Origin of the sequence: Mesorhizobium sp. B264B1B, assembly GCF_020165765.1 — a bacterium.
Taxonomy (GTDB): domain Bacteria; phylum Pseudomonadota; class Alphaproteobacteria; order Rhizobiales; family Rhizobiaceae; genus Mesorhizobium.
Genome location: NZ_JAIUIS010000004.1, coordinates 1 through 223,982, shown reverse-complemented (window position 1 = coordinate 223,982; position 223,982 = coordinate 1). Strand labels below are relative to the sequence as shown.

223 protein-coding genes and 5 pseudogenes are annotated in these 223,982 nt (G+C 63.3%); 118 read left to right on the top strand and 110 right to left on the bottom strand.

The genetic code is table 11. The features are described 5' to 3' along the window. The first annotated feature begins 96 nt into the window (after window positions 1-96). Window positions 97-921 (top strand): Ku protein, encoded by an 825-nt coding sequence (locus LB547_RS10305; protein ID WP_140565660.1) that lies wholly within the window; start codon window positions 97-99, stop codon window positions 919-921. Window positions 922-1,593: 672 nt separating this feature from the next. After that, the gene (locus LB547_RS10300; protein WP_140499425.1) at window positions 1,594-2,046 is read left to right on the top strand and encodes a universal stress protein; all 453 of its coding nucleotides are present in this window, start codon (window positions 1,594-1,596) and stop codon (window positions 2,044-2,046) included. A gap of 121 nt (window positions 2,047-2,167) precedes the next feature. Here the strand turns inward: LB547_RS10300 and LB547_RS10295 are convergent, their stop codons facing one another. The 13 genes from LB547_RS10295 to LB547_RS10235 form a co-directional block, all read right to left on the bottom strand. Then, window positions 2,168-2,764: a L,D-transpeptidase gene (locus LB547_RS10295; RefSeq protein ID WP_224655848.1), complete on the bottom strand. Its 597-nt coding sequence runs from the start codon at window positions 2,762-2,764 to the stop codon at window positions 2,168-2,170. Window positions 2,765-3,039: 275 nt separating this feature from the next. Next, window positions 3,040-4,107, bottom strand: coding sequence for a helix-turn-helix domain-containing protein (locus LB547_RS10290; protein ID WP_140630375.1), 1,068 nt, complete (start codon window positions 4,105-4,107; stop codon window positions 3,040-3,042). A 532-nt stretch (window positions 4,108-4,639) separates the two neighbouring features. Next, window positions 4,640-5,710 (bottom strand): helix-turn-helix domain-containing protein, encoded by a 1,071-nt coding sequence (locus LB547_RS10285; protein ID WP_140499421.1) that lies wholly within the window; start codon window positions 5,708-5,710, stop codon window positions 4,640-4,642. Between the two features lie 652 nt (window positions 5,711-6,362). Then, window positions 6,363-7,301 (bottom strand): helix-turn-helix domain-containing protein, encoded by a 939-nt coding sequence (locus tag LB547_RS32490; RefSeq protein WP_140499419.1) that lies wholly within the window; start codon window positions 7,299-7,301, stop codon window positions 6,363-6,365. A gap of 110 nt (window positions 7,302-7,411) precedes the next feature. Then, window positions 7,412-7,612 (bottom strand): hypothetical protein, encoded by a 201-nt coding sequence (locus LB547_RS10275; protein ID WP_140499417.1) that lies wholly within the window; start codon window positions 7,610-7,612, stop codon window positions 7,412-7,414. Between the two features lie 62 nt (window positions 7,613-7,674). Further along, window positions 7,675-8,382, bottom strand: a complete 708-nt coding sequence (locus LB547_RS10270; RefSeq protein ID WP_181178034.1) for an MgtC/SapB family protein — start codon at window positions 8,380-8,382, stop codon at window positions 7,675-7,677. Between the two features lie 38 nt (window positions 8,383-8,420). After that, complete coding sequence (locus LB547_RS10265; protein ID WP_140565652.1) at window positions 8,421-9,602, bottom strand: alpha/beta hydrolase; 1,182 nt, start codon at window positions 9,600-9,602, stop codon at window positions 8,421-8,423. Between the two features lie 18 nt (window positions 9,603-9,620). Beyond that, window positions 9,621-10,328, bottom strand: coding sequence for an META domain-containing protein (locus tag LB547_RS32485; RefSeq protein WP_181171825.1), 708 nt, complete (start codon window positions 10,326-10,328; stop codon window positions 9,621-9,623). 238 nt (window positions 10,329-10,566) lie between these two features. After that, entirely contained in the window at window positions 10,567-13,728 is a 3,162-nt protein-coding gene (locus LB547_RS10255) for an efflux RND transporter permease subunit (RefSeq protein WP_140763564.1), read from the bottom strand. Beyond that, on the bottom strand, window positions 13,725-14,855 hold the full coding sequence (locus LB547_RS10250; RefSeq protein ID WP_224646870.1) for an efflux RND transporter periplasmic adaptor subunit: 1,131 nt from the start codon (window positions 14,853-14,855) through the stop codon (window positions 13,725-13,727). The genes LB547_RS10255 and LB547_RS10250 overlap by 4 nt, the downstream gene beginning before the upstream one ends. An 18-nt stretch (window positions 14,856-14,873) precedes the next feature. Then, entirely contained in the window at window positions 14,874-15,455 is a 582-nt protein-coding gene (locus LB547_RS10245; RefSeq protein WP_140499407.1) for an HdeD family acid-resistance protein, read from the bottom strand. Between the two features lie 266 nt (window positions 15,456-15,721). Further along, window positions 15,722-17,164, bottom strand: a complete 1,443-nt coding sequence (locus tag LB547_RS10240; protein ID WP_140763561.1) for a metal-dependent hydrolase family protein — start codon at window positions 17,162-17,164, stop codon at window positions 15,722-15,724. A 79-nt stretch (window positions 17,165-17,243) separates the two neighbouring features. Next, window positions 17,244-18,437 (bottom strand): succinylglutamate desuccinylase/aspartoacylase family protein, encoded by a 1,194-nt coding sequence (locus LB547_RS10235; RefSeq protein WP_140763612.1) that lies wholly within the window; start codon window positions 18,435-18,437, stop codon window positions 17,244-17,246. A gap of 471 nt (window positions 18,438-18,908) precedes the next feature. Here LB547_RS10235 and LB547_RS10230 point away from each other — a divergent pair, with 471 nt between their 5' ends. After that, complete coding sequence (locus tag LB547_RS10230; RefSeq protein WP_140499403.1) at window positions 18,909-19,964, top strand: helix-turn-helix domain-containing protein; 1,056 nt, start codon at window positions 18,909-18,911, stop codon at window positions 19,962-19,964. Here LB547_RS10230 and LB547_RS10225 read toward each other — a convergent pair. Continuing rightward, the gene (locus LB547_RS10225) at window positions 19,961-21,391 is read right to left on the bottom strand and encodes a basic amino acid/polyamine antiporter (RefSeq protein WP_140499401.1); all 1,431 of its coding nucleotides are present in this window, start codon (window positions 21,389-21,391) and stop codon (window positions 19,961-19,963) included. The genes LB547_RS10230 and LB547_RS10225 overlap by 4 nt on opposite strands. Window positions 21,392-21,656: 265 nt before the next feature. Here LB547_RS10225 and LB547_RS10220 point away from each other — a divergent pair, with 265 nt between their 5' ends. The 4 genes from LB547_RS10220 to LB547_RS10205 all read left to right on the top strand — a co-directional run bounded on the left by LB547_RS10220 (window position 21,657) and on the right by LB547_RS10205 (window position 26,042). Further along, complete coding sequence (locus LB547_RS10220; RefSeq protein WP_140663490.1) at window positions 21,657-23,090, top strand: basic amino acid/polyamine antiporter; 1,434 nt, start codon at window positions 21,657-21,659, stop codon at window positions 23,088-23,090. An 18-nt stretch (window positions 23,091-23,108) separates the two neighbouring features. Beyond that, window positions 23,109-24,353, top strand: coding sequence for an arginine deiminase (locus LB547_RS10215; protein ID WP_140559915.1), 1,245 nt, complete (start codon window positions 23,109-23,111; stop codon window positions 24,351-24,353). A 198-nt stretch (window positions 24,354-24,551) separates the two neighbouring features. Beyond that, complete coding sequence (locus LB547_RS10210) at window positions 24,552-24,866, top strand: YMGG-like glycine zipper-containing protein (RefSeq protein ID WP_318013589.1); 315 nt, start codon at window positions 24,552-24,554, stop codon at window positions 24,864-24,866. 147 nt (window positions 24,867-25,013) lie between these two features. Then, complete coding sequence (locus tag LB547_RS10205; protein ID WP_140499465.1) at window positions 25,014-26,042, top strand: AI-2E family transporter; 1,029 nt, start codon at window positions 25,014-25,016, stop codon at window positions 26,040-26,042. Between the two features lie 31 nt (window positions 26,043-26,073). Here the strand turns inward: LB547_RS10205 and LB547_RS10200 are convergent, their stop codons facing one another. From LB547_RS10200 to LB547_RS10180, 5 genes are all read right to left on the bottom strand, one after another. Beyond that, window positions 26,074-26,418 (bottom strand): hypothetical protein, encoded by a 345-nt coding sequence (locus LB547_RS10200; RefSeq protein ID WP_140630383.1) that lies wholly within the window; start codon window positions 26,416-26,418, stop codon window positions 26,074-26,076. A gap of 84 nt (window positions 26,419-26,502) precedes the next feature. Next, window positions 26,503-27,024: a DUF1269 domain-containing protein gene (locus LB547_RS10195; RefSeq protein WP_140763555.1), complete on the bottom strand. Its 522-nt coding sequence runs from the start codon at window positions 27,022-27,024 to the stop codon at window positions 26,503-26,505. Window positions 27,025-27,438: 414 nt separating this feature from the next. After that, entirely contained in the window at window positions 27,439-27,984 is a 546-nt protein-coding gene (locus tag LB547_RS10190; RefSeq protein WP_181167676.1) for an HdeD family acid-resistance protein, read from the bottom strand. A gap of 806 nt (window positions 27,985-28,790) precedes the next feature. After that, window positions 28,791-29,351, bottom strand: coding sequence for a hypothetical protein (locus tag LB547_RS10185; protein WP_224655847.1), 561 nt, complete (start codon window positions 29,349-29,351; stop codon window positions 28,791-28,793). A gap of 57 nt (window positions 29,352-29,408) precedes the next feature. Further along, a complete protein-coding gene (locus LB547_RS10180) occupies window positions 29,409-29,558 on the bottom strand; it encodes a BA14K family protein (RefSeq protein ID WP_224618859.1) in 150 nt (49 codons plus the stop codon). A gap of 166 nt (window positions 29,559-29,724) precedes the next feature. On the opposite strand from LB547_RS10180, the gene LB547_RS10175 reads away from it, so the two are divergent. The 3 genes from LB547_RS10175 (at window position 29,725) to LB547_RS10165 (ending at window position 32,496) form a co-directional block, all read left to right on the top strand. Further along, the gene (locus LB547_RS10175; protein WP_224655846.1) at window positions 29,725-29,979 is read left to right on the top strand and encodes a hypothetical protein; all 255 of its coding nucleotides are present in this window, start codon (window positions 29,725-29,727) and stop codon (window positions 29,977-29,979) included. 656 nt (window positions 29,980-30,635) lie between these two features. Next, window positions 30,636-32,111 (top strand): Do family serine endopeptidase, encoded by a 1,476-nt coding sequence (locus tag LB547_RS10170; protein WP_140763546.1) that lies wholly within the window; start codon window positions 30,636-30,638, stop codon window positions 32,109-32,111. Between the two features lie 244 nt (window positions 32,112-32,355). Then, window positions 32,356-32,496 carry a hypothetical protein gene (locus LB547_RS10165; protein WP_404924750.1) on the top strand — a complete coding sequence of 47 codons (141 nt, stop codon included), beginning with the start codon at window positions 32,356-32,358 and terminating at the stop codon, window positions 32,494-32,496. An 8-nt stretch (window positions 32,497-32,504) separates the two neighbouring features. Here the strand turns inward: LB547_RS10165 and LB547_RS10160 are convergent, their stop codons facing one another. Then, entirely contained in the window at window positions 32,505-34,127 is a 1,623-nt protein-coding gene (locus LB547_RS10160; protein ID WP_140499384.1) for an alpha/beta hydrolase, read from the bottom strand. Window positions 34,128-34,703: 576 nt separating this feature from the next. Between LB547_RS10160 and LB547_RS10155 the strand changes: the two genes are divergently transcribed. Continuing rightward, on the top strand, window positions 34,704-35,246 hold the full coding sequence (locus LB547_RS10155) for an ABC transporter ATP-binding protein (RefSeq protein WP_281406010.1): 543 nt from the start codon (window positions 34,704-34,706) through the stop codon (window positions 35,244-35,246). A gap of 309 nt (window positions 35,247-35,555) precedes the next feature. Further along, a complete protein-coding gene (locus LB547_RS10150; protein WP_140499366.1) occupies window positions 35,556-35,762 on the top strand; it encodes a DUF6494 family protein in 207 nt (68 codons plus the stop codon). Window positions 35,763-35,789: 27 nt separating this feature from the next. Here LB547_RS10150 and LB547_RS10145 read toward each other — a convergent pair whose 3' ends face one another. Further along, window positions 35,790-36,665 (bottom strand): helix-turn-helix transcriptional regulator, encoded by an 876-nt coding sequence (locus LB547_RS10145; RefSeq protein ID WP_140763609.1) that lies wholly within the window; start codon window positions 36,663-36,665, stop codon window positions 35,790-35,792. A gap of 95 nt (window positions 36,666-36,760) precedes the next feature. Between LB547_RS10145 and LB547_RS10140 the strand changes: the two genes are divergently transcribed. Genes LB547_RS10140 through LB547_RS10120 form a run of 5 tightly spaced genes read left to right on the top strand, consistent with a single transcriptional unit; the run spans window position 36,761 to window position 42,160 of the window. Continuing rightward, a complete protein-coding gene (locus LB547_RS10140; protein ID WP_140499362.1) occupies window positions 36,761-37,453 on the top strand; it encodes an ABC transporter permease in 693 nt (230 codons plus the stop codon). Between the two features lie 2 nt (window positions 37,454-37,455). Next, window positions 37,456-38,178: an ATP-binding cassette domain-containing protein gene (locus tag LB547_RS10135; RefSeq protein ID WP_140499360.1), complete on the top strand. Its 723-nt coding sequence runs from the start codon at window positions 37,456-37,458 to the stop codon at window positions 38,176-38,178. Window positions 38,179-38,198: 20 nt separating this feature from the next. After that, entirely contained in the window at window positions 38,199-39,026 is an 828-nt protein-coding gene (locus tag LB547_RS10130) for an extracellular solute-binding protein (protein ID WP_140499358.1), read from the top strand. 42 nt (window positions 39,027-39,068) lie between these two features. Further along, window positions 39,069-40,196, top strand: a complete 1,128-nt coding sequence (locus tag LB547_RS10125; protein WP_140499356.1) for a molybdopterin-binding protein — start codon at window positions 39,069-39,071, stop codon at window positions 40,194-40,196. Between the two features lie 14 nt (window positions 40,197-40,210). Further along, the gene (locus LB547_RS10120; protein WP_140763543.1) at window positions 40,211-42,160 is read left to right on the top strand and encodes a molybdopterin biosynthesis protein; all 1,950 of its coding nucleotides are present in this window, start codon (window positions 40,211-40,213) and stop codon (window positions 42,158-42,160) included. Here the strand turns inward: LB547_RS10120 and mobA are convergent. Further along, complete coding sequence (gene mobA / locus LB547_RS10115) at window positions 42,144-42,785, bottom strand: molybdenum cofactor guanylyltransferase MobA (RefSeq protein WP_181168609.1); 642 nt, start codon at window positions 42,783-42,785, stop codon at window positions 42,144-42,146. The two genes, LB547_RS10120 and mobA, sit on opposite strands and share 17 nt — an antisense overlap. Beyond that, window positions 42,775-43,659, bottom strand: a complete 885-nt coding sequence (locus LB547_RS10110; RefSeq protein ID WP_140499459.1) for a formate dehydrogenase accessory sulfurtransferase FdhD — start codon at window positions 43,657-43,659, stop codon at window positions 42,775-42,777. Before LB547_RS10110 ends, mobA begins: the two co-directional genes overlap by 11 nt. Window positions 43,660-43,809: 150 nt before the next feature. Between LB547_RS10110 and glp the strand changes: the two genes are divergently transcribed. From glp to fdhF, 4 genes are all read left to right on the top strand, one after another. Continuing rightward, the gene (glp, locus tag LB547_RS10105) at window positions 43,810-45,066 is read left to right on the top strand and encodes a gephyrin-like molybdotransferase Glp (RefSeq protein WP_140763540.1); all 1,257 of its coding nucleotides are present in this window, start codon (window positions 43,810-43,812) and stop codon (window positions 45,064-45,066) included. Window positions 45,067-45,142: 76 nt separating this feature from the next. Then, window positions 45,143-45,394: a sulfurtransferase TusA family protein gene (locus LB547_RS10100; RefSeq protein WP_224618804.1), complete on the top strand. Its 252-nt coding sequence runs from the start codon at window positions 45,143-45,145 to the stop codon at window positions 45,392-45,394. A 149-nt stretch (window positions 45,395-45,543) separates the two neighbouring features. Next, window positions 45,544-47,217 carry an NAD(P)H-dependent oxidoreductase subunit E gene (locus LB547_RS10095; RefSeq protein ID WP_224702889.1) on the top strand — a complete coding sequence of 558 codons (1,674 nt, stop codon included), beginning with the start codon at window positions 45,544-45,546 and terminating at the stop codon, window positions 47,215-47,217. Continuing rightward, complete coding sequence (gene fdhF / locus LB547_RS10090; RefSeq protein WP_140763537.1) at window positions 47,217-50,009, top strand: formate dehydrogenase subunit alpha; 2,793 nt, start codon at window positions 47,217-47,219, stop codon at window positions 50,007-50,009. Before LB547_RS10095 ends, fdhF begins: the two co-directional genes overlap by 1 nt. A 263-nt stretch (window positions 50,010-50,272) precedes the next feature. On the opposite strand, the gene LB547_RS32480 is transcribed toward fdhF, so the two are convergent. From LB547_RS32480 to LB547_RS10040, 10 genes are all read right to left on the bottom strand, one after another. Then, window positions 50,273-50,647: an SH3 domain-containing protein gene (locus LB547_RS32480; protein ID WP_281405101.1), complete on the bottom strand. Its 375-nt coding sequence runs from the start codon at window positions 50,645-50,647 to the stop codon at window positions 50,273-50,275. A 327-nt stretch (window positions 50,648-50,974) separates the two neighbouring features. Next, entirely contained in the window at window positions 50,975-52,330 is a 1,356-nt protein-coding gene (locus LB547_RS10080) for a D-alanyl-D-alanine carboxypeptidase family protein (RefSeq protein WP_224656127.1), read from the bottom strand. Between the two features lie 234 nt (window positions 52,331-52,564). Next, window positions 52,565-53,257, bottom strand: a complete 693-nt coding sequence (locus tag LB547_RS10075; protein WP_140622759.1) for an amino acid ABC transporter permease — start codon at window positions 53,255-53,257, stop codon at window positions 52,565-52,567. Window positions 53,258-53,277: 20 nt separating this feature from the next. Further along, on the bottom strand, window positions 53,278-53,994 hold the full coding sequence (locus LB547_RS10070; protein ID WP_140499340.1) for an amino acid ABC transporter permease: 717 nt from the start codon (window positions 53,992-53,994) through the stop codon (window positions 53,278-53,280). Window positions 53,995-54,060: 66 nt separating this feature from the next. Continuing rightward, a complete protein-coding gene (locus LB547_RS10065) occupies window positions 54,061-54,888 on the bottom strand; it encodes a transporter substrate-binding domain-containing protein (protein ID WP_140517391.1) in 828 nt (275 codons plus the stop codon). Between the two features lie 24 nt (window positions 54,889-54,912). Then, a complete protein-coding gene (locus LB547_RS10060; RefSeq protein ID WP_140517389.1) occupies window positions 54,913-55,653 on the bottom strand; it encodes an amino acid ABC transporter ATP-binding protein in 741 nt (246 codons plus the stop codon). A gap of 57 nt (window positions 55,654-55,710) precedes the next feature. Continuing rightward, window positions 55,711-56,274, bottom strand: coding sequence for a peroxidase-related enzyme (locus LB547_RS10055; protein ID WP_140517387.1), 564 nt, complete (start codon window positions 56,272-56,274; stop codon window positions 55,711-55,713). Next, window positions 56,271-56,753, bottom strand: coding sequence for a CMD domain-containing protein (locus LB547_RS10050; protein WP_140517385.1), 483 nt, complete (start codon window positions 56,751-56,753; stop codon window positions 56,271-56,273). The genes LB547_RS10055 and LB547_RS10050 overlap by 4 nt, the downstream gene beginning before the upstream one ends. Then, the gene (locus LB547_RS10045) at window positions 56,750-58,219 is read right to left on the bottom strand and encodes an NAD(P)-binding domain-containing protein (RefSeq protein ID WP_140728376.1); all 1,470 of its coding nucleotides are present in this window, start codon (window positions 58,217-58,219) and stop codon (window positions 56,750-56,752) included. The genes LB547_RS10050 and LB547_RS10045 overlap by 4 nt, the downstream gene beginning before the upstream one ends. Further along, on the bottom strand, window positions 58,216-59,187 hold the full coding sequence (locus tag LB547_RS10040; protein ID WP_140499328.1) for a LysR family transcriptional regulator: 972 nt from the start codon (window positions 59,185-59,187) through the stop codon (window positions 58,216-58,218). The genes LB547_RS10045 and LB547_RS10040 overlap by 4 nt, the downstream gene beginning before the upstream one ends. A gap of 242 nt (window positions 59,188-59,429) precedes the next feature. Here LB547_RS10040 and LB547_RS10035 point away from each other — a divergent pair, with 242 nt between their 5' ends. The 3 genes from LB547_RS10035 (at window position 59,430) to LB547_RS10025 (ending at window position 62,340) form a co-directional block, all read left to right on the top strand. Next, a complete protein-coding gene (locus LB547_RS10035) occupies window positions 59,430-60,500 on the top strand; it encodes an NAD/NADP-dependent octopine/nopaline dehydrogenase family protein (RefSeq protein WP_140499326.1) in 1,071 nt (356 codons plus the stop codon). A 219-nt stretch (window positions 60,501-60,719) separates the two neighbouring features. Further along, window positions 60,720-61,001, top strand: a complete 282-nt coding sequence (locus LB547_RS10030; protein WP_140499324.1) for a metal-sensing transcriptional repressor — start codon at window positions 60,720-60,722, stop codon at window positions 60,999-61,001. A gap of 10 nt (window positions 61,002-61,011) precedes the next feature. After that, complete coding sequence (locus LB547_RS10025; protein WP_140584262.1) at window positions 61,012-62,340, top strand: cation diffusion facilitator family transporter; 1,329 nt, start codon at window positions 61,012-61,014, stop codon at window positions 62,338-62,340. Between the two features lie 226 nt (window positions 62,341-62,566). Here LB547_RS10025 and LB547_RS10020 read toward each other — a convergent pair whose 3' ends face one another. After that, a complete protein-coding gene (locus tag LB547_RS10020; RefSeq protein WP_140552091.1) occupies window positions 62,567-63,004 on the bottom strand; it encodes an Lrp/AsnC family transcriptional regulator in 438 nt (145 codons plus the stop codon). Between the two features lie 126 nt (window positions 63,005-63,130). Between LB547_RS10020 and rocF the strand changes: the two genes are divergently transcribed. Further along, the gene (gene rocF, locus LB547_RS10015) at window positions 63,131-64,051 is read left to right on the top strand and encodes an arginase (RefSeq protein WP_140663506.1); all 921 of its coding nucleotides are present in this window, start codon (window positions 63,131-63,133) and stop codon (window positions 64,049-64,051) included. A gap of 3 nt (window positions 64,052-64,054) precedes the next feature. Further along, window positions 64,055-65,122 (top strand): ornithine cyclodeaminase, encoded by a 1,068-nt coding sequence (locus tag LB547_RS10010; RefSeq protein WP_140759563.1) that lies wholly within the window; start codon window positions 64,055-64,057, stop codon window positions 65,120-65,122. Between the two features lie 199 nt (window positions 65,123-65,321). Here the strand turns inward: LB547_RS10010 and LB547_RS10005 are convergent, their stop codons facing one another. From LB547_RS10005 to LB547_RS09995, 3 genes are read right to left on the bottom strand one after another with little or no spacing between them, the layout of a single operon-like run. Next, window positions 65,322-66,137: an alpha/beta hydrolase gene (locus LB547_RS10005; RefSeq protein ID WP_140759566.1), complete on the bottom strand. Its 816-nt coding sequence runs from the start codon at window positions 66,135-66,137 to the stop codon at window positions 65,322-65,324. An 11-nt stretch (window positions 66,138-66,148) separates the two neighbouring features. After that, window positions 66,149-67,636 (bottom strand): NAD-dependent succinate-semialdehyde dehydrogenase, encoded by a 1,488-nt coding sequence (locus LB547_RS10000; RefSeq protein ID WP_140686150.1) that lies wholly within the window; start codon window positions 67,634-67,636, stop codon window positions 66,149-66,151. A gap of 14 nt (window positions 67,637-67,650) precedes the next feature. After that, complete coding sequence (locus LB547_RS09995; RefSeq protein ID WP_140499298.1) at window positions 67,651-68,874, bottom strand: iron-containing alcohol dehydrogenase; 1,224 nt, start codon at window positions 68,872-68,874, stop codon at window positions 67,651-67,653. Between the two features lie 209 nt (window positions 68,875-69,083). Here LB547_RS09995 and LB547_RS09990 point away from each other — a divergent pair, with 209 nt between their 5' ends. The 5 genes from LB547_RS09990 to LB547_RS09970 all read left to right on the top strand — a co-directional run bounded on the left by LB547_RS09990 (window position 69,084) and on the right by LB547_RS09970 (window position 74,023). After that, complete coding sequence (locus tag LB547_RS09990; RefSeq protein WP_140499296.1) at window positions 69,084-69,782, top strand: GntR family transcriptional regulator; 699 nt, start codon at window positions 69,084-69,086, stop codon at window positions 69,780-69,782. Window positions 69,783-69,788: 6 nt separating this feature from the next. Continuing rightward, on the top strand, window positions 69,789-71,366 hold the full coding sequence (locus LB547_RS09985; protein ID WP_140759570.1) for a sugar ABC transporter ATP-binding protein: 1,578 nt from the start codon (window positions 69,789-69,791) through the stop codon (window positions 71,364-71,366). A gap of 17 nt (window positions 71,367-71,383) precedes the next feature. Continuing rightward, window positions 71,384-72,355, top strand: a complete 972-nt coding sequence (locus tag LB547_RS09980) for an ABC transporter permease (protein ID WP_140499447.1) — start codon at window positions 71,384-71,386, stop codon at window positions 72,353-72,355. Between the two features lie 57 nt (window positions 72,356-72,412). Continuing rightward, window positions 72,413-73,363, top strand: a complete 951-nt coding sequence (locus tag LB547_RS09975) for a substrate-binding domain-containing protein (RefSeq protein ID WP_140499292.1) — start codon at window positions 72,413-72,415, stop codon at window positions 73,361-73,363. Between the two features lie 66 nt (window positions 73,364-73,429). After that, window positions 73,430-74,023: a DJ-1/PfpI family protein gene (locus LB547_RS09970; RefSeq protein ID WP_140499290.1), complete on the top strand. Its 594-nt coding sequence runs from the start codon at window positions 73,430-73,432 to the stop codon at window positions 74,021-74,023. Window positions 74,024-74,239: 216 nt separating this feature from the next. Here the strand turns inward: LB547_RS09970 and LB547_RS09965 are convergent, their stop codons facing one another. Genes LB547_RS09965 through LB547_RS09940 form a run of 6 tightly spaced genes read right to left on the bottom strand, consistent with a single transcriptional unit; the run spans window position 74,240 to window position 80,587 of the window. Then, window positions 74,240-74,746, bottom strand: a complete 507-nt coding sequence (locus tag LB547_RS09965) for a sarcosine oxidase subunit gamma (RefSeq protein WP_224655845.1) — start codon at window positions 74,744-74,746, stop codon at window positions 74,240-74,242. Further along, complete coding sequence (locus LB547_RS09960) at window positions 74,739-77,687, bottom strand: sarcosine oxidase subunit alpha family protein (RefSeq protein WP_318013604.1); 2,949 nt, start codon at window positions 77,685-77,687, stop codon at window positions 74,739-74,741. The genes LB547_RS09965 and LB547_RS09960 overlap by 8 nt, the downstream gene beginning before the upstream one ends. Then, on the bottom strand, window positions 77,684-77,950 hold the full coding sequence (locus tag LB547_RS09955; RefSeq protein ID WP_140521354.1) for a sarcosine oxidase subunit delta: 267 nt from the start codon (window positions 77,948-77,950) through the stop codon (window positions 77,684-77,686). Before LB547_RS09955 ends, LB547_RS09960 begins: the two co-directional genes overlap by 4 nt. 12 nt (window positions 77,951-77,962) lie before the next feature. Continuing rightward, the gene (locus LB547_RS09950; protein ID WP_140759573.1) at window positions 77,963-79,219 is read right to left on the bottom strand and encodes a sarcosine oxidase subunit beta family protein; all 1,257 of its coding nucleotides are present in this window, start codon (window positions 79,217-79,219) and stop codon (window positions 77,963-77,965) included. Window positions 79,220-79,228: 9 nt separating this feature from the next. Next, the gene (locus LB547_RS09945; protein WP_140499284.1) at window positions 79,229-80,377 is read right to left on the bottom strand and encodes a M24 family metallopeptidase; all 1,149 of its coding nucleotides are present in this window, start codon (window positions 80,375-80,377) and stop codon (window positions 79,229-79,231) included. Window positions 80,378-80,413: 36 nt separating this feature from the next. Further along, window positions 80,414-80,587: a hypothetical protein gene (locus LB547_RS09940; RefSeq protein WP_181167224.1), complete on the bottom strand. Its 174-nt coding sequence runs from the start codon at window positions 80,585-80,587 to the stop codon at window positions 80,414-80,416. A gap of 244 nt (window positions 80,588-80,831) precedes the next feature. On the opposite strand from LB547_RS09940, the gene ehuB (LB547_RS09935) reads away from it, so the two are divergent. The 5 genes from ehuB (LB547_RS09935) to LB547_RS09915 are packed head-to-tail and all read left to right on the top strand — an operon-like array spanning window position 80,832 to window position 84,641. Continuing rightward, the gene (gene ehuB / locus LB547_RS09935; protein WP_140499283.1) at window positions 80,832-81,701 is read left to right on the top strand and encodes an ectoine/hydroxyectoine ABC transporter substrate-binding protein EhuB; all 870 of its coding nucleotides are present in this window, start codon (window positions 80,832-80,834) and stop codon (window positions 81,699-81,701) included. 57 nt (window positions 81,702-81,758) lie between these two features. Continuing rightward, a complete protein-coding gene (gene ehuC / locus LB547_RS09930) occupies window positions 81,759-82,487 on the top strand; it encodes an ectoine/hydroxyectoine ABC transporter permease subunit EhuC (protein ID WP_140556261.1) in 729 nt (242 codons plus the stop codon). Next, window positions 82,484-83,143, top strand: coding sequence for an ectoine/hydroxyectoine ABC transporter permease subunit EhuD (ehuD, locus tag LB547_RS09925; protein WP_140499281.1), 660 nt, complete (start codon window positions 82,484-82,486; stop codon window positions 83,141-83,143). Before ehuC (LB547_RS09930) ends, ehuD (LB547_RS09925) begins: the two co-directional genes overlap by 4 nt. Next, a complete protein-coding gene (gene ehuA / locus LB547_RS09920; protein ID WP_140499280.1) occupies window positions 83,140-83,919 on the top strand; it encodes an ectoine/hydroxyectoine ABC transporter ATP-binding protein EhuA in 780 nt (259 codons plus the stop codon). Before ehuD (LB547_RS09925) ends, ehuA (LB547_RS09920) begins: the two co-directional genes overlap by 4 nt. Continuing rightward, on the top strand, window positions 83,916-84,641 hold the full coding sequence (locus LB547_RS09915) for a GntR family transcriptional regulator (protein ID WP_140517353.1): 726 nt from the start codon (window positions 83,916-83,918) through the stop codon (window positions 84,639-84,641). Before ehuA (LB547_RS09920) ends, LB547_RS09915 begins: the two co-directional genes overlap by 4 nt. Window positions 84,642-84,709: 68 nt before the next feature. On the opposite strand, the gene LB547_RS09910 is transcribed toward LB547_RS09915, so the two are convergent. The 4 genes from LB547_RS09910 to LB547_RS09895 all read right to left on the bottom strand — a co-directional run bounded on the left by LB547_RS09910 (window position 84,710) and on the right by LB547_RS09895 (window position 89,525). Beyond that, the gene (locus LB547_RS09910) at window positions 84,710-85,816 is read right to left on the bottom strand and encodes an alcohol dehydrogenase family protein (RefSeq protein WP_224655844.1); all 1,107 of its coding nucleotides are present in this window, start codon (window positions 85,814-85,816) and stop codon (window positions 84,710-84,712) included. Between the two features lie 112 nt (window positions 85,817-85,928). Beyond that, a complete protein-coding gene (locus LB547_RS09905) occupies window positions 85,929-87,308 on the bottom strand; it encodes an aspartate aminotransferase family protein (RefSeq protein WP_140759576.1) in 1,380 nt (459 codons plus the stop codon). A 32-nt stretch (window positions 87,309-87,340) separates the two neighbouring features. Beyond that, window positions 87,341-88,834, bottom strand: a complete 1,494-nt coding sequence (locus LB547_RS09900; RefSeq protein WP_140759890.1) for an NAD-dependent succinate-semialdehyde dehydrogenase — start codon at window positions 88,832-88,834, stop codon at window positions 87,341-87,343. A gap of 199 nt (window positions 88,835-89,033) precedes the next feature. Then, window positions 89,034-89,525, bottom strand: a complete 492-nt coding sequence (locus LB547_RS09895) for an Lrp/AsnC family transcriptional regulator (protein ID WP_140517347.1) — start codon at window positions 89,523-89,525, stop codon at window positions 89,034-89,036. A gap of 84 nt (window positions 89,526-89,609) precedes the next feature. Here LB547_RS09895 and LB547_RS09890 point away from each other — a divergent pair, with 84 nt between their 5' ends. From LB547_RS09890 to LB547_RS09820, 15 genes are all read left to right on the top strand, one after another. Beyond that, window positions 89,610-90,995 (top strand): PLP-dependent aminotransferase family protein, encoded by a 1,386-nt coding sequence (locus tag LB547_RS09890; RefSeq protein ID WP_140499275.1) that lies wholly within the window; start codon window positions 89,610-89,612, stop codon window positions 90,993-90,995. Between the two features lie 221 nt (window positions 90,996-91,216). Further along, window positions 91,217-92,008 (top strand): ectoine/hydroxyectoine ABC transporter ATP-binding protein EhuA, encoded by a 792-nt coding sequence (gene ehuA, locus LB547_RS09885; protein ID WP_140499274.1) that lies wholly within the window; start codon window positions 91,217-91,219, stop codon window positions 92,006-92,008. Window positions 92,009-92,101: 93 nt separating this feature from the next. Continuing rightward, window positions 92,102-92,953 (top strand): ectoine/hydroxyectoine ABC transporter substrate-binding protein EhuB, encoded by an 852-nt coding sequence (ehuB, locus tag LB547_RS09880; RefSeq protein ID WP_140499273.1) that lies wholly within the window; start codon window positions 92,102-92,104, stop codon window positions 92,951-92,953. A gap of 208 nt (window positions 92,954-93,161) precedes the next feature. Continuing rightward, entirely contained in the window at window positions 93,162-93,821 is a 660-nt protein-coding gene (gene ehuC / locus LB547_RS09875) for an ectoine/hydroxyectoine ABC transporter permease subunit EhuC (protein ID WP_140499272.1), read from the top strand. A 16-nt stretch (window positions 93,822-93,837) separates the two neighbouring features. Further along, window positions 93,838-94,497, top strand: coding sequence for an ectoine/hydroxyectoine ABC transporter permease subunit EhuD (ehuD, locus tag LB547_RS09870; protein WP_140521357.1), 660 nt, complete (start codon window positions 93,838-93,840; stop codon window positions 94,495-94,497). Window positions 94,498-94,502: 5 nt separating this feature from the next. After that, on the top strand, window positions 94,503-95,279 hold the full coding sequence (gene eutA / locus LB547_RS09865; protein ID WP_140521358.1) for an ectoine utilization protein EutA: 777 nt from the start codon (window positions 94,503-94,505) through the stop codon (window positions 95,277-95,279). A 28-nt stretch (window positions 95,280-95,307) separates the two neighbouring features. Continuing rightward, the gene (eutB, locus tag LB547_RS09860) at window positions 95,308-96,294 is read left to right on the top strand and encodes a hydroxyectoine utilization dehydratase EutB (protein ID WP_140521359.1); all 987 of its coding nucleotides are present in this window, start codon (window positions 95,308-95,310) and stop codon (window positions 96,292-96,294) included. Next, entirely contained in the window at window positions 96,294-97,286 is a 993-nt protein-coding gene (gene eutC / locus LB547_RS09855) for an ectoine utilization protein EutC (RefSeq protein ID WP_140521360.1), read from the top strand. The genes eutB and eutC overlap by 1 nt, the downstream gene beginning before the upstream one ends. A 137-nt stretch (window positions 97,287-97,423) precedes the next feature. Then, window positions 97,424-98,602, top strand: a complete 1,179-nt coding sequence (gene doeA / locus LB547_RS09850; protein ID WP_140499261.1) for an ectoine hydrolase DoeA — start codon at window positions 97,424-97,426, stop codon at window positions 98,600-98,602. 5 nt (window positions 98,603-98,607) lie between these two features. After that, the gene (doeB, locus tag LB547_RS09845) at window positions 98,608-99,609 is read left to right on the top strand and encodes a N(2)-acetyl-L-2,4-diaminobutanoate deacetylase DoeB (RefSeq protein WP_140499259.1); all 1,002 of its coding nucleotides are present in this window, start codon (window positions 98,608-98,610) and stop codon (window positions 99,607-99,609) included. 263 nt (window positions 99,610-99,872) lie between these two features. Next, entirely contained in the window at window positions 99,873-103,682 is a 3,810-nt protein-coding gene (locus tag LB547_RS09840; RefSeq protein ID WP_140759579.1) for a hydantoinase B/oxoprolinase family protein, read from the top strand. Between the two features lie 72 nt (window positions 103,683-103,754). Beyond that, window positions 103,755-104,750 (top strand): sugar kinase, encoded by a 996-nt coding sequence (locus tag LB547_RS09835; protein ID WP_140499255.1) that lies wholly within the window; start codon window positions 103,755-103,757, stop codon window positions 104,748-104,750. Continuing rightward, entirely contained in the window at window positions 104,747-106,009 is a 1,263-nt protein-coding gene (locus LB547_RS09830) for a D-tagatose-bisphosphate aldolase, class II, non-catalytic subunit (protein WP_140686139.1), read from the top strand. Before LB547_RS09835 ends, LB547_RS09830 begins: the two co-directional genes overlap by 4 nt. 126 nt (window positions 106,010-106,135) lie before the next feature. Beyond that, a complete protein-coding gene (locus LB547_RS09825; RefSeq protein ID WP_140759582.1) occupies window positions 106,136-107,632 on the top strand; it encodes an aldehyde dehydrogenase family protein in 1,497 nt (498 codons plus the stop codon). A gap of 164 nt (window positions 107,633-107,796) precedes the next feature. After that, entirely contained in the window at window positions 107,797-108,072 is a 276-nt protein-coding gene (locus LB547_RS09820) for a hypothetical protein (protein WP_140517323.1), read from the top strand. Window positions 108,073-108,255: 183 nt separating this feature from the next. On the opposite strand, the pseudogene LB547_RS09815 reads toward LB547_RS09820, so the two are convergent. From LB547_RS09815 to LB547_RS09810, 3 genes and pseudogenes are all read right to left on the bottom strand, one after another. Beyond that, a pseudogene (locus LB547_RS09815) lies at window positions 108,256-109,119 on the bottom strand (NAD(P)/FAD-dependent oxidoreductase); the annotation flags it as partial. 32 nt (window positions 109,120-109,151) lie between these two features. Beyond that, window positions 109,152-109,322: an FAD-dependent oxidoreductase gene (locus LB547_RS32315; RefSeq protein ID WP_263483106.1), complete on the bottom strand. Its 171-nt coding sequence runs from the start codon at window positions 109,320-109,322 to the stop codon at window positions 109,152-109,154. A gap of 174 nt (window positions 109,323-109,496) precedes the next feature. Next, the gene (locus LB547_RS09810; RefSeq protein ID WP_140759585.1) at window positions 109,497-110,594 is read right to left on the bottom strand and encodes a CaiB/BaiF CoA transferase family protein; all 1,098 of its coding nucleotides are present in this window, start codon (window positions 110,592-110,594) and stop codon (window positions 109,497-109,499) included. Window positions 110,595-110,716: 122 nt separating this feature from the next. Between LB547_RS09810 and LB547_RS09805 the strand changes: the two genes are divergently transcribed. Next, complete coding sequence (locus LB547_RS09805) at window positions 110,717-111,739, top strand: LLM class flavin-dependent oxidoreductase (protein WP_140622805.1); 1,023 nt, start codon at window positions 110,717-110,719, stop codon at window positions 111,737-111,739. A 52-nt stretch (window positions 111,740-111,791) separates the two neighbouring features. Beyond that, a pseudogene (locus LB547_RS09800) lies at window positions 111,792-112,442 on the top strand (ThuA domain-containing protein). A 23-nt stretch (window positions 112,443-112,465) separates the two neighbouring features. Here the strand turns inward: LB547_RS09800 and LB547_RS09795 are convergent. The 3 genes from LB547_RS09795 to LB547_RS09790 all read right to left on the bottom strand — a co-directional run bounded on the left by LB547_RS09795 (window position 112,466) and on the right by LB547_RS09790 (window position 114,981). Further along, window positions 112,466-112,798, bottom strand: a complete 333-nt coding sequence (locus tag LB547_RS09795; RefSeq protein WP_246678558.1) for a VOC family protein — start codon at window positions 112,796-112,798, stop codon at window positions 112,466-112,468. Next, window positions 112,743-112,886 (bottom strand): VOC family protein, encoded by a 144-nt coding sequence (locus LB547_RS32310; RefSeq protein ID WP_263483105.1) that lies wholly within the window; start codon window positions 112,884-112,886, stop codon window positions 112,743-112,745. The genes LB547_RS09795 and LB547_RS32310 overlap by 56 nt, the downstream gene beginning before the upstream one ends. A 67-nt stretch (window positions 112,887-112,953) precedes the next feature. Beyond that, the gene (locus tag LB547_RS09790) at window positions 112,954-114,981 is read right to left on the bottom strand and encodes an amidase (protein WP_140759588.1); all 2,028 of its coding nucleotides are present in this window, start codon (window positions 114,979-114,981) and stop codon (window positions 112,954-112,956) included. A gap of 373 nt (window positions 114,982-115,354) precedes the next feature. Here LB547_RS09790 and LB547_RS09785 point away from each other — a divergent pair, with 373 nt between their 5' ends. Continuing rightward, the gene (locus tag LB547_RS09785; protein ID WP_140759591.1) at window positions 115,355-115,555 is read left to right on the top strand and encodes a hypothetical protein; all 201 of its coding nucleotides are present in this window, start codon (window positions 115,355-115,357) and stop codon (window positions 115,553-115,555) included. Between the two features lie 65 nt (window positions 115,556-115,620). On the opposite strand, the gene LB547_RS09780 is transcribed toward LB547_RS09785, so the two are convergent. Both LB547_RS09780 and LB547_RS09775 read right to left on the bottom strand, forming a co-directional pair. Continuing rightward, window positions 115,621-116,769 (bottom strand): amidohydrolase, encoded by a 1,149-nt coding sequence (locus LB547_RS09780; protein ID WP_140759594.1) that lies wholly within the window; start codon window positions 116,767-116,769, stop codon window positions 115,621-115,623. A 98-nt stretch (window positions 116,770-116,867) separates the two neighbouring features. Next, a complete protein-coding gene (locus tag LB547_RS09775) occupies window positions 116,868-117,311 on the bottom strand; it encodes an SRPBCC family protein (protein ID WP_140499234.1) in 444 nt (147 codons plus the stop codon). A 248-nt stretch (window positions 117,312-117,559) separates the two neighbouring features. On the opposite strand from LB547_RS09775, the gene LB547_RS09770 reads away from it, so the two are divergent. Genes LB547_RS09770 through LB547_RS09755 form a run of 4 tightly spaced genes read left to right on the top strand, consistent with a single transcriptional unit; the run spans window position 117,560 to window position 121,408 of the window. Then, window positions 117,560-118,420 (top strand): FAD binding domain-containing protein, encoded by an 861-nt coding sequence (locus LB547_RS09770; protein WP_140759597.1) that lies wholly within the window; start codon window positions 117,560-117,562, stop codon window positions 118,418-118,420. Beyond that, window positions 118,420-118,896 carry a (2Fe-2S)-binding protein gene (locus LB547_RS09765; RefSeq protein WP_140517305.1) on the top strand — a complete coding sequence of 159 codons (477 nt, stop codon included), beginning with the start codon at window positions 118,420-118,422 and terminating at the stop codon, window positions 118,894-118,896. Before LB547_RS09770 ends, LB547_RS09765 begins: the two co-directional genes overlap by 1 nt. 2 nt (window positions 118,897-118,898) lie before the next feature. Further along, window positions 118,899-121,163 carry a xanthine dehydrogenase family protein molybdopterin-binding subunit gene (locus tag LB547_RS09760; protein WP_140759600.1) on the top strand — a complete coding sequence of 755 codons (2,265 nt, stop codon included), beginning with the start codon at window positions 118,899-118,901 and terminating at the stop codon, window positions 121,161-121,163. After that, window positions 121,163-121,408: a MoaD/ThiS family protein gene (locus tag LB547_RS09755; protein WP_140552045.1), complete on the top strand. Its 246-nt coding sequence runs from the start codon at window positions 121,163-121,165 to the stop codon at window positions 121,406-121,408. The genes LB547_RS09760 and LB547_RS09755 overlap by 1 nt, the downstream gene beginning before the upstream one ends. A 118-nt stretch (window positions 121,409-121,526) precedes the next feature. Here LB547_RS09755 and LB547_RS09750 read toward each other — a convergent pair whose 3' ends face one another. The 6 genes and pseudogenes from LB547_RS09750 to LB547_RS09725 all read right to left on the bottom strand — a co-directional run. Further along, window positions 121,527-121,976 (bottom strand): DUF488 family protein, encoded by a 450-nt coding sequence (locus tag LB547_RS09750; RefSeq protein WP_140759603.1) that lies wholly within the window; start codon window positions 121,974-121,976, stop codon window positions 121,527-121,529. Beyond that, complete coding sequence (locus LB547_RS09745) at window positions 121,976-122,593, bottom strand: DUF488 family protein (RefSeq protein ID WP_140759607.1); 618 nt, start codon at window positions 122,591-122,593, stop codon at window positions 121,976-121,978. The genes LB547_RS09750 and LB547_RS09745 overlap by 1 nt, the downstream gene beginning before the upstream one ends. Window positions 122,594-122,596: 3 nt before the next feature. Beyond that, window positions 122,597-123,265, bottom strand: coding sequence for a hypothetical protein (locus tag LB547_RS09740; RefSeq protein ID WP_140759610.1), 669 nt, complete (start codon window positions 123,263-123,265; stop codon window positions 122,597-122,599). 166 nt (window positions 123,266-123,431) lie between these two features. Further along, complete coding sequence (locus LB547_RS09735) at window positions 123,432-124,016, bottom strand: Swt1 family HEPN domain-containing protein (RefSeq protein ID WP_140759614.1); 585 nt, start codon at window positions 124,014-124,016, stop codon at window positions 123,432-123,434. Continuing rightward, window positions 124,013-124,738, bottom strand: coding sequence for a DUF5343 domain-containing protein (locus LB547_RS09730; protein WP_140759617.1), 726 nt, complete (start codon window positions 124,736-124,738; stop codon window positions 124,013-124,015). Before LB547_RS09730 ends, LB547_RS09735 begins: the two co-directional genes overlap by 4 nt. A 359-nt stretch (window positions 124,739-125,097) precedes the next feature. Next, a pseudogene (locus tag LB547_RS09725) lies at window positions 125,098-125,253 on the bottom strand (aromatic ring-cleaving dioxygenase); the annotation flags it as partial. A gap of 405 nt (window positions 125,254-125,658) precedes the next feature. Here LB547_RS09725 and LB547_RS09720 point away from each other — a divergent pair. After that, window positions 125,659-126,492: a methyltransferase domain-containing protein gene (locus LB547_RS09720; RefSeq protein ID WP_224655843.1), complete on the top strand. Its 834-nt coding sequence runs from the start codon at window positions 125,659-125,661 to the stop codon at window positions 126,490-126,492. 203 nt (window positions 126,493-126,695) lie between these two features. Beyond that, complete coding sequence (locus LB547_RS09715) at window positions 126,696-126,839, top strand: hypothetical protein (RefSeq protein ID WP_181168574.1); 144 nt, start codon at window positions 126,696-126,698, stop codon at window positions 126,837-126,839. A gap of 9 nt (window positions 126,840-126,848) precedes the next feature. On the opposite strand, the gene LB547_RS09710 is transcribed toward LB547_RS09715, so the two are convergent. From LB547_RS09710 to LB547_RS09700, 3 genes are all read right to left on the bottom strand, one after another. Next, window positions 126,849-129,170, bottom strand: coding sequence for a cation:proton antiporter (locus tag LB547_RS09710; protein WP_140759619.1), 2,322 nt, complete (start codon window positions 129,168-129,170; stop codon window positions 126,849-126,851). Between the two features lie 357 nt (window positions 129,171-129,527). Next, entirely contained in the window at window positions 129,528-130,802 is a 1,275-nt protein-coding gene (locus LB547_RS09705; protein WP_140759622.1) for a DUF763 domain-containing protein, read from the bottom strand. A 161-nt stretch (window positions 130,803-130,963) separates the two neighbouring features. Then, a complete protein-coding gene (locus LB547_RS09700) occupies window positions 130,964-131,656 on the bottom strand; it encodes a DUF2270 domain-containing protein (protein ID WP_140759625.1) in 693 nt (230 codons plus the stop codon). A 228-nt stretch (window positions 131,657-131,884) separates the two neighbouring features. On the opposite strand from LB547_RS09700, the gene LB547_RS09695 reads away from it, so the two are divergent. The 7 genes from LB547_RS09695 (at window position 131,885) to LB547_RS09665 (ending at window position 135,186) form a co-directional block, all read left to right on the top strand. Continuing rightward, window positions 131,885-132,616, top strand: a complete 732-nt coding sequence (locus LB547_RS09695; RefSeq protein ID WP_140685637.1) for a gamma-glutamylcyclotransferase — start codon at window positions 131,885-131,887, stop codon at window positions 132,614-132,616. Between the two features lie 130 nt (window positions 132,617-132,746). Next, on the top strand, window positions 132,747-133,070 hold the full coding sequence (locus LB547_RS09690; RefSeq protein WP_140499215.1) for an ArsR/SmtB family transcription factor: 324 nt from the start codon (window positions 132,747-132,749) through the stop codon (window positions 133,068-133,070). Further along, complete coding sequence (locus LB547_RS09685) at window positions 133,067-133,498, top strand: SRPBCC family protein (RefSeq protein ID WP_140556318.1); 432 nt, start codon at window positions 133,067-133,069, stop codon at window positions 133,496-133,498. The genes LB547_RS09690 and LB547_RS09685 overlap by 4 nt, the downstream gene beginning before the upstream one ends. 73 nt (window positions 133,499-133,571) lie before the next feature. Then, window positions 133,572-133,964, top strand: coding sequence for a VOC family protein (locus LB547_RS09680; protein ID WP_140516267.1), 393 nt, complete (start codon window positions 133,572-133,574; stop codon window positions 133,962-133,964). A gap of 34 nt (window positions 133,965-133,998) precedes the next feature. Beyond that, complete coding sequence (locus tag LB547_RS09675; protein WP_140499210.1) at window positions 133,999-134,223, top strand: hypothetical protein; 225 nt, start codon at window positions 133,999-134,001, stop codon at window positions 134,221-134,223. An 11-nt stretch (window positions 134,224-134,234) separates the two neighbouring features. Continuing rightward, on the top strand, window positions 134,235-134,690 hold the full coding sequence (locus tag LB547_RS09670; protein WP_140759628.1) for a DUF1801 domain-containing protein: 456 nt from the start codon (window positions 134,235-134,237) through the stop codon (window positions 134,688-134,690). 97 nt (window positions 134,691-134,787) lie between these two features. Beyond that, window positions 134,788-135,186, top strand: coding sequence for a DUF1801 domain-containing protein (locus LB547_RS09665; RefSeq protein ID WP_140516262.1), 399 nt, complete (start codon window positions 134,788-134,790; stop codon window positions 135,184-135,186). 73 nt (window positions 135,187-135,259) lie between these two features. Here LB547_RS09665 and LB547_RS09660 read toward each other — a convergent pair whose 3' ends face one another. The 5 genes from LB547_RS09660 to LB547_RS09640 all read right to left on the bottom strand — a co-directional run bounded on the left by LB547_RS09660 (window position 135,260) and on the right by LB547_RS09640 (window position 141,782). Further along, entirely contained in the window at window positions 135,260-137,242 is a 1,983-nt protein-coding gene (locus LB547_RS09660; protein ID WP_140565498.1) for a glycoside hydrolase family 127 protein, read from the bottom strand. Window positions 137,243-137,263: 21 nt separating this feature from the next. Next, window positions 137,264-138,121 (bottom strand): carbohydrate ABC transporter permease, encoded by an 858-nt coding sequence (locus LB547_RS09655; protein ID WP_140521386.1) that lies wholly within the window; start codon window positions 138,119-138,121, stop codon window positions 137,264-137,266. Further along, the gene (locus LB547_RS09650) at window positions 138,121-139,047 is read right to left on the bottom strand and encodes a carbohydrate ABC transporter permease (protein ID WP_140499200.1); all 927 of its coding nucleotides are present in this window, start codon (window positions 139,045-139,047) and stop codon (window positions 138,121-138,123) included. Before LB547_RS09650 ends, LB547_RS09655 begins: the two co-directional genes overlap by 1 nt. Window positions 139,048-139,421: 374 nt before the next feature. Then, window positions 139,422-140,669: an ABC transporter substrate-binding protein gene (locus LB547_RS09645; protein WP_140582616.1), complete on the bottom strand. Its 1,248-nt coding sequence runs from the start codon at window positions 140,667-140,669 to the stop codon at window positions 139,422-139,424. 63 nt (window positions 140,670-140,732) lie between these two features. After that, the gene (locus LB547_RS09640) at window positions 140,733-141,782 is read right to left on the bottom strand and encodes a LacI family DNA-binding transcriptional regulator (protein WP_140565487.1); all 1,050 of its coding nucleotides are present in this window, start codon (window positions 141,780-141,782) and stop codon (window positions 140,733-140,735) included. Between the two features lie 726 nt (window positions 141,783-142,508). Between LB547_RS09640 and LB547_RS09635 the strand changes: the two genes are divergently transcribed. Beyond that, window positions 142,509-142,715 carry a hypothetical protein gene (locus tag LB547_RS09635; protein WP_140499194.1) on the top strand — a complete coding sequence of 69 codons (207 nt, stop codon included), beginning with the start codon at window positions 142,509-142,511 and terminating at the stop codon, window positions 142,713-142,715. Window positions 142,716-142,720: 5 nt separating this feature from the next. Then, on the top strand, window positions 142,721-142,912 hold the full coding sequence (locus LB547_RS09630; RefSeq protein WP_140759631.1) for a hypothetical protein: 192 nt from the start codon (window positions 142,721-142,723) through the stop codon (window positions 142,910-142,912). Between the two features lie 23 nt (window positions 142,913-142,935). Here LB547_RS09630 and LB547_RS09625 read toward each other — a convergent pair whose 3' ends face one another. Both LB547_RS09625 and LB547_RS09620 read right to left on the bottom strand, forming a co-directional pair. After that, complete coding sequence (locus LB547_RS09625) at window positions 142,936-143,202, bottom strand: DUF1488 domain-containing protein (protein WP_140499190.1); 267 nt, start codon at window positions 143,200-143,202, stop codon at window positions 142,936-142,938. Beyond that, window positions 143,199-143,447 carry a hypothetical protein gene (locus LB547_RS09620; RefSeq protein ID WP_140499188.1) on the bottom strand — a complete coding sequence of 83 codons (249 nt, stop codon included), beginning with the start codon at window positions 143,445-143,447 and terminating at the stop codon, window positions 143,199-143,201. Before LB547_RS09620 ends, LB547_RS09625 begins: the two co-directional genes overlap by 4 nt. A gap of 245 nt (window positions 143,448-143,692) precedes the next feature. Here LB547_RS09620 and groES point away from each other — a divergent pair, with 245 nt between their 5' ends. The 3 genes from groES to LB547_RS09605 all read left to right on the top strand — a co-directional run bounded on the left by groES (window position 143,693) and on the right by LB547_RS09605 (window position 146,004). After that, entirely contained in the window at window positions 143,693-144,007 is a 315-nt protein-coding gene (gene groES, locus LB547_RS09615) for a co-chaperone GroES (RefSeq protein ID WP_140499186.1), read from the top strand. 60 nt (window positions 144,008-144,067) lie between these two features. Continuing rightward, window positions 144,068-145,696 (top strand): chaperonin GroEL, encoded by a 1,629-nt coding sequence (groL, locus tag LB547_RS09610; protein ID WP_140516244.1) that lies wholly within the window; start codon window positions 144,068-144,070, stop codon window positions 145,694-145,696. 149 nt (window positions 145,697-145,845) lie between these two features. Next, on the top strand, window positions 145,846-146,004 hold the full coding sequence (locus LB547_RS09605) for a hypothetical protein (RefSeq protein ID WP_181177965.1): 159 nt from the start codon (window positions 145,846-145,848) through the stop codon (window positions 146,002-146,004). A gap of 17 nt (window positions 146,005-146,021) precedes the next feature. On the opposite strand, the gene LB547_RS09600 is transcribed toward LB547_RS09605, so the two are convergent. Beyond that, entirely contained in the window at window positions 146,022-146,435 is a 414-nt protein-coding gene (locus LB547_RS09600) for an NUDIX hydrolase (RefSeq protein WP_140516243.1), read from the bottom strand. A 75-nt stretch (window positions 146,436-146,510) separates the two neighbouring features. On the opposite strand from LB547_RS09600, the gene LB547_RS09595 reads away from it, so the two are divergent. After that, on the top strand, window positions 146,511-147,008 hold the full coding sequence (locus tag LB547_RS09595) for a GAF domain-containing protein (protein ID WP_140516241.1): 498 nt from the start codon (window positions 146,511-146,513) through the stop codon (window positions 147,006-147,008). A 93-nt stretch (window positions 147,009-147,101) separates the two neighbouring features. On the opposite strand, the gene LB547_RS09590 is transcribed toward LB547_RS09595, so the two are convergent. Both LB547_RS09590 and LB547_RS09585 read right to left on the bottom strand, forming a co-directional pair. Next, on the bottom strand, window positions 147,102-148,166 hold the full coding sequence (locus LB547_RS09590; RefSeq protein WP_140622847.1) for a YeiH family protein: 1,065 nt from the start codon (window positions 148,164-148,166) through the stop codon (window positions 147,102-147,104). Between the two features lie 105 nt (window positions 148,167-148,271). Continuing rightward, window positions 148,272-148,592, bottom strand: a complete 321-nt coding sequence (locus LB547_RS09585; protein ID WP_140565471.1) for a hypothetical protein — start codon at window positions 148,590-148,592, stop codon at window positions 148,272-148,274. Between LB547_RS09585 and LB547_RS09580 the strand changes: the two genes are divergently transcribed. From LB547_RS09580 to LB547_RS09560, 5 genes are all read left to right on the top strand, one after another. Beyond that, window positions 148,585-149,052 (top strand): GNAT family N-acetyltransferase, encoded by a 468-nt coding sequence (locus LB547_RS09580; RefSeq protein ID WP_140499176.1) that lies wholly within the window; start codon window positions 148,585-148,587, stop codon window positions 149,050-149,052. The genes LB547_RS09585 and LB547_RS09580 overlap by 8 nt on opposite strands. A 20-nt stretch (window positions 149,053-149,072) precedes the next feature. Then, window positions 149,073-149,456 (top strand): ACT domain-containing protein, encoded by a 384-nt coding sequence (locus LB547_RS09575; RefSeq protein WP_140499174.1) that lies wholly within the window; start codon window positions 149,073-149,075, stop codon window positions 149,454-149,456. Between the two features lie 153 nt (window positions 149,457-149,609). Further along, window positions 149,610-151,043: an aldehyde dehydrogenase family protein gene (locus LB547_RS09570; protein WP_140759634.1), complete on the top strand. Its 1,434-nt coding sequence runs from the start codon at window positions 149,610-149,612 to the stop codon at window positions 151,041-151,043. 297 nt (window positions 151,044-151,340) lie between these two features. Then, window positions 151,341-151,751: an MbcA/ParS/Xre antitoxin family protein gene (locus tag LB547_RS09565; protein WP_140559857.1), complete on the top strand. Its 411-nt coding sequence runs from the start codon at window positions 151,341-151,343 to the stop codon at window positions 151,749-151,751. After that, window positions 151,745-152,443 (top strand): RES family NAD+ phosphorylase, encoded by a 699-nt coding sequence (locus LB547_RS09560; RefSeq protein ID WP_140516231.1) that lies wholly within the window; start codon window positions 151,745-151,747, stop codon window positions 152,441-152,443. The genes LB547_RS09565 and LB547_RS09560 overlap by 7 nt, the downstream gene beginning before the upstream one ends. Window positions 152,444-152,458: 15 nt before the next feature. Here LB547_RS09560 and LB547_RS09555 read toward each other — a convergent pair whose 3' ends face one another. The 7 genes and pseudogenes from LB547_RS09555 to LB547_RS09530 form a co-directional block, all read right to left on the bottom strand. After that, a complete protein-coding gene (locus LB547_RS09555) occupies window positions 152,459-153,202 on the bottom strand; it encodes an amino acid ABC transporter ATP-binding protein (RefSeq protein WP_140499166.1) in 744 nt (247 codons plus the stop codon). A gap of 25 nt (window positions 153,203-153,227) precedes the next feature. After that, complete coding sequence (locus LB547_RS09550; RefSeq protein WP_140499164.1) at window positions 153,228-153,902, bottom strand: amino acid ABC transporter permease; 675 nt, start codon at window positions 153,900-153,902, stop codon at window positions 153,228-153,230. Beyond that, window positions 153,899-154,570 carry an amino acid ABC transporter permease gene (locus tag LB547_RS09545; RefSeq protein ID WP_140759637.1) on the bottom strand — a complete coding sequence of 224 codons (672 nt, stop codon included), beginning with the start codon at window positions 154,568-154,570 and terminating at the stop codon, window positions 153,899-153,901. The genes LB547_RS09550 and LB547_RS09545 overlap by 4 nt, the downstream gene beginning before the upstream one ends. Before the next feature lie 122 nt (window positions 154,571-154,692). Further along, window positions 154,693-155,481 carry an ABC transporter substrate-binding protein gene (locus tag LB547_RS09540; protein WP_140759894.1) on the bottom strand — a complete coding sequence of 263 codons (789 nt, stop codon included), beginning with the start codon at window positions 155,479-155,481 and terminating at the stop codon, window positions 154,693-154,695. A 110-nt stretch (window positions 155,482-155,591) separates the two neighbouring features. After that, window positions 155,592-155,717, bottom strand: a complete 126-nt coding sequence (locus LB547_RS32305; protein WP_263483102.1) for a hypothetical protein — start codon at window positions 155,715-155,717, stop codon at window positions 155,592-155,594. After that, the gene (locus tag LB547_RS09535; protein WP_140499160.1) at window positions 155,714-156,220 is read right to left on the bottom strand and encodes an Lrp/AsnC family transcriptional regulator; all 507 of its coding nucleotides are present in this window, start codon (window positions 156,218-156,220) and stop codon (window positions 155,714-155,716) included. Before LB547_RS09535 ends, LB547_RS32305 begins: the two co-directional genes overlap by 4 nt. Before the next feature lie 125 nt (window positions 156,221-156,345). Further along, window positions 156,346-157,218 (bottom strand): annotated as a pseudogene (locus LB547_RS09530) (LysR substrate-binding domain-containing protein). Between the two features lie 171 nt (window positions 157,219-157,389). Between LB547_RS09530 and LB547_RS09525 the strand changes: the two are divergent. Both LB547_RS09525 and LB547_RS09520 read left to right on the top strand, forming a co-directional pair. Next, complete coding sequence (locus LB547_RS09525; protein WP_140565448.1) at window positions 157,390-157,599, top strand: hypothetical protein; 210 nt, start codon at window positions 157,390-157,392, stop codon at window positions 157,597-157,599. After that, window positions 157,592-158,350 (top strand): sulfite exporter TauE/SafE family protein, encoded by a 759-nt coding sequence (locus LB547_RS09520; RefSeq protein ID WP_140759640.1) that lies wholly within the window; start codon window positions 157,592-157,594, stop codon window positions 158,348-158,350. The genes LB547_RS09525 and LB547_RS09520 overlap by 8 nt, the downstream gene beginning before the upstream one ends. 36 nt (window positions 158,351-158,386) lie before the next feature. On the opposite strand, the gene LB547_RS09515 is transcribed toward LB547_RS09520, so the two are convergent. Further along, complete coding sequence (locus tag LB547_RS09515; protein ID WP_140674369.1) at window positions 158,387-158,836, bottom strand: universal stress protein; 450 nt, start codon at window positions 158,834-158,836, stop codon at window positions 158,387-158,389. A gap of 219 nt (window positions 158,837-159,055) precedes the next feature. Here LB547_RS09515 and LB547_RS09510 point away from each other — a divergent pair, with 219 nt between their 5' ends. Further along, on the top strand, window positions 159,056-159,637 hold the full coding sequence (locus LB547_RS09510; RefSeq protein WP_140674367.1) for a histidine phosphatase family protein: 582 nt from the start codon (window positions 159,056-159,058) through the stop codon (window positions 159,635-159,637). A gap of 6 nt (window positions 159,638-159,643) precedes the next feature. On the opposite strand, the gene LB547_RS09505 is transcribed toward LB547_RS09510, so the two are convergent. The 3 genes from LB547_RS09505 to LB547_RS09495 all read right to left on the bottom strand — a co-directional run bounded on the left by LB547_RS09505 (window position 159,644) and on the right by LB547_RS09495 (window position 161,930). Then, complete coding sequence (locus LB547_RS09505; RefSeq protein ID WP_140759647.1) at window positions 159,644-160,045, bottom strand: VOC family protein; 402 nt, start codon at window positions 160,043-160,045, stop codon at window positions 159,644-159,646. 143 nt (window positions 160,046-160,188) lie between these two features. After that, entirely contained in the window at window positions 160,189-160,920 is a 732-nt protein-coding gene (locus LB547_RS09500) for a pseudouridine synthase (protein WP_140759650.1), read from the bottom strand. Window positions 160,921-161,045: 125 nt separating this feature from the next. Further along, on the bottom strand, window positions 161,046-161,930 hold the full coding sequence (locus LB547_RS09495) for an aldo/keto reductase family oxidoreductase (protein WP_140759653.1): 885 nt from the start codon (window positions 161,928-161,930) through the stop codon (window positions 161,046-161,048). A 95-nt stretch (window positions 161,931-162,025) separates the two neighbouring features. Here LB547_RS09495 and LB547_RS09490 point away from each other — a divergent pair, with 95 nt between their 5' ends. Next, on the top strand, window positions 162,026-162,925 hold the full coding sequence (locus LB547_RS09490) for a LysR family transcriptional regulator (protein WP_140759656.1): 900 nt from the start codon (window positions 162,026-162,028) through the stop codon (window positions 162,923-162,925). Window positions 162,926-163,009: 84 nt separating this feature from the next. Here LB547_RS09490 and LB547_RS09485 read toward each other — a convergent pair whose 3' ends face one another. Beyond that, window positions 163,010-163,855 (bottom strand): helix-turn-helix transcriptional regulator, encoded by an 846-nt coding sequence (locus LB547_RS09485; RefSeq protein ID WP_140685648.1) that lies wholly within the window; start codon window positions 163,853-163,855, stop codon window positions 163,010-163,012. Between the two features lie 90 nt (window positions 163,856-163,945). Between LB547_RS09485 and LB547_RS09480 the strand changes: the two genes are divergently transcribed. Continuing rightward, a complete protein-coding gene (locus LB547_RS09480; protein ID WP_140759659.1) occupies window positions 163,946-164,836 on the top strand; it encodes an SDR family oxidoreductase in 891 nt (296 codons plus the stop codon). An 18-nt stretch (window positions 164,837-164,854) separates the two neighbouring features. Here the strand turns inward: LB547_RS09480 and LB547_RS09475 are convergent, their stop codons facing one another. Continuing rightward, window positions 164,855-165,547, bottom strand: coding sequence for a RibD family protein (locus tag LB547_RS09475; RefSeq protein ID WP_140516205.1), 693 nt, complete (start codon window positions 165,545-165,547; stop codon window positions 164,855-164,857). Window positions 165,548-165,865: 318 nt separating this feature from the next. Here LB547_RS09475 and LB547_RS09470 point away from each other — a divergent pair, with 318 nt between their 5' ends. The 5 genes from LB547_RS09470 (at window position 165,866) to LB547_RS09450 (ending at window position 172,295) form a co-directional block, all read left to right on the top strand. After that, window positions 165,866-166,813 (top strand): substrate-binding domain-containing protein, encoded by a 948-nt coding sequence (locus LB547_RS09470; RefSeq protein WP_140499137.1) that lies wholly within the window; start codon window positions 165,866-165,868, stop codon window positions 166,811-166,813. A gap of 232 nt (window positions 166,814-167,045) precedes the next feature. Continuing rightward, entirely contained in the window at window positions 167,046-168,611 is a 1,566-nt protein-coding gene (locus LB547_RS09465; RefSeq protein WP_140556349.1) for a sugar ABC transporter ATP-binding protein, read from the top strand. Then, window positions 168,608-169,624 (top strand): ABC transporter permease, encoded by a 1,017-nt coding sequence (locus tag LB547_RS09460; protein WP_140516199.1) that lies wholly within the window; start codon window positions 168,608-168,610, stop codon window positions 169,622-169,624. The genes LB547_RS09465 and LB547_RS09460 overlap by 4 nt, the downstream gene beginning before the upstream one ends. A 132-nt stretch (window positions 169,625-169,756) precedes the next feature. Beyond that, window positions 169,757-171,052, top strand: coding sequence for a hypothetical protein (locus tag LB547_RS09455; RefSeq protein WP_140759662.1), 1,296 nt, complete (start codon window positions 169,757-169,759; stop codon window positions 171,050-171,052). A gap of 127 nt (window positions 171,053-171,179) precedes the next feature. Further along, on the top strand, window positions 171,180-172,295 hold the full coding sequence (locus tag LB547_RS09450; protein ID WP_140521414.1) for a calcium:proton antiporter: 1,116 nt from the start codon (window positions 171,180-171,182) through the stop codon (window positions 172,293-172,295). A 22-nt stretch (window positions 172,296-172,317) separates the two neighbouring features. Here LB547_RS09450 and LB547_RS09445 read toward each other — a convergent pair whose 3' ends face one another. From LB547_RS09445 to LB547_RS09425, 5 genes are all read right to left on the bottom strand, one after another. Then, window positions 172,318-172,893: a hypothetical protein gene (locus tag LB547_RS09445; protein ID WP_140516193.1), complete on the bottom strand. Its 576-nt coding sequence runs from the start codon at window positions 172,891-172,893 to the stop codon at window positions 172,318-172,320. Beyond that, a complete protein-coding gene (locus tag LB547_RS09440; RefSeq protein WP_140556356.1) occupies window positions 172,890-173,510 on the bottom strand; it encodes a hypothetical protein in 621 nt (206 codons plus the stop codon). The genes LB547_RS09445 and LB547_RS09440 overlap by 4 nt, the downstream gene beginning before the upstream one ends. Continuing rightward, window positions 173,507-174,067 (bottom strand): hypothetical protein, encoded by a 561-nt coding sequence (locus tag LB547_RS09435; protein ID WP_224519033.1) that lies wholly within the window; start codon window positions 174,065-174,067, stop codon window positions 173,507-173,509. Before LB547_RS09435 ends, LB547_RS09440 begins: the two co-directional genes overlap by 4 nt. A gap of 191 nt (window positions 174,068-174,258) precedes the next feature. Continuing rightward, entirely contained in the window at window positions 174,259-174,495 is a 237-nt protein-coding gene (locus LB547_RS09430) for a hypothetical protein (protein ID WP_224655841.1), read from the bottom strand. Further along, the gene (locus tag LB547_RS09425; RefSeq protein WP_224655840.1) at window positions 174,477-174,626 is read right to left on the bottom strand and encodes a hypothetical protein; all 150 of its coding nucleotides are present in this window, start codon (window positions 174,624-174,626) and stop codon (window positions 174,477-174,479) included. Before LB547_RS09425 ends, LB547_RS09430 begins: the two co-directional genes overlap by 19 nt. Before the next feature lie 174 nt (window positions 174,627-174,800). Here LB547_RS09425 and LB547_RS09420 point away from each other — a divergent pair, with 174 nt between their 5' ends. Further along, on the top strand, window positions 174,801-175,103 hold the full coding sequence (locus LB547_RS09420; protein WP_140663623.1) for a hypothetical protein: 303 nt from the start codon (window positions 174,801-174,803) through the stop codon (window positions 175,101-175,103). 20 nt (window positions 175,104-175,123) lie between these two features. On the opposite strand, the gene LB547_RS09415 is transcribed toward LB547_RS09420, so the two are convergent. The 3 genes from LB547_RS09415 to LB547_RS09405 form a co-directional block, all read right to left on the bottom strand. Further along, the gene (locus tag LB547_RS09415; RefSeq protein ID WP_140521418.1) at window positions 175,124-175,435 is read right to left on the bottom strand and encodes a type II toxin-antitoxin system RelE/ParE family toxin; all 312 of its coding nucleotides are present in this window, start codon (window positions 175,433-175,435) and stop codon (window positions 175,124-175,126) included. Next, entirely contained in the window at window positions 175,432-175,722 is a 291-nt protein-coding gene (locus tag LB547_RS09410) for a type II toxin-antitoxin system ParD family antitoxin (RefSeq protein WP_140759665.1), read from the bottom strand. The genes LB547_RS09415 and LB547_RS09410 overlap by 4 nt, the downstream gene beginning before the upstream one ends. A 96-nt stretch (window positions 175,723-175,818) precedes the next feature. Further along, window positions 175,819-176,523 carry an XRE family transcriptional regulator gene (locus tag LB547_RS09405; RefSeq protein ID WP_140499435.1) on the bottom strand — a complete coding sequence of 235 codons (705 nt, stop codon included), beginning with the start codon at window positions 176,521-176,523 and terminating at the stop codon, window positions 175,819-175,821. 299 nt (window positions 176,524-176,822) lie between these two features. On the opposite strand from LB547_RS09405, the gene LB547_RS09400 reads away from it, so the two are divergent. Both LB547_RS09400 and LB547_RS09395 read left to right on the top strand, forming a co-directional pair. Next, a complete protein-coding gene (locus LB547_RS09400; protein WP_224618688.1) occupies window positions 176,823-176,969 on the top strand; it encodes a hypothetical protein in 147 nt (48 codons plus the stop codon). 128 nt (window positions 176,970-177,097) lie between these two features. Further along, entirely contained in the window at window positions 177,098-177,682 is a 585-nt protein-coding gene (locus LB547_RS09395; RefSeq protein ID WP_140759668.1) for a GcrA family cell cycle regulator, read from the top strand. Window positions 177,683-177,922: 240 nt separating this feature from the next. Here the strand turns inward: LB547_RS09395 and LB547_RS09390 are convergent, their stop codons facing one another. Beyond that, window positions 177,923-178,225, bottom strand: coding sequence for a DUF982 domain-containing protein (locus tag LB547_RS09390; protein ID WP_181165274.1), 303 nt, complete (start codon window positions 178,223-178,225; stop codon window positions 177,923-177,925). A 98-nt stretch (window positions 178,226-178,323) separates the two neighbouring features. Continuing rightward, the gene (locus LB547_RS09385; RefSeq protein ID WP_140499114.1) at window positions 178,324-178,605 is read right to left on the bottom strand and encodes a DUF982 domain-containing protein; all 282 of its coding nucleotides are present in this window, start codon (window positions 178,603-178,605) and stop codon (window positions 178,324-178,326) included. A 134-nt stretch (window positions 178,606-178,739) separates the two neighbouring features. On the opposite strand from LB547_RS09385, the gene LB547_RS09380 reads away from it, so the two are divergent. Beyond that, window positions 178,740-179,336 (top strand): DUF6456 domain-containing protein, encoded by a 597-nt coding sequence (locus tag LB547_RS09380; RefSeq protein ID WP_140759671.1) that lies wholly within the window; start codon window positions 178,740-178,742, stop codon window positions 179,334-179,336. A gap of 104 nt (window positions 179,337-179,440) precedes the next feature. Here LB547_RS09380 and LB547_RS09375 read toward each other — a convergent pair whose 3' ends face one another. Then, on the bottom strand, window positions 179,441-179,746 hold the full coding sequence (locus LB547_RS09375; RefSeq protein ID WP_140728405.1) for a hypothetical protein: 306 nt from the start codon (window positions 179,744-179,746) through the stop codon (window positions 179,441-179,443). A gap of 155 nt (window positions 179,747-179,901) precedes the next feature. Continuing rightward, window positions 179,902-181,863, bottom strand: a complete 1,962-nt coding sequence (locus LB547_RS09370) for an acyltransferase family protein (RefSeq protein ID WP_140759674.1) — start codon at window positions 181,861-181,863, stop codon at window positions 179,902-179,904. Between the two features lie 263 nt (window positions 181,864-182,126). On the opposite strand from LB547_RS09370, the gene LB547_RS09365 reads away from it, so the two are divergent. From LB547_RS09365 to LB547_RS09340, 6 genes are all read left to right on the top strand, one after another. Further along, a complete protein-coding gene (locus tag LB547_RS09365) occupies window positions 182,127-183,011 on the top strand; it encodes a dihydrodipicolinate synthase family protein (protein WP_140759677.1) in 885 nt (294 codons plus the stop codon). A gap of 19 nt (window positions 183,012-183,030) precedes the next feature. Further along, window positions 183,031-183,690, top strand: a complete 660-nt coding sequence (locus LB547_RS09360) for a GntR family transcriptional regulator (protein WP_140499104.1) — start codon at window positions 183,031-183,033, stop codon at window positions 183,688-183,690. Between the two features lie 63 nt (window positions 183,691-183,753). Next, the gene (locus tag LB547_RS09355) at window positions 183,754-185,091 is read left to right on the top strand and encodes an ABC transporter substrate-binding protein (protein ID WP_140582537.1); all 1,338 of its coding nucleotides are present in this window, start codon (window positions 183,754-183,756) and stop codon (window positions 185,089-185,091) included. After that, window positions 185,091-186,092, top strand: coding sequence for a carbohydrate ABC transporter permease (locus tag LB547_RS09350; protein ID WP_224655839.1), 1,002 nt, complete (start codon window positions 185,091-185,093; stop codon window positions 186,090-186,092). The genes LB547_RS09355 and LB547_RS09350 overlap by 1 nt, the downstream gene beginning before the upstream one ends. Continuing rightward, window positions 186,093-186,914 carry a carbohydrate ABC transporter permease gene (locus LB547_RS09345; protein ID WP_140499101.1) on the top strand — a complete coding sequence of 274 codons (822 nt, stop codon included), beginning with the start codon at window positions 186,093-186,095 and terminating at the stop codon, window positions 186,912-186,914. It begins immediately after the preceding gene. 34 nt (window positions 186,915-186,948) lie between these two features. Then, a complete protein-coding gene (locus LB547_RS09340) occupies window positions 186,949-188,013 on the top strand; it encodes an ABC transporter ATP-binding protein (RefSeq protein WP_140759680.1) in 1,065 nt (354 codons plus the stop codon). A gap of 64 nt (window positions 188,014-188,077) precedes the next feature. Here LB547_RS09340 and LB547_RS09335 read toward each other — a convergent pair whose 3' ends face one another. Together LB547_RS09335 and LB547_RS09330 are read right to left on the bottom strand one after the other, a co-directional pair. Then, window positions 188,078-188,383: a hypothetical protein gene (locus LB547_RS09335; protein ID WP_140499097.1), complete on the bottom strand. Its 306-nt coding sequence runs from the start codon at window positions 188,381-188,383 to the stop codon at window positions 188,078-188,080. 220 nt (window positions 188,384-188,603) lie between these two features. After that, window positions 188,604-189,173, bottom strand: a complete 570-nt coding sequence (locus LB547_RS09330; protein WP_140649244.1) for a TetR/AcrR family transcriptional regulator — start codon at window positions 189,171-189,173, stop codon at window positions 188,604-188,606. A 104-nt stretch (window positions 189,174-189,277) separates the two neighbouring features. On the opposite strand from LB547_RS09330, the gene LB547_RS09325 reads away from it, so the two are divergent. Both LB547_RS09325 and LB547_RS09320 read left to right on the top strand, forming a co-directional pair. After that, the gene (locus LB547_RS09325; protein ID WP_140499093.1) at window positions 189,278-190,093 is read left to right on the top strand and encodes an oxidoreductase; all 816 of its coding nucleotides are present in this window, start codon (window positions 189,278-189,280) and stop codon (window positions 190,091-190,093) included. 96 nt (window positions 190,094-190,189) lie between these two features. Further along, on the top strand, window positions 190,190-191,191 hold the full coding sequence (locus LB547_RS09320) for an NADP-dependent oxidoreductase (protein WP_140499092.1): 1,002 nt from the start codon (window positions 190,190-190,192) through the stop codon (window positions 191,189-191,191). Between the two features lie 57 nt (window positions 191,192-191,248). Here LB547_RS09320 and LB547_RS09315 read toward each other — a convergent pair whose 3' ends face one another. The 3 genes from LB547_RS09315 to LB547_RS09305 all read right to left on the bottom strand — a co-directional run bounded on the left by LB547_RS09315 (window position 191,249) and on the right by LB547_RS09305 (window position 194,996). Beyond that, window positions 191,249-191,905, bottom strand: coding sequence for a GntR family transcriptional regulator (locus tag LB547_RS09315; protein WP_140759684.1), 657 nt, complete (start codon window positions 191,903-191,905; stop codon window positions 191,249-191,251). A gap of 232 nt (window positions 191,906-192,137) precedes the next feature. Further along, a complete protein-coding gene (locus LB547_RS09310) occupies window positions 192,138-193,169 on the bottom strand; it encodes a hydroxyacid dehydrogenase (protein WP_140499087.1) in 1,032 nt (343 codons plus the stop codon). A gap of 321 nt (window positions 193,170-193,490) precedes the next feature. Then, window positions 193,491-194,996, bottom strand: a complete 1,506-nt coding sequence (locus LB547_RS09305; RefSeq protein ID WP_140556366.1) for a formyl transferase — start codon at window positions 194,994-194,996, stop codon at window positions 193,491-193,493. Between the two features lie 265 nt (window positions 194,997-195,261). Between LB547_RS09305 and LB547_RS09300 the strand changes: the two genes are divergently transcribed. Together LB547_RS09300 and LB547_RS09295 are read left to right on the top strand one after the other, a co-directional pair. Beyond that, window positions 195,262-197,394, top strand: coding sequence for a GumC family protein (locus LB547_RS09300; protein WP_140499083.1), 2,133 nt, complete (start codon window positions 195,262-195,264; stop codon window positions 197,392-197,394). Between the two features lies 1 nt (window position 197,395). Beyond that, complete coding sequence (locus LB547_RS09295) at window positions 197,396-198,766, top strand: VpsF family polysaccharide biosynthesis protein (protein ID WP_140759687.1); 1,371 nt, start codon at window positions 197,396-197,398, stop codon at window positions 198,764-198,766. Between the two features lie 109 nt (window positions 198,767-198,875). On the opposite strand, the gene LB547_RS09290 is transcribed toward LB547_RS09295, so the two are convergent. Then, entirely contained in the window at window positions 198,876-199,766 is an 891-nt protein-coding gene (locus LB547_RS09290; protein WP_140565381.1) for a LysR family transcriptional regulator, read from the bottom strand. 103 nt (window positions 199,767-199,869) lie between these two features. On the opposite strand from LB547_RS09290, the gene LB547_RS09285 reads away from it, so the two are divergent. Next, window positions 199,870-200,739, top strand: coding sequence for an SDR family oxidoreductase (locus tag LB547_RS09285; RefSeq protein ID WP_140565377.1), 870 nt, complete (start codon window positions 199,870-199,872; stop codon window positions 200,737-200,739). 33 nt (window positions 200,740-200,772) lie between these two features. On the opposite strand, the gene LB547_RS09280 is transcribed toward LB547_RS09285, so the two are convergent. Both LB547_RS09280 and LB547_RS09275 read right to left on the bottom strand, forming a co-directional pair. Then, the gene (locus tag LB547_RS09280) at window positions 200,773-202,032 is read right to left on the bottom strand and encodes a glycoside hydrolase family 5 protein (protein WP_140516157.1); all 1,260 of its coding nucleotides are present in this window, start codon (window positions 202,030-202,032) and stop codon (window positions 200,773-200,775) included. After that, entirely contained in the window at window positions 202,029-203,189 is a 1,161-nt protein-coding gene (locus tag LB547_RS09275; RefSeq protein WP_140556373.1) for a DUF1972 domain-containing protein, read from the bottom strand. Before LB547_RS09275 ends, LB547_RS09280 begins: the two co-directional genes overlap by 4 nt. A 294-nt stretch (window positions 203,190-203,483) precedes the next feature. Here LB547_RS09275 and LB547_RS09270 point away from each other — a divergent pair, with 294 nt between their 5' ends. The 4 genes from LB547_RS09270 (at window position 203,484) to LB547_RS09255 (ending at window position 208,484) form a co-directional block, all read left to right on the top strand. Further along, on the top strand, window positions 203,484-204,653 hold the full coding sequence (locus tag LB547_RS09270) for a glycosyltransferase (protein ID WP_140556375.1): 1,170 nt from the start codon (window positions 203,484-203,486) through the stop codon (window positions 204,651-204,653). Next, a complete protein-coding gene (locus tag LB547_RS09265; protein ID WP_181177967.1) occupies window positions 204,650-205,951 on the top strand; it encodes a hypothetical protein in 1,302 nt (433 codons plus the stop codon). The genes LB547_RS09270 and LB547_RS09265 overlap by 4 nt, the downstream gene beginning before the upstream one ends. Window positions 205,952-206,431: 480 nt before the next feature. Continuing rightward, a complete protein-coding gene (locus tag LB547_RS09260) occupies window positions 206,432-207,643 on the top strand; it encodes a GNAT family N-acetyltransferase (RefSeq protein WP_140759690.1) in 1,212 nt (403 codons plus the stop codon). A gap of 22 nt (window positions 207,644-207,665) precedes the next feature. Next, window positions 207,666-208,484, top strand: a complete 819-nt coding sequence (locus tag LB547_RS09255) for a class I SAM-dependent methyltransferase (protein ID WP_140759693.1) — start codon at window positions 207,666-207,668, stop codon at window positions 208,482-208,484. 12 nt (window positions 208,485-208,496) lie between these two features. Here the strand turns inward: LB547_RS09255 and LB547_RS09250 are convergent, their stop codons facing one another. After that, window positions 208,497-209,684 carry an ATP-grasp domain-containing protein gene (locus LB547_RS09250; RefSeq protein ID WP_140582519.1) on the bottom strand — a complete coding sequence of 396 codons (1,188 nt, stop codon included), beginning with the start codon at window positions 209,682-209,684 and terminating at the stop codon, window positions 208,497-208,499. Between the two features lie 107 nt (window positions 209,685-209,791). Then, window positions 209,792-211,057, bottom strand: a complete 1,266-nt coding sequence (locus tag LB547_RS09245) for an NAD(P)-binding domain-containing protein (protein ID WP_140759696.1) — start codon at window positions 211,055-211,057, stop codon at window positions 209,792-209,794. A gap of 341 nt (window positions 211,058-211,398) precedes the next feature. On the opposite strand from LB547_RS09245, the gene LB547_RS09240 reads away from it, so the two are divergent. From LB547_RS09240 to LB547_RS09195, 10 genes are all read left to right on the top strand, one after another. Continuing rightward, window positions 211,399-211,623, top strand: coding sequence for a hypothetical protein (locus LB547_RS09240; protein ID WP_140499061.1), 225 nt, complete (start codon window positions 211,399-211,401; stop codon window positions 211,621-211,623). A gap of 120 nt (window positions 211,624-211,743) precedes the next feature. Beyond that, window positions 211,744-214,230, top strand: a complete 2,487-nt coding sequence (ligD, locus tag LB547_RS09235) for a DNA ligase D (RefSeq protein WP_140759699.1) — start codon at window positions 211,744-211,746, stop codon at window positions 214,228-214,230. A 225-nt stretch (window positions 214,231-214,455) separates the two neighbouring features. Continuing rightward, window positions 214,456-215,364, top strand: a complete 909-nt coding sequence (locus tag LB547_RS09230; RefSeq protein WP_140499057.1) for a Ku protein — start codon at window positions 214,456-214,458, stop codon at window positions 215,362-215,364. Further along, window positions 215,361-216,482 (top strand): tetratricopeptide repeat protein, encoded by a 1,122-nt coding sequence (locus LB547_RS09225; RefSeq protein WP_140759702.1) that lies wholly within the window; start codon window positions 215,361-215,363, stop codon window positions 216,480-216,482. The genes LB547_RS09230 and LB547_RS09225 overlap by 4 nt, the downstream gene beginning before the upstream one ends. A 222-nt stretch (window positions 216,483-216,704) precedes the next feature. Next, window positions 216,705-217,349 (top strand): alpha/beta family hydrolase, encoded by a 645-nt coding sequence (locus LB547_RS09220; RefSeq protein WP_140565353.1) that lies wholly within the window; start codon window positions 216,705-216,707, stop codon window positions 217,347-217,349. A gap of 7 nt (window positions 217,350-217,356) precedes the next feature. Beyond that, entirely contained in the window at window positions 217,357-218,127 is a 771-nt protein-coding gene (locus tag LB547_RS09215) for an exodeoxyribonuclease III (protein WP_140630577.1), read from the top strand. A gap of 243 nt (window positions 218,128-218,370) precedes the next feature. Beyond that, window positions 218,371-219,792 carry a hypothetical protein gene (locus tag LB547_RS09210; protein ID WP_140630579.1) on the top strand — a complete coding sequence of 474 codons (1,422 nt, stop codon included), beginning with the start codon at window positions 218,371-218,373 and terminating at the stop codon, window positions 219,790-219,792. Next, complete coding sequence (locus LB547_RS09205; RefSeq protein WP_140499048.1) at window positions 219,789-220,610, top strand: hypothetical protein; 822 nt, start codon at window positions 219,789-219,791, stop codon at window positions 220,608-220,610. The genes LB547_RS09210 and LB547_RS09205 overlap by 4 nt, the downstream gene beginning before the upstream one ends. Continuing rightward, window positions 220,607-221,638, top strand: coding sequence for a hypothetical protein (locus LB547_RS09200; protein ID WP_140499046.1), 1,032 nt, complete (start codon window positions 220,607-220,609; stop codon window positions 221,636-221,638). The genes LB547_RS09205 and LB547_RS09200 overlap by 4 nt, the downstream gene beginning before the upstream one ends. Window positions 221,639-221,671: 33 nt before the next feature. Then, complete coding sequence (locus tag LB547_RS09195; protein ID WP_181168577.1) at window positions 221,672-222,634, top strand: hypothetical protein; 963 nt, start codon at window positions 221,672-221,674, stop codon at window positions 222,632-222,634. Between the two features lie 154 nt (window positions 222,635-222,788). Here the strand turns inward: LB547_RS09195 and LB547_RS09190 are convergent, their stop codons facing one another. After that, window positions 222,789-223,529 (bottom strand): sulfotransferase family protein, encoded by a 741-nt coding sequence (locus LB547_RS09190; protein WP_140582500.1) that lies wholly within the window; start codon window positions 223,527-223,529, stop codon window positions 222,789-222,791. Window positions 223,530-223,895: 366 nt separating this feature from the next. On the opposite strand from LB547_RS09190, the pseudogene LB547_RS09185 reads away from it, so the two are divergent. After that, window positions 223,896-223,982: pseudogene (locus tag LB547_RS09185) on the top strand (GTP cyclohydrolase I FolE); the annotation flags it as partial.

Below are 223,982 nucleotides of genomic sequence, written 5' to 3'. Positions count from 1 at the left end.
CGTGATGCGATCGCGTGCGTCGATGCTGATCAGGCGGGCGGAACGGAACGATCCGGCTGACGTTTGTGCCAAGGATCGGCGCGACAGGAGGACTGCATGGCGGCCCCACGAGCAGTTTGGAAAGGGTTTCTGAAAGTCGGGTCCGTGTCGTGCGGAGTGAAGCTTGTGGGTGCAACCAGCGAGGCATCGAAAATCCACTTCAAGATTTTGAATCGGAAAGATGGATTACCCGTCAAGGCTGCCTATGTTGACGAAGAGACGGGCGATGTCGTCGTTAGCGAAAACCAAGTCAAAGGCTACGAGGCAGACGCGGGCGATTTCATCAAGGTCGAACCGGACGAGATCAAAAAGCTGAAGATGACGTCTGAGCACACGCTTGAGGTCGACGAGTTTGTCGCCATCAAGGATATCGACACGCGCTACCTGGAAAAGCCTTATTACCTGATCCCTGCCGACGGCGCTTCCACCGAGGCCTTCTCCGTGCTGCGCGAAGCGATGGCCAAGAAGGGCGTGGCGGCGCGGTCCTGCGTGGTGCTGTACCAACGCGGGCGCGAAGTCGTGATACAGCCATATGGCAAGGGAATGCTGCTTACCGAGTTGCGGACCCATGACGAGATGATCTCGGAAGAGACCGTATTCAAAGACCTGGAAAGCCATGAATATGACCAGGAACTGCTCGAAATCGCAGGCCTGCTGATCGACAAAAAAGTGACCAAGTTTGATCCGTCGAAATTTGAAGACACCTACGAGGATGCGCTCATCGCGTTGATCGACGCAAAACGCAAGGGCAAGCAGCCGCCCAAACCGGTGCCCCCGCCCAAGGAGAACGTTATCGATCTGGCGTCGGTTCTCCGCAAGAGTCTCGCCAAGGAAGGCATCAAGGACCGCCCCAAAGCCAAAGCCGGACGCAAATCGGCATAGTCGCGGATTTGGCTGTCTGCTTTCTTCGAATTATGACCGAAAACGATCCTGTGCCGGGATCAGAAAAGATCGATTGGTCGCTCGGGCTCGGGGCTTCCGCCCGAGTCATTCGCGCGGTGCAGGGGCGCGTCGCCTTTAACCCCAAGATGCACGTCCCATCGACTGCGAAAAGGCGGGCTTTGCAGACAGGCGGTGACGGCTGCCGCCCCTCCAGTCAATAATGTGCTTCTTTTCACATGGAGATACTCACCGAAAGATACATTGATCAAATCATATTGTTCGATTTTGGGGTCGAAAGGGGAATCGCCAACATATGCACGTCGCAATAAGGAGAATTGGACGAGATGCAATTCATTGGGATAAATTGCACATAACGCAATGACTCGATGAATTGTAGGTTGAGGGGCAACAAAGGCATTGCGAATATCTGTCGTCTTGTCTGTGATTTAACCATAGCTGGTACACGAAAAGGCAATTGGTGATCGTCGGGCCGGGCTAGCGTTATTCCTCCGCGGTTTGGAGATGGTGCGTCCGCTCCCGAATGTGCCCAGCGTCGCGATACAAGCGGCGTGAGTTGGATGTCCAAGAGAGGGCTTGCAGTGCACCAACGTGCATATCTCGACGAGTGTTGGTGTTGCCGGAACCGTGGTCGACCAGGCAGGGAGAACTCAGATGTACACTCATATCCTCGTGAGCACGGATGGCTCCGACGTCGCCAGGAAGGGCGTTGAGCAGGGGATAGCCCTGGCGAAAGCCTTGGCTGCCAAGGCGACAGTTGTCACGGTCACGGAGCCAATGCTGATTGACTATGGAACCGGATTTACCTCCGGGTCTATTCCTTCGCAGGAGGAGGTTGATAGTTTTGAGGCCGCGAGCAAGGAATTCGCAGGGCAAGTCCTCGATCAAGTCAGGGAGGCAGCCGACCGGATGGGGGTTTCCGCAGAATTTCTACATGTCCCGGATACCTACCCGGCCAAGGCGATTATCGACACCGCCAAGTCACGAGGCTGCGACCTGATTGTGATGGCTTCCCATGGCCGTCGTGGCATCAGAAAGCTTTTGCTGGGAAGCCAGACGTCGGAGGTTCTCGCGGATGGAAGTGTGCCTGTATTGGTCGTGCGGTAGCCAAACGAAACCGGAGAAGCGCCGGCTTCCTCTGCGCTCAAGCTTCCGGAGAGACGGTGTCCTGTGACGAGGATGTCTCCACGCGTCGGCCTCGGCATTTAGAGGTGCCGCGCAATGGCATTCATGATTGCCGCAGGCTAGACAACGATAACGCGCGCGCCGTTGCGCACCGTTCCGAAGAGTTCAAAATATGCTCGTTCAACATCCTGATGCAGCCGGATGATGCAGCTTTTCCAATGGTCCACGGCTCATTGGTCCCATGAATGCGATACAGCGTGTCCTGGCCATTGCGATACAGATACAGCGCCCGGGCGCCGAGAGGATTGTTTGGGCCTCCCGGAACGCGCTGCGGCAAGCTCGGATTACGGCGTCGCATGTTGGCGGTGCGGGTCCAGGTCGGCCATTGGGCTCTTCGTTCAACGATGGCTTCTCCACCCCATCGCTGTCCATCCCGACCGACAGCGATGCCGAAGCGGATCGCCCTGCCTGCGTCTTCGACATAGTACAGGAAGCGCTCCTGCTTGTTGATTAGGATTGTTCCGGCGGTTTCCCTACCCAAGTAAGGCACTGTTTGCCGACGGAATTGCCGGGGGATGCGCGTCTTGTCTACGAGAGGGATGTCAAAAGGCTTATCTGGAATTCTCCCGATATACCAACTCTTTTGGGAAGCTTCCGCATGCCCGGACAGCGCCAGAAATGATATTCCCCCAACGATCACGGATCGTCTGCTCAAAGAATTCACCAAATGAACCTCCGAAATTTAATGACTTCTTGGCTGGTATTTTATGAGCTTCGATGAGCCTGCGCTATCGGGACCAACACTTCTGACATCGGCCTCTCCGCTGAGGGTGCAATCTCTTATGTCATACGAGCGCCTCGTCAGACTGCGTGGTGTTCCCGGCGGGCAGTTCGAACCGGCGCCCAATCTCCAGCTTCGCCAAGGAATGGGTTCACTCTTGTCTTCGACAAGATTACCTCAGCCGAAGACTCCAATCACGTAGTCGAAAGCTGATGGCTGAGAAGGCAATTGTTGGCCAGGAGGCTGTTCAGAGAAGGTTTGCCGTTGTTCGACCGCTCCGCCAACGGAGGGTGCTTGAGGCCCAGCCAGCCCGCCTCCCGCGCCTCTTTGGGCGAGATTCCGAACTCGCGCCTGAATGTCCGGCTATATGTCGAGGGATCCATGAAGCCCCACTCCTCCGCAATGCTCGAAATCGGGCGTCCATCCGCGATGTTTCCGAGCGCGTCCCTCGTTTTCAGCAGCCGCTGTCGCCGGATATAGTGCGAGATTCCTCCGGCTGGTTCGAAAATCCGATAAAGTCGAGAGCGTGAAATGCCGAGGTCTTGCGAGAGCTTTCCCGGTGTCAGATTCCGGTCGGCCAGATTGGCTACTATGATCTTGTTCGCGCGGGCCATGATGACCGCGTCGATCGGCTCCTGTGCTTCGAAAAAGTGATCCCGGGACGGGGAAATGCACGCGGCAAGCAGGCTGGTGGTGGCCGATGCGACATACGGGACGTCGCTTTCCGTGCGATGGGGGAAGGAATGATAGAGCAGCAGAACATAGTCGGCGACGAATGCGGCCATCTCGGGCCGGATATCGAGCGTGAAGGGTTGCGAGAAGGCGAAATCCCGCGGAAGGAATAGCGCAAGGACACCGTCATCCTCACCCTGGTCTTCATGGGGTGCACCCAGGCATTGCCAGCGCAGCTGTCCCATTCTTGGCGTGCCGCCGCCCGCGGGGATTGTCTGGGGCACCGAAAGAGCCCAGTGGTCGAACACCGGACTCTTTCTGCTGCGCCACCGCCGACGGTACCCCATCCCGGGATATTCGATGAAAGCCAGCACGAGGCTCTCCAACCGCCACGCCCGCTCGCGCGCAGAGAACGAGCCGAACTCGTCTCGCAGCAATTCGACGTCGGCTATATTTGAGTGCCAACTCCGGAAAAGGTCGAATTGCTCGGGCGGTGGCGCCTGCGAGGTATCAACGTCTACGACGCATCTTAGAGGTTCTGGGGTCCCGATCGTTTCGCTTTCGCTGACAATTGATGGCTTGTCTTGCATTGAGGCAAACTCATTGCTTGAAAGAGGGTGACGGCAACCCCATGGAATTCTCGATCAAGAGACCAGACGTATCGGGCTCATCCCCGGCGGATGTAGCCGCGGCGAGATCGAGGTTATGGGACTTGAAATCCTGACACCCGCACCTGCTTGGGTGGTATAGAACCAGTCGACAAGAACATCTCGCCCAGCCAGCAGAATCGATGATGTGCGGATGTCGGCAGCGTGTATGGCAACTGCTCCAGCGATCGGCTCGCCAAGAGTATCGCTTCGTACTGTTACCTCCATCACAAGCTCCTATCGAGCTAGCAGATCAACAATGAACGATGTGCTTTTCGCAAGGAGACGGTCCTGACAATTAAAAATCCAGAGTGGAGTTATCGAAAATCGTGATGCTAATGACGAGGACACGGCCGAGCTTAAACGGTCATCGATTTTTGAAAAATATGCGAGGAATCCATAATATGGGTTTGACGTATATTTCTTGTAGCTTGTGGGATGATCTCCAGGCGCCCCGACCTCTGCCAGGAATCCGTCACTGTCTTGAAGAAAGGGACAATCCCAATGAATTGTTGATCAGAAGGTTGCTCAGGATGCCAGCATCCGCGAGGGGCTCATCCACAGTCAGCCAGGTCGAATGCTTGACGCCCTGCCACCCGAGTTCGCGCGCTTCCCTTGGAGAGATGCCGAACTCTGTTTTGAACATCCGGCTGTAGGTAGACGGATCTTGGAAGCCCCATACTTCGGCAATGCTGGAGATCGTTCGCCTGTCCGAACTGTCCGCTAGAGCGTCGCGCGTTTTCAGCAGCCGCTTGCGCCGCACATAGTTGGACACACCGCCCACCGGCTCGAAAATCCGGTAGAGACGGGAGCGTGAGACACCGACCGCACGGCAGAGTTTGTTGGGCGTCAAGTCGGGATCGCTCAACCTCTCTGCGATACGCTTGGCAATCCGAGCGGCAGACACCGCGTTCACAGGCCCTTGCGCCTCTGCCAGATGATCTTTTGTCGGCATAAGAGCAGCCGCGGAAATGTTGGCAGTCGCGGTGACGATATGGGGCAGATCCGCTTCTCTCAAATGAGGAAGTGAGCGGTGCAGCAGAACGGCGTAGTGCGCAAGAAAATCCAGTGCCTCGTCGCTGGCTTCGATTTTCGATGATCTGGTTGCCGGCCATGTGCGGGGCAGAAACAGTGTGATGAACAGATCATCGTTGCTCACTCCAACATCGGGCAAGGCCAGACACCTCATGCGGGGCCGACGAGATATCATCTCGCCGGCAGCAGACTGCGAGAACGGCACGGACAGCATCCAGTGATCCAACAGGGACCGTCTGCGATGTTCCCATTGTATCTCGTAGCCGGAGCCTGGGATTTCGATGGAACTCAACGCCAGATCGCCCAACTGCCATACCTGATGACGAGCCGGGAACACGGCGTGCTCGGCCCGAAGAAGCTGTATTTCGGCAACCCCAGCAAACCATGATCGATAGAAATCAAACTGTTCGGCTGGGGGTGCCGACAAGCTATTTACGTCGATGGCGCATCTTAGAGGCTCATCCGCAAAAGGGTCGGTGGGAATGCCGGCAGCGGTTACTCTCGCGTCCATAACAAACTCCTGTCGTACATGAGACGCCGAAGTATAGGCAGCTCAAGAGGTCGGCAGGCCGTTTCCCGCAAGGAAACCGACAATAAAACACACCCTCAACCTGCCGCCGCGGATGAGATTGATTTTGAGGCAATCTTAAGCCGGAGATGCTCCCCTAGAGTGGGCTAGGAATCCCAAACGTAGACAATGCGTTTATTTCTCGTGGAAGCTGGGACAGCGTTTTCGCATCGTATTTATCCTTGCGACTATGGCCATTCTCATCGGCGCCGAGCGCGCCATGTGGAGTGACCTTGCGTTTCTCTTGCTTGCGACCAACCGGTCGGAAGGTTTGTTGCGGCCCCACTGAGGTCGCGCCATCAGAATCTCCTGACGGCCAACCAATTTCTATCCACTTTCCGACGGAGTGCCCGAAAGCTCTCGGATTGGGGTGGTTCAGCAGGCAACTAGGCCGAATGCGGGCTGCACATAGCTGTGATGAGGCCCTACGCGTAGGTGTGTCGTTGGCTTTAGGATTCGCCGACCGCGGGGGATCCGGCATTTCTGCCGACTGCCTCCGTCCACAGGAGCCGACGGCTTCATCGTCTTCCCATCCTGATCAAAATGCCTGGGCACCGCGTTAACCAGCCTCGGATCGGCAGGTTTGAGCATCCCATCAGTCTGGTGCTGCGTGTCTCCAGAAGCGCCGACGCGCCTCACTGGGGGAGCATCCGAAGATTGACGTATAGGCTCCAGCGAAACGGCCCAGGTGCCAGAAACCAAAGCTCATGGCGATGTCGGTGATCGAGAGGCGATCGCCCTGCGTCAGGATAAGGCCGTGCGCGGCCCGAAGCCGCCGCTCCCGCTCGTAAGCTCGAGGGCTGACTCCCAGACGTTCCTGAAAGGCGCGCTCCAACATTCGCTCGCCAATGCCCAGTACCTCGCAGACTGCACTGACGGAAACAGGGCTATGAGGCCTTGCCTCCAGAATGGCCAGGGTGGCATCAACGATATCGCGCCGATCGCTGGAACCGAGGGCGCGGGGGGATGGTTGCTCCGTGAGGGAAAGCACCCGCGCGAGCGCGGCGCCCGCTTCGCTCGCCGCAACGGCCAGGCCGGCACTTAGGTCATAGCCACGCTGTGCTGCAGCTTCCGCGAACCCGACGGTTCGCAGCAGCCTCTGCTGAAGCTCCAGCTCGGCTCCTGCCGTGAGGCGTTGCTCATGTATCCCTGGCATCAGCGCGGTCCTCTGGCCCAGGTGGGAGGCTGATGCCGTGCGCAGAGACTCGAGCGCGGACCCACGCAGACCGATCCGCATGAGGCGATAGCTTCCTGGCATCTCCAGCTTGAATTCTGTTCCCGGGCCGATGATCCGCAACTGCGGTACTTCACTCCGTTGTCCGTTGAAGGTCGTGCCTTCGCCCCAGAGGAACACCGCCGTCAACGCATCGTCATTGATCGCCCCGGACATGGCGATGCCACCCTTGTCCCGCAAATCGAGGACGAACGCGTCGCCATAGTCTATCGTTGCAAGGCTCGATGCATGGCGCTGCTCGCCAATCTGCTGGATATGGAATTCCGCGTCGGGATCGGACTCGCGGGTGCGCGCGACCACGGAATTATACTGGCGGGCGTACCAGTTAGGAGCCTCCAACAACGAGGGCCTCTCCAAGTCTTTTGTCCGGACTGGAGTTGGACGCGATCGCTTTCGTCCAACTCGATAAGTCAAGCAACCGAGTCCGGCTTGTTTCTGCGGGCGATCTTTATAATCAGAAGAATGATTCCGATAGCAAAGAGAAGACAGCCAACCATGATGCTCGATGGAGAGCCATAGCGATAGCCCGATGCAAAAATGAGAAAGCCTATGAGCAAGAGGCCGATAGCTATCAATTTGTTTGCCAACAAGGCCTTGGTGTTTCCTTCCATTGTAGCAGCTCCTTAAAATTTGACGTTTCGAGGTGGTGTCGAGGGTCTTTCTGGCTTTCGCTCTATTCGGTCTTTTCTTCCGGCTCCCAGGAAGCCGACTGAACATTCGAGTCGAGCGCGAGGTGAGCGACGACGCGTTCGACTGATTGCGCATCATCACGGTTGCTGAACAACGTTGCTTCTATTCTCATGGCGTCGCCCTCATTGATGGGATGGCTGTTAAGGGAGCGTAGGCGGAGGAGGTTTGTATTGATGGTCTGAAGCAGAATCGATCTGAGCAAATAAACATTATCTCGTGAGCATACGATCTCTATAGTGTACGTGTATTCGACGGCAGGTTGTTCCTGAGAGTGCCTTCGAAAGAATCTTGAGAAATTAGGAAGAAGCGAATTGAGTATAATAATGAGCATTGCGGTTTCCGCGGCCAGCAGCAGAAAGCCAAAGCCTACGAAGACCCCGACAGAGCCAGTGCTCCAGATCGTCGCGGACGTACTCAACCCTCTTATGTTGGAACCGTCCCTGATGATCAGGCCGGCGCCAAGGAAGCCAATGCCGGTTACGACCTGAGCCCCCATTCTAAGATCGAGACCTGAGCCAAGAGCGCCCGGCAGCGAGGAGCATGCCGCCGCGCCCAGTGCGACCAGCGCGTGCGTCACAAGTCCTGTATATTGTTGCCGGTACTGGCGTTCCGCACCGATCAGCGCGCCGAGCAGCAACGCAAGCACAAGCTTCAGCAGGATTGATTGAGTTATCGCGACTTCAGCTTCCAAATGTTCATTCCGTCTGATTCAAAATGCAGGGGCTTTCATCACATGGCGCCGATCTCGGACGCCGGCTGCTGGGACACGGATTGCCGGGATGCCGACCGCTTCAGGATTGTGAGCGGCAGATGGAGAACGAGGGAGGCGTTATCGAAGATGATCTGCCGGGTCTCTTCGGCTTTGTCTTCGACCGGCATATCTTCGTTCACGATGAGACGGCGCAGCAGGGGCCCGGACCTCAACAGCTTCATCAGTGTTTCCGACGTTGCAAAGCCGCTGTGGCCGCCGCCGTCCACGTCGGAAATGTCGATAACCTGAATGTCCTTTTTCTGGAGGAGCGGGATATCGAAGCCACTGCCGACTCGTGGCTGGCCACCTGCAATGCGCCGCGACAGGCTCAAGGCGCGATCTCGCCGAGAGACAACGATCGTGAAGGGGTGCGGCAGTTGGGGTATGTCCCTGACTTGGCTGCTGAAGACATCTGGATCGATATCGGGCGCGGCAAGCAAGACGCCGCGGATTCTTGAGGTAACCGCCGCCTTACCTTGCAATACAAGGGTGCGAAGCGCCTCCATTACGACATACGCGCCCATGGAATGGCCGACGATGAAAACACCGCTAGCGTTCGATCGAGCTGCGATTTCGATCGTTTCGGCCAAGCCGTCCCGCGCCTGGAGAGCGCTATCGCGATCGAAAAGATAGGCGCCGATAGATCCCGCCGACGCCCAGGAGAAATGAACCGGAACCGAGGAGATGCGGTAGTCGTGGACGACTTGGGCATTACGAAACAGGCCTTCGGCAAAATTGTTGTTGTAGCCGTGCACGAAGATAAACACCTCGCGCTCCGAAGGCGGACGCTTCGCCAGCATCCCGTTCAACCGACCTGCGAAGGATGCTCTGTTCTCGAAGCGGACAAGATCACGAGCGGAAAAATGGCGCTTCGGATCGGGTGATGTCGATGACGTCTCGACGACGCCCGGCCGGTGTGTGGCCGGCACGACGACAGTCAACTGCGAAAAACTCAACGTCGGGGAACGATCCCGCGAATAGGGCGGTTCGGAGGTGGGGAACCTTGTGCGCGTGGTGGCAATCAGGAAGGAAATAGCCGACATTTTGTTGCTAATTTGTACAGGCGAGGCAAGGCCCGTCACGGCTCTTGGACCGGCGCAGCTTTGCACCAGCAACGCCAGCGAGATAACCAACACAAATCGTCCTGCGGGGTTCTGCATGCTGCTGGCCGCGCCGGCTTATCTTCGTAAACTCACCAGCGTTTGGCCATCCTTGTCCAACAGTTGCACTCGTCCTGTCTGTGGGGCTTCAAAACGATGGACGGACCCGAGTGCCTTCAGAAGACTGCGCTCTTGATCCATGAGGGGCTGATCGCAGATCATCCTGGACGAGCCGGTTTCCGAGATCGTCAGCGCTTCTCCGGTCAAGGCGAAGCCGCCAAAGAACCGATTGCACGAGCCATTCCCATGGATGCGTCCATCTGGCTCGAAGGCAAGGGTGGGTTTCGAATCGGAGACCGTGGTTTCTTCTCGAATTTCGTCCACGAGCCAATCTCCGTGAAGGAGGTCGCCCGGCTCTCCGGCGCAGCCCCCAAATTTCCGGTCGCCAAGGATGACGGTCGCGGTTTGGGGGTATGGCATTCCGCTCATGGTATCGACGCATATTTTGGCAGCGATGGTCAGCGCGAGTTGCCGGCCGTCTACCGTCGCCAGATAGGTGTCGGCGTCGCCTTGCCTTGTGGGACGCGGAGCCGGCTGAACTGTGAAGGTCTCGCCCCCTAAGGCGTTAAAGCTGAGCGCGGTGTCCGAGATGCTGATTTGCCAACCGGGTTCGTTGCCGCGTGCAGCCAACGAGGCAGCCTCCGCATTGCTCGTTGCGGTGGCGTACAGCGACAACACCGCGAGCGAAGCGGCCAACGGCAAGGATGAGCAGGACTCTGGACTCACGGTTGCAGCCTCCAGACGATGCGTCACTGAACTCGAAGGCCGCCCGGAAACCGGCCTCTGGGGGCAACTTCGCCAAATATTGCGCCGAATGTACTTGCATCCGGCCGTCAGTCCATCGCCGCGGTTCGGAGAACGAGTCCATTCGGCGAAGAAATGGACGCAAAGCCAAGAATTGAGATTCCAAGAACATAAATGGTTGCCGCGGGCCATCTCGACCGCCCTTTGGCGAGAACGAACCTCAATGTGATGGTTCGATCGTGTCGAGGCGTTCCGTACGATCTCCCGGACGCCGGGACGACAGATACTCGGTTGCTTTCTGGACGACAAAATAGACGGAGGGGATGATCAACAGGCCAATCGTCGTAGCCGCGGCCATGCCCCCGAAAATTGTGACGCCAACAGCCCGCCGCGCGCCCGCGCCGGCGCCAGTCGACACGACAAGAGGAATGATCCCGAGGATGAAGGAAACCGCGGTCATCATGACGGCCCGGAAGCGCTGCTCGGCCCCGATCCGCGCCGCCTCCATTACGCTTAGTCCCTCATCGCGCCGCTCCTTGGCGAATTCCACGATCAGGATGGCATTCTTCGCCGCCAGTCCGATCAGCAGCACGATGGCGATCTGCACGTAGAGGCTGTTCTGCATCCCGAAGACCTTCAATGCCGCTATGGCGCCGAAGAGAGCCGCTCCGAGCGAAAGGATGACGATCAACGGAAGCGACCAGCTCTCGTATTGGGCGACAAGGAAGAGATAGGCAAAGAGGAACGCCAGCGCAAAGACCAGCCCCTCCTGGCCACTGCCGCGGCGCTCTTGAAACGACAGGCCTGACCACTCGAAGCCATAGCCAGTCGGCAACAGTTGGGCCACTGTCTTCTCCATCGCGTCCATGGCGCCGCCGCTGCTGCTTCCAGGTGCGGTAATGGCGTTTATGGGAGCGGCGACCGAGAGATTGTAACGCTGGATGGCGAATGGCGACAGGATCGTCGTCAACGACGCCAGATTGTTCAAGGGCACCATGGTGCCGTTCCGGCTACGCACATGCAGGTTCAAGATGTCTTCCGCATGGGCACGGAAATCGGCATCGGCCTGCAGATTGACTTGGAACACGCGGCCATTGAGCGTGAAATCATTTACGTAGCGCGATCCGAAGGCCGCGCCGATGGTGGAATAGACGTCCGACACGCTTACCCCAAGCGCTTCGGCGCGCGTTCTGTCGACGTCGACATAGACCTGCGGGACATTGGCGCTGAAGGTGGTGGCGGCCCCGCCGAGCTCCGGCAGATGATTGAAGGCGCCAAGCAGGGCGCCGACGACCTGCGCGATCTCTTGTGGCGGCTGTCCTTCAAGCGCTTGCAGGCGGAAGTCCAGGCCACCGACCGAGCCGATGCCGGCAATCGCCGGCGGCGCGAACACGGCGACGTTCGCGCCCGGAATTTGGGAGAACTTCACCCGCAGCGCCTGCAGGATGCCGGCGAGCTGCAGTTCGCTGGACCTGCGCTCGTCCCAGGGCTTCAGCGCCGCGACCGCCATTGCGCCGCTCGGCGAACTCGTCGACTGAAGGATGCTGAACCCCGCAACCGTGATGACGTCTTGCACGCCTCCGGTGTCGGTCAGAATCTTGCGCACGTCCTCCACGATGGCTTTCGTGCGGTCGAGCGAAGCGGCATTGGGCAACTGGATGTCGACGAACAGCGCGCCTTGGTCCTCGTCGGGCAGGAAAGTCGACGGTAGCCCGGTGAAGATCAGATAGGCGGCGGCAAAACAGGCAAGCAATCCCGCCACCTGCACGTACCAATGCCGCACCAGAAACCCGACGAGGCGTCCATAGCCGTCGCGCGTCTTGTTCATGAATGCCGTGAACCAGGCCAGCGGGCCACGCTTGAAATGGCCCACATCGCGCCGCAAAAGCAGTGCGGCCAGCGCCGGGCTCAGGGTCAATCCGACAAAGGAGGAAATCACCAGCGCCGAAGACAGCGTCACGGCGAACTGCCGGTAGAGCTGGCCGCCTATGCCGCCGAGAAACGCAGTCGGCGTCACCACGGCAAGCAGCACCAAGGTCGTGGAAATGATCGGCCCGGTGATCTGGTGCATCGCCTTGCGCGTGGCGTCGGCGACCGCGATGTCAGGGGTATCCTCCAGCACATGCTTGACGTTCTCGACGACAAGGATGGCATCGTCCACCACCAGGCCGATCGCCAGCACCAGCGCCAAAAGAGAAATCATGTTCAGCGAATAGCCGGCGGCAAACAGCACCGCCAAGGCGCCGAGCATGGAAACCGGGATGGCAAGCGCCGAGATGAACGTGGCGCGCCAATCCTGCAGGAAGACGTAGGTGACTGCGAGAACGATCAGGAACGCTTCAAGCAGGGTTCTGGCCGTCAGCGAGATGCTGGCATTCACGAAGCGGGTCGCATCGTAGACGATGTGATACTGCATGCCTTTGGGAAAACGTGACGAGAGGCGCTCCAGTTCGGCGCGGACCGACGCCGCGGTCTGGATGGCGTTGGCGCCGGGCGACTGGTTGATCTGCATCATCGCCGAGGCGTGTCCGGCAAAGCTGGCGCTCGAAGCATAGCTTAGTGCGCCAAGCTCGAGCCGCGCGATGTCGCGCAGGTAGACCTTGGCCCCCGCCGAGCCCGTGCGCACGACGATTTCCCCGAATTCCTCGACGCTTCTCAGCCGCCCCCGCGCGACCAGAGTGTATTGCAGCTCCGAGCCCTGCGCCTGCGGGGGGGCGCCGGCCTGTCCGAGCGTCGCCTGGATGTTTTGCCGCTGGATGGCGGCCGAGACATCGTCGGGCGTCAGGCCAAGCGCGTCCATGCGCTGCGGGTTGAGCCACACCCTCATCGAGTATTCCGAAGCCCCGGCGACCGAGGCCTCGCCGACGCCCCGCACGCGCGATATCGTGTCGGCGACGGTCGTGGTGATGAAATTCGTGATCGCCAGCGCATCGAGGCTGTCGTCCGGCGAATAGAAAGCGATGCCGAGGATAAAATCCGGCGAGCGGGCACGCACGGAGACACCTTGCTGCGCGACCGCCGCCGGCAGGCGCGAGATCGCCAGCTGGGCGCGGTTCTGCACGTTGATCTGTGCTGTCTCGGGATCGGTTCCGACCTCGAAGGTCACCGATAGCGTGTATTGGCCGGCATTGGAGCTGGTGGACGACATGTACATCATGTGGTCCACGCCATTGATGGCCGTCTCCAGCGGGCCGCCCACCACGTCGGCGATGACTTCCGCGCTTGCTCCCGGATAGGAGGCCGACACCGTCACCGTTGGAGGGGTGATCTGCGGATACTGCTGTATGGGAAGGGAAAACACCGCGATCCCGCCGGCGATCGAAATGATGATCGAGACGACGATCGCGAGCCGGGTGCGGCTGATGAAGAGGTCCGAGATCATTGCGTACCCTCCGCTTCGCGGGGGGTGACCTGCTGACCATCGGAAACGCGTTGCAGGCCCTCGACGACGATCGTTTCGCCGCCTTCCAATCCGCTCGTCGCCGCCCAGCGATTGTCGATGCGCGCACCGGTCGTGATCGCCTGCCTGGTCACGGTATTGTTGTCGTTGAGCACGAAGACGAACTTGCCCTGGCGGTCTTGAAGAACGGACGCCATCGGCACCATCGGCAATTTCCTGGCTTCTTCGTCGACGATTGTTAGCCGGACGAACTGGCCAGGCGCCAATATGTGGTCCGGGTTGGGGAACAGCGCGCGGACGGCGACGGTACCGGTCTGCTGATTGACCTCGTTGTCGATGAACTGCACCCGCCCCGGTGAAGCAAATTGTGTGCCGTTGGCGAGAGACAGACTCAGGTGGAATTTGTTCGCATCGATCTTCTGGCCCCCGGCGAGTTTCTGCCTGATGTCGACCAAAGTGCTGTCAGCGATCGAGAATGCGACGCGGATAGGATCGAGCTGGACGATGCGCGCCAATGATCCGGAGCCGGGCCCCACGAGATTACCGCGCGTCGCCAGGGAGCGGCCGATGGTCCCATTGATGGGAGACTTGATCTGAGCATAGGAAAGATTGAGTTCGGCCGTATTGAGGGCTGCATTGGCGCTTTGAACATCCGCCGCGGCGACATCGAACGCAGCCTGCGCGTCATCCAACGTGGCCTGAGCAATAGTCCTGCGGCTGAGCAGGTCCCTGGCGCGTGAGAGGCTTTGTCGCGCGGCGTTGCGGGTGGCTTCGGTCCTGGCCACTTGCGCCTGTGCGGACATCACCGCCGCCGACAGTTGATCCGGCTCGATTTCGAAAAGCAGATCGCCCTCCTTCACGTGCTGGCCTTCCGAGAACCTGATCTCCTTGAGCAGGCCGGACGCGCGCGCCTGAATGTCGGCCGCATCGATCGCCTCGACCTGCGCGTTGTATGTCAGCGGCGCGTTTGCCGGACCGGACTGGACCTTCTGCACGACCACTGGCACCGTCGCCGCGGTCTGCGCACGTGCCGCTCCCGCGAAGCCGGCCACGCCGACTAGCAATGCGGCCGCCACGACCCTGGCTCGAAAGTCAAAATTGCTTTTCATCATCGTCGGATCCTGCTCTCAAGACAAAATCTTCGTCCTGCGCACGCTCAGCGCAATGACGAGATACGCCAGTCCAGCAATCATCATGGAAAATCCGGCCACCAAGCCAGTCGGCATCTCTCTGACGATCGGCCACTTCAGCAGTATGGAGAAAGCAGCGAATATGGCCACGATTCCGGAAACGGCGAACCAATACCAGCCGCCGACTTTCCTGACTTCAGCGGCGATGATTAATTGAAGAACACCGTGGACAAATAGTACAAACGCTATGAACAGTGATATTGCGGCCGATGCTTTGATAGGATTGAAGTAAATCATGATGCCGCCGATGAGCTCGAAGAAGCCGGTCAGTTCCTGCCACACGAAGCCCACCCAACTTTTGATCCAGAGCGATTGGATGACCTTGATGACGCCGACTGCCATCAGGGCCACGGCGAACACGACGTTGGATGCGAAATTGGAAACGCTGGGAACTGCGACTGAAAACACGCCGCCCGCAAGCAGGAGGAGCCCAAAGAGCAGAAACCTGCGCCACTTGCCCTGCTCGATTTCGGCCCGTTCATATGGCGTTGCAGGTGGGTGATCCGATTTTTCTGGCATGTCCCCGTTCCATGCAGGTTCTAAATATCGATCTCGCACCCTGCGGGCAGAGAAGAGAGCCGAGAGCGCTCAATGGAAAGTATCAGGAAGAAGTCTGCCGGACGGAGCGTCAGGAGCCTGTCTGGTTGCCTCGCGGCGAGATTTCCCGATGACGACGACTGCCTAGTCGAGATTTTCTCGCGGCCTTGCTTCGTCAGGACCATGAGGCCGTGTCGGATTAACTGATTGCTGGGAAGTGAAGGCGGCATACGGTTTTCCGCTGACTCTCAAAGGGTGCTCTTGTGAAGCCGGCCGTCCTTCATGATGACGACGAAGTTCTTATTTGGATCCTCGATCAGCCGGATGTCGTCGAGCGGGTTGCCGTCCACGACTAAGAGGTCCGCGAAAGCTCCTTCTTCGATGACGCCGAGCTTGCCCGGATAAGGGTTGCGCAGATTGGAGAGTGCGAGCAGTTCGGCATTGCCGGAGGTGGCCATCTGCAGGACTTCGGCGTTCTTGTACCAGTTGGCCAAATGCGTGAGCATCATGCTCTGGCGCGGACCCAACGCAGGCGAGAACAGCACGTCGGAACCCCAGGCCGTCTTGATGCCATGTTTGCGAGCAAAGGCATATATCCTCGGCGTCCCTGAGAAAAGCTCCTGGGCGCGGTCGGCGCTAGGTCCCGTCAGCGGGCCGGTGTCCTCCGCCGTCAGGAAGGGCTGGGTGCTTAGCCATGTGCCCTTCTCGGCGATCATCGCCGCCGTGTCCTCGTCCATCAGATGCGCGTGCTCGATCGACTGCACCCCAGCTGCCAGCGCGCGTCGTATCGCGCGAGACGTATAGGCGTGCACGGTAACGTAGGTGCTCCAATCCTGTGCCACCTCGACGCCTGCCCGCAGCTCTTCTTCGCTGAAGGTGACGATGTCCAGCGGACTGCGGGGCGATGATACGCCACCGCCGCCCACCAACTTTATCTGTGACGCGCCTTGGAGAAGCTGCTCCCGGATCCGCATCTTCAGGTCGCCGATATCGTCGACGATGGCCGCTCCCCCCAGGAGTTCACCTTTGCTGAGCTTGCCGCCGTCGCGCGGAATCTCGCTTGGCAGGCGAAGATCGGCGTGGCCCCCGGAGGTCGTGATCATCGCGCCGGAGGGATAGATGCGCGGGCCAGGGATCAGCCCGGTGTCGATAGCCTGCTTGAAGGAGAAGGAGGGACCTCCCAGATCGCGTATGGTGGTGAAGCCGCGACTGAGCGTGCGATCCGCCTCGGCGGTGGACGCTGCGAAGATAATCCCCGGGTCGCCGTTAAGCAGGATGTTGACCGGGACCGCCGCGAAGATCGCATGCCAATGCGCGTCGATGAGCCCTGGCATGAGGACGCCATTGCGGCATTTGATGACGGTGGCGTCCTCCGGGGGAGGGGCGTTCGTCATATCGATTCCGGAAATCTTGCCGCCCTCCACCAGGATTTGCGCTCCGTCCTTCACCGTACCCGACTTGCCGTCGAATAGCCGGACTTCGCGAAACAGGATCTTGGAAGGGGGCGCGGCCGTCTGCGCGAAGGACGGCTTTGTCAGCACCCCGGCGATGGCGGCAGCCCCGAAACCGGAGAGAAAACTACGCCTGGAAAAGGCCTCCAGACGACGAGAGACTCGTTGAAGATCGGGATTGAGACAACCGCAACCAGAACTGTGAACGAGGTGACCGTACTTCGAGCCTAGCCGCAGCATGTCTTTTGCTTTCGGTTGAGCGACACTGACACCTGCCGGACGGCGCTTCGTGTCGCGGTTCTTGTCATTTCAGGTCCCGTTACTCGACCAACACATCGCCGCCGACAGGATTGGCGCTGTCAAAGATGAGGAATACGATCGGAGTCCCCGATTCCGCTGTTGCATCGGTCCGCCTGGCGCCGACTTCGCCGCCGAGAGGCACGGAGTATTCCGCGACGATTTCCCCGAAGGTGTTCCTTTGGACTGCAACTTTCTGTCCGGGCCGAACGGTCTCATTGAGTTCGACCAACAATTCGATGAAACCGCCATGCGTCGCGGTGACGGGAAACATGCCGTCCGCGACGAAAACGCTCGAATCCTTGCTGGTTCTGCCGATAGGGCCTGAAATTATTCCGTGGTGCTTGATGACGTTCATCGTTCCTTCGACGAACAGGGCGATCATGTCGTGATCGAAGATCCGCGGCTTGCCGATCTCGGGCGTGAAGGCGGGAATGCCGGCATCGATGAGGGCATTGGCGAGAAGACCTCGCTCGCCAAAGTTGTCGAAAATCTGATCGACCGGATAGAGTTCCGCCATCGCCCGCACTTCGGGGAGATCCATGCGTGCAAGGTGGAACGCCGTCGCGTCCATGCCCGTGGCGGCTGTATGAAAATCGATCCCGTAGTCGAGGTTTGACCGCAGAAGCCGGTTGAATATCAGGCCGGCGTGGCGCGTCGGCGCGTCGGGAGCGTCCTCGTTGCCAGGGAACAACCGATTGATGTCGATCAGGTCGATCCCGCGCCCCGAATTCGGCCATCTCCGTTCCATGCCTTCCATTGCGGGGCGCGAAATGTCGAGTACCGCCATCACCGATCCCGACATCGCGGCCGGATCGAGCTCACGCATTACGGATTGCACGGTTTGAATGGGGCTCATTTCATCGCCATGCACGCCGCTCATCAGCCCCAGTCGTTTGCCTGGGGCTGCCCCCTTGGCGACCATCACCGAGACGTACCAGTGCTGGCCCGTCGGCATCTGTACGCCCTGGAAATAAAAGCTGTGCTTGCCTGGTTCCAGATCCGAGATGTCAAGCGAACTGATGACCTTCTTTCCGTCGATGGCATCGCCGGTATAGACGGTCCCCGACGTCCCTGCGGGAGACGCGTTTGCAGGTGCCGAGCCCGTTTGCGCCTGCGCCGGCCCGGCCATGAGCGCAGCGGCAGCGCCGATGGTAGCGACCGATGCGATCATGAAGTCGCGACGTCCGAGGCCCTCGCTGGTTTCATGCGCCATGGCTGTGTGGTCCCTGCCGATGAGGATCATGCTGCAGATCTCGCGGTGACGCCTGCGAGGGCGGCTAGATCGTCCTTACCGATTCCCGTTGTGCGCGTGGTATCCGGGCATTAGTCCCACAAGACATTTCAGGGAGTACAGCCTCCAACAAGAAAAATGGACTGGTGGTCTATGATTGGGATGCCTTGCATACTGAGTTGAGAGCCACCACAACCGGTGTGATAAGCCTCGGATATCACGCAGCCACCTCCACAACTTCCGTCGGGTACAATTAAGCCCAGTTCGCGAATTCCTGGTGGATACCTCAAATGGGCCGGATGGCATGTTAACGATTGATTAACATGCTTCTATGCTGGTAGTAGACAGGGTATTACATCCACCTTCAACATTGCTTGCCGGAGTTGTATATATTAGAATGAACTAATGTTCTTGCAATAACCCGTGTTGCACCAACAAAGACGGATAGTTGCTATGGATGCTATGGTTCATGCCGCCGGGCTATCTGGAGGAGCAGGTGCCGAGAAGTCCCTGCAATGCGCCGTCGACATCGATACCTCCACGGCACCACCTGCTAAGCAATTCGACCTGTTTCGAACCTGGTATCAAGGCGTTGCCGACACTGAACTTATGCAAGAACGGAGCCATTCATTTCCAGCACATGAAACAGTGTGGGATCTGGGAACGTTGGCTGTCATGTTCCTCGAATTGCCTGGCAGTGGCTACCGCTGTCGCTGGCGGCATTTGAAAAACCCTTCGGTGGACAATTGGTATTTGAGCCTGCCCTTGTCCAAGGGCAGGCTTCCTGGAAGTTGGCAGGTCGTGAGAACGACCCTGCAATCTTTTGCAGAGCCCTACGAATGCGTGATGGAGAACGACGCCCTCCTTGCCGTTTTCCTGCCACGCGACCTGCCTTTCATCCAATCGTCCAGGATTGAAATACGTGAGGAGTCGAAAAGACTCCTGGCAGACTACATGCTTCTGCTGCACCGTTCCTTTTCCGATCTGAGGGCCGTGGATGTGTCGCACATTGCCACTGCCACCACCAATCTGCTGGCTGCGTGCGTGTCGCCATCACATGACCGCATCACCGAGGCGAAGCGTGTGATCGACGCCGTGATCGCCGAGCGCGCTGCCAAAATCATTGCACAAAGTTTGAATGATCAGTCCTTGGCATCCGACAGGCTTTGCCGCGAACTCGGTGTGTCCCGCTCTCGCCTCTACCGGATATTCGAACCGGCCGGAGGTGTTTCGAATTATATTCGCCACAAACGCCTGCTCAAGACACGCGATATACTTTCCGACAGCTTGGATGGGCGCCCGATCTCCGCCATTGCCGGGGATTGGGGCTTCACGGATCCATCGGCGTATAGCCGGATGTTCAGGAAGGAATTCGGCATTACGCCAAAGGAGGCACGCGTGGAAGGCTGGCAAGGCGCCCAGGCCACGAGCTCGCAGCAGATCAGCCAGCCTGACAGCAGGGCGCACACGCTGAGTGGTCTTCTGCTGCGAAACAGCTTTGGGCCCTAGACTGCGATGGCGCCGGCAAGGATGCCGTAGATTGCCGCGACCGCGCCAAGTGCGGCGACGACGAACATCCCCATCTCGGCGGGAGTAAACACCCTCTGCCCCCGCTCCTTCCGAGCCATGACGAAGAGGATCGTGCCCGGTCCGTAGATGACGGCCGAGAGCAGCAGGTGCTTGGCGCTGGCGGCGTAGATGAGACCGGCCGTATAGATCAATGCTATCGCCGCCCTTGCGAAGTCGACACGCCGCGCTACGGGGTCGTTCTCGTAGCTCTCGCCGCCCCATGCGAGCTTGACCCCGTAAGCGGCGACAAGAAGATATGGGATGAGGATCATGGAACTGGTCAGCTCGAGAGCGAGCCTGAAGGCCTGTTGAGCAAAGAGCGTCAGGACCAGAAAAACCTGCACGACCGTATTGGTCAGCCAGAGCGCCCGCGACGGCACGCCATGCTTGTTTCTATACGCAAGAAAACGCGGCATGGTCTGGTGATGTGATGCGGTGAACAGGATTTCAGCGGCCAGCAGCACCCAGGACAGATAGGCACCGGCAACGGAGATCAGCAGGCCGAAGCTGACGAACTTGGCGCCCCATGGCCCGACCACCGCTTCCAATACGCCGGCCATGGAGGGATTGCGCAGCGCTGTCAGTTCAGGACGAAGCATGATCCCGTAGGAGGGAATGGTGACCAGCACAAGCAGACAGAGCACGCCGAGAAAACCAAGGAGCGTCGCGACCCCGACATCCCCGCGGTTGCGTGCGTAACGCGAATAGACGCTCGCGCCTTCGATTCCGACAAAGACGAATACGGTCACCAACATGGTCCCGCGAACCTGGCTCGCGATGCTGCCAACGCTGACTTCTTCCCCGCCCCAGAAATTGGCCGTGAAGACATCGGCGCTGAAGCCGTAGATAACGAAGATGATAAAGAGAAAGATCGGAATGATCTTGGCGTAAGTGACAATGGTGTTGATCGCCGCCGCTTCCTTGACGCCCCGCAGGATCAGCGAATGTACGATCCACAGAAGCATCGAGGAAATGACGATCGCCGTGATGGTATTGCCATCGCCGAACACAGGAAAGAAAAGCCCCAGCGTCGACTTTATCAGCACGAAATAGGAAACGTTGCCGAGAACGGCGGCAGACCAGTAACCGAGGGCCGAGAGGAAGCCGAGATAGTTGCCAAAGCCGGCCTTGGCATAGGCATACACGCCCGCATCGAGGTCCGGCTTGCGAACCGACAAGGTCTGGAAGACGAAGGCCAACATCAGCATTCCGACGCCAGCGATGGCCCAAGCGATCATGGCCCCGAACGGACCGGTCTCGCGACCAAAAGCCTGCGGCAAAGAGAAGATGCCCGCGCCGACCATCGAACCGACGACCATAGCCGTCAGGGTCCATATCGAGAATTTTTGCTGAACGGTCGAGTTCATTGAATTTGGATCAACAATTCCTTGGCGGACGGCGGTCCAGCGGCCTCATTGTTACGCCTGCAACCTATCTCGAATCTGGCGCCCACGTGATTGGCATAAAATCCCACTAGTATACCTGACGTCCAAAACCTTTGCCTTGGCTCGTTTAACCGGTTGCCGATATTCGCATTTACTGCTTCTGATCAGACATAACCTTGCTGGACCGAGACGTGTCGGCGAGGCGTCTGATCGCGAACTCTGGTTCGCGCAGCCAGGAGAGCGGTTTATGACTTCAAACGAAAATCAGAAGCTTTCGCTGTTTGCGCTGACCAGCATGGTTGTGGGATCGATGGTCGGCGCGGGCATCTTCAATCTGCCTGGCCGGTTCGCGACTGCGACAGGTCCGTTCGGCGCAATCATTGCCTGGGCAATTGCGGGAACCGGCATGTACATGCTGGCGCGGGTGTTCCAGGCGTTGGCCGAGAAGAGGCCAGACATCGACTCAGGCGTCTTCGCCTATGCCAAGGCCGGCTTCGGCAACTACATGGGCTTCCTGTCCGCCTTCGGCTACTGGCTCGGTAGTTGCCTGGGCAACGTCTTCTATTGGGTGCTCATCGGCTCGACGCTGGGGCGGTTCTTTCCCGGGATCTTTGGGGACGGCAGCAGCGCCATCGCCATCATCGTCTCGTTGATCGGCATCTGGGCTTTCCACTTCATGATCCTGCGCGGCGTCGAGCAGGCGACCTTCATCAATACTGTCGTGACGATTGCCAAGATCGTGCCGATCCTGGTCTTCATCCTGCTCCTGATCTTCTTCTTTCATTTCGGGCAGTTCCGCGAGAATTTCTTCGGCGGCTTGGACATGCCGCCGAAGTCCCTGATCGCCCAGGTGCGCGACACAATGCTGATCACGGTCTTCGTCTTCCTCGGCATCGAGGGCGCCAGCGTCTATTCCCGCTTTGCCAAGGTGCGTTCCGACGTCGGTACGGCGACGATTCTCGGTTTCGTCGGCGTCACAGGCCTGATGGTAGCGGTCACGCTGCTGCCCTACGCGGCTCTGCCGCAATCGGCTGTCGCCGGTGTCCAGCAGCCGTCGATGGCCGGCGTTCTCGAAGCGGTCGTCGGTCACTGGGGTGCGGTCTTCATCTCGATCGGCGTTCTGATCTCGGTGCTCGGCGCCTATCTCGCCTGGTCCCTAATCTGCGCCGAGGTGCTGTTCGCGGCGGCGAAGTCGGAGGACATGCCAAGGCTCTTCGCAGCGCAGAATGGCAACAAGGTTCCCGCTAACGCACTCTGGCTCACCAACATCGTCGTGTCGCTCTTCGTGATCTCCACCTACTGGTCGCGGGACGCGTTCAACTTCATGCTCGACATGACGAGCGTCACCGCGTTGCTGCCCTACCTGCTCGTGGCTGGCTACGGCATCCTGCTCGCTCGTAGCGGCGTTGGCTATGAAAAGACGCCGGATCAGCGCGGCCGCGACCAGATCTTCGCCTGGATCGCGGTGATTTACACGGTCTTCATGTTCGTCGCCGCCGGGCTCAAATACGTGCTGCTTGTTGCCGTCCTCTTCGCGCCCGGAACTATCCTCTACGTCTGGGCGCGGCGCGAGCAGAAATTGCAGCTGTTCACGCTCGCCGAACTCTTCGTGTTCGCCGCCACGCTCATCGCTGGCCTGATCGGAGCCTACGGGCTGCTGACGGGCGCCATCGCACCTTGAACAGAAAGAAGGAAGGTCATGACAAACAATACTTCATTCGGCGTTCATTCAGAGGTTGGTCAGTTGCGCAAGGTCATGGTGTGCGCTCCCGGCCGCGCCCACCAGCGGCTGACACCCAGCAATTGTGACGCACTCCTCTTCGACGACGTGCTCTGGGTAGACAATGCCAAGCGCGATCATTTCGACTTCATGACCAAGATGCGCGACAGGGGCGTCGAGGTGGTCGAGATGCACAATCTGCTCGCCGAGACGGTCGCCATTCCGGAAGCCAAGAAGTGGATCCTCGACCAGCAGATCGTACCGAACCAGGTCGGCCTCGGCCTCATCGACGAGGTCCGCTCCTATCTCGACGGCCTCTCTAATCGCGACCTCGCTGAAACACTGATCGGCGGGCTGTCGACCTTCGAATTCCCGGAAAGCATCGGCGGCGAACAACTGGCGCTGATCCGTGACGCGGCCGGCGTCAACGAATATCTGCTGCCGCCTTTGCCCAACACGCTCTACACCCGGGACACCACCTGCTGGATCTATGGCGGCGTGACGCTGAACGCCCTTTATTGGCCTGCGCGCCACGAGGAGACCATCCTCACCACGTCGATATACAAGTTCCACCCGGACTTCGCCGGCAAGGTCAATGTCTGGTGGGGTGACCCGACCAGGGATTGGGGGCTTGCCACATTCGAGGGTGGGGACGTGATGCCTATCGGCAAGGGCAATGTGCTTATCGGCATGAGCGAGCGCACTTCGCGCCAGGCTATCAGCCAAGTGGCGGCGGCCCTGTTTGAGAAAGGAGTTGCCGAACGTGTGATCGTCGCCGCAATGCCTAAGCTGCGCGCGGCGATGCATCTCGACACGGTATTCACGTTTGCCGATCGCGACTGCGTGCTGATGTATCCGGACATCGTCAACGGCATTGACGCATTCTCCTATCGCCCTGACGGCAAGGGGGGCGTCGAACTCCACAAGGACAAAGGCAGTTTCATTGAGACGGTGCGTGACTCGCTTGGTCTCAAGAAGATGCGCGTCGTTGAAACCGGCGGCAACGACTACATGCGCGAGCGCACCCAGTGGGACAGCGGCGCCAACTTGGTTTGCGCCTCGCCTGGTGTCGTCTTTGCCTACGATCGCAACACGTACACAAATACGCTGCTGCGCAAGGAAGGCATAGAAGTCATCACTATCTCAGGCGCGGAGCTCGGCCGTGGCCGAGGCGGGGGTCATTGCATGACATGTCCCATCATTCGTGATGCGGTCGACTATTGATAGCAATCCGGCCAGGCTCGGTACAGGCGGCCGGTCGGCCCCCAAATAGTCTGAAGGCCATGCCTGTCGGACGGCCTCCAGCACATAAAGACCGTCTACCCCAGAATTGCTCATAGAGCGTTGGAGTCGCTCCCAATCGTTTAGGAACAATCGGCACATTGTTTGGACGGAATGCTCGTTGTTGGCGAGCGGATGTAAATGTACCCAGGAGATGAAACCATGAGAAGTATTATATTCGTTTCTGCTTTGGCTCTGATGGCCGCGGGTTGTACTGCCACGGAACAGCGAACAGCAGGCACGGCGTTGGCAGGAGCCGGAACGGGTGCGGTCATCGGCGGCCTTGCAAACGGCAGTCGAGGTGCCCTTGTAGGCGCGGCGGTCGGTGGCGGCACAGGGGCTGTGGTCGGCGCTGCGATGGCACCGCGCGCGCATCATCGCGAATGCTGGGTTCGTGATCGCTGGGGTCACACGGTTCGCGATCGTCAGGGTCGACCCATCACAAAACGGTGCTAGGCGCGATGCGTAAGATCAGCTTTATTCAGCACGAATCGAGCTGGTAAAGCGATATCGATGAACATTGGTCTGGGCGCTGAGCAAGCTTCCGGACCAATTTCGGAGTTGTCTGTAACGCCATCCAGCCGGCCGGGAACAGACTATACCATGGCGAAGCGAACGCTCTTTGCGCCTACGTATATTCTGGCGGTTATCGCCGTCATATGGGCGCTGCAGGCCGCTGCCTCAATTTTCGCGCCAGTCGTGTGCGCTCTTTTCCTCATCGCGCTGGTGTGGCCATTGCAGCGCAACCTGCAGCGGCTTCTTCCAAAGCTGATCGCACTGGCGATAGTCGTCTGTGTCGTCGTCCTGGCATTCTTCGCCTTTGCATCGATCGCCAGTTGGGGTTTTGGCCGCATTGGCCGATCGGTCCTCGCGGACAGCGCCCGCTTTCAAGGACTCTACAGTCAACTCGCCGAGTGGTTGGAAGGGCACGGTGTCGTGATGGCCGGCGCCTGGGCCGAGCATTTCAATGTCGGCTGGTTCGTGCGGATAGCTCAAGGCGTGACCGCAAGGCTGAATACCGTGATCTCGTTCTGGATCGTTGTCGTCGTTTACGTGCTTCTGGGTCTTCTCGACGCTGAAGCGGCGGCTCGCAATGCTCGTGTAGCGCTGAGCGCCCAGGCGGCGGCCGCACTGATCAATGGCAGCAGTCAGACAGCATCGAAATGGCGACGTTACATGCTGGTTCGGACATTGATGAGCCTTGCGACCGGTTCGATGGTGTGCGCGCTTTCGGCGGCTTTCGGACTGCGGTTTGCCGCCGAGTGGGGCGTTATCGCCTTCACCTTGAACTATATTCCGTTTATCGGGCCGTTCGTCGCGACATTCTTGCCGACGCTTTACGCGCTCGCGCAGTTCGGATCGCCACAGGCCGCCGTCTCGATTTTTGCCGGCCTCAACATCATTCAGTTCGTCATCGGCAGCTACATAGAACCGCGGGTTGCCGGTTACGTGTTGGCGATGTCGCCTTTTGTGGTGCTGTTTTCGGTCTTCTTCTGGTCGTTTCTTTGGGGTGTGTTCGGCGCGTTCATAGGTGTGCCCATCACCATCGCGCTGGTTACTTTTTGCTCGCAATCGCCGGCGACCCTTTGGATCGCTCAGTTGCTTGGGTCCGCCGATCGGCGGAACGCGTGATTGCCGCCAGGAAATTCGATTGGCCGGGCCCCTAGCGACGTCCGGATCCCGCGCCCCGGACGAGGCCGATGATACAAACCGACAGGATGCCGCCAAGAAGGCCGGCAATGCCGACGCCAATCAGCACGCCGGGCGTGAGGGTGCCGACACCACGAGCGGTGGCATCGACAGCATTTTCGACGTTGCCGAGGAAGTTTGCCAAGGCGGGAATCCGACCGGCCAGCCCTGTCAGGGCCAGTCCTCCCACGACGCCAGCCGCCGCGACAGATTTCCAACCCAGCGCAGCCATGCGCCAAAACCAAGTCGTAGCGAAAGCTCCGCCCGCGCCGCAGATGGCTTCAATCAAAAGCAGGGCCGCTGTCTCAAGGCCGGACATGCTTGCATCGCCCACTTGCTATCCGGCCATCCATCGCCCTTGCCGACCAGCAGAGTTCCGATTCCGGGATGTTCCGTGACCGCGTCAGGCGGTCGCGGTCGCGCCTTGGCCGGCCATCGCCGAAGCGCGTTGAAGCGCATCGCGCAGAACCTGCTCCTTCGTCTCATCCAGCGACGTCTTAAGCACCACGCCGCCAAAGGCCTGGATCTCCTTGAGCACCTTGTCCGCTGTCATCTCGTGCGCGAGCACGAATAGGGCAGCGTCCCCAGGCTGGATGCTGGCTGACAGATCGCGCATGAACGCATCGTTGATGCCCACGTCCGTCAAAGCGCCGCCAAGGGCTCCGGAGGTGGCGCCGACCGCAAGCCCGATCAGCGGATTCAGGAAGAGAACACCGATAAGCAAGCCCCAGAAGCTACCGGATACAGCGCCTGCCGCCGTCGTATTCACAAGTTGATTGAGCTTTATCGCACCCGCCTCGGTCTTGGTGGCAATAACCGCGTCGCCAAGTTTAATAACGTATTCCTTTTGAAGTCCTATGAGCCGTTGACGTACCTCTTCAGCCTTGGCCTCGTTTGGATAGACGATGACGATCAGATCGGACATGGGACCCTCCTAGGCTAAGACTTTCCAAGGCACGTAATACACATCCTAGAAGGTGAAAGATTGAGCCGGAAATCCGAATAGTGTGCAGCACGTCTCATTTTGCTTGCCTGTCCGACTGGCAAGCCTGCGGTCTCGACATTGGTTGTCGGCCGCTTCGTCCGTTGCGCTCGGCTTTGTCGCGACGAATTCTCGTCCGGAGCCGCCCGAACTTCTCCTATGTGATCAGAGGCGCGCTGCTGGTCTCGAGGGGTGGCTGATCCCGATCATGCGGCATCGTGCGCATCGACGGGCCGTTCGCGACGTCCAGGACAAAATGAAACCCTACGCAAAAAGCTTGCCGCGCTTGGGAACCGTCGCGGCAGGACAGGAGCCAATGCCGCAAAGCGGGTAACGGTCACGGTGAAAATGGTTGGATCATCGGGTCGTATCCGTTGGCCGAAAGCCTGTAACGAGCCAGCCCAGGCCGTGAAGAACTAGGTCGATACCCATGAACGCCCCAATCACCCAAACCCCGGTCGATGGCCATCCGATGAGTATCAAGAAGCCAGCCGCGAGACCGAACAGGCCGGAAACAAGCATCATCCATCGGTCGGTGGACAGGTAGCGCAGGCTCAAAGACATTCTTCCGAGCCCAGATATCACGAGCACGACACCGAGCACCCATGTGAGGATGATAGATCCCAGCACCGGCAAGCTGATGAGCAGGCAGCCAAAAACGACGTACAGGATGCCGAGCATCGTCTGCCAGAGAAAACCACGCCACCCGCCGGCCCAGATGGCGAGGGCGATCTCGACAAAGCCGGCGCATACGATCGCAATTCCCAGGACAAGCGCGCTGATGGTCGTGGCCAGCGCCAGATCGCCCAACACGAAGATCCCTGCCAGGATAAAGACGATTCCGATCGCCGAGTTCGTCCACGCAGATCGTCTGGGTTGCTGGGTCTCGGACAACTGCGTCATTCCCTTGCCTCCCTGAGTCATCTACGAATGCGGTGGAAATCCACCACGCGGCCAGTACGGGCATTCAGCACTATTTCGAAAGTGCTGCCGCCAATGCGACGCGCGTGATAAACAAAATTGCGTCCCCGGCAGTCCACGCGACGCACGTCCCTGAAGCCTCTGCTCTGAATCAATCGCTGGCCTTGAGCGCAAGTAATCGCGCGGCCGTTGTTAAGGTTTGATCCGATATTTATATTTACGGTCACAGCTCCCGCTGGGGACACAGCGGCAAGAGGAATACCAAAGCCGAGTGCGGCACTTAACAGGGCAGCTAGTGCATATCTCCGCATATCTTTCGTCCTCTTTGGTGAATTAAGCCGACATCACGCGCATGCGAACACGTTGTCAATAATTCTGCATGGTGGCTCGGATATTTGGAGACACAATGCCTAGTTTCTGGATTCTTTGCATTTTATGCACTGCCGTCAGAGCGCGTGCGTTTTCGGTATTATTGTCGAAGCGCATCTCTTGGGATTAAAGCGTGTCGCGTCGAAACAGATTCAGGCGACTCGCTTTAAGTCTTTGTTTTGATGCATATCGTCGTCCCAGAACCGCTGCGCACTTCTGGGCGACATGCATTAACCGCTGGTTTGACGAATGGAGATTGTCATGGGTGCCATTGTTCCTGCCGCCGGCCGCGCCGAGGCACCAGGCGTCCAGAAACACTGCAATGCACGAGGAGCCGACGCGTATCTGGATCTCGAAAGCTGCGATGAAGTGCGCGACCGAACTGGATAGTCTTCATCAGTTTTCCTGAGGTGGGAGGCTCAACCGCCGGCGCATAGAGATGGCACAGCTCGGCCAACACCCCAGGACAGGCGTCCCTGTATGATGGTCAGCGTCCACTGACCGTTCGAATACGTCGTTCCTTCCGGTCCCTTGGAGGGCAGATCGACCTCGGCCGCGTCGTTGACGGATACAGAAGCGCGATCCCCGAGGAGACGCACTGCCAGACGCGTGCCGTCCTGGCACTCGTAGTGACTGACTGGGTAGGGATTGCCCACGCCGATCGACGTGCCAAACGCGGAATGCTTGAAGCTTACAATCATGATGGCGCTGATTGCCGCGATCGATAGATTTTTTAGCACAATAGTCCTCCCAACTGGCGCATCGACGTGGATGAAAACAGAGAACCATGTCTTCCCTGCGGACCTGCGACTTTCGGACCGAGATTCGTCGCATCGACCAGAACGCCGGACATGTATCAATTGATCGGCAAACGCCTTCGCGGAGATGCTCTTTGAACAGGCGGGATACTTCCGCTGGCTCACGCCAATGGCCCCGCCGGCCTTTGCCAGGCTCGCTTTTGCTCCCGTCCAAGCTTGCATTCAGCCGTTTCAACAAATCCCAGTAGGCTTCCTAGCACCAGCGAGCCCAGAGCGCACTCAGAAGGGCGAGATGCACTGCCGGCGTGGGCCATTGTAGGGCTGCCAGCTATTGTCCGAGACCCGGTAGGAGCGGTACCGCTGCGAGCACCAGTTCACATGGTTGTTCCAAGCGCTGTGATTGTGCTGGCGGGCAGCCGAGATCGCCATCCCGCCGAGCAGCATTCCGCCAATGAGGCCCGCGGCGACGGCGCCGCTATTGTTCCTCGAATGCCGGTGATGGCGTGGCGGACGCGAGGGCCGATAGTGGGGTGGCCTGTGGTGCGGTGGCCGTACTCCATGTCCCGATCGATGGCGGGAAGGCCTCCTTAGGTCGATGTTCGTGACCGTATCGGAAGCCGACGGCCTTAGCGCTCCGACGGGCATTGCCCAGGTGGGGGCTGCCATGCTTGCGATGATCGCAGCGACGATGATGCGCCTCATATGCTTCTCCGTGGACTTCATCCCGCCGTGCGACCTGCTGCTGCGGATGGCATCAAAGCCAAGTAATTTAAGGCAGTACCTGGTTTTCTTGGAATATGCGGTGAATCCCAAACGTGGATCGAGCGTTTATTTCTTGCTTGCGGTATGAATGAGGCTAGTCGAACAGCATGTCTTTCCGCCAATGACGCCCGTCGCGACAGGCGCCACCAGTGTTGCTCGAATGCCGGTGGCGATGCGGGACGGAGGGCCAGTGGTATGGTAGCGGTGCGCCGGTCTTTAGCGAGCTAGCGACAGACCCTCTCGACGCCTCGCTTGGACGATAATCACCTCCTGGGGAGGCTCTCACCCTGCTGAAAATCACCGCCCGGAGCGGCCTCTTGGCGTCCCGGCGACAAAGGCGCGCCCAATGCCATGCGCGCTACCTTCAAATGGCCTGCCATGCAATCAACACATAGAGAACTCGCGATGAAATTCGATCTGAAATCGCCGCCCGGCAAGCCCCGGCCCAATGTCGCGTAAACTCCGAATAAATCGGAAGGCACATTCACTTTTTCTAGTGTCGATTTAGATTGTCGTGACATCGCAAATCCACCGAATTCGATGTCACAGAATTGAATAATAATCGAACGTGCAAGTTACAAATTTGCAATATTAGTGAAAATAACTATACATATCGTCTTTATAAATACTATGGAATGAAAATGACAAAACTTTCATGATATGGCAATGATGCCGTAATGTAGGTTCTTCTAACCATCCTGGCCAAGGATGCTCAGTGCATCTCACTCAAAAGGATGGAACCCCATGAATATTGTCCCCAATTCGTATTCCGGAACTCGTCGGCGCCTGGCGGCGGCTGTAGTGTCGCTGAGCGCTGTAGGCGCTGTAGGCGTCGGAGCTGTTGTTTCCGGCACTGCCCCCGTGCTGGCCGACGCGGTGCATGTCCAGGCGCCGCAGATGCCGAGCTTCGCCGATGTCGTCGAGCAGGTTTCGCCGGCGGTCGTCAGCGTCAAGGTCAAGTCCACGGTCCAGCCGGTCGCCGACGACGGTTCCGACGATCAGGATGGTTTCGAGAACCTGCCCGACAACCGGCAGCAGGGCGGCTTCAAACATGGTGACGGCAAGCCGCGCCCGGTGGCACAGGGTTCAGGCTTCTTCATCTCGGAGGACGGATATCTCGTCACCAACAATCACGTCGTCTCGGAAGGCTCGTCCTTCACCATCGTCACCAGTGACGGTAAGGAACTCGACGCCAAGCTGGTCGGCACCGATCCGCGGACGGACCTGGCTGTGCTGAAGGTCGATGGCGGCGGCAAGTTCACCTATGTCGACTTCGCCGACGACTCCAAGATCCGCATCGGTGATTGGGTGGTGGCAGTCGGCAACCCGTTCGGCCTCGGCGGCACCGTCACTTCCGGCATTGTATCCGCTCGGGGCCGCGATATCGGCGCCGGCCCCTATGACGACTTCATCCAGATCGATGCTCCGGTCAATCATGGCAATTCGGGGGGCCCGACTTTCAATCTCAATGGCCAGGTGATCGGTATCAACACAGCCATCTTCTCGCCGTCGGGCGGCAGTGTCGGCATTGGTTTCGACATCCCGGCCTCGACCGCCAAGCAGGTCGTGGAAGACCTGATGAAGGAAGGCTCCATCAAGCGAGGTTGGCTCGGCGTCCAGATCCAGCCGGTCACCGCTGAAATTGCTGAATCCCTTGGTCTGAAATCCGACAAGGGCACACTGGTCTCGAACGCCCAGGACGCTGGTCCCAGCAACAAGGCAGGCATTGCCGCCGGTGACGTCATCACCCAGGTCGACGGCAAGGATGTCGATTCGCCCAAAGACCTCGCCCGCACGATCGGCGCCTATGCGCCGGGCAAGTCGGTCGATCTTACCGTATTGCGTAATGGCAAAAGCCAGACGATCAAGGTCGATCTCGGCACACTGCCGTCCAGCGACAAACAGGCCTCCGGCGATGACGGCAAGCAGGTCGCGCCTGCCAAGGCCGACGCATTGGCCGATCTTGGCCTGACCATCGCCAAATCAGACGATGGCAAAGGACTGGTCGTCACCGATGTGGATCCCAACAGCGATGCGGCCGATCGTGGCATCCAGCCGGGCGATGTCATCACCGCCGTCAGTTCGGCCAAGGTGAACACCACTGATGACGTCTCCAAGGCCATGGCCGATGCAGCCAAGGCTGGCCGCAAGGCCGTACTGATGCAGATCACCCGCGACGACTCGAGCCGGTTCGTCGCGCTGCCCGTGGGCAAGGCCTGACAGAAGGCGGCCTGGAGCCTGTTGGTTTCAGGGCGCCCGCCCCAAATGCTGCCGCCGCGATAGCCGCGAACATCCAGCAATTTCCCGCGGCGATGTCTGCCGCCAAGCCGCTGCGGGAACAAGGAGCCGAGCACGTCAGTCCGTCGTCGTGCCTCGCTCCTGGCGGCAGCGGGCTCCCTACGCCCGCGGCCGTTTTCCGCCATTTACGTCAGTGGCAAATCGACTGCATCATGAGCCTGAACGGATGTCGGGGCTCGCGGTGTTTCTTCTGCTCACCATGTTCGTCAGCACGCCCACGCTCGGCACGGGCCGCACGACGAGACTCCAGGGAGTGGTCCATCTCGGCATATTCGCCATGTTCCTGCTGATTTCGGCCGTGCCCTGAAGCCCCAGCTAGCCGCCTCTGTCGGCCTGTGCTGCAACCTTGCTGGCAAGATGGGTTTTGAGGGCGGCGAGGTCCTGTCGCGACCAGTCCTTCACGCCCAACACCGCACTCCAGGCTTCCACATAGTCCTGCGGCGCGTAGACATGGCCGTAGCCGATCGGCGTGGTTGTCGCCACGGCCATATCGAGACCGAGCTGCAGCATGGTCACCACCGGGTACCAGCTCAGTTGCGGCGAGACGTCCGGCCCGCGCGGCGCCTTCATCCAATCCGGCTGCCGGTAGGCGTCGCGATAATCGAAGAATACGATCGGGTCGCTGGCATATTGCAGGTAGACGATCCTCAGCGGGCCCCAGGGCGTGTCGGGCGCCACCGCCGGGCCGCTTTGGTTCATGAACCGGACCAGGCTGCTATTGCGGAAGATCGGCAGCCACTGCGGCGAGCCGTTGTTGCGCGTATCGCTCACCGAGCGCCAGATGCGGCTTTCGAAGGGCGGGCCGCTCCAGAGTGCGCCGCTGATCGGATCGCTGAATATCTCGAACAGCCCGGCCGATCTTTCGGAGTTCATGGCGCCAAGGCTGAGCCCGTGCAGGTAAAGCCTCGGCCGCCACTGCTTCGGCAGGGTGGTCCAGTAGCCGTAGATTTCGAGGAACAGCGCCCGGGCCGTCTCGGCGCCGTATTCCGGCTGCGCCAGCAGCGACAGCGGACTGCTCAGATAGGAATATTGCGCGGCGACGCTGGCGACATCGCCGCGGCACAGATATTCGAGCGCATCCATCGAGGCCGGATCGATCCATCCGGTGCCGGTCGGCGTGATGACCACAAGCGTGGATTTGCTGAAGCCGCCCGCCCGCTTCAGCTCCTCCAGCGCGAGTTTCGCGCGGGCCTGCGCACTGTCCGCCGCTCCCAGCCCGACATAGACCCGGACCGGCTGTTGCGCCGGCCGGCCGGTGAAGGTCCCTATCTCGGCGGCGGCGGGACCGTCCGCGATGAACTCGCGGCCGGCGCGGCCGAGCTCGTCCCACCTGACCAGCGAGGCGGGGCTTCCGGTCCTGGAGGGTTCGCTCGGCTGCTGGCGCTCCGGTTCCATGAGTGCGTCGAACTTGGCGAACGAGGAATCGAGCGCGCCGAAGATCGCGCGGATCGCAACGTCGCTCACCAGCAACCAGATGAGCAGCACGGCGACAGCGGCGCCGGCGACATTCGCCAGGCGCCGGGGTATGTAGCGTCTCAGTGCCCCGGCGATGGCGCGCACCAGCCAAGCGACAAGGCGCGCCAGCGCGAGCACGACGATGAAGGTGCAAATGGCCAGGGCGCAGACATTGAGGGGATGAGCGCCATCGACAGCCGGCATGCCCATCACCGCGCGGATGGAGTTCTGCCACGCGCCGGATCGCCACAGTGCCACAACGGCAAGGCCGAGGCACGGGACCAGGATAATCGCCTTGGACAGCAAACGCGGCCGTGGCGGCAGTTCCGGAATCTCGAGGTATTTCCACAGCCACCGCAAGGCGACGCCAAGGCTGTAGCCGATGGCGAAGCACGCGCCCGCCAGTACGCCTTGCGTCAGGTCGGTGCGGGGAACGAGCGTCGGCGTCAGGGCGGCCGCGAAGAACAGCATGCCGAGGGCCATGCCGACACCGGAGAGCGATCGCCAGATACTAAGGAAACGAGTGGTTGTCACTTGGGTGTTACGCCTCGAGTTGGACCGCAGGATAACGTTGGCCTATGGTTTTTATATCTTCGGAGTCGCGCGTCCGCTATTGGCCTCCTAACCAGTCGGGCTCATGCCCTGGGTCAACATGCATCGAGCCCATTGCGGGATAAGACAGAGATACCACGCGCATTAAAAACTAGTGCTCCTCCCGGTCCCTAGGTTCTCCAGACCGTACCAGAGAATATGAAAGAAACGGGTTGCCGAACCGTCCGCTAATTTGTTGACTTCCTCTAGAAAACGTTGACCCTCCGGGGCCACCATTGTCGTTGCTTCGCGCTTCGACTGGCGAAGGTCCCTAGGGAAGAGATTGTCTCGAGGGTCAAGGCGGCGGCCGAAATCCTTGGCCTGCAGGATCTGCTTGGCCGCATGCCGCGGCAATTGTCCGGCGGCCAGCGCCAACGTGTCGCCATGGGCCGCGCCATCGTACGCGATCCAGCCGCTTTCCTGTTTGATGAGCCGCTCAGCAACCTCGATGCCAAGTTGCGTGTCAAGATGCGCGCCGAAATCAAGAAGCTTCACCAACGGCTCGGCCGAACAAGCATCTATGTCACGCATGACCAGACCGAGGCGATGACGCTCGCCGACCGCATCGTGGTGTTGAACAAAGGCCGGATCGAACAGATCGGCCGCCCCTCCGAGCTCTACGAGAACCCAGTCAATCTGTTCGTCGCAAGCTTTATCGGCTCGCCGGAAATGAACCTGATCGAGGGCCGCATCGACAACGGCGCATTCGTCGCCGATCAGGGCTTGCGCTTACCCTTGCCGGCGGATGCTCGGATGGGCGACAAGGATGGGGTAGTTTATGGGATTCGTCCGCAGCACATTTCGGTTGGTGGCGACCACTCTCAGGCGAGGGTGCAAGTGGTCGAGCCGACCGGTGAGGCCCAGGAGCTTACATTAAGTGCAGGTGGAGTCGACCTCGTGGCCGAGGTACGGGATCAGCCGCCCTTCAAACTTGATCAAGAGGTTGGGTTGGAGATCATGGTATCCAAGGTGCATCTGTTCGATGCTCGTAGTGGCACCAGGATTGCTTAGGGCGCGCTGACGGGCGAAAAACGGCCTATCCCATCATGCCCTTCATCAGTTGCCACTTGCTGCGAAACCACCGGTGATCGCCGTTTACCCATCGGCCGTCACGGCAATCGCCCGCGGCGCTCCGGCATGACCAGGGATCTCGGCACCACGCGTTGTTACGCCACAGAGGAACGGACCGCGTCAGACATAGTGCGGGCGTCGTCCTCGTTGCACCCCGGGCCATTCCGTGCTCCGTTAGCGCAGCGCCGCCGTTGCGGGCACCAAGCTTGCCGGGCCGGCCATATCGTCCACACCGTTCGAGGCAATCATATGACCCAGAATATGGAAACCGATCCCTTCAACGTCTCCATGCGCAAGTTCCTGAAGCAGGTCGGCGTGACTTCGCAGCAGGCAATCGAGAAAGCCGTGGCGGAGAAGGGCCTGAAAGGACAGGGCCGACTGACCGTGAGGGCCGTCATCACCTCGGAGCCGGCAGGCTTGCGCCATGTCGTCGAGGGCGAGATCGATCTTGGATGAGAGCTGCGGCTTGATCGGGGTCGGCTGCTATTTGAAGAACCGTATCTGCCCGGCCGGCGATGGATCGTATCCGCCAAGCTCGGCGGCGCGGCTGGCGAAGATTTCCTGCCCTAGCAAACGCAGGAGCGCCTGGATCGGTTGCTGGAAGTAGGTCCGCTGCCGCATCAGGAGATCGAAGCTTTCCCAGGCCAATGGAACGAAATCGAGGCCAGCGGCGCGGGCGGCCGCGCGCGTGGCAATTCCGCAATCGGCCCTACCAATGCGCACGGCAGCCGCGAGATCGGGTCCGGTCAGGCAGGGCGGCTCCAATCGGTTGACGTCGTCCTGTTTCGCGCCGGAGTCCGCCAGCAATTGCGTGAGCAGCATGTCCGCGCCTGCGCCGCGTTGACGAACCGCGATGCGTGCGCCGGTCGCAAGTACGTCGGTCAGGTTGTTGAGCGATTTTGGATTGCCTGGCGCGAGCAGCAGGCCTTGCTCGCGGCGGGCGAATCCGACCAGCACCGCATCGTAAAGCCGCGGTCTGGTCGCAATCGCGGTGACATTCGGGTCCGGGTCGGGGCTGTGGAAATGAATCGCGGCGACAGACACCTCGCCGCGCAGCAGGCGTGTCACGCCGGCTTCCGTGCCTTCCGTCAGAAAGGCCAGGCCGGAACCTGATTGGCGGAGAGCCCATTCGAGCAGGTCGTCCTGGCTGCCACCGACGATCGGCGGCGGCTCGGATTGGGTCATTCCTGCAGGCCGGACCAACCCCGACATGACCCAACGGTCGAGTTCATGCCGCGGAAACAGCCACTTGCCCGCCACCTTGCTGCACGGGATACGCTCCTCCGCGATTAGCTCATAAAGCTTGCGCTCGCCAATGCGCAGATAGTCGGCGGCTTCGGACGTCGTCAGCAAATCCATCCTGCATTGATATGCATATTCCTGTGCAGGTTCAAGAATTTGACAGTGACGGAGGAGTTGCAGGACATTGACACGGGACAGGACTGCGAGGAGCAATGTCGGAAGGGCTGGGCACATGGCAACTGATCGCGAGCGGCGACGCCACGCTGTTTGCCATCGTGCGCCTGTCGCTCGCCGTGAGCCTTTCGGCTGTCGCGATCGCCATGGTCGCAGGCCTGCCGCTGGGCGCAATTATCGCGCTGGCACGTTTTCCCGGTCGTTCGGCGATCGTCGTGCTGCTGAACGGTTTCATGGGCCTGCCGCCGGTGGTGGTCGGGCTGACGGTCTATCTGCTGCTATCGCGATCCGGGCCGCTGGGTGAATTCGGCCTCTTGTTCACACCCGCCGCGATGGTCATCGCGCAGGCGCTACTGGTGCTGCCCATCATTGCCGCGCTGACTCGCCAGACGGTCGAGGATCTGTGGCGCGAGTATCGTGAGGAACTGACTGCGATGCAGGTCGGGCCGGCGGGCCTGGTCGCCACGCTTTTGTGGGACGGCCGCTTCAGCCTCGTCACGGCTCTGCTCGCGGGCTTCGGCAGGGCGGCGGCCGAGGTCGGCACCGTGATGATCGTCGGCGGCAACATAGATGGCTTCACCCGCACCATGACGACGGCAATCGCACTTGAGACCTCGAAGGGAAACCTGCCGCTCGCCATGGGGCTCGGCCTGATGCTGATTTTCCTCATCTTGCTGATCAACGCCGCCGCCTGGGGCGTGCGAGTTTGGTCCGAGCAACGGGCTGGCTAGGGATGCGGGCTGCTCAGAGCGATCTTCCACTTGTCTTCGATGACGTGTCGCTGGTCGCCGGTGCGACGACCATCCTGGACCGGGTGAACCTGACGATCGGGCCGCGCGCCCCGACTCTGGTCGTCGGCCCGAACGGGTCGGGCAAAACCTCCCTGCTGCGGCTCTGCATGGGGCTTGTTGCACCTTCTGCTGGAACCCTGACTTGGGGGGGACGAACGCTTTCCCCGCCGACACGGCGTGCAATCCTGTTCCAGAAGCCGGTGATGCTGCGTCGCTCGGCGGCCGCGAATGTCGCCTATGCACTGGCTCAAGCGGGCTGTCCGCGCCGGCTCCGGGCCCCGCGCGTGGAGGAACTGCTCGAGCGCGTCGGTCTTCTCGATCTCGCTGCACGTCCGGCACGGCATCTCTCCGGTGGCGAGCAGCAGCGGCTGGCCCTCGCCCGCGCCCTGTCGCGCCAGCCGGAAATCCTGCTGCTCGACGAGCCGACAGCCAGCCTCGATCCGGCGGCGACGCGTTTTGTCGAGCAGATCATCATCACGGCTGCCCAATCGGGCACGAAGATCATCATGGCGTCGCACCACCTCGGCCAGGTACGCAGGATCGCGGGAGACGTCGTCTTTCTGCTCCGAGGGCGCGTTTGCGAGCATGCCGACGCCGACGACTTCCTTGACCGCCCCGCGACCCCGCAAGCCGCTGCCTTCGTGCGCGGCGAGCTCGTGCTTTGATCAACTGGACCGAGATTGAGATGCTGACCCGCCGAATATTCTCTGCGCTTGTGGTGCTTCTGATGCTAGCAGGCGGCGCGCCTGCCCAGGACCAGTCGATCGTCGTGGCGTCGACGACCTCGACCCAGGATTCCGGCCTGTTCGATCACATCCTGCCGCTGTTCGAGAAGAAAACCGGCATCGGCGTGAAGATTGTCGCTCAGGGCACCGGTCAGGCGCTCGACACCGGTCGGCGCGGCGATGCCGACGTGGTCTTCGTCCATGCCAAGGCGCAGGAGGAGAAGTTCATCGAGGAAGGCTTCGGGGTGAAGCGCTTCGACGTGATGTACAACGACTTCGTCCTCGTTGGCCCCAAGAGCGACCCGGCGGGCGTCAGCGGGACCAAGGACATCGCAGCCGCGCTGATCGCCATCAAAGCCAAGAAGGCGGCCTTCGTGTCGCGTGGTGACAGGTCCGGCACCCATTCGGCCGAATTGGGTCTGTGGAAGACGGCCGGCATCGACATCGAGGCGGCCAGGGGCCCGTGGTACAAGGAGATCGGGCAGGGCATGGGGGCGGCGCTCAACGCCGCGGCAGCCATGAACGCCTATACGCTTTCCGATCGTGGCACCTGGCTGTCGTTCAAGAATCGTGGCGAGTTGGACATCGCCGTCGAGGGTGACAAGCGGCTGTTCAATCAGTATGGCGTGATGCTGGTGAATCCTCACAAGCATCCAAGCGTCAAAGTGGAGGCCGGCCAGCGCTTCATCGATTGGCTGATTTCTCCGGAAGGCCAGAAGGCGATCGGAGAGTACAAGATCGACGGCCAGCAGCTCTTCTTCCCGAATGCGCAGCGCGGGCGTTCCTGAAGCTGGTTGCAAACAGGCTCGCGTCTGCTTCAATATCGCGCCATGACGAGAACGTTTTCTTCGACGGGCCCGCTGACTCCCCTGGAAGCGGCGCTCGACGCGCTGCTCGATGGTGTAATGCCCGTCACCCCCCGCTGGGTGCCGCTTGAACAAGCCTTGCGCTATGTCGCTGCCGGGATGCCGCCTGTCGTGCCGGCTCAGCCTGCGCGAGATATCGCTGCCATTGACGGCTGGGCGTGTCGCGCCCTCGACCTCGTGGGGGCATCAGCCTATTCGCCCTTAGTTTTGCCGGTCGCGCCGATCTGGGTCGAGACGGGTGAGGCCATGCCTGAAGATCGCGACTGTGTGCTGCAGGCCGGCCTCGTCGATTGCAGTGGACCGATGATCCAAGCAGCAGCTGAAGCCGTGCCCGGTCAGGGTGTGCGCCGGGCGGGCGAGGATATGGCGGCGGCCCGCCCGCCAATGCTTGAGGGAAAGGCGATCGGCGTCGCCGACCTGCTGGTCGCCCGCAAAGTGGGACTGAGCCAGCTTGCCATACGGAGCCCGCGCGTGCGCGTGATCGATGTCGCTGCCGACAGCCACGAGACATTCTCCATGCGGCTCGTGGTCGAGAGCCTGAGTGCCTCGGGCGTTTCGATCGTCGGTATAGAGACCGTAGAGCGCGACGCGGCATCGATCATTGCCGCTCTTGATGGCGAGGCCTGCGATTTTCTGCTCCTGATCGGCGGTACTGGTGACGGCCACGCCGACGTGACCGCCGAGGCTCTTGTGCGGCGCGGGGTGTTGATTGGGCACGGCATTGCCTTACGGCCCGGAGGGACAACGGCAATAGGCCGGCTCGGCAAGACACCGGTGGTCGCATTGGCCGGATCGCCGCACCAAGCCTTCGCTGGGTTCCTTGCGCTTGTCCAGCCAGTCCTGGACCGCCTGTCGGGCAGATCTGAACGGTCAGGCATCATCTTGCCGCTCTCGCGGAAAATCTCATCCGCGGTCGGACTTTACGAGCTCGTTCTGCTCGGGAAGGAACGGGATATGTGGACGCCGCTCGCCGTCGGCGACTTTTCGCTGGACGCCATGCGGCTTGCCGACGCCTGGCTTGCGGTCCCGGGCGATAGCGAAGGGTATGCCGCCGGTACGCCCGTCTCCGCCTTTCCGCTCCGCAACTTTTGATCGAGTGAGCCGCTATGACGAATTCTCCATCATCGGCCCGGCAGAACAGCGGGCAGGAGCAGTTCCTGACGATATTGTCGCGCGAAGCTGCGCTGGCTCGCTTCGAGGCAGCGCTGTTTCCCCGCCCGTTGCCGACCGAGACGCGGACGCTGGCCGACGCGCTCGGGCTGGTTCTTGCCGAGGACGTGGCGGCGCCGGTCGACGTGCCGCCCTTCGACCGCTCCAATGTCGATGGCTTCGCGGTACGTGCGGCCGATCTGGCTGCCGCCTCTGAAACCCGTCCCGTTCGGCTTGAGCTGAATGCGGAAGCGATTGCCTGCGGCACGGTTCCGCAACTCCCCGTTCTGACCGGAACCGCCACGCCCATCGCAACCGGCGGGCCGCTGCCGCGTGGCGCGGACGCCATCATCATGGTGGAGCATACGCATCCGGTGGGATTGAGTGCCATCGAGGTGGGGCGCGGCATCTCGCCCGGCCAGTTTGTCTCCAATGCAGGATCCGACATGGCGCGAGGAGAGGTCGTGCTGCGCACCGGAACGCAAATCGGCTCGCGCGAAATCGGCATGCTCGCCGCGTGCGGAATCGCACAAGTGGCCGTGGCGCGCAGGCCAAGCGTGGCTGTGCTCTCCACTGGCGATGAACTCGTTCAGCCAGGCGAGCCGCTGCGGGCGGCCGGCATCTATGACGCCAACGGGCCGATCATCGCTGCGGCTGTCACTGAAAATGGCGGCGAAGCGCATTTTATCGGCGCCTTCCCGGACGACGAGGCAACACTTGAGACGGCTATGCGCGAGGCGCTCGCCGCCCACGACGTAATGATCCTGTCGGGCGGCACGTCCAAAGGAGCAGGGGATATCACGCATCGCATTATCGGCCGACTGGGCAAACCCGGCATCATCGCCCACGGCGTGGCGCTGAAGCCCGGAAAGCCGCTTTGCCTGGCGGTGTGCGGGGGCAAGCCGGTCATCGTCCTGCCGGGATTTCCGACCTCGGCCATGTTCACCTTCCATGACATGGTGGTACCCGCCCTGCGGCGCATGGCGGGGCTGCCGCCGCGCGTCGATGCTCAGGTCACCGCAAGCCTTCCGTTGCGGGTTCCTTCAGAACTCGGACGGACCGAATTCGCGATGGTCTCCCTTGTGCAAGGGCAGGGAGGATTGACGGCCTATCCGACTGGTAAGGGCTCGGGAGCGATAACATCCTTTACGCAGGCGGATGGCTTCATGCGCATCGAGGCCCTGGCCGATCACGTGCCTGCCGGTGCCGACGTAGCGGTGACGCTGTTCACGCCGCGGGTCCGCGTTCCTGACCTCGTCGTCATCGGCAGTCATTGCGTCGGCCTCGATCTGGTCGTTGGCGAACTTTCGCGTCGCGGGATTTCGGTGCGCTCGCTTTCTGTGGGAAGCCTGGGCGGTCTTGCGGCGGCCAAGCGCGGCGAGTGCGATCTCGCTCCCATCCATCTCTTCGACCCGAAGACGCGGAACTACAACGCGCCCTTCCTCGGTGACGGTCTCGAACTCGTGCCAGGCTGGCGCCGCATGCAAGGTTTGGTGTTCCGCCGAGGGGACGAGCGCTTCGAGGGCCTCGGCGCGGAGGACGCGGTCCGTGCCGCGCTCGCCGATCCCGATTGCATGATGGTCAACCGCAACCAAGGCTCGGGAACGCGTATCCTGATCGACCAACTCCTCGGCGCGGAACGCCCGGACGGCTACTGGAACCAGCCGCGCACACACAATGCCGTGGCCGCGGCGGTGGCGCAGAAGCGCGCCGACTGGGGCGTCACCATCGCGCCGGTCGCGCGTGCGGCCGGGCTCGGTCTTATCCCGTTGACCGAAGAGCACTACGACTTCGCGCTGGTTTGCGCGCGAAAGGATCGGCCCGCGGTGCACGCGTTCCTCGAAGTCCTCCAGGCCGACGAGGTGCATTCGGCGCTGGAGCGCGCGGGGTTCAGCCGGCCGGGTTAGCGGCAAGCAACGCGGCCAGCCGCTCGGCTTCGGCGAGGTCATCGACTGTGTTGGCGTTGAAGAACGGGTCCACCGGCTCTACCGGCCAGGATACGGTGGCAAGGCCGTAGCGACTGGTCCACCGGTCGATCTTGCGCAGGCCCTCGTTGGTCAACGCATGCCGCAATTCGTCCCGCAGGGCGACTTTCCAGAGCCCGATGACCGGATGCGCCTGACCGCCGGACGCCGCCACCGCCAAATCCGCCCCCTCGGTCATGCGCGCCCGCTGGAGGCGTGCAACGAGGTCGCGCGGCAGGAAAGGACAATCACCGGCGGCGCTGACCACCCACTCGACGTCGGGCCTGTTGTCCGCCGTCCAATCGAGCGCGGCGAGCATGCCGGCGAGCGGCCCAGGATAATCCTCGATCGTGTCGGCAACGACTGGCAGGCCAAAACGGGCAAAGCGAACGGGGTCGCCATTGGCATTAAGCACGAGCCCGTCGCATTGAGGTCCCAGCCGTTCGATGACATGCTCGAGCATCGTGCGTCCGCCGATCACGCGCGTCGGCTTGTCCCCGCCGCCCATGCGCCGACCCAGACCGCCGGCGAGCACGACGCCCAGCGTCATGGGCCGCTCAGTCGTCATGCTCGGCACCCTTGCGGCGGTGGCGCGGCGCTTCCTCATCGACCGAAGCGATATCCTGGTCGAAGACGATCCGCTCCTGGCCCGAAAGTGCGGTGAAGCGCTTGCCGCGCGCCCGGCCGACCAGCGTCAGCCCCACTTGGCGGGCCAGCGCCACACCCCAGGCGGTGAAGCCGGAACGCGAAACCAGGATGGGAATGCCCATCCGAACCGTCTTGATCGTCATCTCGGAGGTCAGCCGCCCGGTCGTGTACATGATCTTGTCCCCCGGATCGATGGCGTGGCGGTACATCCAGCCGGCGATCTTGTCGACAGCGTTATGGCGGCCGACGTCTTCCATATAGCAGATTGGCGTGCCCTTCCTGCAAAGGACGCAGCCATGGATCGCGCCTGCCTCCAGATAGAGCGACGGCGTGGTGTTGATTTTGTGCGTCAGCTCGTAGAGCCAGGAGGTGCGAAGCTCAGCGGGCGGGAGCGTGATGTCCTCGATCGCCTCCAGCACGTCGCCGAAGGCAGTGCCTTGGGCGCAACCCGAAGTCTGCGTTCGCTTTCTGAGCTTCTGCTCGTAGTCGGTGTTGCGCTCGGTGCGAACGACCACGACCTGGAGGTCCTCGTCATACTCGACGTCCGTCACCACATCGGTGGGCAGAAGCATGTTCTGGTTCAGCAGATAGCCGAGCGCAAGATATTCCGGATAGTCGTTGACCGTCATCATCGTGACGATCTCCTGAGCGTTGAGATAGAGCGTCAGGGCACGTTCGATCGGTACGCGGACCTCTACCGCCGCGCCTGTATGGTCGACGCCCGCAACCAGCTCCGTCAGCCGTTGGTCTTGCGGATCGGGTGTGATGATAGCGTGTTCCGGTTGGCGTAGCATCAAAGGCATGGCAGTCTCCTGACGTCGTATTCTGGCTCGCGCCTGCGCTAGCTTGCCGTATCTTACAGGCTGTTCAACCGAAGCTGATTAAAAAAAGCCGGATTGATGCGATTACGAAGAAGCCGACACGCTCGTAGAGTGGGAATATAAATGGCGCAAATCTCGGATGACTGCTTCGCTTTCGGCGGACAGATGCGGCCCATCGACGAGACTGCCGCGCTGATCGCCTCGAAACTCAGCGCCGTACAGGAGGTCGAGACGGTCCCGCTCTTGCTGGCGGATGGGCGCGTCCTGGCAAAAAAGATGGTGGCATCGCTGCCGCTGCCGCCCTTCACGAATTCCGCGGTCGACGGCTACGCCGTGCGAGGGGCAGATCTGCCGCAGACCGTCGAGACGGCATTCGCCGTTGCCGGGAGGGTTCAGGCCGGCATGGCGGCGAATGAACCTGTGCGGCCGGGCCAGACGGTACGCATCTTCACTGGCGCTCCAATGCCCGACGGGGTCGACACGGTGTTCATGCAGGAAGACGTGAGCATCGACGGCTCCGGCAGGATCCTTCTCCCGCCCGGCCTGAAAAAGGGTGCCAATGTGCGCCCTGCGGGTGAAGATGTCGCATTGGGCGAGGCCGTCCTCCCGGCGGGCCATCGGATGCGGCCGCAAGATATCGCGCTCGCCGCCGCATTGGGGTTCACGGAACTCCAGGTTAGGCGCAGGATACGCGTCGCAGTGTTCTCGACCGGGGACGAAATCGTCGCGCCGGGAGACATGCGCGGACCGGCGCAGCTTTTCGACTCCAACCGTTTCATGCTGACGGCGATGCTCGCTCGACTCTGCTGCGACATCACCGATCTCGGTATCCTCGTGGACGATAGTAGTCTGATCGCTGAAAAGCTGAGCGAAGCGGCATTGAGCCATGACCTGATCCTGACTTCGGGCGGTGTGTCGACGGGCGAGGCAGATTGCGTGAAGGCCGCCGTCGAGAGTGCCGGAACCCTGGTGTTCTGGCGCGTCGCGATCAAGCCGGGCCGGCCGGTCGCCATGGGGGTGATCGATGGAACCCCGCTGATCGGACTTCCTGGCAATCCGGTGGCGAGCTTCGTCACCTTCGCGCATATTGCCCGCCCGGCAATCCTCGCCCTTGCGGGAGCCCTCCAGCCACCGCCGACCCCGATCGCTATGCGGGCCGCCTTTTCCTATAGCAAAAAGCAGGGACGGCGGGAGTATGTGCGAGCAAGCGTACGCGCGGCCGCGGATGGATGCTACGAAGCGACGAAGTTTCCCAGGGAAGGCGCAGGACTGTTGTCATCCCTGGTCGCGACCGACGGTCTCGTCGAGTTGGGAGAGGAGATAGTCCGTGTCGAGCCAGGTCACACGGTCCAGTTCCTACCCTATTCCAGTCTTATGTGAGCGCCGTCGGATCGCGTCCTCGAAACGAGAGCCGGAACCCAGGCTCGATTGACGCGGCCAGGTCCCGTCGGGCATCATGCCGACCATGATAACCACGACGAAGCTGGATCTGACCGGGCTTAAGTGCCCTTTGCCCGCGCTCAAGACCCGCAAGGCGTTGAAAGCCTTGAGGCCAGGCGAGCGGCTCGAGGTTCACTGCACGGACCCGCTGGCGGTCATCGATATCCCCAATCTGCTCAACGAGATGGGCGAGCGACTTGAAGCGACGGAGCGCGACGGCGATCGCGTCGTGTTCATGATCGAAAAGACGCAGCCCGCGACGATGTGACGAGTTGCACCCCGTCGGCGGCGGCCCCAAGATTTGGGACGCAATGCTTGCGCTAGTCGTGCAGGGGACATGTCGTGCCTCATAGTCGACATCCTGGTCCGCGGGGTATCGTTAAGAGGTAAGGGCGTTTCACTCGGGGAGGTGAGCACATGACGATCCAGGAACGACGGCCGCGTGATCGCGGACCAAAGGGCAGGCCGCTGGATGACGCTGCGCTCGCCGAGGTTCAGGCGCTCCTGGGCGCGCGCCAGCGACGGCGCGACTTGCTGATCGAATTCCTTCATCTGATCCAGGACCGATATGGCTGCCTGTCGGCGCGGCATTTGCGGGCGCTGGCGCAAGATATGCGCTTGTCGCAGGCCGAGGTCTACGAGGTGGCGACCTTCTACGACCATTTCGACGTTGTGAAGGAAGGCGAGATGCCGCCTGCGCCGTTGACAATCCGCGTGTGCGATTCAGTGAGTTGCATGCTGGCGGGCGCCGACACGCTCCTGGCTGAATTGCAAGCGGGCGCCGATCCAGCGGCGATCAGGGTCATGCGCGCGCCCTGCATGGGCCGTTGCGCTGGCGCGCCTGCCGCGCGTATCGGTGATCGCGAGGTCGACCAGGCAACCGCCGAGGGCCTGAGGCGCATGGCCGCGGCAGCGGAGACCGGTGTGAACGTGCCCGATTATGTCGGGCTGGAGGCGTATCGGCAGGCGGGCGGCTACCAGCTTTTGCAGCGGGTACGGATTGGGGCGCTGACCACGGACGAGCTCATCGCCACCGTGGGCGATGCGGGCTTGAGGGGTCTGGGCGGTGCGGGTTTTCCCGCTGGCAAGAAGTGGCAGTTCGTGCGCTCCTATCCGGGCCCGCGTCTGATGTCGATCAATGGCGACGAGGGTGAGCCCGGCACCTTCAAGGACCGCATCTATCTCGAGCGAGATCCGCACCGTGCCTTTGAGGGTGCATTGATCGCGGCGCACGCCGTCGAGGCGGAACGGATCTATCTTTACATGCGTGACGAATACCCTGCGGTGCTCGCCATTCTTCGTCAGGAGATCGCCGCGCTCGAGGCCACCGGCATCGTCAAGCCGGGCTTCATCGAGCTCCGCCGCGGCGCTGGCGCGTATATCTGCGGCGAGGAGAGTGCGATGCTGGAAAGCATCGAGGGCAAGCGCGGCATGCCGCCCCACCGCCCCCCCTACATCGCCGAGGTCGGCCTGTTCGGACGACCGACCCTCAACCATAATGTCGAGACGCTCTGGTGGATCCGCGACATCGTCGAAAAGGGCGCGCAATGGTTCGCTGCGCAGGGCAGGCCCGGCCACCCCGGCATCCGCTCATGGTCCGTATCCGGCCGGGTGAAAAATCCCGGCGTCAAGCTGGCGCCGGCCGGCGTCACGGTACGCGAATTGATCGACGACTATTGCGGCGGCATGGCGGACGGTCATGAGTTCAAGGCCTATTTGCCGGGTGGCGCCTCAGGCGGCATCCTGCCAGCAGCACTGGGGGACATTCCGCTCGATTTCGGCGGCGATCTGGCCAAGCAGGGCGCCTTCGTCGGCTCCCATGCTATAGTCGTGTTCTCGCGGGCCGACAATATAAAGCAGGTCACGCTCAACCTCATGAAATTCTTCAAACATGAGAGCTGCGGGAAGTGCACGCCTTGTCGCGAGGGAACCGAAAAGTTGGTGGCTATCTTGCAGGAGCAGGGCCCGATGCCGGAAGATAAGATTCGCGACCTCGAAGCCGTGATGCGCGATTCGTCGATCTGCGGCCTGGGCCAGGCGGCGCCCAATCCGATCAACCATCTGCTGACGCATTTCCGGAGTGACCTCTGATGGCCGAGAGCGTGGTATTCACCCTCAATGGGCAAACCGTGAGCGCCGCCCCTGGCGAGACTATCTGGGATGTCGCCAAGCGCCAGGGAACAAAGATTCCGCACCTGTGCCATGTCGACATGCCGGGCTATCGTCCCGACGGCAATTGCCGCGCCTGCATGGTCGACATCGAAGGCGAGCGCGTGCTGGCTGCCTCCTGCGTTCGCCAGCCTTCCGCCGGCATGGTCGTGAAAACCGATACCGAACGCGCCCGCAAATCGCGCGAGATGGTATTCGAGCTCCTCGCAAGCAACATGCGACCGGCGAGCGACGGTCCAGACAACCAGTCGGCATTCTGGCAATGGGCCGGTTCGATGGGGATTTCGGGCAGCCGATACCGTTCCAAGTTCACCGAGGAGGGGCTAGCGCCAGAATTCGACATCACCAATCCGGCCATTGCCGTCAACCTCGACGCGTGCATCACCTGCGGCGCTTGCGTGCGCGCCTGCCGCGAGGTGCAGGTCAACGACGTGATCGGCATGGCCGAGCGCGGCAATCACTCGATTCCTGTCTTCGATATGCACGATCCGATGGGCCTGTCGACCTGCGTCACCTGTGGCGAATGCGTCCAGGCTTGCCCGACTGGTGCGCTCTACGAGAAATCGCTGATGGACGAGACCGGCAAGACGCGTGTCGTCCAGGCGTTCGACAAGGTCGTCGATACGGTTTGCCCGTTTTGCGGCGTTGGCTGCCAGACGCAGGTCGCCGTCAAGGACAATAAAATCGTCCAGGTTGACGGCCGTAACGGTCCGGCGAACGAGAACCGGCTCTGCGTCAAGGGGCGCTTTGGCTTCGACTATGTGATGTCGCCCGAACGGCTGACGAAGCCGCTGATCCGTCGCGACGACGCGCCGAAGGCCGGCGACATTGATCTGCGCAATGTCGACCCGCTGACAGTGTTCCGCGAGGCCAGCTGGGAAGAGGCGCTGGAGCGCGCTGCCAGCGGGCTGAAACGCATCCGCGACCAGCATGGTGGCAAGGCGCTGGCTGGCTTCGGCTCGGCAAAGGGGTCGAATGAGGAGGCCTATCTCTTCCAGAAATTCGTCCGGCAGGGTTTCGGCACCAACAATATCGACCACTGCACCCGGCTCTGCCACGCCTCTTCCGTGGCCGCTCTGATGGAGGGCGTTGGCTCTGGCGCGGTCTCGGCGCCTTTCATGGACGCCATGAAGGCCGAATGCGTGATCATTATCGGGGCGCGGCCGGCGACAAACCATCCAGTGGCCGCCACCTATTTCAAGCAAGCGGCAAAGCGCGGTACCAAGCTGATCGTGATGGATCCGCGCGGCCAGGAACTGATGCGCCACGCCAGCTATGCGCTGCGCTTCAAACCGGGCAGCGACGTGGCGATGCTCAACGCGCTGCTGCACGTCATCATAGAAGAGAGGCTCTATGATGAGCAGTACATCCAGGCCAATGTCTCCGGCTTCGAGGCATTGAAGGCCAAGGTGAAGGATTTTTCGCCCGAGGCGATGGCTCCCGTCTGCGGCATCGAGGCCGGTGTGCTGCGCGAGGTGGCGCGCACCTATGCCAAGGCGGAGCGCTCAATGATTTTTTGGGGCATGGGCATTTCGCAGCACACCCACGGCACGGACAATTCGCGCTGCCTGATCGCGCTGGCGCTGATCACGGGGCATGTCGGGCGCGCCGGCACAGGCCTGCATCCGCTGCGCGGCCAGAACAATGTCCAGGGCGCCTCGGACGCGGGCCTCATCCCGATGTATTTCCCCGACTACAAATCGGTGGAGAATGCCGATATCCGCGGCCAGTACGAGAATTTCTGGGGCCAGACGCTCGACCCCAAACGCGGCTTGACCGTCGTCGAGATCGTCGACGCGATCCATGACGGCGAGATCCGGGGCATGTACATCATGGGCGAGAACCCGGCCATGTCCGATCCGGACCAGAGCCATGCGCGCGCCGCACTCGCCAAGCTAGAGCATCTGGTTGTTCAGGACATCTTCCTGACCGAAACAGCGTGGCATGCCGACGTGGTGCTCCCTGCCTCCGCGCATGCTGAGAAGCTCGGCACTTACACCAATACCAATCGGCAGGTGCAGATCGGCCGGCCGGCCGTCAACCTGCCGGGCGAGGCGCGGCAGGATCTCGATCTCATCATCGAGCTTGCCAGACGCATGGGGCTGGACTGGAACTACGGGCACGTTTCGGACGTCTTCGGCGAAATGGCGCAAGTAATGCCGTCGCTGAAGCACATTTCCTGGGAGCGCATCGAACGCGAGGAGTCCGTCGTCTATCCTGCCGATGGTCCTGATGTTCCTGGCAACGAGATCGTCTTCACCACCGGGTTTCCGACCGCGGATGGCCGCGGGCGCATCGTGCCCGCCGACCTCCTGCCTCCCGACGAGGTGCCCGACGACGAATATCCTCTGGTGCTAACCACCGGGCGCCTGCTGGAGCACTGGCACACGGGCGCCATGACACGCCGCGCCGGGGTGCTCAACGCGATCGAGCCCTACGGCATTGCTGCAATGAATCCCTACGAGATCAAGCGCCGCGGCCTGGCGCAGGGAGACGTGATCAACGTGGAGACGCGGCGCGGCATTGTCGAAGCCATTCTGCGGGCCGATCGAGAGGTCGCCGATGGCATGGTGTTCATGCCGTTCTGCTTTAATGAGAGCCCGGCCAACATGCTTACCAATCCTATGCTCGATCCTTACGGCAAGATCCCCGAGTTCAAATATTGTGCCGCGCGGATCGTGCCGGCATCGAGATCGGTCGAAGCTGCCGAATGACGTTTGGAAACTGCCCGCGGAGGTGGTGTTGGGCGATGGCTGACTTGAGGAAGTCCATTGTCCGACGGCCGCCGGAATAGTCGGGCAGGCCGTCGCGAAGGCTCGCGACAGGTGGGAGGGGCTCTGTCGGCGGCCAGATGTCAGCCATAGTTGTGCGGAACGCCTTCAACTCGGCGTTTTTCTCGCGAGGTTTGATTTGGCTGAAGGCGACGCGAGATGCGATCACCGGCCGACCAGCAGCAGCCTTCCGACGAGTGCTGCTGTTAGAGTATATCGTTAGGATAGATGCCCCAAAGGCGGGTTTGCCTGACGAAGCCTGCCAGCGAATTGACCGCGACCCTGCACCATTGGCCGTCGCAGCGCACCAGTTCGACAATTACTTCCGGCGCCAGCCATGCGGTAACGAGGCTGGAAACCGAAGGCTTCCCGCGCAGCGCGATCTTGTCCTTGCTCCATGGGGCGGTTACAGCGGTCCTTCGCCCCGAAAGAAGCGGACCGAAGACCCAGCCGGATGTTCCCTGCCAGTCTCGCACGCGCCGCCAGTTTCCATATTCCTGGTAGATTTCAAGCGGAATCCTGGGCCGGACATAAACCCATTCGACGTCATATTGGGTGCCCGGTCCGACCCGCATATTCACAGGAGAACTCTTCAACGACGCGAAGCGGGGCAAGGCAATCCCATTGGCGGCAGCTTGAGGGCCAGCCTTTGTGACAGTTGCAACACATAGTGCAGCGATGAGGCAACAACGAAGGACGCTACCCGTGACGAAAAAGCCGCAACCGGCGTCTTGATAAGTCGACGAGACGACGTTGCTCCGAGGCGCACAACCGCGGCGTCTCACAGCGAAGCCCCATGCGAAGGATTGAAGAGGGCTCGAGGACATCTTTCGATATTGCCGCGTGGTCCTGGTGAGACAACGTCGGGAGAGGCGAGTTGCAGCGTTCGCATGGGCGTTCGATCCCACCTACCGAGTGAGCGCGTAGCAATCGATTTTTTTGAGCGCCAGTCGCCCGCAAGCGCGCCACGCTTCCGACTTGTTATCGAAGCCGCCATATCGGGCGCGGTAGTACACATCGCCATCTTTTTCGAAGGCCTCGGTAAAAGCAGAAGTGTTCGAAAGCAGTTTTGGCGCTTTGCGAGCCGCGAGTGAAAGGATTTCACGAGCTGCGGCCTTGCTTGGCATCGATCCAATCTGGATGATCCATTGACCTTCTTGGGTGGAAGCGGTGCTGATCGGATCGATGGCATCGGCAGACAAGGCCTGCTCCCTGGACACATCGCCCATCGCCTCAGCGGCGAAAGCGGCTCGGGAATCGGCCACCTGGGCCGGCTTCCACGTCGGAGTGGGCACCGATGCGTTCGAAGCCGCGGAGGCGACCAATGCGCTTTCTCCGCCACGATCGATCCTGAACCGGTCCGGACCGTTGGAAGCCTTAGCCAGATAGCGGCTGATGAGACGCTTCATGCGTGCATCTCGGCTCCTGACCGTATGTCCGCCCATCACCACCGCGACGATGCTGCGGCCCTGCGCCTCGACGGAAGAAACCAGGTTGAAGCCCGAGGCATTCGTGTATCCCGTTTTGATCCCATCCACGCCCTTCACCCGGCCGAGCAGATGGTTGTGATTGCCGAAGCGCCGACCTTTGTATTTGAAGGATCGGGTGTTGAAGTAGGAATAATAGCCAGGGTGATGATCCCTGAGCGCCAGGCCAAGGCGTGCCATGTCGCGCGCCGTGGTCTTCTGGGCTGTGTCGGGCAGTCCGTTAGCGTTCCTGAACGTGGTGGAGGTCATTCCCAACTGTCGTGCTTTTTGCGTCATGAGACGTGCAAAGCCGACCTCCGACCCGCCGAGGAACTCGCCAATGGCCGTCGCGGCATCGTTGGCGGACTTCGTGACCAGCGCCAATATGACCTGTTCGACGGTGATCGTTTGACCCTGCTTCAGTCCGAGCTTGGAGGGCGCCTCGTTGGCAGCATTGGCCGATACCGGTATTGCCGTGCCTTTCGAGATCCTGCCGCTCTCGAGGGCGTCGAAGATGAGGTAGAGCGTCATCATCTTGGTGAGAGATGCTGGATAGCGCGGAACGTCCGCATGATCTCTGTAGAGGGTCTTGCCGGTCTTGGCATCGATGACAATGGCTGAAAATCTGGAATTGGCCTGCACGGCGGAAGCAGAGGCGGCGCAAAACACGATGACGACCGAGATCCTCAAGGCGAATTTCAACAATGACGCCGGCAAGGCGACAAGCTTCTCCAATACCAGATACATTCGCCCGCCCGTCGCCGCTCCGTGTAAAATGTGGCCGGGCGATCCGGCCATCGGATCACGAAGCTAGGCAGGCACCGTTACCAATTGGTTATCGCATTCTTAACGAGAGGCCTCAAATTGTCTCGGCTCTATCCCTCGATTCCGCACCAGATAAGGTCGGTCGCCGTGACGGTTCGCGGAACTTGACGCCGCACGGCTCGAGGCGCGCATCGATTGCGGCGCCGACTACCAGGATGCTTCCGCGGAAGACAAGCCGATCTTGCTAGAAGATTCTATTCTACATCCTCACGTCCGTACCCTAAGCGCTTGCTCCAGCCTGTCGGCGATCTGTGTGACGAGATAGGCAATCACCATGTAGATCACGACGGCAATTACGAAGGCTTCGAGATAGTAGAAATTCAACGCGGCGGTCAGCTGTGACTGCGCGAAGATATCGACAACTTCGATGGCGAATCCGAGTGAAAGCGCCTTCATGATAACCATCATCGAGGTTGTCAGATCGGGAATTGCTGTCAGGGCGACCTGGGGAAATAGCACCCGTCGAAACAGTTGCCCCCTTGTATAGCCAAGCGAATAGGCTGCGTCTGCCTGACCGGTGTCAAAGGCGTTGAGGGCTCCCTTGATAATCTCGGCCTGGAACGCGGCGACACAGCCGGTCACCGCAATGACAAGGATAACCCAATTGGGCGTTTGGTGGGCGTTGAAGTCTATGCCAACCAATGAAAACAGAAACTGAAGCGCGGGGGGAAGACCGAAATAGGCGAGGAAGATCACGATCACCATCGGAACGCCCTTGAAGACGACCTTGTAGGCCATGACGAGCTCTCGCAGTGCGGGAATCCGTCTATATTCCACAAGCGCAAACAGGCTGCCGACCATCGTCGAGAGCACGAAGATCGTGAGGGCCATTGCAAGCGTTACGGGTACGGCGCCCAGAATTTCCCGCGAGTCCTGGAGCAGGATATCGGTCTCAAACATGGTCAAATACCCTTGTTAGGTCACACGCTCGCGATCAGTGTGTTCTTGATCTGAGCAGATGTCGTAGCCTCCGGTGCCTGCATCGGGGAACGAAGCTCGAAGAAGCGGACGATGAGCCATGCGATCAAGCACATCACCGAATAGATGACCGCCAGCACGAGATAGGTTTCGAACTGGTACTGATTATAGTCGCGCTCCATGATCAAATGCGCGGTCGCCATGACATCCGCCGCCCCGATGTACATCACCAGCGCAACGTTATGGATCAGGTAGATGACGGAGTTCCCGTAGCCCGGCAATGCGAAGTGCACTGCTTGTGGCCCGATGACGCGCGTGATTTTCTGGCGAAAGGTATATCCAAGACTGTCTGCCGCATCATGCTGGCCGCGATCGACGGCCAGATATGCAGGTCGCAGGACTTCTGACAGGTAGCCGCCGTGATAAAAGCTCAATGCCACCATCGCAGCGATCGTCGGCGAGAAAAAATCTTCGGAGCCGAACAGGATTACCAGCAAGGGAAGCCCGTAAAACGCAACGAACAATTGGAGGACGACGGGAACACTCCGGGCATAGGATACGTAGAGATCCGCCAGGTGACTGATCACTGGCACCCTGCGGACCCGGAGTGTTGTCGCAAGGAGAGCTAGGCAGAACCCAGCAATGAGGGCCGTAAAAGTGATGGCCAGCGTCAGCGGCAACGCCGAGAGCAACTCGGGAATCATAGCAGAAACGTCCACTTGGAACACTCCTTCTTGCAGTTCTGCCTCAACGCCGGCTATCCAGATGCAGCTGAGGACGCCTTGTTACTTCATGTATTTCACGATGTCCTCGCCGAACCACTTCTGCGAGAGCTTGTCGATCGTGCCGTCGTCCTTCAGTTCCTTGAGCACCTTGTTGACGTCCTCGGCCAGGATCTTGTTTTCCGCTGACCGGTGAATCAGCATGTACGTGTTGTTGCTGTAGACCGGATCGGATGCGACGATATCGAGCTTCTTGTTGTCGATGACCGCCTGCTCACCGAGGTTAGACGGTAGAACCAATGCGTCGAACTTGCCGTTCTGAACTTCATCCAGGCGGTTCGGGTAGGGGATCCCGGCGCTCGATGCCGTGACGTCGAGCTTATATTGCGGATTCTCTTTCTGCCAGTTCATGATGAACTTGTAGGTTCCGCCACCTGCCGTGGTCGGAACGATCCTCTTGCCGACCAGGTCCTTCATTTCCTTTATGCCGCTGTCTTTCTTGCTGTAGATTTTCATCAGACTGGCGCCCATCGGGTTCTCTGGAATGATGAATTGCTTCTCTCGCTCGGGCGACTTGTAGTAGCCACCTACGGCGATGTCGTACTTCCCGGTGGCAAGGCCGGTTTCCTGGGCGATGTCAGAGACACCTTCCATTTCGAACTTGTACTGCGGCAGCTTCGCATTGATCGCCCTCAGAAGATCGGGCTCATAGCCTTGCGGTTCGACGCCGATCGCGCCCCAGGCCAGCGGCTTGGACTCGGCAGACGTCGCGATCTTGACCGTCCGGACGGCCTGACCATAGCTGATCCCAGCGGTTGCGAGGGTAATTGCGATGCCACCAGCGACGGCCAGGACATAGCGGCGGGAAAAACCGGATGTGATTGCAGACATTTCTTGGGTTCCCTACTTGTTGAGCTATTGAAAAGCGAGTTCTGACTGCAGGAATTGAGCCAGTCGTGGACTGGAAGGCGCGTCGAAGATTTCAGCCGGACTGCCGTCGGCGGCAACCACGCCACGGTCCATAAAGACGATCCGGTTCGAGATGTTCTTTGCGAATTGCATCTCGTGGGTCACAAGCAGCGACGTGATCCCTGACGACGTGACATCCTTGATCACCTTCAAAACTTCACCGACAAGTTCAGGGTCCAGCGATGACGTAGGCTCATCGAAGAGGATGACGTCAGGCCGCACCGCCAGCGCGCGTGCGATGCCGGTGCGCTGGAGCTGGCCGCCCGAGAGCTGGGATGGATAGCTGTCTCGCTTCGACGAGAGACCGACCCGATCGAGCTCTCTGAGCGTGATTTCCTGCGCCTCTTCCCTGGATTTGCGCTGCACCACAACGAGCGGATCCATCACGTTCTGGAGGACCGTCATGTTCTTGAAGACGTTGAACTGCTGAAAGACCATCGCGGTCCTCAACCGGATCGCCTGGACAGCGGCCTTGTCGGCACGCTGGTAATCCATCCGAATCTGATCGAACGCGATGGTTCCTGACGACGGCTTGGCCAGATAGTTGATGCATTTCAGCAGCGTGGTCTTGCCGGTGCCGCTGGGGCCGATGATCGACACCACGTCGCCCCGCTTTACCGAGAGATTGACGCCGTTCAGGACCTGCGTGCTTCCGTAAGACAGCTTTATATCTTTGAGTTCAAGCATTGCTGGTTGGCCCTTCGGAAAGTGTGGGACGGACTGGCTTGACCGGATGCAACGTCATCACCCGCTCTCCGCATGGCCCAGGACATGCATCAGCCGGTTTGCCCAGCCGAAGATCGCTATGGCGTGGACGAGGTCGATGATCTCGGCATCATTCATGCCGACTGATCGCAGCGAGGCGACGTCGTCTGCCGTCGCTTCCGACGGCGCCGCCGACAGGCGGCGGGCAAAGTTGTAGATTGCCGCATCGCGCGACCCGAGCTTTTCAGGTTTGTCGAGATACAGCGCGGTGACCACTTCATCGCTCTTGGTCAGCTCTGCATGCCGGCGGGCGTGAACAACGGCACAGAATTTGCAGCCATTGACGATCGAGGCACCCAATGCGCCAAGCTCGCGGTCGGGACGGGCAAGCCCGCCCTCGACGTACATGATCGCGTTGAACAACACCGTGCGGGCAAGATAGCTCTCGGGATCATGCACAAGGGTGCGCACATATTCCGAAACTTTCTTGGCCGACGGCGTAACCTTCATCGCTTCGAGCTGTTCCGGCGTTGCCTCCGATAGCTCGACCGGTGCGATATAGGGATGCCAATTCAGCGGCTTCAGGCGCACCGAGGAAATCATGCCCGCCTCATCAATCGCAAGCCGGTTGCGACCCGAGTCTGGAAGTTGATGAAGGCAATCAATTCGGAGAGCGCAACGATCTGGGGATTGTTCAATCCGGCTTGGGCGAGCAGAGCAATGTGGCTCGCCTCCGCCTTTTTCGGCGTCAGGGTGATCAGGTCAACATGTCGGGCGATGGTCGCCAGGGGTTCATTCAAACCCGTTTCCCCCCAGGCCAAGGACAGAAGCTGCTCCGTGGGACCAAGCTGAGCCAGTTGCACGTCATATTCGGCCATCAGGACAGGATCGGCGTTCAGAGCTGCCATGCGACGGGCCAGAGCGACCCGCAAATTCGGCGCCAGCCCCTGATCGTTTGCCGGCTGCAGGACGGAGAGGCGACATTCCTCAGCCCCTCGCACGAATTCGGGCCGAAACCGCCGTGCAGCGAAAAGGGCATCGTCCGGTGAAAGACCCGCAGCCTTGTCCATTGCGTCGATCACAGTGCGGCCTCCTTATGCAACAAGGGTGTTGAATCGACCCATTCGTCGCCCAGAAGCTCCGGGGTGTCATAGGCGATCAGATTGGCGAAGTGGGTTTCGACGTCTTCGGCGAACAGCGACGCGGCAATGCCGCGGACCAGACGGTCGGCACCGGCGCTGACGGCCGGGATATCGCCGGAGACCTTACCATGGGTCAGCATGGCGGCGTCGTTGAAGCAGTGGACATGCGCCAGCATCGGGCAGGAACCGGGGACGCGCTCGCGGAATTCGAAGGCGGGGCCGAGATCCGGTGCCTCCAACATGCCTGCGCGCGGCGGCCCCATGTCCGGCGTATATCGACCATCCGACCAGGTGCGAATGTGTGGGGCGAGGGCAGCGAATTCCGGGCGACCACTGAAGTCATTTGAAAAGCCGGTCGCAGCGATCATGAAATCGTAGCGCATCGGTCCTTGCGTGGTTTCGACCAGAAGGCCTCCGGCATCTTCCTTTACCGCGACCACGCCGCAGTCGAGAAAGAAGCGGGCATTCGCATGACGAGACACGCGAAGCGTCGATGAACGCGGCGGCGGCGTCTGGGTCGAGGCGGTGTAGTCGAAGAATCTCCACTTCCAGGCGTCAGGCAAATGATACATGCCGAGGATGACACCCTGGCTGCCGATCCCGGTCAGCTTGTTGATGCGCGGCATTTCCTTGCGCCGGATCAACATGTCGACTGAACCGGCGCCCGCCTCGAGCGCCGTCGCGGCATTGTCCATCGAAGAGGCACCGGCGCCGATAACCGCCACACGCTTGCCCTTCAGTGCATCGAAATCGATATCGTCGGCAGAATGGGCCCAATAGGAGCGATCGATGCCCCTGAGGAAATCGGGCACGGCAAAACCGCCGAGACCGGACCGACCGGTGGCTAGAACGAGGCGACGGGTGAGAACCCGGCCGGTTTCCGCGCCCTCGACATCGATCGCAATCAGATCGCCAACGGCTGCAACGCCTGTCATGCGCACGCTGTTGCGCACTGGCAGACCAAGCACGTTCCGGTACCAGACCAGGTAGTCCATCCACTGGCCCTTGGGGATTTTGTCCAGCGACCGCCATGCCTCGACGCCCCATTGTGCCGTGAACCAGGCGCGGAATGTCAGTTGCGGCAGACCGAGCGACGGACCGTGCAGCGTTTTCGGCGACCGGAGCGTTTGCATGCGGGCAAACGTTATCCATGGCCCTTCGAAGCCGGCCGGAGCCGCGTCATAGGCGACGACATTGGTTATCCCCGTCAGCACCAGCTTTGCGGTGGCAGCAAGTCCGCACATGCCGGCGCCGATCACCACGACGTCACGGACCGGCACCCCATCGCGCGAGCGCGCGGGGACCCATGGCTTGGCGGGTAGTTCGAGGACATCGAGATCCTGAGCAAGTTGTGCTTCGAGCGCGGCAAGACCTCTCGGGGGGAGCGAACTGGGGGTGTGCTTCATATTCCCGTTCCGTGATTTGTGCCGGAGGCGGGGTCGGCCACCAATTGCCCGGCCAGGGTCGGATCGAGTTTCTTGAAGCCGACGATCGACCGTTCAGCCACCGCCTCGACCGCATCCACCAACGCCTGCGCGACTGGACGAAGGGGGCGTTTTTCGCCAGCCACAACACCCCAATAAAAGAGGACGGTTACATCGATCGGGCGAATGACGACCCCAGGCAAGCCCACGCCATAGGCGGTGAGGGGATCGATGACAGCCGCAACACCGGTCCGGCGTACGATCTGCAACGCGCCATAGGCGGTATTCGTGCGGATTACTGGCCCGGTGTCGATGCCCCTGGCCGCCAGTGCCTTGGAGACATGCAACTGGAAACGCAGCGGGTTGAGCAACGTGGCGACGCGGCGGCCGGCAAAAGCGGAAAGCGGTATGACATCTAGTTCGGCCAGCGGATCATCCTCCCGCACGGCAGCAACATCAGGCGCCGAATAGAGCCGCAGGACATCCAGACCGGGCGTATCGAGCGGCAGGCTTGAAAACCCGACCTCGGCACGTCCGCTGCGCACTTCCTGAGCGACGGTCGAGGGAAGGAACTGCCCGAGATGCGTCTCGTGCGGAAGCTCGGCACCTTGGAGTTCAGCCAAGGCCGTGGGGATCAAGCCGGTGCCGATCGCGGAGGTGGTGACGATCTGCAGGATTCGCCCTCTGCCGGCGGCGATCATCTTGGCCCGCGCTGCGAGTTCGGTGAAGGACATCAGCAGGCGTCGTGCTTCCTCCTCGAACGCGACTCCTTCTTCAGACAACTGCACCCGTCGACCGATCCGATGCAGCAATTCGAAGCCAAGTTCGGCCTCGAGCTCCTGAATGGTGCGCGTCACCGCAGGCTGGGAACGCCCGAGCATGTCAGCCGCCCTGGTGATACTGCCGCTGGCAGCAACCGCAAGGAAGGTCTGAAGGTCCCGGGTTTCCATGTTTCTCCTACATGCGTAATCCGTATGATTGACATCGTCTCATTCGTTTTTGATATATGTCAAGCGGAAACGAATGTTCGTTACGGGCTTTGTGCATATGCCGGCCTCAGCGCCAGAATCCGGGTCGGAGGCGGACAGGGACGTCAGACGCGGCTCCAGCTTGCGAAGCCTCCTGAAGAAAAGAATTCAGGTGACGGCGGCAAGGATTCTCGAACCACAAAGCCTGCGACAGGAGGAATATTATGCGCGTGAGTATTCTGGGCGCCGGAGCAATTGCTTATGGCCTTGCCGCCTATTTGGCAGGATCGGGGCATTCGCCAATGCTTTGGTCACCGTCGGGGCAGCGCACCAAGGGGTTGGCTACCGGCGAATTGTTGAAAGCGACGGGGGACATCGCGGCGACGGTACCGGTGCGCATCGCCAAGGATTGCAAGGATGCCATCGCCAACGCGGACGTGGTGGTGATTGCACTTCCGGCTTACGGCCACAGGATGGTGATGGATGCTGCCGCCCCCCATCTGATCGATGGAATCCCGGTCATCATCAGTTCGCATTGTTCGTTCGGGGCACTGTATCTCTCCAGGCGGTTGGCGGAGCGCAAGGTCAGCTTGCCGATCGTCCTGTGGGGCACAACACTGTTGACCGGGCGGCAACTCGGGCCAACCGAGGTCCATGTCACCACCATTCGCCAGAAGCTTGATGTCGCGACGCTGCCTTTCAAAGCTCAGGATGAAGGATACGGATTTTGCACGAGCCTATTTGGTGATCGTTTTGTCAAGCGCGACGGCATGCTCGCGATCGCGCTCAGCAACCTCAATCCGCAAAACCACTTGGGAATTGCCCTCCTCAACTTGACACGCATGGAAAAAGCCGAGCAATGGAGCCAGGGGGGAAACGTCACCCCTGCCGCTGGCCGCCTTATCGAGGCTCTGGATGCCGAACGGCTAGCCATCGCGGCCCATTTTGGTATCGCGGTTCGCACCGTCCAGGAGCATTTTTCATTGTCGTTTCATGTTCCGAAGGGAACCGTTTCGGAGATGAACCAGGAGATGGATCGTCAAGGCCGTGGCGGCTTTGGTCCGACAACAATCGAAAGCCGCTACATTCTCGAGGATGTTCCGTTTGGACTGCTGCCGACCGTATTGTTGGGTAAGATCACCGAGAAACCGGCGACGCTCCACGAGTCTGGAGTTTCGATATTATCGGCGGCTTACGGTCGCGATCTCAAGGGAGATAACGATATTCTTCCCGCGCTCGGCCTCGAGGGAATAGCAAAGGCGGATCTTGAAAACCTTTGCCGCACGGGGTTTTGAGTGCGCCCGCAGCCGATACGGCATGATCACATTTAGGGGCGCCGCGCTACGTCATCGCGTCGGTGCATTTTAACAGTGGTGCGCAGCGTCAGGGCGATGTCGCTGGCGCCGCGATCGCCAGAACCAGCCATGCAACCGTCGAAAGTAGCGTTCGGGACGCCGCGGGGAATCGAGCATCCTGAATTGACAATATCCCCTCCGGGGGGATAGCACTTCAGAATGAAAGAGCGTCCCCACATTCACGAGACCCATCCCGACATCGTCAAACGGCTGAAGCGGGCCGACGGTCATCTGAGGGGCGTTATTGAGATGATCGAAGCAGGCCGGCCTTGCCTTGACATTGCCCAGCAGCTTCATGCCGTCGAAAGGGCTGTTTCCCAGGCCAAGAAGACGCTCATCCAGGATCACCTAAACCACTGCCTGGAAGATGTCGTGGGGCCGCTGCCGCGTGAGCAGCGCCGCTCGATCGATGAATTCAAGGACATCACCAAATACTTGTGAGACACGCTCCATGATGGACGGCATTCGCGGCTGGTTCGGCTTCGGCCCGGCAGCTCAAGGCTTCGGCGGGCATGGCCATGACCATGGCGAGGGCGGACACGGCCACACGCATGGCGTGGTCGATCCCACAATCGCGACGACCACACGCGGCATCTGGGCGATCAAATGGTCGTTCGTGCTGCTAGCCCTCACAGCGGTGCTGCAACTGGTCATCGTATTCCTCTCGGGCAGCGTGGCGCTGCTTGCCGACACCATCCACAATGTCGGCGACGCGGTCACCGCCATCCCGCTGTGGATCGCCTTCATGCTGGCGCGGCGCAAGCCCAGCAAGACCTTCACCTACGGCCTTGGCCGGGTCGAGGACCTGGCCGGCATCATCATCGTCCTGATTATCCTCTTCAGTGCCATCGTCGCCGGCTATGAGGCGATCGACAGGTTGATCCATCCCCAAGCCATCAGCTTCCTCGGCTGGGTTGCCGCCGCCGGCCTCGTCGGTTTCCTGGGCAATGAGGCTGTCGCGGTATTCCGCATCCGCGTCGGCCGCGAGATAAACAGCGCGGCCCTGATCGCCGACGGCTATCACGCCCGCACCGATGGCTTCACCAGCCTTGCGGTGGTGCTTGGCGCGGCCGGCGTCTGGCTAGGCTTCCCGCTCGCGGACCCGATCATCGGCCTTTTGATCACTGTGGCTATCCTCGCCATCGTCTGGCAGTCCTCAAAGGCGGTGCTGACACGCATGCTGGATGGCGTCGAGCCGGGCATCGTCGAGGAAATCCATCATGCGGCTGAACATGTGAGGGGCATCCAACGGGTCGCCCAGGTGCGGGCGCGCTGGATCGGCCACAGGCTGCATGCGGATATCGCCATCAAGGTGGCCGAGACAGCGAGCGCAAAGGATGTGGTCGGCATCGCGGAGGCTTTGAGAGGGGAGCTGTTCGACCACCTGCCGGCGCTCTCGGAGGCGAACATCCGTCTGGAAGGCGAAGGCGGATCCGTGGCGGGCGGTTCGGCCCACGCCGATCATGCGCCGGAGCCTTTCAAGGTCGTCAGCGACCTGGCAACGGGAACGCTCGAAATCGTCGATACGCCCGCTGGCGAGCGCTTGCGTCTCACCATCGACAGCCATGCCGACGATCTGGGGGCGACCGTGATCATCGACCGGTCCGAAGGTCCCGAGACGCTTTCGCTCGGGCCTGTCGCCGGCAATCACCACCGCCGTGAAAGCAGCGTCGCCCCCGCCGAGCCGCACGAGTTCGAGGCGAGGCTGATCCTGACCTCTAAGGGCAAGCAACAGGTCCTGCCGTTCAAGATGGTTGAGCCGGAAGGCCACCAACACTAGGACGGGGCAGACTTGCGCGACTTGACGCGTTCGCTCAATCGGTGTCGCGTGACGCGGGTCGATGACAGATCTCGCCGCTCACGCAGCTCTGTTCTTCTCAGCAAGGTCCGCCCCCGCTGGAGGTTGCCACAGGTTGGCCAAGTCCGAGCTCATTTAGGGTTGCGCCGCACAACGGTGCAGGAGCAGCACTGCCGGTTTGGCCAGCTAGGCTATTCGCAGACAGCGATCAAAGCCGCGCCTTGGTGCTCCGGGGTGTCGCCAACAACAGGCTGGTCTCGCTGCCGGTGATGCCGGGGATCAGGCGGATGCGCCGCAGCACGGCGTCGAATTCGGTCAGTGTCTGTGTCCCCAGTTCTATCACCAGGTCCCAGCGGCCGTTGGTGGTATGGATCGTCGAAACCTCCGAGAAGCCGCCAAGAGCGCGGATCACACGATCGGCGGCATGCCCTTCGATTTCCACCATCATGATGCCGCGTACACGCTGGTCGACGGCATCGGCTCGCAGGATGACGGTATAACCGATGATCGCACCGGCTTTTTCAAGACGCTCCATACGGGACCTGACCGTTGCCCGCGAGACGCCGACATCCATGGCAAGGTCCGAGATGCTGCGCCGCGCGTCATGCCGCAAAAGCGTGATGAGCTGTTCGTCAAGCTGATCCATGGCTCAGAATGCAACCAAATCATTCCATTTTGATAGCCCATTTCGATAAATATGCCAATTTGATATGTTCATTCTGCCAGCTGTCCGCGCTCCAATGATGCCTAGAAAACGCGCGGGGAAATACGGATGCATTGTACGATCGTCGGGGCACCGATCCAGGTCGGCTCGGGCCGGATGGGTTGCGAGATGGGGCCTAGTGCGCTGCGTACCGCAGGCCTGGCGGCCGCGCTCACTGAACTCGGGCATACGTTGGCCGATCTTGGCACCGTCGCCTCCGCCGACCTGCGCCCGATCAGCCACGGCAATGCCGCCTTGAAGGCGCTGCCGGAAATCGTCGCATGGACGGCGGCGATTACCGAGGCGGCCTATGCAGCCAGCGCCGGCGCCATGCCGATCTTCCTTGGTGGCGACCACAGCATTTCCGCGGGCACGCTGGCCGGTATCGCCCGCCGGGCGGCGGAAGCCGGCCGCCCGCTCTTCGTGCTGTGGCTCGACGCACATCCTGATTTTCACACGCTCGACACCACGACCAGCGGGAATTTGCATGGCGTGCCGCTGGCTTATGCCAGCGGGCAACCCGGCTTCGAAGGCTACTTCCCCAGCCTGGCGACTTGCGTGGATCCGGCCCGTATCTGCACGTTGGGCATCCGCAGCGTCGATCCGGCGGAGCGCGAAGCGCTACGCAAGGCGGGCGTCACCGTGCACGACATGCGGATGATTGACGAATACGGCATGGCCCCGCTGCTTCGCGCCTTTCTCGAGCGGGTCAGTGCCGAAAACGGCATGCTGCATGTCAGCCTCGATGTCGATTTTCTCGACCCTTCGATCGCGCCTGCCGTGGGCACCACCGTGCCGGGCGGCGCCACCTTCCGCGAGGCTCATCTGGTGATGGAGATGTTGCACGACAGCCATCTCGTCACCAGCCTCGACCTGGTCGAGCTCAATCCCGCACTCGACGAACGCAACCGCACCGCAACCCTTCTCGTGGACCTGACCGCGAGCCTGATGGGCCGGCGGATCATGGACCGTCCCACACGGAGTTATTGAACTGTGACCCCCCATCTGAACATCGTGCCCTTCGTCAGCGTCGATCACATGATGAAGCTGGTTCTTGCCGTCGGCATCGATCGCTTTCTCATCGATCTCGCTGCCTATATCGAAGAGGATTTCCGACGCTGGGAATTGTTCGACAAGACCCCGCGCATCGCATCGCACAGCATCGACGGCGTCATCGAACTGATGCCTACGAGCGACGGACAGCTCTACGGCTTCAAGTATGTCAACGGTCATCCAAAAAACACGCGCGACGGGCGCCAGACCGTGACGGCGTTCGGCGTGATGGCCGATGTCGGCAATGGCTATCCGATGCTGCTTTCGGAAATGACCATCCTGACCGCGTTGCGCACGGCGGCGACGTCGGCCGTCGCGGCCAAATACCTTGCTCCCAATGCGGCGGACTGCATGGCAATCATCGGCAATGGCGCCCAGTCGGAATTCCAGGCCATCGCCTTCAAGGCCCTGCTCGGCATCGACAGGCTTCGCCTCTATGACATCGATCGGTCGGCATCCTTGAAGTGCGCGAAAAACCTTGCGGGGTTCGATTTCGACATCGCGATCTGCGCTTCGGCGCAGGAGGCGGTGGAAGGGGCTCACATCATCACGACGGTCACCGCCGACAAACGCTCCGCGACCATCCTGACGGACAACATGGTCGGATCGGGCGTGCACATAAATGCCGTCGGCGGCGATTGCCCCGGCAAGACGGAATTGCATCGCGATATTCTGCTGCGCTCCGACATATTCGTCGAATACCCGCCGCAGTCGCGCATCGAGGGTGAAGTCCAGCAACTCGAGCCGGACCATCCCGTGACGGAGTTGTGGCAAGTGATGACCGGCAAGGCCGCCGGCCGCCGGGATGCCAGCCAGATCACCTTGTTCGATTCCGTCGGCTTTGCGATCGAGGACTTTTCCGCGCTGCGCTACGTCCGCGACCAGCTTCAGCGCACCGGCCTCTACGAGGAGCTCGATCTGCTGGCGGACCCGGATGAGCCACGCGACCTCTTCGGCATGCTGCTGCGCGCCGACAAGGCCGCCCAGATCACGGCCGTATCCGGCTGAGTTTTCGCAGAAAGCCTGCTGCGGATGTTTGTCTCGCAACCGAGGCGGCGCCGAGCATCCGGCTTCAAGATCGAGCAAGTCGACGACAACAAAATGCCCGCCCGAGGGCGGAATGTAATCTGCATGGGATCGGAGGGCGGGAGCTGCGCAACGCGCGGCGGCTGAATATCCCTGGCTAAAGTCGCCGACGCCAATGGCCTCAGCCGGAAACCAGGTTTGTCAGCATGGTTGCCGCCTCGGTGCCGGCCAAGCCCAGGTCGCGAACGCTGCTCATGTGATTGGTTGCAGGAAGGGTGGTCTGCGAGACCTGTAGTCCCTGCTCCTTCAGATGCCGCGCAAACACCTCGGCCTGCCTGTGGAATGGCGGCGTTTCGTCGGCGCCGACAGCGATCTCGACCGACACTGACGGATCGAAACGGCGGGTGAGCGGCGAGAACCTGGCTGCATCCTCGTCCGTGATCGCGATCTCGGCGGCAAGGAAGGAGGTCTGAAGCGGCTTCAGGTCGTAGAGCCCGCCAAGCAGCAACGCGCCTTTGATTGTCGATGTCCGGCCGTCGTCATTGAAAAGCATCGTCGCAAGTTGGGCGCCGGCTGAATGTCCGCTCACGGTCAGGCGCTCGGTATCGCCGCCGTGATCGCCGATATGGTCGAGCACCCAGCTTTTGGCGCGCCGCACCTGGTCGACGATCGTGGCCATCCTCACAGCCGGCATCAGCGCATAATCGACGATGACCGCGATTGCGCCGGCGCGCGTCACCGTCTCGGCGACATAGGAATAGTCGCGCTTGGAGAACATGCGCCAGTAGCCGCCATGGATGAACATATGGACCGGCAGGCGGTCGCGCTTGCCCTCCGGAAAGAACAGGTCGATGGTCTCGGTGGCATCCGCTCCATAGGCGATATCGGCAACCATCGGCATGGTTGCCCGCACCTCCGTGCTGCGACGAACGATCTCGGCGACGATGTCGTCGAACTCGGCGACGTGATCGCGGATGCGGAAAGGATCATTCTGCATGGGGTGCCCGTTCACATGGTCACGGCGATGTACTTCGCCTCCATGAACTCGGCAATGCCGTGCTTCTGTCCGCCTTCGCGGCCAAGGCCGCTCTGCTTGACGCCGCCGAAAGGTGCCGCCGGATCCGACATCAGGCCGCGATTGAGCGCGACCATGCCCGTTTCGATCTTCGATGCCACGTGCATGCCCCTGGCCAGATCACGCGTGTAGATGTAGGCGGCAAGGCCGTATTCCGTGTCGTTGGCGCGCGCGATGACTTCGTCCTCGTTCTCGAAGCGGCTGATCGGGGCCACCGGACCGAATATCTCCTCCTGCGCCATCTCGGCATTGGCGGGCACGTCCCGAAGGACGGTCGGCGGATAGAAATAGCCCTTGTCGTCGGCGACCGCGCCGCCGCACAGGATCCTGGCCCCACGGGCGACCGCGTCCTTGACCAGCCGATCGATCTTGTCGACGGCCTTCCTGGTAATCAACGGACCGCATTCGGTGTCCGGGTCGGTGCCTGAACCGAGCTTGAGCGCGGCCATGCGTTGGCGCAGACCTTCGGCAAACGCGTCATGGATGCCGGCCTGCGCGTAGATGCGGTTGGCTGCCGTGCAGGCCTCGCCGGCGTTTCGCATCTTGGCGACCATCGCGCCGTCGAGGGCCGCGTCCAGATCGGCGTCATCGAAGACGATGAACGGGGCGTTGCCGCCGAGTTCCATCGAGCATGAGATGACGTGCTTGGCGGCTTCGGCCAGCAGAACACGACCCACGCCGGTCGAACCGGTGAAGGATAGCTTCCGGACGCGCGGGTCGGCGAGCATGGCGGAGGTCACTGGTCCGGGGTTCGAAGTGGTGAGCACATTGACGACGCCGGGAGGCACACCCGCCTCCTCGTACAGCGCGGCGAGCGCGTAGGCGGTCAGGGGCGTCTCGCTGGCGGGCTTCAGAATGACGGTGCAGCCGGCGGCCAGCGCCGGCGCGATCTTGCGTGTCGCCATGGCGGCGGGGAAATTCCAGGGCGTTATGAGCACGCAGATGCCGATCGGATGATAATCAACGACGATCCGGTTGGCGCCTGACGGCGCCAGGCCGAACTCGCCGCTGATGCGCACCGCTTCCTCGGCATTCCAGCGGAAGAATTCAGCCGCATAGGCGACCTCGCCGCGCGCGTCCCGCAGCGCCTTGCCGTTCTCCAGCGAGATCAGCGCCGCCAGCGTATCGGACCGTTCGACCATCAATTCGAAACAACGCCGCAGTATTTCCGAACGCTTGCGCGGCGCGGTTGCGCGCCAGCCTGCCGCCGCCTTCGCAGCCGCCTCGACGGCAGCGGCGGCATCGGCAATCGTGGCGTCCGGGACAGCCGCAATCACGGCCTCCGTGGAAGGATCGATCACCTCAATGAGACGACCGTCGGAAGACGGTCGCCAGTGTCCGTCGATATAGAGGCCGTGCGAGAATGTGGTGTAGTCGAACATGTCCGGATCTTCGTTGAGTTGCCCTTGGGGTACGTTCATCTCATCATCTCTGGTCAGACTGAGCTTGCGGCCATGTCGCCGTCATAGGCGGCCCTCACCAGCCGCCGCATCGCGGCGATGTCGAAAGGACGAGGGTTGTTCTTGATCAGCCGATCGATGCCGAGCGCCTGCTCGGCGGTCCAGTCGATCTTGTCGTGTGGAAGACCCAGATCGGCCAGCGTGCGGGTGATGCCGATCGCCGCGAACAGCCGGGCCACCTCATCGATGGTGGCGCGCGCGGTCGCCTCGGCGCTCTTTGTCTCCGTCACCCCCAGAGCGGCGCCGACCGCCGCTATTTCGTCGGTCGCGGCGGGCAGATTGTAGCTCATCACGTAGGGAAGCATCGTCGCCACGCCCAATCCGTGCGGCGTGTGGGTAAGCGCGCCGACGGGATATTGCACGGCGTGGGCAGCCGCCGTTCCGGCCGTGCCGAAAGCGCAGCCGGCCGCCAGCGCTCCCATCATGACATCGGCGCGTGCGTCTTCGTCCGAGCCGTCCCTGTACGCCTTTTCGAGACTGCGGCCCAGGAGCTGGATGGCCAGCAGCGCGAAATGATCGGTCAGGGCGCTCTTGCCGACGAAGACATGCCGCTGCGGCAAGTGCGGATCGGCGCCGCGTTTGGCGGACGTAAAGGCTTCGATCGCGTGGGTGAGCGCGTCGGCTCCGGCAATTGCCGTGAGGGAGGGCGGGCATGTCGAGGTGAGTTCCGGATCGCAGAGCGCGACCGCGGCAATGAGATGGGGACTGGAAATGCCGACCTTAAGCGTCCGCTCCGGATCGGAGATCACCGCCACCGGCGTCACTTCCGAACCGGTGCCGGCGGTGGTCGGGACCGCGATTACCGGAAGCGTGGGGCCGGGCACCTTGAACTCCCCGTAGTAGTCCTGAAGCGACCCGCCGTGACTGATCAGCAGCGCGGCGCTTTTGGCCATGTCCAGGCAACTGCCGCCACCGATCCCGATCACCATGTCCGGCTTGAAGTCCTTCGCATGGGCGGCACAGACGGCAACGCTGTCACGAGGGACATCCGGGAGGATGCGATCGTACACGAGCGTTTCGATCGAGCCTGCTCTCAGTGCCGCGCTGATCTGCGCGAACATTGGCGTCCCGGCGAAACGCTCATCCGTGCAGATGAATGCGCGCCGGCCATATCTGGCGGCAATATCAGGCAGCGCGTGGCGCTGGCCTTTGCCGAAAAGAATCTCATGCGGCAACCGGGCTGCTGCAAATAGCGTCATGAAGTGTGTCCTTCGAATATGGATTGGGGAGCGGGGGATCGGAGATCACCGCTTGCCCAGCGTGCGTGGCGTGGTTCGGGCAAGGCACGGGCCAGAGTCGTCGTCGAGTTTTCCTGCCTCACGAAATATCCTCTATAAAATCGTATAGGATATAGGATTGAATTGCGCGGAGCATCGTGTTAGAGGTCGCCCCTGTCAAGAGGCAAAACATGCAGAATCCAGACCTTACCGTCGACAATGACGCTCGGTTGACAGGCCGCATTCAGCGCGCCAACAGCCTGTCGGGCGACGTCTACGAGGCGATCTTCCAGCAGCTGATGTCGCTGAAGATAGCTCCGGGATCGCGGATCACCGTCGATAACCTCGTCAAGGAGTTCAACGTCTCGCATACGCCCATCCGCGAAGCTCTTGGGCGGCTGGAAGGCGAGGGCCTGGTGGTGAAAACCCATCTTATCGGGTACCGGGCCGCGCCCCAGATCACACGGCGCCGTTTCGACGAACTCTATGAACTGCGCCTGCTGCTCGAACCCGCAGCCGCCGCCAAGGCAGCCGCTGCGCTCGATGAAGCCCGGCTGATGATTTTGCAGGAGGCGGCTGGCGTGATGGCCAGGCGGGTGGGCAAGGACGAACGCCTGCGTTATTCGAACTTCGCCCGCCAGGATGCCATCTTCCACGACAAGGTCATGGAGTTCGCGCAGAACGAGCTCATCCGCGAAACGCTGAACCACCAGCACACCCACTTCCACATTTTCCGCCTGATGTATCACTCGCGGGTCACCGAGGAGGCGCTCGACGAGCACGAAGCCATCCTCGCCGCTTTCGCGGCCAGCGATCCGGTTGCCGCCGAAAAGGCCATGCGCGTGCACATAGAGAATTCGCGGGACAGGCTCCTGCCTGCATTCGAGTAGGCCGCGATGCCAGTTGCCACTCGCATCGACGGAAGCGTCACCGCTTTGCCGCCGGAGCCCACACCGGCTGTGGCTCCGGTGCTACGCGCGGAAGGGCTTTGCAAACAATACGGCCCGGTGACCGTGTTGTCGGACATCACGCTGGATATTTTTCCTGGCGAGATCCATGCCGTCATCGGCGAGAATGGCGCCGGCAAGTCGACGTTCATGCGCTTGCTTTCCGGTTACATCGAGCCAACCGCCGGCAGCCTGTCCATGGCCGGTGACCGCGTGAGTTTCAGGACACCTCACCAGGCGCAGGCGGCCGGCATCGCGCTGGTGCATCAGGAAATCCTCCTGGCCGAAGCGCTCACGGTGACTGACAATCTCTTTCTCGGCCGCGAGCTCTCCAGGCGCGGAATCGTCGATGATGGCGCCATGCGCCGCATAGCGGCCGCGAAACTGGCCGAGATCGGTTGCGAGGTGTCGCCGACCGCGCTGGTCCGGGACATTTCGCTGGCGGATCGCCAGCTCGTGCAAATCGCCCGCGCGTTGCTCGACGACCACAGGGTCGTCATCTTCGACGAGCCAACAGCGGTGCTGACCGGTGGGGAGGTCGAGCGTTTGCTCGCCATCATCTTCGGGCTCAGGGCGCGGGGCATCGCGGTTCTCTACATCAGCCATCGCCTCGACGAGGTGCAGCGGCTGGCGGACAAGGTCACGGTCCTGCGCGACGGCAAGATGATCGGCACCTATCCCGGCCATGCGTTGAGCCAGGCCGACATGGCGCAGCTTATGGTCGGGCGCGAACTCGCCGCGCTTTATCCTCACAAGCGCGAGGTCCAGACGAGCCGGCCCATGCTGACCGTCAGAAACGCGACTGTTCCGGGTTATGCACGGGACGTGTCCTTTACCGTTCACAAAGGCGAGATTCTTGGCTTCGCCGGAATGATCGGGGCGGGGCGAACCGAGTTGTTCGAAGGCATTGTGGGGCTTAGGCCGGCGACGGCTACGATCGAGCTCAACGGTTCGCCGATACAGATACATTCACAGCGCGAGGCCATAGAGGCGGGCATCGGCTATCTGACGGAAGATCGCAAGGGCAAGGGCCTGCTTTTGCAGGAGCGGCTGGCGCCGAACCTGACCCTCTCGTCGCTTGGCCTTCTGCATCCGGGACTTCTGGTTCTGCGCGGCCGCGAATCCGAGGCGCTCGCGCGGGCCGTCTCCAGCTACGACATCCGGGTGAAGAGCCGCAACGCCAGGGCAGGGCAGCTTTCGGGCGGAAACCAGCAGAAACTTCTGCTGGCCAAGGTGCTCCTGACCAATCCTTCGGTCGTGATCATCGATGAGCCGACGCGCGGGATCGACATCGCCAACAAGGCGCAGATCTACGCCTTCATCCAGGAACTCGTGGGCCAAGGCAAAGCCTGCATCGTCATCTCGTCGGAGATGCAGGAACTGGTCGGCATCTGCGACCGCGTCCTGGTCATGCGCGAAGGCAGGATCAGCGGCGAGGTCTCGGGCGAAACGATGATCGAAAGCAACATCGCGCTGCTGGCGACCAGTGACAAAGGCCATGGCACGGCCCAAGGAGGAAGACAGTGACGGCGCTTACCCATTCCATGTCTGCCCGAAGCGACAGGCAGCACCATTTCTCGTGGACGGATGCCGGCCCTTTCCTCGCATTGTTCGCACTGCTGGTGGCGGGATTCCTCATCAATCCGGATTTTCTTTCCGCGACAAACCTAGGCAACGTGATCACGCGCAGCGCTTATGTCGCCATCATAGCCGTCGGCGCCACATTCGTGATCTCATCAGGCGGGCTCGACCTTTCGGTCGGCTCGATGGTCGCCTTCATCGCCGGCGTCACGATCATGTTCATGAACATGATGGCCCCCAGCCTCGGCCTTTGGGCCATCCCGGCAGGCATGGTGATAGCAGTCGTCGCGGGGCTTCTATGCGGCCTCGCGAACGGTCTCATCGTCACGGTCGGAAGGATCGAGCCGTTCATCGCCACGCTCGGCACAATGGGTATCTTCCGCGCACTGATCACCTATATGACCGATGGCGGCACGATCCCGATCGATCGCTCGCTGCGGGACGCGTACCGGCCGGTCTATTTCGGCGCCGTCGCGGGCATTCCGGTGCCGATCCTTCTGTCGGCGCTCGTTGCGGTGGTCGGCGCATTTGTCCTCTACAAGACCAAATATGGCCGCAAATGCGCGGCGGTGGGCGCGAACGAGGACGTCGCCCGCTATTCGGGCATCTCGGTCGTCAAGACGCGCACCATTGCCTATGTCATCCAGGGTGCATGCGTGGCGGTCGCCGCCATCTGTTACGTGCCTCGTCTGGGAGCCGCCACCCCGACCACCGGACAGCTTTGGGAGCTGCAGGTGATAACGGCCGTTGTCATTGGCGGAACGGCGCTGCGGGGCGGCAAGGGCCGCATCTGGGGCACCATCGCCGGTGCGGTGATCCTGGAACTGATCGCCAACCTGATGGTGTTGTCGGATTTCGTTTCCGAATACCTCGTCGCCGCGGTGCAGGGCGTCATCATCATCATCGCCATGCTCGTGCAAAGATTTTCGAAATAGCTCGTCTTCGGACCGGACGGGCGCCTGTTGTGTGGTCCATATCTCTGGGAGGTATTTATGTTTAGCAGGAAATGGGTTGCCGTTGCGGCAGTCGGCGCACTGATGGTGGCCGGCCAGGCGCTTGCAGCCGACAAGAAGGTGGTCGCGGTGTCGATCCCGGCGGCGGATCATGGCTGGACGGCCGGCATCGTCTATCACGCGCAGGCCGCCGCAAAGGAAATCAACGCGGCCTTCCCGGATGTCGAAGTCGTCGTGAAGACGTCGCCCTCGGCGGCCGACCAGGTAAGCGCGCTGGAGGATCTGTCGGCCAGCCGCAAGCTGGATGCGCTGGTGATACTGCCCTACACCTCCGAGGAACTGACCCAGCCGGTGAAAGCCATCAAGGAGATGGGTACGTTCATCACCGTCGTCGACAGGGGATTGACCGACCCTTCCATTCAGGACCTGTATCTTGCCGGCGACAACATCGCGGTTGGCACCAATACGGCGAAGTTCATGATCGACAAACTGGGCGGCAAAGGTGACGTCGTCGTGCTGCGCGGCATTCCCACCGTCATCGACGACGAGCGCATCAAGGGCTTCGAGGATACCATCAAGGGCACCGGCCTGAAGGTGCTCGACATGCAGTATGCCCACTGGAACAGCGACGAGGCCTTCAAGCTCATGCAGGATTACCTGGCCAAGCACCCGCACATCGATGCGGTCTGGGCCAATGACGACGACATGCTTCTCGGTGTGCTCGAGGCCGTCAAGCAGTCCGGCCGAACCGATATCAAGCTAGCGCTCGGCGGCAACGGCATGAAGGACATCGTGAAGAAGGTGATAGACGGGGATGCGATGACACCGGTCGAGACGCCGTATCCGCCGGCGATGATCAAGACCGCTATCTACATGACCGTGGCCAACTTGATCGGTCAGGCTCCGGTTCGCGGTGCCGTCAAACTCGACGCCCCGCTCATAACCCAGGCCAACGCCAAGGAATATTACTTCCCCGACTCCCCATTCTGAGGCCCGCATCCGAATGAGGCAAGGCGCGTGATGCGCCTTGCATGCCAACAACAGAGAGGAAGAGCTATGCCAGGCAAGAAGATATTGATGCTGACCGGTGAGTTCACCGAGGAATACGAGATTTTCGTTTACCAGCAAGCGATGGAAGCCGTTGGTCACACGGTCCATGTCGTCTGCCCCGACAAGAATGCGGGCGACCTGATCAAGACCTCGCTGCACGATTTCGAAGGGGACCAGACCTACACCGAAAAGCTCGGGCACTACGCGCTGATCAACAAGACGTTCTCGGATGCGGAAAAGCAGCTCGACCAGTACCACGCGGTCTACTGCGCGGGCGGACGCGGACCGGAATACATCCGCACCGACAAGCGGGTGCAGACGATCGTTCGACACTTTCACGAGACCAAGAAGCCGATCTTCACGATCTGCCATGGCGTGCAGATCCTGATCGCGGTCGACGGTGTCGTGCGCGGCAAGAAGGTTGGTGCGCTGGGCGCTTGCGAGCCGGAAGTCACTCTCGCGGGCGGAACTTATATCGACCTCTCGCCGACGGAAGCCTATGTCGATGGCACGATGGTGTCGGCCAAGGGATGGACGGCGCTGGCCGCCTTTATCCGCGAGTGCCTGAAGGTGCTCGGCACGGAAATCCGCCACAACTGAGCCACGAACCAGGTGGAGGCCGGCGCGCTGCCGTGGCGTGTCGGCCTCCACAGTGATACCGAGGCCTTCGCCGATGCGGACGACTGTATCGACCGTCGTGCAAAAGGTATGCGCGCGGTGCGTCCTGCCCGTTAGCGGCCGCTGCGCCGGACAGGTCCAGCTTTTTCCTTACGCAATCGCGAGCGGAAAACGTTACGCACTTTTCCCGGGATTGCTTTAACGCGCGGCGGCAATCCAGTCGGCAAGGCTGATGGCGAAGCTTCGCGGCACGATCAGGTCGCAGCTGCTCTCGCCCGTTCGCAGATAGAGCGCCGGCACGTGATGGATGGACGTCTGTACGGCACGGCCGGGGGCCGAAGCGGCGGACGACCAGTCGACCGGCATGCAGGCAGAGAGAATGTCCTGAAGACGCGCACCCTCCATCCTGAACCGCACCCGGCCTTCACCAAGCAGAACCGAGCAGCCCAATTCCGGATCGATCGCAATGGCGGGCGGTTCCGCGCCTGTCTCGACGATCAGCCAAAGACGGCGGGGCGCGATCCTGACGATGAGGGCGCCAGCGTGCCGAACCGTCTCGCCGACGCTGGCAGGAAGCCTCGCGCCCAAGGCCTGCGAGACGCTCGTTTCGAATCTTGCCAGTGTTCCGTCCCAGCCCTCGATCTGAATGATCGGGCAATCGGAGGCCCACAGGTTGAAGTCCTTCGACAGCACAGGTTCAACCATGCATGCGCTCTCCCTTGGGGTCTAGGAAGACAGAAGGCACGACGCGGGCGCGAACCGTCTCTGTCCGCATCGGGTAGACCGCGATGACCTCGTCTCCTTCGGCCGCGGCATTGCCCGCGAACAGCGCCAGTCCGACATAGTGGCCGAGTTCCGGGCTGAAGGTAACCGAGGTGATCCGACCGCGCCCGTGGCCGGTGACGGCATCGCCAGGCAGGAACACTATGGCGCCTCCGCGCAGCCGCTTGCCGTCCTCGATGCATTCCAGCCCGATGAGGCGCTGGCGGTCGGGTGCCTGAAAGGCCGGACGACGACGCAGGACGTCGCCGACGAATCCGCCGCGTTTGCCGGCCATGCGCCCGAGGCCGAGATCGTCGAGCGTGGTGCGGCCATCGATCTCGGGCCCGGCGACGTGGCCCTTTTCGACGCGCAGCGCACCAAGCGCCTCGACGCCATAAGGTTTGAGGCCGAACGGCGCGCCTGCTTCGATGAGACGGCTCCAGGCCTGTTCGCCGGCGCTGGCGCCGACATAGATCTCGTAGGCGCGCTCGCCGGAATAGCTGAGGCGGATAACGCGCAGGGCCCGTCCGTCGAACCCGGCTTCGATGACGCCCATATGCGGCAGCGTCTCGTTGGAGACATCGAGCGTGGGAAAGGCGGCGGCAAGGACATCGCGGCTTCGTGGCCCGGCGATCGACATCGCCGCCCACTCGTCGCTTACCGAAGAGACCGCGACACGCAAATCCGGCCAGGCGGTGTCGAGCAGGAATTCCAGCCGCGACAGGACATCGGCGGCCCTGGCGGTAGAGGTGGTCATGAAGAAGCGATTTTGCGACAAGCGCGTGGTGGTGCCGTCGTCGAAGACGACGCCGTCGTCGCGCAGCATGACGCCGTAGCGCGCGCGGCCAACGGGAAGCTTGGCGAAACCGTTGGCGTAGACACGGTCGAGGAATATGGCCGCGTCCGGCCCCTGCACGTCGATCTTGCCGAGGGTGGAAATGTCCATCAGCCCGGCGCCGCCGCGCACGATCCGCATCTCCGCGACATAGGCTTCATTCACGTCGCGTCCGGCATCGCGATAGAAATACGGACGCATCCAGAGACCGACCTCGAGCATCTCGGCACCGTTTGCCAGGTGCCAGTCGTGCATCGGCGTGCGACGGACCGGCTTAAAGTGATGACCGACGGCGCGACCGGCCAGCGCGCCGATCGCGACCGCCGCGTAGGGCGGGCGAAAGGTCGTGGTTCCGGTTTGCGCAATCGTTGCCCGGCGCAGCGCCGCCATGGCCGAAAGTGCTGCGAAATTGCTGGTTTTGCCCTGGTCGGTCCCCATGCCGAGCGTGGTGTAGCGCTTCAGGTGTTCGACCGATTCATAGCCCTCGCGATGGGCGAGCTCGATGTCCTTGGTGGTTACATCCATCTGTAGATCGACGAAGGCCTTGCCGCGCCCAGCGGAAGAGATCGCACGAAAGGGAGCGGCCGGGGCCCCTTCGAGATCGAGTTCATCCGGCGCCGGCATGGCCGCCGGTTTTCCACAGAAGCATGCCGCTTCGACGCCGGCGCGGTGGCCGTCCTCGATCGCGTCGGCGGTCGAGAAGCGCCCCATTACCGCGCCGGCGCCGAACTGGCCTGCCGGAAAGCCGCCCGGAACGAAGCCGTCGATGTCGTCGCGATAGACGGGCCTGACGCCAAGATGCGAGGTGAGATGCACCGTCGGCGACCAGCCGTCGGAGACGCAGACGAAATCGCAGGCGATTTCCGATTTGGCGCTCGGGCCGGCAAGCCGTACGGCCTTCACCGCATGGCTGCCGCGCAGATCGGCGATCCGGGTTCCGGAGCGGATCTCTACGTTCAGGCGTCCGGCTTCCGCCGCCAGACCGGCGGGCGGAGCGCCGCGCTGATCCGCGACCGTCACCTGCGCGCCGGCGGCGGCGAGGTCGAAAGCAGCGCGATAGGCACCGTCGTTCATCGTGGCCACGAGGATATTCTTCCCCGGCAGCACGGCGAAGCGGTTGAGATAGGTCCGGGCGGCGGACGCCAGCATGATGCCTGGCCGGTCGTTGTTGGAGAACACCAGCGGCCGTTCGATAGCACCGGCGGCAAAGATGATCGAGCCGGCGCGAAGCACGGTGAAAACCTGCCGCGCAGCGCCTTGCGCGACCTGGCCGTCATGCCGCTCGATCAGCCCCAGCGTGTTGCCGTCATAGGTGCCGAAGGCCATCGTCTTGCGCATCAGGGTGACGTTGGGCTGGCCTGCAAGCTCCGCCTCGATCTTTGTCAGCCAGGCTGCCGCCTTGCCATCGGTGCGCTCGGCAAGAAGCTGGCCACCGAGCAGAAAGTCCTGTTCGACGAGGACGACCCTGGCGCCGCTGGCTGCCGCGGCGCGCGCCGCCGACAGGCCGGCAGGGCCGCCGCCGACGACTGCAACATCGGCAAATGCATGCCGGGTCTCGTAACGGTCGGGATCGGGTTCGGTGCCGGCCCGGCCCAATCCCGCGGCTTTACGGATGAAATGCTCGTAGAACATCCAGGCGCGGCGGGTCGGACCCATGAAGGTCTTGTAGTAGAAGCCGGCGGAAAGAAGGGGCGCAAACAGGCCGTTGACGCTCTGCACGTCGAAGGCAAGGGACGGCCAGCGATTCTGGCTTTCGGCAGTCATACCTTCAGCCAGTTCCAGTGTCGTGGCCGGAAGGTTCGGTTCGCGCCGTCCACCGCTTCCGAGCGTAACCAGCGCGTTGGGTTCTTCCGGGCCGGCCGAGAAGATGCCGCGCGGCCGATGGTATTTGAAGCTGCGGCCTGTCAGCATGAGCCGATTGGCAAGCAGCGCGGAAGCAAGCGTATCGCCTCGATAGCCGCCCAGCTCGCGGCCGTCGAATGTGAAGCGGAGCGGCTGCGTGCGGTCGATGCGGCCGCCGGCGGCCAGACGATTTCCAATCATTTTCATGCTGGCATGTTCCTGGTGAAGCCGACCGATGCGATAGCGTGGTTCCTCGTGTCGCGCTCGATGACCAGCCATTGCCGGCAGCCGGTCACATGCTGCCAGAATTCCCGGTGCAGCCCCGCCGGGTTCTTGCGCACATAGACATAGCGGTACCACGCCTCCGGATCGGGATCGTCATGCGCCGGACGCACCGCGGAAGCGTCGCCGCCATAGCGGAACTCGTCATGGTCGCGCGGGCCGCAGCATGGGCAGTCGATGCGAAGCATTTCTCTCGTTCTCTATTGCAGCCAAGCCGAGGGGCCGGCGCCGGCTTCGTCGAGCGTGTGGCCGGTCCGGAAACGGTCGAGCGCGTAGGCGGCGGTCAGCGGATGCGGCTTGCCGGTGGCCAGCATATGGGCAAAGCACCAGCCGGAGGCCGGCGTCGCCTTGAAGCCGCCATAGCACCAGCCGCCATTGAGATAGAGCCCTTCTATCGGGGTCGGGCAGATGATCGGACTGGCGTCCGGCGTCATGTCCATGACGCCGCCCCAATGGCGCAGCAGCCTGACACGCGAGATGCAGGGCATCAGGGCTATCGCCGCCTCCGCCACTTCGCGCACGACGCCGAGATTGCCGCGCTGGGCGTAGGAATTGTCGCCGTCGAGATTGCCGCCGAAGACCAGCCCGCCCTTGTCGGACTGGCTGACATAGAAATGGTCTGCGCCATAAGCGACGACGTGATCTACCAGCGGCTTGAGCGGCTCGGTGACGAAAGCCTGGAGCACGTGGCTTTCGATCGGCAGTTCCAGGCCGGCCTTGGCGGCAAGGAGCGAAGTATGGCCTGCGACGGCGAGGCCGACCTTGCCGGCGCCGATGCGGCCCTTGCTGGTCTCGACGCCGACGATCCTTTCGCCGTTGCGGACAAAGCCGGTCACCTCGCAATTCTGGATGATGTCGACCCCGTGGCCGTCGGCAGCGCGCGCATAGCCCCAGGCGACGGCGTCATGACGCGCCGTGCCTGCGCGGCCTTGCAAGATCGCACCATGGATCGGAAATCGCGCGGTTTCGGAGAAATCGAGATAGGGTACCAGCCGGCGCACAGCGTCGCGGTCGAGTATGTCGGCGTCGATGCCGTTCAGACGCATGATGTTGGCGCGATGGCTGAATGTGTCGAGTTGATCGGCCGAATGGGCAGTGACGATCTGGCCGCGCTGCGAAAACATCACGTTGAAGTTCAGCGCCCGCGACAAGCCTTCCCACAGCTTGACCGAGAATTCGTAGAACTGGGTGTTGCCGTCGAGCAGGTAGTTGGAGCGGATGACGGTGGTGTTGCGGCCGACATTGCCGCCGCCGACATAGCCCTTTTCCAGAACGGCGACATTGCGGATGCCGTGGTTCTCGGCGAGGTAGAAAGCCGTCGCAAGGCCATGCCCGCCGCCACCGACGACGATCACGTCATAGGCGGGCTTCGGCTCGGCCGCGCGCCAGGCGCGCCGCCAGTTCTTCTGGCCGGAAAGGGCATTGCGGAAAATCGAAAACGCCGAATAGCGAGCCATGTTCATGGTCTAGCGGACGATCGGGCCGGCTGGGGTGCGGGTCAGCACTTCGGCCCCCGCATCGGTCAGCAGCACGGTGTTGGAGATGAAATGGTCGCCGCGGCCGGTGCCCATCAGCCAGGACAGGATGTGGAAGCTCATCCCGGTCTCGATTTCGAGATCGGAATCGTGCCTGAGGCCCGTCACCGAATTGCCGCCGGTCCATGAGGGCGGCTGGCCGATGCCAACGAGATAGCCGCAATGATGGCGGCGATAATGCGACAGGCCGGCCTCGTCGGCGACGCCTTGCCAGGCGGCGTAGACATCGCGCGCCCTGGCGCCGGGCTCGAGCGCCCTGACGACGGCCTCGAATGCCTTGGCCGTGACCTCGGCCATGGCGGCGTCTTCGTCCTTGATGTTGCCGATGCGGATCAGCCGGCCAAGCGGCGCGTGATAGCGCGAGACACAGCCCGACAGTTCGACGAAGACCGGCTCGCCGCTGCGATAGATGCCGTCGCCCCAGGTCGTGTGCTCCTCGCCGAGCCGGGCGGCGGGCCGGATGAACGGGCCGAAGCCCGGCGCGTGGCCGCCGGCGCGCACCATCGCCGCCACGCATTGGGCGGCAACCTCCTGCTCGGCGGCGCCGTCGGAGATGGCAGCGATGGCGGCACCTGCCGCAGCATCCGTGACCTTGGCGGCGCGGCGCATCAGCACCTGTTCCTCGGCGCTCTTCACCAACCGCATCTTGTCGACCAGTCCCGAGACGTCGCTCCACTTGGCGTCGGCCTGCGCCTCAAGCTTCAGGGCGAGGCCGTGGCTGAGGCCGGAGGTCCAGTTTTCGATGCCGATCCGTTTGCCGGCCAGGCCGAGTTCGGAAATGACGCGCGCGGCGAGGTCGGCCGCCGTCTCGCTGTCAGAGTGACCGCGGAATTCTGCTGCCTTCACCTGATTCTCGATCGTCACCTTCTCCATCGACCGGGTGACCAGGATAGGGCGCCGGTCGAGCGTGACGATCAGGAGGTGCGGCGCGAAATAACCCCAATGGTCGAGGCCGGTGAGGTAGAAAACAGTCTCCGGCGAGGCGAAGACGGCGGCGTCGAGCTTGCGCTCTGCCAATGCCGTGCGAACTTTCGACAAGCGGCCGGCGATCTCGGCTTCGGAAAAGGGATTGCGGTCCATTGAGGTGTCCTTGAGTTGCCGGTCCTGGGCTGATGGTCAGTCGATGAAGATGGGATCGCGGGTCACGTCGCAGAGCCGCTCGCCGCCGCCTTCGCTGGCGCTGGGATCCTGGCAGATGATGAGATCGAAGCCGGCCTTTGCCATGCGTTGCTTCACGTCGGCCAGGCGCCGCGCGTATTCCGCCTTGGTGGGCCCGCCCGACGCGTCCAAAGCCGTTTTCCTTCCTGCCCTCATCCAAAGGCGGTTCGTATCCGCATCGAGAAAGCACACCTTAATTGTGCACAACTTGCGCATCACAAAGCCGCACAATCAACCCCAATGGCGATTTTTCCAGATTCGTACAGTGCGTCTTGCGATATGTCCAGATGAGTTGTATACGTCTTAGTGCGCTTGACGCGATGGTGGAGAAACATCGTTCGAGCCCGATAATTATCGAAGAAGAAAAGGGGAAAGCATGTTCACGTCACAGATATCCCGCCGCGCGCTCGTGAAGGCCGCCGCCTGTCTTGCGCTCGCCGCGACCGCATTCACGTCACTGCCGGCCCATGCCGAAACGACGCTCGAACGCGCCAAGAAGGACGGCTATATCCGCGTCGGCTTCGCCAATGAGGCGCCGTTCGGTTTCGCCACGCCTGACGGCAAATTGACCGGCGAAGCGCCGGAAGTCGCCAAGGCGGTGCTCGCCAAGATGGGCATTGCGCAGGTCGACGGCGTGCTGACCGAATTCGGCTCGCTCATTCCGGGTCTCAAGGCCGGCCGCTTCGACATCATCGCCGCCGGCATGTTCATCAATCCCAAGCGCTGCGCCGAGATCAATTTTTCCGAACCGTCCTATGGCATCGGCCAGGCCATGCTGGTCGCGAAGGGCAATCCGAAAGGCGTGAAGGACTATTCGAGCATCAAGGACAATCCCGATCTCAAGCTCGCCGTGATGGCGGGCGCCGTCGAGGGGGGATATGCGAAGGACGCCGGCGTTGCCCAAGGACAAGTCGTTTCCTTGCCCGACCAATCCAGCCTGGTCGCGGCGGTCCAGTCTGGCCGTGCCGATGCTGCCGCGCTAACCGCGCTCTCGATCGCCGACATGGCCAAGAAGGCCGATGGCGTCGAATCGACCAAGCCCTTCGGTGAAGTTGCCGGCAAGTCGGTGAAGGGCCATGGCGGCTTCGGCTTCCGCAAGGAGGACACCGATCTGCAGGAAGCGTTCAACGCCGAACTGAAGAAGTTCCTCGGTACGCCGGAGCATATCGCGCTGGTCGAGCCGCTCGGCTTCGGCAAGGACTATCTGCCGAACAAGACGACTGCAGAGCTCTGCAAGGGCGAATAAATTCCCAACTGCTGGGCGGCGTGAAAACGCCGCCCTCTTTTTTCCTCGGAGAAGCAGATGGGGATCCGCACGCTCGTTGCCATGCTGGTCGTTTCGCTGGCCGTGATCGCGGCGCTTGCGACGCAGGAGACGTACAGGCTGTTCCTACCGGGACTATTGCAGGGCGCCGTCCTGACGATCGAGATCGCTGTTCTCGGCAGCCTGCTGGCGGTCGTCATGGGCGTGCTCGCCGCGCTAGCGCGCATGTATGGTCCAGCGCCGCTCAGATGGCTGGCGACTGTCTATGTCGAAGTCTTTCGCGGCACCTCGGCGCTCGTGCAATTGTTCTGGCTGTTTTTCGTGCTGCCGCAATTCGGTGTCACGCTCGACGCGTTTCCCGTCGCGGTGCTGGCGCTTGGTCTGAATGTCGGCGCCTATGGATCCGAATGCGTGCGCGGTGCAATCCAGTCGGTCGCGCGCGGCCAATGGGAGGCGGGAACGGCGCTCAACATGAGCCGCGCGCAAATGCTGCGCCGGATCATCCTGCCGCAGGCCTTCGTCGCCATGATCCCGCCCTGGGGCAATCTTTTCATCGAGCTTTTGAAATCGACGGCGCTGGTTTCGCTGATCACGCTCACGGACCTCGCCTTCAAGGCGCAGCAGATGAACCAGAACACCTTCAAGACCATTCCCATCTTCACGCTGGTGCTGCTGATGTACCTCGCCATGTCGCTCACCGTTTCCATCGGCATGCGGCTTCTCGAAAGGCGGGCCTCGCTCGGCCTGGCGCGGGGGAGGGCGGCATGATCTGGGATTGGAGTTTTGCCGCGGAGATCCTGCCGGTGCTGGCACGCGCCGCCGTCGTCTCGATCGAGGCGACGCTGCTCGGCTTCGTCATCGCGGCTTTGCTCGGCCTGGTACTTGCGGTAATCCGTATCGCGGTGCCCTGGACCGGCTGGACGATCTCGGTGCTGGTCGAACTGATCCGCTCGACGCCGCTGCTCATCCAGATCTTCTTTCTCTATTTCGTCTTTCCGAAATTCGGCGTCGTGCTCGACGCATTCACGGCCGGTGTTCTGGCCATCGGCATCCACTACGCCGCCTATTGCTCGGAGGTCTACCGCGCGGGCTTCGACAACATCCATCGCGGCCAGTGGGAAGCCTCGATCGCACTCAACCTCTCCTCCTGGACGACCTTTCGCGACATCATCATCCCGCAGGCGATACCGCCCATCGTGCCGGCGCTCGGCAACTATCTCGTCGCGCTGTTCAAGGAGACGCCGCTGCTGTCGGCCATCGCCGTGCTGGAACTCATGCAGACGGCCAAGATCATCGGCTCCGAAACCTTCCGCTACACCGAACCGATCACGCTGGTCGGCCTGTTCTTCCTGGCCATGAGCCTGGTTTCGGCCGCGCTCATCCGTGCCCTCGAACGCCTGCTCAACCGAAGGACCGCGCGATGACCGAACAACCGATGGTCCGTTTCGACAATGTCTCGAAGCGTTACGGCGCGCTCACCGTGCTCGACGGGCTGAACCTCGAAATCGCGCGCGGCGAGAAGGTTTCCGTCATCGGACCGTCCGGTTCCGGCAAGACCACGGTCCTGCGCATGCTGATGACGCTGGAGACGATCAACGACGGCGTCATCTGGGTCGAAGGCGAGCCACTGACCCATATGAAGCAAGGCGGAAAGCTGGTGCCCGCCAATCTCGCCCACATCCGCCGCATCCGGGCGAAGATCGGCATGGTGTTCCAGTCTTTCAACCTGTTTCCACACATGACGGCGATGGCCAATTGCATCGAGGCGCCGATGACCGTGCTTGGCATGAAGCGGGCCGATGCCGAGGCACGGGCGGCCGAGCTTCTCGACATGGTCGGGCTGTCGCAGAAGAAGGATCATTATCCTTCACAGCTTTCCGGCGGCCAGCAACAGCGCGTCGCCATTGCAAGGGCGCTGGCGATGCGGCCCAAGATAATGCTGTTCGACGAGGTGACGTCCGCGCTCGATCCGGAACTTGTCGGCGAAGTGCTGCAAGTGATAAGGCAAATCGGCCGCGAGCATGATCTGACGATGCTCATGGTCACCCACCAGATGGGCTTCGCCAAGGAATTTTCCGATCGCGTCTGCTTCTTCTATCAGGGCAAAATTTGCGAGCAGGGGCCGCCGGCAGAGCTTTTCGGCGCACCCAAGAATGAGCGGACGCGACAGTTCCTGCACGCTGTCCTGGAGGCTGGATGACGCTTGATACGGATGCCTCGGCCAAGACCGTGCCGCCTTCGCGTCCGCTTTCGGCGCGCGAACGGTTCGAACGCATCTACCTGATCCTGCGCGACCGTATCTGCCTTCTCGATTATCCGCCGGGGAGCCGGCTCTCCGAGGAAGAACTCGCCCAGGAATTCGAGATCAGCCGCACACCGGTCCGACGCGTGCTGGCGCGGCTCGAGGCCGAAGGGCTTGTGCAATCGATCCACGGCGTCGGTACGATCGTTACCGACGTCGACATCGAGGAGTTGCAGCAGGTCTATCATCTGCGACTGGAACTCGCGCTGCTTGTCGGCAAGCTTTCGCCAATTCCCCGAACGGCGGTCGACCTCGATCGCATCCGAGCGCTCATCGCGCGCTGCGATTCCGATATGCTCAACCCGGATCAGCGTGCCTTTCTGCAGCTGAACATGGACTTCTTCACTGAACTGTCCGGCATGACCGGGAACCAGCCCCTGCGCGAAATAAGCGAAAGACTGTATTTTCAGGTTGCGCGCGTAGTCCTCAAGATGATGCCGCAACTCGGCCTTGTGGAGGAGTTCACGGCCTTCCGGCGCGAAATGGAGGAAGTGCTGGCCGCGGCGGAAATCGGGGATTGGGAATCGATCGGGCACATCAGGCGAGCCCATATCTCGATGAGCTTTCGGCGCATGGTGCGCCATGCCGGCCGACATGATGAATTTGACGGCAAGACCTGACGGTCGTCCTTTGGCACGGTGACGCAGCTTGTCATCCCGGCGCCGAGAAGCGCTGCTGCTCCGTCCTCTTATTTAGGGTGCCGCCGTTCAGCCACGGCATCAGGCACCACCACCAGCTTGCCGACGAAATCCTTGGCGATGAAATCGGCTTGGGCGCGGTGGAAATCGGAAAGTCTGTAGACGCCGCCGACCAGCGGCCGGATCTTGTCTTCCTCGATATAGCGCACGATACGGCGGAAATCCGCGCGTGTGCCCTGGCTCGAGCCGTGGAGCTGAAGCTGCTTGAGATACATGGTCCTGAGATCGAGCTGGACGACCGGGCCGGCGATCGCGCCTGCGGTGGTGTAGCGGCCCTCGGGCCTCAGGATGCGCAACAGATCGTTGAAGATCGCGCCGCCGACAAGGTCGGCCACGACGTCGATGGGCTGGCCGCCGGTCGCCTTGATCACGGCTTGCGGCAGGTCGGCCACGCCACGGGTGATCACGGCTTCGGCGCCGATGTCGAGCACTGCCTGCTCCTTGCCCTTGCCGACGACGGCATAGGGAATGGCTCCGCGCGCCCGCGCCAATTGCACGATGCCGGAGCCGACGCCGCCCGAGGCGCCGGTGACCAGCACGCGTTCGCCGGCCTTGAGCCCTGCACGTTCCAGCATCTGCTCGCCGGTGAGATAGGCGCAGCAGAAGGTGGCGAGTTCGACATCGCTCAAGTCAGTGTCGACGACATGGGCGTTCTCGGCCGGTACAGCCTGGTATTCGGCGTAACCGCCGTCGCGGCCGTGACCCATATAGTCAATGTCGGCGAGCGAATCGTCGTCGCGATTGTAGATCGAGAAATCGACCATCACTCGTTCGCCGATGCGTTCCGGCGAGACCCCTGCGCCAACGGCAGCGACGGTGCCGACCGTGTCGGTGCCCTGGATACGCGGAAAGGTCAGGGTGTTGCCCTGGCGCCGCCATGTCGACACGGCCCCTGCGTCCTCCTCCGTGCCATAGGCGCCCTGGCGAACCCAGACGTCGGTGTTGTTCATGCCGCAGGCGCTGACCTTGACCAGCACTTCGCCGGCGGCGGGCACAGGCACTTTCACGTCGGTGCGGTAGACGAGCTTTTCCGGGCCGCCGTGGCCGGTAAGCTGCACGGCCGCCATGGTGGCGGGGAGGGTGGGATGAGAGGTCATCGCGTTCACTTCCGAATACTTGTAGGTGGCGCTGCCCCTCACCTTTACCCTCTCTCCGTGAACGACGAGAAGGTGCCGGCAGGCGGATGAGGGGCAGCGCCGATCTCGGCAATTAGAGATTGGCGAACACGCTCTTCACGGCATCGGCGGTCTTGGCCACCACGGTGTCAGCCTCCTCGCGCGTCAGGCAAAGCGGCGGGGCGAAGCCCAAAATGTCGCCCTGCGGCATGGCGCGGCCGATGACCCCGCTTGCGGCGAGGGTCGTGGCGATCTGCGGTCCGATCTTCTGCGCCGGATCGAAGAGCACACGGTCGTCCTTGTCGGCGACGAACTCGACCGCCGCCAGCATGCCGTCGCCGCGCACCTCGCCGACGTTTTTGTGGCCGCCGACGGCCTTGGTCAATTCGGCGCGGAAATAGGCGCCGGTCTCGCCGGCATTCCTCACCAGATCCATCTCATCGATCAGTTCGAGGTTGGCCACACCCGCGGCGACGCAGATCGGATGCGCCGAATAGGTCCAGCCGTGCCCCAGCGAGCCGAGCTTGTCGGAGCCCTGCACCAGAACCTGCCACATCTTGTCGGCGACGATGACGCCCGACAGCGGCGCGTAGGCGGAGGTCAGGCCCTTGGCGATGGTGATCAGGTCCGGCTTGATGCCGTAATGGTCGGAGCCGAACATGGTGCCCAGCCGGCCGAAGCCCGTCACCACTTCGTCGGCGACCAGGAGCACGTCGTACTTCTTCAGCACCGCCTGGATTTTCTCCCAGTAGCCGGCGGGCGGCGGCACGATGCCGCCAGTGCCGAGGATCGGCTCGCCGATAAAGGCGGCGACGGTCTCGGGGCCCTCGGCCAGGATCATCTCCTCGAGCTTGTCGGCGCAATGCTGCGAAAATTGCTCCTCGCTCATCGAACGGTCGGCGCGGCGGAAATAGTAGGGCGCCTCGGTGTGCAGGATCGGCGCGCGCGGCAGGTCGAAGGCATTGTGGAAGAGATCGAGCCCGGTCAGCGACCCCGTCATGATGCCGGAGCCGTGATAGCCGCGCCAGCGCGAGATGATCTTCTTCTTCTCCGGGCGGCCAAGCACGTTGTTGTAGTACCAGATCAGCTTGATGTTGGTTTCGTTGGCATCCGAACCGGAGAGGCCGAAATAGACCCTCGACATGCCCTTCGGCGCACGGTCGATGATCATCTTCGACAGCGTGATCGAGGCCTCGGTGCCGTGGCCGACATAGGCGTGGTAATAGGCGAGGTTCGTGGCCTGGGCGGCGATGGCGTCAGCGATCTTCTGGCGGCCATAGCCGACATTGACGCAGTAGAGGCCGGCGAAGGCATCGATACTTTTTCTGCCGTTGCTGTCCCAGACGGTGACGCCTTCACCGCCGGCCATGATGCGCGTCGGCGATTCACCGCGCGCGTGGGTGCCCATATGCGTCGAGGGATGGAAGAAGTGATCACGATCCCAGGCGGCGAGTTCGTTGGACTGGTCGAGCATTCTTTTGACTCCTTGAGGAACGTGGACGCGGCTTAAGCGACGTCCAGGCAAAGATATTTGAGATCGGTGAAAGCTTCGAGCCCCTGACGCGAACCCTCGCGGCCAATGCCGGACTGCTTGACGCCGCCGAACGGGATCGGCGCACCGGTGATCTTGACGCGGTTGATGGCGACCATGCCGTAGTCCAGCGCCCTGCCCAGGCGCTGCTGGCGGGCGCCGTTCTCGGTGACGACATAGGCGACCAGACCATATTCAGTGGCGTTGGCGCGCGCGGTCACCTCGTCCTCGCTGTCGAACGGCGTCACGGCTGCGACCGGACCAAACGTTTCTTCGCGCATGATCAGTGCCTCGTCAGATACGTCAGCCAGCAGCGTCGGCTGGTAAAACAACGGGCCGGCCTGGTGCCTTATGCCGCCAACGAGGCAGCGGGCGCCATGGGCGAGCGCGTCGGTGACCTGCTCCTCGACCTTCGTGACGGCGCGCTCATGCATCAGCGGGCCGATGTCGCTTTCGTCGGCAAGGCCATTGCCGGTCCGCAGCGCCTCGATGCGCTTGGCGAAGGCGGCACAGAAACGATCATAGATCGGCCGCTGGACATAGATGCGGTTGGCCGCGAGGCAGTCCTGGCCGGACGTGGCGAATTTGGCGTCGACGGCGATGTGCACGGCCTTGTCGAGATCGGCGTCGGCAAAGACGATCAGCGGCGCGTGGCCGCCAAGTTCCATAACCAGCCGCTTCATCGTCGGCGCGCTCTGGGCCGCGATCAGCCTGCCGATCTCGGTCGAACCGGTGAAGCTCATGGCGCGCACGCGCGGGTCCTCGCACATTCGCCCGACAATGATCGACGCCTTGCCTGTGACGACATTGAAGACGCCGGCGGGCAGGCCGGCGCGCTCGCCGAGTTCGGCCAGCGCCAGCGCCGAGAGCGGCGTTTCCGAAGAAGGGTGGGCGACGATGGTGCAACCGGCGGCAAGGGCCGCAGCCGCCTTGCGGGTCAGCATGGCGGACGGGAAGTTCCACGGCGTCACGACGCCGACGACGCCGAGCGGCTCGCGCCGCACCGTCATTTCCGCGTTCGCCAGATGGCTGGTTACGCTTTCGGCGTTGAGGCGCTTTGCTTCCTCGGCATACCATTCGACGAAGGAGGCGGCATAATCGATCTCGCCGAGCGATTCCTTCAAGGGCTTGCCCTGTTCCAGCGTCATCAGCAGAGCGAGGTCATCCTTCGCGGCGATGATGAGGTCGAACCATTTGCGCAGGATTTTCGAGCGCTCCTGCGGCAACAGAGCCCGCCAGGCAGGGAAAGCGCGCGCCGCCGCGTCGATCGCACTTGCCGTCTGGCGGCCATCGAGCGCGGCGACGAAGGCCACCGTGGCGCCGGTCGCGGGATCGGTGACCTCGAAGCTCTCCGCCGCCTCGCTTGCCGTCCAGTGCCCGTCGACATAGGCAAGCTCGCGCAGCAGCCGGCGGTCGGCGAGGCGGTCGAGCGCCTCATGGCGGTGCGAACGGGCAAAGTGCGCGGACATCATCGATTGCTCCCGATTGGGGTGACGCCGCAAGACTAGGGGCGTCGGCGCGAAGGATGAGGCTGTTTAGGTGCAGCTATATAGAGAGATTCTCTCTATTCGGCCGGAGAGCAGGACGATCTGTCTAGCCGCAGGGGTGGGGCGGGTGCTTTCGCGCGTTCTCCGAGCGTACGGTGCCAGATGAACGCTGGTTTCGATCTCAGGACTGCACCGGCAACAGATCGGCAAGCGGTAGCACGGTCTCGTCCTTCACCGTCTTGATGACGATGTAGGTGAAGTAGCGATCGATGCCGATTTCGCGTTCGAGCAAGGCATCGACCAGCCGCTGATAGGTATCGATATCGCGCGCCATCACCTTCAGAACGTAGTCGACGCCGCCGCCCACCGACCAGCAGGCTACAATCTCAGGTATGTCGCGGATGACACGCTCGAAGCGGTCGAAATCGGCCTGGCGATGGCTGGCCAGCGTCACCTCCATCAGCACGGTGGCGACGGGTGCGACGACGCGCATGGCAATCGAGGCATGATAGCCGGAGACGATGCCGGCCTTTTCCAGCTTGCGCAGCCGCATCCAGCACGGCGTCGGTGACAGGCCGACCTTGTCGGCCAGCGCCAGCTTGGTGATGCGCCCGTCACGCTGGATCGCGTCGAGGATTCTGAGGTCGATCGGGTCGAGTTTCGCGGCGGCCATCTGTATCCACTTTTTGGTCCCGCCGTACCATGACGGCGCATTATTTCGATTGTCAATTGCACTGATTTCGATCTCTAATAAGTCATGACATTATGGCAACCTGATCCCGCGCTCATCCGGCGGCCCGCCTACCAGTCGCTGGCCGACCAGTTCGCACGCGCCATTCATGATGGGCGGCTCGCCAACGGCGCGCGGCTGCCGACGCATCGCCGGCTGGCCGACGAGTTGAAACTATCGGTGCAGACGGTCAGTCGCGCCTATGAGGAACTGATTCGCCGCGGCCTGATCTCGGGCGAGATCGGCCGCGGCAGCTTCGTCCAGACGCAGCGGCGCGAGCCTGAGCCGCCCTATCTGCCGGAGCGGCTGGGCGAAGTGATCGATCTCTCGATCCTGAAGCCGGTCTGCGAGCCGATGCATCTGGAGCGGCTGAAGCAGGCGCTGGGCTGGCTGGCCGACAACCTGCCGTCGAGTTCGGCGCTGTCGTTCCGGCCCAACATGGTGTTTCCCCGTCACCGCGCCGTGGCGGTCGAGTGGCTGAAGCTGTGCGGTCTCGATGCCTCGCCGCAGAATATCAGCCTGACCAATGGCGCTACCGCCGGCATGACGGTGGCGCTGATGAGCGTGGCGCCGCCCGGCTCGACCGTCGCCACCGAGGCGATCGGCCACCATACGCTGGTGCCGCTCGCCCGCTATCTCGGCTTCAACCTCGAAGGCCTGCCGATAGACGGCAATGGCCTTATCCCGGAAGCGCTGGACGAGGCCTGCCGGATCTCCGACATCCGCGCCGTGTTCGTGCAGCCTTCGGTGATCAACCCGACGGCGACGCTGATGGATGCGGCGCGGCGCGAGCAGATTGCGGCGGTTGCGCGCAGGCACGACATAGCCATCATCGAGAACGATGTGTTGGGGCCGCTGGTCGAGGACCGGCCGCCGCCGGTCGCCGCCTTCGCGCCTGAACGCACGCTCTACGTCACGTCCTTCACCAAGATCGTGGTGCCGGGCCTGCGCATCGGCTATCTCGCCGCCCCCGACCGCTATGTCGCCGCGGTCGCCAACCGGCATCTGGTTTCCAACTGGATGGCGACGCCGCTGGTGGCGGAGATCGCCACCAAATGGGTGACCGACGGCACCGCGATGGAACTGGTGCGCTGGCAGCGCACAGCATTGCGGCGACGCCAGGACATCGTCGCCGAGGTGCTGGCCGGCGTCGACTATCGCACCCGGCGCGACGGACTGCATGTCTGGTTGCAGCTGCCCGCCGACCGTGCCGAGGAGAGCTTCGTCGCCCAGGCGCGCCTGCAAGGCGTGGCGATCGCGCCCGGCGCCTCCTTCCGCATCTCGCAAGCGCCCTGGCAACCGGCGGTGCGCATCTCGCTGGGCTCGACCACCGAGGGGGAACTGCGCGCCGGCCTCGGCGTTGTCACCAAGCTGCTGCTAGGCGACCCCGAGCATCTGCTGCTCGCAATCTAGCGAGATGTGCCGCTATCCAGACGATGCCGACCGCCAAAGGCGTCCCCGGTGCTGTCATTTTCGGTTCGACTTGATTTCGATCTCGGCACATTGCTAGGCACTGAATGTCCAAGAATTGTGCGGGATCAGAATAATTGTCATGATATTATTTTCCCAATTGACATGATTTGGCGGGTTCCGCATCGTTAAGGGCATAGGCTTCTCCAGCACGGGAAATTCGTTTGTCCGCATCCGCGCCTATCATCAAGGTCGATGGCATTTCGAAAAGCTTCGGCACTTTCAAGGTGCTGGACGGCCTGTCCATGCAGGTCATGCCCGGCGAGAAGCTGGCGCTCATTGGCCCGTCCGGCTCGGGCAAGACGACGATCCTGCGCATCCTGATGACGCTGGAGCGCATCGATGGCGGCCACATCCAGATCGACGGCGAGCATCTTTATCACATGGAGCGAAACGGCCAGCTGCTGGCTGCCGACGAGCGGCATCTGGCCAGGATGCGCCAGAAGATCGGCATGGTCTTCCAGCTGTTCAATCTGTTCCCGCACAAATGCGTCATCGACAATGTCACGCTGGCGCCGATGCTGACCAAGGGCACGCCGCGCGCTGCCGCCGAGAAGCGGGCGATGGAATTGCTCGACATGGTCGGCATGGCCGACAAGGCCAAGGCCATGCCGGCACAGCTTTCGGGCGGCCAGAAGCAGCGCGTCGCGATTGCCCGCGCGCTGGCACTGTCGCCCCGGATCATGCTGTTCGACGAGGTCACCTCGGCGCTCGATCCCGAACTGGTCGAGGAGGTGCTCAACGTGATGCGCAAGCTCGCGGCCGAAACCGACATGACGATGCTGCTCGTCACCCATGAAATGGGCTTTGCCCACGACTTCGCCGACCGGGTGCTGTTCTTCGACCGCGGCCGCATCGTCGAGGAGGGCAAACCCGATGAGATTTTCCGCCATCCCAAACAGGAGCGCACGCAAGGTTTCCTGAAGAAGATCATCGCGGCCGGACATCGCGTCTGACCGCCATGCCAGAGGCGGCGACACCGTCCGCAAGGGCGGCATTGCCGTCCTGAAATGACTGCAACCAAGAACACAAACATGGAGTTGGGAACAATGAAAAAACTTGGCATTCTGGCCGGCGTCGCCGGTCTTGCGCTGACCGCGGTGCTCGCGGCCTCGAACATCGGATCGGCCGACGACAGCAAGCTCGAGCAGCTGAAGGCGCAAGGCTTCGCCCGCCTCGCCATCGCCAACGAGCCGCCCTACACGGCGGTCGCCGCCGACGGCAAGGTTTCGGGCGCCGCGCCCGACGTGGCGCGGGAAATCTTCAAGCGGCTGGGCGTCGCCGACGTCGCCGCCTCGATCTCGGAATATGGTGCCATGATCCCCGGCCTGCAGGCCGGCCGCTTCGACGTCGTCACCGCCGGCCTGTTCATGAAGCCGGAGCGTTGTGCGGCGGTTGCCTATTCCGAGCCGGTGCTGTGCGACGCCGAGGCGATGCTGGTGAAGAAGGGCAATCCGAAGGGCTTCAAGAGCTATGAGGATGTCGCCAAGGACACCTCCGCTACCATCGGCGCGCCCGGCGGCGGCACTGAGGAGAAGCTCGCGCTCAACGCCGGCGTGCCGCGTGACCGCGTCATCGTCGTGCCCGACGGCCAGAGCGGGCTGAAGATGGTGCAGGACGGCCGCATCGACGCCTATTCGCTCCCCGTCCTGTCGATCAACGATCTGATGAAGAAGGCCAATGACCCGAGCCTCGAAGTCATAGCACCCGTGCAGGGCGCGCCCGTCTATTGCGACGGCGCCGCTTTCAAGAAGGGTGACGAGGCGCTGCGCGACGCCTTCGACGTCGAGCTCGCCAAGATGAAGAAGTCGGGCGAGTTCGCCAAGATCATCGAGCCCTACGGCTTCTCGGCGGCGGCGGCGATGTCGACGACGCGCGACAAGCTCTGCGCGGCGAAATAAGCGCTTTTCCCTTCTCCCCGTCCACGGAGAGAAGGTGGCTGAAGGGCCGGATGAGGGGCAGCGCGCGTTTTTGCGAGCTTGGAGCCGCGCCTCATCCGCCTGCCCGTCCTTCGCGGCAGCTGCGCTGCAGCTAAGGAGGGTGAACCGGCAACTTCTCCCCGTGAGAGAGGAGAAGTTGCTAAAACCAAACGTTGGAAGCCTCTGATACATGACCCAATGGTCCGGCTATCTCGGCCTGATATTGCAGGGAGCGCTTGTCACCATCGAGCTGACGCTGATGGGGTCGGTGCTGGCCCTCGTGATGGCCTTCCTGGCCGGCATGGGGCGGCTGTCGCGCTTCTTCGCGTTGCGGGCGCTCGCCACCGCTTATATCGAGTTCTTCCGCGGCACATCGATTTTCGTACAGCTGTTCTGGGCCTATTTCGTGTTGCCCCTGGCGGGCGTCGAACTCACTCCGCTGCAAGCCGGCGTGCTGGCGCTGGGCCTCAATGTCGGCGCCTATGCGGCGGAAGTGGTACGCGGTGCCATCCAGTCGGTCGGCGCCGAGCAGTACGAGGCCTGCACGGCTCTCAATCTCGGCCGCTGGCAGGGCATGCGCCATGTCATCCTGCCGCAGGCGCTTCTTGTGATGCTGCCGACCTTCGGCAACAACGCCATCGAACTGCTCAAGGCGACATCCGTCGTCTCGCTGATTTCGCTCGCCGATCTCACCTTCCAGGCGCAGGTGGTGCGCTCGCAGACCGGCAGCACGCTGATGCCGTTCACCACCATCCTGGTGATCTATTTCGCGCTCGCGCTCGTCATCTCCTGGGGCGTGCGGTCGCTGGAGCGGCGCATGGCGCGCGGCCTCGACGGAGTGCGCGTCTGATGGATTGGGCCCTGTAATGGATTGGGACTGGGATTTCGTCCGGCAGATCCTGCCGACGCTGATCGAGGGGGTGAAGATCACCATCCTGGCGACGGTGCTCGGCTCGGTGCTGGCGGCAATCGTCGGGCTGGGCATCGCACTGGCCCGCCGCTCGCCGAACAAGATGATGTCGCGCACGGTCGGCTGGGCGGCCGAATTCATCCGCGGCACGCCGCTGCTGGTGCAGCTCTACTTCATTTTCTACGTGCTGCCCGATTTCGGCATCCTGCTGCCGCCGCTGGTGGCCGGCGTCATCGGTCTTGGGCTGCACTACGGCACCTATACGGCGGAGGTCTATCGCGCCGGCATCGAGAACGTGCCGCGCGGCCAGTGGGAGGCGGCCAAAGCCTGCAATCTCAGCGCTCGCCAGACCTGGACCCACATCGTCATACCGCAGGCAATCCCGCCGATGATCCCGGCGCTGGCCAATTATTTCATCGCCATGTTCAAGGAGACGCCGCTGCTGTCGGCGATCACCGTGCTGGAGCTGATGAACCAGGCCAAGAGCGTCGCCAACACCTATTACCGCTATGTCGAGCCGATGACGCTGGTCGGCGCCTTCTTCCTGATCATCAGCCTTTTCTCGGTTATGCTGCTGCGCTGGCTGGAACATCGCTACGGCAAGATCGAAAGGTAGTTCCCATGAAGCCGCTTCCCGAAATCAGGCTGATGCCGACAAGGCCCGCACTCGAGGTGCGCCCGTTGGAAAAGCGCGTCGGCCTGATCATCCTGGCCACCGACCACACCAGCGAGCCGGACTTCCGTCGCATGGTGGCGAGTGAGAGGATCGGCATCTATGTCGCCCGCATCCCCTATAAGAATCCGACCACACCTCAGAATCTGCGCAAGATGCAGCCCGAACTGACGGCTGGCGCGGCGCTGATCCTGCCGGACGAACCGCTCGATGCCATCTGCTACTCCTGCACGTCGGCCTCCGTGGTGATCGGCGATGCCGAGATCGAGGCGGCGATCCAGGCGGCCAAGCCTGGCGTGCCCGTGGTCACGCCGCCGATGGCGGGCGTGCGCGGACTGAGGGCTCTGGGCGCGAAGAGGATCAGTATTCTCACCCCCTACACCGTCGAGACGAGCCGGCCGATGGCGGCCTATTTCGCCGAACGCGGCTTCGAGATCGCCAGCTTCACCTGTCTCGGCTTCGAGGATGACCGCGAGATGGCGCGCATTGCGCCGGCAGCCCTCGTCGATCTGGCGTGCGAGGCGACTGACCCGCAGGCCGAGGCGTTGTTCGTGTCCTGCACGGCGCTGCGCTCGGCGCTGGCGGTTGCCGCGATGGAACAGGCTATCGGCCGCCCGGTCGTCACCAGCAACCAGGCGAGCGCGTGGAATTGCCTGCGACTGTGTGGCGATGATGTGCCGCGTCCGGAGTTCGGGCGGCTGACGACCTTGCCGCTTGGACAGTAAGGTCATGTCCTGCATGCACGAGCGACCCATGACGCACGCCGTCGCCCTTTCAGACATCCGCGCCGCGCGCCAACGCATCACCAGCAAGGTCGAGCCGACACCGGTCGTGCCATCCGAGAGCCTGTCGGAGCGGCTCGGCCTTCCCGTTCACCTCAAGCTGGAGCACCGCCAGATCACGGGCAGCTTTAAGCTGCGTGGCGCCTCGAACGCCATTGCTTCGCTCAATGCCGAGCAGCGGGCACGCGGTGTTGTCGCGGCTTCGACCGGCAATCACGGCCGCGCACTCGCCCATGCCGCCAGGCTCGAAGGCATGCGCGCGGTTGTCTGCATGTCGCGGCTGGTGCCTCGGAACAAGCTCGATGCCATCCGCTGCCTCGGCGCGGAAATCCGCATTGTCGGCGACAGCCAGGACGACGCGCAGCAGGAGGTCGAGCGGCTGGTGGCGCAAGAGGGTCTCGTGATGCTGCCACCCTTCGACCATCCCGACATCATCGCCGGGCAGGGCACGCTCGGGCTGGAGATCATGGAGCAGGTTCCTGACGCCGCTCTGGTGCTGGTGCAGCTCTCCGGCGGCGGGTTGGCCTCCGGGATTGCCGCAGCGGTCAAGGGCGTCAGGCCGAGCACAAAGGTCGTCGGCATCTCGATGGCGCGCGGCGCGGCGATGAAAGCCAGCCTCGATGCGGGGCGCCCGGTGCAGGTGGAGGAGCTGCCGACGCTGGCGGATTCGCTCGGCGGCGGCATTGGCCTCGACAACCGGCTGACCTTTTCCATGTGCCGAGACCTGCTCGACGACGTCGTGCTGCTTTCCGAAGACGAGATCGCCGCCGGCATCCGCCATGCCTATGAACAGGAGCGCGAGATCGTCGAGGGCGCCGGCGCGGTCGGTATCGCTGCGCTGCTTGCCGGCAAGGTGAAGCCAAACGGACCGGTGGTCGTTCTGCTTTCCGGTCGTAATATCGATATGAGCCTGCACAGAAAGATCGTTTGCGGCGAAGTAGTTGCGGAGCGCGCCTGATGAACCGGATGACCATCCTTACCGAGAAAGAACTACGCGAGATCGTAGCTCTCGATCTCGACGCCGTCGCTTGCGTCGAAAACGCCTTCCGGGCGCTCGCTACCCTGCCGGTGGCGATGCCGCCGATCCTGCGGCTCGACATCCCCGAGCATCGCGGCGAGGTCGACGTGAAGACCGCCTATGTGCCTGGCATCGATGGCTTCGCCATCAAGATCAGCCCCGGCTTCTTCGACAATCCCAAGCTCGGCCTGCCCAGCGTCAACGGCATGATGGTGCTGCTGTCGGCAAAAACCGGTCTGGTCGAGGCGTTGCTGCTCGACAATGGCTATCTCACCGACGTCCGCACCGCAGCCGCCGGGGCGGTCGCCGCAAAACACCTGTCGCGGCCGGACTCATCCATTGCCGCCATCTTCGGCGCCGGCGTGCAGGCCGGATTGCAGCTTGAGGCGCTGCGCCTGGTGCGGCCGATCGAAGAAGCCCGCATCTGGGCGCGCGACGCGGCCAAGGCGCAAGCCGCGGCCGGCGCCTTGAGCGAAAAACTGGGCATCGTGGTGCGCGCAGAACCGGATGCGGCCAAGGCGGTCGCCGGCGCCGACATCATCGTCACCACCACGCCCTCGACAGAACCATTGATCAAGGCCGGCTTCGTCTCGGCCGGCCAGCACATCACCGCCATGGGCTCGGACGCCGAGCACAAGAACGAGATCGCACCGGCAATCCTGCGCATGGCCGATCTCTATGTCGCCGACAGCGCAAGGCAGACGCGCCGGCTCGGTGAATTGCACCATGCCATCTCCGCCGGCGTGATGGCGGCGGACACGGAGGTGGCCGAACTCGGTCAGATCATCGCCGGCGAACGGCATGGCCGGCGTGCGGCGGACGACATCACCATCGCCGACCTGACCGGCACCGGCGTGCAGGACACCGCGATCGCCACGCTAGCCCGTGACCGGGCCCGGGTCGCGAAAGCCGGAACCATTTTTGAAAGTTGATGCTGGCCGCAAGAGCATGATCCGGAAAAGTGGGAACCGGTTTTCCGAGGAGATCATGCTCAAACAAAAAATTACCTGGAGCCAGATTCACGGAAGTTGAAGCGGGTTCCAGGGCCCAACAAACGAGGACCAACAAAATGCAACCGAATTTGAAATTCTCGCGAAGCGAGTATGCGGATCGCCTCGCCAAAACGCGGAAAGCCATGGCGGCGAAAGGCGTCGATCTGCTTATTGTCAGCGACCCCTCCAACATGGCCTGGCTCACCGGCTATGACGGCTGGTCCTTCTACGTGCATCAGGCCGTCATCGTGCCGCCGTCGGGCGAGCCGGTCTGGTATGGCCGCGGTCAGGACGCCAACGGCGCCAAGCGCACCGCCTATCTCGCGCATGACAACATCGTCGGCTATGCCGATCACTATGTGCAGTCGACCGAGCGCCATCCGATGGATTTCCTGTCGAGCGTGCTTGCCGATCGCGGCTGGGGCAAGCTGACCGTCGGCGTCGAGATGGACAATTACTGGTTCTCGGCCGCCGCCTTCGCCTCTTTGCAGAAGCACCTGCCCAATGCCCGTTTCGTCGACGCCACCGCGCTGGTCAACTGGCAGCGCGCTGTGAAGAGCCCGACCGAGATCGACTATATGCGCAAGGCCGCCCGCATCGTCGAGGCGATGCACCAGCGCATCGTCGACAAGATAGAGGTCGGCATGCGCAAATGCGATCTCGTCGCCGAGATCTATGATGCCGGCACGCGTGGCGTCGACGGCATCGGCGGCGACTATCCAGCGATCGTGCCGCTGCTGCCGTCGGGCGCCGACGCCTCGGCGCCGCACCTGACCTGGGACGACAAGCCGATGAAGTCGGGCGAGGGCACGTTCTTCGAAATCGCCGGGTGCTACAACAGGTATCATTGCCCGCTGTCGCGAACAGTGTTCCTCGGCAAGCCAACACAGGAATTCCTCGATGCGGAGAAGGCGACGCTCGAAGGCATGGACGCGGGGCTCGCGGCAGCCAAGCCCGGCAACACGTGCGAAGACATCGCCAACGCCTTCTTCGCGGTGTTGAAGAAATATGGCATCGTCAAGGACAACCGCACCGGCTACCCGATCGGCCTTTCCTATCCGCCGGACTGGGGCGAACGCACGATGAGCCTGCGCCCCGGAGATCGCACCGAGCTGAAGCCCGGCATGACCTTCCATTTCATGACCGGCCTGTGGCTGGAGACGATGGGGCTGGAAATCACCGAATCCATCCTGATCACCGAGACGGGCGTCGAGTGCCTGGCCAATGTGCCGCGCAAGCTGGTGGTGAAGAATTGAAACCGATGTCCGACCTTCGTCCGTCGCCGGTCTCGCCCTCGGTCGATTTCGATCGCGACGGCGCACAGCACGGTTTCCTGCGCCTGCCCTACAGCCGCGACGATTCGGCGTGGGGCTCGGTGATGATCCCGATCTGCGTCCTGCGCAACGGCAAGGGGCCGACGGCCCTGCTGACCGGCGGCAATCATGGCGACGAATATGAAGGGCCGCTGGCGCTCTATGATCTGGCGCGCACGCTCGATCCCGCCCAAGTCAGCGGCACGGTTATCATCGTGCCGGCGATGAACTATCCGGCCTTCCGCGCCGGCACGCGCACCTCGCCGATCGACAAGGGCAACATGAACCGCAGCTTTCCAGGCCGGCCAGACGGTACGGTGACGGAAAAGATCGCCGATTATTTCCAGCGGGAGCTGCTTCCCCGCGCGGATATCGTGTTCGACTTCCATTCCGGCGGCAAGACGCTGGACTTCGTGCCGTTCTGCGCCGCCCATACGCTGCCGAACAAGGCCCTGGAGCAGAGGGCCTTCGCGGCGGTCGAAGCCTTCGCGGCGCCGTTCTCGATGCGCATGATCGAAATCGATGCCGTCGGCATGTACGATACCGCCGCCGAGGACATGGGCAAGGTGTTCGTCACCACCGAGCTCGGCGGTGGAGGCACGTCGAGAGCCGAGACGGTGCGGATCGCCCGGCGCGGCATGCTCAACGTGCTGAGGCATGCCGGCATCGTTGCCGGTGCGGTCGAAAAGACGCCAACCCAATGGCTCGACATGCCGTCCGGCGATTGCTTTGCCTTCGCGGAGGAAGACGGCATGGTCGAGACGATGGTCGATCTCGGCGAGCCTGTCGAGAAGGGCGCGGTGCTGGCGCGCATCCATTCCACCGGCCGAACCGGCATCGCCCCCCAGGAGATCCGGGCAAAAATGTCGGGCATGTTGGCGGCGCGGCATTTCCCCGGCCTGGTCAAGGCCGGGGACTGCGTCTCGGTGGTTGCCGCATTGGTCGACTAACGGAAGGGTCGGCCTGCACGGCGGGCAGGATTGGACCTATCTCGCATTCTTCCACCCTGGATCCAGATAGCGGCCGGCGAGCCAGCCCGGCCGCGCTCACGGCTCCGGCCGGCGCGTCGCGGCGGCACGTGCCTTGCCATCGCCTCAGACATCCAAAGCCACCGTCATCGAAGAGGCGCCGGCGCGACGACTTGTTCCGGCGCGAACTCGGGTATCAAAGAGTATGACTTTGCTGCCATACTCGCGATAAAGAGGGTGTCGGAATGCAACAAAAATGGGATTTCTGGATCGACCGCGGCGGCACGTTCACCGATGTCATCGGCCGTGATCCCGAGGGCGGCCTGCATCCGCGCAAGCTTCTGTCCGAAAATCCCGAGGCCTATGCCGACGCGGCCATCCAGGGCATTCGCGACCTTCTCGGCCTGCGCCCCGGCGAGCCTATACCCGCCGGGCTGATAGGCGACGTAAAGATGGGCACAACGGTCGCCACCAATGCGCTGCTGGAGCGCAAGGGCGACCGCGTGCTTTTGCTCATCACCAAGGGATTTCGCGATGCGCTGAGGATCGCCTATCAGGCGCGGCCCGACATCTTCGCCAAGGAGATCGTCCTCCCCGAACAGCTCTACGAGCGCGTCATCGAGGTCAACGAGCGCGTGCTTGCCGACGGCTGCGTCGAACGGCTGCTCGACATCGCTGCCTGTCGCCCGGCGATCGAACAGGCAAAGGCGGACGGCATTGATGCGGTCGCCATTGTCTTCATGCACGCCTGGAAATATCCCGATCACGAAAAGGCCGTCGCAAAGGTCTGCCGCAAGCTCGGTTTCGGCCAGGTTTCGGTCAGCCACGAGGTGTCGCCGCTGATCAAGCTGGTCGGCCGCGGGGACACCACCGTGGTCGACGCCTATCTGTCTCCGATCCTGTCGAGATATGTGCAAAGGGTAGGCCAGGAACTCGGTGTTCTCTCCCCCCTCGAGGGGGAGATGTCGGCGAAGCCGGCAGAGGGGATCGCCGCAGAAGGCACCACCAAGACGTCGAACCCCGTCGACCCGACCCGACCCGGCAGCTTCGCCGCCACTCTCCCCTCGAGGGGAAGGGAAAATCCCCGCCTGATGTTCATGATGTCTTCTGGCGGGCTGACCGCCGCGGACCTGTTCCAGGGCAAGGATGCGCTGCTGTCTGGCCCGGCCGGCGGGGTCGTCGGCATGGTCGAGACGGCCAGGCTCGCCGGCTTCGAAAAGGTGATCGGTTTCGACATGGGCGGCACCTCCACCGATGTCGCCCATTATGACGGCGAATATGAGCGCGCCTTCGATACCGAGGTCGCAGGCGTGCGCGTGCGCGCGCCGATGATGCGCATCCACACCGTCGCGGCCGGCGGCGGCTCGGTCCTGCACTACGAAGCAGGCCGCTTTCGCACCGGCCCGGACTCCGCCGGCGCCAATCCAGGCCCCGCCGCCTACAGGCGCGGCGGCCCGCTCGCCGTCACCGACGCCAACGTCATGCTCGGCAAGCTGCTGCCGGATTTTTTCCCTGCCATCTTCGGCCCCGACCAGAACGAGCCGCTCGACGCGGAGATCGTGCGCCAGAAATTCACCGCGCTCGCCGCTAAAATCGGCGACGGCCGCTCGGCCGAAGCGGTGGCCGAAGGGTTCGTCACAATCGCGGTGGAAAACATGGCCAACGCCATCAAGAAGATCTCGGTGCAGCGCGGCTACGACGTCACCGAATATCTTCTGAACTGTTTTGGCGGCGCAGGCGGCCAGCACGCCTGCCTGGTCGCCGACGCACTCGGCATGGAGGCGGTGCTGATCCATCCGTTTTCCGGCTTGCTGTCGGCCTACGGCATCGGCCTGTCTTCGGTCTTTGCCTCACGCCAGCAGGCCTTGCTTGCACCGCTCGCGGAAGAATCCAGGCCGGCGATCGAAGGCCTGATCGCGGCCTTGCAAACCGCCGTCGTCGCGGAACTCGCCGCGCAAGGCATCGCCGAGGACGCGGTGGCCGCCAGACCGGCGCTGCAGATCCGCTATGACGGCACCGACACCGCACTTCCGGTGCATTTCGACCATGGCTCGATGTTGCGGGCGAGGGCCGATTTCGAGGCTGCCCACAAGGCGCAATTCGGTTTCGTCTATGAGGACAAGCCGATGATCGTCGAAGCTGTGAGCGTCGAGGGGACGGAGGCGGGCGGCGAGCAGAATACCGAAGCCTATGCGCAGGCGGGGCAGCCATCAAAAGCCAGAGCCGAGGAGGTCCGGCGGATCTATACGGAAGGAAAATGGCACGAAGCCGACGTCTGTCGGCGCGAGGCGTTGCGGCCGTCCGATCGGGTCGCTGGCCCCGCACTGATCATCGAGCCCAACCAGACGATCGTCGTCGAGCCGGGCTGGCAGGCCGAGATCACGGCCAGGAACCACGTGCTGATGCGGCGCACCAGCAAGAAAGGCCGGCAGGCGGCACTTGGCACCGAGGCCGATCCGGTGATGCTGGAAGTGTTCAACAATTTGTTCATGTCGATCGCCGAGCAGATGGGCGTGACGCTGCAGAACACCGCCTATTCCGTCAACATCAAGGAAAGGCTGGATTTCTCCTGCGCCGTTTTCGACCGGAACGGCGCGCTGGTCGCCAACGCGCCGCATATGCCGGTGCATCTGGGCTCGATGGACCGCTCGGTCGAGACCATCATCCGGCTGAATTCCGGCGACATTCATCCCGGCGACGTCTTTGCCCTCAATGCCCCCTATAATGGCGGCACGCATCTGCCCGATATCACGGTGGTAACGCCGGTTTTCGAGGAAGAGCGGCCGATTTCCCCCACAAGAGGGGAGATTAGCCAATCGCCCAAGATCCTCTTCTGGGTGGCCTCGCGCGGCCACCACGCAGACATCGGCGGCACCGCGCCGGGCTCGATGACGCCACTTGCCACCACGGTCGACGAGGAAGGCGTGCTGTTCGACAATTTCCGTATCGTCGATCGCGGAAAGTTCCGCGAGAATGAGCTGCAGACGCTGCTCACCGATCACCGCTATCCGGCCCGCAATCCGCACCAGAATATCGCCGATCTCAAGGCGCAACTCGCTGCCAACGAAAAGGGCGTGGCGGAGCTGCGCAAGATGGTGGCGCATTTCGGGCTCGATGTCGTGGAGGCCTATATGGGCCATGTGCAGGACAATGCGGCCGAGAGCGTGCGGCGCGTGATCGAGCGGCTGCCGGATACATCGGCCTATGAATATCCCACCGACACCGGCCAGGTGATCAAGGTGAAGATATCGGTCGACCGGCAAAAGCGCGAGGCGACGGTCAATTTCACCGGCACGTCGCCGGTGATGAAGAACAATTTCAACGCGCCAGAGCCTGTCGCCCGGGCCGCGGTGCTCTATGCCTTCCGCGTCATGGTCGAGGACATGATCCCGATGAATGCCGGTTGCCTGAGGCCGATCAACATCATCATCCCGGACGGCTCGATGCTGAAACCCGCCTATCCCGCCGCCGTCGTCGCGGGCAACGTCGAGACCTCGCAGCACGTCACCAACGCGCTGTTCGGCGCCATGGGCGCCATGGCCAATGCGCAAGGCACCATGAACAATTTGACCTTCGGCAACAGCAAGTACCAGTATTACGAGACGATCTGTTCCGGTTCGCCCGCCGGCGAGATGAATTCCGGCCGCGGCTTTGCCGGCACGTCGGGCGTTCACACCCATATGACCAATTCGCGCCTTACCGATCCGGAAATACTGGAGCTGCGGTTTCCGGTGATGCTGGAGGATTTCCACATCCGCGAAGGCTCCGGCGGCAAGGGCAGGTGGAATGCCGGCGACGGCACGAAGCGCACCATCCGTTTCCTGGAGAAGATGGAATGCGCCATCCTGTCCTCGCATCGCAACCGGCCGCCGCAAGGGCTTGACGGCGGTGGCGATGGCGAGGCCGGCTCGACCAAGGTGCGCCGCAAGGATGGCAAGGTCGAGGTGCTGAAAGCCTGCGACCAGACGGTGCTTCAGGCCGGCGACGCCGTCATCGTGACGACGCCGACGCCCGGAGCGTTTGGAAGGCCGGAGCCAGGGCCGTCCAACGTTTGATAGAATCGCGGAACCGCTCTATCCATTTTTTGGAATCCGGATTTCCCTTGCCTTTCACACCGGGCCTTCGCCATGCCAAGCAAATCCCCATTGAAGACACTGGCGCCCGATGGACTCGGGCCGACCGTCACCGTCGGCGAGATCCTGGTGGAGATCATGGCCACAAGCCGTGGCAATGGCTTTCTCGAGCCCATCGAGCTGACCGGACCTTATCCGAGCGGGGCGCCGGCGATCTTCATCGACCAATGCGCCAGGCTTGGCGGGCGGGCCGGCATCATCGCCTGCGTCGGCGACGATGATTTCGGCAGGATCAATGTCGAGCGCCTGCGCCGGGACGGTGCGGATGTCACGGCCATCGCCGTCAGCCCCGACTATCCGACGGGCAGCGCCTTCGTGCGCTACCGCGAGGACGGTTCGCGCGACTTCGTCTACAATATCGGCAAATCGGCCGCGGCGCTGGTCGGCTTGACCCCTGAGGCCAGGGCGCTGCTGGCGCGTTCAGGCCACCTGCACGTCATGGGCACCGCACTCAGCATTCCCGCCATTTGGCAGGTGCTCGACCATGCCATCGATGTGGTCAAGGCGCGTGGCGGAAGCATCTCGCTCGATCCCAATCTTCGCAAGGAACTGCTCGGCCATGGCCAGACGCGCGAGCGCTTCGCGCGGCTTCTCGACATTGCGGATCTGATCCTGCCGTCGGGGGAGGAACTCCACACCGCTTCGGGCAACGACAATGAAGCCGACGCGCTCGCCTCGCTGTTTGCCCGCGGCGCCGGCGAGGTCGTCGTCAAGCGCGGCGCGTTGGGCGCGTCCCTGTTCGGCGCCGACGGCAGCCGCGTCGAGTCGCCCGGCTTCCTGGTCGAGGAGATCGATCCGACCGGCGCGGGCGACTGTTTTGGCGGTGCCTACATCGCCTGCCGCAGGCTCGGCATGCCTGCCGTGACCGCGCTCGATTACGCGAATGCGGCAGGCGCGCGCAACGTCACGCGGCAAGGCCCGATGGAAGGAGCCGGTACGCGCGCCGAACTCGATCTGTTCATTGCCAACACGCCGAGGCGACGCCCGTGACCGATCCATTGCTGAAACTTGCAAATTCCCGGCGGCGGGGCGCGGCGGAAGGCATCACCTCCGTCTGCTCGTCCCATCCGGTCGTGATCCGGGCCGCAGTGCGCGACGCCGCGCTGTTCTCGCGGCCGCTGCTGATCGAGGCGACCTGCAACCAGGTCAACCAGTTCGGCGGCTATACCGGCATGCAGCCCGCTGACTTCGTCGCGGCGGTGACCGCTATTGCAGGCTCCGAAGGCCTTGCCCCCGAGCGGGTCATCTTCGGCGGGGATCATCTCGGTCCCAATCCATGGCGAAAGGAAGATGCCGGCGCGGCGATGGCGAAGGCCGAGGACATGGTGTCCGCCTATGTCCGGGCCGGTTTCCGCAAGATCCATCTCGATGCCTCCATGGGATGTGCGGGCGAGCCGGCGGCGCTGGATGACGCTACGATTGCCAGGCGCGCCGCCCGCCTGGCGCGCAAGGCCGAGGACGCCGCCAGCGGGACCGACCGGCCACTCTACGTGATCGGCACCGAGGTTCCGCCGCCGGGCGGAGCGGATCATCTCATCGGCGAAATCAGCCCCACAAGCCTGTCCGCGGTCCAGCACACACTGGCGGTGCATCGGCAGATATTCCACGAGAACGGCCTCGCAGACGCCTTCTCGCGGGTCATCGCCGTGGTGGTGCAGCCGGGCGTGGAGTTCGGCAACGAGAACGTGGTCTTCTACGATCGCGCCAAGGCGCTGCATCTGCGCGAATTGCTCGACCAGGAAGCGGGCCTGGTCTACGAAGCCCATTCCACCGACTATCAGACGCAAGCGGCCCTGCGCGAACTGGTCGAGGACGGCTTTGCCATCCTCAAGGTGGGGCCGCAGCTGACCTTCGTCCTGCGCGAAGCGCTCTATGGGCTGGACCTGATCGCCTCCGATCTGTTGCCCGACTACGGCGCGCGCCCGCTTTATCAGACCATGGAAACGCTGATGACGGCCGATGCCAAGGACTGGCACAGCCACTACCACGGCTCTGCGGCGCAACAGCGCGTGCAGCGGCACTATTCGCTGTCGGACCGCATACGTTACTACTGGAACCATCAGGAGGCGATGGAAGCTGTCCAGCGATTGATGGCCGCTTTGTCCGGCAAGGCCGTGCCGGTGACGCTGTTCCATCAGCATCTGCCCGCGCTCGACCGCTTTGCCGGGCAGCCGCTCGATCCGGAGGCGGTGTTGGTGGCCGCGGTTCAGCAGGCGCTGGAGGGCTACCGCTTCGCCTCCAGCGGTTGAGGCGGACGATATCCGGGAGCGTGCAAACGGGGTCTGCGTCCGATCGTTCCGACGACTTGTCGGCTTCCTGCTTGAGGTGTGCCGGCGCCGGAGTAATAGTCGCGGCGGAATGGCGAGGAGGAGAAGATGACGCTGAACTTCGACCCGAGGGCGAAGGCCGCGACGCTCTACCATGGCGAATTCCGGCCGATGTTCATCGGCGGCAAGTGGGTCGCGGCGCAGTCCGGACAGGAGATGCAGGCGCTGAACCCGGCGACAGGGCAGGTGTTGGCGACGGTACCTCGCGGAGGCGTCGCCGACATCGACGCGGCGGTGGCGGCTGCGCGCACCGCTTTCGAAGGCCCGTGGTCGGGATTTTCTCCTTACGAGCGGCAGTGCGTACTGCTCAGGATTGCCGATCTCTTCGAGAAGAACTGGGAGGAGCTCTGCGTCTCCGACACGCTCGACATGGGCCTGCCGATCACGCGCACGCTCGCCAACCGGCGCCGCGTCATCGGCATGCTGCGCTTCTATGCCGGGATGGCGACCGTGCTGCATGGCGAATCAATCGACAATTCGATCCCGGGCGAGATCGTCACCTTCACAAGGCGCGAACCGGTGGGCGTGGTCGGCGCCATCATTCCCTGGAACGCGCCGACCGCCGCCTCGATCTGGAAGATCGCGCCGGCCCTCGCCACCGGCTGCACCATCGTGCTGAAGCCCTCGGAAGATGCGTCGCTGACGCCGCTCTTGATCGCGCGGCTGATGCAGGAAGCGGGCGTTCCCGACGGGGTCGTCAACATCGTCACCGGAACCGGGGCCGAAGCCGGCGCGCGGCTGGCCGAACATCCCGACGTCAACAAGATCGTCTTCACCGGCTCGACGCTCACCGGCCAGGTCATCGCCCGGGCGGGTGTGGCCAATCTCAAGCGCGTTTCGTTGGAGCTCGGCGGCAAGTCGCCGTTCATCGTGTGCCGCGACGCCGATATCGACAAGGCCGTTCCGATCGCGGCGATGGCCGTCTTCGTGCATTCGGGCCAGGTCTGCATCGCCGGTTCGCGACTGTTCGTGGCACGCGAAATCCATGACGAGTTCGTGCGCCGGCTCGCCGATTTCGCCGGCAGGCTGCGCATCGGCCACGGCATCGAGGCCGAAACCGAAATAGGGCCGCTTATCAATGCCAGGCAGGCCGGCAAGGTGGAGGGCTACATCAAGGCCGGCAGCGAGGAGGGCGCGGAACTGGTCGCCGGCGGATCGCGCCTGACCGGCGGTCTCTATGACGGCGGCAATTTCATCGCCCCAACCGTCTTCGGCGCGGTGTCCGACACGATGACCATAGCGCGCGAAGAGATCTTCGGGCCGGTTATCTCGGCAATGCCCTTCGATACGCTTGACGAAGCCGTCGCCCGCGCCAATACGACGCCCTATGGGCTGGCCGCCGGCATCTTCACCACCCATCTCGGCACGGCGCACAAGCTCGCTCGCCGGGTCAAGGCGGGTTCCGTCTGGGTCAACATGTACCACGCCATCGACCCCGCCGTGCCGTTCGGCGGCATGAAAATGTCGGGCTACGGCCGCGAGGGCGGCATCGAACATCTGCACGAGTATCTGGAGACCAAGTCGGTATGGATCCAGACCGACTAAGGCTTTTGTCGGTTGTCAGGCGAGCCGGCCTGCGCCGCCGGTTCCCAGGCTGCCGCTCATGCACGCCGGCTGCAAATCAACCGGCGCCCGTTCTCAGGAACTTTTCTTTATCCGGCGATTTTTGGATATAAGATGAAATCCGGTTGGCCAGGAAGGTATTGTCGATGACGACGAAACGCTTCGCGATCTGCGCTCTCGCCCTTGTGATGGGCTGCGGCATCGTCTCTTCGGCGTCCGCCGGGGCCAGGCACCGCCACCACCAGGGCGAACCCGAACGCTATGTTCCTGCTGACGGCGATATTATCGACATACTGTTCGGCGGCCCGCGCTACTATGACCGGCAGCTTGTCACGACGGCCGCCGGCGCCTGTTCCTACCACCGGGTGGGGCCGGATGCGAATGCGCTGAACAAGATCAACGATCACCATTGCGGAAAATAGCGGGCCGACCGCTCCGCAAGCAGGCTCATGACGCTTCCCATCCGGGAAAGCGGTCCGGCCGCAGCCATGTCTGGGCTGGGCTGCCATTGCCGGAAAACACGGCGTCAACCAGCCAGCGCGCGGTGCGGGGGCGGCATGCATGCCGATGGAACCCATGCCGCCATGCACGAACAGGCCCTCGACGGCCGTCCTGCCAGCGACCGGCAAGCCATCGGACAGCATCGGGCGGTTGCCGGGATAGACGTTCCTGACCTGCGGCGCGCCGAGGCCCGGCAGCATGCGCAGCGTGCGGCTGGCGATGCGGCTCGCCATGTCGGTGTTGCGGACGAGATCGCGGAAGGCCGGCTGGACGGAGGCGCCAAGCCTGGCATCGCCGCCGCCCATCGGGTTGAGGCAGATGGCTTCCACCGCCGGCTGGTCGTCGCGCTGCGCGGCGACATCGGCAAGGCCGTCGAGCCTCATGCGCCGGCCGAGCTCTTCCTGATCCGGCCAGGTCAATTCCTCGACGATCCAGGGCAGCTCGAAGTCGAGTTTTCCCAACTGGATCAACCAGCCGCGGCCGGCGGTGAAGGGCAGGCCGGGCAGCGGTCCGTCGCCGACGGTGCGGCGCAGAAGGTCCGACATCCACAATCCGTTGGCGATGAAGACGAGATCGGCGGGAACGATCCCCTGGTCGGTCAAGATACCCTGGACCTTGCCGCCCCTGGAGAAGATCTGGGCGACGCGCAGGCCAGTACGGATCGTCGCGCCGGCCTCACGGGCGGCGTGGGCGAAGGCATGTGTCGCGCCCATGGGTTCCAGCATCCATGCACGGCCGACGGAATAGGCGCCTGCCACGTTGAAGCCGACACGCGGGTGGTCGCGCGCCAGTTCCTTGCCCGTGATCTTTTCCATTGCCACGCCGGCTTCCCTGTAGCGGTCGGCCACGGCGGCAGCCGCCTCGAAACTCGCCTCGTCTTCGGAAATCAGCAGATGTGCGATGGCGGCGAATTCGAAGGGAACGGGTCCGTCGGCAAGCTCGGCATAGATCGCGACGCTGGCGTCCACAGTTCGACGACCTCTTTCTGCGGGCCGCTGAGCTAGGTGCCGGTGTTTCGTCCTGAGGACTCGGCGGCGATCATGCTCTGCTCGAGGATCGTCGTCTTGAGACCGTGGCGGGCCAGTTCATAGGCGAGCGTGCAGCCGGCGATGCCGCCGCCGATGACCACGGCATCCATTGGTGTCTGGACGCGAGTCGAGTTGAAGGACATGGAGCGCAGCCTCCTAATGAAAGACAGCTCGTATACTGGCATACGAGCTGTCTTTCAAGTATCCCGCCCGCGGCTGCCGAGCGAGTGCCGCCACGATATCGTCTTCGGTCCGAGTCGGGCGCAGGCCAGTCGGCGATTTCCTCAGCCAAAGGCGGGTAGCCGAAAACTGCCTATTCAACGACTTACGGTTGGATCCGCAAGTTCGGCACGAATCTCCGCACCATGTTCGTCGCGTGCCGGGCTTTTCGCCGGTGCCTTTGCCGTCCGTTTGGAAAAACGGGGGGCGGAGGCAGCTTGGAGGGCGCCATTCTCGACCAACCAGGAGCCGCGTGCGGCCATGTGCGGATGCAGCGCCGCCTCATGCGGGCTGAGCACAGGCCCGACGCAGGCATCCGTTCCCTCGAACAATTTCATCCACTCGTCTCGGGATTTTTCGGCAAAGATCGCTTCCAGCCGGCTGCCGAGCTCAGGCCAGAGGCCGCGGTCGAACTGAGCGGCGAACTGCGGATCGCCGCCCAGGCCAAGCCTGTCGAGGAACAGCGCATAGAATTTCGGCTCGACGCACTGGACGCTGATGAAGCCGCCATCTGCCGTGCGGTACACGCGGCACCAATGCGGTCCGTCCAGAAGACTCCGGCCACGCTCGGCGGCAAGCACGCCGGATTGTGCGAGGGACATCAAAAGATTCATCATGTGGGCCGAGCCGTCGACGATCGCCGCGTCGACGACCGTGCCTTCGCCACAGGCGCGGGCGTTCATGATGGCGGCCAGCATGCCGATCACCAGATAGAGCGCGCCGCCGCCTATGTCGCCGACCAGCGTCGGCGGCGCCATTGGCGGCTCGCCCGGCAGGGAAGCATACCAGAGTGCGCCCGACACGCCGGTATAGTTCATGTCGTGGCCGGCGGTGCGGGCGAGCGGGCCTTCCTGCCCCCAGCCGGTCGTGCGGCCATAGGCCAGGCGAGGGTTGGCGGCCAGACACACATCTGGACCAAGCCCGAGACGCTCCATCACGCCCGGCCGGAAGCCCTCGATCAGGCCGTCCGCGGTGGCGATCAAGCGCATCAGCACGGCAACGTCCCCGGCATCCCTGAGGTCGAGCGCGATAGAGCGCTTGCCGCGATCGAGCAGCGAGCGCTCGGGAAGGCCCGGCACGGATGCATGCTTGCGGTGGACGACGATCACGTCGGCGCCGAGATCGGCGAGCAGCATGCCGGCAAAGGGCGCCGGCCCCAACGCCTCGATCTCGACGATGCGGATTCCCCTGAGCATTCCACCCTCCACGGCATTCAAACTTTCGGTAAGGCACACTTTTGGTGTCACGCAGGGGCGACGGTGTGTAACCCTGCTCTTTTGGCATTGAAGCACGTGTCGCCGGTATATACGTCAGGGCCATGAAAAAAATCGGTTTCCTGTCATTCGGGCACTGGACGCCCTCGTCGCAATCGCAGGTGCGCTCGGCGTCGGACGCGCTGTTGCAATCCATTGATCTCGCCGTCGCGGCCGAGCAACTCGGCGCTGACGGCGCGTATTTCCGCGTCCACCATTTTGCCCGACAGCTCGCCTCGCCATTTCCGCTGCTGGCGGCGGTCGGCGCCAAGACCAGCCACATCGAGATCGGCACGGCGGTCATCGACATGCGCTACGAGAATCCGCTCTACATGGCGGAGGACGCGGGTGCCGCCGACATCATCGCAGGCGGGCGCCTGCAGCTCGGCATCAGCCGGGGCTCGCCCGAACAGGTGATCGATGGCTGGCGCTATTTCGGCTACGCGCCGCAGGAAGGCAAAAGCGACGCCGACATGGCGCGGCATCACGCCGAGGTCTTCCTCGACACGCTGCGCGGCGAGGGCTTCGCCCAGCCCAATCCGCGGCCGATGTTTCCCAACCCGCCCGGCTTGCTGCGCCTGGAGCCGCATTCTGAAGGCCTGCGCGAGCGCATCTGGTGGGGTGCCGCCACCAACGCCACTTCGGAGTGGGCGGCGAAGCTGGGCATGAATTTGCAGAGCTCGACCCTCAAATTCGACGAAAGCGGCAAGCCCTTCCATATCCAGCAGGCCGAGCAGATCCGGATCTATCGCGAGGCCTGGAAGGCGGCCGGCCATGAACGCGAACCGCGCGTCTCGGTCAGCCGCAGCATTTTCGCGCTGGTCGACGACCGGGACCGCGCCTATTTCGGGCGCGGCAATGAGGGCCGCGACCAGATCGGCTTCATCGAGGAAAACACGCGGGCGATCTTCGGGCGCAGCTACGCCGCCGAGCCGGACGTGCTGATCAAGGAGTTGGCCGAGGACGAGGCGATCGCCGAGGCCGACACGCTGCTGCTCACCGTGCCCAACCAACTCGGCGTCGACTACAACGCCCATGCCATCGAGGCGATCCTGACCCATGTCGCGCCGGCGCTGGGTTGGCGCTGACAGCCGAGCCGTGTAACCATCGCTGCTGCGGACAGTTCAGGAGGTTCACTGCATGGCAAAGAAGGCCTTGATTGCCTGGGGTGGGTGGGAAGGCCATACGCCCCAGCGCAGCGCCACTGTGGTGCGCGACATGCTGGAGCGCAATGTGGATACACGGTCACGCTCGGCGAGGGCACGGGAATGTTTGCCGATCCGGAGTTGAACTCATTCGATCTCATCGTGCCCGTCATCACCATGTCGAAGATCGAAAAGTCCGAGCTGCAGAATCTGACGCGCGCGGTTCGACAGGGAACGGGACTCGGCGGTTTCCCACGGCACGATGGGCGACAGTTTCCGCAACGAGCCGGACTATCAGTTCATGACCGGCGGCCAATGGGTCGCGCATCCCGGCGACATCATCGACTATCGCGTGGTCATCACCAAACCGGACGATCCGATCACGAGAGGCATCAGCGACTTCGCCTACCGGTCGGAGCAGTACTACATGCATGTCGACCCGAGCAACGAGGTGCTGGCGACGACCACCTTCACCGACGAGCATTTCCCGGGCATCGGCGGCGTCGACATGCCGGTTGTCTGGAAGCGAAGATATGGCGCAGGCAAGGTCTTCTACAGTTCGCTCGGACACACGGCGGATGAGTTCGCGATGCCGGAAATGGCTGTCATCGTCGAGCGTGGTTTGCTCTGGGCCGCGCGGGGGTAGCTGCCCACTGAAACCGCGACAGCCTACCAATCGGCGACGCGATCGCCGCCTGTGAATTGCGCGCTCTTGCCGGTGTATTCGAACAGTTCGATCTTCACGCCGTCGGGGTCGCGCAGCCAAGCCTGATAGGTGTCGTCGCAGGCGAGTTTTTTCGCGGTGACCTCCACGCCCCTGGACGCAATATGTGCGATTGCGGCGTCGATATCCTCCACCTCCAGGCAGAAATGGTTGATCTGGTTCGTCTCACCGAACCGCGCACCCTCTTTGTGAAAAACCTCGATATGGCTGCGGCCGCCGCAATTAAGGTAGAAACCGAAAATCTTTCCGTCGCGCAGGAAATTTGAACTGGATATCAATGCCCAGGACATCCTCGTAGAAGCGCCGTGTCTCGTCCAGATCATTGGCGAAGATGCAGACATGGGCGAGTTGTTTGACCTTGATCATGGCTGGCTCCTCATAATTTCGCAGGTTCACATAGCCCGGCGCGAAATTGGCCCGCGTGGGCTCATCGTCATTCAATCCCGCCGGTGACCACATAGGCGCCCGCGCTGCGTCCATCCCGCAGCCGCATCACCGCCGTGACGATCGAGCCGTAGGGGCCGCGCCAGACGCTGTGGATCCGTTGATGCTCCGCGGCCGGGACAAACGCCCGGCCGGTCAGACGCGCGCCGGCTCGGCGCATCGCGACGGCATCTCCGTTGACGTGCACCTTGATGCTGGCGTGCTCCGTCTCGGTTGCGTCGACGGGGAGGTCGAGCGTGATGACGATCTCGTCCTGATCGCCGCTGTCGCGCGTCTCGGCCGCAAGCTTGATCGCGAGCGTAGGCGCCTTGCCATTGCCGGCTTGATTGGCCCGGCGCGAAAACACATCGTCTGCCAGTTCCGGCGTGCGCGGCGGCTGGGTGCGGCGCTGCGTGGAGCGTTCGAAGTCGCCGGCCATGCGCAACAGCCTTTCATCGTCATAGGCCTTGCCGGCGAAGGTCAGGCCGACCGGCATGCCGATGTCGGCCATGGTGCCCATCGGCACGGTAACGGTCGGGATGCCGAAATGCCGCCACACCAGATTGCCGTTGGCGACCCAGGTGCCGTTGCGCCAGGCAAGCGCGGCGGAGGCCTCAGTGATGTCGGCATCGGCGGGCCCGACATCGGCGACGGCAGGCAGCACGACGGCATCAAGCCTGTTCGCGTCCAGCCAGTCCTCGAAATCGAGCCGCCGCGTCGCTTCCAGCCCTTTCAGCCCGTCCTCCATCGTCGGAATGGCCCGGAACGGCGTGACGCCTGATTTCGCGCGCTCGACATACTGTGCCAAGTCGAAACCGCCTTCATAACGGTCGGGCAGCGTGCCCGGTGGCTGCGGAAAGATTTTCGGGCCGTCGACCGAAACGAGATCGGGGATGTTCAGATCGGCGTTCGCGCGCAAAAAATCATCCCAGGCTGAGATGCAGAGGTCCCAGATCTCGCGATCGGCGAAGTCCGGCGGCACCAGAGCGCGGTCGACCATGGTGCGCGCGCCGGGGCGATCGCGCTCGTAGTTGGAGACGACAGGAAAATCGACCTCCATCACCTCGGCTCCAAGCCGTCTCAGGTCCGCCGCCGCTTGCTCCCAGAGATCAAGCACGGAGGCGCGGGTTTCGATCCGCCGGTCGGCGCCGCTGTCGCGGCCGATATACATTCTGGGTACGCCAAGCCGCATGCCTTTCAGCGACCCCGCTAGCGCCAGATCGGTATAGCACGGCGGCCGGATTTCGGAACTCTTCGGCAGCGCGATCCAGGGCTGCGCGCGCCAGAAATCGCCCCGCGTCTCGGGATCGTCGGCGACGATCACATCCAGCAATTCGAGCATGTCGGGCACGCTACGCGTGTGCGGCACGACGACATCCATGGTCGGCACCAGGGGCCAGTTGCCGCGCACCGAAATGACACCGCGCGACGGCGTGTAGGCTACCAGCGCGTTGTTGGTGGCCGGCGCACGGCCGGACGACCAGGTTTCTTCGCCAAGCCCGAAAGCGCAGAAGCTCGCCGCTGTCGCGGTGCCCGAGCCATTCGAGGAGCCGGACGCGAAGGCGGCGGTCAGGTAATCGGCATTGTAGGGGCTTTCGGCGCGGCCATAGACTCCGCGCTGCATGCCGCCATTGGCCATGGGCGGCATGTTGGTGAGGCCGATCAGCACCGCGCCGCCGGCGCGCAGCCGGGCGACGGTGAAGGCGTCCTCGTTGGCGATGAGATGCTCGAAGGCCGGCGAGCCGGCGGCAACAGTCAAGCCGGACACCTTGTAGCTGTCCTTGGCGGTGTAGGGAATGCCATCGAGCGGGCCGAGCGTCTTGTCCAGACTGCGGCGCCGGTCCGAAGCCGCGGCTTCCTCGAACATATCAGGATTGAGAACCGGCACCGCATTGAGGCTGATGCCGTGCCGGTCGAAATGCGCGATGCGCCTGAGATAAGCACCGACAAGTTCGACGCTGCTCACCGTGCCGTCGTTGAGTGCGCGCCGCAACTGTTCGATCGTCGCTTCGACGATGTGAAAGCTGGCATCGATCATCTTCTGGCCCCTGGCGATCGTTTCCAGGCATGGATGAGCGAGGCCGCCGGCTTCGGCAAGGGCCAATCGCGATTGACGGTGGTCCTGGCGGGTCGGGCGCGGTGCCGCGGTTGCATATCCCGGTTGGCAAAAAGCGGCTGACCGATGCAACCTCTAATAGAGACGGCGCGTCAGGTGCCCTCTGGAATGGCGAGGTCCGGATCCGGCAACGAGGAGTTGCGCCTCTGGTGTCGTCCTTGGGCAACTATTCGCCAAATAGTGAATATCCGTCCCTCAAGGCGACTTGCAAGCTTAAGCTGAAGCTCGCAGAAGTTGCGGCAGAAGCATGCATTGAAGAAAACTCATGCCGCCGCCCCAGCATGAAAGGGGGATCATGCCTGACCAGAATGCCCTGATCCGCGCTGCCATAGGGCGGCTGCTCTCCGAAAAAACCGGGGTTGCCGCCCTTTCAATGAAGGAAAGCATCGAGGAATTGCTGGAGCGAACCGGCGAGACGGTGACCGAGGACAGCCTGCAGGACCTGCTGCTCGAGATGGCCGAGGTCCGTGGAATGACGGTCGTTCTCGACGTTTAGCGAGCCATGCCACCACAGCCCGGGCGTGGCGTGCCGGCTCGCCCCGATCGGCCATCCGGCCTATTTCACCCCAGCAAGTTGCGCGCCGTGCGCATGAAGATCTTCGACCCGATCGGGATCAAGTCGTCGGGGAAATCATAGTCGGGATTGTGCAGGGCAGGGTGGCGCTCGCCGGCGCCGAGGAAGAACATGGCCGACGTCGCGCTGTGGCCGAACAAGCCGAAATCCTCCGAGGCGCGCATCGGCAGGGCTTCTTGCGTGTGCGCGACGCCCTCTTCGTCGAGGGCGCGTTGCAGATGCTCCACCGCGTCCGGCGCGTTGACGCTGGCGACGAAGATCTCGTGGTAGTCCCAGCTTGCGGACAGGCGATGCTGGCCCGCGATCTTCGTGACCAGCGCTTCCGCGGCGGCGCACAGATCCGCCATGCGCTCGTCGCGCCTGGTGCGCAGCGTCGCCCAGACCTCGGCGTGGGCGGGCGCGATGCCGAACGCGGCTTCGCCCATCTCGGCGTGGGTCACGGTGACCATGCCGAAATCGTCGTCGGCGAAAGTTCCGTGCCCGAGCGCGGGCAGGGCAGGCATCAACGCGCTGATCGCCGGCATCGGCGAAATTCCGGTCTCGGGCATGGAGGAATGCGCGGTCTTGCCCTCCAGCACGATGCGCATGCCGCGCGAGGCACAGTTGACCACGCCGGGCTTGAGCCGCACCTCGCCGAACGGCACGCCGGGCAGATTGTGCAGCGAAAAGGCGAAATCGGGCGCGATCTCGCCGAAACGGGGGTCGGCGACGACACCGGCGGCGCCATTGCCGGTTTCTTCCGCCGGCTGGAACATCAGCACGACGCGACCGCTTGCAGGCCGCTCGCGCCCGAGCTGGCGTCCGAGCGCCGCCAGGATCGCGGTGTGTCCGTCATGGCCGCACATATGCGACTTGCCCGGCACGCGGGAGGCATGCGGCACGCCGGACAGTTCCTCGATGGGCAGCGCGTCGAGTTCCGAACGAAACAGGACGGTTGGTCCGTTTTTGCCGCTGTCGTAGACGGCCGCGACACCATGTCCGCCCAATCCGGTCAGCACCTTGTCGGGATTGGTATCGGCGAGGAAGTCGACGACGGCTTTTGCCGTCTTTTCCTCCTCGTTCGAGATTTCCGGCTGCTGGTGCAACTTGCGCCGCCATTCGGTCAGCTCGACGATGTCCCGGTTGGTGAGAGTCATGATTTTGGCCTCCGCTGTATCGCTCACGACGCGCCCGATCGACCGGGCGCGTCGGAAGGATAACTAGCGGCAAATGGCTGAAACCGCCACCGTCTGGCCTATTGATTTATCTCGGGCTCGACGAGCTTTGCCAGGTTCCGCAGCGACTCCTGCCAGCCGAGATAGCAGGCCTCGACCGGGATGACGTCGGGAATGCCGGCCTGGGTGATGTCGATCTCGGTGCCGACAGATACTTTTTTCAGGGTGACGGTCACCTGGATCTCGCCCGGCAGATTGGGGTCGTCGAACCTGTCGGTGTAGCGCAGGCGCTCACCGGGAACGAGTTCGAGATACTCGCCGCCGAAGGCATGGCTGTCGCCGGTGGTGAAGTTGCGGAACGACATCTTGAACGTGCCGCCCACCTTGCCCTCGAAGTGATGAACCGTGCAGGTGAAGCCGTTCGGCGGCAGCCACTTCGCCAGCGCGTCGGCCTCGACGAAGGCGCGATAGACTTTTTCCGGGCTGGTGGTGAGAACACGGTGCAAACGTACGGTGCCGGGCATATCATATCCTTTCATAATGCCTGTTCGATGCCCCAAGGACGAGCGGGGCCCGGCCAGTCCGACACCGGCTCCCGGAATTTTTTCAGAGCCTCGGCCGCGGCCTGCGCGACTGGCTTACGCCAGTTCAGCCTGGGTTGGGACTCGATTTTGCGGCGGCTGGCCCAATCGTCGAAAATGACGAACCGGATAGCCATTATGAGGAGACTGTTTATAACGGTCGCTGAGATCGCTGTGACCAAGGGGAGACGATGCGCTACATACGTCCACTTTCAATCGAAGATGCCGTTGGCCAGTTGGCCGGATCGGCCGGAACGGCGGCCATTCTCGCCGGAGGCAGCGACCTGCTGGTGAGGATGAAGGGCGGCTTCATCGAACCCGAACTGATCGTCGACATCAAGGCGATCACTGCCTTGAGCGAAATCAGGGAGACGGCCGACGGCTTCAGCATCGGTGCGGCGGTTCCCTGCGCGGTGCTGGGAGAGAACGCGGCCCTGAAGAAGGCCTGGCCGGGCGTCGTCGAGGCGGCCAAGCTGATCGGCTCGAAGCAGGTGCAGGGACGCTGCACCATCGTTGGCAATCTGTGCAACGCCTCGCCGGCGGCCGACAGCGTGCCGGCGCTGGTGGCGGCCGGCGCCAGGGCGGTGATCGTCGGGCCCGCGGGCCGGCGCACCATTGCCGTGGAAGCCGTGCCGACCGGACCGGGCAAGACGTCGCTCGCCAAGGGCGAGATCATCGAGGCGATCCTGCTCGACAGCCAAGCGCCGCGCTCGGGCGACGCGTATCTCAGGTTCATTCCCCGCACCGAGATGGATATCGCGGTGGTCAGCGCCGGCGTGAACCTGACGCTCGACGAGCAAGGTGTCGTCAAGGCTGCCCGCGTGGCGCTGGGCGCCGCCGCGCCCACGGTGCTTCTGGTGCAGGAGGCCGCCGAGGCCCTCATCGGCAGGACGCTGGACGAAGCAGCCCTCGAGCGGCTCGCCAAGGTCTGCTCCGGGGCCTGCCGGCCCATCGACGACAAGCGGGGCACGATCGAGTTCAGACGGAAAGTCGCGGGCGTGCTGGCCAGGCGGGCCGCCACGTCAGCCTACAAGCGTGCAGGAGGCAAGTGATGGCCGGTGTAGCAGTTTCAACCACAATCAACGGCGACAGCGTCGAGTATCTCTGCCAGCCCGACGAGACGCTGCTCGACGTGCTGCGCGACCGGCTCGGGCTGACCGGCGCCAAGGAAGGCTGCGGCACCGGCGATTGCGGTGCCTGCAGCGTCATCCTCGACGACCGGCTGGTGTGCTCGTGCCTGGTGCTGGGCGCGGAGGCGCAAGGGCGCCGCGTGGAGACCGTCGAGGGCATGGCGCATGGCGACCGGTTGCATCCGCTGCAGCAGAAGTTCCTGGAGCACGCCGCGCTGCAATGCGGCGTTTGCACGCCGGGCTTCCTGATCGCGGCGAAGGACCTTTTGGCCAAGAATCCCGACCCGACCGAGGAGGAGATCCGCTTCGGGCTGGCCGGGAACCTGTGCCGTTGCACCGGCTATGACAAGATCGTGCGCGCCGTCCAGGACGCGGCAAGCGTGATGAAGGGAGCCTGACGATGAATTTCGATCCGCGTTTTTCCAATCGCAATTTCGCTTCGGTCGGCACGCGTCCCATCCGTCCCGATGGCGTCGACAAGGTGACCGGCCGCGCCCGCTACGGCGCCGACTTCAACATGGCCGGCCAGCTGGTCGGGCGTGTGCTGCGCAGCCCGCACGCGCACGCCAAGATCAGGAAGATCGACACTTCGAAGGCGGAAAAGCTCGCCGGCGTGAAGGCGGTGATCACCGCGGCCGACCTGCCCGACCTCACTGACGGCGATGCCGCCATGTACGACATCCTCGACAATTGCATGGCGCGCACCAAGGCGCTCTATGACGGCCATGCGGTGGCCGCGGTCGCCGCGATCGACGCCCGCACCGCCAGGCAGGCGCTGAAGCTGATCGAGGTCGACTATGAGGTGCTGCCGCATGTCACCGATGTCGACGAGGCGATGCAGCACCACGCGCCGCTGATCAACGAGACCATCTTCACCGAGGGGCTGGAGGAAAAGCCGGTCAAGCCGTCCAACGTCACCAAGCGCAGCCAGTTCGGCCATGGCGACGTGCATCAGGGTTTTGGGGCGGCCGACTTCATCGTCGAGCGCTCCTTCAAGACCGAGCAGACGCACCAGGGCTATATCGAGCCGCATGCCTGCGTGGCCAACGTCAGCTCCGACGGCACGGCGGACCTGTGGGTGTGCACTCAAGGGCATTTCGTCTATCGCCAGCATTGCGCCCAGCTGCTGGGCATGGAAGCCTCGAAGCTGCGCGTCACCTCGTCGGAGATCGGCGGCGGCTTCGGCGGCAAGACCCATGTCTGGGCCGAGCCGGTGGCGCTCGCTCTGTCGCGCAGGGCCGGCCGCCCGGTGAAGCTGGTGATGACCCGCGACGAGGTTTTTCGCGCCTCGGGCCCGACCAGCGCCACATCGATCGACGTCAAGATCGGCGCCCGCAAGGACGGCACGATCACCGCCGCGGAAGCGACGCTGCGCTACACCAGCGGCCCCTATGCAGGCACCTGGGCCGAGATCGGCGCCATGACGGCGTTTGCCTGCTACAGGCTGGAGAACGTCAAGACCGTCGGCTACGAAGTGCTGGTCAACCGGCCGAAGACCGCGGCCTACCGCGCGCCGTCGGCGCCGATGGCGGCCTTCGCGGTGGAAAGCGCCGTCGACGAGCTCGCCAAGGAGATCGGCATGGACCCCGTAGACTTCCGCATCAGGAACGCCGCGCAGGAAGGCACGCGATCGTCCTACGGCCCGGTCTATGGCCCCATCGGCATCGGCCCGACGCTGGAGGCGGTGAAAAACCATGCGCACATGAAGGCGCCGCTTGGTAAGAACCAGGGCAGGGGCATGGCCTGCGGCTTCTGGTTCAATTTCGGCGGCCAGACCTGTACCGACCTCAACATCGGCATGGACGGCTCGGTCTCGCTTGCCGTCGGCACGGTCGATGTCGGCGGTTCCCGCGCCTCGCTGTCGCTGGTGGCGGCGGAGGAGCTGGGCATCGATTATTCGCAGGTCAAGGCCGTCGTCGCCGACACCTCCAGCCTCGGCTACAACGACATGACCGACGGCAGCCGCGGCACCTTCTCCTCCTCCATGGCGACCATCTCGGCCGCCCGCAACGCCATCAAGGTGTTGCGCGAGCGCGCCGCGCAGATGTGGGACATTTCCGTCGACGACGTGGTGTGGGAACAGGGCCATGCGGTGGCCAAGGGGGAGAAGCACGGCAATCTCGGCAAGCTGTCGCTGAAGGAGATCGCGGCGCAATCCGGCAAGACCGGCGGGCCGATCGCCGGCCATAGCGAGCTCGTCGCGGACGGCGCCGGCGTCTCCTTCGCCACCCATATATGCGACATCGAGGTCGACCCCGACACCGGCTCGACCAGGGTGATCCGCTACACGGTGGTGCAGGATGCCGGCAAGGCGGTGCACCCGACCTATGTCGAGGGCCAGTATCAGGGCGGTGCAGCGCAAGGCATCGGCTGGGCGCTCAACGAGGAGTATATTTACGGCAAGGACGGGCGGCTGCAGAACGCCGGCTTCCTCGACTACCGCATCCCCGTGTGTTCCGACCTGCCGATGATCGACACGCAGATCCTGGAAATCCCCAACCCCAACCACCCCTATGGCGTGCGCGGCGTCGGCGAAACCTCGATCGTGCCGCCGCTGGCGGCGATCGCCAACGCGGTCTCGAACGCCGCCGGCGTGCGCATGACCCACATCCCGATGTCGCCGCCGCGCATCCTGGCGGCGATCGAGGCGGAACGGGAAGGCTGATGGTGCAAGTGACGCTCTGGGGGGCGCTTGCCGCGACCGCCGGAGGCCAGAGCAAGGTCGAGGTCGAGGCCAAGGACATCAGGGAGCTGTTCAGGAAACTGGCTGAACAGTATCCCGGCCTCGAGCCGTTGATTGATCGGGGGATCGCGGTGGCGATCGACGGGGTGATTTACCGGGATACGTGGGGGAAGAAGCTGCCGCCGGGGGCGGAGATTTTTCTGCTGCCGCGGTTGGCGGGGGGGTGAGAAGGGCCTGAACCTACAGCCGTGCTGTTTATGCTCACTGATATTTTTGCTCGGAATGATCTCGGAATGGCCAAAAAGTAGAAATGTTGCGGCGCTTACATCATTCCTAAAGGCCTACTTACAGGTGTCGGACTTTGAGGGGTGAGCCCCATTTTGAGTTTAGATACTCGCAGACTAGGCGCCGGTGACAATGATGTGGCGTTGCCTCAGAACATAGTAGGCATGTTCCATCGAACATGTCGGGCCGTAAGCGATCTTCGATTTTTCGGCTTTCCAGCAGCTGAGTGAACTGCTTTTCGTAAGCGCTCCAGTCGCCTTTCTCTTTCCTATATGCATCGAGAATGTTCGCTGTCGGCGCAAGCATCGGCTGATGTACGTACTGAATGCCACCAATTTTTCTGAGGAAATACGCCAAGTCTTCCGCCTTGGCGAAACCAGCCAGCTGAGAGGTGTTGTTGAGCCGTACGTCGATCAGTTTCTTTACATTTGCGTTAAGCAGCCGCTCGAAGAAACGCTCAGCAGTCGACTTGGTGAAGCCAATGGTAGAGACGGGAATCGAGTGCATCATCAACTCGCCGCTGTGCGCCGCTGCGCAGATTGCGGTTGCTCTGCGTAGGCGACTCTTCGGGCGCGTGCGCGATAGGCATCCGCCAGCTTTGTTCGGTTGCCGTTACCAAGATCCATCTCCTGCTGATCATTGGATTTCAGAAGCCGTTGTTCGATTCCTTCCTGATCAATGGCATTGCCGTCAGGAAGAATATGCTTAACCACAACGCCCTGTTCGGAAAGCGCTCGCCCAACCAAGAGGCATCGGTGGCAGTCTAGCGGGTCGCGCTCTGAGCACATCAAGGCTATGCGGTACTTCACCGAACCGTCCATGACCCTTTTTAGGCCTTCATGAAACTCTGGAGCCTTTGCCATGGACTCGTAGTCCGCCACCCCTTCACAAAAGTACTGACTGCCGCTTGGGCGCCCTCCGAGTTCCTTACCCAGAAAAGAGTAAGCTATGCCATCCATCTGGAGTTCGCTCTTGAGTAGGTCTTGGCTGAAGTGAGGGAAATGACGGGAGTAGGGAGCGCTGCGCACGTCAGCTACCGCAGTGACATCCGCTTTCCGGAGAAGCGTCAAGAACCGCTCATAACTCAGCGTTGAGTGACCAATGGTATAAACAATTTTGTCCGACATGAGCTATCCGTGAACGCCGTTGACCATCATATAGCATTTGTCCGCCGGATTACCGAATGGTCGAGCCAAACCTAACCGCACATGGTAGCGCGCGGCTTCGGGCAATGCTTGGCGGGCTGCATTAAGCCCACCCTGCCTCCAAGCTTCCTTCAGTACCTTGCTTGAGACTGCCAGTTGGTACTCACGATGGCCATCATCGACGACTGCTTTCAGTTTCTCGAAGCTCTCAACCAATTCAATCGCATCTCTGTCGACCTGAATCGCGCCGAGTGATCGAGTTTGAGCCCCGGCAGGCACATAAACGCCTTGGAGAACACTATTCCATTGATTGTTGTTCTCCACATGGTTATCGAACGCTGCAGCCACTGTCCCGAAAATGGCCGGGGAACCTGCTCCAATCCAGTTGATTGGTCCGGCATTTACAAGCTGGATAGCGTTCACGTCGACAAGAATGTCTTCTGTGCTATGCGGAAAAGCACCCGTGTGCGCTTGTCCGGTCGGTTGGAATTGGACCGTCGCACCCGGCACCACACCATGATTCTGTAGTCGCGCTAGCGTCCAATTGGCACCGCCCGGAAGCGGGCGAATCATTTGCTGCGTGTGCGTGCACCATCCTGCGACGCAATAATTCCCAGTACTCATCTCGGTGACATCTGTGATGGTAAGTCTCATTTCGTCCCCCCTACGCGAACCAGACCGCTGTGCTACCCTGCCGTACCAATTTGATCCGTCGCACTGCGCGGGCTGCCGCGGTCATTGGCGCGTGCTGCCCATATCCCATTAAACTTCTGATAGCGCAGTGAGATGTCCACCGTGACGGTTAACGCCCATCTGGGGGCTACTTCGGGCCTTCGAGTAGGCGGAACCAGTCCTTTACTGTCAGGCGTAGGCGGTCGACCTCATCCTCTGCTAACAACCCACAGTGAGCAATCGGCCCACGCAAGTTGTTGAGCGAGTACATCACTCGGCCCATTGCTTTTTGATTGCTCAGGATCCCTCCAAACAGCGGCCAGTTATGGCGGATGATGTCCCCAAGATGCCCGAAGGTTACATAATCTAGTTCATTATCAGATCGTGGAGTGAAGCCGGCTTCCTGCTCACGCTGCTGGTTGTTCCTGCATTCCTCCTTCGCTGACGGTGGACTATGCTCCTCCCACCAGACCGGGCCAAATTCTTCCGTTAGAGTCTCGTCGATCAGCTTCCGGATGTCGTTTTCAAGCATGTAGAATAGTTTGTAATGCTCAGCCATTCTCACCGCGTTGGTCCGGACATCTTCCGAGAATTGTGAGATTGATGATTTGATCGTCTGTTCATCCGGTGCCGGCGTATCCGCAAAATCTTTGGTGGGGTTCAGTTCATCGGCTGCGATCTTGAGGGCTGCACATTTGAGTATGAAAAGCTCAACCTGGTTTTCGACGGTCATTGCATCAAGTTCTCTTTGATGCTTCGAAAGATCGCGTTTAAGATTTTCAAGTCTGACGTTTCCGGCAGTACGATATTGATGTTGTAGGCGAGGCGTATACCGCCATTGCTAGAACTACCCGCGCCAAAGCTACCGGGCATAGATCCCATTGAATTAATTTGTCCCTCATCGAAGCCCGCGCCAATATCAATATCTTCCCCTGTTATGTCCAAGTCAGTGGGCACAAAGGACTTCACGGCGCTGAACGTTCCCTTGATCGCCTGGACCACCTTGTCGTTGGGTTTGAGGCCGGTGATCTCAACGATTATGTCACGGAGCTTATTGTCTGGCACAGTGTGGGCGTAGTCGCTTCGCTTGAAGATTTCAGGGAAACCGTTGCGCAATGCTTGATGAGCTGCCCGGCCTCTCCCGCTCTCCGTGCGAAATTTGGCATACAGGTCCGTGGGTACGCCATCCGTGCTGAGCATCCCAAGCTTCTTCAAGATTGGTGGGATAGCCCTGCCGGCGCCACCCTTGAGCTTTAGGACATTCTCAAGAAAGTCGGAATTGAACTTGGGCGGCTGAGCTGCCTCTGTGATCCGTTCCAATATCTTTTTGAGTGTTCCGCTAGCGGCGAGATAGGGTAGCCCTCCGGGTATTTCCCGTCGTGCGGCGGAAGCGGTCTTTGCCTCTGGTCCGGTGATGCCTGGTGCCGCTGCTTGGTTCGGCTTTGCTTCTGCCATTGGTCCCCCTCGCAAATGATCTTGGAGCTTATTTGGCATTATTCGCTATCGCTAAGCAACTGCACTGGCGAAAGACTGCCAGACAGAATGATTCAATCCGCAGTGCGTCGGCCCGAGTGAAGTCAGTTTAGCGTCGCCTGGACAATGGCGCCGATATCATGACGCGCAAAGCAGTCGTTCAGAATTCGACCCGAGAAAGCCAAATTTGGGAATCAAACTCTCGGCGCCACATCACCCTGTAGGCAAACGCAATTTTCAGTGTTCAAGATTAAGGTCAGCTATACCTTGCCGATGGCGCCGTCACTAAACTCCCAGCGTCGACTCCGTATTCACCTCGATCGCTCATCCGCCTTGTCCTTGCCGAGGCGCACGCGGAAGCGTTCGCCGATGCGCTCGCGCAGCCATTCGGCGTGCTGCCGCTGCGCCTCTCCATCATAGTAGATGTGGGCGTGGTAGCTGGCGATCTCGGCGAGCGGCCGGGGCTGCCCGGCCGGCGTTGAACTGGCTTTGCCCATCCCGATGCTCCCCTCCGCCTGTTGTCTGGCGAAACTCTAGCCGAAGCACGGAGGCGTTGTCTGTAGCCGTGATCAGCCGGCGCGTTTCCAGCAGGCGATGACAAGGCCCGGTTCGACCTTCTCGTTGGCCACAGGTCCGCCGCATGGCGGTGGATGCTCAGCCGTGCGAGTTGGCGGTCCAGATTGCGGATCGCTTGCAGCGCCTACAACGCGATGCCGCATTCAGATGTCTGCTTTTGGGTAAGCGCAATCAACGTCGTGCGGCCGGCTTGCAGCGCATCTTGTCCATCTGGCCGTCAACTGACGAGGGCAATGACCGGCGCTAGCTGCACTTAGCTTCGCAGGGCATTGCGTGATGCCGCTCGGTGCGCTTCTATCCGTGCCGCGCCATTGGGGGGTCATCATTTGTCTGCCAGGAACGAAACGTCCACCGGCCACGAAGCGAGCGAGGCTGGCTGGCTCGATCTTCATTTCGAATCGTCGCGCCCTGAATATGAGGCGGCCTTGCTCGATGCAGGCATCCGCCCGGGCTGGCGCGTGCTCGATGCCGGTTGCGGCAGCGGCGGCTTCCTGCCGCTCATCGCCAGCGCCGTCGGCCCCTCCGGCTTCATCGCCGCACTTGACCTCGCGCCCGAAAACATCGCCCGGGTCGAGGCGCTCGCGGGCACGCTGTCCGAGCCGCCGGAAATCGCCACGTATGTCGGCAGCATCCTGTCGCTGCCATTCGCCGACGCATCGTTCGATTGCGTCTGGTCCGGCAATGTCATGCAGTATCTGACGCCGGCCGAGTTCGAGCTTGCCGTCGGCGAGGCCAGGCGCGTGCTGAAGCCGGGCGGCATCTTCGCCGTCAAGGATTTCGATTCGACCATCCTGCAGATCCTGCCCATGGACCGGGCGCTGCTGGCGCGCTTCATGGCAGCCAGGCTCCAGGGATTTCGCGACCGGGGCGTGCTCGGCACCGATTGCGGTTCGACGCTTCCGGCGCGCCTGCGCCAGGCTGGCCTGGAGGTCGTCAGCCGCAAGGGCTGGCTGGTCGAGCGCTGGGCGCCCGCGCCTCGCTTCACGCGCGACTATGTTCGCGACCTGCTGGCCTATTTTGCAAGCGTCGCGCCGGGCTATGCCCTGCCTGATGCCGACCAGGCCTACTGGCGGGACCTGAAGCAGCGGCCGGATCGCCTGCTCGACGATCCGGACTTCTGCTACCGCGAGTTCTTCGTCATGGCGGTTTGCCAGACGTAGCGCTCCGCCGCGACGGCCGAAGTCGCGGGCGGGTGCGCGAGGCCGCAGGCAAACCCGGTTCCGAGATCGAGACTGAGCCAAGCCGCATTCGCCAGCCCTCCGCTCAAATGGCCGGCTTTCGAGCGAATTTCTTCGCGAACCGTTAATTCGGCCGTGCTGTTAATAAGCATCTGCTAATGAACTGGTTCGCGCGGGGGTACGCAATGACCAAGAATCTCGGCAATGCACGCTATGTGCCGCCAAAGGAACAGCAAGGCTCGGCCCTCGGCAAGGTCGCGCCGGCCTTGTTTCCGCTGGCCGTGGTGGCGCTGGGCTATGTGATCGGCAGGCAGTTCTTCGGCCTATAGGCTCCGCCATCAGGCACCGGTTTCGGCCGCGGCCTCGGGCCTTGCTTCGGCGCGGATGCGGTCGCTTGCCACGAGCACGACGGGGCAGGCGACGGCGGCCAGCACCGCCATGGCGGTGTCGCCGAAGAACAGTTCCTCGCCCGGCCGCTGCGTGACGCCCATCACCACCATTGCCGCTCCCTTGGCCACTTCCCTGGCGATCGCCTTGTCGGGCGTGGCGCGGGCGCGGATGGCGGTGTCGACGGCGACGCCGTAGCGGTCGGCGAGATCGACGACGTCCTTGAGCACCGCCTCCTCGCGGCGGTGCGAAACGGTGCCTTGCCGGGCGCCTTTGCGCGCCTGCGAGACATAGAGCACCTTGACCCGCGCCCGGTGCGGCCTTGCCAGCGCCAGGGCGAAATCGGCGGCGCGGCGCGACACTTCCGTGCCGTTGACGGGCACCAGGATGGTGGTGCCCGCGCGCAGCACCGGCATCTTGCCCCCGGCGCCGGCACCGTTCAGCACCAGGCAGAGCGGACCGTCGAAGCCGCTCGTCATGTCGTTGAGTGCTTCGGTGAACGATCCCTTCTCGGTCAGCATGGCCTCGAGCCCGACCAGCAGCAGGCCATAGCCCTTGCGCGCCTCCTCGGCGATCGTCCGCGCGGTCGCTTCGCGTTCGCTGCGGGCGGTGAGATGCACCTTCTCGACCGGCGTGTCCTCGGCCTTGCTCACCGCCTTGGCGCTTCTGGCGGCGCCCTTCTTGACCTCCTTCAAGGCACGCTCCGGGCCCTTGTCGCGGGCCGGGCCGGCAAGCCTGCCGTCCTTGAGGTGGAGAAGCGTGGTCGGCATGCCGCTGCCGCCGCCGACCAGGCCGGCGAGATAGGCGGTGAACTTGCCGACCGGGCTGTCGTCGACCAGCAGCAGCAGCCGCTCCAGCTTGGAGACGAAGCCGCGCTCGTCGAGCAGCTCGCGGTCGACCCGTTGCTTCTCGGCGTCTTCGACGGGCAGCCGGCCGAGCGCCCAGCGCAGCATGGGCGGCATGGCGAGCGTGGTGATGACCGCCATGGTGACGATCATGGTGAACAGGTTGTGGGAGAGGATGTTCATCGACAGGCCGATCGAGGCGACGATGACCTCGGTCGAGCCGCGCGCGTTCATGGCGCTGCCGACGGCGGTCGCCTCCTTCAGCGTCATGCCGGCGAAGCGGCCGCCGATGAAGGCGCCGCCGAACTTGCCGATGCTGGCGATGAGCACCAGCGCCAGCGTCAGCAGCGCCAGCGTCGGGTCGGCAAGCACGGTGAGGTCGGCCGAAAGCCCGGCCATGCCGAAGAAGATCGGCATGAAGAGCGCGGTGATGACGCCGCGCAACTGGCTCTCGATGTGGCTGGACAGGATCGGCGATTCGCCGACCAGTATGCCGGCGACGAAGGCGCCGAGCACGGTATGGACGCCGATCAGATTGGTGATCAGCGCCATCACGCCCATGATGATCAGGATGACCGATATGACGGCGTATTCGCTGCGGAAGGAATCGTTGCTCCAGCGGATCAGCGTGAACACCAGCCGGCGGCCGATGGTGAAGGAGAACACCATGAACAGCGCCACTTCGGCCACCGTCACCACCAGCGGCACGATTTGGAGGCTGCCATTGGTGGCGATGCCGAAGGTGACGGCGATGATCAGCCAGCCGATCGTGTCCTCGATGATGGCCGAGGAGATGATGACCTGGCCGAGATTGCGGCGCATGAAGTTCATCTCGCGCACCACCATGGCGACGATCTTGACCGAGGAGATCGACAGGGCCGTGCCAAGGAAAAGCCCGGCGACGACGCGCTCGCTGGGGTCGGGCAGCAGCGTGTCGGGCAGGAACTGCGCCAGCGCGAAACCGCAGGCAAAGGGCACGACGACGCCGGTTGCCGAGATCGAAAAACACGCCGCGCCCACCCGGCGCACCAGGCGCAGGTCCGTCTCCATGCCGGTGAGCAGCAGGAGCAGCAGGACGCCGAGCTGCGAGACCGCCTCGATCATGCTCTTCTGCGCGGGGTCGGTCGAGAAGATCAGCTGCTGCGCGCCGGGCCAGAGCCAGCCGAACAGCGAAGGCCCGAGCAGGATGCCGCCGATCAGCTGGCCCATGATCGCCGGCTGGCCGTAGCGCTGGAAGATTTCGCCCAGGCCGCGCCCGACCAGAAGCAGAAGCACGATCTCGGCGACGAAAACGCCCTCCGCCGAGCCGCCCATGCCCGCGGCGTGGCTGCTTGCCTGGGCGGCCCAGGCCGGGCCTGCTGAGGCAAGGACGGCGGAAGGGATGAGAATGGCAGGAAGAAATCTCGTTTGCGGCCAGTGCCTAATCATCCAACCCCTCAACGCGGATCAAGTCCGCTGCGCATAAACGTGCAATGCCGCGCAAGGTTGCGGCGGGTCGGGCCAATCTGTTCCGGCCGATCTGTTGGGGTAAGTGCCGACATAAAAGACAGCCCTCTTCTCCCCGTCTCTATACGGGGAGAAGGTGCCGGCAGACGGATGAGGGCAGCGCCGACATGGGAAAAATACAGGATCCAGATGGTATTTGCCGAAACCTTGGCGCCGCCCCTCATTGTCCTGCCGGACATTTCTCCCCGTATAGTGACGGGGAGAAAGGCCCATCTACCGGCTGGACGCCGCCCGCGGATTGCTTTGCCAACTGTCGGCGTTGCGGCCGCGATCGGCGATCTAGCCCGACTTCTTGGCGCCCTCCGGCAAAGCACCTTCAGGCGGCGGCTCCGGGCCGAAGACGCTGCGGCCGCCGAGCAGATGCGACTGGTCGAACTCGCCGGCGACGATCTCCTTCAGGCTCGGGCCGGTGACGTAGCGCTCCAGTCGCCGCGCCTGGCCGTCGAGCCGCTGCAAGGCGGCTAGCTCCTCCTCGCGGCCGAGCTTGGCCTTGGCGACTGCCGATTTCATGACGGCGATGGTTTCGTCATAGACCTTCAGCGGCACCGGAAAGGGATGCCGGTCCTTGCCGCCATGCGCCAGCGAGAAGCGCGCCGGGTCGGAAAAGCGGCAGGGCGCGCCATGCACCACCTCCGCCACCATGGCCAGCGCCCGCACCGTGCGGGCGCCGACGCCCGGCACCAGCAGCAATTCGGGAAAGTCCGTCGGGCCGCTCTCGATGGCGGCGGAGATGTTGCCGTGCAGCCGGCGCATGACGATGTCGCTTTCGCGCACGTCATGATGCGCCGGCATGACCAGATTGGGCAGCATCGGCTGTGCATTGTCGCGCTTTGCCGAAGCCGTCGCGGGCTCGATGGCGGCGAATTCGCGCACGATCCGGTCGGGACCAAGCTGGCGCAGAAGATCGAGCTGGCCGCTGCGCGACGCCTCGGCGCGATGGTCGGTGAGATTGACGATCTCGCCCTGCCGCTCGCCCTCGATGGCCGCGTGCGGCTGGTCGACGAAACTCTTCAGCCCTTCCGACAGCCAGTGGTAACGGCGCGCCTGCCTTCTGTCGCCGTTCATGCCTTGCTGGACGACCACCCAGCGGCTGTCGTCGGTGACGATGAAGCCGTGCAGATAGAGGTCGAAACCGTCCTGAACGGCGGCGCTGTCGACCTTGGCGACCAGGCGGCTGGCGGTGGCAAGGGCCGCGCCGTCGAAGCCGACACGTTCGCCGATCATCTCCAGCTCGTGCGGCGTCTTGCGCGAATGAGCGCCGCGGCCGCCGCAGACATGAATGCCGAGCTCGCCCGACAGCGGCGTCAGCCCGCGCTTCAGCGCGCCGATGACGCTGGTGGTGATGCCGGACGAATGCCAGTCCATGCCCATCACCGCACCGAAGGACTGGAACCAGAAGGGATGCGCCAGCCGGCGCAGCAGCTCGTCGCGGCCATAATGGTGGACGATCGCCTGGCACAGCACGGCGCCGAGCCGCGTCATGCGGTCGCCCAGCCATTTCGGGACCCGTCCGCCATGCAGCGGCAGGTCGGCGCTGCCGCTTCGCTGCGTCACTTGTTTCGATGCTCCGTGGCTGGCCGCCCAGAGGCCGGCTCTCTCCCTCTAGATGGCATCCATGCGGCCATTTTCCAAGCTGGCAGCAGGTGCTCATTCGCGGTTTGATTCAGGATGGCGTCTCACCCGGTTGTTCGCAAAGCGTTTTTGTCCATCGCGGACTAGACATGCACGTCGCCGAAGGAGAGTTCGCCGTTGTCGTCGGGCGTCAGCAAGGCGACGGCCAGCAGGCCGGCAAAGAGGATGGCGACCAGCGTGACGATGACCAGGCCGGGCACGGGCCCCAGGGCGGCGGCGCTGACGGCCTCGCGCAATGTGCCGACGAAACCCACCGGCGCGGCCTTGTCGAGCAGGCTGGGCGTCGATAGTTTGAGGATCCAGGCGAGCAGCAGGATCAGCATCATATGGATGTAGTTGCGGCGCAAACGGCGCGCCAGCGCCACCCGCTGCGAGACCAGGAATTTCGGCGTGCGCAGGCTTTCGCCGACGATCAGCAGCCAGTCCGAGGCGAAGTCCGGCTGCGGCGAGAAGATCTGCGCGAAATAGTGGCGCTCGAACTGGCGCACGCGGGCGCGGTAGACGTCGAAGAAGCGGTAGCGCCGCGCCTCGATCCACAGCAACAGCAGCACCAGCAGCATGGCGAACAGGAGCACGCCGTGATGGGCACTGGCCGTCGACAGCGACACCGACAGCATCGCGGCCACGACGGTGATCGCCCAATTGCTGGTCCTGTCGATACGGTCGCGCCATCCCGCCATGCGCGCAATCTCGGCGCGATGGAAATGCGACATCACGGTGACCATTTCGCTGGGCGAAAGCGTCCTGCCGATGGGCGTTGCCGGCGCATCGTTCATAGTTCCCTCCCAACCCAATGAAACGCGTCGAACGCGATCTCGTTCCGCCGGCGGCGGATGGCGCCGACCCAGGCGGACTTTCGGCCACTTCTGTCGCGACGGCGGTGCGCCGAGGCTTTTCAAACGCTTGGGCAGGTCCGCTCAGCTTCTGAGTCAGCGTCCGAGTGGCTCTGGCTCTTGAGAATCCCTTTGCCTTGGGCAACATGGCGGCGAGGCTGGAGTACGAAAATGAACAGGCCGATATCCGCCGCACGATCACAATCTACGTCGCGAAGCGCGGCGATGGCGCTGACGGAGGCGCTGGTCGCCCGCACCTTGCGCACGGTCGAGGATGCCGGGCCGACGCCGGGCATGGTCTACATGACCGACGCCGACTATGCGCGTTTCAGCGATGAAATACTGGCCGATGCGCCGGCCGGGCCGCTGAAACTGTTCGCCTATGGCTCGCTGCTATGGAAGCCGGCGGGCGAGGTGAGGGGAGGCGAGCGCGCGGTGGCGACCGGCTGGCACCGCTCTTTCTGCTTCACCGTGCAGCGGTTTCGCGGCACGATCGAGCAGCCCGGCCTGATGATGGCGCTCGACCGTGGTGGCCAATGCCAGGGCATGGTGTTCGAGATCGCGGAGCCGGTTGCCGACAATCTCGAGGCGCTGCTGCGCCGCGAGATGACCATCCTGCCCGCCGTCAACGTGCCGCGCTGGCTGCGGGTCAGGACCGAGGGCGGCATGTGCCGCGCGCTCGGCTTCGTCGTCGATCCCGCCAATGCGCGCTATGTCGGCAGGCTGGACAAACGGGCGATCGCGGCGACGCTGGCCCGGGCCGCCGGCCATTGGGGCTCGGGCGCGCAATATCTGTTCGAGACCATCCGCCACCTCGACGCCTGCGGCATTCGCGATCGCAACCTTTGGCAGTTGCAGGCGCTGGTGGCCGAGGAGATCAACCGCGTCCACGCCACGGTTTAGCGATCGGCGTTCCCAGCGCAGCGCGACCCGAAAGTTTCCGGACGCTTTCCCGCCCCTCCAAATCTTCCGCTTGACGAATACATATCCCGACAGTTATACGTTAATCAATAGCCAACGGGTTATCGATTAAATGCCGGATGCTCATGATGCGCTCTTCAGGACGCTCGCCGACCCGACACGGCGCGCCATCTTCGAACGGCTGTGCCGCCAGGGAGAGCAGACGGTGGGAGCGCTGACGATCCAGTCGGGGGTCTCGCAGCCGGCCGTGTCGAAGCATCTTGGCGTGCTGAAGCAGGCCGGGCTGGTGCGCGACCGCCATGAAGGCCGCCAGACGCATTACAGCGCGCAGCTCGGCGCGCTGGCGCCGCTGATGGACTGGACGCGTGAGATGGCCGGGTTCTGGGAAAGCCGGTTCGACGATCTCGAGGATCTGCTCAAAAGGATGGACCAGTGAACGACAGTGTCGCCGAGACCCGCACTGTCGTCGTCGAGCGGCAGATTTCGCATCCGCCGGAAAAACTCTGGCGCGCACTGACGCAACCGCATCTGATTGAGGAGTGGCTGATGAAGAACGATTTAAATCCGGTCGTGGGCCATCGCTTCAACCTCAGCACCGCCTGGGGCGGCGTGCTGGATTGCGAGGTGCTTGCCGTCGAGCCGCACAAGACGCTGTCCTACACCTGGAACCTCGCGCACCAAGACCCGGCCTTCGATCTCAGGAGCGTGGTGACCTTCACGCTCACCCCGACGCCTGCCGGGACCCATCTGCGCATGGAGCAGTCCGGTTTCCGGCCCGAGCAGAGGCGGGCCTATGGCGGCGCCAAGATGGGATGGCCGAAATTCCTGGAGAAGCTGGAAGAGCTCCTGGCACGGACGGACTGAAGTCCGCCGGCCGGGGTTCATGGCAAGGCTGTTCGAAGGCGGCCGCCGCAACAAAACCTATGGAGGACATGCGATGAAGATCAAATTGACCCGCGTCTATGTGGACGACCAGGAGAAGGCACTTGCCTTCTACACCGACGTCTTGGGCTTCACCAAGAAGGCCGATTTCAGCAACGGTCCGTTTCGCTGGCTGACAGTGGCCTCGCCGGACGAGCCTGAGGGAACCGAGCTGCAGCTTGCGCTGAACGACAACCCGGCGGCCAAGGCCTACCAGCAGGCCTTGTTCAAACAGGGCCAGCCGGCGCTGATGCTCTTCACCGACGACATCAAGGCCGATCACGAGCGCATCAAGGCGCGGGGCGCGGCCTTCGCCATGGCGCCGACCGAAGTGACCGGTTCCACCATTGCGCAGCTCAACGACAGCTGCGGCAACCTCATCCAGATCACGCAGCTGGCGCGCTGGTAAGCGGCGTTTCGTTCATTTTTCAAGAGGAGATAGCATGGATTGGAACAAATGGGTCCGGCAAACGCATCGCTGGCTATCGATCATCTTCACGGGGACTGTCCTCGCCAACTTCGTCGCCATGGGCTTGGGGCAGCCGCCTGCCTGGGTGGTCTATTCGCCGCTGCTGCCGCTTTTCCTGCTGCTGTTCAGCGGCCTCTACATGTTCGTGCTGCCATACGCTGCCAAGCGGCTTAACGGGCGGCAGCGCGCGAGCCAGTAAGGACGGGATGGATGGCGAAGACGCAGGGACAATCAGCTAAAGGCGCCGCCAGGCCTGCAACCGCCGGTCCGGTCCTGCTTTCTGGCGGCAACCCGCAGATCGCCAAGGGCGAAGGCAACGCCCCCGTGCAGGCCTATATCGCGGCCATGCAGGGCTGGAAGAGCGAGGTCGGCAGCCGTCTCGACGCGCTCATCGAGCGTGCCGTGCCTGATGTGCGCAAGGCCGTCAAATGGAACTCGCCCTTCTATGGCGTGGAAGGCGAGGGCTGGTTCCTCAGCTTTCATTGCTTCACGAAATACATAAAGGTGGCCTTCTTCCGCGGCATGTCGCTGGACCCGGTGCCGCCTGGCCAGTCCAAAAGCAAGGACACGCGTTACCTTGACATTCATGAGGACGACCAGTTCGACGAGGCCCAGTTCACCGAGTGGGTGAAACAGGCGAGCCGATTGCCCGGCGAACGAATGTGAGATTTGTACGCCGGGCCCGGATTTGCCGCCCGCGACAGAGCGCCTATGATCGGGCGGACGGGGCGGTGACCGCCCTCAAGCCTGAAGGAGAACGGACATGACGAAGAGCGGGTCGCCAGAAGGCAGGTCTCCTTCGCAGCTCATAGACGGCAGGATCGAGGAACTCGGCGACTGGCGGGGCGAGATGCTGAGCCGGCTGCGCGGCCTGATCCGGCAGGCCGACCCCGAGATCGTGGAGGAGTGGAAATGGCGCGGGGTCCCGGTGTGGGAGCATGCCGGAATGATCTGCACCGGCGAGACCTACAAGAACGTCGTCAAGCTGACCTTCGCCAAGGGTGCGGCGCTGCCCGATCCGTCGCGCCTGTTCAACTCCAGCCTGGAAGGAAACACCAGGCGCGCCATCGATTTCCAAGAGGGCGAGGAGGTCGACGAGGAAGCGTTCAAGGCGCTTATCCACGCCGCCGCCGCTCTGAACAAGTCAAAGGCCCGGCGATAGGCTCCGTGTGACTGGCACCGAAGACGCGGCGGGCAGAACGAAACCTGTCGCGCTCCTTCGCGCCCTTCTGGCCTCATCCGTCCCTCAGCCACACCAGCATCTCGCCGGGCTCGCGGTTGTCCCAGGCGAAATAGGGGATGGCGGTCAGCCGCGTCTGTCTGGCAGCGGGCGGGTCGGTGCGGTAAAGCCCGTTTTGCCAGCCCTCATCGGTGTCGGCCAGCGCTGTGGTCGAAAGCGCCACCACGCCGCCCAGCAGGTCCGGCTCGTCATGCGCCTCGATGCTTGCGGTGCGCGGCAATGCGATGCGGTGCAGGCTGCCGTCATTGTCGGTCGCCTCGACGCAGTAGATCAGCGGGCCGCGCGACAGCGCGACGCGGCCGGCGTCCTGGCGCACCTGCGGGTTGGCGTAGAGCCGTTCGATCGGCATTTCGAGATCGAGGCGGACGCTATCGCCCTTCTTCCATGTGCGCCGGATCGCCGCGTAGCCATCGCTGGTGACGTCCTCGAGCTTCACCGTCTCGCCATTGACCTTGAGCGCCGCGCCGGCGCTCCATGCCGGCACGCGCAGATGCAGGGTGAACGCGACCGGCGCCTGCGGCTCGATGGTGATGGCGACCGCGCCGTCCCAGGGGTAGCGGCTCGCCTGCGTCAGTGCCACCGGCACGCCCGCTATGTCGAAACGAGCGGTGGAATCGCCATAGAGATGGACGGCAAGCGCGTCGTCCGCCAGGCTGTAGAAATAGCTGCCGATGGAGGCCACCATGCGCCCGATATTGGGCGGGCAGCACGGGCAGCGGTGCCATTTCCATCTGTTGTGCCGGCCCCGGCTTTCCAGCGGGTTTTCGTAGAAGAACAGCGAGCCGTCGAGCGACAGGCCCGAGATCGAGCCGTTGTAGAGCGCCCGCTCCATGATATCGGCGTAGCGGGCGTTCGGCCCCATGCCGAGCATGCGGCTGGCCCAGAACACCAGGCCGACGGCGGCACAGGTCTCGGCGTAGGCGCTCTCATTGGGCAGGTCGAAATCGCTGGTAAAGCCCTCATTGTGCGCCGACGGCCCGAGCCCGCCGGTGATGTAGAGGTTCTTGCTGGTGAGATCGTCCCACAGCCGGTCGAGCGCCACCCGCAAGCTGTCGTCGCCATATTCGGTGGCGATGTCGGCCATGCCGGAATAGAGATACATCGCCCTGACCGCATGACCGACGACCTTGTCCTGCTCGCGCACCGGAATGTGCGACTGGCTGTATTCATAGGTCTTGAAATGATAGGCCTTGGGATCGGTGCCGCGGGCGCGCGCCTCCTCGTCGAAATAATGCGGTTGCTGGCCGCGCTGGTCGATGAAGTATTTCGCCAGCTCCATGTATTTGTTCTCGCCAGTCACCCGCGCCAGCTTCACCAGCGCCAGCTCGATCTCCTCATGGCCGCAATAGCCCTTCTTCTTGCCCGGCTCGGGCCCGAGCACCGAGGCGATATGGTCGGCATAGCGGCACATGACGTCGAGCAGCTTGCGCTTGCCGGTCGCCTGGTAATAGGCGACGGCGCCCTCGATCAGGTGGCCGGCGCAATAGAGCTCGTGGCAATCGCGCAGATTGGTCCAGCGCAGGCCGGGTTGGATGCGCTGGTACCAGCTCGAGAGATAGCCGTCCGGCTGCTGCAGCTTTTCGTAGAGGTCGATGACGGCGTCGATCTTCTTCTCCAGCTCCGGGTTCTTGGCGCGGTAGAGCGAATAGGCCGCCGTCTCGATCGTCTTGCCCCAATCGGAGTCCCAGAACATCTGCGTCGTCACCGTCGAGCCGGTGAAGCCGGGGGAAGCCGCCTCGTCGGGCGATGGGGAATGGAACGGGATGACGACGCCGGGCGAGGGCCGGTCCGGATCGATCTGCTCCAGCATGCCCGCCTCGACGCAGCGGTCGTAGAGGATATCGGCGGTGCGCGCGGCGACGGCATCGGCACGGTCGCCCCAGAAGCCGTGCACGTCGACCTGCGGCACTGGTAGCGGCCGGAAGGCGAGTTTGGGCCTTGAGGCGCTGGCAGGCCTGGCGGAAGACGATGCGGTCATGAACTTACTCCATTCGGTCGATTACTTGACGGCCCCGGCCATCAGGCCGCGGATGTAGAAGCGCTGCAAAGCCAGGAACAGGATCAGGCACGGCACCATCATCACGGTGACGCCCGCCTGCACCGCGCCCCAGTCGATGGCGCCGAAGCGGCCGGACTGGAGTGCGGTCATCATCACCGGCAGCGTGAACTTGGACTGGTCGGTCATCAGCACCAAAGCGGCGAGGAACTCGTTCCAGGCGCCGAGAAAGGCGAACAGCGCGATGGTGACGACGCCCGGCCAGACCAGCGGCAGCATCACCTTCAACAGCATGGTGGCGTTTCCGGCGCCGTCCATGCGCGCGGCCTCCTCGATCTCGCGCGGCACCGCGTCGAAGGCGTTGCGCATCATGAAGATCGAGAACGGCAGTTGCAGCGTCACATAGACGCCGACCAGCCCGGTCAGCGTGTTGTGCAGGCCAAGCTTGGTGAGCACCAGGAAGATCGGCGTCAGGATCGACTGGAACGGGATCATGATCGTCGACAGGATGAGGACGAAGAACAGGTCCTTGAGCGGAAATCGGAAACGCGAGAAACCGTAGCCGGCGAGCACGGAGACGACGACCGAGACCAGCACCGTCATGACAGAGACGTAGATGCTGTTCTGCGCCGAGACCCAGAGCCCGTCGCCGAACGTGTTGAGCGTGGCGTAGTTCTCCAGCGAGAAGCCTGTCGTCGGCCAGGGCGGCAGCGGCGGCTGGCGCGCCTCCTGCGCCGGCTTGAAGGCCGACAGCGCGGCCCACACGATCGGCGCCACGAACAGCACCGAGGCGACGATGCCGGTGGAGTGCCTGACGACGCTGGCGGCGAGCTTGCCTTGAGCGGACATTGCCTGCGCCATCAGTCGAGGCCCTCGGGCTTCCTCAGCAGCCAGAGCTGCACCAGGCTGAGCGCCACCAGGATTACCAGCAGCACCATGGAGAGCGCCGCGCCATAGCCGAGCTTGAACGACACGAAGGACTGGTTGAAAATCCAGTACACCGCCGTCAGCGTCTGGTTGCGCGGGCCGCCGCGCAGGATGATGTAGAACTGGTCGAAGGCGAGGACCGAGCCGGCCACCGACAGGATCAGCGCCAGCGCCAGCGTGCGGCGCATCAGCGGCAAGGTGATGGCCCGGAACCTCGCGAACGGGCCGGCGCCGTCGATGACGGCGGCCTCCTGCAAATCCTGCGGGATCGATTGCAGGCCGGTCATCAGGATGATCATGGTGAAGCCGGCGACCTTCCACACCACCATGGCGATGATCGACCAGAAGGCCGGCTGGAAGGTGGCCAGAAGGTTGAATTTCCTGTCGATCAGGCCGAGGTTGTAGGCGGCCGGGCTGAACAGGCCGGAATCGACGTTGAGCAGCCATGACCAGAGCAGGCTCGCAGAGGCGAAACCGACCACCGCCGGCATGAAGAAGGCGGTGCGGTAGAGATTGGTCAGCGGGCGCGGCCGTTCGATGAAGATGGCCAGCGGAAAGGCGACGGCGAAGATCGCGATGGTGACGATCACCGTGTAATAGCCGGTGAATTTCAGCGCATTCCAGAACCTGGTGTCGCGCAGGATCGCGACGTAATTGTCGAGGCCGATGAAGGAGTGCCCGCCCATCAGGGGCCAGTTGTGCAGCGACATCCACGCCGTCATGCCGAGCGGGATGACGAAGAACACCATGACCAGCGCCACGGCCGGCGCGACGTAGATGAGACCGATCCATTGCCGGCGACCGGCACCGACGAGTTTTCGGGCGCGGGGCGGGGCGGTGGTTGCTGTGATGGTGGTCATGGCTGGCCCGCTTTTCCTTCTCCCCTTGTGGGGTGAGCGGCCGGTTCGCCGGAGGCGAATTCATCGTGCCAGTGGCACGATGAAAGGCCGGCGAACACCGGGACGCTGCGAAGCAGCGGGGACCCGGCAGAGTGGATCGGCCACCACCCGGCCCTTCGCAGGCTCAGGGCGTTCGAAGCTCGAAAAGCCAAGCAGTTGGCTTTTCGTCCGCTGCGCGGACCGCTTCTCACCCCACAAGGGGAGAAGGGGAGGCGAAGTGCGCTAGGTCCCAAGCTGTCGATGCTAGTGAGTCTTCTCAACGCGATAGCCCTGTATCTGAACCAAACAGTATCCGGCCACCCGCTCAGGGAGACAGGCGGGCGGCCGGCAGGCGCCTATTTCTGCGGCGCCTGGTCGATGATCGACTGCATGGTCTCCTGCGCATTGGCGATGGCGCCGTCGACGTCGTCGCCGAAGAACACCTCGTTGACCATCTGCGTCCACGGGCCGTTGGCGGAGTTGATCAGGTCGTTGAACACCACCGAATAGGGCGTCTTGCCCTTGGCCATGGCCTCGGCTGCGACCTGGTAGCGCGGGTCGAGGTCCTTCAGCGCGTCCTTGGCGATGTCGCCGCGCACCGGCAGGCTGCCATATTTGGCCAGGATCGTCTGGCCTTCCAGCGAATAGGCGAAGTCGAGGAACTCCTTCACCACATCGATCTTCTTGGTGCCCTTGGTGACGACGAAATTATCGCCGCCGGCAAAGGACGACCAGCCGCCATCCTTGCCCGGCAGGAAGGTGATGCCGTAGTCGATGTCGGGATACTGGGTGTTGAGCGCGCCGATGGCGAAGGCGCCCGAAGGCGAGATGCCGATGTTGCCGCCGGCGAAGGCGGCGAAGAAATTGGCGCCGGTGTCGGTCTGGGCGCCTTCCGGCACCAGGCCCTTCTTGACCATCGAGCGGTAGAGATCGATGGCGCCACGCAGCTGCGGGCTGTCCAGCGTCGCCTTGGAGCCGTCCTGTGAGAGAATATCGCCGCCCGAGGCCCAGACCAGCGGCGTGAAGGTGAAGATGTTGCAGCCGCCGCAATTGCCGGAGAAGTAGAAGCCCTTGATGTTGCCGCCGAGCGCATTGACTTTTTCGGCGTCGGCTTCGATCTCGGCCCAATTGGCCGGGCCCTTTTCGGGGTCGAGGCCGGCCTGCTTGAACAGCTTCTTGTTCCAGATCAGCACCGAGGCGTCGGCGGAGAAGGGCAGGCCGTAGATGCGGTCCTTGTACGTGCCGGTCTTCACATGAGCCGGCGACAGGCTGGCGAAATAGGGGAGCGACTTGGCCCAGTCGGTGATGTCCTCCAACTGACCGGCGGCAGCAAAGGAGGGCGTGTAGATCAGGTCGAGCGACAGCGCGTCGGGCGCCGTGCCGCCGGCGGCGGCAGCACCGTATTTCGGAATGATCTCGGCGTTGGGGATGATGTCGAGCTTGATCTGGTTGGTGTGGCCCTTGTTGTAGGCATCGACGATGCGCGGCATGAAGTTCGAGCCGTCGGCGCGCACCCAGATGTTGGCGGTCTCGGCGGCGGCAAATTGCAGCCCGCAGCCGAGTACGGCGGCCGTCAAGGCCAGCCTGGCAATCAAAGTCCTCATATTCTCCTCCTCCACGTTTTGGCCGCGATGCGCGGCTTGCCGCCGATTGCGGCGTTTGGTTCTTCAGCCGTCCGGCAGGCGGCCGCAGGACTGACGCACCACCAGCCGGCACGGCAGTTTCCGGATGCCTGGCGCGGCGGGCTTGCCGCCGACCAGGGAAAGCAAGGTCAGCCCCGCTTCGCGGCCGAGCGCAGCCAGGTTCATGTCGACCGAGGTCAGCGGCGGGCGCGTCGCTTCGGCCACGATCTCCCAATTGTCGAAACCGATGACGCCGACATCGCCGGGCACGTCGAGACCGCGCTCGCGCAAGGCATCGATGACGCCGCGCGCGATCTGGTCGTTGCCGCAGAAGACGGCGTCCGGCCTTTCGCTTGCGCCGTCGGCCGCGCCGTCGAACAGCCTCGCCACGGCTTCGTGTCCCCAGGCCTCCGACCACGAGCCGAGCAGCGGCTCGGTGACCGACAGGCCGTTCTCGGTCAGAACATCGCGATAGGCCTGCGCCCTGGCGTGCACCACGGCAAAGCTCGCCGGTCCCGAGACATGGGCGATGCGCCTGCGGCCGAGCCGACAGAAATGCTCCACTGCCAGCCGCGCGCCGCCAGCGTCGTCGGAGACGAAGGCGACGGCGTCGGGATCGGGCTGGGTGAAGGCATAGATCACCGGAATGCGCAGATTGGACAGGTCGACCGGCAGATGACGGTCGATGCGCTTGCCGGTGGCGATGATGCCGTCGACGCGCTTGTCGAGCATGGCCTCGACATGGAGCTGGCCGAGACGCGGATCCTCCTCGACATTGCACAGGAACACCGAGACGCCGGCGTCGACCAGCGCGTCGGAAATGCCCGACATCAGCGGCAGCGAGAAGCGGCCATAGGTATCGTTGGTGAGCAGGCCGACGGTGAAGGAGCGTCGCCGCAGCAGGCTCTGCGCCAGGCTGTTGGGCCGGAAGCCGAGGCGCTGCGCGGTCTCGCGAATGCGCTCGCGGGTCTCGGCGGTCATGCGGCCCTGGTCGTTGAGCGCCTTCGAGGCGGTGGCGACGCTGACGCCAGCCTCGGCCGCCACGTCACGCAAGGTGACGGGCTTGGGAAAGGCTGGCTGATCGTCCAATGCCATTGCGGCGAAAATCCCGATTGGGAAAAGGTTTTCTCTTACAGGCCGGAATGACCCGGCCAATGGCCGAGCCCGCTCGGAAATGTTTGGAAAAACCTTTTCTCAACCCAAGCTAGGCCAGATACAGAGGCTGTTCAAGAGGAAAAGTGGCTGGTCCTCCGGTGGTGCGAAGTGGCCGCCGGAGGGCGGGCTCACGGGCTCGGCGCCCGGCGAGTTCATCAGGCGAATTCCTGATCGGCAGCCGTCAGTGCTGCCCACGGCGCGAGCCAACCAAAGCAGCAATCGGCGACATGTCTACAAACGACTCTTCGGTCTTAACGCTTGCGCAAATATTATCGGTTAGTTCGCTAGTCATGGCCTCGTGGCGGAGCGGCTACGCTGGAGACGGCAAATCTCTGAAGCCTCGGTTCGATCCCGAGGCGAGGCCTCCAAAATCATATGACGTAGAGCCTGCGTCGGACCATCAAGGGCGATGGGTCTTGCCAGCTTGCATTTGCGGCCTGGGCCGGACAGGTCCTAGTCTTCGTTGTGACGCTGACGCGCCGGCAAGAAGACTGCTACCCAGCCGACTTGCGCGCTTTCAGCATCTGACGATCGGGGTCACGTGGCATGCGGCCGGCGTTAAAGCAGCCTATTTGCATTTGGCATGCAGGGCACTCGCCAAAAGAGTGCTATGGAAGGGCGAGAGCTTGCCCGCTCCGACTTTCCCCGACATTCGAGGCCATTTTCGTGCGTGAACCGTCGCTGTTGCCCGTCTTTGGAAAACTTGGCGCCAAGGGACCCCGTGTCGTCGCGGTGGAACCGGTCCCGTCGGCAGGTATCGCCCCACGGCTGCGGGAGGCTCTGGCCGCCCATGGCGGCATGGTGTTGAAGCTGTCGGTCGTCGCCTGGACGATATCGGTCCTGGGCATGGTCTTCTTCATGTTGCAGGGCTGAGGCAAATGGCCAACCGCTACGCACTGCGCATGGACTTGCCCCAAAGCTGGGCCATCATCGACGTCTTCACCGGCCAGCCCGTCGTCGTCAGGCAAAGGGCGATGGTCGGCATGAGCCCGCGCGACGCCAACGCCGTGGTCGATCAGATGAATGTCCGGGACGTCGAGCGCCGGGAGAAGGCGGAGCGTAAATCCTGATCCAGCGCCGTCCGCCTGTCGTCTCAGCGGAAGTCGTCGGCCGTCAGCACATACATGCTCTTGCGCGTGCGGTCATAGGCCTTTGACGCTACGTCGCGGATGACACTGCTCTCGGTGTCGAAGGTGGCGAGATAGCCGGCTTCATTGGCTGCCGTCGCCGGCTGCATCCTGGTCATGGCATCGGCGGCGACCGAGAAGGAAATCTGAAACATGCCGTCATAGCCGACGAACCGGATGCGCTTGCCGGCTTCGTCGTAGCTGCGGCTGCGGTTGGGGAAGGTCAGGCTCATGATTTTGCCTCCGTCGTTTTCTTCACCGCGCGTTTCTTCTTCGGCGTCGGGTTCAGGGCCTCGGCCACGCGGTCGGCTTCTTCCTTGGCCAGCCGCAATTGCCTCAGCCTTGCCGTCTTGATCTCCCTGGCCCTCGCTTCGGACATATATTCGGCTGTTGCCTTGTTGCGCTCCGCCGTCTTCTTCTGCTTGTCGACAAAGCGCGCTTCAGCTTTTTCCATGATCGTCTGGTTGCCGTCGGCCATCGAGGAAATCTCCCTTGCGTCTGAAATCGTGAAAATGAACTTGTCCGATAAATAGGCACTCTGCCGGGAAAATTCAAATTTTTGAAATATTTGGTCGTTTTCCGATCCCATGAAACCGGGCGCCGAAATAATACTATGATTATTCAATATCCGCTCGGAATAAATTTTGGCACTCCTATCTATCGAGTGCCAAAGAGCCTATAGAAGGGGGCGGCCGCCTATGCCGGCCCCAGAAAGAAGTTCTCATGAAATTTCGGCCACTCCACGACCGCGTCGTCATCCGGCGCGCCGAAGGCGATATCAAATCCAAGGGCGGCATCATCATTCCCGACAATGCCAAGGAAAAGCCGCAGGAAGGCGAAGTGATCGCGGTTGGTCCCGGCGCCCGCGACGAAAACGGCGCACTTGTTCCGCTCGACGTCAAGGCCGGCGACTTGATCCTGTTCGGCAAATGGTCGGGCACGGAGGTCAAGATCGACGGCGAGGATCTTCTGATCATGAAGGAAGCCGACATCATGGGCGTTATCGAAAAGAGCATCGAAGCCAAGAAGGCCGCCTGACTGAAGCGCCGCGCCTCTGCGCGGTGACGGCTCCACTCCAAATGCGAACTGGATAAAATCATGTCTGCCAAGGAAATCAAATTCTCCACCGATGCGCGCGACCGTATGCTGCGCGGCGTCGAGATCCTCACCAATGCGGTCAAGGTCACGCTCGGCCCCAAGGGCCGCAACGTCATCATCGACAAGGCCTATGGCGCGCCGCGCATCACCAAGGACGGCGTCACCGTCGCCAAGGAAATCGAACTTGCCGACAAGTTCGAGAACATGGGCGCGCAGATGGTGCGCGAAGTGGCCTCGAAGACCAACGACCTCGCCGGCGACGGCACCACCACTGCCACGGTGCTGGCCGCCTCGATCCTGCGCGAAGGCGCCAAGCTGGTGGCCGCCGGCATGAACCCGATGGACCTCAAGCGCGGCATCGACCAGGCCGTCGCGGCCGTCGTCGTGGAAATCAAGGCGAAGGCCAAGAAGGTCAAATCGTCGGCCGAGATCGCGCAGGTCGGCACAATCGCCGCCAATGGCGATGCCAGCGTCGGCGAGATGATCGCCAAGGCGATGGACAAGGTCGGAAATGACGGCGTCATCACCGTCGAGGAAGCCAAGACCGCGAACACCGAACTCGACGTCGTCGAAGGCATGCAGTTCGACCGCGGCTATCTCTCGCCTTATTTCGTCACCAATGCCGACAAGATGCGCGCGGAGCTGGAAGACCCCTATATTCTCATCCACGAGAAGAAGCTCGGCAATCTGCAGGCAATGCTGCCGATCCTCGAAGCGGTGGTGCAGAGCGGCAGGCCGCTGCTGATCATCTCCGAGGACGTCGAAGGCGAGGCTCTGGCGACGCTGGTCGTCAACAAGCTGCGCGGCGGCCTCAAGGTCGCGGCCGTCAAGGCGCCGGGCTTCGGCGACCGCCGCAAGGCGATGCTGGAAGACATCGCGGTGCTCACATCCGGCCAGATGATCTCCGAGGATCTCGGCATCAAGCTGGAGAACGTCACCATCGAGATGCTCGGTCGCGCCAAGCGCGTGCTGATCGAAAAGGACACCACCACGATCATCGACGGCGCCGGCACCAAGGCGACCATCCAGGCGCGCGTCGCCCAGATCAAGGGCCAGATCGAGGAAACCACCTCCGACTATGACAAGGAGAAGCTGCAGGAGCGGCTGGCCAAGCTCTCCGGCGGCGTTGCCGTCATCCGCGTCGGCGGCGCCACCGAGTCGGAAGTCAAGGAAAAGAAGGATCGCATCGACGACGCGCTGAACGCCACGCGCGCGGCGGTCGAGGAAGGCATCGTGCCAGGCGGCGGCGTGGCTCTGCTGCGTGCCAGGACGGCGCTTGCCGGCCTGGGCGGCGCCAACGCCGATGTCACCGCCGGCATCTCGATCGTGCTCAGGGCACTCGAAGCGCCGCTCCGCCAGATCGCCGAGAATTCGGGCGTTGAAGGCTCTGTTGTCGTCGGCAAGCTCTCCGACAGCAAGGACCACAACCAGGGTTTCGATGCCCAGAACGAGGCGTATGTCGACATGATCAAGGCGGGCATCGTCGATCCGGCGAAAGTGGTGCGCACCGCGTTGCAAGATGCCGGCTCGATCGCCGCGCTTTTGATCACCGCCGAAGCGATGATCTCGGACATTCCGGCCAAGGATGCCGCGCCTGCGGGCAGCGGTGGCGGCATGGGCGGCTACTAGGATTCGACCGGCTCGCGAAGATGGTTTCATAAAAGCCGTCTTTCAGGCCTGATCCGTATCTCGCCGAACCGGCCTTTGCCGCAGGCGAGACGACTATCGCCGGGGGATTCTCCCCCGGCGCGCAGGCCTCTGGCCCAGGAGATCGATCCATGATCGTGTTCGTGCAGAAGCCACAGACGGTCGTCACGACCGAAACGACAGAGGAAAGCCGCTTCGACCGCGTCCGCAGGATTGCCGCCGACAAGCACAAGAAATCCGAGCCCGACCCGGCAACACCACAAAACGGCGAACCCAAGCGTCCGATGTAATAGCGGCGCCGCCGCCGCTACATTCCGCTCAACCTCAGCACCACATCGCGCGTCAGCGGCGCGAGTTCGACGGAATTGGTCGAGCCGGGCTCAAGCCAGATGATCTCCTCGATCTCGGCGGCGGCTATCGGCTGGCTGTCGATGGAGAGCGCGAACAATTCCGCCTCGACCGTGCTGTCCGGCTCGTTGGCGGCCTTGGCCGAGAACAGGCCGAGCCGGGAGGTGGTGGCGGGGTCGATCGCCAATCCGAGTTCCTCGCGCAGTTCGCGCATCAGGGTGTCGAGCGGCGCCTCGCACGGCTCGATCTTGCCGCCGGGCTGCATGAAGGCGCTGGTGCCGCGCTTGCGCACCAGAAGCAGCCGGCCCGACGCATCCGCGATGACGCCGGCGGCGGCCCTTATCTTGCGGCTTTCGTGGCGGGTAGGATTCACGGTAGACTGTTCCGGCGGTCGTTCGGTGCAGAGCCTGCGGAAACGGAACCGCGATTCTCAGTTCGGAGACAAGCCATGTTCGCAGCCAAGGCCATCGACACTTCGGACAAGGCCGCGTTCTACCGCGATCTTGCCGCGCAACTGAAGGCGCTGCTCGAGGGCGAGGGCGACTCGATCGCCAATGCCGCCAACACCGCGGCGCTGATCTTCCAGATGGTGCCCGATCTCAACTGGGCGGGCTTCTATTTCCTGGCCTCGGACGAGGAATTGGTGCTGGGTCCGTTCCAGGGCAAGCCGGCCTGCGTGCGCATCGCCGTCGGCAAGGGCGTATGCGGCACGGCGGTCGACCTCGGCACTTCGATGCTGATCAAGGACGTGCACGATTTCCCCGGCCACATCGCCTGCGACGCCGATTCGCGTTCGGAACTGGTCGTGCTTCTCGAAGACGATGAAGGCGTCTTCGGCGTGCTCGATCTCGACAGCCCGCTGCCCGGCCGCTTCGACAAGGCAGACCAGGCCGGCATCGAAACACTGGCCGCGATCTATGTGGCGGCGAGTTCGTTCGAGGATTAGGCGCTCAGCAAAAAGACCGACGGTCGGCCGTCGAGTTCCTTCGCCCCCTCTGTCCGGCAGGACAGGGGCGCCGTAGAGCGCTACCTTTGGGGCTCAGGCCAACTTCACCAGCATCAGGCTGAAGCCGCCGATGAACAGGAAGGCCGAGAAGGCGAGCGCCAGCGGGCGCAGGCCGCGCGAGCGCAGCTGCGAGATATCGGCCTGCAGGCCCATGGCGGCCAGCCCCATGGTCAGCATGATGGTGGTGGCGAGCGCCATCGCCGATTTCACTTCGGCGGGTATCGCGACAAGGCTGTTCAGAGCCACGACGGCGACAAAGGCGGCGACGAACCATGGCATGGGCGGGCGCGCCGCCTGCTGGTCGCTGCTGCTCTTGCGGCGCGCCATCAGGCCCAGCGCGATGACCATCGGCGCCAGCATGGCGACGCGGGTGAGCTTGGCGACGGTGGCGATCTCGCCCGATTGGGTGCCGTTCTGGAAGCCGGCGCCGATGACCTGCGCCACCTCATGGATCGAGGCGCCCGCCCACAGACCGAAAGCATGCTGGTCGAGGCCGAGCAGCGGCGCCAGCAGCGGGAAGCCGAGCATGGCGACGGTGCCGAACAAGGTGATCGAGGCGACGGCGTAGGTGACGTCCTCGTCGCGCGCGTCGGTGACGATGTTGGTGGCCACGATTGCCGAGGCACCGCAGATCGAGGTGCCGGCGGCGATCAGCTGCGCCAGTTTCGCGTCGACGCCGATCAGCCGGCCGAGTGTGATGGTGAAGACGAAGGTGGCGCCAAGGGTGGCTGCCACGATGCCGACACCTCCGGCGCCGATCGACACCACCTGGCCGAGCGTCAGCTGGAAACCGAGCAGCACGATGGCGAAGCGCAGCAGCCGGCGCTGCGAAAACGCGATGCCGGCCTTGGCGTGCGCCGGCGTGCCGAGCACGTTGGAGTAGATCATGCCGGCGACGACGGCTATTATCATCGGGCTGAACAGGGCAAAGCCGGAGACGTTGTGGGCCGAGAAGGCCACCGCAGTGATCATCGCGACCAATATCATACCGGGCACGGGTCCGGCCTTGGTCGAGTCGAGCGCCTTGCGGCGCTGCGCGGGTTCGGCGGAAATCAGGCTTTTTGGAATATCGTTCGCAATGTGGGATAAGGAAGACAACGTCATGCTCCAGGCGACTTCGCCCGGGGAATGCCATTCCCCGACTAATCTTTCCAATGAATTATTTTCGTTAGAATGATCGATTTTCCAGGACGGTTTTCCGGCTTACGTGACCAAAATGCGGTCGTCGGCCAAGGGCCGATACGGCATGCCTCTAATCAGGGTTGGTGAGGCAGCGCGGTAAAGAGGCTGGGGCACCGCCAGAAGGTGGCTTGGCGTCGGCTTGACGGGCCACTCATGCTGCGCCAGCTTGGCGCCATGTTCGTTCTTCCCCGCGCCAATGTCATGCGACGCCGAACCTGTACACTGCGAGGCGGCATGATTGCGCGACGACGAGGAGTGGCCCGTTAATTCCGGTTCGTTCTTCCCAGCCCCGCCCGCGCAACCGTCGGCGGGCTGTTCATGTCTGGAGCCCTCGATGAGCATCAATCCTTCCATCCAGTTCCGGCAGGCCGGGCCGGCGGACGCCGCAGCCATCCGGGACATCGTGCGCTTGGCCTATGCCAAATGGGTGCCGCTGATCGGCCGCGAACCGCTGCCCATGCGCGCCGACTACGACATAGCGGTTGCAGAGCATGAGTTCGACCTTGCGACCGACCAGGGCGAAATCGTCGGCGCGATTGAAACCATGCCAGCCGACGATCATGTCTGGATCGAGAATGTCTGCGTGGCACCGCATGCGCAGGGAAGGGGGATCGGCCGGCTGTTGCTGGAGCGGGCTGAACGCAAGGCGGCCGAAGCGGGCCGCAACGAACTTCGCCTGCTGACCAATGGCGCCTTCGCGGCCAATGTGTCGCTTTACAAGAGGCACGGCTATAGGATCGACCGGGAGGAGCCGTTCATGAACGGTACGACTGTCTATATGAGCAAGAGGCTCGCTGGATAGACCGCAATCGGAGTTCGACAATGGCTGCCAAAATCAGGCTGAAGCAACTGCCCGGGCTGTACGCGATTTCGCGGCTCGAGCCTGGAGCGAGCGTTCCCGGTTGGGCGGACGGGCCAGGCTTCGTCAGCATCACCAGAACCGAGGATGAACTTTCGATCGTCTGTCTGCAGGATCGCGTTCCAGATGGCGTCAAGCGGGATGACGAGTGGGTCGCCTTCAAGCTCCAAGGACCTTTCGCTTTCGATGAAACCGGCATCGTGTTGTCGATCATCAGGCCACTGTCGGAAAACGAGCTGGGCATTTTCGTGGTGTCGACTTTCGACGGCGATCACCTGCTGGTGAAAGCCGCCGATCGGGTCGCGGCGACACGGCTTCTAGGCGAAGCCGGGCATACTCTGCTGTAATTCGTTCTGCTCCAGCTATCGCCCGCCCGGCTGGTTCAACCGCTCGCGGCTCGCTCACCAGTTCGGGGTTGCGTTTGACAGTGCCGGTCGCGCATCGTTATTTCTAGCCAGATATCACGCCGGACGGCTGTGCGGCGCCCCTCAGGAGAAATCATGTCACACAATCAGCAGTTCTACATCGATGGCGCGTGGGTCGATCCTGTCGTGCCCAACACGATCGATGTCATCGATCCGTCGAACGAAGATGCCTTCGCGCAGATTTCGCTGGGCTCCAAGGCCGACGTAGACAAGGCGGTGGCCGCCGCGAAGCGCGCCTTCGGCACATTCGGCTTCACCTCGGTCGAGGAACGGCTCGACATCCTCAACGGCGTCATCGAGGTCTACAAGAAGCGCAGCCAGGACCTTGCGCTCGCCGTGTCGCGCGAGATGGGCGCGCCGCGCCGGATGGCGCTCGACAGCCAGGTCGGCATCGGGCTCGCGCATCTGGCCAAGATGGCGGAAGTGCTGAAGAGCTTCCAGTTCCGGCAGGTCAAGGGCTCCTCGCTGATCGTCAAGGAGCCGATCGGCGTCGTCGGCCTGATCACGCCATGGAACTGGCCGCTGAACCAGATCACCTGCAAGGTGGGTCCGGCGCTTGCCGCCGGTTGCACCATGGTGCTGAAGCCATCCGAGATCGCGCCGCTCGACGCCATCATCTTCGCCGAGATCTTCGACGAGGCCGGCGTGCCGAAGGGCGTGTTCAACCTCGTCAATGGCGACGGCCCCGGCGTCGGCCAGGCGCTGTCCAGCCATCCCGATATCGACATGATGTCGTTCACCGGCTCCACCCGGGCCGGCATATTGGTGGCCAAGGCCGCCGCCGACACCGTCAAGCGCGTGCACCAGGAACTTGGCGGCAAGTCGGCCAACATCCTGTTCCCGGATGTCGACCTCGCCACCGCCGTGACCAAGGGCGTCGCCGGCTGCTTCAGCAACAGCGGCCAGTCCTGCAACGCGCCAACCCGTATGTTCGTGCCACGCGACCGTCATGACGAGGCGACTTCCTACGCCAAGGCGGCGGCGGAAAAGTTCGTGGTCGGCCCGGCCGACGCTCCCGGCACCAAGCTCGGCCCTGTCGTCAGCCAGGCCCAGTTCGACAAGATCCAGGACATGATCCAGAGCGGCATCGACGAGGGCGCCACGCTGGTCATGGGCGGCCCCGGCCGTCCGGCCGAACTCAACCGTGGCTACTATGTCAGGCCGACCGTGTTCGCCGATGTCACCCACGACATGCGCATCGCGCGCGAGGAGATTTTCGGGCCGGTGCTGGCCATCATGCCCTACGACACGGTCGAGCAGGCGGTCGAGCAGGCCAACGACACCGTCTACGGCCTTGCCTCCTATATCCAGGCCAAGGATATCCAGAAGGCGCGCGACGTCGCGGCGCGCATGCGCTCCGGCAACGTCTACATCAACTATCCCCAATGGGACGCCGGCCTGCCCTTCGGCGGCTACAAGCAATCCGGCAACGGCCGCGAATACGCCGAATACGGGCTGGAGGATTTTCTGGAGATCAAGGGTATCGCGGGGTATGAGGCGGCGGAGTAGGCGGACAAGAGCCGCCCTTACAGAACGTGGGTTCCTCGGCCCCGCAAAGCGGGGGAGAGGTGGCGGCGAAGCGGTCGGAGAGGGGGCTGCGGCGCTGGAAGGTTTTCACGGCATATCCACGCCGCGCCATTCCCCCGCTCCGTCTCGGCTTCGCCGAGCCACCTCTCCCCCACCTTTGTGGGGGCGAGGAACCCTGGTCTGTTATGCCGCGCCACCTTTTTAGGTGGCCGCTCTGGTCCTGTTTCCTTGCCAATTGGCAAATACATGCTATATGTCTGCCAATAGCGGGAGCAGAAAATGCAGCTTCAGTCCATCGTCACCACGCCGGCCGCGGTCGGCAGCGCCATCTCGGATGAAGAGGCGGGCGCCCTGGCGCGCACCACGGTCAATCTGTTCAAGGCGTGGGGCCTCACCGACCTCGAGGCCTGCATCCTGCTCGGCGGCATGTCGGCGCGCACCTGGGCGCGCTGGAAGGAAGGCGGCATCGGCCGGATCGACCGTGACCTGCGCACCCGCATGGCGCATCTGATGGGCATCCACAAGGGTTTGCGCTATCTCTTCACCGAGCCGGCGCGCGGCTATGCCTGGATCCGCAAGCCCAATGCCACGTTCGGCGGCCAATCGGCGCTCGACCTGATGCTGCGCGGCGAAATCTCCGACCTTGCCGCGATGCGCGAATGGCTCGACGCGGAGCGTGGTGGATGGTGAGTGGGCTCGCGGTCCGGCGCCGCGTCCACTGGCCCCAGACCTTCCGCATCATCCGCTCCATCCATCCGCCTATCGACCTCTTCGAGGACATTGCCGACCCGCGCGATTGGGAAGCGCTGGCCGCCGTCGAGGAGAAGACCAATCCGCGCATCCGGCTGGAACTCGGCGACCTCGGCAAGGTTCCTGCCGAAAGGCGGGTGTCCGGACCCGGCGCAAGTTTCGTGATGGCGCCCTTCGTGCATTGCTCGACCTTGCGGCCCGGGCGGTTTTCCGATGGCAGCTACGGCATCTACTATGCCGGCGACAGCGAGGAGGTGGCGCTGGCCGAAACCATCCACCACCACCAGAATTTTATGCGCGCCACCAAGGAGGAGCCGGGCTGGACCGCGGATTTCCGCGTGCTGATCGGCAGCGTCGATCGCGACCTCGATGACGTCAACGCGGTGCCCGGCGCGCTCGACCCGGACGACTACACCGCCTCGCAGGCCGAAGGCCGCGCCTTGCGTGCGGCCGGCAGCGACGGGCTGGTGTGGAACAGCGTGCGCATGCCAAGCGGGCAGTGCATCGGCATCTTCTGGCCGGATGCAATCACCGTTCCCGTCCAGGGGAGGCACTACAGCTACCACTGGGACGGCCGCCGCGTGGATTTCGTGCGCCAGCACGATACAGGCAAGGTGCTGGCGGTCACTTGAAGGCGGCGGCGCCGGTCAGTGCCGCAGGATCTTGCTCAGGAAGGCGCGGCTGCGATCGGTCCTGGGGTGCGAGAAGAACTCGTCGGGCGTGCCGCTTTCGACGATGGCGCCGGCATCCATGAACACCACGCGCTGGGCGACCTTGCGGGCAAAGCCCATCTCATGCGTCACCACCATCATGGTCATGCCTTCCTCGGCAACCGCGACCATGACGTCGAGCACTTCCGAAATCATCTCGGGGTCGAGCGCGGATGTCGGCTCGTCGAACAGCATGATCTTGGGGCGCATGCCGAGACAGCGGGCGATCGCCACGCGCTGCTGCTGTCCGCCTGAAAGCTGCGCAGGATAGGCGTTGACCTTGTCGGCAAGCCCAACCTTGGCCAGCAGTTCGCGGCCGGCCTGCTCGGCCTCGGCGCGCGGGATCTTGCGGACATGGATCGGCGCCAGCGTGACGTTTTCGAGCGCGGTCTTGTGCGGGTAGAGGTTGAAGGACTGGAAGACGAAGCCGATCTCGGTGCGCAGCTTCGTCATGTTGGTGGCGGGGTCGCCGAGCCGCTGGCCGTCGACGACAAGGTCGCCGTCCTTGATCGTCTCCAGCCCGTTGATGCAGCGGATAAGCGTGCTCTTGCCCGACCCGCTCGGGCCGCAGACGACGACCACTTCGCGCGGCTCGACGCTGAGCGTGATGTCCCTCAGCACGTTGAGCGGGCCGAACCATTTGTTGACGCCGCGAAAATCGATCATGCCCGTTTTGGTCATGTGGTCAGAACCTTTGGGTTCGATGTCATATCTGCACCTCGCCATGGGCGGCACCCATGCGCCGTTCGAGCCGGCGGGCGAGCATGATCAGCGGATAGCAGACGATGAAATAGCCGACGCCGACGAGGAAGAACACCAGCAGGCCGTTCGGCACGCGCTGCACCACCAGCCAGCCGACGCGGGTGAGGTCGGTCAGGCCGATCGCCGACACGACCGAAGAATCCTTGATCAGCAGCACATATTGCCCGACCAGCGGCGGCAGCACGATGCGCATCGCCTGCGGTAGCACCACCTGGCGCATGCGCTGCCAGCGCGACAGGCCGGACGCCAGTGCCGCCTCGACCTGGCCCGTCGGAACCGAACGGATGCCGGCGGCGACGATCTCGCAGATGAAGCAGGCGGCGAGGTTGGTCAGCGCGATGATGCCGGCGGTGAAGGCGTCGAGCTCGATGCCCAGCTCCGGCAAGATGAAGAAGATCAGGAATATCTGCACCAGGAACGGGGTGCCTCGGATGAGGTCTACCCAGGCACCGATCACGCCGGCGATCAACCGGTTGCCGCCGGTCCGCAAGATGCCGAGGCCGAAGCCGAGCAGGGTGCCCAGCACCAGGCTGATCAGCGACAGCACCACGGTCATGCCGAGGCCGCGCAGCGCCAGCGGATAGCTGCCCGCAAGGCTTTGCAACTGCTGCCAGATCATGTGCGCGCCCCCGCCGAGCCGAGCCAGCGGCCGGAGAGAACCGCCAGCCCTTTGAGGCCGTAATAGAGCATGAGGTAGAAGGCGGCGATGGTGAGAAATCCTTCCGCCGGCATGAAACGGTCGGAGGCGAGCAACTGGCCGGCGCGCGTCAGCTCGGCAACGGAGATCAGCGACAGGAGCGCCGAATCCTTGACCAGCACGATCGCTTGTCCCAGCAGCGGCGGGATCGTCACCTTGAACGCCTGCGGCAGGACCACCAGGCGCATGCGCTGGACATAGGTCATGCCCGAAGCAACACTGGCCTCAACCTGGCCGCGCGGGATCGACAGGATGCCGGCGCGAATGATTTCAGCGACATAGGCGCCGCTGTTCAGTGACAGCGCGAGGATGCCGACGACGAGTTCGGGCAGCACGAAACCGAGGCGCGGCAGGCCGAAATAGAGAAAATAGAGCTGCGCCAGCAAGGGCGTGGCGCGTACGGCGTCGATATGGGCCTTGGCCGGCACCCGAAACAGCCAGCCGCGCTGCAGGTTCATCGCGCACAGCAGGATGCCGACCGCGAGCGCGCCGAAAAAGGACAGCGCCGACAGCCACACGGTCGTGACCAGGCCCTGCCCGAACAGGGGCAGGTATTCGACGATGGTGCGGAAGCTGAAATTCTCGAGCATGGGCGTGAATGGTGGGTAGGGAATAGTGAGTAGTGAGTAGTGAGTAGGCAGGCGGATCCGGAATTCCCTATTCACTACTCACTAATTCGCTACTCACTAATCCCTAATTCCCTAATCCCTAATCAGTGATCTTTCTTCCAGTCTTCCGAATTGACCCAGTAGTCGAGGTTCTTCTGCAGGCGGCCGTCGATGGTGACCTGGTTGAGGAACAGGTTCATCCAGATCAGGAGATCCGGCTCGTCATAGCGGGTGGCGAAGGCAAGCGGCTCCTTCGAGAGGAGGTCCGGCATGATTGTGAAGGTCCCGGCCGGATAAGCCGTCGACTGGCCCTTGACCGCCGAGACGTCGTTGACGCCGCAATCGGCCTGGCCGTTGTTGACGGCGTCGAGCAGCAGCGGACCGCCGCCCTTGTAGCTCTTGATGTCGGCATCGGGGAAGGCGGCCTTGGCTTCCTTCTCGCCGGTGGCGCCGAGCAGCACGGCGATCTTGGTGCCCTTGGCCTTGCAGTCCTCGGCGGTCTTGAACTTGCCGTCGGCCTTGGTGAAGACGGTGCTGCCCGTATACATGTAAGGCGTGGTGAAGGCGACTTTCATGCCGCGTGCCAGCGTCGGCGTCATGTCGGCGACCAGAAGGTCGGCCTTGCCCGAAAGCAGCGCCGGGATCAGGCCGTCCCAGTCGAAGTCGAGGAAGGTGATCTTGACGCCCATTTCCTTGGCCATCAGTTCGGCCAGTTCCACCGAGCTGCCGGTGCGTTCGCCATTGGCGCCGACCAGCGAGAAGGGCGGTCCCTGCGTCTGCACGGCGACACGCAGTTCGCCGCGCTTGGTGATGTCGTCGAGCGATCCGGCGCTGGCGGCGGCGGTGAGGCCGGCCAGTGCGAGGCCGGCGATGAAAAGCTTGGCAATGTTCATTGGTTTCATTGGGCATTCCTCCTTTTGTCGTCTTGTTGTCCACCCTACAGGGTGCTTTTTGAGCGGCGGCGCCGTTGCCGGCGGCGGCCACCGTTCGAAAATCCGTTTCCTCAGTGCCGGGCCGCCGTTTCGGCGACCGCGATGCCGCGCCTGGGCAACGCGCCGAAGAAAGGCGCGTCCGGCACATGCAGCAGCGGGTTGAGCAGGCCGAGGCCTCCGAGAACCGCTATCCTCATGCCGGCTCCTTGCGAATGCTGTCGTCCGACCAGCAGCCTTCCGGCAGGCTGACCCATTTGTTGCAGGACGCCATGACGACGAAGGTCTCGCTGCGCACGACCTCGCCCGGCTCGCCGGCGCCCGGGATCAACTCGCTGGTGACGCGGTAGAGATCGGCGACGTCGCCGGCCACCGTCACGTCGACGATGATGTCGAAGCGCCCGGTGACGACCGAGGCCGAGTTGACGAAGGGCAGTTCGGAAATGCGCTGCGCCAGCTCGCGGGCGCGGCCGCGCCCTTGCGCGTTGATGCCGACGATGGCCGAGATCAGTTCGGGCCGCTCCGTCAGGTTCAAGAGCCCGACGATCTTGAGCAGGTTGCGGTCGAGCAGGTTGCGCAGCCGCGTGCGCACCGTCGGCACCGAGATCGCCAGAATCTCGGCGAGGCGATTGATGCCCGGCTGCGCGTCCTGCGACAGCTGTTTGACCAGCCGCCGATCGGTCAGATCGAGATGTTCCCGCAAGTCCCCCGTCTTTCATAAAACGAAAAAAGCTAGGCGATTTTTTTGCCTATGTGCAAACAAGCTATTTCATGGATTCCTTAAAGGCAAGGCATGATTCCACGCGAATTCAGCATGTGGCGGCGGCTTCACGCCAGCGCGGCCACCAGCAGCTTGGCTTGCGGCGTCAACGTGTCGAAGCGGCGGGCGCAGAGATTGAGCTGGCGGGTTCCCCAGTCGTCCGTCAGCCGCAGGCTGCGCAGGCTGGGCGCCGAGCGGCGCACCGTGCTTTCCGGCACGATGGCGACGCCCGCGCCCTGGGCCACCAGCCTGCAGACATTGTCGAGGCCGGGCACGCGGATGCGAAAATGCAGATGACCGCCAAGGCGCGCGGCCTGGCGGGAGATGTGCTCCTGCAAGGGATGGCCGGCGCTCAGGCCGACAAAGGTTTCACCGAGAATGTCGGCGAGGCCGGTCGCGCGGCCTTCGAGGCCGGGGCGGTTGCGCGCGGCGATCACCACCAGCCTATCGACGAAGAACGATTTCTGCTCGAGATGCGAAAGGCCGGCCCAGGTCGCGGCAATGCCAAGATCGGCGGCGCCGCTCGCCACCGCCTCGGCGATCTCGTGGCTGGGGCGCTCATCGAGCTCTATGTCGATGCCGGGATGCGCGACCAGAAAGGCCGGCAGCCTGTCGCGCAGAAGCTCGCTGGTGGCGGCCGTGTTGGCGAGCAGGCGGACCCGCGCGCGCAGTCCGGTGGCATAGGCGCCGAGCTCGCCGGCCATCGCCTCGATCTGGTTCTGCACCGCGCGCGCGTGGTGCAGCAGTGCCTAGCCGGCGGCGGTCGGCACCACGCCGCGCCGGCGGCGCTCCAGCAGCGGCGCGCCGAGCCTGTCCTCCATGCCCTTGATGCGGGCGCTGGCCGAGGCCAGCGCGAGGCCCGCGAGCTCGGCGCCATGGGTGATGCTGCCGCGCTCGGCAACCAGCAGGAACAGTCGGAGATCGACGAGGTCGAAGTGCATTTTTTTCCTCCCGCAAGACAGCCCGGGCGATGGCCGCTATCACGCGATCGATGGCGCAGCGGGCCGACCGGCTTGCGGCACCAGCCTTCGCCTCAGCCGAAGGCTGGTGCCGCGATTTCCACATTGTGGGTGACGGCGAATTTCGTCAAACAGTTTCGGTGGAGGTCGATGATGAGAAAACCAGCATCGAACCGGCAAGGGCTCGGCATCGCTGAAAGCGCGGCGATGCTGCTGGCGGTTGCCGTCGCCCTTCTGGCCGTGGCGCGCTTGGATTCCGGCATGCCAGGATGCGCCATGACATCCGCCCCTGTCAGCAGCGCCGCCGCCGGACCGGGGCCGGCAGCGGGGATCGACGCCGCCGACATGCTGCTCCATGATTGAGCCGCTGAGCGCCGCCGCCGTTGCCTGGATCTGCGCCGTCTTCCTTGCCGCCGGCTTCGTCAAGGGCGTGGTCGGGATGGGCCTGCCGACGGTGGCGATGGGCCTGCTGGCGGTGACCATGGCGCCGGCCGAGGCGGCCACGCTTCTGCTGATCCCGTCGCTGGTTACCAATCTGTGGCAATTGTCCACCGGTCCTTCGTTCGGCGGGCTCGTCAGGCGGCTATGGACGATGATGGCCGGCGTGGTGATCGGCACCGTTGCCGGCGCCGGCCTGCTCACCGGCGCGCATACGGCGGCCGCGTCCGGCGCGCTCGGCGTGGCACTGATGCTCTATGCCGTTCTCGGCCTCGCAAAGGCCGGCTTCTCAACGCCGCCACGCCACGAGGCCTTGCTATCGCCGCTGGTCGGGGTGGCGACCGGTCTGGTCACCGGCGCCACCGGCGTCTTCGTCATTCCGGCGGTGCCCTACCTGCAATCGCTGCGGCTGGGCAGGGAAGAGCTGATCCAGGCGCTCGGCCTGTCCTTCACCGTGTCGACGGCGGCGCTGGCCATCGGGCTGTTCAGGGCCGGCGCCCTGGCCTCGCCCACGGCCGGGCTGGCGGGTTCGATCGCGGCGCTGGCGCCTGCGCTCGCCGGCATGGCTGTCGGCCAGGCGCTGCGCCGGCGCATGAGCGTCGAGACTTTTCGCAAAGTGTTCTTCGCCGGGCTCTTGGCGCTTGGATTTTATCTCATGGCCGAGGCGGCGTTCTGAGCGCCGCTTGCAGAGCGCCGACTGGCCGGACCCGGCCTACCGCACCACCAGGACCGGGATTTCGCTGTAGGATACGACTTCCGCCGTCTGGCTTCCCAGAAGCAGCCTGCCCAATCCGCGGCGGCCGTGCGAGGCCATGACGATCAGGTCGCAGCGTTCGGTCTGCGACAGCTCCAGGATCGCCTCGGCGGGCCTTCTGTCCTCGATGTGCACGACCTTGGCCGACACGCCCAGCCCCTCGGCGGAAGCCTTGCATTTGTCGAGCACCTCCTTGCCGTATTTGCGGGCTTCTTCCTGATAGGCGGCCAGCCCATCGCCCGCGGCGTAGCCGGCCATGGCGCCGCCCCAGGCGAAGATCGGGAATTGTTCCGAGACGGTGACGAAGGTCACGGCGGCGCCGAGGCCCTTTGCCAGCCCGAGGCCGTGGGCAACGCCCTTGTCGGCCAGTTCCGACCCGTCGGTGCCGATGAGCAGATGTTTGTACATGATGATCGTGACCTATCGTGCTTGGTGAACTATGGACCACACATAGTTATGCCCGGCGCCCAATCATTGTGCCAATGCGGCGGGGATCAGGGCCAGGGAATGTGGTGGGCATCGCGTGGACCGCACCCAAACGAGCGTTCCACCCCCGGACTTTCGCGCCAGCCGGATTCCCCTTCGCCGCATCGTCCTCTAAGGTGCGGCAACTTCGAAAGGCCCATCATGAGCAGCGCGTTTCCTCAAATCCATCTGGTCCGGCATGGCGAGACGGCGTGGAGCCTTTCGGGCCAGCACACCGGCCGCACCGACATGCCGCTGACGGCGGCCGGCGAGGCCGCCGCGCGGGGTGTGGCGGATCGGCTGAAAGGCCTGCCGTTTTCGGCCGTGTGGTCGAGCCCTTCGCAGCGCGCCTACAACACCAGCGTGCTTGCCGGATTCGGGGCGCAAAGCATCAAGATGGACGACCTGCAGGAATGGGACTACGGCGCCTATGAAGGGAGAACCACCAGGGAGATCCTGGCCGAACGACCGGGCTGGAACGTCTTTCGCGACGGCTGCCCGCAAGGCGAAACGGCGGCCGATGTGGGCGCCCGCGCCGACAGGATCATCGATCGCCTGCGCGAGGCAAATGCCGACATGCTGATCTTTTCCAGCGCGCACTTCCTGCGCGTGCTCACCGCCCGCTGGCTCGGCTTGCCGCCGCAGGACGGCGCGCTGTTCGTGCTTGATACGGCCAGCATCAGCGTGCTCGGCTACGAGCATGACCTCGGCGAGCCGGTGGTGCGCAAATGGAACGGGAAGTAGGACGGCCTAGCTGTCGAACTTCCGGATCGCCTCGGCGGTTACAGGCGTGAAGAAATTCACCAGATTGCAGTCCGGGTCGCGGAACAGCAGCGAGCGGTTGCCCCAAGGCATGGTGGCAGGCTCCTGGACAATTGCGCCCTTGATGGTTTCCGCCAGCCTGGCAAATTCTGCATCGACGTCGCCGACTTGGAATTCGATTATGGCCGTGCGGTTGTCGGCTGGGCGGGCGATGTCGCTGCCGAACAGCATCAGGGTGCGCGTGCTGCCGATCCCCAACGTGCAGGCCGGCGTCGCCAGTTCGGCGAAATCCTCCGTGTACATCGTCACCGGCATGCCGGTGATCTCGCCATAGAAGCGCACGAGGCGCTGGACATCGGACGTGATGATGCGGACAGAGACGAAATTCATCGCATTGGCTCCCTGATCGTCGAAGCCGCGGCTGGGCTCCCGGCCTTCTATAGGCCGGGGCTCCTGACAGCTTTCCGTCAGGAGACGGAAGTGCCGGCGCGATTTTCAGATATGCCGAACGACAGTGCCAACCCTGCGCCTATTCACCCCGCCAGCAGCGCCAATTCATCGGGCGTCAAATGCCTTGCCGTACCCTTGGCGAGATCGCCGAGCGGCAAGCGGCCAATGGCCACGCGGATCAGGCGCTTGACCTCGATGCCGTGGGCGGCGAGCAGGCGCCGGATGTGGCGATTGCGGCCCTCGTCGAGCACGATCTCCAGCCAGGCGGTGCGGCCGCCGCTGCGCAGCAGCTCGATCGAGTTGGCGCTCAAGGTCTCGCCGTCGATACGCGCGCCGGCGCGCAGCGCTTCCAGCACCGCCGCGTCGGGCACCGTGGCGATCTGAACATGATAGGTCTTGGGCAGGTGCGAGGCCGGGTCCATCAGCCGGTTGGCGAAGCGCGTGTCGTTGGTCATCAGCAGCAGGCCTTCGCTCGCCTTGTCCAGCCGGCCGACCGGCGAGACGAAAGGCAGGTCAAGCCCTTCAAGACAGGCATAGACGGTGTCGCGCTCGAGCGGGTCGTCGCGGGTCGTGACCAGCCCGCGCGGCTTGTTGAGCATGAGATAGACCTTGCGCTCGGCAACGATTTTTTCGCCGTCGACGGCGATGCGGTCGCGATTCATATCGACGCGCAGGGAAGCATCGCGCGCGACCTTGCCACCGACGCGCACGCGGCCCTCGGCGATCAGCCGCTCGGCCTGCGTGCGCGAGCACAGGCCGAGCTTCGACAGCGCGCGGTTGAGGCTGACGCCGGGTCGTGGTGATCGTGGAGCCATGCTGCTTCGGATCGATCCGTTGTACCGGACCAGATGCCATGGCCGGCGACGGCTGCGCAAGCCGCCGCCGAGGTCGGGATCTTGCCGGACAGCGGTGCCGCCCGGCAAGCGCTAGTCGCGCCGGCTTAGGCTGCTTGCTCGGTCTCGTCCGCGATCCCGTTCAGCACGGCAAGCGCGTCGGCCGGCAGCTCCAGCTCCGCCGCCGCGATGTTTTGCCTGAGATGCGCAATGGACGAGGTGCCGGGGATGAGCAGGATGTTGGGCGCGCGACGCAGGAGCCAGGCGAGCGCCACCTGCATGGGCGTGGCGCCGAGTTTTTGCGCGACATCGGCCAGCGTGCTGGATTGCAGCGGCGTGAAGCCGCCGAGCGGGAAGAACGGCACATAGGCGATGCCGGCCGCGGCAAGCTCGTCGATCAGTGCGTCATCCTCGCGATGCGCGATGTTGTACTGGTTCTGCACGCAAACAATGTCGACGATGCCGCGCCCCTGTGCGATCTGGGTTGATGTGACGTTGCTCAAGCCGATATGGCGCACCAGACCCTGACGCTGCAGTTCGGCGAGCGTATTCAGTTGGGGTTCGAGCGAGCCTTCGGCCGGGCCGTGTATGCCGTGCATGGACCGCAGGTTGACGACCTCCATCGTGTCCAGTCCCAGATTGCGGAGATTGTCGTGCACGGCCTGCGTCAGTTCCTGCGGCGACATTGCGGGGATCCACGATGCATCGGCGCCGCGCCGGGCACTGACCTTGGTGACGATGGTGAGGTTGGCGGGGTAGGGGTGCAGCGCCTCGCGGATGATCAGGTTGGTGACGTGCGGACCGTAGAAATCGCTGGTGTCGATATGGTCGATACCGCTCGCCACCGCCTCGCGCAGCACGGCGAGTGCACCGTCATGGTCTTTCGGCGGGCCGAACACGCCGGGTCCGGCCAATTGCATGGCGCCGTAGCCCATGCGCTTCACGGTGCGGTCGCCGAGCTTGAAGGTTCCGGCCTTGCTGATGTCAGTCATGGTCTCAATCTCCTGTGGATCGGCCCAGATATAGACAATGCCCGCTTGCGCGATAATATGGCGCAATCGGCACAGGCTGTGCAGAAAGGCGAACAATGGCGGATCTGGGCGACCTCCAGGCATTCATGGCGGTGGCGCGCGCCGGCGGCTTTCGCGAGGCGGCCAGGGTCAGCGGCGTCAGCGCCTCCAGCCTCAGCGAAACGGTGCGGCGGCTGGAGGCGGGGCTCGGCGTGCGGCTCCTCAACCGCACCACGCGCAGCGTCGCACCGACCGAGGCCGGCGCACGCCTGCTGGAGCGGCTGGGCCCCGCGCTCGGCGAGGTCGAGGCAGCACTCGATGTCGTCAACGGCTTTCGCGGCCGCCCGGCCGGCACGCTGCGGCTCAACGTGCCTGTCGTGGCGGCGAAACTGGTGCTGCCGCGCCTTCTGCCGCCCTTCCTTGCCGCCTATCCCGACATAAGGCTGGAGGTGACCGCCGAGGACAGTTTCGTCGACATACTGGCGAGCGGCTGCGATGCCGGCATCCGCTATGACGAGCGGCTGGAGCAGGACATGATCGCCGTACCGATCGGCCCGCGCCGGCAGCGCTTCGCCACCGCTGCCGCAACGGTCTATCTCGACCGGCGTGGCCGGCCCGACCATCCGCGCGACCTCCTCGATCACGCATGCCTGCGCGGCCGCTTCGCCAGCGGCCTGACGCCGCCCTGGGAGTTCGAGCGCGACGGCGAGATAGTGAGCGTCGAGCCGACCGGGCCGCTGCTGGTCAGCACCGGCACGGCTATGGCGCTTGCGCTCGATGTGGCGGTCGCCGGCGGCGGCATCGTCTCGCTGTTCGAGGACTGGCTGCGCCCCTATTTCGACGATGGCCGGCTCGAGCCGGTGCTGGAGCCCTGGTGGCAGGAGTTTTCCGGCCCGTTCCTCTATTACCCGGGCCGCCGGCTCATCCCGGCGCAGCTGCGGGCATTCATCGACTTTGTCGGCGGGATGCGGTGGTAAGGCGCCCCGATGACGGTTTCATGGGACGCATGGCAGGACGCAACCCGCTGCGCATTTCTGGAATGTTCCAGGAACGAGCAGGGATCATCGCGGCGGGTCCAATGACACCTTGGCGCGCTTCGCCAGCTCGCGAATCCGCTCCGCGACCGCGCTGTCGACCGGATTGTAGACGGTCAGGCTCAGATCCGGGCGGCCGTCGACCGCGAATCCCGAATATTCCAGCTCGATGTCGCCGAGCACCGGGTGCTTCAGTCGCTTGGTTCCGTCGCCATGGCTGAGCACGTCGTTCTCGCGCCACAGGGCGGCGAATTCGGGGCTGGCGCTGCACAGTTCGTCGACGAGTTCGCGTACCTCGGACACCGCGCCGGCACGCGCCGCGTCGGCGCGGAAGGCGCCCACCACGAAACGGGCGAGGTTTTCCCAGTCGTGCTGCTTTTCGCGGATGGCCGGGCTGCGGAACATGAAGCGCAAAATGTTGCGCTGGTCTGCGGGCAGGGCGCTGTAATCGGTCAGCACGACCTGGGCGGCGCGGTTCCAGGCAACGACATCCCAGGTAGCGGTCCTGACCAAGGCGGGGCTCGCTTCAAACGTGTCGAGGAGGCGCTGCAGCCGGGGGCTGATGCCTTCCGCGCCGATATAGCGGACCTCGGGCGGGCGTCCGAGCCCGAGCATGAAAAGATGCTCGCGCTCGGCCTCGGTCAGCATCAGCCCCTTGGCGATGCGGTTCAGCACATCGGCCGAAGGCGCGCCGCCACGACCCTGCTCCAGCCATGTGTACCAGGTCGGGCTGATGTTGGCGCGCTGGGCCACTTCCTCCCGGCGCAGCCCCGGCGTGCGCCGGCGCCCTGAAAATCCGAACGAGGCCGGATCGAGCCGGGTGCGCCGGTCTCTCAGAAACGCCGCGAGCGAACCGGCGGAATTGGTGGGCATCCTGTTAGCCGTTATACCACGATAAGATCACTACTTTAATGGAATAATAGACCGGCGATACTGCGCAGGCAATCGTGCAGGAGAATTCGCATGCGTATCTTTTTGACCGGCGCGACCGGTTTCATCGGCTCGGCGCTCGTTGCCGAGCTCATCAAGGCGGGCCATCAGGTGGTCGGCGTCAGTCGCTCCGAGGCGGGGGCCGAAGCGCTGACAGCGGCGGGCGCCGAAGTGCATCGGGGAACGCTCGAGGATCCCGAGGGCCTGCGCGACGGCGCGGCAAAGGCGGAAGCGGTGATCCACACGGCGTTCGACCATGATTTTTCGCGGTTTGCCGAGAATTGCGAGAAGGATAGCCGTGTCATCGCGGCACTCGGCCAGGCATTGGCCGGATCCGACCGGCCGCTGGTGATCACTTCCGGCGTCGGCGTGGGCAGCCCCGGACATGGCGAGCTTGCCAGCGAGGACGTCTTCAACGCCAGCCATCCCAATCCGCGCATCGCCTCGGAGCTCGCCGGCAATGCCTTGCTGGAAGCCGGCGTCAACGTCTCGGTGGTGCGGCTGCCGCAGGTTCACAACCCGGTCAAGCAAGGGCTCATCACGCCGCTCATCGAAATCGTGCGCCAGAAAGGCGTTTCGGCCTATGTCGGCGAGGGCCGCAACCGCTATGCGGCGGGCCATCTCGTGGACGCGGCGCGCCTCTACCGGCTGGCGGTGGAAAAGCGGCAGCCCGGCGCGCGCTATCACGCGGTCGGCGAGGAGGGCGTCGAAGTGCGCGCGATCGCCGAGGTGATCGGGCGGGGCCTCAACGTGCCGGTGGTTTCGATCGCGCCGGAACAGGCGGCGGAGCACTTCGGCTGGATGGCGATGTTCGCCCCGATGGATCTGCCGGCCTCCAGCGCGCTGACCCAGGCGCGGCTCGGCTGGCAGCCGACCGGCCCGACGCTGATCGCCGATCTCGAGGCCATGCGGTACGACGCATGACCCGCCGATAAAGCGTCGTCAGCCGACGGCGTAGCGCAAATGGACGAGCCCGTGGGCGAGGGCTTCGCAGCTTTTGAGCGACAGTTGCATCTTGCCCGCGAGGCCGGTTTCGCCGAATTCGACGAAACCCTGGTTCGCCGCCCGCCCATCAAGAGCGGGAGCGACGAGAAGGCTGAGCTCATCGACAAGGCCGTCCGCGAAGAAGGAGCCGTTGATGCCGGCGCCGCCCTCGAGCAGCAGCCGGCGAATGGCAAATTCGCGGTTGAGAACTTCGAGCATCCGGCCGAGATCCATGTCGGCCGTCTCCGCCACGATATAGGACACGCCGTCGGCGGCGAGCTCGGCCAGGTGGCTGTCGGCGACATCGTGCCCAAGCAGCACCACGACATGGTCGCCGCCAATGTCGGGTTTGGAAAAGTGGAGCTTGCCCGATGGATCGAGCGCCACCGCGTAGCTTCCGGTACCGGTTTGCGCGACATGATAGGGTCGGTCGACCTTGCCCGCATCGGCCGGCGGGTGCGCGCCGGCCTTGCTCATCTCGGCCATGGTGACGCGGCCGACGATCCAGCCGTCGCCCGCAAAATCATTATGGATATGCTCGTAGAGGCTCGACCATTCGGCCCGGGTTCCGTCCGGGCTGGCCGTGTAGCGGCTCGGGTGGAGACTGCCGTCCAGCGACGCGATCATATGGCAGATGATGTGCGGTTTCATGCGGGTGTCTCCAGGGAATGGGCTCAGGCGCGGTTCAAACTAGGGCCAGCGCCGGAGAATGGAAGCTGGGCACCCGGCTCATCCAAATTCCGACCATTGCCGACTGGGCCTGTTATATCGATGTTGCACAAATGGTTGAGCCTGGGCTAGCATCCGTTTGCTGGTGCCGACGGGAGGCAGTTTTTGCAACGGCGATCAGCTGGAGCGGCATGCGTTAGCAAACGCAAGGAGGATGCTCCAACACTTTGAACCGACGCATGATCCTTCCTGAAACCGTCCCGGTTTCCGGGGCCGTGCGTTCTTGTGGAGGAGGATCCCATGAACAGACGTGAATTCCTGATGACGTCCGTGGCCGCGGGCGCGATGGTGCTTGCCGCGCCCTCGGTATTTGCGCAGGACAAGCTCACCATTCTCGGCTCGGTGCCCAGTCTCGGCTTTCCGTTCTTCGTGCACATGCTGAACGAGATCAAGGCGGAAGCCGCCACGCAAGGCGTCAACCTGACCGAGAGCGATGGCCAGAACTCGGCCACCAAGCAGACCGCCGACATCGAGGCGGCCCTGGTGCAGAAGGTCAACGCCATCGTGATCTCGCCGCTCGACGTCAACGCGCTGGCGCCGGCCATCGAGGAAGCGGTCAAGGCCGGCGTTCCCGTGGTGACGATCGACCGCCGCGTCGACGGCGTCGAGGGCATCCTCGCCCATGTCGGCGCCGACAACGTCAAGGGCGGCGAGGCGGAAGCGCAGGCCGTGGTGGCGGCGTTCCCCAACGGCGCGAAACTGTTCCACCTCCAGGGCCAACCCGGCGCCGGGCCGGCGATCGACCGCAACAAGGGCGTGCACAATGTGCTCGATCCCTTGAAGGACAAGTACCAGATCGTCTTCGAGCAGACCGCCAATTTCGCCCGCGCCGAGGCGCTGTCGGTGACGGAAGCCGGCCTTGCCGCCAACGGCAAGCCGGACGCGATCGTCTGTGCCAATGACGACATGGCGCTGGGCGCGCTCGAAGCCTGCGCGGCGCGCAACTTCACCGACGTCAAGATCTACGGCTTCGATGCGCTGCCGGAAGCGCTGGTCGCGGTCCGCGACGGCAAGCTCGCCGGCACGGTCGAACAGTTCCCGGGCCAGCAGTCGCGCACCGCCGTGCAGATCGCCGTCGCCTACGCCAGGGACAAGACGGAGCCGAAGGAGAAGCTGGTGCTGTTGACGCCGATCGTCATCGGCAAGGACAATCTCGACAAGGCCGAGAGGCTGAACGAGACGAAGTGAGCTCGCATGGAGAGGTCGGCGGGGCAGCACCCCCTCTGGCCTGCCGGCCATCTCCCCCGCAAGGGGGAGATGGGCAGTGTCGATGTCCGCATTCTCATTGCGGCGTTGAAAATTGGCGAATGCGGAACAGACAGCCAATCTCCCCCCTTGCGGGGGAGATGTCCGGCAGGACAGAGGGGGGTGTTCACGCGCCGACGGGTCCGGAAACTGCATCGAGGGAAGCACCCATTCCATGGCTGAAGCCGCACCCGTCCTGCTCGCCGTCGAAGGCGTCACCAAGCGTTTCGCCGGCGTCACCGCGCTGAACGATGTCTCGCTCGACGTCAGGCCCGGCGAAATCCTCGGCCTGCTCGGCGAAAACGGCGCCGGCAAATCGACGCTGCTGAAAATCCTGTCGGGCGTCATGCCGCCTTCCAGCGGCCATATCATTTTCGACGGCGCCGACTACCGGCCGTCGAGCCCGCAGGATGCCAAGCGGCTAGGTATCGTCACCATCTACCAGGAGCTCAGCCTGATCCCGACGCTGACGGTGGCGGAGAACATCTTCATCGGCCGCGCCCCGACCGGTCCGCTCGGCCTCGTCTCCTGGCGCAAGATGGAGCAGGACTCCCGCACCATCATCGCCCGCGTCGGCCTCACGATCGATCCGATGACGCCGGTCTCGGCGCTTTCGGTGGCCGAGCAGCAGCTCGTCGAGATTGCACGGGCGCTGTCGCTGAAGAGCCGGCTGATCATCATGGACGAGCCGACATCAGCGCTGACCGAGACAGAGGTGCAGCGGCTGCTGTCGATCATGGACAGGCTGCGCAAGGACCATGTCGCCATCATGTTCGTCACCCATCGGCTGGAGGAGGCCGCCGCCATCTGCGACCGCATGACGGTGCTCCGGGACGGCAGGTTGGCCGGCAATCTCGACCGCGAAGGCGGGCCGATCCGATTGCCGCGCATCATCGATAAAATGGTCGGCCGCGCGGCGTCCGAGCTCTATGCGCGGCCGGCGCAGCGCACGGTGGCCGGCGACGTCGTGCTGTCGGTGCGCGGGTTGCGCACGGTGCGCGATCCCGAAGCGCCGCACGCCATCGTGCTCGACGGCGTCGATATCGACCTCAAGGCCGGCGAGATCCTGGGTGTCGCCGGCCTCGTCGGCTCGGGTCGCACGGAGCTGGCGCGCGCCATCTTCGGCGCCGACCGGATCGCGGGCGGCACGATCACGCTCAACGGCAGGCCCATCGCGCCGGCCTCGCCGGCGGATGCCATAGCGCTCGGCATCGGCCTGGTGCCTGAGGATCGCAAGCATCAGGCGATCTTCGCCGCGCTCGGCATCCTGCCGAATTTCTCCGTCGCCTCGCTCGGGCGGTTCAGCAATGGCTTCGGCTTCATGGCCGAGCGGCGCGAGCGCGATGCGCTGGCGGGGTTCCGGAAAATGCTATCGATCCGCATGGCGTCGGCCGAGCAGGCGATCGAGGGCCTGTCAGGCGGCAACCAGCAGAAGGTGATCCTGGCGCGCTGGCTGGCGCGCGACCCCAAGGTGCTGATCGTCGACGAGCCGACGCGCGGCGTTGATGTCGGCGCCAAGGCCGAGGTGCACCAGATCCTGGTGCAATTGGCAGCGCGCGGCATAGCGGTGATGATGATTTCGTCCGAGCTGCCCGAAGTGCTGGCTGTGTCGGACCGGATCGTGACCATGCGCAAGGGGCGCATCACCGGGCAGATGCCAGGCATCGAGGCAAGCGAGGAAAAACTGATGGAACTGATGGCGCTCGACCAGCCGGGAGCGGTTGAGGAGGAGGCACGATGAGCGTGGCCGAGGAGCAGAGCCGGCGTGGCGGCATCAGCATTGCGCGGCTCTTGATGAATTTCGGGCCGCTGCTATTCCTGGCGGCGCTGGTGGTCGTCTTCACCGTGCTGAAGCCGAGCTTCATCGATCCGATCAATCTGTTCAACATCACCCGCCAGATATCGATCACCGGGCTGATCGCGCTCGGCATGACCTTCGTCATCCTCACCGCCGGCATCGATCTTTCGGTCGGCTCGCTGCTCGCCTTCTGCGGCATGGTGGCGGCCGTGGTCGCCAAGGGCGGCACCGCCAACACGCTGTCGCTGTCGACGTCGGGAACGCAGGGCTATGGCTGGTTCGCGGCGCTGCTTGCCGCCGTGGTGGTGGGGGCGGTGGCCGGCGGTGTTCAGGGCTTTGCCATCACCAGGCTGAAAGTGCCGCCCTTCGTCGTCACGCTTGGCGGGCTCACCGTGTTTCGCGGCCTGACGCTGACCATCTCCAATGGCGGCCCGATCTCGGGCTTCGACGCTTCTATGCGCTGGTTCGGCACCGGGCTGATCGGCCCCGTGCCGGTGCCGGCGATCATCTTCGCGGCGGCCGCCATCCTGTGCCACATCGTGCTACGCTACACGCGCTATGGACGCGCCGTCTACGCCGTCGGCGGCAATGCCGAGGCCGCACGGCTGTCGGGCTTGCGCGTCGACCGCATCCTGGTCTCGGTCTATGTCATCGTCGGCTTCTTCGCCGGGCTCGCCGCCTTCGTGCTGTCGGCCAGGCTGAATTCGTCCGAAGCGGTGGCCGGCATCGGCTACGAGCTGACGGTCATTTCGGCCGTCGTCATCGGCGGTACCTCGCTGTTCGGCGGCATCGGCTCGGTGGGCGGCACCGTGGTGGGCGCCGCCCTGATCGGCGTGCTACAGAACGGGCTCCAGTTCAACAACGTCTCGTCCTACACGCAAAGCATCGTCATCGGCCTAATCCTGATCCTGGCGGTGGCGTTCGATCGCTGGCTGAAGTCGCGGGTGAGGCGCTAATTCTTTCTCCCTTGTCGTCGGAGAAGGGGAAATCGCCGCTCTGCCATAGGCAGGAGAGCTCGCTACCTTTCTTGCAAAACAACCCCCCTTTGCTAGAAGGATTTCGGGCGGGTGGCATTCTGAGAGAACCTCATGTTTGCCGATATCATCAGACCGATCAGCTTGAGTTTTTCGCTGCTGCGGCGGTTCTGGCCGCAGCTCGTCGTGCTGGTGCTGGCCGGTGTTCTGGCCGGCGATCTCTTGCTGCAACTGGCGGCCAAGGTGGCGCTCGCAAATCATTTCGCCGGGCTCGCCATGCTGACGCTGGTGGCACTGGCGCAACTGGTGGTGACGGTGGCGATGTTCCATGTGCTGCGTCCCGGCTTGCCCCATGTGCTGGCCGCGCAGCGTGGCGCGGAAAAGGCCACGGTCGCCGAGGGGCAGGGAACCGCGGACCGGCGCGGTTCGCGGCTGGTGCGCATGATCACCATCGCGCTGTTACCCTTCTTCGCCTACTACGCGGCCTGGGGGTTCCTCGGCGACATCGTGCGGCAATATTCGCGCGAAACGCTCGACCAGGCCGGCTTCGGCCAGAGCGCCAATGTTCTGGACGTGCTGGATTCGCGCTGGCTGCTGGTCTCGGTGGCGGTGTCCTGGCTGGTGCGCCGGCTGGCCAAGTTCATGCAGGCGAAAACGGGCGCCGCCTCGTTCTGGCAGATCGTGGTGGTGATCTGCGAGACCAACTGGATCTTCGTCGGCCTCTACGTCATCAGCCGCTGGAAGGACAGCGCGCTGCAATGGCTGATGAGCCGCAATTTCTGGTCGGTTCTGCAGGCGTCGGCCGACGGGCTGGCGAGCCCGGTGCCGACGGCGACGGCCGCGCCGATGGTGCCGGTCGAGATCACCTCGATCGCGCCCTCGACGATCGCCGTCAACCTGTTCTTCTACATGCTCTTGCCGCTGATCTGGCTGGTGATGGCGGCGCTGATCTATGGCTATGATGTGCGCGACGATACGGCACTGATGCGCGTGCACGGCCGGCTGGAACGCGTCGGCAAGCGCTATGCCGGCCTGCCGAAATTCCTGCGCGATTTCGTCGAGCATTTCGTCGCCGGCTACCGCTCGCGCTATCTGCCGATCGCCAATGGCGTGCGGCTGACGGTGAGTTCCAGCCTCGTATTGCTGTGTACGCTGATCGTCGGCTATCGCCTGCTCGACTGGGGCGCGGCCTGGCTGTGGCTCGGCGCGACGCGGCTGATCGGCCCGCACGAGCTCGACGTCTGGCAGATCCTGTCGCATGGCGTGACGCTGTTGTTCGGCAGCCCGTTCCAGGATTCCTCCACCGGCATCCTCATCGAGCCGCTGCGCATCTGCTTCCTCGCCGCCGTCCTGGAGACGGCGTTCTCGCTTTCCAAGGGGACGGGTGAGGCGGGCGGTCGTTCCCGGTAGCGACGGGAACGGCCGTAGCGTATCCTTGCCGCGCCTTGCCATGTACGTGCGATGGGGCGAAAGTGCGATCTTTCCTGGTCTCGTAAACAGACCGCCTGTTTGCACTCGCAAGATCGAAGAGAATGGCATGACTTACTTCTTCCGCCGTCGAAGTGAGGCAATGACCTTCGGCCTGCCTGTGGTCTGCTGCGCGCTGGCGTTGATATTGCAATCGAACATAGAGCCGATCGAAGATCGGACGGCGATTGTGGTGATCGTTGCCGGCATATCGATCATCCTTACCTTGGCAACCGTCTTTGCCGTGGTGCGACATGCGGAGGCGATAGCCCGACGTGTTGGACAGCCGTACGGCACCCTGGTCCTTACCTTGGCCGTAACGACGATCGAAGTGTCGATCATCGTCTCGATGATGCGACATGGCGCCAACAATCCGACCCTGGCGCGAGAATCCGTGTTCTCCACGGTCATGATCGTTTGCACCGGCATCGTGGGGCTGTGCCTGACACTTGGCGGGTGGCGGCACCGCCACCAGGACATCCGAAGGCAAGGCACAAGTTCCTTTCTTTCGGTGCTGACCGCGATCACGGTGCTGACGATGGTGCTCCCGAACTATACGCTTGCCACCAGCCCCGGGACATTTTCTCCCACGCAACTGGCTTTCGTCGCGCTGCTGTCGCTCTTGCTCTACGGCAGTTTCGTTTTCGCCCAGAGCTACAGCCAGAAAGAGGACTTCCTGGAGGTGCAGCTGCGTGAAAGCGCTCCGGAAAGCCATTCTCCGCAGGTCCACGGCGTGCCAACGCATTTCGTCTTCCTGCTTCTGGGACTGGTCGGGATCGTCCTGCTGACGGAACGGGTCGCGGCTGGCGTTGAAGATGGCCTTACCTACCTGCAGATCCCGCAATCGGATGCGATCGTCGGCGCGATGATTGCGTTTGTCGTGCTGCTCCCCGAGGCGATCTCCGCCATCAAGGCATCGTGGGGGAATGAGCTCCAGCGCGCATTGAACGTCGCTTTGGGCTCGGCGTGCGCGACCATCGGACTGACGATCCCGGCAGTGGCGGCGGCCAGCCTCATCACCGGAAAGTCGCTCAACCTCGGTCTCGGTCCGAGCGACGTGATTTTGCTGGTTCTGGCCCTTGCGGTGAGTGTCGTAAGTTTCAGTACCGGACGCACGACGGTTCTCACCGGACTTGCTCACCTCGTCGTCTTTGTTGCCTACGTCCTGTTGATCGCCGTGCCGTGACTCCGGACTGCCGGCGCTGTCGCTACTTCGGCGGCCGTTGAAACCGCAGGTACCACGGCCGCCCGCTTCCCAGCCCAATGGCGGGACGGATGGTCTTGATGGCATCCTCCGGCACGATGAAGGTGTCGCCGATGGTGATGACGTCGCCTGTCTTGGCGCCGGAGAAGATCGCCGAGGTGCAGTTCATCACGCCGTCCGGCAGTCTGACGCCCGAAATCATGTCGGGGAGCCAGCGGCGGCCGGCGGCATCGGTCAGCATCAGCCTGCAGCCCAGCCATTGCTTCTGCAAGTCGGGATCGCCGACGGTGACGGAGAAGGTGGCGATGACGGCGAAGGCCTGATCGGGCAAGCGGCCGGCCTTGCCGCCGCGCAGGTCCGCCAGCTTCCAGTCGCTGCCGCCGAAGTGCGCGGACTGGCCAAACTCGACATCCCTGGCGATGAGGTCTTCGCCGCCCAGCCATTCGCGCAAGCTGTCATGGCTGGTTTCTGCCAGCGCCAGCGGCAGCAGGATGACAAGCGCCGCCAGGCTGCGCCTGCGCCATTTTTTCTCGACCTGCCGCTCGGCGGCCGGCCCCATGTCGGTCGCGACGGCGCTCATGGCTTGCCCTGCGGTGTCTGGCCCGGAGAAGTCTGGCCCGGTGGTGCATCCAGATCGTATTGCGGCAGGATGCCGGCCGGTTGTCCATCGGCGCCGGCAGACAACCCGTCGAAGCTGATGCGGGCCTGCGCGTCGAGCGCGCCGAATTGGCGTTCCGAGACCAGCAGCCTGGCGCCGCCGATCTGGTCGGGCGGTACTTCGAAGACGAACAGGCCGCGTTTTTGCAAGCCGGGATCGACGCCGTGCGGCGGCATGTCCTGGCGATAGCCCAGCCGCTCCGTCTGGCGGTAGCGCAGACCGGTCGGACCTTGCCAGGTGCCGTCCGCGACCGTGATGGAGGCGTCGGTCGCGGTGAGGCTGGTCGTCACCACCGCCCACACGCCGCTCGTCGTCAAAAGCTTTTGCTGCCCGAACTGGTTGGTCTTCAGCGCGCGGGCAAAGACAACCTCGTCAAGCCGCACGTCGAAGCTGCGTGCCCGCACCGTGTCGTGCATGGCGCCGTCGACCGGGATGGGCGCGGTGAGGTCGGCATAATGCGGCTTGGAAAGCTGCATACCGTAGCTCAGCGCCACGGTGGCGGCGAGAATCGCGAGATTGCCGAGGACCCGCATCTTCATGAGCCGGCTCCCGGCGTGTCCGTTGCCGGCATATCGGCGAGCGGCAAGGTCACGGTGCCGAGACGGTAGGGATTGTACCAGCCGGGCGTGCCGTAGAGATTGTCGCGCGGCTTGAAGATCTCCGCGGTGACGCCGAAGGCGAGCGTCGGCGGCACGGCGGCGTCGCCGGCCAGCGGCCAGACATAGGCCAGGCGCTCGGTCATGCCGGGGTGCAGTTCCGGCGCCAGGGTCGAATCGCGTATCAGGGCGATCATCGGCATCGAGTCCGGCAGGGTGATTCCCTCCGGCTTGAAGACAGCGAAGTAGGCCTTGTTGGATTCGGCCGTGCGGTTGGTCATGTCGGCCTCCAGCACCAGTGCCTTCTGGCCCGGTTTCAGCGGCACGCCATGGATGTCGGCATGGCTGACGTAGGCACGCACCGGTTTGATGCGCCAGCGGCCGGCATCGATGGCGGCATCGGACGGCAGTTGCGGCGGAGGGTGAGCGGGCAGGGCGCCAAAGGCGCCCATGAGGCCGGCCGCCAACAGCGCGGCGATGGTTCCCGCGCCTGCCGTCATCCAGGCCTGGACTCTTGAACGGGCAGTCTTGAACATTCCCTGATATGCACGTCGAACGATCAGCCACCCGCAGGCAATCTAGGAAGAAAACGCGCGGATGGGAACCCGCAAATGGCGGCATTGCCCAGCTCTTCTCGTGGCTGCGTCTCTCTCGTGGCGCAGTGTGGTCGCCGACGGCTTAGCGAGCCCGCCTATGCCGCCTGCAAGGCCCAAATGCGGTGGCCGTAGCGGCGGAAGAAGCGCGCCAGCAGGCGTTGTTGCCTCGCCCTGGCGAGGTCCGCCAGGCGCCGTTCCTGGCGCCAGCGCGGCATGTTGCGCCAGAAGGAGATGAAGCGGGCGGCGTCCTCGATGGCTTCTTGTGCCGATAGCGCCGGGCCGATCGCCGCCAGGAAAAGCGCTTCCGATTGTTTCAGCGCGTCGACGACCACCTTGCGCCTGAATGGCCGAGGCGCGCCTGGCGGATGCCGTGTTCGCGGATTCTCGCGAAGGCCTCGATGAGAGCGTGACTGTCGCCGCCATAGCCGCAGGCATGAGCGAAATCGGCGGCAAGGGCGTCCATCGTCTCTCCCGGGGTGCTGCACGCGCGCCGACTCGGCTTTGCAAGCTATATAGAAGCATAACTCAAAAATTAGCGAAAGAGAAACTTTTGCGGAGCCCTGAAAGATGCGACTCGACTCTCGTTTCAAAACGCAGGAATATGTGAACAAACAAGGAACAAAAGAGGCGAGCCGCAATGGCATTGACGGGCAGGGGATCAGTGATTGCGGATGTCGTTTCGATATCGGTCGAATGCGCCGATTGCGGCCGCAACAGGTGGTGGAAGCCCGATCAGCTGCGGCGCTTCGGCGTGACTGGCAATACCCCGCTGGCAGCGCTTTCGGGCCGGCTGGTCTGCTCGGCTTGCCGCGCCGACGGGCTGCCGGGCACGGCGATCCAGATCCGGGCAGCGTTTATCGACGAGCGCCAGCGCGTGCGCAGCGAGGCGCTAATGCTGAGCGAGCGCGAGATGCCGTTGGAGGGATCGAGACAGGCTTGAGGGGCGGCGGCAGATGGCCGTCAGAAGGCATCATCTTCATCGGAGAGGATGGCGTGTCGGCCGCCGTGAAAGACCCGAAGGATGGTCACGGTCTCGTCTTCAATGGCAAACGCGATCGTCGCCCGCCTGCGATATCCCACGGTGCGGAGGCCTGGCCTGATATCATCATGGCGGGTCCCGCGCTCAGGAAACGTGTCAAAGTGCGCACAGTAATCAATGAGGCGATCGATATAAGCCCGCGCAATTCGTTCGCCAGCCTGTGGAACCAGGTAGGTCAGCAAATCCAGCAGGTCTTTCTCGGCAGCCTTGCTGAAAACGACCCTGTGCGTCATGCTTGGCGTGACTGCTTCCCGGCCAGCGCGTCGATGCGGCTATGAAGTCGCTTTCGCACATCCTCCAGAGGTGAGACGTGCGAAGGATCCTTCTGGAGCGCATCCATCGTTGGCGCAACCTCCTCTCGCAGCCAGCGATCGATTGCCGCGTCGCGCGCCGCGAGCGTTCTCAGGCCATCGCGGATGACTTCGCTCTCCGTGGCGTACTCGCCGGATGAAACTTTGTCCTTCACCATCTGCGCCATCTCAAGCGGCAATGTGATAGTCAGTGGCTGGGTGCTGCGCATCGTCGTTCCCCAAGCAAATTGTAACGTGTGTGACTTAATCATACACTTTTTACCGCCAACGGCCAGTCGAATGATGGGCCGTGGGCGATGAAACGCTCAATAGCCCAGCAATTCCTTCAACGGAATGACCCGCCAGACCTGCTTGATGGCGTAGCGGTTGAAGGTCAACGTCTTCGGCGGATTGTACTGTTCGACCACCAGTTCGGCGGCGGTGCGCTTGACCAATTTCTTGATGAAGGCCTTGCCGTTGCGTTCGTTCTCTTCCGGGAAGGTTTCGATCACCACGTGATCGCCCGGGACGGCATCGCGGCCGCCGCAATAGATCAGGTCTCCGGGCTCGTAACGGGGTACCATGGAATCCGAGAGCACATGCAGCGCGAACACCTTGGCCAGGTTGCGGATGCCGGGTGGGCGCTGGACGTAGCCGGCGGGCTCGCCGTTGAAGGTGAAATCGCCGTCGTCGCCGCCAACGGCGGCGCCCAGCACCTGGATGTCCATCGGCCCGGCGGGGGGCGGCCCGGCGTCGGTGACGATCTCGGCGTCGTTGACCGGTCCGGCATCGTCGAGGAAAACCACCTCGCCCTTGCCGAGCGCGACCGGGTCGACACGCAGAAAGGCGGCAGTCTTCAGGAGGTTTTCCGTCTTGGGCAGGTTGCGACCGGTTTCCCAATTGCCGACGGCGGCGACGTCGGTGTCGTTGTGCTCGGCGATGTGGCGCATGACCAGGCCGCGCTGCTTGCGCGCCTGGCGGATTGCCGCCCCGACCTTGATCGACAGTTGCGTTTTCACCATGGCGCCCATGTGACCAACAAGCGCTGCTTTCGTCCATGAAAGAATGGCTTGCATAAGTTTTTGAGTTATGCTTATATCCGTTCATGCAAAAGCTCAACCCCTTCCGAGTCGAAAGCGCCCTCAGGCCAGCTTCACGCGAGCCGGCCAGCGCTCATTCCCTTTCGCCCCGGCTGTCCTCCTCCCCGGCCAGGGCGAAGCGTGAGGCTGATTGCCCCGATGCATCAGCCGCACGTCCGGTCCGCCCGTCACCGGCGGCCGGAACGGCCGGAGCCGCCGCTCCCCGCGGCTCCGGCCCCCAATTCAGCGCGGTGCGGATCCGCTCCCTGATCCGCACCGAGGACGGCACCGTGATCCTGCTCGACAGGCTGACGGGCAGGGCGGTTTTCGCACCCGACCGGGTGACGGCAGAGGCGCGGCTGGCGCGCCTCGCCGCGCTGGGCGGCCGGCCGGGCTGAGGCCGCCAATCCAACGGCCGACAGGCCGGATCCAACCCAACAATGCCCACCGCCTGCGGCGGGCCGACACCGATACTCGCCGGCGGCGTCGCGCGCTGCCGCGGCCGCGCAATGGACGGAGACCAGATATGGCACTTTACGGCGACAAGGAATTGCAGGCGATCGCCGGCTGGCTGACGGACGGACTTTCCGCCTCGCGCATCGCGGCTCGGTTCAGCGCGTCGCGAGGCAGCCCGGTGTCGCGCGACGCCATCATCGGCATCGTTCACCGTAACGCCATGCTGAGTTCGATCGGTTTTGCCAACAGCAAGCGCATCGCGGCAGCCGAGAGGGCGAATGACAAGGCCGCCGACCGCGCCGCCAAGGCCGGACGCAAGCGCGTGCCGAAGGATGAAGGTGCGGAACGCCTCGCAGCACGCGAGGCCGGCGTGCTGATGGCGGACGGGCAAGCCTACCGCCTGGAGGTGCCGGTGCCGCAGCGAAGCCCGATCGGCCGCCAGCCGCATGGCGTGGCAATGCGCTTCGTGGACTGCCTGTTCGGCCGCTGCCGCGCTCCGCTCGACCTGGCGCTGGAGCAAAATCCGGAAAACGACGCGCCCGGCGGCCGGCCGGGCGTCCACATGCTGTGCTGCGGTATGCGCACACGGGCGATGAAAAGCTACTGCACCTATCACCAGGCGCGCTTCCACCGGCGTGTCTGCGAGGCGGGGTGAGCTTCTTTCCCCCGTTCTCGGGAGACGATGCCGGCAGGAGGCAACGCCGGTCAGGATTGGGAACACAAGCATGAATTCGGGAGATTGGGTCAGATGCAAGGTATCGAAGCGGTGGCACCGCCCCTCATTGCCCTGCCGGGCATTTCTCCCCGTAAAACGGGGAGAAAGAGACTAGCTGGAACGCTGGCTTTTCTTCTGCAATGGTGGCGATCTGGCGGGAACGGCGGCCACGCAACGCCTTTATTTTGGCAGATCGTGGCCCTGCTTTGGCATTCGCACGCTCATTGCATCAGGCATCGCTGGCCGGCCGTCGTCGCCGGCCAATATACGGGTAACCCGGGCGAAGCCGGTGAACGCTTTCATCGCGTCGGCGTGCGAAATCTGCGCCGCGATGGCTGCGCTGCACGCGTTGAGCGCACTGCGGTAGACGTGACCACGCCGTTCAATCGGCCAGCGCTGCAGGAAGTCGGCTGCCTCAGCGACGCCGTCGATCACCTCGACATGCCCGTCCAGGCATACTTTGAGCGGAGATCCTGTTTTCATGGTGCCCACGGCGGTTACCTTGGCGTTGCGCGCGGCTCGGAAGCCAGCCCCTATCAACGTGCAAGGCGGCGGCGCGGTTGCATCACGTTTCAGCCACCTCACGGGCCCGCGGCGGCGTCGAGCCACTCATGGGCGCGGCTACGCGGCTTCGCCACCAGCAGCCCCTGCTGTCCGGCCGCCTTGGTGAAAGCCTCGAAGGCGACCCGCTGGCGGCAGCTGCCGTCGATGGCGAGCCTGACCAGCCTTGCCGCATCCAGATAGGCGGTGGCCGTCTTGTCAGGCCATTGCCGGCGAAGCGCGGTCGCCGCCTGGGCGATGGAGCCCACCAGCATGGTCTTGTTGTCGCAGAAGCGCAAGGTCACCGGCATGAAGGCGGTCATGGGCATACCTCCTGTTGGTTTGGTGCGGCACAACGCCCAGCCTCGCCGCTGGTTCCGGCGCACGCAGCCAATTTCGCCAGGGACCGCTGCCCCGCCAGCCAGCACCTTAATCCACTCCCCACAAGGACGCAGCCATGAGCAAGAAAGCCGCCAGATCAGCTAAACCGCAGACGCCGAAGCTGCCGAAGGGCGAGGCCGAGCAGGTGCGCATCCGCCGCGAGGTCGGCCATGATTTCGCGTTGCGGGACGACGAGTTCGGCCGCAAGCGGCTCGCAGCCGGCACGTCGGAGGCGCGGCGCGTCTATGAGGTGTCCAATGACGGCCATACCTCCACCGGTGGTATCGTGCGGGTGCGCAGCATCGATCCGCTGCTGGGCATCACCTCGCTGTCCCGCCAGCAGCGCGAGGCTGGCCTGCGCTATCGCGAGGATTTTCGTGCCAGCCAGCAGGCTGACATCAAGCCGATGCGCTGGAGCGAACGCGTCGACGGCGACAGGATAAGCGGCGGCATCACCGACAACGTGCTCAATGCCGGACGGTCGCACGCCGCCGCGACCCGCGCGCTCGGCCATTGGGAGGTGGTCGACGTGGTGCGGAAGATCGTGTGCCTGGAGCAGTCGGTCAGAGGCGTGGCGGGAGAGATGAGCGAGGGCAGGGACGTGGCGGCAAAGCTGTTGAGAATCGGGCTCGATCTGCTGGCGATGCACTACGGGATGATGATGCGAAAATAGCAGCCGGTTGACAGGCGCAGCGCGCACGGCAGTGGCGCCATTCCTGGGCATTAGCTGTGCACGACAATCCGGCCGGCGCGATGCCGGCCGGATTGGTTGTCAGGTCAACGCCTGCAGATGCGGACTCTCTCGATGACCCGATGGTGATGACGCCAGTGCTTGATCACCTCGGTGTGGCAGCGACGATGACCGTAGTAACGCGGACGGTAGCTCTCGTCATACATGCTGTAGCGGCGATAGTAGCCGTCATCGTCGGAATAATCGCGATAATGGTGACGATATCTGGGAACATAATAATCGTCGTCATAGCCGTTGCCGATGCCAAGCGTGATGCTGGCGGCATTTGCCGGGGCAATCACGGCCACCGCCGAAGCGACGGCAATCACGGATGCGAGCAAGAGTTTCTTCATGGCAACCTCCTCTTTAAGGCTCATCTAATAAACGCTGCCCTCGCGGCCCTGTTCCCATAAAGCCGGTAAACCAATGTTTCGTGCCCGCGCGCGCTGTGAGGGGGCGGGGCGGCTTCTTGGCAGTGCGCCTTTTGAAGAAGGGACGCTAACCCCTTCTAAAACAGCGCCTTCTCCAGTGGCTTCTCCAGCGTCTCGGCGAAAGCGGTCGCCAGATGGTGGCGGTCGCGGAAGGCGATCTTGCCGCCGATGAAGACATGGCAGGTGGTCTGGTTGCAGAACTGGTCGGTCATATCGACATAGCGGGCGTTCGGAATGCTGCGCACGACGTCGCGCTCCACCGCCGCCATGGCGTCGTTGGCGGCATAGGCGCGCGTCTGATCGCAGAGCGAGGGCGCGTCGCCGCGCCACAGCGCACGCGCCACGCAGGTGTCGACCTGCTCGTCGTTGAAGGGCACGTCGCGGATGAAGGCGACTTTCAGCCCGGCCTTGCTGAACGTCTCCAGCGTCGAACGCAGGCCCGCTTTCCACTCCGCGTCCTGACTGTCGGGCTCATCCTTGCCGGCGGCCATCTTGCGCGAACTGGTCAGGGCTATTTCCGAGATCACCACCAGGGCCGGCCTCAGCGCCAGGATCTCCTTGATCGACTGCTCGCGCCACTGGTCGCATTCGGCGTAGTCGCGCTTCAGCTTGCTCGACCATGTCGACAGCCGGGACGCCCGGCACGAGGATTTGAGCCAGGTAACCACCCGGTAATCGCGCTTTTCGGCCGCCTCGATCAGCGGCGTCGACCAGTGGTCGGCATGTGAATCGCCAAACAAGGCGATCGTGCCTTTCACATCCTTGGCGCCAAACACGCAAGGCTTCGGGGTGACGGTCTCGAAGTCGAGCACGCAGCCGCCCCTGGCGCGCGCGGTGGATGGACGCGCCGCACTTTGGGCAATGACGCGCTGCTCCGGATCGAGTTCGTGAACGGCAAACTTGGCATTGGCGTAGGCCGCGACCACGCCGGCGCCGGTCAGCAGCGCCGCGGGCACGAGCGCGCGGGCGGCGCTTGCCATCAGCCAGCCGTTGCGGCGCACGGGGTTTTCGATGACGTGATAGGTGAAGATGGAGAGCATCAGCGTCAGTGCCAGGCAGGCAAACCTGTCCAGCCCGGAAAGCTCCGCGGTGACCATTCCCGCATAGACGATGACCGGCCAGTGCCAGAGATAGAGCGAATAGGAGAGCCTGCCGATCCATTGCATGGGCGGCAGCGACAGGACAGCCGTGGGGCCGGCGGCCAGCTTGCCACCCGTTTGGCGCTCGCCTGCCCCGCCGACCAGCAGCAGCACCGTGCCGACGACCGGCAGCAGCGCCAGCAGGCCGGGGAAGGGCAGCGCCTCGTCCAGCAGCAGATAGGCGGGCACGATCAGCGCCAGGCCGAGCCAGCCTTGCGCGGCGCGCAGCCGCGGGTGGTACTGGAGGAAATTCGCCGGCACCATCGTAGCAAGCCCGCCGGCGGCGAACTCCCAGGCCCTCAGCGGCGAGAAATAGAAAGCCCAGGGCGGCGAAACGCTGGTCAGCCAGGCGCAGGCCACGAACGAAACCAGGCCGGTGACGCCGATGACCACGATAGCGGCGCGCCGTCCCGGCCGCAGCCATGCGGCGAGAACAAGCAGCGCCGGCCATGCGAGGTAGAACTGCTCCTCCACCGACAGCGACCAGAAATGGATGAACGGGTTGTTGGCGGCATCTGAGGCGAAATAGTCGAACGACCAGCGGATCAGCCACAGATTGATCATATAGGCCGAGGCAAACATCGCGCCCTTCGAATAGAGCGCCTGTTCCTCCGGCGACAGGATGAAGGCGCCGGCCAGCAGCGTGGCGAGGATGACGAACAGCGAGGCCGGCAGCAACCGCCGGGCGCGGCGGGCATAGAAGCGCCACAGGTTCAGCCGGCCGCTCTCGCCGATCTCCTGCAAAAGGTGTCTTGTGATGAGATAACCGGAGATAACGAAGAAGATGTCGACGCCGGCAAAACCGCCGGGCAGGGCGGCGAGGCCGAAATGATAGGCGACGACGCCTGCTACCGCCAGTGCGCGCATTCCCTCGATATCGGGTCGGAACGATGCTGCCACGACAAATCCTTCGTGCAAGCCCAACCCGCGACCATTGTTAGTCGGGGCGGATCGTATCGCAATGCAACAAATCTTTCGCAACGCAACATGGCAGGAAAAAGGACAGCGGCAGAAACGGAGATGACGGTGACGCGAGGCATGGATGACGCCTGCCGCCGGACGCCTCACATCTTATGTTTCCGGTAAATGGTGCCCGCCCTATTTACGACTAACATGTTAGCGTGATAGCACTGCCTGCGAACTGCTCTTTTGGAGACTCGCTGGTGACATCGCGCTTTGGTCTTTCGGTTGCCCTGGCCACGCCTTTCGATGCGTCGGGGCAGATCCTCATTCCCCCGATGGTGGCCCTGGCGCGGAGTTGCCTGGCGCAAGGCTGCGGCAGTGTGACGCTCTTCGGCACCACCGGGGAGGGCGCCTCGGTCGGCACCCAGGAGCGGCGGGCTGTCACCGAGGCGATGCTGGCGGCCGGCATCGCGCCGCATCAGCTTGTCGCAGGCGTGCTGGTCGATGCGGCCGAGGATGCAGCCGAGCAGGCTCGGCATGCCTTGCAGCGCGACGCCCGCAACATCCTCCTTGCCCCTCCCAGCTATTTCAAGAATATCGGCGACGATGGGCTTTTCGGCTGGTTTTCCGCTGTCTTTGCCGCTCTCGGTCCGCTGGCCCGCGGCGTGCTGCTCTACAACATTCCCTCGGTCACCACGGTGCAGCTTTCGCTGGGGCTGATCGGCCGGCTGCGCCAGGCGTTTCCGGACGTGGTCGCCGGCGTCAAGGATTCCGGCGGCGACTGGACCTATAGCGAGGCGCTGCTCGGCGCCCATGGCGATCTGGTGATCCTGATCGGTGACGAGCGGCATCTGGCGCGGGCGGTCAGGATCGGTGGCCAGGGCGCGATTTCGGGCATGGCCAATTTCGCCGCCGGCGAGGTCCTCGCCATGGCGCAGACGGGGCAGGACGATGCGCGGGTCGAGCGTTTCGTGCTCGAGCTGCTCAAGCACCCGGTCATTCCTGCGGTCAAGGTGATGGTGGCGCGCAAAACCGGCGACGAGCGCTGGCTGGCGGTGCGGCCGCCGCTCGAGCCGATCGCGGCGCCGGGGCGCCAGCAGCTTGGCGCTGCCTACGACACTCTTTTCGCGGCCGCGGCGGCCTGACGGGAAGGGAAGCGCTGAAATGGCCAATGGCGGCGACCAGACAAATCTGCGGGAGCAGGCCTATGCCAGCTTCACGCGGCATTTGCTGGCACGCGACCTCAAGCCGGGCCAGTTCGTGTCGCAGCGCGAACTCGTCGCCTTCACTGGCCTGCCGCTCGGTGCCATCCGCGAGATCGTGCCGCGCCTGGAAGCCGAGGGGCTGCTGACGACGATTCCGCAGCGCGGCATGCAGATTGCGCACATCGACATCAGCCTGATCCGCGAGGCCTTCCAGTTCCGCCTGTTCATGGAGCGCGAGGCGGTGGCGCTGTTCACCGTCAGCGCCTCCGACGACGAACTCGCGCGCTTGCGCCGCGAGCATGAGGACATGCTGGCGCAGGCGCTGGCGCAGACCCCGACGCCGGAGATGGAGGCCAGGGCTCAGACCATCGACTGGGCCATGCACGATACTTTCATCGATGCGCTCGGCAACGAGATCATTGCCAAGGCCTATCTAGTCAATTCGGTGAAGATCCGCCTGATCCACCAGGAACGGTTCCGCATCGACGGGCGCGTGGTGCCGGTGATGCGCGAGCATCTGAGCGTGATCGAAGCCCTCGAAAGCCGCAATCCACAAAAGGCGGTCGAGGCGATCAGCCAGCATATCGACAATGCGCGCCGGCTGGCGCTCCATATCTGAGGAAGCAGGCCGCGCCGTGCCTGTCGCGGCGCAATCGACAACGACAGCAACCGGGAGGAAGAAATGCCGTCCAATCCATTCAACCCAACCAGAAGACAGCTCCTTGCGGGCGCCGCCATGCTCGCCGGCGCCGGCTTTGCCGGTATCCGCCCGAGCCTTGCCGCCGGCGTCGACTGGAAGCGCTTCGCGGGCACGACGCTCGATGTCAATCTGGTGAAAAGCCCGCGCAGCGACACGCTGATCAAATATCTCGCCGAGTTCGAAGATCTGACGGGCATCAAGGTCAATGCCGAGGCGACGCCCGAGCAGCAGCAGCGCCAGAAGACGGTGATCGAGCTCAGCTCCGGCAAACCCAGCTTCGACGTCGTGCATCTGAGCTACCATGTGCAGAAGCGGCAGTTCGAGAAGGGCGGCTGGCTTGCCGACATATCGGGCTACCTTGCCGACCCGACGCTGACCGATCCGAGCCTGGTCGAAAAGGACTTTGCCGATGCCGGCATGCTGTTCGCCAAGGATGGCCAGGGCGTGCTGCGCTCGCTGCCGTTCTCGGTCGACTATTGGATAATCTACTGGAACAAGGAGCTGTTCGAGGCCAAGGGCCTCAAATACCCCGAAACCTTCGATCAGCTCGTTGCGGCCGCGGAGGCGCTGACCGACCCGTCGACCAACACCTACGGTTTCGTCGCGCGCGGCCTCAAGAATGCCAACACGCCGGTCTGGACCTCGCTGATGCTCGGCTACGACATGACGCCGCTCGACGACAAGGGCAAGCTGCGCACCACCGCGCCCGAGGCGGTAGAGGCCGCCGCCCTCTACCAGCGGCTGATGACCAAATCCGCGCCGCCCGGCGTCACCGGCTTCAACTGGGCCGAAGCGCAATCCGCCTTCCTGCAAGGCAAGATAGGCATGTGGTTCGACGGCGTCGGTTTCGCGCCGCCGATGGAAAATCCGGAGAAGTCGAGGGTGGTCGGCAAGGTCGGCTACGGCGTGATGCCCAAGGGCCCCAAGGCGCATGCCTCGGGTACGTTCGGCGACGGGCTCGGCGTGACCACGGCCAGCGAGAAGAAGGAAGCCGCCTACCTCTTCTGCCAATGGGCGGTGTCGGCCGGCATGGGCGCGCGGCTGCTGCAGGCAGGTGCCGGCGTGCCGTTCCGCAAATCGGTGCTGGAAGACCCCAAGGTGCGCGAAGGCGTGACCATGCCGGCGAGCTGGCTCGACGCCGTGGTCGGCTCGGGCAATGTCAGCCGGCTGGCGCTGCCGGTCATCATCCCGGTCACCGAATTCCGCGACATCTATGGCGTGGCGCTCAGCAACCTGCTCGCCGGGGCCGACCCGGCGGAGGAACTGAAGAAGGCGACGGAACAGTTCCAGCCGGTCCTCGACAGGAGCGAGCAAGGCTGATGTCCGCAACTGCCCCAGAGCGCGCCGGAGCGACGACGAGTGGCGCCGGGGCGACGACGGATCGCGCCGGCGCGACGATCGATCGCACCGGGGTGACGAAACAGGCAAGCGAGGGGGGCCGGCCCGTCAAGCTGGTTCCCAGCTACTGGCCCTTCGTCGTCCCCGCGCTGGTCGTCGTCGGCGCCGTCATCGTCTTTCCCTGGGCCTTCACGCTGTGGATGAGCGTCAACCGCTGGACGCTTGGCCAGTCGCGAAGCTTCGCGGGGATGGAGAACTATCTGCGACTGGTCGGCGATGGGCGGTTCTGGGAATCGCTCGCGCACACTTTGTCCTATACTTTCCTCTCGGTGGCCGCGCCGATGCTGCTCGGCACGGTCGCGGCGCTGATCTTCGATGCCCGGTTCCCGCTGCGCGGCGTGCTGCGCGGCATTTTCGTGATGCCGATGATGGCCACGCCCGTCGCCGTGGCGCTGGTCTGGACGATGATGTTCCATCCGCAACTCGGCGTGCTCAACTACCTTCTGTCGCTGGTCGGCATTCCGGCGCAGGAATGGATATTCAATGCCAGGACGGTCATCCCCTCGCTGGTTGCGGTCGAGACCTGGCAGTGGACGCCGCTGGTGATGCTGATCGTGCTGGGCGGGCTGGCCTCGGTGCCGCGCGAACCCTTCGAGAGCGCCGAGATCGACGGCGCCAATGCCTGGCAGCAGTTCCGTTACCTGACCTTGCCGATGATCGCGCCGTTCCTGATGATCGCGGTGATCATCCGCACGATCGACGCACTGAAGAGCTTCGACATCATCTATGCGATGACGCAGGGTGGGCCGGGCACGGCCTCCGAGACCATCAACATCTATCTCTACAACATCGCCTTCTCTTATTACGACGTCGGCTACGGCTCGGCCATGGCGGTGGTGTTCTTCGTTCTTATCGTAGCGCTGTCCTTCGTCCTGCTGATGCTGCGCCAGCGCAGCCGCTGGACCGACGCGGAGGGCAAATAGATGCGTTCGCGACTGCTCAACCGGATAGGCCTGTTCTTCGCCGCCCTGGTTTTCGTCTCGCCGGCGATCCTGTTCTTCCTCTGGATGATCTCGCTGTCCCTGAAATTCGAGATCGACAACGGCGCCTCGCCGCCGGTCTTCATCCCCGAGCACGTGGCCTGGTCGAACTATGCCAAGGTGTTCGAGGAGAACAATTTCCTGCTCTACTTCTGGAACTCGGTGCTGGTGACCGGCACGGCGACGCTCTTGGCGCTGCTGATCGGCGTGCCTGCCGGCTACGGCATAGCGCGGCTCAAGGCCGAACGGTCGGCGGTCGTCATCATGATCGCGCGCATGACGCCGGGGCTGTCCTATCTCATCCCGCTGTTCCTGCTGTTCCAGTGGGCGGGCATATTGGGCACGCTGTGGCCGCAGATCATCATCCATCTCGTGGTCACGGTGCCGATCGTGGTCTGGGTGATGATCGGCTATTTCGAAACCACGCCGATGGAGCTGGAGGAGGCCGCCAGCATGGACGGCGCCTCCTCATGGCAGGTGTTCCGGCTGGTCGCGTTGCCCATCGCCAGGCCAGGCATCGTGGTGGCCTTCATCCTGTCCATCATCTTCTCCTGGAACAATTTCGTCTTTGGCGTGGTGCTGGCCAGCCGCGAGACGCGGACCTTGCCGGTCGCGGTCTACAACATGCTCTCCTACGAGCAGGTGAGCTGGGGGCCGCTGGCCGCCGCCGCACTGGTGGTGACGCTGCCGGTGCTGGTGCTGACCATGTTCGCGCAAAGGCAGATCGTCGCCGGGCTGACCGCCGGCGCGGTCAAGGGCGGCTGAAGCCGACGACACTCTTTCCAGGTGAGGACATGAAATGGCAGCGGTGACCATCAACAATGTGCAGAAGGCATTCGGAGCGACCAGGATCATTCACGACGTCAGCGTCGACATCGCCGATGGCGAGTTCGTGATCCTGGTCGGACCTTCGGGCTGCGGAAAGTCGACGCTGCTGCGCATGATCGCGGGGCTGGAGACGATCTCGGCCGGCATGATCGCCATCGGCGAGCGGGTCGTCAACGATCTCAGGGCGCGAGACCGCAACATCGCCATGGTGTTCCAGAACTACGCGCTCTACCCGCATATGACGGTGGCCGACAATATGGGTTTCGCGCTCAAGATCAAGAAAGCCGATCCGGCCGATACCGCCGGCCGCGTCAACAGGGCGGCGAGTATCCTCGGCCTGGAAAAGCTGCTCGACCGCTTCCCGCGCCAGCTTTCGGGCGGCCAGCGCCAGCGTGTCGCCATGGGGCGCGCCATCGTGCGCGACCCGCAAGTCTTCCTGTTCGACGAACCGCTCTCCAACCTGGACGCCAAGCTGCGCGTGCAGATGCGAGGCGAGATCAAGGCGCTGCACCAGCGGCTGGGCACCACCACCATCTATGTCACGCATGACCAGATCGAGGCCATGACCATGGCCGACAAGATCGTGGTGCTGCATGACGGCCTGGTCGAGCAGGTGGGCGCGCCGCTCGACCTCTACGACCAGCCGGCCAATCTCTTCGTCGCCGGCTTCATCGGCTCGCCCGCCATGAACTTCATTCGCGGCCGCATCGAGGAAGGCGTCTTCCGCAGCGCAGGCGGGCTGACCTTGCCGCTGCCGGCGCCGCTTCATCCGGCACAGGTCCCGGGCGGAGAGCTGGTCTACGGCATCCGCCCCGAACACATCCGCGCCAGCAGCCAAGGCATACCCGGCAGCGTCACGCTGCTGGAAGCCACCGGTTCGGAGATCTTCGCCAAGGTCGACTGCGGCGGCGAGGAGATAGACTGCCTTTTCCGCGAGCGGCTGGCGCTCAAGCAGGGCCAGCCGGTGCGCATCGAGGTCGACCGCGCCTGCGCGCATCTGTTCGACGCCGAAACCGGCCGGCGCGTCGGCGAATGACAACAGCCCCGCGAGACGGGGCTGTCTTCAGGGTGCGGGCTATAAAAGCCTGCTCTTTGCCGGTCTATTTGCTGCCACCATTCGCCTTGACGCTGCTGCAGAACTCCGGATGGCTGTTGGCGGCGTTGGCGTCCTTGGCCTCATCGTCGCAGGCCGTCATCATCATCTTCTGGTCTTCCGGAGTGAGCGCTTTCCACGCTTTCGTGAACTCGTCGCTGCTGCGCATCTTCTTCATGCTGGAGTCGGTGTAGAAGGGCTGCATCTTGGCCGGGTCGTCGAGTGCCGACGTGCCCTTGTTCGCGGCGGCGAGGGCCGAGCCCGCGAGCATCGAAAGCGTCATCGCGCCGACGCAGATCATCTTGATGTTCATGATAGGATCCTTCCCTGTTGCTCTTCGACCGTCGAAGCAACGATCTTCAAAGAAACGGAAGGTTTGGAGGAAAGTTCCGGTTCGCCATGCCAGCTGAGGCCCGGTCTGAACAAATATATTGTTCAACGGCGGCGAAACTTTCCGCTTTTTTCTTCGTTTGGCTGCATCGTTAGATTTGCAGCCGGGGCGCATCGCGCGGGATAGCGCCTTCCTCTTCACCCTAGCGCGGCTGGACCAGAGTCCGCGCCGCCTCCGCCCCCGCCGTCAGCATGCGATCGGACAATTCGGTTCCCTCCACCGCGCGGGACAGTTGAAGGGCGCCGATGAGCGCCGCGAAAACGCCCAATGCAACGCCCTCCGGATCAGGGATTCCAGGCGGCAACTGCGCCGATAGCTGGCGCACCAGAGTCATTAATCGTTCGGTGTAGAGCGCGCGGGTCTCGGATGGCTGACGCGCGATTTCGGGCAACAGCGCCGCCGAAGCACAGCCGGTCTCCGGATGATCCCGGTGCTCGGGCGACAGATACATCCCGAGGGCCAACTCCAGCCCTCCCGAGGCCAACGCCTCCTGCAATTGCTGCGACTGAGCCTCCAGTGCCGCAACCATGCTCTCGCGGACGAGTTCGGCCTTGGATTGAAAGTGTGGATAGAAGGCGCCGTTCGTCATGCCGGCGTCGCTCATGATGCTTGCCAGTCCGGACGCGGCGATGCCGTCACCGCGAAACCGTTCGGCGGCGACCTCCATGATCCGGCTCCGTGATGCGTCCTTCCGGCCTTTTTCGTAGCGCATGGCGCTCCTTCCGCTTCCCTATTGCATTACACCCGTAATGTGATATTACGATCATAATTCAATCATCGCCGAGAGGCAAGACCTCTCGAGTTCGGAGTCACCAGATGAACCGGAATTCAGGAAAGACGGCGATCGTGACCGGCGCCTCCTCCGGCATCGGCCGCGCCAGCGCGGAGGCTTTGGCGCGGGCGGGTTTCACCGTCTTCGGCACCAGCCGCAAAATATCAGGCCAGGGCTCGGACGGAATATCGATGCTGGTTTGTGACGTGACCGATGACGCGTCGGTCGCAGCTCTGGTTTCAGATGTCCTCGCCAGGACCGGCCGGATAGACCTTCTGGTCAACAATGCCGGCGTCGGGCTGCTGGGAGGCGCGGAGGAATCCTCGGTTTCCCAGTCCAAGGCCCTGTTCGATGTCAATCTGTTCGGCGTCATGCGGATGATCAACGCGGTGCTGCCGTCGATGCGGCGGCGCGGCGGGGGGCGCATCGTCAATATCGGCTCGATCCTGGGATTGGTCCCCGCGCCGTACTCGGCCCACTATTCCGCCGTCAAGCACGCGCTCGAAGGCTATTCGGAATCGCTCGACCACGAGGTTCGCGCTTTCAACATCCGGGTTTCGGTCATCGAACCTGCCTTCGTGCGCACCGTGTTCGACCAGAACGGGCTCGAGCCCGATTCCGTCATGAAGGAATACGATCAGGCCCGCGCCGGTATCGACGCATTGCTTCGCGACGTGATGCCGAAAGCAGACCCTCCGGAAGCGGTGGCGAATGTGGTACTCAGGGCCGCCACCGAGAAGCGTCAGCGCCGACGCTACACCGCCGGCAAGACAGCCCGCCTGGTCAGCACGCTGCGGCGGTTCGCGCCCGCCGCGACGTTCGACAAGACCTTGCGCAAGCAGTTCCGCCTGCCTGCCTGAACGGAACGTGCCAAGTCGGTGCCCGCACAAGCAGTTTCGCTGCGCCGAAAGCCCAGCCTGTCCGATATCGGGATTCATTTCAAGAAAGCGAATGTGATGAAAGCCTTTGTCGTCGACAGATATCAGAAGAAGGGCGCCCTGCGGCTTGCAGAGATGCCTGAGCCGGAACCGCGCGACAACGATGTCCTGATCGAGGTCCACGCCGCTGGCGTAAACCTTCTCGATTCCAAACTCCGGGACGGGGAGTTCAAACTCATATTGCCTTACCGCCCGCCATTCATCCTTGGCCATGACGTGGCTGGCATCGTCATTCGCGTCGGGTCGAAAGTACGCAAATTCAAGACCGGCGACGAAGTCTATGCGCGGGCGCGCGACGGACGGATCGGGACATTCGCCGAATTCATCGCCGTCGAAGAAGCCGACGTGGCCTTGAAGCCCGACAGTCTCAGCATGGAGGAGGCGGCCTCCATTCCGCTGGTCGGCCTGACCGCTTGGCAGGTGCTCGTCGACAGGGCAGGGCTGAAGAAAGGGCAGAAGGTGTTCATCCAGGCCGGCTCCGGCGGTGTGGGGACATTCGCCATCCAACTGGCAAAACATCTCGGCGCCACGGTTGCGACGACGGCCAGCGCCGCGAGCGCCGATCTGGTGAGACGTCTCGGAGCCGATGTCGTCATCGACTACAAGAAGGAGGACTTCGAGAAGGTCCTGCATGGCTACGACGTCGTCCTGAACAGCCAGGACCCCAAGACGCTCGAGAAATCCCTGCATGTGCTGAAGCCGGGCGGAAAGCTCATCTCCATCTCCGGTCCACCGGATCCCGAATTTGCCAGGGACAAAGGCCTCAACATTGTCCTGAAACTGGTCCTGCGCCTGCTGAGCCGCGGCATACGCCGCAAGGCCAGACGCGCCGGGGTCGGATATTCGTTCCTGTTCATGTGGGCGCAGGGCGATCAACTGAGCAGGATCACGTCGCTCATCCAATCCGGCGTCATACGCCCTGTCATGGATCAGGTATTCCCATTCGAAAAGACCAACGAGGCGCTGGCCTATGTCGAGACGGGGCGCGCCAAGGGCAAGGTGGTCGTGAAGGTGAGATAGAAGGCGCCGGCGCCGCTCGGCCTGTTGTCAGTCTTGCGCCTTTTAGCCAGGGCGGTCTCAGCCGCTCTCGATCTCCTGGAGATAGAACGCCTTGCTGGGCTGCAAATGGTCGACGCAGAGCTGCGCCAGCACCCAATTGTCCCGGCGCTTCAGCGCCTCGATCATCATCGCGTGGTGCTGGCGCGAGATGTCGAGCTTTTCCCTGTCGGCCAGCGAGTTAGCCCGCACCGGCAGGCTGAGGCGCATGTAATGCTCGATCGAGGCCACCAGATAGGCATTGCCGCAGGCCGAGAACATGGTGAGATGGAAACGATCATTGGCCTCGTGGATGCCGCGCAGGTAGCCGCTCTCGACATGGTCGTTATAGATGCGGAGGATCTGCGTCAGCTCTTCGACCAGCGCATCGCTCGCCGGCAGGCGGATCATCAGCGCCGCCTGGCGCTGCAGCATCTCGCGCACCTCGTAGATCTGCCGTACCTCGTCGGGCGACAGCCGCCGCACCATGGCGCCCTTGTTGCGCTCGCGCGTGACGACGCCTAGCCTTTCGAGCTGATAGAGCGCCTGTCGAATGGTATGGCGCGACACCGGGAAGCGGGCGAGCAGCACGTCCTCGACTAGGCGCGCGCCGGGCGCCAGCCTGCCGAAGATGATGTCTTCCTCCAGCGCGTGGACGATATCGGCTTCCTTGCCGCCATAATCGATCGTGTTGAGCATCGCGCTCCGTCGCGTTTTCGACAGCCTCATGGCGAGGGCCGCTCTTGCCGCCTTGCCATGGCGAAAAAAGAGAACCGGACCGCTTGGCCGGCCGGACCGATTGGCCTTGAGCCCGCCAGCTGCGCCATTACCGCCGACGGTCCCTGCCGCTTGCCGAGCCCCCAGATGGGCCGGGCGAGGGTCGTCGCTGGCCATGCTTTTGTCAAGCGACGCGAGGGACGTCGCCGCCCTGTCAGTTCCTGTCCACCGGCTTTGAGCGCATGCGCGAGACCGTTTCGCGCTCGGCGCGCTTGGAGCGCAGCGGCGGCAGGCCGCGGTCGATCAGGTCCATGTCCTCCAGCACCATGTCGCCCATGCGCTTGAAGGCGATGTCGAGCGCCCCGGCGCGGTGGGCCGAGCGCAGGAAGCCGGGCAAGGCGCGCACCGGGTGGTCCCGCGCCAGCGGCTCCTCGGGGAAGACGTCGCTGGCGGCGAGGATGTGGCCGCCCTTCACCGCCGCCATCAAAGCGGGGAAGTCGACCACGCCGGCGCGGCTGAGCAGGATGAAGGCCGCGCCTTTGCGCATCCTGGCGAAGGCGTCGGCGCCGAGGAAGCCCTGGTTCTCGCTGGTCACCGAGGCGACGACGAAGACGAAGTCGCTGGCGGACAGCACCTCGTCCATCGCGGCCGGCTCGACGCCATTGTCGATTAGGATCGACGGCGGCAGCCAGGGATCGAAGACTTTTGTCCTGGTGCGGAAACCCGACAGCAGCCGGTTCAGCGCGCGGCCGAGATCGCCGAAGCCGATGATGCCGACATCGGCGCCTGACAACAGCCGCGCCGTCCGGTTGCCGTCGCCGCCCCACAATTCCTCGCCCTTGCGGAAGGCAAGGTCGGCATCGACGATGCCGCGGGCGAGGTTGAGCGCCATGGCAAGGCCGAGCTCGGCCACCGGCTCGGCGAAGACCAGGCCCGTTGTGACGACATGGATGCCGCGCGCGAACAGCGTTTCATAGGGCATGTTGTCGATGAGGTTGCTCTCGACATTGAAGACGCAGCGCAGCGCCTTCATCTTCTCCAGCGTCTCGGCCGCGATCGGCGGCTGGCCGACGATGTAGCGGGCCTCGGCTAGCACATCGGCCGGCAGTTTCGCCACGCCGTCCGGCGTCGTCTCGACGATGCGATATTTCGCCTTGAAGCGCGCCAGCTGCGGCGGCGTGAAGATGAGGTCGAGCGTGCGCGGTTCGGGCGCGCTGATGACCAGCGGCAGGGCGCTGTCGGACATGGCGAATTCCTCCCGGCGCGATCGTTTTGGCGCCCTTCTGGATGCAATCTATCCCGGATTAAACGACTTACAACATGCATACGGAGGAGGAAAATTTCGCGACAAGAAAGGCGGGATTGCGGCTGGGGCGAGGGGCCGTTCTTGCACAAGGGCCCAAAAAAAGGGAAAGGGAATGCGCTTCTGGCGCCGCAACCAACCACCGCTCCATACGTTGATCCATGCCGGACCGATTCCGGCTTACTCCAGAGCCTCACCCCGCCGGCCATGACTGGCGGGGGCTTTTTGCCAGAGGGCCGTATCGACCTTATGCGCAGGCCGTCGTCAGCGCCCGCCGCTCGTTTGCTTCCAGCGCGGCGCGATCGCGGAACCGTCGATGAATTCAAGGCCGCCCGCCTCGTTGAGCGTGTGCAGCTTGCGCCCGCTCCATAACGCGCCAGGCGTCAAGATGGTCTCGACAACCTGGCTCATGCCGTCCAAATCGAGGTGAACAATGCGTGCGATGCCGAGCGCCGCGCCATAGCTCCTGCGGCAGTCCTGCACGGGGCGCAGCAATTGGCCCTCCCGTTCTACCATGCGGCCCGCCGGTCGCGCCGAGGCGATGTCGATCAGGACGGGGTTTTTGGGGTGCGGCGTCCACGGTCCGCGAAAGTCCGGCGCCGACCACAGATGCAGCGCGTCGGAAAAGGCGCCGCCGCCGTCCCTGACGGTGGCGAACAGCCACCATCGTCCGCCATGCTCGACCAGGGTGGCGTCGCTGGCGACGATGTCTGACAGCAGCGTCGCTTCCTTGACCCAGCCGCCAGGGAAGGCGGTGGCGCGGTAGAGGTCGACCGTGCGGTTGGCGCAGCTCTCCGGCACCATCCAGACTTCGCCGTCGCGCTCGAAGACGAACGGATAGGACAGGTGATAGGGCAGGTCGAGCACCGGTTCCGGGCGGCCGATCGGCCCCGACGGGCCGAACGGCACGGCGGAGATGATGGCCCGGCCCAAACGGTGGATATAGTCCTCGACGAACAGGGTCACCTTGCCCTGATACAGGATCGGGAATGGGTCGGCGTAGAAGCGGCTGCCGTCGTCGGGAAGCACCTGCCAGCCCGTTGCCGGATGCGCCCGCAGGTCGAGCAGGTCCTGCCCCTGCGTTTGCCGCCAGCCGACCTTCCAGTGCGGGGCGTTGTAGCAGAGATGGTAGATCTTCTGGACGACGCGCCTCGCCAGCGCCTTGCCGGCCCTGACGCCAAGCTTGGCGGAGGACGGCAGGGCGGGCGCGGCATTGCCGTGCGCCGGCTCCGGCAGGACGGAGAGGGCGTGCCGCGCGGCGCCGGTCATCGCCGCCAGGATCAGGCTCGCGGTGCGCGCCAGCATATCCTGGAACGAGGCAAGCGCGATGCCGCCATATTCGGTGCCCAAGCGGCCTTCGGCGAGGTACGCACCGTTTTCCTCTATACGGGCGATCGGCGTTCGCCCATCGAGGATCAGCGCCAGCAGGGCTGCTTCGCCCGCCGCGCCGTCATAGGTCACGCGCCAGACGCGCGTTTCTTCGCGCTGCACGTCGCCGCAGAGGTCGATCACCAGATCGGGCGCTGCCGGCGGCCGCGCTTGATAGGGCGCCAGCGCCGAAAGCGGCAGGCGTTTCGCCAGCCCGTTCGCGGACAGGCCATGGATGGCCGTTTCCAGCTGAAACAGCGCCGCGGCGCTGGGTGGTATGCCGCCCTCGGCCGGCCTGAGATCGACAGAGACCTCGACATGCGCCAGCGCCGCCAGGCGCTCCAGCAGCGTCAGGTGAAAGGCACGCGGGCATTCGCTGTCCAGGCGCAGGCTCACCTGCATGTCGCATCCTCATCGTTGTGATGTTCGGTATTGGGCCGGTGTTTGGACGCGGGAAACGGCCGGACGGATGAAGTGTTGCCCCATTCCATGTCATTCCCCCGTTGCCCGCGCCGTATCGACACCCGCGCCTCTTCTAGGCAAACCCCGTGCCAAAATTCACAAGAGCTCTCAATATAATTAACAGTGTTTTAACAGTTGGAAGCATAGCTAAGACAAAGCCGCAATTTGATCTTTGCAGGCGCATGGAGTGTTGTCGGAGCGACCCTTGCAATCATCCCTGCTCTCGTTGCCGCAACAATACGCTCCGGAGGCGATGCAATACGCGCCCGAAGCGGTGCCGTTGGCGCCATCCTACCCGGCCTCGACCGTCGAGCTGGGCGACGTGAAGCGCATATTGATGCGCCGCCGTTCCCTCATCTTTGCCATCACCGCGCTGCTGACCCTCGGCGCCCTGCTCTATGGGCTTTTGACGCCGGCGCTCTACAGCTCGGCGGCGGAAATCATCATCGATCCGCAAGACCTGCAGGTGGTCAGCAACGACGTCAATCCGAGCCAGGTGCCGCCCGACGGCGGCATAACCCGTGTGGAAAGCCAGGTCAGCGTCGTCCAGTCGACGGGGGTGCTGCTCAGGGCCATCAAGGCGACCAACCTGACCGAGGATCCTGAATTCAACGGGCAGGGCATGCTGGGACGCTTACTCGGCGGATTGCTGGGTTCGGGGTCGGGCGAAGCCGACAAGACTGCCAAGACGCTCGATGCGTTGCGCGCACGCCTGGCGGTGCGGCGAGCGGACAAAGTGCTGGTCATCGAGGTGATCATCACCACCAAGAACGCCGAGAAGTCGGCGATGCTGGCCAATGCGATCGCGCAGGCCTATCTGGCGGATCAGGCGAGCTCACGCGCGCGGATGGCCAAGGACGCTTCGGACGCCATCGCCGCGCGACTGGATGAGCAGCGCAAGCGCGTCCAGCAGGCCGAGAATGCCGTCGAGGCCTACAGGTCCGCCAACAACATGGTGATGGCGGCAGGCAATCTGGTCAGCGACCAGGAACTGACCGAGCTGAATACGCAGCTTTCGGCAGCGCAAAGCCGCACCGCGGCGCTGAAGGCGCAGGTCGACCAGTTGCGCAGGTCGGGCGGGGCGCCGGACGCGACCTCGGAAGCGATGCGCTCCTCGGTGATTTCGAGCCTCAGGGCGCAGGAGGCGACGCTTGTCGACAAGGTATCGCAGTTCGGCACGGAACTTGGGCCACGCCATCCCTCGATGATCGCGGCGCAGCAGCAACTGCGCGATACGCGTGCACTGATCGGGCGAGAGCTCGGCCGCATCGGGGCGGCTGCCGAGACCGACTACGAGCGGGCGCTGGCCAACCAGCAGGCGCTGGAGGCCAAGGTCGCCGGCATGAAGACCAAGTCGCTCGATACGGACCAGGCTTCGGTCAAGCTGCGGGAGTTGCAGCGCGATCTCGAGGCCGTTCGCTCCGTCTACGCCAACTATCTGCAGCGGGTGCAGGAGACGCGCGAGCAGATCAACGTCGACAGCACCAATGCGCGGATCATCTCCAGCGCCATGCCGGCCCTGAAGAAGAGCTGGCCGCCGCTGTCGCTGCTTGTCCTGGGCGCGCTCTTCGGCGGCCTGGGGCTCGGCACCGGCCTGGCGCTGATCGCGGAATATTCCTCGCCCACGGTGCTTTCCAGCGCGCAGATGCAATCGGCCATCGACGCGCCGGTGCTTGGCGTGGTGCCGGCAAAATCGGGCAACACCCGTCGCTGGTGGCCTTTCGGCGGCACGGCCGCCGCGGCGAGCCAGAAGACGGACGCGGTTGTGGGGCTGGCGCTGAGGCGCATGTTCTCGTCGGGCCGGCGCCCGCCGGACTGGCCGCTGGTGCCGTCCATACTGGTGACGTCGCCGCCCGAGGACGCCGCGCATCGCGGCAGGGTGGCGCGCTTGCTGGCCAATGCCGCGGCCGCCCGGGGCGGCCGTATCCTGTTCATCGATACCAATGCCGGCGGCGGCCAGAAAGATCAGCAGCCGGGCGTACTCGACGTGCTGCGCGGTGAGTACGGTATCGAAGCGTTGAGCCAGTATACGCCCGGCAGCAATGTCGCGCTTTTGGGCAGGGGCCGGTCAAAGGCCGTCTTCCAGGAAGCGCAGGGCGTCTATTTTGCCCAGCAGATGTTGGCCCAGGCGGGCCGCAACTTCGAACTCGTCGTCATCGATGGCGGCGCGCTGGCCGACAACCTCAATGCCTCGCCGCTGGTAGCGATGGCCGACGAAATCCTGCTCGTCGCCACGCTGAACTCGACGCCGATGCGCGATGTCGCGGCGGCCTCGCAGGCCATTTCCGTCATGGGGCGGTTGCCGACCGGCGCCTTGCTGGTCGACGAGGCGGCCTGACATGGCCGCCGTCCGGCCCGCCAGCCCGGCAGCCGGCTGGGCCGCGCCGGGTCAAGCCGCCGCCGCATCCCGCGCCGGCAATTCCATCGACTGGGTGACCCGCTTCGGCCTGGTCGTCACGGTGGCGGTGCTGTTCGCCGTTTCCGGCGGCATGCTATGGCTGGTGGGCTACAATTACGACGGCCTGCTCGGCAGTCCGGCCACCAAGATCCATCCGTCGACCTATCTCCTGGTGCTGGTGTTTGCCTGGCGTTCATGCACGTTCGGCAATCCGGTCGGCTATATGGCTGCCGTTGCCGACCGGCGGCCGGCCAGCGCGCTGATGGCGGTCATCTCGGTCGTGCTCCTGGTGGTGGTCGTCGTCAGGCATCGCCCGGGCATGGCGGGCATGGTCGATACGTTCGTGACGGCGGCGCTGCTGGTGCTGATGCTGGCCGAGGACGACGAACGGACCTTCGCGCGGCTGCAGACGGTCGTTCACGCGGTGATGTCGGCGAATGCGGTGCTGGCGCTGTTCGAGTTCGCGACCAAGACGCTGGTGTTTCCCTACCGGCTCGACGGCGAGGTGTTCACGGACCTGCGCTCGACCGCGCTTCAGGGCCATCCGCTGGCCAATGCCACGATCACCGCGGTCTATGTGCTGGCGCTGCTCTCCGGCTCACGGTCGCTGTCGATGCCGCTGCGGCTTTCGCTGATCGGCCTGCAAACCGCGGCGCTGGTCGCGTTCGGCGGACGTTCGGCGATGGTGATCACGCTCGCGCTCGGCGGCATCTATCTGCTTTTCAGGGGCGTGGCCTATCTGCGGCATGGACGCGTCAGCCTGCTGGGCGCGGCCCTTGCGGTCCTGCTCGCCACGCTGCTGCCGGTGGCGGTCGCCCTTCTCTTTTCCTACGGCTTCTTCGACGCGCTGCTGGAACGCTTCGTGTCCGACAGCGGCAGCGCCAATGCCCGCGTCGAAATGTTCGACCTCTTCAAGAATCTGGGGCTGGGCGACCTGATCGTGGGGCCTGATATCGATCTGATCGAAAGCATGCGCCGCATCAACGGCCTGGAACAAGGCATCGAGAACCCGATCATACGCATGGTGCTCTATCAGGGCGCTTTCTTTACCCTGCTGATGCTGTTCGGCTTCGTGCTGTTCATGCATGAGGTGGCACGCCGCTGCCATCCCGGCATCTGGCTGCCCATGCTGGGCTGGCTGATCCTGCTCAACACCTCCGAGACCCTCGCCTCCAAGACGACGCTGTTGACCAAATTCGTGGTGCTGGCGCTGGTGCTGTACCGGCCGGCGCGGGCGGTGGCGCGGCAAAAGACGCAAGCAGCGCGCGTAACTGGAGACGACCCCCGAAGAGGGCTGCCTCTCCACCGCTAGCGGCAGGTTCCCCCGCGTTTCGCCAAGACGTCGGCATGTGACATGGGGCTCAGCCAGGACGCCGGGAAAGTGCTTCAAGGCTTTCCACGCCCGAAAGCGGGTGCGGTCGTCACCTGCCAATATAGGCGGCCAGTTCGTCGGGCGTCCCGTTCGGGAAGGCCTGTTTTAGAAAGTCCATGAACGCCGACACTCGCGCGCTGAGTAGCCGTCGAGAGGGGTAGAGCGTCCATAGAGCGATCTCGGGGCCGTCGATCTCCCCCCAACTTACCAGTGTCCCGTCAGCCAGGTCGTGGCTGACCAACGAAATGGGAAGATGTGCCGCACCGACGCCGGCCCGCACCGCGTCCCGGACCATGATGAGCGTCGACAAGGCGACGACCGGCTCGATCCTGATCGTTGACCGGCCGCCTTGTGTCTTCACGTGCAATGTCTGCAGATCGCCTGCCCCGCGCGCAACGCCAGGAGCGGCGAGTCCACCGGTCGGGCGAGGAAGGTCGGGGCGAGCCACCACGACCAGGCGATCGCGCAGAAACGCCCGTCCGACCAGGCTTTCGTCGGGATCCGGATTGACCCGGATCACCAGGTCGTAGCCTTCCTCGATCATGTCCACGGCCCGGTCCTCGGTCGTGACCTCCAGCCTCACCTCCGGATATTTGAGGGCGAAACCCGCAGCGATCCTTCCCATTGCGGTCTGAGAAAAATGCAAAGGCGCGCTGATCCGCAGCTTCCCCTTCGGTCTCTGACCGCCCGAGGCAATCGCCGAAGCGGTCTCGTCGAGTTCGGCGAGCAACGCTCCCGTCCGCTCGAAGAGCGCCCGTCCTTCTTCGGTGAGCTTGAGGTTACGCGCGCCCCGTTCAAACAGGCGCAGATCAAGACTGCTTTCCAGTTCGCCAACGCGCCGGGACAGGGTTGCCTTGGGCCGGCCGGTGGCCCTTGCCGCTTTGCCGAAGCCGCCATGACGGGCAACGAGATTGAAATCGGCGAGGGCAAGGAGGTCCATGTGTGTTCCACCAGCGAGACGACGTGTCTAAAATTTCCGCCTGTTGGGCTATTAGTGAGCCACACATATTGGAGCTGTCAAGCAATCCAACAGGAGAAATTTCATGACCATTCTCGTTACCGGCGCCACGGGCAATATTGGGCGCCAAGTCGTCGAACATCTCGTCAAGCGCGACGCCGATGTGCGTGCTCTCGTCCGCGATCCGTCGAAAGCCAACTTCCCGGCAGGTGTCTCCGTCGTGCAAGGCGATTTTCTCGATGTCGATTCGCTGCGGAAAGCCATGTCCGGAATCTCCACTCTGTTCCTCTTGAACGCCGTGGTACCGGACGAATTCACCCAAGCTTTGGTCGCGCTCAACGTCGCCCGATCTGCCGGCATCGAGCGGATCGTCTATCTGTCTGTGGTCCACGCTGACGTCTATGTGAACGTACCCCATTTCGCGGGCAAGTTCGGCGTCGAGCGGATGATCGAGGAGATGGACTTCAAGGCTACGATCTTGCGCCCGGCCTACTTCATCCAGAACGATCTGATGATCGAAGACGTCATCACCGGCTACGGCACCTACCCAATGCCGATCGGCGCCAAAGGGCTCGCCATGATCGACGTGCGTGATATCGCCGAGATCGCCGCCCTCGAGCTGCTGCGCCGCGAACAGTCTGCGGAGCCGCTTGTGCTCGACCGGATCAACCTCGTCGGCCCGGAGACACTGACCGGGACGGATATCGCCGCAATCTGGTCAGAGGTGCTTGGCCGCCCGATCAACTACGGCGGCGACAATACCGAAGGCTTCGAGCAAAATCTCAAGCAACTCTTGCCCGCCTGGATGGCCTACGACATGCGCCTGATGGGCGAGCGGTTCTTGACCAACGGGATGCTGCCTGAGGCCGGCGACGTCGAGCGCCTGACTGCCTTGCTCGGACGCCCACTGCGCCCATATCGCGACTTCGCCTCGGCGATCGCTGCCTCCGCTTGACGGAAGCAAGGACAAGCAACGGGGATAGGCCGTCTAGCCCGGCATCTCCAGCCCAAGCGCCTCGATCATCGCCGGGTCCAGGGCGCGCGTGGTGTCGTCCATCATGCCCATGCCGTCGAAGAGGGCCCAGAAGGCCCAGGCAAAGCCGAACGACTCTGCGCTTTGCCTGACGTCGGCGATGTAGCGGGCGCGGTCGGGATCGGGCGCGGCGACGTAGCGGGCGTCGGTGCGCAGCGCGCCGAACTCGCCCATGATGATGCGTTCGGGCGCGATGTCATGGCTATCCGCCCAATCGCGCGCCTGGCTAAGGTATCTGTCGATGAACCAGCGGCCGGGCTGGGCGTCAAAATAGACCTTCAGCACGCGCTCGGTTTCCGCGTAGGCGGCTTTCTTGTCCGCTTCGGAGGTTTCGGCGTCCTCGGCCATGCGCGCCCGCACCGAAGCTAGCGTCGCCTCGAGCGAACCGGCCGAGGCGGGCCACGGCACGTTGTTGAGCGAACGGTAGACGGGTTCGCTCATCCACGGCGCGCCCTGGTGGCTGAACAGGTAGGGCTCATAGAAGTGGAAGGTGAACAGGATCGGTTCGAAGCGCGAGAGCGGCGCCGGATCGAGCGCGGTCAGCCCGCTCACCATGGAGCCGCAGCCACCGGTCACGACCAGCGGCAGGGTAACGGACGATGCCCTGGCTTCGGTCAGGAGCGCGAACTGGACCTGCGACCAGACGTTGGACTCGCAGGATTGCTGCGGCTCGTTGACCGGCTCCAGCGCGACCTTGCCCGATGGAAACCGCGCCAGCCGGCCGGCAAGCTCGCCGATCAGCGTCCGATAGAGATCGAAGGCGGGCGCGGCAGTGCTGGAGACCATGCGGTCCGGATTCCAATAGTGGGTCGCGCTATTGGCCTGCACGTTGACGATGATGCCGAGGTCGGCGTCGAGAGCGGCGGTGACCGCCCGATCGAGCATCGCCAGCAAACGGCCGCGCGTGCCGGCATCGCCGGCCAGGAACGGGCCAGGATCGACCGGCAGGCGGATGAAATCGAGACCTGTCGCGCGCAGCCTGCGCAGATCGGCCGCCGTCGGCACCGGCCGCTGCTGGAATGGAGGCCAGTCGTAGTCGGTACGGGGTGCGGGGAATTCGCGCGTCAGCGAAAACCAGGGGAAGGCGTTGACGCCGCGCCGGAAGCGCCATTCGCCGGTGGCGGCCAGGCTGGACGACACGGGAGAAAGCGGCGCGAACAACGCGGCCGTGGACAGCGCCGCTCCGAGAACCCGCCGGCGCGACCACGTCGTCATGCGTGCGAGGGATGGTCGACCGGAACGGCCTCGCCGGCGACGACGCCGAGCAGCCGGAAGGCTTCATTCTCATAGGCCAGCAGCACGTCTTCCCAGCGGAAGGCTTCGCGGGCGCGCGCCCTGGCGGCCTCACCGCAACTCTCGACCAGGGCGTCGTCTTCGATGGCCCGATCGATCCGGCCGGCGCAAGTGCCGGTATCGGTGAAATAGAGGGCGGCGGCGCCCGCGGTCCATCTGTTGTAGGGATTGTCATGGGCGATCACCATGTTGCCGGCCGCCAGCGCCTCGACCAATGACGGGTTGGTGCCGCCGACCGTGTGGCCATGCATATAGGCGCGCGCGTGGTACCGCAGCGCCTTCACGGTCGCCTGGTCATAGATGGCCCCGGGCAGGACCACCGAGCCGTTCGCGGCCTTGCGGATGGCGGCGTGATAGGGGATTTCATCCGAGAGCGTTCCAAGCACCACCAGCTTCATGTCGCGCTTTTTGCTGCAAAAGGCTTCGACGATCGGCAGGATGTTGTTGTCGGGCTCGATGCGCGCGATCGAGATCAGGTACTTTCCAGGTTCGAGCCCGAGCGCCCTGACCGGTGCCTCCGGCGCCGTCGTCACCGGATCGCCGCCATAGGGGATGGTGACGATCGCGCTGCGCGGCCGGCGTGTCGCCAAATGATCGGCGATGACAGGATGATCGGCGACGAGGCGATGCGAGGTCCAGGCGCCGATCCATTCGTTGAGCCAGAACCAGCTTCGCGCCGACAGGCCCCATTTGGGGCGGCGCCATTCGATGCCGTCCATGTTGGTCATGATCTTGCGCCGCATCAGCCTGAGCCAGGTCAGGAAAAGCGCGCCATTGTAACCCAGCACGAGGCACACGCCGGGCCGCCGCACGGCATCGCGCACGCATTGCCAGTCGAATTCCAGCGTCGCGCGCGGACCTTTCGAGGCGACCTGGATGTGGATGAGTTCGATGCCGCGCCAGGTTTCGCTGCGCACCCTGTGCTCGACACGCTCGACTTCGTCCTGGCAGTAAACGCCGACCCTCCAGCCGCGTCCGGCGAGGAAAAGCGCCAGCTTCTCGGCGAAGGTTTCAAAACCGCCGTGGGCCGCGGGTATGCCGCGCGTTCCCAGGATCAGGATGGAGGGCTTTGATGTCATGGCCGACGGGACTTTCCGGAATGTTCATTGCACCAGAACCCACCCTGCGACTTCCAGCCGGGCAAGAGTGGGAGCAACTGTCGCAGAACGTCGTAAAAAATTCTTACCAAACGCCGGAGTTGTTTCATTATCGGTCAACTTTCCGGGCGTATCTGTATCGAAACGAGGCGTTGCTGGGGTTCCTCGGCCTAACCGCCTGGGAAAGCGGACCGGGCATGATTCTTGCCCCTGGACTTCGGCAGCCATCCGCCTCGCGCGATGCTGGATGGGGTATGAACCTGGCGGGATATTAAGATGCGGATTGCCTGCGTTCATCAGGGCTACGAACTCTATGGCTCCGACCGAAGCTTCGCGGAAAGCGTCGCAGCCCTGCGCGCCGCGTTTCCGTCCGCCGACATCGAAGTCGTGCTGCCGCGCAGCGGGCCGATCGTGCAGATCCTCGAACCGCATGCCAGCCGGATCGTCTTCGAGCCGCTCTGGGTGTTGCGGCGCCAAGCCATCCTGCGCCTCGCGACCGTCGAGATGGCGCGCCTGCCGCTGGCCCTATGGCGGGCATGGCGACGTCTGAGGCAATGCGATCTGGTCTATGTCAACACCTCGATCGTGGCCGACTATGCGCTGGCCGCCCGCCTGCTGCCTCACAAGGCTGTCCTGCATATCCACGAGATCCCCGAAGGTTTCATGCGCACGATCCTGGTCGCCTTGATGCGCTGGAGCCACGCCGACCTGATCTTCAATTCACGCGCCACGCGCGCCGCTTTCGGCATTGCCGGACGTTCACGCACGCATGTGGTCTATAATGGCGTTGCCGGCCCGCCCGCGGTCGAGCCGATGCACTATGACGGCAGCCGGCCGTTGCGGGTGCTGCTGCTCGGCCGCATCAACAGGATCAAGGGCCAGGAAGTGCTGCTCGAGGCGGTCGCCTCGATGCCGCCGGAATTGCGCTCGCGCATCGAAGTGCGGCTGGTGGGCGGCGCTTTCGAAAGCACCGAGCGCGAACTGGCCTTGGCCGAGCTGGTGAACACCATGGGATTGGCCGATCGCGTCAGCGTGCTGCCGTTCATACCGGACCCCTCGCAACACTACCGCTGGGCCGACATCGTCACCGTTCCGTCGCGGCGCCCGGAATCGCTGGGCCGCGTCGCCATCGAGGCGATGGCCTATGGTCGGCCGCCACTGGTATCGGCGATCGGCGGGCTGGTCGAGGTGGTCAGCGACGGGGAGACCGGCTGGCATGTTCCGCCGAACAACGCCGCCGCCCTTGCCGCGAAATTGCAGGCGATCATCCTGCGGCCCGAGGCCTGGCGCGGTTTTATTGCCGCCGGCCGCGCGCGCTACGAGACAGTCTTCAGCGAACCGGTCGCAGCGGCCGCGATCGCGGCGATCGCCGCCGACAAGCTGAAAGTGACGATGGCGAGGCCGGGCAGGCCGGCAACCGCCCGCCAGGCGGAGACCCGGCCGTGAAATTCCCGGTCCATCTGCTGCGACGCCTCGTGCTGATGGTCGGCGGCGAGGCGATGCAGAGCGGCTTTCACTTTGCCCTCAACATCGCGCTGCTGCACATGCTGTCGGCGCAAGGTTACGGTCTCTTCGCCATCGGCATGGTGATGGGCGGCGTCGGCCTGTCGTACATCCGATCGCTCACCGCCGTCCCCGCCTCGATATGGATGGGCAAGAGCACCAACAGCGCCGGCGTCGATGCCCATGACGTGGCCTTCGGAACAGCGGCGCTTGTGGTGTCGCTGCTGATGGCGGGCAGCACGGCGATCCTGATGCATCTGCTGGGCGATCCGAGCGGCATCGCCGCCGGCTGCTTCGTCGGCGCATGGTCGCTGCGCAGCCACATGCGCACGGCACTGTTCGCTCGGCGCCAGCAGGTGATCGTCTCCATCAGCGACGCCGCTTTCACGATTACCGGCATCATCCTGACCGGACTGACCATGTGGTTGGCGAAGGACGCGCTGCAAACCGTGTTTTATGCGCTTGCGGCCGCAAATCTGCTCGGCATCGTCGTCCTGGTTCGGCTGGCGCGCCGCACACCTCGCATCAGCTTCCGCATGCCGACGCGCCGCCGCTATACAAGGCTCTGGCCGCAGCTGCGCTGGTCGGCGTTCAGCGCGACCACCACAAACATCCAGGGTCAATGCCTGGCCCTGCTGGTCGCGGGCATTGCCGGACCCGCCGCTTACGCGCCGCTGGCGGCGGTCCTCGTGCTGTTTGCCCCACTGCGCATCATCAGCCTTGCTCTCTTCAACATGACGCAGCCGGAGCTGGCGAAGCTGATGCGCAATAACGAAACAAGCCGTGTCTGGGCGCAAGCGAAGATCTGGTCGCTGGTCATGGGGATCGGTGGCCTCGTCTATGGATGTGCCATCCTATTCGTCCTGCCGATGATAAAATCCCAGGCCCTCCAGGATGCCTCGGTCGGATTCATCGGACTTTTCGTGATCGCGAATTTCATCCCGGTCATGCTTTATGTCATGCCTCGCATCATCCTTGAGATCCTCGGCGATTTCCGGACCGTCGCGTTCATCACGACCGGTGGCGCAATAATCGGGCTGACGCTGATCGCAATCCTGCTGGCAATCGCGCCTCCGCCGTGGTCGCTGTTGGGTTCCGCGGTCTCCGAAATCTTCGTCCTTGCCGCATCATGGTATTTCGCGCGTCACCGCATATGGAACATCGAGCACCCGGACCAGCGGCGCGACAGCTGGTTGGGCGGGTGGCGGCGGTCGGTCCCGTTCGCCCCGGTAAAACGGTAGCAGAGACCGGTGGCAGGCGAGGCAGTGAGGGTGTAACGGACGCACGCGGCGGGAAGGCCCCGTTTGTCGTCGGCGTCGTCTCACGAATGGCCCCGACGTGGCACGACCGATCGGTGCAATTTCTGAGTGTCCATCAACGCACCGTTCATGCTTTGATGCTAGCGATCGACCTGAGCGCAAGTGCCCAACGTCTCACCGGGCCTCATGGCAGGTCGACGAGCTGGGCACGCGGGCAAAGGTTCGACTAGTTCGGCCATCGGCCGGTAGGCGAAAGCAACGAACATAATGGCGCCAAAGGTCTGGTCCTGACCGAACTTTGCCGCGGTTTAGGATGCGTGGGTATCGCAAGCGCTGCCATTGGTCCGCAACCATGGCTTTCGTGCGCTCCAACGCACGGCTGCCCGGGGCGGTCCTGAGTTGGCGGGGTTTACACTGCTTGCGTGGACGATGTTTATGGCCGGCCGGGAGGACAGGAGAAGCATGTGGCAAGCCACGGGAACGGCTCCCAAGACGGATCTATCCGACGGGTTATTGTCCCCGACTGCCGCCAGCGCCGGTACAGCCGCGCGCTTCAAAGCCCGGCTGCACACCAGCCTCGACACTGTAAAGCCGCTCTGGCTGCGATTTCAGGCCGATGGCGTGTGCACCGCGCATCAGCATTATGCGTGGGTCGAGGGGATCGCCAAACGGCTGATGCCCAAAGGCGCGGAACTGCTTGTCGTCGAGGTCAAGGACGCCGCCACGGGCGCGCCGGTCATGCTTTTGCCGCTGATGCGGCGCCGGGCGCTGGGCCACTCCCTGATCGAATGGTTGAGCTGCGGCGTCTGCGATTATTCGGCACCGCTGCTGGCGGATGACAGGGCATGGACCAGGCAAGGCGCCGACGCCGCATGGGCGGCAGTCCGCGCCGTGCTGCCACCGGCGGATCGCATCCATATCTTGGGAATCCCGCAACAGATCCAACGAGTCGCCAATCCTCTGGCGCTGCTTTCGGCGGCGCACGATTCTCTCCAGATCACCTCCGGCCTTGTCCTGCACGGCGAACCGGAAACGCTCATCAAGCGCATCTGCAGGCCCTCCTTCGCCAAGAGCTTTCACAAGCATTGCCGCCGCCTCGAAAAGCTCGGTGGCCTGAGCTTGGTCGAGGCCGACACGCCGGCGCTTACGGAAACGCTCTTTGACACGCTCCTTGAACTGCGACTGAAGCGGTTTCGCGAGCTCGGCCGTTTCGACCTCTTGACGCAGGAACCCGTCGTCGACTTCTACCGAGTTGCCGCGCTGCATGGCCTTTCCGACGGCTCGGTGCGCATCTTCGGATTGCGCGGAGGGGAAGCCTGGCTCGCCGTCATCTATGTGCTGGTCAGGAAAGGCACGCTGCATACCCTGTTGCTCGGGATCGACCAGAATGCCGTTGCCCCGCCGGGACTGACGACATTTGGCAAGCTAATGATGTGGGGGGGCGGGCACGGGTTCGACTATTTCGACCTTTCGGTCGGCAGCCAGGGTTATAAGGAGCACATCGGCGCCACCAGTTCGGTGCTGGCCGAACTGTGCCAGTCGATGACACTGCGGGGATGGGGCGCTACCGCCTACATTTCGCTGCGCTGCCGGATCGAGCTTTTCATTCGCTCCAAACCGCGGCTGCTCAAGGCGGGCCAAGGCCTGGTGCGCGGCCTGCGCCGCTTGCGCTGACAGGCAACCGAGCCGATCCGCAATGAACCGTGAAACGCACAGCATCAATTTGCAGGACCGCTCGAGGGGACGCATCGCAAGGGCGCTGCGGTTCGTCCGGCAGCAAGGAATCCTCGAACCGTTCCGGCTCGTCCGGCGGCATGGCCTCGGTGACAGCGGCCGCTTCGTCGCACGCAACATCCGCCATCTCGTTGCCGACCGGCTGGCGCGCCAGTGGGATCGCGACAATGGCGTCGATACGGCGGGTTCGATCCGGCTCGACGCGCTCGATGTCGTCGGACCGCACCGGGACCAGGGCAATGAATGTGTCTGCACGTCGCCCAGATCCTTCGCCTTCATCATGGACAGGCTGACGGACGATCTTGCAGACTACACCTTCATCGATATCGGTTCGGGCAAGTCGCGCACGCTCCTGCTGGCCTCGCACTACCCGTTCGCCGCGATTGTCGGTGTGGAGTTCGCGCGGGAGCTCGTCGCAATCGCCCGGCGCAACATCGAGCGATACAAGAGCCCGGCCCAGAAATGCCGCCAGATTGCAGTTATCGAAGCGGATGCCGCGACGTATGAGTTCCCGCCGACGCCGCTGCTGGTCTATTTCTACAATCCCTTTTCCAGGGACGTGTTCGAAATCGTGCTGGGCAATCTCATGTCGTCGCTGGAACGGCACCCGCGGCCCTGCCTCGTCGTTTACGGCAGTTCGAGCCACAGGGCCATCGAATGGGCGAAGCCCGCCATCCGCGATGCCGGGTCTTTCCAGCAACGCGTGACGCCGCCCATGCCGCGTTTCCTCGACGCGGTGCGGACCATCGATTACGCGATCTTCGACTACCGGCCATCATAAAGGGCGATTTTGTCAGGGCCGGCGGCCGGCCGGGTTCAGCAGCCGTTTCGTCAGCACCCGCCATGCCGTCAGCGGCAGTTCGATCAGCCCCGGCAGCAGATCGTTTGAGGCGAACGCCGCCCAGGATCGAACCGTCGCGAAGGAGTTGACATAGGCCGCGATGCCAAGCCTGCCGCCCAGCATCAGCGTCACGGATGAAACAGCGTCGCGGGCCAGATACATCCATGCCGTTCCCGGGCGAGCGGTAGCGGCTGCGGTGGCCCGGCCGTTCACTGTCTCCCACAGCATCGCGCCCAGGTCGACGCCGGCAGGCGCGCAAAGTCCGAACCACGACCAGGGGCGCGGATTGACGTCGAGAAGCTTGAGCGTGCCGTCGCGACAATCGTGCTTGAATTCGACCTCGACCAGGCCGCTATGGCCGATCGACGACAGCAATGTGCGCGCGGCAGCGACGGCGCGGGGCTCGTCGACGATCTCGACGAAGGTGCTGGTATAGCCGAAGTCGACCGGATACTGCCGCGAGCGGCGCGCGGTGAACTCCGCGATCGGCTTGCCCTCGTTCCAGAGCGCGGCGTAAGAGAATTGGCTTTCTCCCCCGCCCGGCACGCGCTCCTGCACGACGACGTTTTGGCCGCCGACCTGTTCGGCCGCGTCGCGATAGGCGGCAAGAAACGAGGCCCTGTCGTCGGCCTGGACGACCTTGGCCCTGGCGATGCGGGTGTTGCCGCCGCCCATGTGAGGCTTGAGAACGACCGGAAAAACCATGTCCAGGGATGAGGCCTGCGCCATGGATGCGATGTCATAGGTCCTTGGAATGGACAGCCGCAACTCGGTTGCCCGCCTGTAGAGGAGAGGCTTGTCGCAGACCCACTGCAACGCATCCCAGGAAGGCAGCAAGATCTTATAGATCGCCGACAGGGCGGCGAGGTTTTCCGAGACCAGGCGAACCTCTGGATCGGCGGCCGGGATCAGGAGGCATCCCTCCAGCCGGTGTTTAGGCGCCGCTTCCAGCAGAAACGGCAGTGCCCGCTCATCGTTTGGGCCGGGCCAGCGGATGGTGGCTCCGACAAATCGCGACCAGCCCGGCAGCGGCGAATCATTGGTGATGTAGGTGAGGGGCACTTTTTGCGCGCCGAGGCTGCGCGCCAGGGCAAGCGTGCCGTGCGCGCCCCCAAGAAACACTGCGCCTGACGTCGCCAAGCCTACATCCTCACATGCTGTCCGGCACGGCCGGTTGCCCAGCTCTTCCGCTTTGACAGGCGAGAGCCCCGCCTGATCGCGCTGATACATGGCGGGGCCCGCGATGCTCAACGCGGCTTCGGGCCGGCGGGAACCGAGGCTTCGCCCAGTCTCACGGTGGAGCGCCGTGCGTTCTGCCCCTTGCTTCTGGCAGTGCGTATGAAACGGGTGACGACCTGCGCCGCATACGGGGTGGCGGCGGTGAAACGCATCAACGGGCCAAAACTCGCGACCGCGCTGGCGCCGACAAAATGCAGGCCGGGAATGTTCGATTCCAGTCCCGTGGAAAGGACAGGCGATCCGTCACGGCAGGCTATCGCATCGAGGAAATCGGGGGCGAAGAGCCCGAGCTTGCCGATGTCTATGCGATAGCCGGTCGCGAGAAGGACGTGATCGTAAGCGGTCGAGCCGTTCTCGAACCGCAAGTCTAGTCCGGAGTTGCTGGCGGAGGCGCCGACGATCACGCGGCCGGCCTTGACCTTGATGCCGCCGAAGTCCGGCAGCAGCCAGCCCGACGCGCCGGCCCTGAGGCCACGCGCATTGACCCAGCGTCGCGCCGCCGCCGGCAAACCATGCACGAGACCCGGCGCCTCGATCAGCCAGGACAACGGGAAGGGGCCGACGCGCGAGGGCGACGCCAGGAGTTCCTCGGCGGCGCCTAGCACATTGCGGCCCCGGCTGCTGGACGGCGCGCCCAGCCAATGAATGTCGCCTCGGCAGACGAGTTCGACGTCGGCTCCCGCCTTTCTCAGCAGGACGGCGGATTCGCAGGCGCTTTGTCCGCGCCCGACGACGGCGACATGCTTGCCGGCAAAGGCTTCGAATCCGGTGTGCGCGCTGGTATGGCTGACCAATTCGGAGGGCAGGCCGGTGAAGGCGGCGGGCACCAGTTCCTGGTTCTTCAGGCCCATGGCGACGACGACGCGGCCGGCGCGAACCGCATCGCCATCGGCAAGGATCAGCCGGAATCCCGCATTGGTCCGTTCGACAAGGCTCACCATGCGCGTGTCGAGATCCGGAATCGCCTGAGCCTGAACCCACATTCCATAGTCGACGAAATCTTGCCGCAGCAATGGCTCGCGCAATTCGACGCGCTGGCCGCTGGCGTAGGAATCGAGGGACAGCGAGCCGTTCGGGTTGCCGATAAAGGTTGCGCGCCAGGGCGAGCGAAGCCGCATGCCCCGAGGCATGTTCTCGCGCCAAAAGCCCATCGGGCTGCCAAAGGCAAGCACGTCTACATCAGCTGCCCTGAGCGCCGTGGCGACGCCAAGTCCGAAAGGCCCGGCGCCGACAACAGCCACTTCACAGTCATTGCTTCGCACGGAAGCGGTCATGAACCTTGTTCTCCTGGATGGCCGCGCCATCCCCGCGCCGCTCTGACGCATTGGCGCCGCGGCCGGAGCCCGCCTATTCCTAGGCGCGCCGAGGTTAACAATGCGGAAAGCAGAAGCGCCGAGCCGCCTCGGCGCATATGCCAAACAAGATGTCATACTGTTCCAGCCCACAGGTTCGCGGACATAATCGAGCCGATGCCGTCGGCTATGCTTGCGTCTTGCAGGGAAGCCGCCGCGGCGAGGAAATTGACACCCGCGCCGCTCTCCGCCATCCTTGACGCCAGTCGCCGGACCGCGAAGCGCGGTCGAGTTCCGTGTCAGGGCGACCGAGGGCGAAGCGCATGTCCAGTGCCGTGAACAGCCAGAACTCCAAGCGTGCCGCGGTGCGCAAGGCGCTCGACCGCCACAAGGTCTACATCACCGCGCAGAGTTTTTCAGGCGGCACCTATAGGGCGCGCGTGCTGGTCGATGGCGAGGCCTACTGGGTCGACGAATTCCGCTTGAGCCAGCTGCGGCAGGGCCTGTCGCCCGCTGAGCTCGAACTGACGCCGGCGGCCGACGATTGAGCGTGGTGACTGGTTGGCAGCGACGTTTCGGCTAGTCACCCTGATACATGCCGCATCGGACCGTTCGAGCAGGCATGGCGCTCTGTTGTTGCAATTGGCTGGCTTGCGACGGTCGATGCCATGACGACGCCCTCCAAGCTCAAACCTTACCGCGCCAAACGCGAATTCTCGAAGACGCCGGAACCGGCGGGTGGGTTGATCGCCGAGGAGGGCAACCGCTTCGTCGTCCACAAGCACCATGCCACGGCGGACCACTACGATCTGCGCCTGGAGGTCGGCGGCGTGCTGAAGAGCTGGGCGGTGCCGCGCGGACCCTCGCTCAATCCGGCCGACAAAAGGCTGGCGGTCGAGACCGAGGACCATCCGCTCGAATATATCGACTTCGAGGGCGTCATTCCCGAAGGCGAGTATGGCGGCGGGCCGATGATCGTCTGGGACACGGGCAGCTGGGCGCCGATGGAGGATGTCGAGAAGAGCTTGCGCACCGGCGCCTTCAAGTTCCGGCTGGCCGGGAAAAAGCTCAATGGCGGCTGGATGTTGACCAGGCTGAAGCCGAAGCCCGGCGAAGAGGAGGGCAAGAAGAATTGGCTTCTGTTCAAGGAGCGCGATCTCGCTTCCAATCCCACGCTCGACATCCTCGAAGAGCGGCCGGAGAGCGTGAAATCCGGCCGCCGTATCGAGGAGCTGGTGGCGCCGCCGCCGGCCAAGGCTGCGCCAAGGCCCGGTACGCTGAAGCCCGGCGCCTTGCCCGGCGCGGTCAAGACCTCGCCCGCCGCCCGCATAGAGCCGCAACTGGCGACACAGGTGCCGAAACCGCCGGGCGGTGACGATCCTGGCGACCGCACCGGCGAGTCCTGGCTGCACGAGATCAAGTTCGACGGCTACCGCACCATGGCGCATCTGACAGGTGGCGAGGTCAGGCTGATCACCCGCGGCGGCATCGACTGGACCAAGCGTTATGGCGATCTGCCGCATGCCTTCGCCAAGCTGCCGTGCCGGGAGGCCATCATCGACGGCGAGATCGTCGTGCTCGACGGCAAGGGCATTTCCCGTTTCGCGCTTCTGCAGGACGCGCTGGCGGAGGGCGCCGGCAGCAAGCTGCATTTCTACGCCTTCGATCTCCTGCATCTCGACGGCTGGGATTTGCGCAAGGCGCCGCTGGAAAGGCGCAAGGCGCTGCTGGCCGAACTGCTCGCCGGCCTGCGCGCCAACTCCGCGATCCAGTACAGCGATCACGTGGGCGGCGACGGGCAGAGGCTTTACGACCAGGCCTCGGAGCTTGGCCTGGAAGGCGTCGTCTCCAAGCGCGCAACCGCGACCTACCAGAGCGGCCGCACGAAGAGCTGGACCAAGACCAAGGCGCTGCAAACCGGCGATTTTGTCATCGCCGGCTACACGGTTTCGGATGCAGCCGAGGGGCTGGCGGCGCTTGGCCTTGCCGAATTCGAGGACGGCGAGCTTCACTATCGCGGCAAGGTCGGCACCGGCTTCGACGCCGAGACCGCGGCCGATCTTCTGGCCCGGCTGGAGCCGCTCACATCAGGCGCCATGGCGCCCGAAGGCGCGCCGCGCGAAATCATGCGCGAGATGCATTGGGTGAAGCCGCTGTTTTCAGCCCATATCCATTACGCCAACCGCACGGCGGACAATGCTCTGCGCCATGCGGTGTTTCGCGGCCTCAGGGATGTCGGCCTCTCGACGCCGGTTTCGGCCAAGCGCAAGCGGCTGATCGCGGAGGCTGACCTCGCCACGATCTGGGTAACCAACCCGACCAGGCGCCTGTTCGGCAAGACCGGGCCCACCAAGCTCGACATCGCCGTCTACTACGCGCTGGTCGGGGATTTCATGCTGCCGCATATTCTAGGGCGTCCAGTGTCGCTGGTGCGCTGCCCGACCGGCCTGCCGAAGGACTGCTTCTTCCAGCGCCATGCCTTCACCGGCATGCCGCCTTCGGTTGCCACCTTCGAGGCGACCAATTCCGAGGGTGAGACCAAATCCTACCTCTCGGTCGAGGGCGCAAAGGGCTATCTGGCGCTGGCGCAGTTCGGCGTGGTCGAGTTCCACACCTGGGGTACGCATCGCACCAGCCTCGACAGGCCCGACCAGATCGTCTTCGATCTCGATCCGGGCGAAGGGATCTCCTGGCGCGAAGTGGTGGAGGCCGCCGTGCACATCAAGGGCGAACTGGAGGAGCTGGGGCTGGTGCCCTTCGCCAAAACCTCGGGCGGCAAGGGCATCCATATCACCGTTCCGGTGACGGCCAGGCAAAACTGGAAGACGCTGCACCAGGCGACCAGCGCTATTTCCGCGCATCTGGCGGCAAGCGCGCCGGACACCTTCACCACCACAATGGGCAAGGACAACCGCAAGAAGCGCATCTTCATCGACTATCACCGCAACGCGCGCGGCCACACCTCCGCCGCACCCTATTCGCTGCGCGCCCGCACCAACCTGCCGGCCTCGACACCGGTGAGCTGGGCGGATCTGGAGACGATCGACGCGCCGCAGGACCTGAACTATGCGTCGCTGCCGGGACTCTTGGAAACGTCGGGCGATCCGTGGGCTGAGATCGACGAGTTTGCTCGGGATTTGCCCACGTTCAAATAAATTGGTTTCCTCTCCCCCGCTTCGCGGGGGCGAGGAAACCCAAGTCCATCGACGCTTTTGACAATTTGAATTATTCTCTACTCGCGGCCCTTCCGGCGTCCTAAAACATTTCGTCAGGATTTGCCGGTAAGGTGCGGGGTCGGTGTAGGATTTGCGCAGCCTTGTTCGTCCTTCGGACGAAAGCGCTGCGAAAAGTTTCAGTGCATGGCCGCGTAGGAGTTCATCATGGCGCCCAGGGCAAGTTGGAAAGGTTACCTCAAGCTCAGTCTGGTGAGCTGTCCGGTGCGGCTATACCCCGCCACCAGCGCCAGCGAGCGCATCTCGTTCAACCAGTTGCACAAGAAGACCCACAACCGCATCAACATGAAGCCGGTCGATCCGGAACTCGGATTGGTCGAGCGTTCGGACCTGGTCAAGGGCTACGAGTACGAGGACAAGCAGTACATCATCATCGACGATAGCGACCTCGACGCGGTGCGCATCGAATCCAACCACACGATGAACATCGAGGCCTTCGTCGACGAGGACGAGGTCGACGTCATCTACCAGGATGCGCCCTATTACATGGCGCCGGACGGCGCGATGGCGGAGGAGACTTTCGCCGTGCTGCGCGAAGCCATGCGCAAATCCGGCAAGCTGGCGATCGCCCGGCTGGTCCTGTCCAGCCGCGAGCGCGTGGTGACGATCGGCGCGCGCGAAAACGGCATGTTCGTGTGTACGTTGAGGAACCCGAACGAAGTGCGCGGCACGGCTGAATATTTCGGCAACATCCCTGCGGGCAACCCGGATCCTGAAATGCTGCAACTGGCCGAAGCGCTGATCAAGCAGAAGGAAACCACCTTCGATCCGAAGAACTACGAGGACCGCTACGAGATCGCGCTGATGGCCATGATCCGCGAGAAGCTGAAGGGCCACAAGCCTATCATCGCGGCGGCACCCGAGCGCGGCAACGTCATCAATTTGATGGATGCGCTGAAGGCGAGCCTGTCGCAGTCGCAGTCGAAGCCGCCGGCCAAGTCGAAGAGCAAGGCCGACGAGAAGCCCGCCGCCAAGGCCAAGGCGGCCGCGGGCGGCGCTGCTGAGAATCCGCTGAAAGCCAACCTGCTGAAGGCGGTCGGCAAGAGCAAGAAGTGACGGCACCAGCCGGCGCCATATTCGGCACGATCGGCGCGCTGGCGGCGTTTCCGCTCAGGCTGGCGGCGCGCGAGGTCGCGCGCCAGCATGGCGAACTCAGGCGCGGTGTCATCCGGCGCACCACGCATGTCGTGTTCGGTCGCGGTCTGCTGGTCAAGGCCGGTCTGGTCAAAGCCGGGCTCACGAAGACCGGCGATGCCGACATCGAACGCCGCGTCGCCGCCGAGCGTGGCGCCGGGCGTGCATTGCTCAGCGAGAACGGTTTTCTGCGCCTGCTCGGACTGATGAAGGCGCCTGAGGCCTCCTGGCTGTCGCGGCAATCGCTGATCGATCAGTCGCGGCTATCCGGCGCCGACCTCGATCTCCTGTCGCTGTTCGATGCCTTCGAACATGACTCGGAACCCTACTCCTTCCGCGACCTGATCCTGGCGCGCAAATATGCCGGGCTGGTCGCCGGTGGCGCGACATGGGGCGCCATCGCGCGCTCGGTACATCGTTCCGGCCCGGTGGCTTCGCTCACCGCCAAGTCGCTCGCGGTCGGCTCGGCATCCGGGCGGCCCGATGCGATCTATCTGGATGGCGGCGAGAGCGAGCTCGACGGGCAATTGCTGTTCGATCTCGGCGCCTCCGACGACGATCCGCTGGAAGAGCTGTTCGCCGAGGCCGAAGCGGCGGAGGAGGGCGGCGACCATGATGGTGCCGCCGCGCTCTACCAGCGCTGCCTTGCCATCGATCCAGGCGACGCGATCGCCGCCTTCAACCGCGCCAACTGCCTGCGCGCCGGCGGCCACCCGGCGGAAGCGGCCCATGACTATGCGCGCGCGATCAAGCTCGATCCGGCTTTCGTCGAGGCCTGGTTCAATCTCGCCGGGCTGATGAGCGAGGAGGGCAAGACGGCGTCGGCGCGAAGGCACTTGTGGAAGGCGATCGCGCTCGACGGCAATTACGCCGATCCGGTTTTCAATCTCGCCCGGCTCGAATTCGACGCCGGCAATTTGCTGGAAGCGCGGCGGCTGTGGGCGCGGTATCTGGAGCTCGACGCGGAGTCGGAGTGGGCTGGAGTTGCGGCCAAGGGCGTGCAGTTCGTGGACATGCAGCTGGCGAAATCGGCGGGGTAAAGCTCTTTCCTTCTCCCGTTTTGGGAGAAGGTGGATCGGCGCGCAGCGCCGAGACGGTTGAGGGGTGCGTGTCGGAATGAGGCGTTTGCGTTTCCTGGAACACCCGTGATCCGGCCGAGCTTCGCGAGACCACCCCCGGGGCGAGCCAACGGTCTCGCCCGCCCTTCGGGTCCCACAAGGGGAGAAGGGGTCACCAACGCCGAGCCACGGGAGCCCTATTCCATGACCACCTTCCTCTTCGACGGCGACGACACAGCTCCCGTCACCATCCTGCTCGCGCATGGCGCCGGCGCGTCGATGGATTCTCCTTCGATGACCGCCACCGCCAAGGCGCTGGCGGCAGTAGGCTTTCAGGTCGCGCGGTTCGAGTTCCACTATATGGCGTCCCGCCGCTATGGCCACCGCAAGCCGCCGCCGCGCGCCGAGACAGTGAACCCGGAATACATCAAGGCGATCGCCGACCTCAGGGCGAGGGGCGTGACCGGGACGTTGATCATCGGCGGCAAATCGATGGGCGGTCGCGTCGCCTCGATGGTGGCGGACGAGATGTTTGCCAGGGGCGAAATCTCGGGCCTGCTTTGCCTCGGCTATCCCTTCCACCCGCCCGGCAAGCCCGAGCAGTTGCGGACCAAGCATCTGGCCGGGTTGACGATACCGACGCTGATCTTCCAGGGCACGCGCGACGAGTTCGGCACGCCCGACGAGGTTGCCGGCTATGGGCTCTCCGACAGCATCGAGATCGTATGGTTGGAGGATGGCGATCACGATCTGAAGCCGCGCAAGAGCATCTCGGGGTTTTCGACCGCCGATCATCTGAAGACGCTGGCCGAAACGGTGAAGGCTTGGACGGGCAAGCTCGTCTCTTGACCCGCCGATGAAAATCGCCTCCTTCAACATCAATAACGTCAACAGCCGACTGAAGAATCTGCTGACCTGGCTGGCGGCGGCAAGACCCGATGTCGTCTGCCTGCAGGAGTTGAAGGCGCGCGATATGCAGTTTCCGCGCACTGCCCTGGCCGATGCCGGCTACGGCGCGGTGTGGAAGGGGGAGCCGACCTGGAACGGCGTCGCCATACTGGCGCGGGGCGCCGAGCCGGTGCTGACGCGCGATGTGCTGCCCGGCGACGATACCGACAGGCAGAGCCGCTACATCGAGGCGGCGGTGAACGGAATCGTCATCGGCTGCCTGTACGCGCCGAACGGCAACCCGCAGCCGGGGCCGAAATTTCAGTACAAGCTCGCCTGGCATGACAGGTTCGCCGCGCATGCGGCACAACTGCTCGACACCGGCCTGCCGGTGGTGCTGGCGGGCGACTACAACATCGTGCCCGAGCCGCGCGATATCTATGCCACACGCTCCTATGACGATAACGCGCTGGTACAGCCGGAAAGCCGGGCAGCCTTTGCCGCGCTCATCGAGCAAGGCTGGACGGACGCACTGCGCAAGGTCTACCCCAAAGAGACGCTCTATACCTTCTGGGATTACCGGCGGAACCGCTGGCCGCGCGATGCGGGCTTGCGGCTCGACCATATCCTCCTGTCGAAGAAGCTCGCCCGCAAACTCAAGGCTGCCGGCATCGACCGCGACGTGCGCGGTGAGGACGGCGCCAGCGACCACGCGCCGGTGTGGGTGGAGTTGCGGTGAGGGGCGGCGTTTGGCGAAGCAGAATGCCCGCTCTCTTTTTCTCCGCCCTTCGGCGACAGCGACCATACAGTATACGGCGCAGAGTAAAATACGGCTCCCTAGCAGTAGACAGTCATTCTGATGGAATTGCCGAGCTTTTGCGTCCGCAAAAGCTCCACTTTCGATTGGGCGAAACTCGTTGAAGAATCCGAAGCTTACCGCTAGCCTCGGTACGGGTGGTCGGAAGAGTGTACGTGGGGTGGAATGTTCGGGTCACTGGAAAAGCTCAAGCAACGGCTATTGCGGCCGCCGCATGCCTATAGGCCGACGACAGAGTCATTCCCCGACATCGACGTCCAGCGCATTGCAACGGATATGCGGCTTGCGGAGAAAGGCGAGAAGCGGGGCAGGGAGAATCTGCCTCAAAGCGATGACCTACCTTACGATGCCGTTGGAAACGATATCATCGAATTGGTCGGAGCCGCCCAGAAACAATCCCACGATCATCTGGAGAACCAACTTGCGGGGTTCAGGCAGCGTCTCATCGACCTCGACTTTGAATCGCGCTTTGCCAATATAAAAGCGGCATCCACGGCTGGTCTCTCCGACTTGAAAGCCGAATTGCAGATGGGAATCGATGATCTGCATGGGCTGCGTCGCGATCTGAAGGAGGCAGAGTCCTGGCATCGTGATTTCAAGGATCAGAACGGGCTTCGCCGGCCCTGCAAGAAGACCACCGCCATCGGTACGACGTTGAAATGGCTCTTTGTGGTGGCGCTGGTGATGGCAGAGCTCGTCATCAATGGCGAACTGCTTGCAAAGCGAAACGAGCTCGGGCTGGTCGGCGGCATCGTCGAGGCGCTGATCTTCGCGATTCTCAATGTCGGCGTCGCGCTGATGTTCGCCCTCTATGGCGTGCGCGAGATCGCGCATCGCTCGATTTTCCGTAAGTTTGTCGGCATTCTCGCCATCGCGGCCTATATCGGCGCAGCGATTGCCATCAATCTTGGTCTGGCGCATTACCGCGAGGTTGCCGGAACGATCGCGACCAATGGCGACGAGGTGATGCGACGCTTGCTAAGCGCGCCATTCGCGCTGAACGAATTTCGCTCCTGGATACTCTTCTTCCTCGGTGTGATGTTTTCACTCTTTGCCCTGATCGATGGGCTCAGCATGCGTGACACTTATCCAGGCTACGCCACGGTTGATCACCGGCTTGACGAGGCGCGGGCAAATTATCGAAACAAGCGGCAAGGCCTGATCGGCGAGCTTTCCGATGTTCGCAGTGGTTATGAGGACGAACTCGCCGATGCGCGCGCCGACCTCAGCAAGCAGCGGACAGAACACGATGCGATCGTGGCCCATCGCTCTCGGTTGGTTGGGCTGTTCGACGCCCACCAAGCTCAGCTTGAACGTGCGGCAAACAGCCTGTTCCGAATCTACAGGGACGCCAATATCGCTGTACGCACGACACCCGCGCCGGAGCGCTTTTCGCGGCCATACCAACTCGGCCGCATCGGCGTCCAGTATTTCCGCGACGGGGAATGGAACAGCGACGAATTGCAAGCTTCCATCAAGGATGCGCAAGGCGACCTCGACAAGATGCTGGTCGCCTTGGGTGAACAGTTCGAGGCTGCGTTGAAGCAGTATCGCGAACTGGATGTGCTGGTGCCTGAAGCCCAATGAGCGGTCGACGGTCCCGGCGCTCGCCTTCCAACCTTGTCAACTGGGGCTGGATTATTCTATTCGCGCTCGGCCTCATTGCCGCCGCGATAGGCTTTACCTACGTCTATGTCTCGGCGCGCTCGCAACTCGTCGAACTTGACGATCGGCTTTGCCCGGTCGTCGGAGCTGCGTCGCAAACCATCATCCTGATCGATACCACGGATGCAATCGCTGACGTCACCAAACTGAACATCCAGACCCTGCTGCGCGATACCGCCTCCGGCATCCAGCGCGGTGGCTTGCTCGAGATCAGGGCCCTTACATCAGCGGTACCCTATACGAAAGAACTCTTCTCGCTGTGCAACCCCGGCAATGGCGGCGACCTCAGTGCTTTCACCGGCAATGCGGCGCTGGCGCGAGAGCGTTGGCAAGCGGGATTCGGCCAGCCGCTGCTGGTTGCGCTTGAAAAAGCGGTCGAGGCAAACAAGGCCGACAGCTCGCCGATCATGGCCGGCATTCAGTCGATAGCCGTCAGCCATCTGGTCGCCCAGAAAACGCGTGCGGTCCCCTCGCGGCTGATTGTCGTTTCGGACATGTTCGAGAATACCGAATTCTTCTCTCACTACCGCGGCGCCACAGATTTCGATGCCTTCAAAAAGTCGCCCGCGGCAAACCGCTTCGCTACGGATCTCGCTGGCAGCGATGTGTCGATCTGGCTCATACGCCGGGCGAAGTCGCCCGTCGACAGCGTCGCGTTGATGGCATTCTGGCAGCAGTGGATTGATTACAATCACGGCGTTTTCAGCTCTGCCAAGTCGTTGCAAGGAGTTGAAGGGTGAGGCGGCCGCGCGTGGCCAGCCGGCAGTTGGACGCTGCGGCGCCACTGGTCTTTATCGTTTTTACCGGCCTGGGCGCCGCCTACATAGTCGTGGCCAAATCGCTTTCCGTGTCGGCATTCGTCGTTACCTTCGTGCCGATCGCGCTGATGATGGGCTACGCGGCGATGATCATGATCGCGCGCGGGCTCCGGCTGCGCGACGACCAAACCGGGGACAACTTCTACTATATGGGCTTCATCTTCACGCTCACCAGCCTCGCCGTTTCGCTTTACCAGTATGGAGGCGGTGGCGCAGTCGACGAGATCGTGCGCAATTTCGGCATCGCGGTTGCCTCCACCATCGCCGGCATTGCATTTCGCATCGTCTTCAATCAGCTCCGACGCGACCCCATGGAAGTGGAACGCGTGTCACGTCTCGAGCTCGCAGAAGCATCCCGCAAGGTGCGCCGGGAACTCGATGGCATCCTGAGCGAGATGAACCATTTCCAACGCTCCAACCAGCAGATGCTGCAAGAGGGCTATCACGAGATACGAACGCAAGTGGAAACCTCGGCGAAATCCCTGGTCCAGTCTCTGGACCTGCTCGCCAAGGAAGCTTCCGAGCACATCAGGGCATCCTCGCTGGCGATGCAGAGCGGAATAGACACCAAGGAGCTGCGGGGCGGCATCGACCAGACAGCCAAGGCAGTTCACGATATCAACGCCATCCTGACCAGCGCCAGCACGCAGATTGCGACCGCGACACAGATGATGGCCGACAAGCTCGCTGGCATGTCGACACCCGACAAGGTCATCGAGGTTCGGCTGGAGCCGGTCGTGGCCGGTTTGCAGCGGGCGATCGAAACCGCCATGAGCGATTTCTCTTCCCGTCTTGGCGATGTGGCGGAGCTTCGGCGCGGGCTGGAACAGTCCACGGCGGAAGCGCTTCGGGCCAGCGATGTGCTCGACAAACTTGCGGCGACATTTGAGGGTTATGATCGAGCGCCGACGCGGCAGGGTCTATTCAGACGGCTCTGGCGTGGCGGCTAAAGCGCGTTGCATGGTCAGTGTGGGACGATGCCGATGAAGATGCCTTCCTCGCTTATCGCCGAAGGGGAACGCGGCCATCGCCGAGGCGTGGTGCTTGGGCTCACAATGGCCGAGCTTCTCCTCCTTCTGCTTTTCTGCCTCCTTCTGGTCTCGGCCAGCATCGCACAGCGAAAGGATGAGAGGATCGCCGAGCTGCAGGCCTCCGCGAACCTGGACATCACGGTGAGCCAGCTTGCCGACATGCGTGCCGAACTGGCGCGCCTGCAGGCGCTGTTTCCAAAAGCGGCGCTTCCGTTGCCGCCAGCCAACTGGACCGAGCTCGTGGCGGCCAAAGCGGTGATCGACGGGCTTACGGAAAAGGGCATCGATGCCGCGCCGACGTCAGATCCGACGCTGCGGAAATTGCTGCTCGAAATCAGCGAAGCCAAAGCCGCCGACCCCCGTCTGCTGGACCGACTTGAAAAGACGCTCTCGGCCTCCAACGACAGGAGCGCGGACGCTGAATCGTCGATGCAGTGGCCGCCGATGATAACGTTGAGCGACGACGGCTATACATTTGAACGTGGCAGCGCTGCTCTCACCGACGCGTTCCGGGCTCGTTTGCAGACCAAGGTCACGGACGACGTTCTGTCTTTGCTGACACGCTACAAAGTCGATGTCGTCGAGATCGTCGGTCACACGGATGAGCAGAAAATCAATCCGGCCAAGCCGTCCAACCTCGATGCGGTTGCGATCTCGGCGATGAACGGAGCCAGCGCTATCAGCGATTTGACCCCGGCCGACAATGCGGGGCTGGGGCTCTCGCGCGCTATCGCGGTAGCGAACGCGCTGATCCAGACGGGACGGCTGGGCAGTGTGAAGATCATTCCGTTGTCAGCGGCACAGCTCGTAATGCCGGGAGACATTATCGCCGACGGCAGCCACGTTGGCGATGTTCGGGAACGCCGGCGTATCGAGATTCGGGTACGACGGTCCTCGGACGGCGGCACCAATTAACGCGGTGATCGCGCGATTCAGCCTGCTTGGCGGTATCGACAACGACGCCCTTGTTTTTGACCGCAGCGCTTTTTCGCAATCGCGTGGCCTGGGTCGCAAAGCCTTCGCGTCGCTTCGCTCCCGCTGCACCGAGGGATCGACGAACGGCGCCCAACTACCCCAGCCACCACCATAGCGCCGCGATCACCGCGATAACGGCCGCCACGCTTAGCGCCAGCATCATGTAGGAGCCCTTGATGATGTCGGCGATGATCTTCTTGATGGCCTCGCGGTCGTTGAGATTGGGGAAGGGCTCGTTCGGTTGCGCCACGTCGAGGAAGTGGCAGAGCGGGGCCCAGCCTTCGCTGACCTTGAACACCAGCAGCTTTTCCGGCGGCACCGCCGCCTTCACTTCCTCGACATAGGCGTTGTAGCGCTCCACGGCCTTGGCGCGGTTGCCCATGACGCCGGCTAGCGTGCGGCCCCAGATCAGCCTGCGTGACATGTCGCCGAATTTCCGGCCGAACGGCGTCAGCCATTCCAGGATCTTGAACTGCCAGACATTCTCGGTGAAGTAGATCGTGTCGATGGTGCTCTCGTACCAGGCTTCCGCGCCGCGCGGGTGCAAGGTGAGCAGCACCTTGGCGTCGGGATAGGCGGCCATCAGTTCGCGCCACACGCAGCAGCCTGGATTGTCGACCGTCGCCTTGTAATTGCCGAACACCCGGCTCCAGTCCTGCTGCGTGCCGGGCGGGCTGTTGGCCACCTTGCGCCAGAAATCGAGATGGCCCTTGTTGGCCTTGTTCAGGATCACTTCCTGCATGTGGTAGCAGGGCAGGCCGAGCCTGTTCAGCGCGACGAAGGTCGACCATGTACCGGTGCGCCCGAAGCCGGCCCCGATCAGCGTGAGCGTCATTTGTTCCCCCGACCAAACCAAGGCCGCGTGCTCGCGCCAAAAAAGGACGCCGCGGCAACCCTAGGCATGCCCTGCGCGACAAGGACGCCGCGCTGCAGGATCGATTTGCTCGCTTGCATCGATCTGCTGGCAACACGTTGCGCCCCGGCCGGCATTTGCGCAACAGATTTCTATGGGGCCTGTGTGAGAGGACCGCTGTTGACGTCGGACGATGATAGAAGAAGACGCATTGCCGTCTTGGACGGCGCGGAGCGGATCGGCGCGATATCCACGCCTCCAGGTGAGACGTTGCCGTCATCGACGCTTTCGCAAAATCAAACGGAGGGCGGGCGCCCCCCCGGCCCCCCCCCCCCGCGCCCCGCCCCGCCCCCCGCGCCCGAGGTCGAGGCTGCGGTACGCACGCTTTTGCGCTGGACCGGCGACAACCCCGATCGCGAAGGGCTGGTCGACACG

Excerpts from the sequence above, each read along its gene's own strand:
- LB547_RS10305 (WP_140565660.1), top strand. The coding sequence starts at position 97 with ATGGCGGCCCCACGAGCAGTTTGGAAAGGGTTTCTGAAAGTCGGGTCC.
- LB547_RS09700 (WP_140759625.1), bottom strand. The coding sequence starts at position 131,656 with ATGAACGATGCGCCGGCAACGCCCATCGGCAGGACGCTTTCGCCCAGC.
- LB547_RS09695 (WP_140685637.1), top strand. The coding sequence starts at position 131,885 with ATGAACAGGCCGATATCCGCCGCACGATCACAATCTACGTCGCGAAGC.
- LB547_RS09445 (WP_140516193.1), bottom strand. The coding sequence starts at position 172,893 with ATGAGCGCCGTCGCGACCGACATGGGGCCGGCCGCCGAGCGGCAGGTC.
- doeB (WP_140499259.1), top strand. The coding sequence starts at position 98,608 with ATGTCCGACCTTCGTCCGTCGCCGGTCTCGCCCTCGGTCGATTTCGAT.
- LB547_RS10040 (WP_140499328.1), bottom strand. The coding sequence starts at position 59,187 with ATGGAAACCCGGGACCTTCAGACCTTCCTTGCGGTTGCTGCCAGCGGC.
- LB547_RS09970 (WP_140499290.1), top strand. The coding sequence starts at position 73,430 with ATGCCAGGCAAGAAGATATTGATGCTGACCGGTGAGTTCACCGAGGAA.
- LB547_RS09565 (WP_140559857.1), top strand. The coding sequence starts at position 151,341 with ATGCAGCTTCAGTCCATCGTCACCACGCCGGCCGCGGTCGGCAGCGCC.
- LB547_RS09825 (WP_140759582.1), top strand. The coding sequence starts at position 106,136 with ATGACGCTGAACTTCGACCCGAGGGCGAAGGCCGCGACGCTCTACCAT.
- LB547_RS09410 (WP_140759665.1), bottom strand. The coding sequence starts at position 175,722 with ATGCGCAGCACCCAGCCACTGACTATCACATTGCCGCTTGAGATGGCG.
- LB547_RS09335 (WP_140499097.1), bottom strand. The coding sequence starts at position 188,383 with ATGAACATCAAGATGATCTGCGTCGGCGCGATGACGCTTTCGATGCTC.
- LB547_RS09455 (WP_140759662.1), top strand. The coding sequence starts at position 169,757 with ATGTTTGCCGATATCATCAGACCGATCAGCTTGAGTTTTTCGCTGCTG.
- LB547_RS10020 (WP_140552091.1), bottom strand. The coding sequence starts at position 63,004 with ATGGATCAGCTTGACGAACAGCTCATCACGCTTTTGCGGCATGACGCG.
- groL (WP_140516244.1), top strand. The coding sequence starts at position 144,068 with ATGTCTGCCAAGGAAATCAAATTCTCCACCGATGCGCGCGACCGTATG.
- LB547_RS10160 (WP_140499384.1), bottom strand. The coding sequence starts at position 34,127 with ATGGCCCTCGGCATGCTGTTCTTCGCGGCCGCCCTGACGCCGACGCTC.
- LB547_RS09470 (WP_140499137.1), top strand. The coding sequence starts at position 165,866 with ATGAACAGACGTGAATTCCTGATGACGTCCGTGGCCGCGGGCGCGATG.
- LB547_RS09835 (WP_140499255.1), top strand. The coding sequence starts at position 103,755 with ATGCCAAGCAAATCCCCATTGAAGACACTGGCGCCCGATGGACTCGGG.
- LB547_RS09630 (WP_140759631.1), top strand. The coding sequence starts at position 142,721 with ATGGCCAACCGCTACGCACTGCGCATGGACTTGCCCCAAAGCTGGGCC.
- LB547_RS09420 (WP_140663623.1), top strand. The coding sequence starts at position 174,801 with ATGGCATTGACGGGCAGGGGATCAGTGATTGCGGATGTCGTTTCGATA.
- LB547_RS09755 (WP_140552045.1), top strand. The coding sequence starts at position 121,163 with ATGGTGCAAGTGACGCTCTGGGGGGCGCTTGCCGCGACCGCCGGAGGC.
- LB547_RS10175 (WP_224655846.1), top strand. The coding sequence starts at position 29,725 with ATGTTCGTGACCGTATCGGAAGCCGACGGCCTTAGCGCTCCGACGGGC.
- LB547_RS09290 (WP_140565381.1), bottom strand. The coding sequence starts at position 199,766 with ATGGACCTCCTTGCCCTCGCCGATTTCAATCTCGTTGCCCGTCATGGC.
- LB547_RS09515 (WP_140674369.1), bottom strand. The coding sequence starts at position 158,836 with ATGTACAAACATCTGCTCATCGGCACCGACGGGTCGGAACTGGCCGAC.
- LB547_RS09980 (WP_140499447.1), top strand. The coding sequence starts at position 71,384 with ATGTCTGCCCGAAGCGACAGGCAGCACCATTTCTCGTGGACGGATGCC.
- LB547_RS09315 (WP_140759684.1), bottom strand. The coding sequence starts at position 191,905 with ATGCTCAACACGATCGATTATGGCGGCAAGGAAGCCGATATCGTCCAC.
- LB547_RS10245 (WP_140499407.1), bottom strand. The coding sequence starts at position 15,455 with ATGCCAGAAAAATCGGATCACCCACCTGCAACGCCATATGAACGGGCC.
- LB547_RS09910 (WP_224655844.1), bottom strand. The coding sequence starts at position 85,816 with ATGACCTCTCATCCCACCCTCCCCGCCACCATGGCGGCCGTGCAGCTT.
- LB547_RS10265 (WP_140565652.1), bottom strand. The coding sequence starts at position 9,602 with ATGCAGAACCCCGCAGGACGATTTGTGTTGGTTATCTCGCTGGCGTTG.
- LB547_RS09900 (WP_140759890.1), bottom strand. The coding sequence starts at position 88,834 with ATGTCCGCGCACTTTGCCCGTTCGCACCGCCATGAGGCGCTCGACCGC.
- LB547_RS09275 (WP_140556373.1), bottom strand. The coding sequence starts at position 203,189 with ATGACATCAAAGCCCTCCATCCTGATCCTGGGAACGCGCGGCATACCC.
- LB547_RS10135 (WP_140499360.1), top strand. The coding sequence starts at position 37,456 with ATGCGGGCTGCTCAGAGCGATCTTCCACTTGTCTTCGATGACGTGTCG.
- LB547_RS32310 (WP_263483105.1), bottom strand. The coding sequence starts at position 112,886 with ATGATCAAGGTCAAACAACTCGCCCATGTCTGCATCTTCGCCAATGAT.
- LB547_RS09405 (WP_140499435.1), bottom strand. The coding sequence starts at position 176,523 with ATGGGCGCCATGGTGAAAACGCAACTGTCGATCAAGGTCGGGGCGGCA.
- LB547_RS10145 (WP_140763609.1), bottom strand. The coding sequence starts at position 36,665 with ATGGATTTGCTGACGACGTCCGAAGCCGCCGACTATCTGCGCATTGGC.
- LB547_RS09675 (WP_140499210.1), top strand. The coding sequence starts at position 133,999 with ATGGATTGGAACAAATGGGTCCGGCAAACGCATCGCTGGCTATCGATC.
- LB547_RS09425 (WP_224655840.1), bottom strand. The coding sequence starts at position 174,626 with ATGGACGCCCTTGCCGCCGATTTCGCTCATGCCTGCGGCTATGGCGGC.
- LB547_RS09950 (WP_140759573.1), bottom strand. The coding sequence starts at position 79,219 with ATGGCTCGCTATTCGGCGTTTTCGATTTTCCGCAATGCCCTTTCCGGC.
- LB547_RS09550 (WP_140499164.1), bottom strand. The coding sequence starts at position 153,902 with ATGATCTGGCAGCAGTTGCAAAGCCTTGCGGGCAGCTATCCGCTGGCG.
- LB547_RS09985 (WP_140759570.1), top strand. The coding sequence starts at position 69,789 with ATGCCAGTTGCCACTCGCATCGACGGAAGCGTCACCGCTTTGCCGCCG.
- ehuC (WP_140556261.1), top strand. The coding sequence starts at position 81,759 with ATGGGGATCCGCACGCTCGTTGCCATGCTGGTCGTTTCGCTGGCCGTG.
- LB547_RS09525 (WP_140565448.1), top strand. The coding sequence starts at position 157,390 with ATGAGAAAACCAGCATCGAACCGGCAAGGGCTCGGCATCGCTGAAAGC.
- eutB (WP_140521359.1), top strand. The coding sequence starts at position 95,308 with ATGACGCACGCCGTCGCCCTTTCAGACATCCGCGCCGCGCGCCAACGC.
- LB547_RS09385 (WP_140499114.1), bottom strand. The coding sequence starts at position 178,605 with ATGACCGCCTTCATGCCGGTGACCTTGCGCTTCTGCGACAACAAGACC.
- LB547_RS09975 (WP_140499292.1), top strand. The coding sequence starts at position 72,413 with ATGTTTAGCAGGAAATGGGTTGCCGTTGCGGCAGTCGGCGCACTGATG.
- LB547_RS09205 (WP_140499048.1), top strand. The coding sequence starts at position 219,789 with ATGAGCGGTCGACGGTCCCGGCGCTCGCCTTCCAACCTTGTCAACTGG.
- LB547_RS09345 (WP_140499101.1), top strand. The coding sequence starts at position 186,093 with ATGCGTTCGCGACTGCTCAACCGGATAGGCCTGTTCTTCGCCGCCCTG.
- LB547_RS09520 (WP_140759640.1), top strand. The coding sequence starts at position 157,592 with ATGATTGAGCCGCTGAGCGCCGCCGCCGTTGCCTGGATCTGCGCCGTC.
- LB547_RS10285 (WP_140499421.1), bottom strand. The coding sequence starts at position 5,710 with ATGGACGCGAGAGTAACCGCTGCCGGCATTCCCACCGACCCTTTTGCG.
- LB547_RS09330 (WP_140649244.1), bottom strand. The coding sequence starts at position 189,173 with ATGCGCTACGAAAAAGGCCGGAAGGACGCATCACGGAGCCGGATCATG.
- LB547_RS09620 (WP_140499188.1), bottom strand. The coding sequence starts at position 143,447 with ATGGCCGACGGCAACCAGACGATCATGGAAAAAGCTGAAGCGCGCTTT.
- LB547_RS10150 (WP_140499366.1), top strand. The coding sequence starts at position 35,556 with ATGACCCAGAATATGGAAACCGATCCCTTCAACGTCTCCATGCGCAAG.
- LB547_RS10125 (WP_140499356.1), top strand. The coding sequence starts at position 39,069 with ATGACGAGAACGTTTTCTTCGACGGGCCCGCTGACTCCCCTGGAAGCG.
- LB547_RS09510 (WP_140674367.1), top strand. The coding sequence starts at position 159,056 with ATGAGCAGCGCGTTTCCTCAAATCCATCTGGTCCGGCATGGCGAGACG.
- LB547_RS09595 (WP_140516241.1), top strand. The coding sequence starts at position 146,511 with ATGTTCGCAGCCAAGGCCATCGACACTTCGGACAAGGCCGCGTTCTAC.
- LB547_RS09440 (WP_140556356.1), bottom strand. The coding sequence starts at position 173,510 with ATGAAGATGCGGGTCCTCGGCAATCTCGCGATTCTCGCCGCCACCGTG.
- LB547_RS10255 (WP_140763564.1), bottom strand. The coding sequence starts at position 13,728 with ATGATCTCGGACCTCTTCATCAGCCGCACCCGGCTCGCGATCGTCGTC.
- LB547_RS09220 (WP_140565353.1), top strand. The coding sequence starts at position 216,705 with ATGACCACCTTCCTCTTCGACGGCGACGACACAGCTCCCGTCACCATC.
- LB547_RS09460 (WP_140516199.1), top strand. The coding sequence starts at position 168,608 with ATGAGCGTGGCCGAGGAGCAGAGCCGGCGTGGCGGCATCAGCATTGCG.
- LB547_RS09945 (WP_140499284.1), bottom strand. The coding sequence starts at position 80,377 with ATGGACCGCAATCCCTTTTCCGAAGCCGAGATCGCCGGCCGCTTGTCG.
- LB547_RS09775 (WP_140499234.1), bottom strand. The coding sequence starts at position 117,311 with ATGCCCGGCACCGTACGTTTGCACCGTGTTCTCACCACCAGCCCGGAA.
- LB547_RS10300 (WP_140499425.1), top strand. The coding sequence starts at position 1,594 with ATGTACACTCATATCCTCGTGAGCACGGATGGCTCCGACGTCGCCAGG.
- LB547_RS10080 (WP_224656127.1), bottom strand. The coding sequence starts at position 52,330 with ATGGCCGGATCGCCCGGCCACATTTTACACGGAGCGGCGACGGGCGGG.
- LB547_RS10045 (WP_140728376.1), bottom strand. The coding sequence starts at position 58,219 with ATGAAGCACACCCCCAGTTCGCTCCCCCCGAGAGGTCTTGCCGCGCTC.
- LB547_RS09350 (WP_224655839.1), top strand. The coding sequence starts at position 185,091 with ATGTCCGCAACTGCCCCAGAGCGCGCCGGAGCGACGACGAGTGGCGCC.
- LB547_RS09190 (WP_140582500.1), bottom strand. The coding sequence starts at position 223,529 with ATGACGCTCACGCTGATCGGGGCCGGCTTCGGGCGCACCGGTACATGG.
- groES (WP_140499186.1), top strand. The coding sequence starts at position 143,693 with ATGAAATTTCGGCCACTCCACGACCGCGTCGTCATCCGGCGCGCCGAA.
- LB547_RS10025 (WP_140584262.1), top strand. The coding sequence starts at position 61,012 with ATGATGGACGGCATTCGCGGCTGGTTCGGCTTCGGCCCGGCAGCTCAA.
- LB547_RS09255 (WP_140759693.1), top strand. The coding sequence starts at position 207,666 with ATGAACCGTGAAACGCACAGCATCAATTTGCAGGACCGCTCGAGGGGA.
- LB547_RS09240 (WP_140499061.1), top strand. The coding sequence starts at position 211,399 with ATGTCCAGTGCCGTGAACAGCCAGAACTCCAAGCGTGCCGCGGTGCGC.
- ehuD (WP_140499281.1), top strand. The coding sequence starts at position 82,484 with ATGATCTGGGATTGGAGTTTTGCCGCGGAGATCCTGCCGGTGCTGGCA.
- LB547_RS09465 (WP_140556349.1), top strand. The coding sequence starts at position 167,046 with ATGGCTGAAGCCGCACCCGTCCTGCTCGCCGTCGAAGGCGTCACCAAG.
- fdhF (WP_140763537.1), top strand. The coding sequence starts at position 47,217 with ATGGCCGAGAGCGTGGTATTCACCCTCAATGGGCAAACCGTGAGCGCC.
- rocF (WP_140663506.1), top strand. The coding sequence starts at position 63,131 with ATGCATTGTACGATCGTCGGGGCACCGATCCAGGTCGGCTCGGGCCGG.
- LB547_RS09245 (WP_140759696.1), bottom strand. The coding sequence starts at position 211,057 with ATGACCGCTTCCGTGCGAAGCAATGACTGTGAAGTGGCTGTTGTCGGC.
- LB547_RS10075 (WP_140622759.1), bottom strand. The coding sequence starts at position 53,257 with ATGTTTGAGACCGATATCCTGCTCCAGGACTCGCGGGAAATTCTGGGC.
- LB547_RS09905 (WP_140759576.1), bottom strand. The coding sequence starts at position 87,308 with ATGCTCGACCAGTCCAACGAACTCGCCGCCTGGGATCGTGATCACTTC.
- LB547_RS09665 (WP_140516262.1), top strand. The coding sequence starts at position 134,788 with ATGACGAAGAGCGGGTCGCCAGAAGGCAGGTCTCCTTCGCAGCTCATA.
- LB547_RS09435 (WP_224519033.1), bottom strand. The coding sequence starts at position 174,067 with ATGACGGCAGGCGCGGGAACCATCGCCGCGCTGTTGGCGGCCGGCCTC.
- LB547_RS32305 (WP_263483102.1), bottom strand. The coding sequence starts at position 155,717 with ATGAGGATAGCGGTTCTCGGAGGCCTCGGCCTGCTCAACCCGCTGCTG.
- LB547_RS10065 (WP_140517391.1), bottom strand. The coding sequence starts at position 54,888 with ATGTCTGCAATCACATCCGGTTTTTCCCGCCGCTATGTCCTGGCCGTC.
- LB547_RS10035 (WP_140499326.1), top strand. The coding sequence starts at position 59,430 with ATGCGCGTGAGTATTCTGGGCGCCGGAGCAATTGCTTATGGCCTTGCC.
- LB547_RS10250 (WP_224646870.1), bottom strand. The coding sequence starts at position 14,855 with ATGAAAAGCAATTTTGACTTTCGAGCCAGGGTCGTGGCGGCCGCATTG.
- LB547_RS09280 (WP_140516157.1), bottom strand. The coding sequence starts at position 202,032 with ATGACGACGTGGTCGCGCCGGCGGGTTCTCGGAGCGGCGCTGTCCACG.
- LB547_RS09560 (WP_140516231.1), top strand. The coding sequence starts at position 151,745 with ATGGTGAGTGGGCTCGCGGTCCGGCGCCGCGTCCACTGGCCCCAGACC.
- ehuC (WP_140499272.1), top strand. The coding sequence starts at position 93,162 with ATGACCCAATGGTCCGGCTATCTCGGCCTGATATTGCAGGGAGCGCTT.
- doeA (WP_140499261.1), top strand. The coding sequence starts at position 97,424 with ATGCAACCGAATTTGAAATTCTCGCGAAGCGAGTATGCGGATCGCCTC.
- LB547_RS10110 (WP_140499459.1), bottom strand. The coding sequence starts at position 43,659 with ATGCTACGCCAACCGGAACACGCTATCATCACACCCGATCCGCAAGAC.
- LB547_RS09625 (WP_140499190.1), bottom strand. The coding sequence starts at position 143,202 with ATGAGCCTGACCTTCCCCAACCGCAGCCGCAGCTACGACGAAGCCGGC.
- LB547_RS09310 (WP_140499087.1), bottom strand. The coding sequence starts at position 193,169 with ATGTCCGACAGCGCCCTGCCGCTGGTCATCAGCGCGCCCGAACCGCGC.
- LB547_RS09710 (WP_140759619.1), bottom strand. The coding sequence starts at position 129,170 with ATGATTAGGCACTGGCCGCAAACGAGATTTCTTCCTGCCATTCTCATC.
- LB547_RS09645 (WP_140582616.1), bottom strand. The coding sequence starts at position 140,669 with ATGAGGACTTTGATTGCCAGGCTGGCCTTGACGGCCGCCGTACTCGGC.
- LB547_RS10060 (WP_140517389.1), bottom strand. The coding sequence starts at position 55,653 with ATGCTTGAACTCAAAGATATAAAGCTGTCTTACGGAAGCACGCAGGTC.
- LB547_RS09680 (WP_140516267.1), top strand. The coding sequence starts at position 133,572 with ATGAAGATCAAATTGACCCGCGTCTATGTGGACGACCAGGAGAAGGCA.
- LB547_RS32315 (WP_263483106.1), bottom strand. The coding sequence starts at position 109,322 with ATGTCCTTCAACTCGACTCGCGTCCAGACACCAATGGATGCCGTGGTC.
- LB547_RS09740 (WP_140759610.1), bottom strand. The coding sequence starts at position 123,265 with ATGAGACTTACCATCACAGATGTCACCGAGATGAGTACTGGGAATTAT.
- ehuB (WP_140499283.1), top strand. The coding sequence starts at position 80,832 with ATGTTCACGTCACAGATATCCCGCCGCGCGCTCGTGAAGGCCGCCGCC.
- LB547_RS09750 (WP_140759603.1), bottom strand. The coding sequence starts at position 121,976 with ATGATGCACTCGATTCCCGTCTCTACCATTGGCTTCACCAAGTCGACT.
- LB547_RS10120 (WP_140763543.1), top strand. The coding sequence starts at position 40,211 with ATGACGAATTCTCCATCATCGGCCCGGCAGAACAGCGGGCAGGAGCAG.
- LB547_RS09820 (WP_140517323.1), top strand. The coding sequence starts at position 107,797 with ATGACGACGAAACGCTTCGCGATCTGCGCTCTCGCCCTTGTGATGGGC.
- LB547_RS09295 (WP_140759687.1), top strand. The coding sequence starts at position 197,396 with ATGGCCGCCGTCCGGCCCGCCAGCCCGGCAGCCGGCTGGGCCGCGCCG.
- LB547_RS09450 (WP_140521414.1), top strand. The coding sequence starts at position 171,180 with ATGACTTACTTCTTCCGCCGTCGAAGTGAGGCAATGACCTTCGGCCTG.
- LB547_RS09360 (WP_140499104.1), top strand. The coding sequence starts at position 183,031 with ATGGCCAATGGCGGCGACCAGACAAATCTGCGGGAGCAGGCCTATGCC.
- LB547_RS09375 (WP_140728405.1), bottom strand. The coding sequence starts at position 179,746 with ATGAAGAAACTCTTGCTCGCATCCGTGATTGCCGTCGCTTCGGCGGTG.
- LB547_RS10095 (WP_224702889.1), top strand. The coding sequence starts at position 45,544 with ATGACGATCCAGGAACGACGGCCGCGTGATCGCGGACCAAAGGGCAGG.
- LB547_RS09320 (WP_140499092.1), top strand. The coding sequence starts at position 190,190 with ATGAAAGCCTTTGTCGTCGACAGATATCAGAAGAAGGGCGCCCTGCGG.
- LB547_RS10165 (WP_404924750.1), top strand. The coding sequence starts at position 32,356 with ATGTCGGGGCTCGCGGTGTTTCTTCTGCTCACCATGTTCGTCAGCACG.
- LB547_RS09545 (WP_140759637.1), bottom strand. The coding sequence starts at position 154,570 with ATGCTCGAGAATTTCAGCTTCCGCACCATCGTCGAATACCTGCCCCTG.
- LB547_RS09770 (WP_140759597.1), top strand. The coding sequence starts at position 117,560 with ATGCGCTACATACGTCCACTTTCAATCGAAGATGCCGTTGGCCAGTTG.
- LB547_RS09990 (WP_140499296.1), top strand. The coding sequence starts at position 69,084 with ATGCAGAATCCAGACCTTACCGTCGACAATGACGCTCGGTTGACAGGC.
- LB547_RS09660 (WP_140565498.1), bottom strand. The coding sequence starts at position 137,242 with ATGACCGCATCGTCTTCCGCCAGGCCTGCCAGCGCCTCAAGGCCCAAA.
- LB547_RS09480 (WP_140759659.1), top strand. The coding sequence starts at position 163,946 with ATGCGTATCTTTTTGACCGGCGCGACCGGTTTCATCGGCTCGGCGCTC.
- LB547_RS09575 (WP_140499174.1), top strand. The coding sequence starts at position 149,073 with ATGGCTGCCAAAATCAGGCTGAAGCAACTGCCCGGGCTGTACGCGATT.
- LB547_RS09650 (WP_140499200.1), bottom strand. The coding sequence starts at position 139,047 with ATGACCACCATCACAGCAACCACCGCCCCGCCCCGCGCCCGAAAACTC.
- LB547_RS10230 (WP_140499403.1), top strand. The coding sequence starts at position 18,909 with ATGGATGCTATGGTTCATGCCGCCGGGCTATCTGGAGGAGCAGGTGCC.
- LB547_RS09380 (WP_140759671.1), top strand. The coding sequence starts at position 178,740 with ATGAGCAAGAAAGCCGCCAGATCAGCTAAACCGCAGACGCCGAAGCTG.
- LB547_RS09270 (WP_140556375.1), top strand. The coding sequence starts at position 203,484 with ATGCGGATTGCCTGCGTTCATCAGGGCTACGAACTCTATGGCTCCGAC.
- LB547_RS09730 (WP_140759617.1), bottom strand. The coding sequence starts at position 124,738 with ATGGCAGAAGCAAAGCCGAACCAAGCAGCGGCACCAGGCATCACCGGA.
- eutC (WP_140521360.1), top strand. The coding sequence starts at position 96,294 with ATGAACCGGATGACCATCCTTACCGAGAAAGAACTACGCGAGATCGTA.
- LB547_RS09285 (WP_140565377.1), top strand. The coding sequence starts at position 199,870 with ATGACCATTCTCGTTACCGGCGCCACGGGCAATATTGGGCGCCAAGTC.
- LB547_RS10140 (WP_140499362.1), top strand. The coding sequence starts at position 36,761 with ATGTCGGAAGGGCTGGGCACATGGCAACTGATCGCGAGCGGCGACGCC.
- LB547_RS10240 (WP_140763561.1), bottom strand. The coding sequence starts at position 17,164 with ATGCTGCGGCTAGGCTCGAAGTACGGTCACCTCGTTCACAGTTCTGGT.
- LB547_RS09765 (WP_140517305.1), top strand. The coding sequence starts at position 118,420 with ATGGCCGGTGTAGCAGTTTCAACCACAATCAACGGCGACAGCGTCGAG.
- LB547_RS09505 (WP_140759647.1), bottom strand. The coding sequence starts at position 160,045 with ATGAATTTCGTCTCTGTCCGCATCATCACGTCCGATGTCCAGCGCCTC.
- LB547_RS09735 (WP_140759614.1), bottom strand. The coding sequence starts at position 124,016 with ATGACCGTCGAAAACCAGGTTGAGCTTTTCATACTCAAATGTGCAGCC.
- LB547_RS10215 (WP_140559915.1), top strand. The coding sequence starts at position 23,109 with ATGACAAACAATACTTCATTCGGCGTTCATTCAGAGGTTGGTCAGTTG.
- LB547_RS10155 (WP_281406010.1), top strand. The coding sequence starts at position 34,704 with ATGCGCGCCGAAATCAAGAAGCTTCACCAACGGCTCGGCCGAACAAGC.
- LB547_RS09805 (WP_140622805.1), top strand. The coding sequence starts at position 110,717 with ATGAAAAAAATCGGTTTCCTGTCATTCGGGCACTGGACGCCCTCGTCG.
- LB547_RS09195 (WP_181168577.1), top strand. The coding sequence starts at position 221,672 with ATGAAGATGCCTTCCTCGCTTATCGCCGAAGGGGAACGCGGCCATCGC.
- LB547_RS09540 (WP_140759894.1), bottom strand. The coding sequence starts at position 155,481 with ATGAACATTGCCAAGCTTTTCATCGCCGGCCTCGCACTGGCCGGCCTC.
- LB547_RS10185 (WP_224655847.1), bottom strand. The coding sequence starts at position 29,351 with ATGCAAGCTTGGACGGGAGCAAAAGCGAGCCTGGCAAAGGCCGGCGGG.
- LB547_RS09580 (WP_140499176.1), top strand. The coding sequence starts at position 148,585 with ATGAGCATCAATCCTTCCATCCAGTTCCGGCAGGCCGGGCCGGCGGAC.
- LB547_RS09760 (WP_140759600.1), top strand. The coding sequence starts at position 118,899 with ATGAATTTCGATCCGCGTTTTTCCAATCGCAATTTCGCTTCGGTCGGC.
- LB547_RS10235 (WP_140763612.1), bottom strand. The coding sequence starts at position 18,437 with ATGGCGCATGAAACCAGCGAGGGCCTCGGACGTCGCGACTTCATGATC.
- LB547_RS10205 (WP_140499465.1), top strand. The coding sequence starts at position 25,014 with ATGGCGAAGCGAACGCTCTTTGCGCCTACGTATATTCTGGCGGTTATC.
- LB547_RS10100 (WP_224618804.1), top strand. The coding sequence starts at position 45,143 with ATGCCGACCATGATAACCACGACGAAGCTGGATCTGACCGGGCTTAAG.
- LB547_RS09500 (WP_140759650.1), bottom strand. The coding sequence starts at position 160,920 with ATGGCTCCACGATCACCACGACCCGGCGTCAGCCTCAACCGCGCGCTG.
- LB547_RS10000 (WP_140686150.1), bottom strand. The coding sequence starts at position 67,636 with ATGAACGTACCCCAAGGGCAACTCAACGAAGATCCGGACATGTTCGAC.
- LB547_RS09640 (WP_140565487.1), bottom strand. The coding sequence starts at position 141,782 with ATGGCATTGGACGATCAGCCAGCCTTTCCCAAGCCCGTCACCTTGCGT.
- LB547_RS09780 (WP_140759594.1), bottom strand. The coding sequence starts at position 116,769 with ATGACTCTCACCAACCGGGACATCGTCGAGCTGACCGAATGGCGGCGC.
- LB547_RS09215 (WP_140630577.1), top strand. The coding sequence starts at position 217,357 with ATGAAAATCGCCTCCTTCAACATCAATAACGTCAACAGCCGACTGAAG.
- LB547_RS09210 (WP_140630579.1), top strand. The coding sequence starts at position 218,371 with ATGTTCGGGTCACTGGAAAAGCTCAAGCAACGGCTATTGCGGCCGCCG.
- LB547_RS10275 (WP_140499417.1), bottom strand. The coding sequence starts at position 7,612 with ATGGAAGGAAACACCAAGGCCTTGTTGGCAAACAAATTGATAGCTATC.
- ehuD (WP_140521357.1), top strand. The coding sequence starts at position 93,838 with ATGGATTGGGACTGGGATTTCGTCCGGCAGATCCTGCCGACGCTGATC.
- LB547_RS09495 (WP_140759653.1), bottom strand. The coding sequence starts at position 161,930 with ATGACTGACATCAGCAAGGCCGGAACCTTCAAGCTCGGCGACCGCACC.
- LB547_RS09670 (WP_140759628.1), top strand. The coding sequence starts at position 134,235 with ATGGCGAAGACGCAGGGACAATCAGCTAAAGGCGCCGCCAGGCCTGCA.
- LB547_RS09895 (WP_140517347.1), bottom strand. The coding sequence starts at position 89,525 with ATGGCCGCCGCGAAACTCGACCCGATCGACCTCAGAATCCTCGACGCG.
- LB547_RS09475 (WP_140516205.1), bottom strand. The coding sequence starts at position 165,547 with ATGAAACCGCACATCATCTGCCATATGATCGCGTCGCTGGACGGCAGT.
- LB547_RS10200 (WP_140630383.1), bottom strand. The coding sequence starts at position 26,418 with ATGTCCGGCCTTGAGACAGCGGCCCTGCTTTTGATTGAAGCCATCTGC.
- LB547_RS09390 (WP_181165274.1), bottom strand. The coding sequence starts at position 178,225 with ATGAAAACAGGATCTCCGCTCAAAGTATGCCTGGACGGGCATGTCGAG.
- LB547_RS09690 (WP_140499215.1), top strand. The coding sequence starts at position 132,747 with ATGCCGGATGCTCATGATGCGCTCTTCAGGACGCTCGCCGACCCGACA.
- LB547_RS10055 (WP_140517387.1), bottom strand. The coding sequence starts at position 56,274 with ATGATTTCCTCGGTGCGCCTGAAGCCGCTGAATTGGCATCCCTATATC.
- LB547_RS09995 (WP_140499298.1), bottom strand. The coding sequence starts at position 68,874 with ATGACGCTATTTGCAGCAGCCCGGTTGCCGCATGAGATTCTTTTCGGC.
- LB547_RS09490 (WP_140759656.1), top strand. The coding sequence starts at position 162,026 with ATGGCGGATCTGGGCGACCTCCAGGCATTCATGGCGGTGGCGCGCGCC.
- LB547_RS09655 (WP_140521386.1), bottom strand. The coding sequence starts at position 138,121 with ATGGCGCAGGCAATGTCCGCTCAAGGCAAGCTCGCCGCCAGCGTCGTC.
- LB547_RS10170 (WP_140763546.1), top strand. The coding sequence starts at position 30,636 with ATGAATATTGTCCCCAATTCGTATTCCGGAACTCGTCGGCGCCTGGCG.
- LB547_RS09230 (WP_140499057.1), top strand. The coding sequence starts at position 214,456 with ATGGCGCCCAGGGCAAGTTGGAAAGGTTACCTCAAGCTCAGTCTGGTG.
- LB547_RS10190 (WP_181167676.1), bottom strand. The coding sequence starts at position 27,984 with ATGACGCAGTTGTCCGAGACCCAGCAACCCAGACGATCTGCGTGGACG.
- LB547_RS09355 (WP_140582537.1), top strand. The coding sequence starts at position 183,754 with ATGCCGTCCAATCCATTCAACCCAACCAGAAGACAGCTCCTTGCGGGC.
- LB547_RS10195 (WP_140763555.1), bottom strand. The coding sequence starts at position 27,024 with ATGTCCGATCTGATCGTCATCGTCTATCCAAACGAGGCCAAGGCTGAA.
- LB547_RS09790 (WP_140759588.1), bottom strand. The coding sequence starts at position 114,981 with ATGATCGATGCCAGCTTTCACATCGTCGAAGCGACGATCGAACAGTTG.
- LB547_RS09555 (WP_140499166.1), bottom strand. The coding sequence starts at position 153,202 with ATGACCAAAACGGGCATGATCGATTTTCGCGGCGTCAACAAATGGTTC.
- LB547_RS10130 (WP_140499358.1), top strand. The coding sequence starts at position 38,199 with ATGCTGACCCGCCGAATATTCTCTGCGCTTGTGGTGCTTCTGATGCTA.
- ehuA (WP_140499280.1), top strand. The coding sequence starts at position 83,140 with ATGACCGAACAACCGATGGTCCGTTTCGACAATGTCTCGAAGCGTTAC.
- LB547_RS09745 (WP_140759607.1), bottom strand. The coding sequence starts at position 122,593 with ATGTCGGACAAAATTGTTTATACCATTGGTCACTCAACGCTGAGTTAT.
- LB547_RS09395 (WP_140759668.1), top strand. The coding sequence starts at position 177,098 with ATGGCACTTTACGGCGACAAGGAATTGCAGGCGATCGCCGGCTGGCTG.
- LB547_RS09965 (WP_224655845.1), bottom strand. The coding sequence starts at position 74,746 with ATGGTTGAACCTGTGCTGTCGAAGGACTTCAACCTGTGGGCCTCCGAT.
- LB547_RS10210 (WP_318013589.1), top strand. The coding sequence starts at position 24,552 with ATGTACCCAGGAGATGAAACCATGAGAAGTATTATATTCGTTTCTGCT.
- LB547_RS10220 (WP_140663490.1), top strand. The coding sequence starts at position 21,657 with ATGACTTCAAACGAAAATCAGAAGCTTTCGCTGTTTGCGCTGACCAGC.
- ehuB (WP_140499273.1), top strand. The coding sequence starts at position 92,102 with ATGAAAAAACTTGGCATTCTGGCCGGCGTCGCCGGTCTTGCGCTGACC.
- LB547_RS09810 (WP_140759585.1), bottom strand. The coding sequence starts at position 110,594 with ATGCTCAGGGGAATCCGCATCGTCGAGATCGAGGCGTTGGGGCCGGCG.
- LB547_RS09890 (WP_140499275.1), top strand. The coding sequence starts at position 89,610 with ATGACATTATGGCAACCTGATCCCGCGCTCATCCGGCGGCCCGCCTAC.
- LB547_RS09960 (WP_318013604.1), bottom strand. The coding sequence starts at position 77,687 with ATGAAAATGATTGGAAATCGTCTGGCCGCCGGCGGCCGCATCGACCGC.
- LB547_RS09485 (WP_140685648.1), bottom strand. The coding sequence starts at position 163,855 with ATGCCCACCAATTCCGCCGGTTCGCTCGCGGCGTTTCTGAGAGACCGG.
- ligD (WP_140759699.1), top strand. The coding sequence starts at position 211,744 with ATGACGACGCCCTCCAAGCTCAAACCTTACCGCGCCAAACGCGAATTC.
- glp (WP_140763540.1), top strand. The coding sequence starts at position 43,810 with ATGGCGCAAATCTCGGATGACTGCTTCGCTTTCGGCGGACAGATGCGG.
- eutA (WP_140521358.1), top strand. The coding sequence starts at position 94,503 with ATGAAGCCGCTTCCCGAAATCAGGCTGATGCCGACAAGGCCCGCACTC.
- LB547_RS09840 (WP_140759579.1), top strand. The coding sequence starts at position 99,873 with ATGCAACAAAAATGGGATTTCTGGATCGACCGCGGCGGCACGTTCACC.
- LB547_RS10180 (WP_224618859.1), bottom strand. The coding sequence starts at position 29,558 with ATGGCGATCTCGGCTGCCCGCCAGCACAATCACAGCGCTTGGAACAAC.
- LB547_RS09305 (WP_140556366.1), bottom strand. The coding sequence starts at position 194,996 with ATGCAGGTGAGCCTGCGCCTGGACAGCGAATGCCCGCGTGCCTTTCAC.
- LB547_RS09605 (WP_181177965.1), top strand. The coding sequence starts at position 145,846 with ATGATCGTGTTCGTGCAGAAGCCACAGACGGTCGTCACGACCGAAACG.
- LB547_RS10290 (WP_140630375.1), bottom strand. The coding sequence starts at position 4,107 with ATGCAAGACAAGCCATCAATTGTCAGCGAAAGCGAAACGATCGGGACC.
- LB547_RS09570 (WP_140759634.1), top strand. The coding sequence starts at position 149,610 with ATGTCACACAATCAGCAGTTCTACATCGATGGCGCGTGGGTCGATCCT.
- LB547_RS10225 (WP_140499401.1), bottom strand. The coding sequence starts at position 21,391 with ATGAACTCGACCGTTCAGCAAAAATTCTCGATATGGACCCTGACGGCT.
- LB547_RS10030 (WP_140499324.1), top strand. The coding sequence starts at position 60,720 with ATGAAAGAGCGTCCCCACATTCACGAGACCCATCCCGACATCGTCAAA.
- LB547_RS09715 (WP_181168574.1), top strand. The coding sequence starts at position 126,696 with ATGACCAAGAATCTCGGCAATGCACGCTATGTGCCGCCAAAGGAACAG.
- LB547_RS09415 (WP_140521418.1), bottom strand. The coding sequence starts at position 175,435 with ATGACGCACAGGGTCGTTTTCAGCAAGGCTGCCGAGAAAGACCTGCTG.
- LB547_RS09325 (WP_140499093.1), top strand. The coding sequence starts at position 189,278 with ATGAACCGGAATTCAGGAAAGACGGCGATCGTGACCGGCGCCTCCTCC.
- LB547_RS09585 (WP_140565471.1), bottom strand. The coding sequence starts at position 148,592 with ATGCTCATCGAGGGCTCCAGACATGAACAGCCCGCCGACGGTTGCGCG.
- LB547_RS09340 (WP_140759680.1), top strand. The coding sequence starts at position 186,949 with ATGGCAGCGGTGACCATCAACAATGTGCAGAAGGCATTCGGAGCGACC.
- LB547_RS09915 (WP_140517353.1), top strand. The coding sequence starts at position 83,916 with ATGACGCTTGATACGGATGCCTCGGCCAAGACCGTGCCGCCTTCGCGT.
- LB547_RS09955 (WP_140521354.1), bottom strand. The coding sequence starts at position 77,950 with ATGCTTCGCATCGACTGCCCATGCTGCGGCCCGCGCGACCATGACGAG.
- mobA (WP_181168609.1), bottom strand. The coding sequence starts at position 42,785 with ATGACGACTGAGCGGCCCATGACGCTGGGCGTCGTGCTCGCCGGCGGT.
- LB547_RS09260 (WP_140759690.1), top strand. The coding sequence starts at position 206,432 with ATGTGGCAAGCCACGGGAACGGCTCCCAAGACGGATCTATCCGACGGG.
- LB547_RS09785 (WP_140759591.1), top strand. The coding sequence starts at position 115,355 with ATGCCTGACCAGAATGCCCTGATCCGCGCTGCCATAGGGCGGCTGCTC.
- LB547_RS10005 (WP_140759566.1), bottom strand. The coding sequence starts at position 66,137 with ATGCAGAATGATCCTTTCCGCATCCGCGATCACGTCGCCGAGTTCGAC.